The 226,233-nt window shown below is 57.4% G+C and carries 223 protein-coding genes, 1 tRNA gene and 2 riboswitches (2 of these 226 only partly in view); of the genes, 112 read left to right on the top strand and 112 right to left on the bottom strand.

The features are described from left to right. The 9 genes from CLV87_RS09075 to CLV87_RS09035 all read right to left on the bottom strand — a co-directional run. Window positions 1–759, bottom strand: partial view of a flagellar biosynthetic protein FliR gene (locus tag CLV87_RS09075; protein ID WP_306438008.1) — the 5' portion only. 9 nt of this gene lie to the left of the window's left edge; 759 of the gene's 768 nt are visible here — the first part of the coding sequence; the start codon lies at window positions 757–759; its stop codon lies off the left edge, out of view. Then, entirely contained in the window at window positions 756–2,795 is a 2,040-nt protein-coding gene (gene flhA, locus CLV87_RS09070) for a flagellar biosynthesis protein FlhA (protein ID WP_235871898.1), read from the bottom strand. Before flhA ends, CLV87_RS09075 begins: the two co-directional genes overlap by 4 nt. 210 nt (window positions 2,796–3,005) lie before the next feature. Beyond that, complete coding sequence (locus tag CLV87_RS09065) at window positions 3,006–5,246, bottom strand: hypothetical protein (protein WP_099241781.1); 2,241 nt, start codon at window positions 5,244–5,246, stop codon at window positions 3,006–3,008. Further along, window positions 5,243–6,112 (bottom strand): flagellar motor stator protein MotA, encoded by an 870-nt coding sequence (motA, locus tag CLV87_RS09060; RefSeq protein WP_099241783.1) that lies wholly within the window; start codon window positions 6,110–6,112, stop codon window positions 5,243–5,245. Before motA ends, CLV87_RS09065 begins: the two co-directional genes overlap by 4 nt. Before the next feature lie 77 nt (window positions 6,113–6,189). Next, window positions 6,190–7,299: a flagellar basal body P-ring protein FlgI gene (locus CLV87_RS09055; RefSeq protein WP_370739608.1), complete on the bottom strand. Its 1,110-nt coding sequence runs from the start codon at window positions 7,297–7,299 to the stop codon at window positions 6,190–6,192. After that, window positions 7,296–8,294, bottom strand: a complete 999-nt coding sequence (locus CLV87_RS09050) for a flagellin (RefSeq protein WP_099241785.1) — start codon at window positions 8,292–8,294, stop codon at window positions 7,296–7,298. Before CLV87_RS09050 ends, CLV87_RS09055 begins: the two co-directional genes overlap by 4 nt. A 10-nt stretch (window positions 8,295–8,304) precedes the next feature. Next, window positions 8,305–9,753, bottom strand: a complete 1,449-nt coding sequence (gene flgK / locus CLV87_RS09045; RefSeq protein WP_099241787.1) for a flagellar hook-associated protein FlgK — start codon at window positions 9,751–9,753, stop codon at window positions 8,305–8,307. A 35-nt stretch (window positions 9,754–9,788) separates the two neighbouring features. Next, the gene (locus tag CLV87_RS09040) at window positions 9,789–11,096 is read right to left on the bottom strand and encodes a flagellar hook protein FlgE (protein ID WP_099241789.1); all 1,308 of its coding nucleotides are present in this window, start codon (window positions 11,094–11,096) and stop codon (window positions 9,789–9,791) included. 114 nt (window positions 11,097–11,210) lie between these two features. After that, complete coding sequence (locus CLV87_RS09035) at window positions 11,211–12,047, bottom strand: flagellar motor protein MotB (RefSeq protein ID WP_099241791.1); 837 nt, start codon at window positions 12,045–12,047, stop codon at window positions 11,211–11,213. Window positions 12,048–12,244: 197 nt separating this feature from the next. On the opposite strand from CLV87_RS09035, the gene CLV87_RS09030 reads away from it, so the two are divergent. Beyond that, on the top strand, window positions 12,245–14,395 hold the full coding sequence (locus CLV87_RS09030; RefSeq protein WP_099241793.1) for a YjbH domain-containing protein: 2,151 nt from the start codon (window positions 12,245–12,247) through the stop codon (window positions 14,393–14,395). Next, window positions 14,392–15,066 (top strand): YjbF family lipoprotein, encoded by a 675-nt coding sequence (locus CLV87_RS09025; protein WP_099241795.1) that lies wholly within the window; start codon window positions 14,392–14,394, stop codon window positions 15,064–15,066. Before CLV87_RS09030 ends, CLV87_RS09025 begins: the two co-directional genes overlap by 4 nt. Before the next feature lie 34 nt (window positions 15,067–15,100). Here CLV87_RS09025 and CLV87_RS09020 read toward each other — a convergent pair whose 3' ends face one another. Then, complete coding sequence (locus tag CLV87_RS09020; protein ID WP_099241797.1) at window positions 15,101–15,712, bottom strand: sugar transferase; 612 nt, start codon at window positions 15,710–15,712, stop codon at window positions 15,101–15,103. Beyond that, window positions 15,709–16,569: an NAD-dependent epimerase/dehydratase family protein gene (locus tag CLV87_RS09015; protein WP_099241799.1), complete on the bottom strand. Its 861-nt coding sequence runs from the start codon at window positions 16,567–16,569 to the stop codon at window positions 15,709–15,711. Before CLV87_RS09015 ends, CLV87_RS09020 begins: the two co-directional genes overlap by 4 nt. Window positions 16,570–16,670: 101 nt before the next feature. Between CLV87_RS09015 and CLV87_RS09010 the strand changes: the two genes are divergently transcribed. Continuing rightward, window positions 16,671–17,789, top strand: a complete 1,119-nt coding sequence (locus CLV87_RS09010; RefSeq protein WP_235871881.1) for a polysaccharide biosynthesis/export family protein — start codon at window positions 16,671–16,673, stop codon at window positions 17,787–17,789. 75 nt (window positions 17,790–17,864) lie between these two features. Here CLV87_RS09010 and CLV87_RS09005 read toward each other — a convergent pair whose 3' ends face one another. Continuing rightward, window positions 17,865–18,320 (bottom strand): c-type cytochrome, encoded by a 456-nt coding sequence (locus tag CLV87_RS09005; protein ID WP_099241801.1) that lies wholly within the window; start codon window positions 18,318–18,320, stop codon window positions 17,865–17,867. Window positions 18,321–18,513: 193 nt separating this feature from the next. Here CLV87_RS09005 and idi point away from each other — a divergent pair, with 193 nt between their 5' ends. Continuing rightward, window positions 18,514–19,038, top strand: a complete 525-nt coding sequence (idi, locus tag CLV87_RS09000; protein WP_099244546.1) for an isopentenyl-diphosphate Delta-isomerase — start codon at window positions 18,514–18,516, stop codon at window positions 19,036–19,038. On the opposite strand, the gene CLV87_RS08995 is transcribed toward idi, so the two are convergent. The 3 genes from CLV87_RS08995 to CLV87_RS08985 are packed head-to-tail and all read right to left on the bottom strand — an operon-like array spanning window position 19,022 to window position 21,311. Continuing rightward, on the bottom strand, window positions 19,022–19,621 hold the full coding sequence (locus CLV87_RS08995; protein WP_099241803.1) for a Smr/MutS family protein: 600 nt from the start codon (window positions 19,619–19,621) through the stop codon (window positions 19,022–19,024). The genes idi and CLV87_RS08995 overlap by 17 nt on opposite strands. Then, a complete protein-coding gene (gene mltA, locus CLV87_RS08990) occupies window positions 19,618–20,616 on the bottom strand; it encodes a murein transglycosylase A (RefSeq protein WP_235871880.1) in 999 nt (332 codons plus the stop codon). The genes CLV87_RS08995 and mltA overlap by 4 nt, the downstream gene beginning before the upstream one ends. A gap of 38 nt (window positions 20,617–20,654) precedes the next feature. After that, window positions 20,655–21,311: a Tim44/TimA family putative adaptor protein gene (locus CLV87_RS08985; RefSeq protein WP_099241807.1), complete on the bottom strand. Its 657-nt coding sequence runs from the start codon at window positions 21,309–21,311 to the stop codon at window positions 20,655–20,657. Window positions 21,312–21,414: 103 nt separating this feature from the next. On the opposite strand from CLV87_RS08985, the gene CLV87_RS08980 reads away from it, so the two are divergent. Together CLV87_RS08980 and secB are read left to right on the top strand one after the other, a co-directional pair. Further along, on the top strand, window positions 21,415–21,903 hold the full coding sequence (locus CLV87_RS08980) for an FxsA family protein (protein WP_099241809.1): 489 nt from the start codon (window positions 21,415–21,417) through the stop codon (window positions 21,901–21,903). 68 nt (window positions 21,904–21,971) lie between these two features. Next, window positions 21,972–22,475, top strand: a complete 504-nt coding sequence (secB, locus tag CLV87_RS08975; protein ID WP_099241811.1) for a protein-export chaperone SecB — start codon at window positions 21,972–21,974, stop codon at window positions 22,473–22,475. 13 nt (window positions 22,476–22,488) lie between these two features. On the opposite strand, the gene dnaQ is transcribed toward secB, so the two are convergent. The 4 genes from dnaQ to CLV87_RS08955 are packed head-to-tail and all read right to left on the bottom strand — an operon-like array spanning window position 22,489 to window position 25,229. Further along, the gene (gene dnaQ / locus CLV87_RS08970) at window positions 22,489–23,217 is read right to left on the bottom strand and encodes a DNA polymerase III subunit epsilon (protein ID WP_099241813.1); all 729 of its coding nucleotides are present in this window, start codon (window positions 23,215–23,217) and stop codon (window positions 22,489–22,491) included. Then, a complete protein-coding gene (coaE, locus tag CLV87_RS08965; protein WP_099241815.1) occupies window positions 23,210–23,803 on the bottom strand; it encodes a dephospho-CoA kinase in 594 nt (197 codons plus the stop codon). The genes dnaQ and coaE overlap by 8 nt, the downstream gene beginning before the upstream one ends. Beyond that, window positions 23,800–24,633, bottom strand: coding sequence for a shikimate dehydrogenase (locus tag CLV87_RS08960; RefSeq protein ID WP_099241817.1), 834 nt, complete (start codon window positions 24,631–24,633; stop codon window positions 23,800–23,802). Before CLV87_RS08960 ends, coaE begins: the two co-directional genes overlap by 4 nt. After that, window positions 24,630–25,229: a Maf family protein gene (locus tag CLV87_RS08955; protein ID WP_099241819.1), complete on the bottom strand. Its 600-nt coding sequence runs from the start codon at window positions 25,227–25,229 to the stop codon at window positions 24,630–24,632. Before CLV87_RS08955 ends, CLV87_RS08960 begins: the two co-directional genes overlap by 4 nt. A gap of 517 nt (window positions 25,230–25,746) precedes the next feature. Here CLV87_RS08955 and rho point away from each other — a divergent pair. From rho to CLV87_RS08925, 6 genes are read left to right on the top strand one after another with little or no spacing between them, the layout of a single operon-like run. Continuing rightward, complete coding sequence (gene rho, locus CLV87_RS08950) at window positions 25,747–27,018, top strand: transcription termination factor Rho (protein ID WP_099241821.1); 1,272 nt, start codon at window positions 25,747–25,749, stop codon at window positions 27,016–27,018. A gap of 7 nt (window positions 27,019–27,025) precedes the next feature. Next, on the top strand, window positions 27,026–28,309 hold the full coding sequence (mnmE, locus tag CLV87_RS08945) for a tRNA uridine-5-carboxymethylaminomethyl(34) synthesis GTPase MnmE (protein ID WP_099241823.1): 1,284 nt from the start codon (window positions 27,026–27,028) through the stop codon (window positions 28,307–28,309). Between the two features lie 3 nt (window positions 28,310–28,312). Next, the gene (mnmG, locus tag CLV87_RS08940; RefSeq protein ID WP_099241825.1) at window positions 28,313–30,190 is read left to right on the top strand and encodes a tRNA uridine-5-carboxymethylaminomethyl(34) synthesis enzyme MnmG; all 1,878 of its coding nucleotides are present in this window, start codon (window positions 28,313–28,315) and stop codon (window positions 30,188–30,190) included. Continuing rightward, window positions 30,190–30,807 (top strand): 16S rRNA (guanine(527)-N(7))-methyltransferase RsmG, encoded by a 618-nt coding sequence (gene rsmG, locus CLV87_RS08935; protein WP_099241827.1) that lies wholly within the window; start codon window positions 30,190–30,192, stop codon window positions 30,805–30,807. Before mnmG ends, rsmG begins: the two co-directional genes overlap by 1 nt. Beyond that, window positions 30,800–31,609, top strand: coding sequence for a ParA family protein (locus CLV87_RS08930; protein ID WP_099244547.1), 810 nt, complete (start codon window positions 30,800–30,802; stop codon window positions 31,607–31,609). The genes rsmG and CLV87_RS08930 overlap by 8 nt, the downstream gene beginning before the upstream one ends. 12 nt (window positions 31,610–31,621) lie before the next feature. Further along, on the top strand, window positions 31,622–32,518 hold the full coding sequence (locus CLV87_RS08925; RefSeq protein WP_099241829.1) for a ParB/RepB/Spo0J family partition protein: 897 nt from the start codon (window positions 31,622–31,624) through the stop codon (window positions 32,516–32,518). Between the two features lie 12 nt (window positions 32,519–32,530). On the opposite strand, the gene hemW is transcribed toward CLV87_RS08925, so the two are convergent. From hemW to rph, 3 genes are read right to left on the bottom strand one after another with little or no spacing between them, the layout of a single operon-like run. After that, complete coding sequence (gene hemW / locus CLV87_RS08920; RefSeq protein WP_235871879.1) at window positions 32,531–33,691, bottom strand: radical SAM family heme chaperone HemW; 1,161 nt, start codon at window positions 33,689–33,691, stop codon at window positions 32,531–32,533. Then, on the bottom strand, window positions 33,684–34,295 hold the full coding sequence (rdgB, locus tag CLV87_RS08915) for an RdgB/HAM1 family non-canonical purine NTP pyrophosphatase (RefSeq protein WP_099241833.1): 612 nt from the start codon (window positions 34,293–34,295) through the stop codon (window positions 33,684–33,686). The genes hemW and rdgB overlap by 8 nt, the downstream gene beginning before the upstream one ends. Then, window positions 34,292–35,005, bottom strand: coding sequence for a ribonuclease PH (gene rph, locus CLV87_RS08910; RefSeq protein WP_099241835.1), 714 nt, complete (start codon window positions 35,003–35,005; stop codon window positions 34,292–34,294). The genes rdgB and rph overlap by 4 nt, the downstream gene beginning before the upstream one ends. Before the next feature lie 103 nt (window positions 35,006–35,108). On the opposite strand from rph, the gene hrcA reads away from it, so the two are divergent. Both hrcA and CLV87_RS08900 read left to right on the top strand, forming a co-directional pair. After that, the gene (hrcA, locus tag CLV87_RS08905; protein WP_099241837.1) at window positions 35,109–36,173 is read left to right on the top strand and encodes a heat-inducible transcriptional repressor HrcA; all 1,065 of its coding nucleotides are present in this window, start codon (window positions 35,109–35,111) and stop codon (window positions 36,171–36,173) included. 9 nt (window positions 36,174–36,182) lie between these two features. Further along, entirely contained in the window at window positions 36,183–36,746 is a 564-nt protein-coding gene (locus CLV87_RS08900) for a nucleotide exchange factor GrpE (protein WP_099241839.1), read from the top strand. A 49-nt stretch (window positions 36,747–36,795) separates the two neighbouring features. Here CLV87_RS08900 and mutS read toward each other — a convergent pair whose 3' ends face one another. Beyond that, window positions 36,796–39,414, bottom strand: a complete 2,619-nt coding sequence (gene mutS, locus CLV87_RS08895) for a DNA mismatch repair protein MutS (RefSeq protein ID WP_099244549.1) — start codon at window positions 39,412–39,414, stop codon at window positions 36,796–36,798. A gap of 145 nt (window positions 39,415–39,559) precedes the next feature. On the opposite strand from mutS, the gene CLV87_RS08890 reads away from it, so the two are divergent. Beyond that, window positions 39,560–41,815, top strand: coding sequence for an NADP-dependent malic enzyme (locus CLV87_RS08890; protein WP_099241841.1), 2,256 nt, complete (start codon window positions 39,560–39,562; stop codon window positions 41,813–41,815). A 60-nt stretch (window positions 41,816–41,875) separates the two neighbouring features. Further along, window positions 41,876–42,742: a ribokinase gene (locus CLV87_RS08885; RefSeq protein WP_099241843.1), complete on the top strand. Its 867-nt coding sequence runs from the start codon at window positions 41,876–41,878 to the stop codon at window positions 42,740–42,742. Between the two features lie 7 nt (window positions 42,743–42,749). On the opposite strand, the gene msrA is transcribed toward CLV87_RS08885, so the two are convergent. Further along, window positions 42,750–43,400 carry a peptide-methionine (S)-S-oxide reductase MsrA gene (gene msrA, locus CLV87_RS08880; protein ID WP_099244551.1) on the bottom strand — a complete coding sequence of 217 codons (651 nt, stop codon included), beginning with the start codon at window positions 43,398–43,400 and terminating at the stop codon, window positions 42,750–42,752. A gap of 116 nt (window positions 43,401–43,516) precedes the next feature. On the opposite strand from msrA, the gene CLV87_RS08875 reads away from it, so the two are divergent. After that, window positions 43,517–44,413 (top strand): D-amino acid aminotransferase, encoded by an 897-nt coding sequence (locus CLV87_RS08875; RefSeq protein WP_099241845.1) that lies wholly within the window; start codon window positions 43,517–43,519, stop codon window positions 44,411–44,413. After that, window positions 44,410–45,108 (top strand): sulfotransferase-like domain-containing protein, encoded by a 699-nt coding sequence (locus tag CLV87_RS08870; RefSeq protein WP_099241847.1) that lies wholly within the window; start codon window positions 44,410–44,412, stop codon window positions 45,106–45,108. The genes CLV87_RS08875 and CLV87_RS08870 overlap by 4 nt, the downstream gene beginning before the upstream one ends. A 124-nt stretch (window positions 45,109–45,232) precedes the next feature. On the opposite strand, the gene CLV87_RS08865 is transcribed toward CLV87_RS08870, so the two are convergent. The 3 genes from CLV87_RS08865 to CLV87_RS08855 form a co-directional block, all read right to left on the bottom strand. Then, on the bottom strand, window positions 45,233–45,616 hold the full coding sequence (locus CLV87_RS08865; RefSeq protein WP_133840726.1) for a hypothetical protein: 384 nt from the start codon (window positions 45,614–45,616) through the stop codon (window positions 45,233–45,235). A gap of 64 nt (window positions 45,617–45,680) precedes the next feature. Continuing rightward, window positions 45,681–45,962 (bottom strand): SCP2 sterol-binding domain-containing protein, encoded by a 282-nt coding sequence (locus CLV87_RS08860; RefSeq protein WP_099241849.1) that lies wholly within the window; start codon window positions 45,960–45,962, stop codon window positions 45,681–45,683. Window positions 45,963–46,091: 129 nt separating this feature from the next. Next, a complete protein-coding gene (locus CLV87_RS08855) occupies window positions 46,092–47,321 on the bottom strand; it encodes an argininosuccinate synthase (protein ID WP_099241851.1) in 1,230 nt (409 codons plus the stop codon). 124 nt (window positions 47,322–47,445) lie between these two features. On the opposite strand from CLV87_RS08855, the gene CLV87_RS08850 reads away from it, so the two are divergent. Continuing rightward, window positions 47,446–48,207: a hypothetical protein gene (locus tag CLV87_RS08850; RefSeq protein ID WP_099241853.1), complete on the top strand. Its 762-nt coding sequence runs from the start codon at window positions 47,446–47,448 to the stop codon at window positions 48,205–48,207. A 36-nt stretch (window positions 48,208–48,243) separates the two neighbouring features. Further along, complete coding sequence (ilvA, locus tag CLV87_RS08845; protein WP_099241855.1) at window positions 48,244–49,470, top strand: threonine ammonia-lyase IlvA; 1,227 nt, start codon at window positions 48,244–48,246, stop codon at window positions 49,468–49,470. 37 nt (window positions 49,471–49,507) lie between these two features. Here the strand turns inward: ilvA and CLV87_RS08840 are convergent, their stop codons facing one another. Then, window positions 49,508–49,843 carry an Hpt domain-containing protein gene (locus tag CLV87_RS08840; protein ID WP_099241857.1) on the bottom strand — a complete coding sequence of 112 codons (336 nt, stop codon included), beginning with the start codon at window positions 49,841–49,843 and terminating at the stop codon, window positions 49,508–49,510. Between the two features lie 166 nt (window positions 49,844–50,009). Between CLV87_RS08840 and CLV87_RS08835 the strand changes: the two genes are divergently transcribed. Further along, entirely contained in the window at window positions 50,010–51,293 is a 1,284-nt protein-coding gene (locus tag CLV87_RS08835; protein WP_255301666.1) for a PP2C family protein-serine/threonine phosphatase, read from the top strand. 7 nt (window positions 51,294–51,300) lie between these two features. Here CLV87_RS08835 and CLV87_RS08830 read toward each other — a convergent pair whose 3' ends face one another. Beyond that, window positions 51,301–51,735 carry an NUDIX domain-containing protein gene (locus tag CLV87_RS08830; RefSeq protein ID WP_099244554.1) on the bottom strand — a complete coding sequence of 145 codons (435 nt, stop codon included), beginning with the start codon at window positions 51,733–51,735 and terminating at the stop codon, window positions 51,301–51,303. Window positions 51,736–51,812: 77 nt separating this feature from the next. Between CLV87_RS08830 and hslO the strand changes: the two genes are divergently transcribed. The 9 genes from hslO to CLV87_RS08785 all read left to right on the top strand — a co-directional run bounded on the left by hslO (window position 51,813) and on the right by CLV87_RS08785 (window position 61,517). Next, window positions 51,813–52,790 (top strand): Hsp33 family molecular chaperone HslO, encoded by a 978-nt coding sequence (hslO, locus tag CLV87_RS08825; protein ID WP_099241858.1) that lies wholly within the window; start codon window positions 51,813–51,815, stop codon window positions 52,788–52,790. Beyond that, the gene (locus CLV87_RS08820) at window positions 52,777–53,376 is read left to right on the top strand and encodes a CoA pyrophosphatase (protein ID WP_099241860.1); all 600 of its coding nucleotides are present in this window, start codon (window positions 52,777–52,779) and stop codon (window positions 53,374–53,376) included. Before hslO ends, CLV87_RS08820 begins: the two co-directional genes overlap by 14 nt. Further along, window positions 53,376–54,539, top strand: a complete 1,164-nt coding sequence (locus CLV87_RS08815; protein ID WP_099241862.1) for a CCA tRNA nucleotidyltransferase — start codon at window positions 53,376–53,378, stop codon at window positions 54,537–54,539. The genes CLV87_RS08820 and CLV87_RS08815 overlap by 1 nt, the downstream gene beginning before the upstream one ends. 166 nt (window positions 54,540–54,705) lie before the next feature. Beyond that, window positions 54,706–56,568 carry an ABC transporter ATP-binding protein gene (locus CLV87_RS08810; protein ID WP_099241864.1) on the top strand — a complete coding sequence of 621 codons (1,863 nt, stop codon included), beginning with the start codon at window positions 54,706–54,708 and terminating at the stop codon, window positions 56,566–56,568. Continuing rightward, complete coding sequence (locus CLV87_RS08805) at window positions 56,565–58,400, top strand: ABC transporter ATP-binding protein (protein ID WP_099241866.1); 1,836 nt, start codon at window positions 56,565–56,567, stop codon at window positions 58,398–58,400. Before CLV87_RS08810 ends, CLV87_RS08805 begins: the two co-directional genes overlap by 4 nt. Next, on the top strand, window positions 58,401–58,928 hold the full coding sequence (locus tag CLV87_RS08800; protein ID WP_099241868.1) for a P-loop NTPase family protein: 528 nt from the start codon (window positions 58,401–58,403) through the stop codon (window positions 58,926–58,928). 7 nt (window positions 58,929–58,935) lie between these two features. After that, window positions 58,936–60,153, top strand: a complete 1,218-nt coding sequence (locus CLV87_RS08795; protein ID WP_099241870.1) for a class I SAM-dependent RNA methyltransferase — start codon at window positions 58,936–58,938, stop codon at window positions 60,151–60,153. A 4-nt stretch (window positions 60,154–60,157) separates the two neighbouring features. Next, window positions 60,158–60,943, top strand: coding sequence for an ion transporter (locus tag CLV87_RS08790; RefSeq protein WP_099241872.1), 786 nt, complete (start codon window positions 60,158–60,160; stop codon window positions 60,941–60,943). 76 nt (window positions 60,944–61,019) lie between these two features. Then, window positions 61,020–61,517 (top strand): L,D-transpeptidase family protein, encoded by a 498-nt coding sequence (locus tag CLV87_RS08785; protein ID WP_099241873.1) that lies wholly within the window; start codon window positions 61,020–61,022, stop codon window positions 61,515–61,517. A gap of 18 nt (window positions 61,518–61,535) precedes the next feature. Here the strand turns inward: CLV87_RS08785 and dalA are convergent, their stop codons facing one another. Further along, window positions 61,536–62,114 (bottom strand): divisome-associated lipoprotein DalA, encoded by a 579-nt coding sequence (gene dalA, locus CLV87_RS08780; protein WP_099241875.1) that lies wholly within the window; start codon window positions 62,112–62,114, stop codon window positions 61,536–61,538. Window positions 62,115–62,284: 170 nt separating this feature from the next. Here dalA and CLV87_RS08775 point away from each other — a divergent pair, with 170 nt between their 5' ends. Both CLV87_RS08775 and CLV87_RS08770 read left to right on the top strand, forming a co-directional pair. Beyond that, window positions 62,285–62,884 carry a L,D-transpeptidase gene (locus tag CLV87_RS08775; RefSeq protein WP_099241877.1) on the top strand — a complete coding sequence of 200 codons (600 nt, stop codon included), beginning with the start codon at window positions 62,285–62,287 and terminating at the stop codon, window positions 62,882–62,884. Between the two features lie 140 nt (window positions 62,885–63,024). Then, on the top strand, window positions 63,025–63,216 hold the full coding sequence (locus CLV87_RS08770) for a ferrochelatase (RefSeq protein ID WP_099241879.1): 192 nt from the start codon (window positions 63,025–63,027) through the stop codon (window positions 63,214–63,216). 65 nt (window positions 63,217–63,281) lie between these two features. On the opposite strand, the gene hemH is transcribed toward CLV87_RS08770, so the two are convergent. Both hemH and CLV87_RS08760 read right to left on the bottom strand, forming a co-directional pair. Then, window positions 63,282–64,319, bottom strand: a complete 1,038-nt coding sequence (hemH, locus tag CLV87_RS08765; RefSeq protein WP_099241881.1) for a ferrochelatase — start codon at window positions 64,317–64,319, stop codon at window positions 63,282–63,284. 56 nt (window positions 64,320–64,375) lie between these two features. Continuing rightward, window positions 64,376–65,209 (bottom strand): methyltransferase domain-containing protein, encoded by an 834-nt coding sequence (locus CLV87_RS08760; protein ID WP_099241883.1) that lies wholly within the window; start codon window positions 65,207–65,209, stop codon window positions 64,376–64,378. Window positions 65,210–65,238: 29 nt separating this feature from the next. Here CLV87_RS08760 and CLV87_RS08755 point away from each other — a divergent pair, with 29 nt between their 5' ends. The 6 genes from CLV87_RS08755 to CLV87_RS08730 all read left to right on the top strand — a co-directional run bounded on the left by CLV87_RS08755 (window position 65,239) and on the right by CLV87_RS08730 (window position 69,592). Beyond that, entirely contained in the window at window positions 65,239–65,952 is a 714-nt protein-coding gene (locus CLV87_RS08755; protein WP_099244556.1) for a double zinc ribbon domain-containing protein, read from the top strand. 38 nt (window positions 65,953–65,990) lie between these two features. Then, window positions 65,991–66,248: a glutaredoxin 3 gene (gene grxC, locus CLV87_RS08750; protein WP_099241885.1), complete on the top strand. Its 258-nt coding sequence runs from the start codon at window positions 65,991–65,993 to the stop codon at window positions 66,246–66,248. Next, window positions 66,249–67,079: a carbon-nitrogen hydrolase family protein gene (locus tag CLV87_RS08745; RefSeq protein WP_099241887.1), complete on the top strand. Its 831-nt coding sequence runs from the start codon at window positions 66,249–66,251 to the stop codon at window positions 67,077–67,079. It abuts the gene before it with no gap. 5 nt (window positions 67,080–67,084) lie between these two features. Further along, complete coding sequence (locus tag CLV87_RS08740; protein WP_099241889.1) at window positions 67,085–67,531, top strand: MarR family winged helix-turn-helix transcriptional regulator; 447 nt, start codon at window positions 67,085–67,087, stop codon at window positions 67,529–67,531. A gap of 110 nt (window positions 67,532–67,641) precedes the next feature. Continuing rightward, window positions 67,642–67,998, top strand: a complete 357-nt coding sequence (locus tag CLV87_RS08735) for a polyketide synthase (RefSeq protein WP_235871878.1) — start codon at window positions 67,642–67,644, stop codon at window positions 67,996–67,998. A 169-nt stretch (window positions 67,999–68,167) separates the two neighbouring features. Beyond that, window positions 68,168–69,592, top strand: a complete 1,425-nt coding sequence (locus CLV87_RS08730) for a PepSY-associated TM helix domain-containing protein (protein ID WP_099241891.1) — start codon at window positions 68,168–68,170, stop codon at window positions 69,590–69,592. A 64-nt stretch (window positions 69,593–69,656) separates the two neighbouring features. Here the strand turns inward: CLV87_RS08730 and CLV87_RS08725 are convergent, their stop codons facing one another. Both CLV87_RS08725 and ubiG read right to left on the bottom strand, forming a co-directional pair. Continuing rightward, the gene (locus tag CLV87_RS08725) at window positions 69,657–69,959 is read right to left on the bottom strand and encodes a YciI family protein (protein WP_176556003.1); all 303 of its coding nucleotides are present in this window, start codon (window positions 69,957–69,959) and stop codon (window positions 69,657–69,659) included. Window positions 69,960–69,962: 3 nt separating this feature from the next. After that, window positions 69,963–70,703 carry a bifunctional 2-polyprenyl-6-hydroxyphenol methylase/3-demethylubiquinol 3-O-methyltransferase UbiG gene (gene ubiG / locus CLV87_RS08720; protein WP_099241893.1) on the bottom strand — a complete coding sequence of 247 codons (741 nt, stop codon included), beginning with the start codon at window positions 70,701–70,703 and terminating at the stop codon, window positions 69,963–69,965. Between the two features lie 47 nt (window positions 70,704–70,750). On the opposite strand from ubiG, the gene pip reads away from it, so the two are divergent. From pip to CLV87_RS08695, 5 genes are all read left to right on the top strand, one after another. Next, entirely contained in the window at window positions 70,751–71,728 is a 978-nt protein-coding gene (pip, locus tag CLV87_RS08715) for a prolyl aminopeptidase (RefSeq protein ID WP_133840725.1), read from the top strand. 104 nt (window positions 71,729–71,832) lie between these two features. Further along, window positions 71,833–72,828 (top strand): ABC transporter permease, encoded by a 996-nt coding sequence (locus CLV87_RS08710; protein WP_099244562.1) that lies wholly within the window; start codon window positions 71,833–71,835, stop codon window positions 72,826–72,828. Further along, window positions 72,825–74,021, top strand: a complete 1,197-nt coding sequence (locus CLV87_RS08705) for an ABC transporter permease (protein WP_099241897.1) — start codon at window positions 72,825–72,827, stop codon at window positions 74,019–74,021. Before CLV87_RS08710 ends, CLV87_RS08705 begins: the two co-directional genes overlap by 4 nt. Before the next feature lie 4 nt (window positions 74,022–74,025). Then, window positions 74,026–75,696, top strand: a complete 1,671-nt coding sequence (locus tag CLV87_RS08700) for an ABC transporter ATP-binding protein (protein ID WP_099241899.1) — start codon at window positions 74,026–74,028, stop codon at window positions 75,694–75,696. A 71-nt stretch (window positions 75,697–75,767) separates the two neighbouring features. Beyond that, window positions 75,768–77,309, top strand: coding sequence for an ABC transporter substrate-binding protein (locus CLV87_RS08695; RefSeq protein WP_099241901.1), 1,542 nt, complete (start codon window positions 75,768–75,770; stop codon window positions 77,307–77,309). Window positions 77,310–77,403: 94 nt separating this feature from the next. Here CLV87_RS08695 and hslU read toward each other — a convergent pair whose 3' ends face one another. Genes hslU through hslV form a run of 3 tightly spaced genes read right to left on the bottom strand, consistent with a single transcriptional unit; the run spans window position 77,404 to window position 80,381 of the window. Beyond that, window positions 77,404–78,711 (bottom strand): ATP-dependent protease ATPase subunit HslU, encoded by a 1,308-nt coding sequence (hslU, locus tag CLV87_RS08690; protein ID WP_099241903.1) that lies wholly within the window; start codon window positions 78,709–78,711, stop codon window positions 77,404–77,406. Between the two features lie 42 nt (window positions 78,712–78,753). Further along, a complete protein-coding gene (locus CLV87_RS08685) occupies window positions 78,754–79,827 on the bottom strand; it encodes a hypothetical protein (protein WP_099241905.1) in 1,074 nt (357 codons plus the stop codon). Then, window positions 79,824–80,381, bottom strand: a complete 558-nt coding sequence (gene hslV, locus CLV87_RS08680; protein WP_099241907.1) for an ATP-dependent protease subunit HslV — start codon at window positions 80,379–80,381, stop codon at window positions 79,824–79,826. The genes CLV87_RS08685 and hslV overlap by 4 nt, the downstream gene beginning before the upstream one ends. 93 nt (window positions 80,382–80,474) lie before the next feature. Between hslV and CLV87_RS08675 the strand changes: the two genes are divergently transcribed. Next, window positions 80,475–81,437: a phosphotransferase gene (locus CLV87_RS08675; RefSeq protein ID WP_099241909.1), complete on the top strand. Its 963-nt coding sequence runs from the start codon at window positions 80,475–80,477 to the stop codon at window positions 81,435–81,437. A 126-nt stretch (window positions 81,438–81,563) separates the two neighbouring features. On the opposite strand, the gene trxA is transcribed toward CLV87_RS08675, so the two are convergent. The 8 genes from trxA to regB all read right to left on the bottom strand — a co-directional run bounded on the left by trxA (window position 81,564) and on the right by regB (window position 93,405). Further along, window positions 81,564–81,884: a thioredoxin gene (gene trxA, locus CLV87_RS08670; RefSeq protein WP_099241911.1), complete on the bottom strand. Its 321-nt coding sequence runs from the start codon at window positions 81,882–81,884 to the stop codon at window positions 81,564–81,566. A gap of 76 nt (window positions 81,885–81,960) precedes the next feature. Continuing rightward, window positions 81,961–85,341, bottom strand: coding sequence for a double-strand break repair helicase AddA (addA, locus tag CLV87_RS08665; RefSeq protein ID WP_099241913.1), 3,381 nt, complete (start codon window positions 85,339–85,341; stop codon window positions 81,961–81,963). Continuing rightward, entirely contained in the window at window positions 85,338–88,262 is a 2,925-nt protein-coding gene (addB, locus tag CLV87_RS08660; RefSeq protein WP_099241915.1) for a double-strand break repair protein AddB, read from the bottom strand. The genes addA and addB overlap by 4 nt, the downstream gene beginning before the upstream one ends. Beyond that, window positions 88,255–88,926 (bottom strand): nucleotidyltransferase family protein, encoded by a 672-nt coding sequence (locus tag CLV87_RS08655; protein WP_099241917.1) that lies wholly within the window; start codon window positions 88,924–88,926, stop codon window positions 88,255–88,257. The genes addB and CLV87_RS08655 overlap by 8 nt, the downstream gene beginning before the upstream one ends. Then, complete coding sequence (locus tag CLV87_RS08650) at window positions 88,911–89,882, bottom strand: aminoglycoside phosphotransferase family protein (protein WP_099241919.1); 972 nt, start codon at window positions 89,880–89,882, stop codon at window positions 88,911–88,913. The genes CLV87_RS08655 and CLV87_RS08650 overlap by 16 nt, the downstream gene beginning before the upstream one ends. Continuing rightward, complete coding sequence (gene tsaE / locus CLV87_RS08645) at window positions 89,879–90,352, bottom strand: tRNA (adenosine(37)-N6)-threonylcarbamoyltransferase complex ATPase subunit type 1 TsaE (RefSeq protein WP_099241921.1); 474 nt, start codon at window positions 90,350–90,352, stop codon at window positions 89,879–89,881. Before tsaE ends, CLV87_RS08650 begins: the two co-directional genes overlap by 4 nt. Before the next feature lie 40 nt (window positions 90,353–90,392). Further along, window positions 90,393–91,907: a PAS-domain containing protein gene (locus CLV87_RS08640; protein ID WP_099241923.1), complete on the bottom strand. Its 1,515-nt coding sequence runs from the start codon at window positions 91,905–91,907 to the stop codon at window positions 90,393–90,395. 100 nt (window positions 91,908–92,007) lie between these two features. Then, window positions 92,008–93,405, bottom strand: coding sequence for a sensor histidine kinase RegB (regB, locus tag CLV87_RS08635; protein WP_099241925.1), 1,398 nt, complete (start codon window positions 93,403–93,405; stop codon window positions 92,008–92,010). 75 nt (window positions 93,406–93,480) lie between these two features. Between regB and CLV87_RS08630 the strand changes: the two genes are divergently transcribed. Together CLV87_RS08630 and CLV87_RS08625 are read left to right on the top strand one after the other, a co-directional pair. After that, on the top strand, window positions 93,481–94,107 hold the full coding sequence (locus tag CLV87_RS08630) for an SCO family protein (RefSeq protein ID WP_099241926.1): 627 nt from the start codon (window positions 93,481–93,483) through the stop codon (window positions 94,105–94,107). A gap of 79 nt (window positions 94,108–94,186) precedes the next feature. Next, entirely contained in the window at window positions 94,187–94,741 is a 555-nt protein-coding gene (locus CLV87_RS08625; RefSeq protein WP_099241928.1) for an ActR/PrrA/RegA family redox response regulator transcription factor, read from the top strand. Between the two features lie 52 nt (window positions 94,742–94,793). Here CLV87_RS08625 and CLV87_RS08620 read toward each other — a convergent pair whose 3' ends face one another. From CLV87_RS08620 to CLV87_RS08610, 3 genes are all read right to left on the bottom strand, one after another. Beyond that, window positions 94,794–95,372, bottom strand: coding sequence for a hypothetical protein (locus CLV87_RS08620; protein WP_133840724.1), 579 nt, complete (start codon window positions 95,370–95,372; stop codon window positions 94,794–94,796). Between the two features lie 259 nt (window positions 95,373–95,631). Next, entirely contained in the window at window positions 95,632–96,117 is a 486-nt protein-coding gene (locus tag CLV87_RS08615; RefSeq protein ID WP_099241932.1) for a GNAT family N-acetyltransferase, read from the bottom strand. After that, window positions 96,114–96,713: an HD domain-containing protein gene (locus CLV87_RS08610; protein WP_099241934.1), complete on the bottom strand. Its 600-nt coding sequence runs from the start codon at window positions 96,711–96,713 to the stop codon at window positions 96,114–96,116. Before CLV87_RS08610 ends, CLV87_RS08615 begins: the two co-directional genes overlap by 4 nt. A gap of 204 nt (window positions 96,714–96,917) precedes the next feature. On the opposite strand from CLV87_RS08610, the gene CLV87_RS08605 reads away from it, so the two are divergent. Beyond that, a complete protein-coding gene (locus CLV87_RS08605; protein ID WP_099241936.1) occupies window positions 96,918–97,235 on the top strand; it encodes a hypothetical protein in 318 nt (105 codons plus the stop codon). 128 nt (window positions 97,236–97,363) lie between these two features. Then, window positions 97,364–98,752: an adenosylhomocysteinase gene (gene ahcY / locus CLV87_RS08600; RefSeq protein WP_099241938.1), complete on the top strand. Its 1,389-nt coding sequence runs from the start codon at window positions 97,364–97,366 to the stop codon at window positions 98,750–98,752. An 80-nt stretch (window positions 98,753–98,832) separates the two neighbouring features. On the opposite strand, the gene CLV87_RS08595 is transcribed toward ahcY, so the two are convergent. From CLV87_RS08595 to CLV87_RS08585, 3 genes are all read right to left on the bottom strand, one after another. Further along, window positions 98,833–101,067: a response regulator gene (locus CLV87_RS08595; RefSeq protein WP_099241940.1), complete on the bottom strand. Its 2,235-nt coding sequence runs from the start codon at window positions 101,065–101,067 to the stop codon at window positions 98,833–98,835. 120 nt (window positions 101,068–101,187) lie between these two features. Further along, the gene (locus tag CLV87_RS08590; RefSeq protein WP_166652699.1) at window positions 101,188–101,790 is read right to left on the bottom strand and encodes an HD domain-containing protein; all 603 of its coding nucleotides are present in this window, start codon (window positions 101,788–101,790) and stop codon (window positions 101,188–101,190) included. Beyond that, the gene (locus CLV87_RS08585; protein ID WP_099241942.1) at window positions 101,787–102,647 is read right to left on the bottom strand and encodes a phytanoyl-CoA dioxygenase family protein; all 861 of its coding nucleotides are present in this window, start codon (window positions 102,645–102,647) and stop codon (window positions 101,787–101,789) included. Before CLV87_RS08585 ends, CLV87_RS08590 begins: the two co-directional genes overlap by 4 nt. Before the next feature lie 216 nt (window positions 102,648–102,863). Between CLV87_RS08585 and CLV87_RS08580 the strand changes: the two genes are divergently transcribed. Further along, window positions 102,864–103,205, top strand: coding sequence for a DUF2853 family protein (locus tag CLV87_RS08580; RefSeq protein WP_099241944.1), 342 nt, complete (start codon window positions 102,864–102,866; stop codon window positions 103,203–103,205). A 64-nt stretch (window positions 103,206–103,269) separates the two neighbouring features. Then, a complete protein-coding gene (locus CLV87_RS24140) occupies window positions 103,270–103,620 on the top strand; it encodes a GFA family protein (RefSeq protein WP_099244566.1) in 351 nt (116 codons plus the stop codon). A 220-nt stretch (window positions 103,621–103,840) separates the two neighbouring features. Here CLV87_RS24140 and CLV87_RS08570 read toward each other — a convergent pair whose 3' ends face one another. From CLV87_RS08570 to tsaD, 5 genes are all read right to left on the bottom strand, one after another. Then, window positions 103,841–104,239: a DUF1761 domain-containing protein gene (locus CLV87_RS08570; RefSeq protein ID WP_099241945.1), complete on the bottom strand. Its 399-nt coding sequence runs from the start codon at window positions 104,237–104,239 to the stop codon at window positions 103,841–103,843. 66 nt (window positions 104,240–104,305) lie between these two features. Beyond that, entirely contained in the window at window positions 104,306–104,725 is a 420-nt protein-coding gene (locus tag CLV87_RS08565) for an EVE domain-containing protein (protein ID WP_099241947.1), read from the bottom strand. After that, window positions 104,725–104,991: a YciI family protein gene (locus CLV87_RS08560; protein WP_099241949.1), complete on the bottom strand. Its 267-nt coding sequence runs from the start codon at window positions 104,989–104,991 to the stop codon at window positions 104,725–104,727. The genes CLV87_RS08565 and CLV87_RS08560 overlap by 1 nt, the downstream gene beginning before the upstream one ends. Window positions 104,992–104,993: 2 nt before the next feature. Next, entirely contained in the window at window positions 104,994–105,944 is a 951-nt protein-coding gene (locus CLV87_RS08555) for an NAD(P)H-dependent glycerol-3-phosphate dehydrogenase (RefSeq protein ID WP_099241951.1), read from the bottom strand. Continuing rightward, the gene (tsaD, locus tag CLV87_RS08550) at window positions 105,941–107,020 is read right to left on the bottom strand and encodes a tRNA (adenosine(37)-N6)-threonylcarbamoyltransferase complex transferase subunit TsaD (protein WP_099241953.1); all 1,080 of its coding nucleotides are present in this window, start codon (window positions 107,018–107,020) and stop codon (window positions 105,941–105,943) included. The genes CLV87_RS08555 and tsaD overlap by 4 nt, the downstream gene beginning before the upstream one ends. 74 nt (window positions 107,021–107,094) lie before the next feature. Here tsaD and CLV87_RS08545 point away from each other — a divergent pair, with 74 nt between their 5' ends. The 10 genes from CLV87_RS08545 to CLV87_RS08500 all read left to right on the top strand — a co-directional run bounded on the left by CLV87_RS08545 (window position 107,095) and on the right by CLV87_RS08500 (window position 118,024). Continuing rightward, entirely contained in the window at window positions 107,095–107,823 is a 729-nt protein-coding gene (locus tag CLV87_RS08545) for a uroporphyrinogen-III synthase (protein WP_099241955.1), read from the top strand. Window positions 107,824–107,850: 27 nt separating this feature from the next. Further along, complete coding sequence (locus CLV87_RS08540) at window positions 107,851–109,269, top strand: COG4223 family protein (RefSeq protein WP_099241957.1); 1,419 nt, start codon at window positions 107,851–107,853, stop codon at window positions 109,267–109,269. A gap of 12 nt (window positions 109,270–109,281) precedes the next feature. Then, window positions 109,282–110,811, top strand: a complete 1,530-nt coding sequence (locus CLV87_RS08535; RefSeq protein ID WP_099241959.1) for a heme biosynthesis protein HemY — start codon at window positions 109,282–109,284, stop codon at window positions 110,809–110,811. 154 nt (window positions 110,812–110,965) lie between these two features. Next, window positions 110,966–111,322, top strand: a complete 357-nt coding sequence (locus tag CLV87_RS08530) for a response regulator (RefSeq protein WP_099241961.1) — start codon at window positions 110,966–110,968, stop codon at window positions 111,320–111,322. 126 nt (window positions 111,323–111,448) lie between these two features. Then, complete coding sequence (locus CLV87_RS08525) at window positions 111,449–112,789, top strand: EAL domain-containing response regulator (protein ID WP_099241963.1); 1,341 nt, start codon at window positions 111,449–111,451, stop codon at window positions 112,787–112,789. A gap of 2 nt (window positions 112,790–112,791) precedes the next feature. Beyond that, complete coding sequence (locus tag CLV87_RS08520; RefSeq protein ID WP_099241964.1) at window positions 112,792–113,634, top strand: phosphate/phosphite/phosphonate ABC transporter substrate-binding protein; 843 nt, start codon at window positions 112,792–112,794, stop codon at window positions 113,632–113,634. Beyond that, entirely contained in the window at window positions 113,619–115,586 is a 1,968-nt protein-coding gene (locus tag CLV87_RS08515; RefSeq protein WP_099241966.1) for an ATP-binding protein, read from the top strand. Before CLV87_RS08520 ends, CLV87_RS08515 begins: the two co-directional genes overlap by 16 nt. A gap of 220 nt (window positions 115,587–115,806) precedes the next feature. Continuing rightward, complete coding sequence (locus tag CLV87_RS08510; RefSeq protein ID WP_099241968.1) at window positions 115,807–116,511, top strand: ABC transporter permease; 705 nt, start codon at window positions 115,807–115,809, stop codon at window positions 116,509–116,511. Window positions 116,512–116,516: 5 nt separating this feature from the next. Continuing rightward, entirely contained in the window at window positions 116,517–117,221 is a 705-nt protein-coding gene (locus tag CLV87_RS08505; protein WP_099244568.1) for an ATP-binding cassette domain-containing protein, read from the top strand. Then, the gene (locus tag CLV87_RS08500; protein WP_099241970.1) at window positions 117,218–118,024 is read left to right on the top strand and encodes a substrate-binding domain-containing protein; all 807 of its coding nucleotides are present in this window, start codon (window positions 117,218–117,220) and stop codon (window positions 118,022–118,024) included. Before CLV87_RS08505 ends, CLV87_RS08500 begins: the two co-directional genes overlap by 4 nt. Window positions 118,025–118,062: 38 nt before the next feature. On the opposite strand, the gene CLV87_RS08495 is transcribed toward CLV87_RS08500, so the two are convergent. The 4 genes from CLV87_RS08495 to CLV87_RS08480 are packed head-to-tail and all read right to left on the bottom strand — an operon-like array spanning window position 118,063 to window position 120,514. Then, window positions 118,063–118,560, bottom strand: coding sequence for a DUF6505 family protein (locus CLV87_RS08495; RefSeq protein ID WP_099241972.1), 498 nt, complete (start codon window positions 118,558–118,560; stop codon window positions 118,063–118,065). 3 nt (window positions 118,561–118,563) lie between these two features. Continuing rightward, window positions 118,564–119,253, bottom strand: a complete 690-nt coding sequence (locus CLV87_RS08490; protein ID WP_099241974.1) for a biotin/lipoate--protein ligase family protein — start codon at window positions 119,251–119,253, stop codon at window positions 118,564–118,566. 3 nt (window positions 119,254–119,256) lie between these two features. Then, the gene (gene apbC / locus CLV87_RS08485; protein ID WP_235871876.1) at window positions 119,257–120,318 is read right to left on the bottom strand and encodes an iron-sulfur cluster carrier protein ApbC; all 1,062 of its coding nucleotides are present in this window, start codon (window positions 120,316–120,318) and stop codon (window positions 119,257–119,259) included. 4 nt (window positions 120,319–120,322) lie between these two features. After that, window positions 120,323–120,514: a DUF6494 family protein gene (locus CLV87_RS08480; protein WP_099241978.1), complete on the bottom strand. Its 192-nt coding sequence runs from the start codon at window positions 120,512–120,514 to the stop codon at window positions 120,323–120,325. A 63-nt stretch (window positions 120,515–120,577) separates the two neighbouring features. Between CLV87_RS08480 and CLV87_RS08475 the strand changes: the two genes are divergently transcribed. After that, window positions 120,578–121,312, top strand: a complete 735-nt coding sequence (locus CLV87_RS08475) for a hypothetical protein (RefSeq protein WP_235871875.1) — start codon at window positions 120,578–120,580, stop codon at window positions 121,310–121,312. 3 nt (window positions 121,313–121,315) lie between these two features. Here the strand turns inward: CLV87_RS08475 and CLV87_RS08470 are convergent, their stop codons facing one another. Then, complete coding sequence (locus CLV87_RS08470) at window positions 121,316–123,262, bottom strand: 4Fe-4S binding protein (RefSeq protein WP_099241982.1); 1,947 nt, start codon at window positions 123,260–123,262, stop codon at window positions 121,316–121,318. A 371-nt stretch (window positions 123,263–123,633) separates the two neighbouring features. On the opposite strand from CLV87_RS08470, the gene CLV87_RS08465 reads away from it, so the two are divergent. The 10 genes from CLV87_RS08465 to CLV87_RS08425 all read left to right on the top strand — a co-directional run bounded on the left by CLV87_RS08465 (window position 123,634) and on the right by CLV87_RS08425 (window position 133,379). Next, complete coding sequence (locus CLV87_RS08465; RefSeq protein WP_099241984.1) at window positions 123,634–124,170, top strand: DUF3305 domain-containing protein; 537 nt, start codon at window positions 123,634–123,636, stop codon at window positions 124,168–124,170. Continuing rightward, window positions 124,167–124,808, top strand: coding sequence for a DUF3306 domain-containing protein (locus CLV87_RS08460; protein WP_099241986.1), 642 nt, complete (start codon window positions 124,167–124,169; stop codon window positions 124,806–124,808). The genes CLV87_RS08465 and CLV87_RS08460 overlap by 4 nt, the downstream gene beginning before the upstream one ends. Next, window positions 124,805–125,413 carry a TorD/DmsD family molecular chaperone gene (locus CLV87_RS08455; RefSeq protein WP_099241988.1) on the top strand — a complete coding sequence of 203 codons (609 nt, stop codon included), beginning with the start codon at window positions 124,805–124,807 and terminating at the stop codon, window positions 125,411–125,413. Before CLV87_RS08460 ends, CLV87_RS08455 begins: the two co-directional genes overlap by 4 nt. Window positions 125,414–125,483: 70 nt before the next feature. Beyond that, window positions 125,484–125,666 (top strand): twin-arginine translocation pathway signal protein, encoded by a 183-nt coding sequence (locus CLV87_RS08450; RefSeq protein ID WP_099241990.1) that lies wholly within the window; start codon window positions 125,484–125,486, stop codon window positions 125,664–125,666. A gap of 146 nt (window positions 125,667–125,812) precedes the next feature. Further along, a complete protein-coding gene (locus CLV87_RS08445; RefSeq protein ID WP_099241992.1) occupies window positions 125,813–128,710 on the top strand; it encodes a formate dehydrogenase subunit alpha in 2,898 nt (965 codons plus the stop codon). A 12-nt stretch (window positions 128,711–128,722) separates the two neighbouring features. Further along, entirely contained in the window at window positions 128,723–129,316 is a 594-nt protein-coding gene (gene fdh3B, locus CLV87_RS08440) for a formate dehydrogenase FDH3 subunit beta (RefSeq protein WP_099241994.1), read from the top strand. Window positions 129,317–129,430: 114 nt separating this feature from the next. After that, window positions 129,431–130,639 (top strand): formate dehydrogenase subunit gamma, encoded by a 1,209-nt coding sequence (locus CLV87_RS08435; protein WP_099241996.1) that lies wholly within the window; start codon window positions 129,431–129,433, stop codon window positions 130,637–130,639. Window positions 130,640–130,647: 8 nt separating this feature from the next. Then, a complete protein-coding gene (locus CLV87_RS08430; RefSeq protein ID WP_099241998.1) occupies window positions 130,648–131,919 on the top strand; it encodes a c-type cytochrome in 1,272 nt (423 codons plus the stop codon). Next, window positions 131,916–132,041, top strand: a complete 126-nt coding sequence (locus CLV87_RS24265; RefSeq protein WP_255301672.1) for a hypothetical protein — start codon at window positions 131,916–131,918, stop codon at window positions 132,039–132,041. The genes CLV87_RS08430 and CLV87_RS24265 overlap by 4 nt, the downstream gene beginning before the upstream one ends. Window positions 132,042–132,050: 9 nt before the next feature. Beyond that, window positions 132,051–133,379 carry a sigma-54-dependent transcriptional regulator gene (locus CLV87_RS08425; RefSeq protein WP_099242000.1) on the top strand — a complete coding sequence of 443 codons (1,329 nt, stop codon included), beginning with the start codon at window positions 132,051–132,053 and terminating at the stop codon, window positions 133,377–133,379. Window positions 133,380–133,387: 8 nt separating this feature from the next. On the opposite strand, the gene CLV87_RS08420 is transcribed toward CLV87_RS08425, so the two are convergent. Both CLV87_RS08420 and CLV87_RS08415 read right to left on the bottom strand, forming a co-directional pair. After that, window positions 133,388–135,334, bottom strand: coding sequence for a sensor histidine kinase (locus CLV87_RS08420; RefSeq protein ID WP_099244570.1), 1,947 nt, complete (start codon window positions 135,332–135,334; stop codon window positions 133,388–133,390). An 85-nt stretch (window positions 135,335–135,419) separates the two neighbouring features. Then, window positions 135,420–136,847: an MORN repeat-containing protein gene (locus CLV87_RS08415; RefSeq protein WP_099242002.1), complete on the bottom strand. Its 1,428-nt coding sequence runs from the start codon at window positions 136,845–136,847 to the stop codon at window positions 135,420–135,422. Between the two features lie 147 nt (window positions 136,848–136,994). Here CLV87_RS08415 and CLV87_RS08410 point away from each other — a divergent pair, with 147 nt between their 5' ends. Both CLV87_RS08410 and CLV87_RS08405 read left to right on the top strand, forming a co-directional pair. Continuing rightward, window positions 136,995–138,653 (top strand): NAD+ synthase, encoded by a 1,659-nt coding sequence (locus CLV87_RS08410; RefSeq protein ID WP_099242004.1) that lies wholly within the window; start codon window positions 136,995–136,997, stop codon window positions 138,651–138,653. Then, window positions 138,646–139,476 carry a leucine-rich repeat domain-containing protein gene (locus CLV87_RS08405; protein ID WP_099242006.1) on the top strand — a complete coding sequence of 277 codons (831 nt, stop codon included), beginning with the start codon at window positions 138,646–138,648 and terminating at the stop codon, window positions 139,474–139,476. Before CLV87_RS08410 ends, CLV87_RS08405 begins: the two co-directional genes overlap by 8 nt. Here the strand turns inward: CLV87_RS08405 and thpR are convergent, their stop codons facing one another. Together thpR and CLV87_RS08395 are read right to left on the bottom strand one after the other, a co-directional pair. Next, window positions 139,477–140,001, bottom strand: coding sequence for an RNA 2',3'-cyclic phosphodiesterase (gene thpR, locus CLV87_RS08400; protein ID WP_099242008.1), 525 nt, complete (start codon window positions 139,999–140,001; stop codon window positions 139,477–139,479). It abuts the gene before it with no gap. Between the two features lie 37 nt (window positions 140,002–140,038). Further along, window positions 140,039–140,980 (bottom strand): 1-phosphofructokinase family hexose kinase, encoded by a 942-nt coding sequence (locus CLV87_RS08395; RefSeq protein ID WP_099242009.1) that lies wholly within the window; start codon window positions 140,978–140,980, stop codon window positions 140,039–140,041. Window positions 140,981–141,130: 150 nt separating this feature from the next. Between CLV87_RS08395 and gltX the strand changes: the two genes are divergently transcribed. Then, the gene (gene gltX, locus CLV87_RS08390) at window positions 141,131–142,465 is read left to right on the top strand and encodes a glutamate--tRNA ligase (RefSeq protein WP_099242011.1); all 1,335 of its coding nucleotides are present in this window, start codon (window positions 141,131–141,133) and stop codon (window positions 142,463–142,465) included. A gap of 103 nt (window positions 142,466–142,568) precedes the next feature. On the opposite strand, the gene CLV87_RS08385 is transcribed toward gltX, so the two are convergent. Then, window positions 142,569–143,129, bottom strand: coding sequence for a gamma-glutamylcyclotransferase family protein (locus CLV87_RS08385; RefSeq protein ID WP_099242013.1), 561 nt, complete (start codon window positions 143,127–143,129; stop codon window positions 142,569–142,571). Between the two features lie 94 nt (window positions 143,130–143,223). Here CLV87_RS08385 and CLV87_RS08380 point away from each other — a divergent pair, with 94 nt between their 5' ends. The 4 genes from CLV87_RS08380 (at window position 143,224) to gcvP (ending at window position 148,406) form a co-directional block, all read left to right on the top strand. After that, window positions 143,224–143,715, top strand: a complete 492-nt coding sequence (locus CLV87_RS08380) for an RrF2 family transcriptional regulator (RefSeq protein ID WP_099244572.1) — start codon at window positions 143,224–143,226, stop codon at window positions 143,713–143,715. Window positions 143,716–143,721: 6 nt separating this feature from the next. Beyond that, window positions 143,722–143,814: riboswitch (glycine riboswitch) on the top strand. Beyond that, window positions 143,815–143,890, top strand: a riboswitch (glycine riboswitch). A gap of 72 nt (window positions 143,891–143,962) precedes the next feature. Next, window positions 143,963–145,084, top strand: coding sequence for a glycine cleavage system aminomethyltransferase GcvT (gcvT, locus tag CLV87_RS08375; protein WP_099242015.1), 1,122 nt, complete (start codon window positions 143,963–143,965; stop codon window positions 145,082–145,084). Window positions 145,085–145,101: 17 nt separating this feature from the next. After that, entirely contained in the window at window positions 145,102–145,461 is a 360-nt protein-coding gene (gcvH, locus tag CLV87_RS08370) for a glycine cleavage system protein GcvH (RefSeq protein WP_099242016.1), read from the top strand. Window positions 145,462–145,571: 110 nt separating this feature from the next. Next, complete coding sequence (gene gcvP / locus CLV87_RS08365) at window positions 145,572–148,406, top strand: aminomethyl-transferring glycine dehydrogenase (RefSeq protein WP_099242018.1); 2,835 nt, start codon at window positions 145,572–145,574, stop codon at window positions 148,404–148,406. Between the two features lie 55 nt (window positions 148,407–148,461). Here the strand turns inward: gcvP and CLV87_RS08360 are convergent, their stop codons facing one another. From CLV87_RS08360 to CLV87_RS08350, 3 genes are all read right to left on the bottom strand, one after another. Beyond that, window positions 148,462–149,382 (bottom strand): inositol monophosphatase family protein, encoded by a 921-nt coding sequence (locus CLV87_RS08360; protein WP_099242020.1) that lies wholly within the window; start codon window positions 149,380–149,382, stop codon window positions 148,462–148,464. Window positions 149,383–149,482: 100 nt separating this feature from the next. After that, window positions 149,483–151,999 (bottom strand): ABC transporter permease, encoded by a 2,517-nt coding sequence (locus CLV87_RS08355; protein WP_099242022.1) that lies wholly within the window; start codon window positions 151,997–151,999, stop codon window positions 149,483–149,485. Next, window positions 151,996–152,685, bottom strand: coding sequence for an ABC transporter ATP-binding protein (locus CLV87_RS08350; RefSeq protein ID WP_099242024.1), 690 nt, complete (start codon window positions 152,683–152,685; stop codon window positions 151,996–151,998). Before CLV87_RS08350 ends, CLV87_RS08355 begins: the two co-directional genes overlap by 4 nt. Before the next feature lie 45 nt (window positions 152,686–152,730). Between CLV87_RS08350 and CLV87_RS08345 the strand changes: the two genes are divergently transcribed. Next, window positions 152,731–153,372: an arylesterase gene (locus CLV87_RS08345; protein ID WP_099242026.1), complete on the top strand. Its 642-nt coding sequence runs from the start codon at window positions 152,731–152,733 to the stop codon at window positions 153,370–153,372. 12 nt (window positions 153,373–153,384) lie between these two features. Here the strand turns inward: CLV87_RS08345 and CLV87_RS08340 are convergent, their stop codons facing one another. The 5 genes from CLV87_RS08340 to CLV87_RS08320 all read right to left on the bottom strand — a co-directional run bounded on the left by CLV87_RS08340 (window position 153,385) and on the right by CLV87_RS08320 (window position 156,008). Next, a complete protein-coding gene (locus CLV87_RS08340) occupies window positions 153,385–153,576 on the bottom strand; it encodes a hypothetical protein (RefSeq protein ID WP_099242028.1) in 192 nt (63 codons plus the stop codon). A gap of 203 nt (window positions 153,577–153,779) precedes the next feature. Continuing rightward, window positions 153,780–154,328: a L,D-transpeptidase gene (locus tag CLV87_RS08335; RefSeq protein WP_176556005.1), complete on the bottom strand. Its 549-nt coding sequence runs from the start codon at window positions 154,326–154,328 to the stop codon at window positions 153,780–153,782. Window positions 154,329–154,446: 118 nt separating this feature from the next. Further along, window positions 154,447–155,094, bottom strand: a complete 648-nt coding sequence (locus CLV87_RS08330; protein ID WP_099242030.1) for a MotE family protein — start codon at window positions 155,092–155,094, stop codon at window positions 154,447–154,449. 23 nt (window positions 155,095–155,117) lie between these two features. Then, on the bottom strand, window positions 155,118–155,483 hold the full coding sequence (locus CLV87_RS08325; protein ID WP_099242031.1) for a hypothetical protein: 366 nt from the start codon (window positions 155,481–155,483) through the stop codon (window positions 155,118–155,120). A 12-nt stretch (window positions 155,484–155,495) separates the two neighbouring features. After that, window positions 155,496–156,008 (bottom strand): flagellar basal body-associated FliL family protein, encoded by a 513-nt coding sequence (locus CLV87_RS08320; protein ID WP_099242033.1) that lies wholly within the window; start codon window positions 156,006–156,008, stop codon window positions 155,496–155,498. 125 nt (window positions 156,009–156,133) lie between these two features. Between CLV87_RS08320 and fliF the strand changes: the two genes are divergently transcribed. The 4 genes from fliF to fliP are packed head-to-tail and all read left to right on the top strand — an operon-like array spanning window position 156,134 to window position 159,374. Next, window positions 156,134–157,753, top strand: coding sequence for a flagellar basal-body MS-ring/collar protein FliF (gene fliF / locus CLV87_RS08315; protein ID WP_235871896.1), 1,620 nt, complete (start codon window positions 156,134–156,136; stop codon window positions 157,751–157,753). Next, a complete protein-coding gene (locus tag CLV87_RS08310) occupies window positions 157,750–158,358 on the top strand; it encodes an ABC transporter ATP-binding protein (protein ID WP_099242037.1) in 609 nt (202 codons plus the stop codon). Before fliF ends, CLV87_RS08310 begins: the two co-directional genes overlap by 4 nt. Continuing rightward, on the top strand, window positions 158,351–158,638 hold the full coding sequence (locus tag CLV87_RS08305) for a FliM/FliN family flagellar motor switch protein (RefSeq protein ID WP_099242039.1): 288 nt from the start codon (window positions 158,351–158,353) through the stop codon (window positions 158,636–158,638). Before CLV87_RS08310 ends, CLV87_RS08305 begins: the two co-directional genes overlap by 8 nt. Window positions 158,639–158,645: 7 nt before the next feature. Continuing rightward, window positions 158,646–159,374, top strand: coding sequence for a flagellar type III secretion system pore protein FliP (gene fliP, locus CLV87_RS08300; RefSeq protein WP_099242041.1), 729 nt, complete (start codon window positions 158,646–158,648; stop codon window positions 159,372–159,374). On the opposite strand, the gene CLV87_RS08295 is transcribed toward fliP, so the two are convergent. The 3 genes from CLV87_RS08295 to CLV87_RS08285 all read right to left on the bottom strand — a co-directional run bounded on the left by CLV87_RS08295 (window position 159,371) and on the right by CLV87_RS08285 (window position 162,582). Next, window positions 159,371–160,327, bottom strand: a complete 957-nt coding sequence (locus tag CLV87_RS08295; protein ID WP_099242043.1) for an aldose epimerase family protein — start codon at window positions 160,325–160,327, stop codon at window positions 159,371–159,373. The genes fliP and CLV87_RS08295 overlap by 4 nt on opposite strands. Window positions 160,328–160,396: 69 nt before the next feature. Next, entirely contained in the window at window positions 160,397–161,326 is a 930-nt protein-coding gene (gene trhO, locus CLV87_RS08290; protein ID WP_099242045.1) for an oxygen-dependent tRNA uridine(34) hydroxylase TrhO, read from the bottom strand. Window positions 161,327–161,364: 38 nt separating this feature from the next. After that, window positions 161,365–162,582, bottom strand: a complete 1,218-nt coding sequence (locus CLV87_RS08285; RefSeq protein WP_099244576.1) for an Hsp70 family protein — start codon at window positions 162,580–162,582, stop codon at window positions 161,365–161,367. A 103-nt stretch (window positions 162,583–162,685) separates the two neighbouring features. Between CLV87_RS08285 and pncA the strand changes: the two genes are divergently transcribed. Together pncA and CLV87_RS08275 are read left to right on the top strand one after the other, a co-directional pair. Continuing rightward, a complete protein-coding gene (gene pncA / locus CLV87_RS08280; protein WP_099242047.1) occupies window positions 162,686–163,291 on the top strand; it encodes a bifunctional nicotinamidase/pyrazinamidase in 606 nt (201 codons plus the stop codon). A 54-nt stretch (window positions 163,292–163,345) separates the two neighbouring features. After that, window positions 163,346–164,101 carry a metallophosphoesterase family protein gene (locus CLV87_RS08275; RefSeq protein ID WP_099242049.1) on the top strand — a complete coding sequence of 252 codons (756 nt, stop codon included), beginning with the start codon at window positions 163,346–163,348 and terminating at the stop codon, window positions 164,099–164,101. A 12-nt stretch (window positions 164,102–164,113) separates the two neighbouring features. Here the strand turns inward: CLV87_RS08275 and CLV87_RS08270 are convergent, their stop codons facing one another. The 7 genes from CLV87_RS08270 to CLV87_RS08240 form a co-directional block, all read right to left on the bottom strand. Next, entirely contained in the window at window positions 164,114–165,532 is a 1,419-nt protein-coding gene (locus tag CLV87_RS08270; RefSeq protein WP_176556006.1) for a polysaccharide biosynthesis/export family protein, read from the bottom strand. Window positions 165,533–165,839: 307 nt separating this feature from the next. Beyond that, the gene (locus CLV87_RS08265; protein WP_099244580.1) at window positions 165,840–166,259 is read right to left on the bottom strand and encodes a globin family protein; all 420 of its coding nucleotides are present in this window, start codon (window positions 166,257–166,259) and stop codon (window positions 165,840–165,842) included. 5 nt (window positions 166,260–166,264) lie between these two features. Beyond that, the gene (locus CLV87_RS08260; protein ID WP_099242053.1) at window positions 166,265–166,723 is read right to left on the bottom strand and encodes a c-type cytochrome; all 459 of its coding nucleotides are present in this window, start codon (window positions 166,721–166,723) and stop codon (window positions 166,265–166,267) included. Then, a complete protein-coding gene (locus CLV87_RS08255; RefSeq protein WP_099242055.1) occupies window positions 166,723–167,292 on the bottom strand; it encodes a Tll0287-like domain-containing protein in 570 nt (189 codons plus the stop codon). The genes CLV87_RS08260 and CLV87_RS08255 overlap by 1 nt, the downstream gene beginning before the upstream one ends. A 51-nt stretch (window positions 167,293–167,343) precedes the next feature. Next, window positions 167,344–168,810, bottom strand: coding sequence for a cytochrome c3 family protein (locus CLV87_RS08250; protein ID WP_099242057.1), 1,467 nt, complete (start codon window positions 168,808–168,810; stop codon window positions 167,344–167,346). Between the two features lie 14 nt (window positions 168,811–168,824). Then, window positions 168,825–170,822 (bottom strand): FAD-dependent oxidoreductase, encoded by a 1,998-nt coding sequence (locus CLV87_RS08245; RefSeq protein ID WP_099242059.1) that lies wholly within the window; start codon window positions 170,820–170,822, stop codon window positions 168,825–168,827. A gap of 323 nt (window positions 170,823–171,145) precedes the next feature. Beyond that, complete coding sequence (locus CLV87_RS08240) at window positions 171,146–172,162, bottom strand: patatin-like phospholipase family protein (RefSeq protein WP_099242063.1); 1,017 nt, start codon at window positions 172,160–172,162, stop codon at window positions 171,146–171,148. Between the two features lie 266 nt (window positions 172,163–172,428). Here CLV87_RS08240 and CLV87_RS08235 point away from each other — a divergent pair, with 266 nt between their 5' ends. The 6 genes from CLV87_RS08235 to CLV87_RS08210 all read left to right on the top strand — a co-directional run bounded on the left by CLV87_RS08235 (window position 172,429) and on the right by CLV87_RS08210 (window position 178,578). After that, window positions 172,429–174,312, top strand: a complete 1,884-nt coding sequence (locus CLV87_RS08235) for a gluzincin family metallopeptidase (protein WP_099242065.1) — start codon at window positions 172,429–172,431, stop codon at window positions 174,310–174,312. Beyond that, the gene (locus CLV87_RS08230) at window positions 174,309–175,463 is read left to right on the top strand and encodes a ComEC/Rec2 family competence protein (RefSeq protein ID WP_099242067.1); all 1,155 of its coding nucleotides are present in this window, start codon (window positions 174,309–174,311) and stop codon (window positions 175,461–175,463) included. Before CLV87_RS08235 ends, CLV87_RS08230 begins: the two co-directional genes overlap by 4 nt. Before the next feature lie 458 nt (window positions 175,464–175,921). Continuing rightward, the gene (pcaC, locus tag CLV87_RS08225; protein WP_099244582.1) at window positions 175,922–176,299 is read left to right on the top strand and encodes a 4-carboxymuconolactone decarboxylase; all 378 of its coding nucleotides are present in this window, start codon (window positions 175,922–175,924) and stop codon (window positions 176,297–176,299) included. Window positions 176,300–176,335: 36 nt separating this feature from the next. Beyond that, window positions 176,336–177,064 (top strand): protocatechuate 3,4-dioxygenase subunit beta, encoded by a 729-nt coding sequence (gene pcaH / locus CLV87_RS08220; protein WP_099242069.1) that lies wholly within the window; start codon window positions 176,336–176,338, stop codon window positions 177,062–177,064. Window positions 177,065–177,066: 2 nt separating this feature from the next. Then, window positions 177,067–177,687, top strand: coding sequence for a protocatechuate 3,4-dioxygenase subunit alpha (pcaG, locus tag CLV87_RS08215; RefSeq protein WP_099242071.1), 621 nt, complete (start codon window positions 177,067–177,069; stop codon window positions 177,685–177,687). A 51-nt stretch (window positions 177,688–177,738) separates the two neighbouring features. After that, window positions 177,739–178,578 (top strand): BKACE family enzyme, encoded by an 840-nt coding sequence (locus CLV87_RS08210; RefSeq protein ID WP_099242073.1) that lies wholly within the window; start codon window positions 177,739–177,741, stop codon window positions 178,576–178,578. A gap of 291 nt (window positions 178,579–178,869) precedes the next feature. On the opposite strand, the gene CLV87_RS08205 is transcribed toward CLV87_RS08210, so the two are convergent. Beyond that, window positions 178,870–178,946 (bottom strand) — tRNA-Arg (locus CLV87_RS08205). 121 nt (window positions 178,947–179,067) lie between these two features. Here CLV87_RS08205 and CLV87_RS08200 point away from each other — a divergent pair. The 3 genes from CLV87_RS08200 to CLV87_RS08190 all read left to right on the top strand — a co-directional run bounded on the left by CLV87_RS08200 (window position 179,068) and on the right by CLV87_RS08190 (window position 182,001). After that, window positions 179,068–180,093, top strand: coding sequence for a LacI family DNA-binding transcriptional regulator (locus CLV87_RS08200; RefSeq protein WP_099242075.1), 1,026 nt, complete (start codon window positions 179,068–179,070; stop codon window positions 180,091–180,093). 10 nt (window positions 180,094–180,103) lie between these two features. Then, complete coding sequence (locus CLV87_RS08195) at window positions 180,104–181,303, top strand: winged helix-turn-helix domain-containing protein (protein ID WP_099244584.1); 1,200 nt, start codon at window positions 180,104–180,106, stop codon at window positions 181,301–181,303. Window positions 181,304–181,785: 482 nt separating this feature from the next. After that, on the top strand, window positions 181,786–182,001 hold the full coding sequence (locus CLV87_RS08190; RefSeq protein ID WP_099242077.1) for a DUF1127 domain-containing protein: 216 nt from the start codon (window positions 181,786–181,788) through the stop codon (window positions 181,999–182,001). A gap of 124 nt (window positions 182,002–182,125) precedes the next feature. Here CLV87_RS08190 and rpsD read toward each other — a convergent pair whose 3' ends face one another. Further along, a complete protein-coding gene (gene rpsD, locus CLV87_RS08185) occupies window positions 182,126–182,746 on the bottom strand; it encodes a 30S ribosomal protein S4 (protein ID WP_099242079.1) in 621 nt (206 codons plus the stop codon). A gap of 316 nt (window positions 182,747–183,062) precedes the next feature. Here rpsD and CLV87_RS08180 point away from each other — a divergent pair, with 316 nt between their 5' ends. The 3 genes from CLV87_RS08180 (at window position 183,063) to phbB (ending at window position 186,007) form a co-directional block, all read left to right on the top strand. Then, window positions 183,063–183,809 carry an EAL domain-containing protein gene (locus CLV87_RS08180; protein ID WP_235871895.1) on the top strand — a complete coding sequence of 249 codons (747 nt, stop codon included), beginning with the start codon at window positions 183,063–183,065 and terminating at the stop codon, window positions 183,807–183,809. A 146-nt stretch (window positions 183,810–183,955) separates the two neighbouring features. Beyond that, complete coding sequence (locus CLV87_RS08175; RefSeq protein WP_099244586.1) at window positions 183,956–185,131, top strand: acetyl-CoA C-acetyltransferase; 1,176 nt, start codon at window positions 183,956–183,958, stop codon at window positions 185,129–185,131. 153 nt (window positions 185,132–185,284) lie between these two features. Next, window positions 185,285–186,007, top strand: a complete 723-nt coding sequence (gene phbB / locus CLV87_RS08170) for an acetoacetyl-CoA reductase (protein ID WP_099242083.1) — start codon at window positions 185,285–185,287, stop codon at window positions 186,005–186,007. A gap of 87 nt (window positions 186,008–186,094) precedes the next feature. Here the strand turns inward: phbB and CLV87_RS23840 are convergent, their stop codons facing one another. After that, window positions 186,095–186,256: a hypothetical protein gene (locus CLV87_RS23840; RefSeq protein ID WP_166652697.1), complete on the bottom strand. Its 162-nt coding sequence runs from the start codon at window positions 186,254–186,256 to the stop codon at window positions 186,095–186,097. A gap of 109 nt (window positions 186,257–186,365) precedes the next feature. Between CLV87_RS23840 and gcvA the strand changes: the two genes are divergently transcribed. Then, window positions 186,366–187,295, top strand: coding sequence for a transcriptional regulator GcvA (gene gcvA / locus CLV87_RS08165; RefSeq protein ID WP_099242086.1), 930 nt, complete (start codon window positions 186,366–186,368; stop codon window positions 187,293–187,295). Between the two features lie 39 nt (window positions 187,296–187,334). On the opposite strand, the gene CLV87_RS08160 is transcribed toward gcvA, so the two are convergent. From CLV87_RS08160 to CLV87_RS08150, 3 genes are all read right to left on the bottom strand, one after another. Then, complete coding sequence (locus CLV87_RS08160) at window positions 187,335–187,508, bottom strand: YdcH family protein (RefSeq protein ID WP_099244588.1); 174 nt, start codon at window positions 187,506–187,508, stop codon at window positions 187,335–187,337. Window positions 187,509–187,727: 219 nt separating this feature from the next. Further along, window positions 187,728–188,438, bottom strand: a complete 711-nt coding sequence (locus CLV87_RS08155) for a tRNA1(Val) (adenine(37)-N6)-methyltransferase (RefSeq protein WP_235871873.1) — start codon at window positions 188,436–188,438, stop codon at window positions 187,728–187,730. Window positions 188,439–188,490: 52 nt separating this feature from the next. After that, window positions 188,491–188,706, bottom strand: a complete 216-nt coding sequence (locus CLV87_RS08150; RefSeq protein ID WP_099242090.1) for a putative signal transducing protein — start codon at window positions 188,704–188,706, stop codon at window positions 188,491–188,493. Between the two features lie 54 nt (window positions 188,707–188,760). Between CLV87_RS08150 and CLV87_RS08145 the strand changes: the two genes are divergently transcribed. Then, window positions 188,761–189,759: a polyprenyl synthetase family protein gene (locus tag CLV87_RS08145; RefSeq protein WP_099242092.1), complete on the top strand. Its 999-nt coding sequence runs from the start codon at window positions 188,761–188,763 to the stop codon at window positions 189,757–189,759. A 228-nt stretch (window positions 189,760–189,987) separates the two neighbouring features. Here CLV87_RS08145 and CLV87_RS08140 read toward each other — a convergent pair whose 3' ends face one another. From CLV87_RS08140 to CLV87_RS08115, 6 genes are all read right to left on the bottom strand, one after another. Further along, window positions 189,988–190,803: a 4-(cytidine 5'-diphospho)-2-C-methyl-D-erythritol kinase gene (locus CLV87_RS08140; protein WP_099242094.1), complete on the bottom strand. Its 816-nt coding sequence runs from the start codon at window positions 190,801–190,803 to the stop codon at window positions 189,988–189,990. Further along, entirely contained in the window at window positions 190,793–192,508 is a 1,716-nt protein-coding gene (locus CLV87_RS08135; RefSeq protein WP_235871872.1) for a tetratricopeptide repeat protein, read from the bottom strand. The genes CLV87_RS08140 and CLV87_RS08135 overlap by 11 nt, the downstream gene beginning before the upstream one ends. Before the next feature lie 105 nt (window positions 192,509–192,613). After that, window positions 192,614–192,901, bottom strand: a complete 288-nt coding sequence (locus CLV87_RS08130; RefSeq protein ID WP_099242096.1) for a PilZ domain-containing protein — start codon at window positions 192,899–192,901, stop codon at window positions 192,614–192,616. A gap of 63 nt (window positions 192,902–192,964) precedes the next feature. After that, the gene (locus CLV87_RS08125) at window positions 192,965–194,614 is read right to left on the bottom strand and encodes an electron transfer flavoprotein-ubiquinone oxidoreductase (RefSeq protein WP_099242098.1); all 1,650 of its coding nucleotides are present in this window, start codon (window positions 194,612–194,614) and stop codon (window positions 192,965–192,967) included. A 259-nt stretch (window positions 194,615–194,873) separates the two neighbouring features. Then, a complete protein-coding gene (locus CLV87_RS08120) occupies window positions 194,874–195,902 on the bottom strand; it encodes a hypothetical protein (RefSeq protein WP_099242100.1) in 1,029 nt (342 codons plus the stop codon). Window positions 195,903–195,992: 90 nt separating this feature from the next. Continuing rightward, on the bottom strand, window positions 195,993–197,288 hold the full coding sequence (locus CLV87_RS08115; protein ID WP_133840723.1) for a vWA domain-containing protein: 1,296 nt from the start codon (window positions 197,286–197,288) through the stop codon (window positions 195,993–195,995). Window positions 197,289–197,389: 101 nt separating this feature from the next. Here CLV87_RS08115 and CLV87_RS08110 point away from each other — a divergent pair, with 101 nt between their 5' ends. The 4 genes from CLV87_RS08110 to CLV87_RS08095 all read left to right on the top strand — a co-directional run bounded on the left by CLV87_RS08110 (window position 197,390) and on the right by CLV87_RS08095 (window position 199,981). Further along, complete coding sequence (locus tag CLV87_RS08110; protein WP_133840722.1) at window positions 197,390–198,154, top strand: DUF6502 family protein; 765 nt, start codon at window positions 197,390–197,392, stop codon at window positions 198,152–198,154. After that, window positions 198,151–198,330, top strand: a complete 180-nt coding sequence (locus CLV87_RS08105; RefSeq protein ID WP_099242106.1) for a hypothetical protein — start codon at window positions 198,151–198,153, stop codon at window positions 198,328–198,330. Before CLV87_RS08110 ends, CLV87_RS08105 begins: the two co-directional genes overlap by 4 nt. 148 nt (window positions 198,331–198,478) lie before the next feature. Next, window positions 198,479–198,949, top strand: a complete 471-nt coding sequence (gene greA / locus CLV87_RS08100; RefSeq protein WP_099242108.1) for a transcription elongation factor GreA — start codon at window positions 198,479–198,481, stop codon at window positions 198,947–198,949. A gap of 9 nt (window positions 198,950–198,958) precedes the next feature. Continuing rightward, window positions 198,959–199,981, top strand: coding sequence for a hypothetical protein (locus CLV87_RS08095; RefSeq protein ID WP_099242110.1), 1,023 nt, complete (start codon window positions 198,959–198,961; stop codon window positions 199,979–199,981). A 280-nt stretch (window positions 199,982–200,261) separates the two neighbouring features. Here the strand turns inward: CLV87_RS08095 and CLV87_RS08090 are convergent, their stop codons facing one another. The 3 genes from CLV87_RS08090 to CLV87_RS08080 form a co-directional block, all read right to left on the bottom strand. Continuing rightward, window positions 200,262–202,031: a bifunctional molybdopterin-guanine dinucleotide biosynthesis adaptor protein MobB/molybdopterin molybdotransferase MoeA gene (locus CLV87_RS08090; protein WP_099242111.1), complete on the bottom strand. Its 1,770-nt coding sequence runs from the start codon at window positions 202,029–202,031 to the stop codon at window positions 200,262–200,264. Continuing rightward, on the bottom strand, window positions 202,028–202,666 hold the full coding sequence (gene mobA / locus CLV87_RS08085; protein WP_099242113.1) for a molybdenum cofactor guanylyltransferase MobA: 639 nt from the start codon (window positions 202,664–202,666) through the stop codon (window positions 202,028–202,030). The genes CLV87_RS08090 and mobA overlap by 4 nt, the downstream gene beginning before the upstream one ends. Before the next feature lie 82 nt (window positions 202,667–202,748). Beyond that, the gene (locus CLV87_RS08080; protein WP_099244592.1) at window positions 202,749–203,624 is read right to left on the bottom strand and encodes a formate dehydrogenase accessory sulfurtransferase FdhD; all 876 of its coding nucleotides are present in this window, start codon (window positions 203,622–203,624) and stop codon (window positions 202,749–202,751) included. Between the two features lie 46 nt (window positions 203,625–203,670). Between CLV87_RS08080 and CLV87_RS08075 the strand changes: the two genes are divergently transcribed. Further along, on the top strand, window positions 203,671–204,372 hold the full coding sequence (locus CLV87_RS08075; protein WP_099242115.1) for an AzlC family ABC transporter permease: 702 nt from the start codon (window positions 203,671–203,673) through the stop codon (window positions 204,370–204,372). Continuing rightward, window positions 204,369–204,695 carry an AzlD domain-containing protein gene (locus CLV87_RS08070; RefSeq protein WP_099242117.1) on the top strand — a complete coding sequence of 109 codons (327 nt, stop codon included), beginning with the start codon at window positions 204,369–204,371 and terminating at the stop codon, window positions 204,693–204,695. Before CLV87_RS08075 ends, CLV87_RS08070 begins: the two co-directional genes overlap by 4 nt. A 15-nt stretch (window positions 204,696–204,710) precedes the next feature. Here CLV87_RS08070 and CLV87_RS08065 read toward each other — a convergent pair whose 3' ends face one another. From CLV87_RS08065 to CLV87_RS08045, 5 genes are all read right to left on the bottom strand, one after another. Further along, window positions 204,711–205,343: a hypothetical protein gene (locus CLV87_RS08065; protein ID WP_099242119.1), complete on the bottom strand. Its 633-nt coding sequence runs from the start codon at window positions 205,341–205,343 to the stop codon at window positions 204,711–204,713. A 39-nt stretch (window positions 205,344–205,382) separates the two neighbouring features. Beyond that, on the bottom strand, window positions 205,383–205,517 hold the full coding sequence (locus tag CLV87_RS08060; protein ID WP_099242121.1) for an aa3-type cytochrome c oxidase subunit IV: 135 nt from the start codon (window positions 205,515–205,517) through the stop codon (window positions 205,383–205,385). A 107-nt stretch (window positions 205,518–205,624) separates the two neighbouring features. Next, a complete protein-coding gene (locus tag CLV87_RS08055) occupies window positions 205,625–206,083 on the bottom strand; it encodes a DUF6173 family protein (protein WP_099244594.1) in 459 nt (152 codons plus the stop codon). Between the two features lie 387 nt (window positions 206,084–206,470). Next, a complete protein-coding gene (locus tag CLV87_RS08050; RefSeq protein WP_099242123.1) occupies window positions 206,471–207,502 on the bottom strand; it encodes an MBL fold metallo-hydrolase in 1,032 nt (343 codons plus the stop codon). 9 nt (window positions 207,503–207,511) lie between these two features. Further along, on the bottom strand, window positions 207,512–209,212 hold the full coding sequence (locus CLV87_RS08045; RefSeq protein WP_099242125.1) for an acyl-CoA dehydrogenase: 1,701 nt from the start codon (window positions 209,210–209,212) through the stop codon (window positions 207,512–207,514). Between the two features lie 124 nt (window positions 209,213–209,336). On the opposite strand from CLV87_RS08045, the gene CLV87_RS08040 reads away from it, so the two are divergent. Beyond that, the gene (locus CLV87_RS08040; RefSeq protein ID WP_099242127.1) at window positions 209,337–210,284 is read left to right on the top strand and encodes an L-threonylcarbamoyladenylate synthase; all 948 of its coding nucleotides are present in this window, start codon (window positions 209,337–209,339) and stop codon (window positions 210,282–210,284) included. On the opposite strand, the gene CLV87_RS08035 is transcribed toward CLV87_RS08040, so the two are convergent. Together CLV87_RS08035 and CLV87_RS08030 are read right to left on the bottom strand one after the other, a co-directional pair. Next, window positions 210,247–210,591 (bottom strand): hypothetical protein, encoded by a 345-nt coding sequence (locus tag CLV87_RS08035; RefSeq protein WP_099242129.1) that lies wholly within the window; start codon window positions 210,589–210,591, stop codon window positions 210,247–210,249. The genes CLV87_RS08040 and CLV87_RS08035 overlap by 38 nt on opposite strands. A gap of 38 nt (window positions 210,592–210,629) precedes the next feature. After that, window positions 210,630–211,211, bottom strand: coding sequence for a YqgE/AlgH family protein (locus CLV87_RS08030; RefSeq protein ID WP_099242131.1), 582 nt, complete (start codon window positions 211,209–211,211; stop codon window positions 210,630–210,632). Window positions 211,212–211,374: 163 nt separating this feature from the next. On the opposite strand from CLV87_RS08030, the gene CLV87_RS08025 reads away from it, so the two are divergent. Beyond that, window positions 211,375–212,190, top strand: a complete 816-nt coding sequence (locus CLV87_RS08025; RefSeq protein ID WP_235871871.1) for a protein-disulfide reductase DsbD domain-containing protein — start codon at window positions 211,375–211,377, stop codon at window positions 212,188–212,190. Window positions 212,191–212,519: 329 nt separating this feature from the next. Here the strand turns inward: CLV87_RS08025 and CLV87_RS08020 are convergent, their stop codons facing one another. The 3 genes from CLV87_RS08020 to moaB form a co-directional block, all read right to left on the bottom strand. Then, window positions 212,520–215,909 (bottom strand): efflux RND transporter permease subunit, encoded by a 3,390-nt coding sequence (locus tag CLV87_RS08020; RefSeq protein ID WP_099242133.1) that lies wholly within the window; start codon window positions 215,907–215,909, stop codon window positions 212,520–212,522. A 3-nt stretch (window positions 215,910–215,912) separates the two neighbouring features. After that, window positions 215,913–217,373: an efflux RND transporter periplasmic adaptor subunit gene (locus tag CLV87_RS08015; protein WP_099242135.1), complete on the bottom strand. Its 1,461-nt coding sequence runs from the start codon at window positions 217,371–217,373 to the stop codon at window positions 215,913–215,915. 87 nt (window positions 217,374–217,460) lie between these two features. Continuing rightward, a complete protein-coding gene (moaB, locus tag CLV87_RS08010; RefSeq protein ID WP_099242137.1) occupies window positions 217,461–218,003 on the bottom strand; it encodes a molybdenum cofactor biosynthesis protein B in 543 nt (180 codons plus the stop codon). 270 nt (window positions 218,004–218,273) lie between these two features. Between moaB and aspS the strand changes: the two genes are divergently transcribed. From aspS to CLV87_RS07995, 3 genes are all read left to right on the top strand, one after another. Further along, window positions 218,274–220,133 carry an aspartate--tRNA ligase gene (gene aspS / locus CLV87_RS08005; RefSeq protein WP_099242139.1) on the top strand — a complete coding sequence of 620 codons (1,860 nt, stop codon included), beginning with the start codon at window positions 218,274–218,276 and terminating at the stop codon, window positions 220,131–220,133. A 103-nt stretch (window positions 220,134–220,236) separates the two neighbouring features. After that, window positions 220,237–221,622, top strand: coding sequence for a DUF1800 domain-containing protein (locus CLV87_RS08000; protein ID WP_099242141.1), 1,386 nt, complete (start codon window positions 220,237–220,239; stop codon window positions 221,620–221,622). Window positions 221,623–221,625: 3 nt separating this feature from the next. Further along, window positions 221,626–222,846 (top strand): DUF1501 domain-containing protein, encoded by a 1,221-nt coding sequence (locus tag CLV87_RS07995; protein WP_099242142.1) that lies wholly within the window; start codon window positions 221,626–221,628, stop codon window positions 222,844–222,846. A 4-nt stretch (window positions 222,847–222,850) separates the two neighbouring features. On the opposite strand, the gene CLV87_RS07990 is transcribed toward CLV87_RS07995, so the two are convergent. Next, window positions 222,851–223,567 carry a response regulator gene (locus CLV87_RS07990; protein ID WP_099242144.1) on the bottom strand — a complete coding sequence of 239 codons (717 nt, stop codon included), beginning with the start codon at window positions 223,565–223,567 and terminating at the stop codon, window positions 222,851–222,853. Between the two features lie 148 nt (window positions 223,568–223,715). On the opposite strand from CLV87_RS07990, the gene mce reads away from it, so the two are divergent. Both mce and CLV87_RS07980 read left to right on the top strand, forming a co-directional pair. Next, window positions 223,716–224,120, top strand: a complete 405-nt coding sequence (mce, locus tag CLV87_RS07985) for a methylmalonyl-CoA epimerase (protein WP_099242146.1) — start codon at window positions 223,716–223,718, stop codon at window positions 224,118–224,120. Then, window positions 224,120–224,398, top strand: a complete 279-nt coding sequence (locus CLV87_RS07980; protein ID WP_099242148.1) for a DUF1467 family protein — start codon at window positions 224,120–224,122, stop codon at window positions 224,396–224,398. Before mce ends, CLV87_RS07980 begins: the two co-directional genes overlap by 1 nt. Before the next feature lie 559 nt (window positions 224,399–224,957). Here CLV87_RS07980 and CLV87_RS07975 read toward each other — a convergent pair. Both CLV87_RS07975 and CLV87_RS07970 read right to left on the bottom strand, forming a co-directional pair. After that, window positions 224,958–226,142 carry an aromatic amino acid transaminase gene (locus tag CLV87_RS07975; RefSeq protein ID WP_099242150.1) on the bottom strand — a complete coding sequence of 395 codons (1,185 nt, stop codon included), beginning with the start codon at window positions 226,140–226,142 and terminating at the stop codon, window positions 224,958–224,960. 6 nt (window positions 226,143–226,148) lie between these two features. Then, window positions 226,149–226,233, bottom strand: the 3' portion of a protein-coding gene (locus tag CLV87_RS07970) for a hypothetical protein (protein WP_099242152.1). It continues 242 nt past the right edge of the window; only the last 85 of its 327 coding nucleotides appear in the window; its start codon lies off the right edge, out of view; its stop codon occupies window positions 226,149–226,151.

Below are 226,233 nucleotides of genomic sequence, written 5' to 3'. Positions count from 1 at the left end.
CGGAGCCGCCAAAAAGCGATCCATGGCCTGCACCCAAACCGTCAGCATCAACGGGGCGGACACCAACAAAAATGCAATCGCGCCAAAGGTGATAACCGGCGCGCCCACGAACGCCACCATGAGCTGCGGCATCGCTTTGTTGATCACGCCCAAGGTTAGATTGTAGAGCACGGACAGAATGACAAAGGGCGCGGCCAAAGTGAAAGCCAGGGCAAAACTGCGCATGACCTGCTGACTGCCAGCCTCGGCCACATCCGCCGGATTCGGTATCGTAAAGGCTGGCATGATCTCATAGGAGAGAACCAGATAGGCAATGGCTTTGACATGGAACCCGGTCACCATAAGCAAGGCCAATGCGGAGATTGCCAGGATATTGCCCAAGGCGGGCAAGGGATCGAGCCCGGATTGCCCCAGTAGTTGAGCCAATGACGTGGATTGCGCGGCGATCGCTCCGGCGGTTTGGATCGCCAGCATGAACATCCGCAGCGCAAGTCCAAGGAACAATCCGGCCAAGGTTTCCGTCGCCAGCGCTTGAAGAAAGGTAGAAAGGCTCGGCTCGACTCCGGCGAATTTGGCGACGACGACCGGGGTGACAACTGCGGTCATCATCAATGCCACAACCATTTTGATGCGAACCGAAATCATTTGTTCACCCATGGCCGGCATGACCGAAACCGCCGCGCTCACGCGCAGAAAAACAAGCAGATAAAACCAAAGCGACCCCATTGTCAGTTCGGTTAGCGGCAAAAGGGTGGTCACGCGGCCACCACCCCGACCAGAGTTGGCCGTGCTTCGACACCAATTTCCTCAAAGGACATAACCGGGTTTGTGATGCCCTTTGCCGCCATAACCGTGCGCAAGAATCGCCGTCGGCGCGCTGATGTCACCACTGCAGGAACAACCCCTCGGGACCCTGCTTCGCCAATTTGTTCGGCAAGCCCTTTGGTCAGCGCCTCAAACCTATCGGGTGGCAAAGCCACGTCCAAAGCACCTTGGCCGCCATCAATTTGATACGTCGTGAACGTATCTTCCCATTCTGGGGCCAGTTGGATTAACGGAATGGTTCCGTCTTCACGGCGCATCCCAGCAACAAGCTGGAAACCCATGCGCTGTCGAACATGTTCACAGATCAGCTCAGGACGGGTTTGCTGGCCGCGCATTTCTGAAATCGCTTCGAGGATCAAAGGCAGGTTGCGGACGGAAACCTGTTCATCCAGCAACAGGCGAAGAACCTGGTGTAGCGTGTCGATTTGAACCTTGTCGGGAATGAGTTCGTCCAAAAGTTTCCGGTTCGCTTCGGCTCTGGTGGGATTGGACAAGGACACCATTTCATCCAAGAGCCGACGCAGGGCTTTGAACGTCAAGAGACGGCCAAAGTTGCGCCTGATGACTTCCAAAAGATGCGTGGCCAGAACTTCGGCTGGGGAAACGATTGTCACGCCGGTAATGGCCGCACGCTCTTGATCTTCGGGGCGAATCCACCGGGCGGGCGCACCATAAACCGGTTCGGTCACATCCTGACCGCTGGGCAAAGATCCTGAATCTTCGGGTACGAGGGCCAAAACCAGATCCGCATTCAATTCCCCCCGTGCCATTTCCACGCCATGGATACGAACAACATAAGTCCCTGTGGGCAGAGACGAGGCATCGGTCAAACGGATTTCGGGCAGGATCAAGCCGAAGTTCGAGGCAATATGGTTGCGCATATTGGCGATGCGCACATCCAAACCGGTGCCCGGATCAAGCGCCATATTGACCAGATCCGGCGCGAATTCGACATGGATATCGTCAAGGTCCAAAACATCGCCCATGGGCCGCACCATTGGCTCGGTCGATTCAACTTCGGTTGGTTCGGCTTCGGTTTCGTCTGGTTTGTTTTTTCGCAACCACCAGGCCGTCGCACCCAAAACAGCCGCCCCAGCCATGAATGGTATGAAGGGAAGCCCTGGAACCAAGGCAAACAGCGCCATCAAAACCGCAACCGTCATCAGCGCGGCCGGGTGGCGACCAAGCTGCCCAACGACCGCAACATCCGCAGCAACATTTGAGCCGCCACGGGCCAAAAGCAAACCCGCCGCAATAGAAATGATGACGGCAGGAATCTGAGAAACCAACCCGTCCCCAACGGTCAAAATCGCATAGGTCTCCATCGCGCTGGCGAGCGGCATATCGTGAACGACAACGCCCATGATCATACCCATGATCAGATTGAGCGCCGTGATCAACAGACCTGCAATTGCATCACCTTTGACAAATTTAGAAGCGCCATCCAGCGATCCGAAAAAGGTGGTCTCCTGTTGTTCTGTTTCGCGGCGCAGCTTGGCCTCTTCGTGATCAATTGCCCCAGCCGACATATCAGCATCAATCGCCAATTGTTTGCCCGGCATCCCATCCAGGGCGAAACGCGCTGACACTTCTGCCATTCGGGCGGAACCCTTTGTGATAACGGCGAAATTCACGATCATCAGGACGCCAAAAACGACCAGCCCCAGAAAGACGGATCCGCCCATGACAAAATTGGCAAATCCCTGGATCACTTCGCCCGCGGCATGCGTTCCTGTATGCCCTTCCCCGATGATTAGTTTTGTCGAACTGACATTGAGCGATAACCGCAGCATCAATGAGGTCAGAAGGATGGTCGGGAATGCCGAAAAATCCAGCGGCCGTTCGATAAAGAGGGTAACCGTAAAAATCAGAATGGCCAAGCCAAAGGAGGCGGCAAGGCCGACATCCAAAACCCAGGACGGCATGGGCAAAATCATCATGACGATGATCGCCATCAATGCCAAAGCCATCAGAATCGTCGGATTGAACAGCTCAAACGACTTTGATTTCACGTTCCCAAACCCCTCAAGTTCTAAACCGCAACTTGCTCATGACCTTCGACTTGCTGATCGCCCGTTGAGACCCTCGCGGCCCAGTCGAATGGAATGAAACCAGTTTCGATTCCTGTTGAGTTAACCCTATGGGGTCAGGGTTTATTTTTTGTAAGTTTTGCTAAAAATCTATTCGAACTGAGTAGCTTGCAACATCTCGGAAATTGCTTTGCGTGCATCCGCACTGGATCCAAAGAGAGTTTCAGCTTCTTGCAAACTCACTGTGCCTTCCGCCAGTTCAAAGGGTGCCTCAGCAAACAATTGGGCGGCGGGAGCAAGCGGGCTTTCTTGGTCAGCAATACTGTTCCAATCACCAGACAACCAGGCCTCGGTTACTTCTTGGTCTTCTTCACCTAGCTCCGCATAGATGGTTTGCGCAAAATTATGGTCACCCATCAGGCTGCGAGCCTTTGCCCTTAGTCGAGCCACATTGTCGCCGGTCAATCCGATTAGCAAAATCTCAGCCTCTTCTGGTCGAGAGAGGTCGATCAATGCCTGCGCCTTGAGCATTCTTACGTCTGGCACCAGTTCGGGATTTGTGATTTTTTCCAATGTTTCCAGCGCAGCTTTGGGCAATCCCAGGCTCAGAACCCGCTTCGCCGCCATAAGCATATTCTTGTCTTCCAACTCGCTCTGCGGGTTTGGCAGCTTGTGGAAAAAGAATTTTAGGAAAGCCACGTCGTCAGCTTTTTGGAAAATCGCCGCGAAAGCTTCGTTCTTGGCCTTCACGACGAGGTCTTCAGAAACGCCATCAACGTCATTTAAAACCTCCAACGCTTCCTCAAACCGTTCATTGACAATCAATGATGTAACATGCGCCTGCCACAATTCAGGCCCCTGTTCAGTATCTCGCAATTCTGCAGAATAAGCGGCAGAAAGATCGACAATACGCTCAGACACTTGGTCGCCGGTGGACCGCGCAATTTCAACCGTCGCAACGACAGCTTTTGCGGTTTCAGGGCTCTGAGACACGGTGAGCTCTTTCAATGCTTCTGCTGCATCTTCCTCATTGCCCTCCATCATATCGATATGGGCTTTGCCGAGCTTGATACTGTCGGTTTCCTCGCCGCTTGTACGTTGCAAACGACGCAAAACGTCTTTGGCAATCGCAGTGAACCCGGCCTGCGTAAAGTTATCTGCCAGGATCGGGCCCAGATGTTCGCGAAGATGTTTGGGCAACAATTCAAAGCTGCGCAAAATGGCGGGTGTGTTCAAATCAGAGCTGCTGGTCATCTGGCTACCATCAATGGCAGCCCAAAGAGCGGAATGACCTTCGCAAGCCAATTGTTGCGCAAAATAGGCCGAAGGGTCTTTGTCGCCATCTACCAAATAGGACAATGCGGATAGTACCGTGTCAGGACCTCGATCCTGCAACTGTAGAACTGTTCTGGTTTCAGCGCCAAATCCAAAGTACAACGTGCTCTTGGCGAGGGTCCGAACAGCGTCCTGATTGATCCGGTCGAACTCTCCAAAAACCGCACCTCGCCGCGCGGAAAGTGCCATGTTGATATCGGAATCGGCATCAACCCATTTCGCGATGTTCAATTTGGGGTTAGGAGTACAATCCTGCCCTCCAATGGAAATACGGCCCTTTTTGAGTATGACCTCTTCCAAAATTGCCTCGGTTTGAGGATCGTACCCTTCACCCGCCGGTGCGTCCTGGTTTTCAGCAATTTGCGTTTTTCGCGGCGGAGCTGCCGCAAAATTTCTGGAATGGTCCAACAATCCCTGTGATGCCGCACCGGCGACATCGTTAAATATCTGGTTTCTGACAGTTCCGGCATCAGCACTGTCCAAAGCCGGGCTTTCGACATCTATCGCGCTCCGTTGTAACGGCACACCTAGCGGGATCACGGTATTCTGTTTGGGCGGTCCGATCCTTGCTGCGGGTCCAAGCCAAAGGTTGGTCAACTCCGTTGTGACACTGTTATCGGCTGCGTTATCGGCGCCTTGTTTTTCATGTTTGATGGTCTGATTGTTCTCGACAACCACAGCAGGATTTTCTGGGTTTTCTTTGTCTTTGATATCAACGACCAACATACGCTCACGCAGTACAAATGCCTGTGCATCACAGTCACAATCCAACACAATATCCAGGGCCGATTGCCCCTCGACACGCACCAGATCAGAAACGCGATCGCGTGCTATCTTTTCAAACGCTCGGCTTAAATCGAATTCGATTCCAGTTTTAATGAAACTCAAGCGCGCAGCCCGCTTACCCGGTTCTTGTGCCAATTCCCAAACAGCTGAAGGAGGAATGTCGAAAACCAGCCGGGTGAAATCACCGTGTTCGCCACTGCGTACGACCACGTCTTGCGCCGATGCGACCCCTGGCAGGGTCGCGACGAAAATGAGAAGCGCGCGTATCATGCGGCCTCCTGTTTTACAGATTTCAAAGCCTCTTCCAGGTCTTCAAAGCTTGGCCTGTATTGCGAAGGCGTGTTCTGTCGCCCGACCTCGATGCAAATATTGGTCGCGTGATTGTGCAAATTCGCCACCAAAACCTCTCTGATCAGGTGATAGAAGTGCAGATCATCTTCGACAACCGCCTTCACCTTGGAGGCGAACGGCGCGACAATGCCATAGGCCAGAAAAACACCCAGGAACGTCCCGACCAGAGCGCCACCAATCATTTTACCCAAAACTTCTGGTGGCTGATCGATTGAGGCCATGGTTTTGATAACCCCCAACACCGCAGCAACAATCCCAAGAGCGGGAAGGGCGTCGGCCGTGGACTGCAGAGCGTGGCTGGAATGCTGTGCGTGATGAGACATGCTATCCAAACGCTTATCCAGGACCTCTTCGACCTGGTGGGGATCGTCATAGTTCATCGATACAGACCGCATCGTGTCGCAGATCAGCTCCAGCGCATATTTATCGCCCAAGATCTTGGGATACTTTTCAAAGATGTTGGATTCGGTCGGTGTTTCGATATGCTCTTCGATTGCCACCGGGTTTTGGCGGGCCAGCCGGATGAGCTCAAACAGCAGACAAAGAAGATCGCGGTAATCTTCATTCTTCCATTTCGCGCCTTTGAAGACCTTGGAAATGTCTTTCAGCGTGTGTTTGACTGCTGGACCGTCATTACTGATCATAAAGGCACCGACAGCAGCACCGCCGATCATCATCATCTCAAACGGCAACGCTTTGATAATGATGCCCATTTTGCCGCCAGCGGCAACATAACCCCCAAAAACCATTGCAAAAATCACAACGATCCCAATGATTCCCAGCATGAAAACTCTCCCGAATACCTAGTGGGCTCAGAGTGACAGCAGGGGGTTAAGAAACCCTCTGCGCCTGTCCAAATTCGTCACATGACAACGAAATCAGCATGCAGTGCCCCGGCCGCTTTGATGCTTTTGAGGATGTCGATCATGTCACGCGGGCTCACCCCGAGGGCGTTCAGGCCGGCGATGACTTCGGACAATGACGTGCCACCCGGCACCAAGGCCAAGCCAATTCCAGGCTCTTCTTCGATTGCTGCGCCGGTTCTTGGGACAACCACCGTTTCACCCTCGCTGAAAGGGTTGGGTTGGATTGCGAGCGGTGCTTCTTCGATCCGAAGAGTGAGGTTGCCTTGAGACACCGCAACGCGGGAAATCCGGACATCTGACCCCATGACAATCGTGCCGGATCGCTGATCAACAACAACACGTGCTTTGCGTTCCGGTTCGACGGTCAGGTTTTCGATGGTCACAACGGCACGCGCCGGGGATCGGGCCCCGGTTTGTTTCAGGTTTATCGTCACAGTCCCGGCATCGTTCATGGTCGCCGCACGGCGCCCGATCGAGCGGTTGATGACATCCTCGATCCGGGCGGCGGTGGTAAAATCAGGTTCACGCAGGGCAAGACGCAGGCTCGACAGTTGGGAAAAGTCGAAATCAACTTCGCGCTCAACTCGGGCACCAGATGGAATTACCCCAGCCGTCGGCACCCCCTGAACAACTTTGGCTGCGTCGCCTTCAGCCTCAACGCCACCAGCGATCACCGTTCCCTGCGCCACCGCGTAAATCTGTCCGTCGGCCGCATTCATCGGTGTCATGATCAAGGTGCCGCCCAACAGGCTTTTGGCGTCACCAATGGCAGAAACCGTGACATCAATTTGGCCCCCGGAACGGGCAAAGGCCGGTAAGCGCGCGGTCACCAATACGGCAGCGACGTTGCGCGGACGGAATTGTTCGCCGGTCACGTTGACACCAAGCCGTTCCAGAATGTTGGACATGATGTCTTCGGTAAAGGGCGAGTTTCGCAAGCCATCACCGGTGCCGTTCAAACCGACAACCAGGCCATATCCGACCAGATCGTTTGATCGAACCCCTTCAAATTCAACCAAATCCTTGATCCTGACCGACTGGGCATGCGCAACGTGCACAAATGAGAAAATGGTCAGCAGAGCTGCAGAGAGTAATCTAAGCATCATAGGTACCCCGCAAGCGACAGGCGTTGCGACCGCGCCGTGATTGCATAGAGGCTTTCCAACTGGCCACGAATGCTCTCGTATTTGGCGGCGGATTCATACTGATCCGTCCCGACCAGTTCCAAGCGCGCCAGGCTGGCCGAGGAGGTTTCGGCGGCATTCCTGGTTGTTGTTTCTTCTATCCGCGCCTCAAGCGCACCAAGCCCAGCGCGCAGCTCGACCATGGATTGTTGTGCGCCCAGCAGATCACGGCCCGCAGCTGAGAGGATTTCGACCTGCAGTTCCGTGTCAAAGCCCAAGCTGCCGTCCGAGGCCAAGGCAGCCATCGCCAGCGGTTTCAACATCTCTTTAAACACCGGGTCGCTGGCGCGGATATCGACATTTGCGGAATCGGTTTCGCTTAGCTGAAAGGGTGCCAAGCCGGTGTTAGACCCCTCATAGGTGACGGTGTCATAGGTGCCCCCTGCCCCGAAAAACGTGTCGAGCTGGGCTTCGATACCTGCCAATGTTGTTTCGCCCGCCAACAGAACGCGCAGGTCAGCCAACATATCTTCGCTATCCGCCACGGCCGGACGATCTGTGGCGACACCGCCAAACAATGTGCGCCCCGCGACGGATCGGTTCATGCCGGTCATGACCTGGTCCAAGGTATTTGCAGCGTCAACTGACATCGTGTTCAACAGCGGATCGGTTGGCGTCAGATCGGCGGCAATCAAGGTCTGCGACAGCGTCTGACTGCGTGATTGGATTTCATCCAAGCTCGTCTGCATGGTTGATGTAATATACGAGGCCTCGGTCGTGTTGATCCGGTAGGCTTCGAGTTTTGAAAGCGTTCGATCAATCTCTTGCAGGCTGGTCAGATCGCCATTCAGATGCTTGGCGGAATCCGTGACGAAACCGGTGGACACCTCAACCGCCAATTTGTCCATTTCTTCGCGAAGTCGGACCTGATTGGTTCTAAGAACCAGCGCCCGGGCCATATCCCCTACTGATTGCATATTGTCCTCCTCAGATGGCCATCAGCCGTTCCATGAGCTCGTCAACGACGGTCATGACACGGGCATTGGCCGCATATTGTTGTTCGATTTGCATGAGGTTTTGCAGCTCTTGGTCGGTATCGACCCCTTTGGAGAGCTCAAGCTCGCTCAATGCGGTGTTTTGCGCTGACAGGAAGCTGCGTTCGTTTTCCGCCCTGACCCGCGTCCCTGCAACGCTGGAAGAATATTCCGAAATGTGGTTCACAAAGCTGCGCGACACTGAGGGAAGCGATGCCGAGCTGGGCACGGTAGCCTCGGTCAAAGCGGCTGCAATGGATTGCAACAATCGACCATCGCCCACTTCACCTTGCGTGGCGGCACCCAGACCGTCGCGCAACCGCCAAACGGTCCCTGAATCCGGTGCGACCAGGGAATTGAGTTGAATCCGCCCTGCCAATCCTTCTTCGTTCAAAGGATCAAAGGCAATTCCGGCGTCAGTGAACAGGCCAGGATCTGTCGCGCCAAGGGTTGTGTCTGGTCCGGACGGGCCCAGCCGTTCGATCAAGTCGCGGGCAATCGCGTCAAGTTCGGCCTGGTTTTCGACCGCGGTGACATCACGGATCTCAAACTGGGCGGCCAGACTGCCACCGGCAAACATGCCGGTTTCTGTCGAATTGACCGGAATTCCGTTGACCGTCAGACCATTGAGATCACCCGCTGACAAGGTCATGGCGGCCCCGATCGCGTTTACCTCACTAAACTCGATCTCAACCGGTGAGCCGTCCATCAGAACGGCCCCGTTCATTGTGAACAGCGCGATTTCACCGCGATCTCGTTCGACCACCCGCAACGGGACAATCGAGGAAATGCTATCAAGCAATCTGTTGCGTTCATCTTGGAGGGTCGCGACGTCGGTGCCTGTCGAGCTGGCCTTAACCATGTCGCCATTGATCTGATCGAGCCGCGCAAGCGTTTCGTTCAGTGTAGTTACCTGGTCGGCAATGGCACTGTCCGCATTCTGGCGTGACTGCTGGATCTCGTCTGACAGAGCATTCAACGTTTGCGTCAGGCTGGTTGCCGCTGTTGCGACATTTTCCAGCCTTTGTTCTGACGCCGGGTTGGTCGCAGCGGACAGCAAAGAATTCTCAAAGGCTGTCACACGCGAAACGAGCGATCCAGCGGTATCGCTTTCGCCAATCAAGCTTTCGAGGCGTTTGGAGTAGGTATACATCGTGTCCGAATGGGCAAGTGACGCATCAGATACGCGCCGATCTGACACTAGGACAGGATCGGAGTGACGAATGACCCCGGCGATGCGCACACCGCCGGAGGTTCCCAAGGAACCGGGGGTCAGTTCGAGCGTTCGACGCCCATACCCCTCGGTTGTAGCATTGGAAATGTTTGTCGACACCAGGCCGGCCGCCCGAGTATTGGCCCGAAGACCACTGAATGCATTGTATAGAGCACCCGATAAAGACATCTGGCGACCTCCTTCAACCGACGGCTAAACTGGTGTTAGCGTTTGATGTTTGTGGTTTCCTGAAGCATCTCATCCACGGTCTGGATGACCTTGGCATTGGATGAATAGGCGCGCTGTGTCTGGATCATGGCCGTCAATTCATTGGCCACGTCAGTTGCGCTTTCTTCACGGGCATAGGGGACAACGTCACCCACCGGGCCATCCCCGGCATCCCAAAGGAAGAAATTCCCGCTTTCAGGAGAAGGCATATAGATTTGCTTATCCATCGCGACCAAGCCGTTTGGATTGGGCACATCGATCAGCGGCACCTGATAAATCGTGCGCGAGATGCCAGTGTCAAAGAAGGCATGAACAAATCCGTTCTCGTCAACTTCGACATTGGTCATTTTGCCAACCGGAGAACCATCCTTGGAAATGTTGAGAGGTTGGAATTTGTCACCAACTTGGGTCAGGCCAGCGCTGGTTCCGGGTGCACCGATATTGATCTCAATCGGTCCGCCAGCCGCGCTCACAATCATCGTGCCAGTCGTGGCGTTATATGTCCCACCGGAAACCGTTGCGACAGATGCGATTGAACCGCCCGCGCCTCGGGTGTCATCAAAGGTGACTGTGTATTCGGCAATCGGGTTGCTGCCAGCATCCGTTGCAGAATCGTTGATTGTCACTGTCCATTCATTTGACGATCCGGTTGCGGGGATCGTGGGCGTAAAGGTGATGTTCAGGTTTTCCGAACGTCCTAAATTGTCGAAATATTCCACAGACAGATCAACAGGATCACCAGCCGCATCAGAATAGGTTCCCGAGGCTGGCAGGTTGACGCCAAGAAGCACCTCGGTTGTGGGTTCGCTGGTGAACTGGTTCAAATTGATGCGGATCGGTTCCAAGCTGCTGGATGTGTCGCGCGGATAGGTTGGTACGGTGCCGTCGGCATCCGCTGGCCACCCCAGCAACATCAGGCCGGATTCCGTGCGCAAGTATCCATCAGCATCAACACGGAACGACCCGGTTGTTGTCAGGAACATCTGTGGGTTGCCGTTGCCTGTGGCCACTTCGGTCGCTTCAGCAACGGGCAGGAAACCATTGCCGCGCACGGCAAGGTCGGTTGCATTGGTCGTCCCGACCAGCGCCCCGCCTTCGTCAACCAGTCGCTGTGTCGTGGTACGCACACCGCCCGCAGTATACCCGCCACCCGACGAGGACATCACCATGGACGTAAAATCAGTTTCCACACGTTTGTAACCGCTGGTGGAAGAATTCGCGATATTGTCTGAAATGGTCCCAAGTCGGGTTGCGTTGGCCGCAAGGCCCGCCACACCTGCGTTGAGCGATGAGGAGATCGTCATGGACACGCCTTTCTGCTGTCTCGTTCAAATTCAAGACAACAGATAAGGCGCTGAGCTTAACGCTGGCCTAACAGTTAAAATCCTACAGAAATCCAACTGCCTATGTTTGCCAGCCTATTGACCGCGTAAGAACACCACTTCGATCCTGTTATTTCTGATATCCATGTGGTTCTTACGCACAGGATCGCGGTCTGCATAAGACGTCACGCGCGTTACGCGGCTTGATTCCAACCCAGAGGACAACAGCAATTCCCGGAACACGGTTGCGCGCGCGGCTGATACTTCCCATGCCGGATTTTCGGTCATCACGATCGGATAGGCGGAAGTATGCCCTTCGACCGCCAGGCCATTTGTGACGATGTAGGATGCCTCAACAATCAGGCGCGACAGGTCTTCGAGCAGTTTGGTTGGCTTGGTTTCATCCCGGAACAAACGCGCCTGTTCGGTTTCGAACAGTTCGATGACCAGGCCTTCGTCAGTGGTTCGGGTGACAATATGTTCAAGCAATTCATCCGCCACCATGCTTTCGCCACCACGGCCCATCAGCAGATCTTCGACAACCTCGAATACCTCTTCTTCGACGGCATCCTCGTCATCTTCGCCAGATGTATGGGCACCCGCCGCCCCCTTTTCAGGTTGCGCATGCAGGCTGGTCGAGCCCGTGCCCATCCGAGGTAACGTATTCTCCGCAAAGACGGAATCACCGCCCAGCGCCCCTGTACCACCACCTGACACACGAGCCATGGCAATGGTTGGGCTGAAGTAATCAGCAATCCCTTTACGTTGTTTTTCGGTTGTCGCGTTCAACAGCCACATCAACAGAAAGAAAGCCATCATTGCGGTCACGAAGTCAGCATATGCTACCTTCCAGGCACCACCATGATGCCCATCGCCACCGACGACTTTCTTGCGTTTGATGATGACTGGCGCCAGTTCGCCGTCGCCACTCATCTCACCACCTTTTTCTCTCACCGAGACAAGGTTTAACCGCAAAGGTTTTACCAGCAGCTTAACGATTCAAAATGTTCCGTTAAAACGCCGCGTGCTGAAATTCACACAGGCGACAAGGAATGCACTGTAAAGAATGGACAGCCTGCATTAATATTCTTAGCAACGAACAAGCATTTTAGACGCAGAGAGGTAGTGGCATGCCGAATTCTCGGTTGCAGGGCGTGATGAAACGCGCCGTATTCGGGTTTGCATCTGTCTCATTGTCAGCCATGGCGGCCAACGCGCAAGAGGCACCGCGCGTGCCGTCGTTCAACTTGCATGGCTCGCCTGGCCTGATCGATATGCCAACGGCCGAAACTGCGCCTGATGCGACCCTGTCGACAACCTTTTCCTATGTTGGCGATACGATGCGCTCGACCATCGGGTTTCAGATCACCCCGCGCCTCGCTGGTTATTTTCGCTATACGGCTTTGGCCAATTTTGTGGACAATGATGACTGGGATGACGTCTATTTCGACCGCAGCTTTGACGTCAGCTACCAGATCCTGCGGGAGTCCAAATATCGCCCAGCTTTAACCTTGGGCATGCGCGACGTTTTGGGCACCGGTCTTTACAGCGCGGAATACCTTGTCGCGACCAAAACCTTGTCGCCGGGTTTGAAAGTAACCGGCGGTATCGGTTGGGGGCGTTTGGGCAGTTACAATTCCTTTGCCTCAGCCGGAACGCGCTCTGACATCACTTTGGAGCTGGGCGGTATTCCAACCTATGACCGCTGGTTCCGCGGTGATATTTCTGCCTTTGGCGGCGTGTCCTATGCGCCAAACGACCGCTGGAATTTCAAACTGGAATATTCTTCAGACGCCTATGCCAACGAGGTTGGTGCAGGCCAGATTGAACGCACAAGCCCCTGGAACTTTGGCATCGATTACCGGTTCAAAAACGGCAACCAGCTGTCGCTGTACCATGTGCACGGCACCGAGGTGGGCGCGCAGTTCACCTTGTCGACCAACCCCAAGTTCCAAGGTATCCCCGGCGGTGTTGAACCCGCCGGCGTCGCGATCAAACCACGCAATCCAAGCGAAATCGCCGATCTTGGCTGGACGCTGGATGCCAATGCCAGCTCAAACGCCAAAAATGCCTTGGGTGTCCTCGCAGCCAAAGAGGGTTTGGTTGTCGAAGCGGTCAAGCTTGAGAACCATCGCGCCACCGTCCGCCTTGTGAACCCGCGTTTTGGCGCGCCTTCGCAGGCAATTGGCCGCCTTGCCAGAACAATGAGCCGGTCCATGCCGGCCTCGATCGAAGAATTCGTTATCGTTCCGATTGCGAACGGTGTTCCGATGTCTGCGGTGATCCTCAAACGCTCCGACCTGGAACGGCTGGAGCACGAAAGCGCGGACAAAATGCTGGCCGAAGCCAGTATCATTGACGGGTATAATCTGGGTCTGAAACCCAATGACGGGCTCTATCCCAAATTCGAGTGGCGCCTTGCCCCCTATGTGGACATGTCCGTGTTCAACCCAAGCCAGCCGGTCAAGCTTGATGTCGGTGTGCGCGCCTCTGCTGAATATTACATTCGCCCCAATATCGTTTTGGAAGGCTCGATCACCAAAAAGCTTGCCGGGAACCTGGACAAAGAGGGGCGTTCAGATGAATCCGCCCTGCCACGGGTTCGCACCGACAATGACATCTATTCCCGTGAGGGTGATCCGGCCATCGAATACCTGCAGGTGGCCGCCTATGGTCGCCCTGGTCGCAACCTCTATTCCCGCCTCTCGGTAGGTTATCTCGAACGCATGTATGGTGGCGTGTCCGCCGAACTGCTTTGGAAGCCAGTCAACAGCCGGTTCGCTTTGGGGGCCGAGCTGAACTATATCCAGCGCCGCGATTACGACCAGCTCTTTGGCTTCCAGGACATGACAACCGTCGATCCGGAAACCGGTGCAAAATACGATATCCCGCATGTGAACGGGCATATTTCGGCCTATTACGACTTGGGCAACGGCTTCCATGGTCAGTTGGATGTGGGTCGTTACCTTGCCGGGGATTACGGCGGCACCATCTCCATTGACCGTGAATTTGCCAATGGTTGGAAAGTCGGCGCTTATGCGACCTTTACCAACGTCTCAGCTGAGGATTTCGGCGAAGGTTCGTTTGACAAGGGGCTGCGTTTCTACATCCCATTGGCACCGTTCATTGGCCAACCATCCCGCAAGGTGAACCCGGTGACCATTCAATCCTTGTCACGCGATGGCGGTGCCCGCCTGAATGTCCGCGGACGTTTGTATGAAGAAACCCGGGAATATCATGAACCGGAAATTGCAAAATCCTGGGGAAGGTTCTGGCGATGAGCATGGTAAGAAACGCAAAGCTGGCGCTTGGCATTGCCCTTGTGACGACCTTGGCAGGCTGTCTGGGAAGCAATAAAGAAGCTCCGCTGGTCAGCCTGAAAACTCTGCCTACGTTGTTTACCAAGCAAGAGCCGGTGATCCCCACGGTCACACCGGAACAGATCGGCCAGGTGCTTGCGGCGACGGAAAAACCGGTTTCCGTCTATGTGTTGGAAAACACCAAGGCACAGTTCATCCTGGTCGAGGTCGAAAGAAACCAAGGGTATCAAACCTATGGCTCGCGCGCGCGTCAGACCATTGCCCAGCGCAATGGCATGATGGTTTCAACACGCGGCTTTGGCGGTGATCTCATGTCCTCGGATGAGGGCGCATTGCTGTCATTGGTGCGTAACCGCTCCGTTGGAACCGCGTCTTATGTTATGCGTTTCTTGACCTCGGACAACCAGACACGGGTCCTGGCATTTGAATGCAAGTTGGATGTTGGGGATACCCACGCGGTTGCCTTGGGCGAAGTTAATTCCAAAGGTGTCGCGGTAACCGCCAATTGCTCGGGCGATGGCGGCAGTTTTAACAATCTCTATGTCGTTGATGCACGCGGAAACATTCTGAGCGGACGCCAATGGTTGGGTGATGTCATCGGCTATATGAACGTGCAGGCCCTTCGCCAATAAGGACCTGACGCTCTCACGTCCTTCCTAAGCCCTTTTAATGTATCGGAATCTTTCGGTACATTGTCACGCACATCATATGGATATCCGTGCAGGGCGTCTGGTTTTGCGCATAGATCAGGTCAAGCTTGGCCTTACGCGGCACGCAACGGCGGCAATAGACCTCTTCGGTCTCTTCAGCCGTTTCGCACACAGACAAAAGACGCTCTTCGGTCTTGTGATAGGCCAATGTCGCCAATCCGGTGACCCCGGGACGCGATTTCAGAACCTCGCCATAGATCTCCGGAAATTTTTCCACGTAATGGCGCAGTGGCGGGCGCGGGCCGACAAAACGGATATCGCCTTTGAAGATGTTCCATAGTTGGGGAAGCTCATCCAACCTGTAGCGCCGCAAAAAGGCACCGGTTTTGGTGATACGCGCCTCTTTATCCCCGCCTGACACGCCTTGATCATCAGGATCAAAATGCATCGTGCGAAATTTGAGCAAGTTAAAGCCCTGTTTTGGGGAATTCATCCGCTCGGACACGTAGAGAACAGGCCGGCCATCCAGGATCAGAATTGCCAACGGCACCAGGATGATGGCGGGCAAAAGAAATGGCAGAAACAGCAAGACAAAGAAGATGTCAAAGGAGCGATTAGCAAGCTTCATGGCCAAACCCCTCCGATTTTTGCCCCTTCAACCAGATGGGTGGGATCAGACGCATTCGCGCCTAAATCACAGATTGCCTGTAACCTGCGCGTATCCAAAACCACCGATTGGACGGCATTTCCCGGGGCCGGTTTCCAAGTCACATGACAACCCGCAGCCACGGCCAGCTCGGCCATTTCGACGGGTTCTGGTGATGCGACATTGATCGGGCCGGTGACAGTCTTGGCACGGATCAAATCGGCAATCACCTGCCCCAAATCCGGCGGTGCGATGTAACTTCTCTCTGGTCCTTTTCCATTTGGAAACCTGTCCAGAAACACCTCGCCTCCCGGTGTCATATTCCCAAACAAAGACTCTGCACCCGCCACATTGCCGATCCTCAGCATCACGTTTTCGATCTTCCCAGGGTTCTCTTGATCCCAGGCCTGAATTGCCCGCTCCATTTCAAGCTTGGACTGCCCATAGGCATTCGCCGCCTCGCCGGCGTCCTCTTCGCTCAACACGTGCCCCTGCGGAGCGTAAACGGCCGCTGAGGAGCAATGCAGGACCTTTCGAGCGCCCTTGGCAAGGGCAAGCTTAAGGGCGCTATGTGCAAGGGAAACATTGGCGTTCAAGGCGCTGCCATTTGACGGCGTCGCCCCCCAAAGCGCCAATATAACATCAATATCAGGTAAGTTTTCGCAACTTTCCTCGGGGGTCCAAACAATGCCGCCTTCCTCAGGCGGATCATTGCGATAGACGTAAATAAATTCAATATCTTGCGGGGGTTTCAGGGTCCAAGAGGCACGCAACATACGGCCGATTTTCCCGCTTGCGCCCAGGACAAGCGTTCTGATTTTTTGCGGTTCTGGCGCCACTCTTTGCCTTCAATCTGCTTTCAATCCATTAAGGCTCTGTCTATCAATGACTTCATTGGCTAGAAACAAATAAATTGTCGTGGCTTGGCCGGGGGGCAAACGTGCGTCTTTCTTTGAAACTCATCCTGCTATGTCTGTCCTTTGTGACATTGACAGCCTGCTCCTTGCCCAGAGGGGCGGCATTGCAGTCCGAAATCACCAATGAAAAGGCGTCGGAAGATCCGACTTTTCAGGTTGTTGAGGTCACGCGCAGCAATATCCCCGATCTGTTGAACTGGCCAAAAACCGGCTGGCACGGTCATTACCACTGGCCGAATACCAGCGAAGGTGTGAACTCGTCGACGATCCGGTCAGGCGATCGTGTGACAATCACGATTTGGGACAGCCAGGATCATTCTCTAATCACCAATCCAGGCCAGAACTATACGGTTATCGACAATGTCGAGGTTGATGGCGGCGGATCGATCTTTCTTCCTTATGTGAACAAGGTCCGTGTGCGTGGTCTGACTGCAGATGGCGCTCGCAAAAAGATCCAGAGCCGACTGGATCCAATCGTTCCATCCGCTCAGGTACAGGTCAGCCTGCGTCAGGGCCGCGATCATGCGGTTGATGTTGTTGGCGGCGTCGCCAAGCCTGGCAGCTACCCGATGCCGTCGCGCAATTACAAAGTGCTGAACGTCCTGGCAGATGCTGGCGGCATTCCACCAGGTCTGCGCAATCCGCGCGTGCGCCTTCTCCGTGGCTCCAAGACTTACGAAATCTCTTCCGAGCTACTGCTGGCCGATGGGTCCAAGAACGCCCTGCTCCATCCGCGCGACACCATTGTCGTCGAACAGGATGATCGCAGCTTTGTCGCCTTTGGCGCGTCTGGCAAAGAGGATCTGATCTATTTCCCAAAGGATCACCTCACCGCGTTAGAAGCCATGTCATTGATGGGCGGGTTGTCCGATACACGTGCCGATCCAAAAGGCGTGCTGATTTTGCGGGAATATTCGGCCGAGGATCTGAGCACAGCAACCGTTGGCCCGACCCTGCAACAGGTGGTGTTCACCTTTGATCTGACCGATGCCGATGGCCTCTTTGCCGCACGCAAATTCGAGGTCAGCCCAGGCGACACGGTTCTGGCAACAGAATCTCCGGTAAACAACCTGCGCACCATCTTTAGCTTGTTCGGTTCTATCCTAGGTCTTTCAGCTCAAAGCGCAGCGCTCAGCCGTTAAAGGCTACGCTTATGCAGGAACGAAAAAGGCCCGCCATAGCAGCGGGCCTTTTGTTTTAACTCTAAGTTAAGCAGCTTACTCAGACTTGGCTTCTTCGGCTGCTTCTTCTTCCATGGCCGGGCCAACAGATGCCAGATAGGCATACACGTCCTCAGCACCTTTTTTCAGGCGGAACGTCATCTTGGACTTGCCATCGCGTGCTTTCATGTAGGCTTTGGGATCGCTGACATAAGCAACGAATTCCTCTTCGGTCCAAACCAAGCCACCTTCACCGGCAGCGACCAGGTCTTTGCCGTATTTGAAACCTTCATAGGTGCCTGCGGTACGACCAACAACACCGTACAGGTTCGGGCCAGTCTTGCCACCTTTGACGATGTTCTCACCGTCAGCGTCCTGAATCATGTGGCAGGACTTACATTTCTTGAAGGCCTTTTCGCCAGCTTCTACGTCACCGGTTGGTGCAGACGTGTCAGCAAAAGCTCCGGTGGCCAATGTTGCGACGGCCAGAGCCGATGCGATCGTCATTTTCATGTTAGGTCTCCATCCTAAAACGCGCAATCCTGGGCGGAGCCTATCAAACCCTATGGGGGCGCAACAATAGTGCCAAAGGAGGATTACATGCGACCTTCCGCCCTTTGGCGGAAAGACGCTGTGCATTCTTGCCCTTGACTAGGGCTTCTTTGCTCTTCAATGAGCAGAAATGACCAAAACGCCTGACACTAACCTGACCGCACTGATTCCCGCCTGGGTCGATGGAAAGCTGACTCCCGTCGGAAAACTGGCTGCGCATGAACAAGGTTTGCGTCACAAGGCCATTTCGGTTTTTGTCATGGATGGCAGCAAAACCCTGCTGCAACAGCGCGCTTTGGGCAAATATCACACGCCCGGTCTATGGGCGAATGCCTGCTGCACACATCCCCATTGGGACGAGGCATCGTTGATATGTGCGGTGCGTCGGCTTGAACAAGAGCTGGGGATCACCGGGCTTGAACCGCAATTCAAGGACCAGATCGAATATCGCGCTGATGTCGGTGGCGGGCTGATTGAGCACGAAGTGGTTGATGTCTTCACTGCCGCTGCCGATCAAAACCTGCGGATTACACCGAACCCGGATGAGGTCATGGATTTTGCCTGGGTGGACCTGTCCGAGCTTCGGGTCGAAATCCGATCAAATCCTGCCAAATTCACACCCTGGCTGCGGATCTATTTGGTCGATCATTACGACAGTATTTTCAACGCAAACGCTTGAGATAGACGTAATAGGCCCCTGCCCCGCCATGGCGTTGATGCGCCTCGGCAACCTGCAAAATAGCTTGCGATGCTGGCGCCATGCGCAACCATTGCGGCACCTGCGTTTTCAACACACCTCGCCGCCGTGGCATCGGATCATAGGGATCTTCACGACTGCCCTTGCCTGTGATCACCAGAACCAAGCGCATCCCACGCGCCTGCGACGTCAGAACAAATCGGATCAATTCCGGATGCGCCTGATCCAAGGTCAACCCGTGCAAATCAAGCCGTGCTTCGGGAACAAGCTTACCGCGCTTCATGCGGGAAAACGCCTTGTTGTCCATGTTCAACGGATCTTCCTTGATCCGCTGCGACGTCGATTTCGGGAAAACATGGGTTTCTGTCTTGCGAACCGCTTTTTCGCCCATGGCAAAGGCGGGCAGTACCGGTTTCGGTGCCGGCTCAGGATGTGCCAGTTTTTCCGCGACTTTGCGGGCCGGTTCCGGTTCTTTGGCTTTGGGCCGGTTCAACAAGGGATCGGCAGATTGCGCGATTTGGTTCCAAAGCTCGATTTCATCAGGGCGCAGGCGCCGTTTCTTCATTGGACCGATTCCGGCAACAGGGCATAGGCGCGCTGAATTGGCATCAAAACAACCAATCGTCCAGGGTCTTTGATGCGACCGGCAATCTGCCCAGCCTCATCACCCGTTCCAATAAAAATATCCGCCCGTTGCGCCCCCTTGATCGCCGAGCCGGTATCCTGCGCGATCATCAACCGGTTCAAAGGATAACGCCCGCCCTTTTCGATCCAAACCGGGGCACCAAGAGGGGTGTAGAGCGGATCAACAGCAATCGACCGCATGGTGGTGATCGACCGGTTCATCGCGCCAAGCGGGCCTTTTTCAGCCGGCACTTCGCTGACTTCTCGAAAGAAAACATAGGAGTTGTTATGAAACAAAAGCTCCCGCCCGGCTTCGGGATTGCGACGCACCCAATTCTTAATGACCTGGGCCGAGACCTGGTGGGCCTGATAGGTGCCGCGGCGCACCAGCTCTTGCCCGATGGACCGGTATTTATGCCCATTCGCCCCACCATAGCCAACGCGAATAAAGCTGCCATCAGGGTATTTCACCCGGCCAGAGCCTTGAACTTGCAGGAAAAACAGCTCAACTGGGTCATCCACCCAGGTAATCTCAAGCCCGCGATTATCCATCACGCCCGATGTCAGAATTTCGCGCCGTGTCAGCCAAGGCCGCTGCTTTTTAGCTTCCTTGGGCATCTGATAGATCGGGTAACGATAACGCTCAGTCCGGACCGGAGATCCATCTAGTTCTGGTTCAAAATAGCCCGTGAACAGGCCATCGGTTTCATTGGTGATCATGACAGGGCGAAAGAACAGTTCAAAAAACTGTTTTGCATCACCCGCCTCAGCCGCGACATTGCACAGGGCTGTCCAATCGGGATCATTGAGATCCCGACAGGTGTTTTGGAACACCTCCAACGCGGCCCCGTGGTCATCCTGTTCCCAACCGTTCAAATCTTCGAATTTCAGGATCGTATGCGTGATCTCTGTATCGGAAACAGCCGGGGTGGACATGGATAAGACCGCTAGAAAAGCCGCGAAGAGGGAGTGTTTCATTCGTCCGTAGCGACAAGCTGCCAGTTCGGGTCGGAACTGCCCATGTCATGGGCATAGGTCCAGACGTCTTTCTGTTTCTTCACGGCGGTGGCAGAGCCTTCGATCACCTGACCTTCTGCGTCTTTGACGACCGAAGTCATATCAGCAACGCTGCGCACGGTGATTTCCGCTTGCTTTGTGTTTTCATCAAAGCTGGCCCCGACGATGGCAATTTCGCGCACGCCAATGAACTCTGCCTCGATGGTCAGGCCCTGTTCTTTGCGGCTGGCAACAACTTCTTCAAAGGTCTCGTAAACCTCGTCGGACAGGAACGGTTTCAGATCTTCGACCTCTCCGCGTTCAAAACCCATCAGGATCATTTCATAGGCACCGCGCGCGCCGGACACAAAGTCTGACACGGTAAAGGACGGATCAACGCGCTTCATCGCGGCCAGGGCTTTGGCGGCATCGCTGCCTTCGGCAACATGATCGATGATGTCACGATCAGGCCCGCCATCAATCACTTCAAGGTCAGGACGGCTTTCGCCTTGGTCACGCTGTTGGACCGGTGGTTTTTCAAAACCCTCGCGCGTACCCAGAACGCTGCGCAAGCGCAGGATTAGAAAAACGGCAATTCCGGCAAGAACCAGAAGCTCGATAATAGGAGAGTTCATTTACACCTCATTCGGGGCGGTCATGGAATTTTCTTGTTCAACACCCTATGTAGGTGAGGCAAGCAGGTGAGTCCACCTGACCACAAACAAGGAATGCAACACAATGTGGCTGTTTATCGCCTTTCTTCTGGTTCCCCTGATCGAAATCGGCCTGTTTATCCAGGTCGGTGGCGCAATCGGGCTTTGGCCAACCCTAGCAATCGTCGTTCTGACGGCTGTGCTGGGCACCTGGCTGGTGCGGGCACAGGGAATATCGGCGATGAACAATCTGCGCAGCAGTTTTTCGCGCCTCGACAACCCGAGCGAACCTTTGGCCCATGGCGCTATGATCCTGTTTTCCGGGGCGCTTTTGCTGACGCCCGGTTTCTTTACCGATGCGATCGGTTTTGCCCTCTTGGCGCCTCCGGTCCGCATGGCCGTGATCGCTTGGGCGAAAAAGCGGATCACTGTCAGTCAGTTTGAGATGGGTGGCCAGTTTCACACTCAGCAGCCCGGACCAACGCGTGACGACACAGTGATCGATGGTGAATTCCGCGAAGTTCCACAAGGCAAAGAACCAAACCATCCCGGGTCCGGCTGGACCCGCCACTGATAAACAAAGTTGAGGCCCATGCCATGGGCTGATATGGCTAACACCGATTTTATATTGGAGACCAGTCCATGGCTGAGACAAACGGCGCAGCAGAAGCACCCACAGAGGCACCTCAGGCGCCCAAGATGAATGTTCTGGCACAGTTCATTCGTGATCTTTCTTTCGAAAATATTCTGGCGCAAAAAGGCGTTTCTGGCGAAGTTCAGCCAGAAATCCAGGTTCAGGTGAACCTTGACGCGAAAAAGCGCAGCGCTGAAAACCAGTACGAAGTTGTGATGAAGCTGAAAGTGGACAGCAAGTCCGCTGCAGCCAAAGAGCAGCTGTTCCTGCTAGAACTGGATTACGCCGGTGTTTTCAACATCGAAGGCATTCCAGAGGATCAGATGCATCCGTTCCTGTTGATCGAATGCCCGCGCATGCTGTTCCCATTCGTGCGCCGCGTTGTGTCTGATGTGACCCGCGATGGTGGCTTCCCGCCGCTGAATCTGGAAACCATCGATTTTGTCGCGCTGTACCGCACTGAATTGCAGCGTCGTCAGGCCGAAATGGCCGGTCAAAAGGCCGACGCCTAAAGGTTTGTGGCGCTTAGGTCTTGGACCAAAGCGCCTCATCACCAAGCTTCTCGACAAAGGCGGCATGTGCCGCCTTTTCTTTTTTGCTAAGACGCGAGGGCAGGGGGGTTGGACGCGGTTCAGGGCGCCAATTCGTCTCTGTTCCAGCGGAATTGCTGGTTTCTTCGACCGGTGCCAGGCCGAAATCCGGCTGCTTCCCGCCGATCAGTTCCAGATACACATCCGCCAGAATCTCACTATCGAGAAGCGCGCCGTGCAATGTCCGGTTCGAGTTGTCGATATTGAAGCGTCGACATAGCGCGTCCAGAGATGCTGGCGACCCCGGAAAGCGTTTGCGCGCGATCATCAGCGTATCAATCGCCCGTTCATAGGGGATTTCCGGCAGGCCCATCCATTTCAGTTCGGCATTGAGGAATTTCATATCAAAGGCCGCATTGTGGATGACCAGTTGCGAATCCTCGATAAAGTCCAGGAAGGATTGCCCAACTTTTTGGAAAACCGGCTTGTCTTTCAGGGTGACCTCACCCGGTTCAGCCGCGCGCGGGCTGTCGAGCAGATCCGGGCCAATCCCATGCACGCCAAAAGCCTCATCCGGCATGCCGCGTTCCGGGTTGATATAGACATGATAGGTCTCACCCGTGGCGACATGGTTCATCAGCTCGACAGCACCGATTTCAACAATGCGGTCGCCGGAAAACGGATCAAAACCTGTGGTTTCGGTATCGAGCACGATCTCACGCATCTCTCAAACGCCTTTCAATATCCTGTACAACCGCCGCAACCTGTTCGCGAGCATGATCCAATGTATCCGTTTCGATCACATAGGTCGAACGTTTGACTTTGTCCTCGTTTGGCATCTGGCGGGCACGGATCTGGGCAAAGGTATCTTCGCTCATCGTGCCGCGCGCCAAAACCCGGTCTCGCTGGATTTGCGGTGAAACAGAGACACATGCTACCGCATCCATCTCTTGATCTCCGCCGGTTTCAAACAGCAAAGGAATGTCGAAAACACCGATCTTGTTGGGGTTTTGCGCGACAAAGCCGGCGCGATCTTGTTGGACCAGTGGGTGAACAATGCTTTCGAGTGTTTTGAGTGCAGAAGGGTCTTCGGACAAGAGTGTCTTGAGCGCGTCCCGAGACACAGAACCATCATTAATAGCAGACGGAAAGGCGTCTTTAATCGGATCAACAGCCGCTCCGCCGGCGGAATAGAGCCGATGCACCGCGGCATCTGCGTCCCACAGGGCACATCCGAGTTGCTGAAACATCTTCGCGGTGGTGCTTTTGCCCATGCCGATGGATCCGGTCAGGCCGAGCTTGAACCTCATCGCAGCACGGCGGCGCGGGTGGACTCATCAACTTCGGGACGCATGCCGAACCAGCGTTCAAATCCGGGCACGGCCTGGTGCAACAACATGCCAAGCCCGTCGACCACCTGACATCCGGCCTGTTCCGCAGATTGCAATAGTTTGGTCTGGAGAGGTGTGTAAACAAGGTCTGTGACCAACATTCCCGGCGCCAGAGCATCCAAAGGAACACGGAACTCCTTTTTCCCGGTCATGCCGAGCGAGGTCGTGTTCACGACGGTCGCGGCCCCTTCGATCAGATTGCCTGCCTGCACCCAGTCATGGACCTGAACCCGATTACCAAAGGCCTGTTGCAGGGCATCCGCCCGCGCTTTGGTTCGGTTTGTCAGGCGAATTTCAGGCACGCCGACATCTAAAAGCGAAGCAATGATGGCGCGTGCTGCACCGCCAGCGCCAAACACAACGGCTGGTCCAGCATCGGCCTGCCAATCCGGTGCATTCTGGCGCAGGTTTTCGATAAAGCCGAACCCATCTGTGTTATCCGCATGAATGCGCCCATCTTTGCGAAAGATCAGCGTATTGGCGGCCCCAATCAACGTCGCCCGGTCCGAGACCAGATCCGCAATCTCCATAACCCGTTCCTTATGCGGAATGGTAACATTGACCCCGACAAACCCAAGATCCGGCAGCATCCGGATGGTGCTTTCCAATTTGTCGGCAGAGATATCCATCGGGATGTAATGACCCGCGAGCCCGTGTTTACGCAGCCAATGCGCAAAGAGCCGTGGGGATCTGGAATGCGCGATGGGTGAGCCAATGACTCCGGCCAAGGGGATGCGGTCTAGGGTCATGCGGGTATCGCTCCCATATTGGAGAGTTGGTTGAGAAGCTCGATCAGAGGGAGACCAAGAACGGTAAAGTGGTTGCCGTCAACACGAGAGAACAGGCGCACACCTTCTTTTTCTAACATGTAGCCGCCGACGCAATGGCTGATTTCCGGCCAATTACGATCAAGATAGGCGTCCAGATAAGCGTCAGAAAAATTGCGCATCATGAGACGAGCAGGGGCCACATGGCGCCAGATCGGTTTCCCGTCTTCATATAAGACAGCCGCAGATAGGAGCTGATGGGTTTCACCGCGCAAGGATTTGAGCTGATGCTCTGCCTCATCGCGGGTGTTCGGCTTGGACAGGATCGACCCCTTGAAGGACAAAACCTGATCACAACCCAGCACTTTGGCCCCAGGAAATTTCTGCGCAACTTTACGGGCTTTAGATTCTGCTAAGGTATCAGCGATATCTCTGGGAGGCGCTTGCTCAGCCAGGAGGGCCTGTTTGATCAACTCTTCATCGACTCGGGGCGATTCGATTTGAACGGTCAAACCGGCGTCACGCAGCAAATCTGCCCGGATTTGCGAGCCGGATGCGAGGATGAGATGCGGATTCATGTGGATATGTCTGCGGGCAACTCTGTTTGGTAGTACAGGTATGTTTCTGAGGAAAAACAGACAAGGTTGCAAGGTTGTGGGTTAATGAAACCTTTATCCGCTTGTGTGACAGAGATGTGAACGCTGTGGATTGGATAACCTGTTGACCTTGGTAAGTCGAAACATGGGGAATAGTTTCTGACTTATCCCGATATGCTGTCAGTTCTGTTAACTGCATATTAAATATGGTTAAATCATTGGCCTTGGGACGTTTGCCAGATTGTTTTCCCCAGATTTCTCCCACAAGGAAGCCCTGTGGAACATCTCGGGGACAGGAAAATAATCCCCAGAACTTCGCGCCCCTCCTAAATCAAAATCCTTTCTTTTCTTTTAATATTTTTAAGAGAAACATGGGCTGCGATGGGATCATTGACTTGGTTCGACAAGCGTATTAGATCCTTTCTCACTCCTGTTCTGGAGCGAACTTTCCCATGAAAAAGAGACATAAGGACCAAATTGGGTCCTGTGGATGTGTTGTATGACCCAAGAAAAACTGAATCTGGCTGATCTTAAGGCAAAGAGCCCGAAAGATCTCTTGTCCATGGCAGAAGAGCTGGAGATCGAAAACGCCTCCACGATGCGGAAGGGCGAGATGATGTTCCAGATCCTGCGGGAGCGCGCAGATGATGGTTGGGACATCTATGGCGATGGCGTGTTGGAAGTTCTGCAGGACGGGTTTGGGTTTTTGCGCTCTCCTGAGGCGAACTATTTGCCGGGTCCTGACGATATCTATGTGTCGCCGGACATGATCCGAAAGTATTCGCTGCGCACCGGGGATTCCATTGAAGGGGAAATCAAGGCACCGGACGGGGATGAACGCTATTTCGCTCTGGTGACGGTGACAAAGATCAACTTTGAAGAGCCTGAGAAGGCCCGTCACAAGATCGCTTTTGACAACCTGACGCCTCTTTACCCTGATGAGCGTCTGAAGATGGAGATCGAGGATCCGACCATCAAGGATCGCTCGGCGCGGATCATTGACCTGGTTGCACCCATCGGGAAAGGGCAGCGGAGCTTGATCGTGGCCCCGCCACGGACCGGTAAGACTGTTCTGTTGCAGAACATTGCCCACTCGATCGAGAAGAACCACCCAGAGTGCTATTTGATTGTTCTTCTGATCGATGAACGTCCGGAAGAGGTGACCGACATGCAGCGGTCTGTGAAGGGTGAAGTTGTGTCATCGACCTTTGACGAACCTGCGACCCGGCACGTTGCTGTCAGTGAAATGGTGATCGAAAAAGCCAAGCGTCTTGTTGAACATAAACGAGATGTAGTTATTCTGCTGGACTCGATCACAAGACTTGGTAGGGCGTTCAACACCACTGTGCCCTCATCTGGTAAGGTTCTGACCGGTGGTGTGGATGCAAATGCCTTGCAAAGACCAAAACGCTTCTTTGGTGCGGCGCGTAACATCGAAGAGGGTGGTTCGCTGACGATCATTGCCACGGCGCTGATCGATACCGGGTCACGCATGGATGAGGTCATCTTTGAAGAATTCAAAGGGACGGGTAACTCGGAAATTGTTCTGGACCGCAAGGTTGCTGATAAACGCGTCTTCCCTGCTCTGGATATTCTCAAGTCTGGTACGCGGAAAGAGGATCTGTTGGTCGATAAAATCGATCTTCAGAAGACCTTTGTTTTGCGTCGGATTCTGAACCCGATGGGCACCACGGATGCGATTGAATTCCTGATTTCGAAATTGAAACAGACCAAGACCAATTCCGAATTCTTTGATTCGATGAACAGTTGATGCGAAGATGGATACTATTTTTGCGCTAGCGAGCGCCCCAGGGAAAGCTGGAGTATCCGTTCTTCGTGTGTCTGGTCCTAAGGCAGCGCAATCAGCGCTGTCACTGGCCGGTATTGTCCCAGAACCTCGGGTTGCAAGTCTTCGTAAGCTTCGCGATCAAAACGGTGGGGTTTTGGATGAGGCGCTGGTCTTGTTTTTCCCTGCTGGAGCAAGTTTTACTGGCGAAGATGTTGTTGAATTTCAAACCCATGGCAGCATTTCTGTCGTCCAGGCTTTGCTGACTGAATTGCGTCAGATGGAGGGTTTCCGTCTGGCGGAAGCCGGAGAGTTTACCCGCCGCGCCATGGATAATGGTCGGATGGACTTGACCCAGGTCGAAGCACTTTCAGATTTGATCGAGGCGGAAACCGAAGCCCAGCGTCAGTTGGCGCTGAGTGTATTGTCAGGGAATTTGAGCACAAAGGTTGAGTCTTGGCGCGCCGGTTTGGTGCGTGCGGCCGCGCTCCTTGAGGCTACGATTGATTTCGCCGATGAAGACGTTCCTGTGGATGTGACTGAAGAGGTTCAGGATCTATTGCAGGCTGTTTCAGATGGAATGAATCAGGAGCTGCGCGGATTTGAAGCCTCTGAACGTGTGCGGTCCGGCTTTGAGATTGCGATTGTTGGTCCTCCAAATGCGGGGAAATCGACGCTACTGAATTACCTGGCTGGGCGAGAGGCGGCAATTACATCGGAAATTGCCGGTACGACTCGTGATGTGATCGAAGTGCGAATGAATATCGGGGGATACTCAGTTACGCTTTTGGACACGGCGGGTATTCGGCAGTCGACTGATGTTCTTGAAAAGATTGGCATTGAGAGAGCGTTGGATCGGGCACGGCAGGCGGATATTCGAATCCATCTGGTGTTAGATTTAGAAAAAACTGAGTTTGAGCCCTTGGAAGGTGACATTGTTTGCTTAGCTAAAGCAGATGTTCCTGCTGAGGGTTTTGGTGTGTCGGGTAAGACCGGGAACGGTGCGCCTGAGCTTCTGGAGCAGGTTAAACACGAGTTGTCGAATCGCGTACAAAATTCTGGGTTGATCAGTCGGGAAAGACAGAGAAATGCTTTGATGGATGGGGTGCGAGCTCTTGATCAAGCGATTATTTTGTTACCTGATGGTCCCGAATTCTATGAAGTAATCTCTGAAGAACTGCGTAGTTCGGCCCGTTGTTTGGAAGTTCTTTTGGGTCGTATTGACGTCGAGAATCTGTTAGATGAGATCTTTCTAAACTTCTGTGTTGGAAAGTGAGGAGTGTTTCACGTGAAACAATTCGACTTTGACGTGATCGTAATCGGTGGCGGACATGCTGGCACCGAAGCGTCTGTAGCCTCTGCTCGATACGGTGCGAAAACTGCTCTGATCACAATGCAAGAAGATGATCTTGGCGCGTTGTCGTGCAATCCAGCTATTGGTGGACTTGGCAAAGGTCACCTGGTTCGTGAAATTGACGCCCTAGATGGCATCATGGGTAAAATTGCAGACTATGCCGGTATCCAATTTCGCCTCCTAAATCGAAAGAAGGGCCCTGCAGTCCAGGGTCCACGGGCGCAGGCTGATCGAAAACGATACAAATCCGCCATGAAACAAGCGCTATCGCAAGTGGAAAACCTATCAATCGTCATTGGCGAAGTGGCGGATCTATCTTTAAACGCAGGGAAAATCGAAGGCGTGAAGCTTGCGGATGGTCAGACCCTTTCTTGTAGGTCTGTCATTTTGACAAGTGGTACATTCTTGAATGGTGTTATTCACATCGGGAAAGAAACCAGTCGCGGCGGGCGTATTGGTAGTCCGGCATCGATGAAACTTGCTGATCGACTAAATGACCTGAATCTGGTCCGCGGACGGCTGAAGACAGGTACACCTCCCCGTCTTAAAAAATCTTCTATCAATTGGGAGGTTCTCGAAGAACAACCTGGTGACGTGGAGCCTACTCTCTTTTCATTTCTCTCCGATGGTGTTTTCGCGCCGCAGATTTCCTGCGGAATAACGCACACGAACGACCAAACACACGATATTATTCGCGAAAACCTGGATCAATCGGCTATGTATGGTGGCCATATTGATGGTGTCGGGCCGCGGTATTGCCCTTCCATCGAGGATAAGATTGTCCGATTTTCAGAGAAGTCTTCTCATCAGATTTTCTTGGAGCCGGAGGGATTGGACTCCGACATTGTATATCCAAACGGTATTTCAACGTCATTGCCGACAGATGTGCAGCTTCGATACGTCCAGTCAATCTTTGGCTTGGAGCGTGCCGAGATCACACAACCCGGATATGCAATTGAATACGATTACATTGATCCGAGGAATTTGGCCCAAACGCTTGAGTTAAAGGATCTACCGGGTTTGTTCTTGGCTGGTCAAATCAATGGCACAACCGGGTATGAAGAGGCGGCAGCGCAGGGGTTGGTCGCGGGGTTAAATGCCGCAGCCGGGGCTTTGGAAAAAGAGACGATCACCTTCACCCGAACAAATAGCTACATCGGCGTTTTGATCGATGATTTGACAACTCGCGGAGTGTCAGAACCATACCGGATGTTTACATCTCGTGCCGAGTACCGACTGGCTCTACGCGCAGACAATGCTGATCAAAGGCTAACACCGAAAGCCATAGAAATGGGTATAGCTTCCCATAAGAGGCGGGATTCGTTTCTTTCAAAAATGGAAGACTTGTCTAGAACCAAGGAAATTTTTGGGTCTCATGTCTATTCGCCGGACGATGTGCGTAAGTTGGGACTAGATCTTAATCGTGATGGTAAGAAAAGAACGGCCTATCAGCTGCTGTCTTTCAAGGATGTGGAACCGGATTTATTCGAGACCGTTATCCCTGATTATTCAGGCTTGCCTTCTGAAAGTTTGAAGCAGTTGAAACGTGAGGCAACTTACGAATCCTACATCGAGCGTCAGAAGAAAGATATTGAAGCTCTGGAGAAGGATTCTGCCGTTAGGATCCCACCAAATTTTGATTACCAAGTACTTTCGGGCCTTTCAAATGAACTCAAAAGTAAATTGGAAGTGACCCGGCCCGACGATTTGGGGCAAGCGAGTCGTATTGAGGGGATGACTCCGGCGGCTCTTGTTCTCCTTCTTTCTAAAATTCGTCAGTTTTCTAGAATGAAGGCTGTTTGATGACACTCCGCCAGGATCCCCTAGATCATGTTTCACGTGAAACATTGGAAGCTTTAAAACAGTATGAACACCTTCTGAAAAAGTGGAATCCCAAGATTAACTTGGTTGCACCAGCTTCACTTTCCGAAACCTGGGATCGTCATATTAAAGATTCTGCTCAGATCTTTTGGCTGGCAAACCGAGAGGCCAAGGTTTGGCTAGATTTTGGGTCGGGAGCAGGGTTTCCAGGCCTTGTCTGCGCAACATTGGCAAAATACGAAAAATCCAAAACTCGGTTTGCATTGGTAGAAAGTGATTCACGAAAATGCGCATTCCTTCGCACAGTCAATCGTGAACTGAACCTGAACGTCGAAATCCACAACCAGAGGGCTGAAGTTCTAACCGGTCAAGACGCCGATATAATCTCCGCAAGGGCCCTGGCACCGTTGGACAAACTCCTCTTTTTTGCGCAAAAGCACATGAAACCAACAACACAAATGCTGTTCCCTAAAGGGCAGAATTGGGCGTCAGAAAAAAAAGCCGCCGAGGTCAACTGGCGCTTTTCATGCGTTGAACACCCGAGTATCACTTTGAAAGAAGCTGTGGTTCTTGAAATCGGAGATGTCGTCCATGCCTGACTTGTCACGTCCAAAAACTCCTCGCGTCATGGCTTTGGCAAATCAAAAAGGCGGAGTAGGAAAGACAACGACGACAATCAATTTGGCTGCAGCTCTGGCTGAAAAAGGGCTGAAAATCCTTGTCGTTGACCTCGACCCACAAGGCAATGCATCAACCGGTTTGGGCATCGAAGCGGAGCACCGTGAATTCACCACGTACGATTTTCTGTTGGATGAGAGCAAGTTGGACGACTTGATCTTGGAGACTACGGCCAAAAACGTCTCGCTCATACCCGCAACAGTGGATCTGAGTTCAGCGGATATCGAGCTCTTTGCCAATGAAAAACGCAGCTTCCTGCTACACGACGCCATCCGGCAACCAGATATGGATCAGTTTGGATTTGATTACATTTTGATCGATTGCCCACCGTCTCTCAATCTCTTGACGGTGAACGCTCTCGTGGCATCCAATAGCGTTATTGTGCCACTTCAAAGCGAATTCTTCGCTCTAGAAGGCCTTTCGCAACTCATGATGACGATTCGTGAAGTGCGTCAATCGGCCAATCCCAAACTCAGAATTGAGGGGATTGTTCTGACAATGTATGATGCGCGCAATAACCTCAGCCAACAAGTTGAGGCTGATGCCCGTGAGAACCTTGGCGATCTGGTCTTCGAATCCGTGATCCCGAGAAATGTGCGTGTCAGCGAAGCGCCGTCTTATGCGATGTCGGTCTTGAACTATGACACGGCATCGAAGGGCGCGGCGGCCTACCGGGCTTTGGCTCAGGAACTTCTCAAGAAAAACGATAAGATGGCGGCGTAAAGGACATCACCCATGGCACCTAAAAAAGATCAAAAACGTGGATTGGGTCGCGGACTCTCGGCTTTGATGGCAGATGTGACGCCAGAGCAAACACAATCCGAAGGGCCCAAGCGACCGGATTTGCTGGTACCGATTGAACGCCTGGTTCCAAATCCTGATCAGCCACGTCGCCAATTCACTGAATCTCAACTAGAGGAACTGGCAAACTCCATTCGAGCCAAAGGTGTCTTGCAGCCTTTGATCGTTCGCGTCTCGCCCAGGAACTCTGCCGAATATGAAATCGTTGCGGGTGAACGCCGTTGGCGCGCGTCTCAATTGGCGCAGCAGCATGAAGTACCCGTCATTGTCCGAGACTTTGACGATACAGAAGTCCTTGAAGTTGCGATCATTGAAAACATTCAACGCGCTGATCTGAACCCAATCGAAGAAGCGGCTGGGTATAAGCAACTGATGTTCAAGTTTGGTCATACCCAAGAAAAACTTGCTGAGGCTTTGGGCAAAAGTCGCAGTCATATCGCCAACCTGATGCGCTTGTTGAATTTGCCTGAAACCGTGCAGGACTTGGTGTCGTCCAATGCTCTCAGCGCTGGACATGCGCGTGCATTGATCACGGCACCCAATCCAGAAGAGCTGGCCAAAGAAGTTGTCGCGAAAGGGTTATCAGTCCGGGAAACCGAACGCCTGGCGAAGAACAACATCAAACCCGCCCTGTCGACCAAAGCCGCCGCTGGTAAACCGGTTCTGGAAAAGGATGCTGATACGATCGCACTAGAAGGGGATTTGTCCGCAGCACTCAGCATGAAGGTTAATATCGATCACAAGGCCGGAACAGAGGCGGGCAAGATTTCAATCTCTTACCAATCTTTGGACCAGCTCGACGCCTTGTGCCGAATTCTGAGTGCTGGCTAAGCGCTCTTACCCTTAGCTCGAACCCAGAAGTTCGACCAAAACAGAGTTCAAAAGAAGCTTGCCGCCCGGAGTCACTCCGAGGCGGCCTTTCTTTTCCCAAAGGAGATCCATATCAACAAGCTTACCAATAGTGGGGCGCAAGGTCTCAATCCCCTGCATATTGTGTAGTCTCGCTAGATCTACACCTTCCTGAATGCGCAACCCCATCATGAGATATTCCGCTGCCTGATCAGCTCCGGATAGAGCCACAGCCTGATCTGCCGCTTGTCCTTGCTCAACCTTCTGAAGCCAAGCCCCAGGCTGCAAGACTGCGTCGGTCGCGAACTTCCGACCGCTCACAGACAGCCGTCCATGCGCACCCGGGCCCACACCCGCATAATCTCCGTACCGCCAATAGATCAAATTATGCCGTGATTCCGCACTAGGTTTGGCGTGATTGGACACCTCATAGGCCGGCATTCCATGCGCCTCACAAACAGCTTGCGTCAGATCAAACATGTCCGCAGAAATATCTTCATTCGGCAAGCCACGCAGTTTTCCCGCGTTATAGCGATCTCCAAATGCGGTGCCTTGCTCGATTGTCAGCTGATAAAGAGAAAGATGATCCGCAGCGAGGGCCAGGGCCTCGGTCAGCTCTGTCTCCCAATTCGCAAGGGTTTGATCCTGGCGGGCATAGATCAGATCAAAGCTCACCCGGTCAAAGACATTCTTGGCGATATCCAATGCACGGCGGGCTTCATCAACATTATGCAGACGGCCGAGACGTTTTAGATCATCGTCGCGCAAGGACTGAACACCCAGCGAAACGCGATTGACACCTGCATCCCGAAATCCCCGAAATTTGTCCGCTTCGACAGAGCTTGGATTGGCCTCAAGAGTGATCTCGATATCATTGGCCCAAACCCATGTGTCAGAAGCCGCCTCAAGAACTGATGCAACGGTCTCAACCGCCATCAGGGATGGGGTGCCACCGCCAAAGAAGATTGAGTTCAGTACCCGACCTCGGGTTAACGCGCCAACCCGTTTGATTTCTGACGCCAGCGCTTTGGCCCAACGGGATTGATCAATCTGGCGCGAGACATGGCTGTTAAAGTCGCAATAGGGGCATTTGGCCTCGCAAAACGGCCAGTGCACATAAAGGCCAAACCCCCCCAATTGCCAATCTTCAACCAAAGCAACCTGCCACGAATTTTTTGAAGGCATCTGCACGGTGGCTGATCTGGTTTTTCTTTTCCGATGTCATCTCGGCAAAGGTGATGTCATAGCCTTCGGGCACAAAGATCGGGTCGTAACCGTGACCATTCTCGCCCCGCATCGGCCAGATGACTCGACCTTCCATAACGCCGGGAAACACAACATCTTCGCCATCCGGCCAGGCCAGAACCAAGGTGCAGCAAAACCGGGCCGTCCAAGGTTCCGCCGCATCGCGTTCCAGCAGCATGTCATGGCTCTTGGTCATGGCCATGACAAAGTCACGACCCGACTCCGTCTCAGCCCAATCCGCCGTATAGATGCCGGGCTGTTTATCCAGCGCGTCAATCTCGATCCCGGAATCGTCGGACAGGGCAGGGAGCCCGGTTGCCTTGGCCGCAGCATGCGCCTTGATCCGGGCGTTTTCGACAAAGCTGGTTCCGTCCTCGACGGGCTCTGGCAGACCCATTTCCTTGGCACCGACAACGGTCACGCCGAATGGCTGCAACAATGCAGTCATCTCGTCCAATTTGCCTTGGTTATGGGTGGCGACCAAAAGACGGTCGCCCTCAAACTTTCGGCTCATGCAACCGCCGCCTGTTGCAGGGCGATCAGCTCGCCAACGCCTTTATCGGCTAGGTCCATCAACTGACCCATCTGATCACGCGAGAATGTCGCGCCTTCAGCTGACATTTGCACTTCGATCAATTGACCGTCGCCGCGCAGGATAAAGTTGCCATCAACACCGGCTTCGCTGTCTTCCGGGTAATCCAGGTCCAGCACAGGCTGGCCCGCATAGATCCCGCAGCTTACAGCTGCCACAGGTGAAATCAGCGGATCGGTGACGATATCACCGGCTTTCATCAGCTTGTTCACCGCGAGGCGCAGTGCAACCCAACCGCCAGTGATCGAGGCACAACGGGTACCGCCATCGGCCTGGATCACGTCACAATCGACGGTGATCTGACGTTCGCCCAGGGCCACACGATCCACGCCAGCGCGCAGGGAACGACCGATCAAGCGCTGGATCTCAACCGTACGGCCGCCCTGCTTGCCGGCTTGAGCTTCGCGGCGCATCCGGGTCGAGGTCGAGCGTGGCAGCATGCCATATTCGGCCGTGACCCAGCCAAGGCCGGACCCCTTGATAAAGGGCGGAACGCGCGCCTCAAGCGACGCGGTACACAGAACATGGGTGTCGCCCATACGGATCATGCAGGATCCTTCGGCGTGTTTTGTCACGTCTGTTTCGATTGAAACGGCGCGCATTTCGTTTAATTCTCTTCCCGACGGTCTCATGGCGATCCTCTTGGCTATTTGGGGCAGGGATAGACGCGCTTGCCCCACAGGTGCAACCCCGTACCCGCAGCCTTTCAGGATCAGACTGCAAGAAGAGGCGCTGATGAGCGAAACAAACGAAATCCTGTCCGAAATGAACGATCGCTCGCGCGAGGTGTTCCGGTTGGTTGTCGAATCCTACCTAGAAAATGGTGGACCGGTCGGATCACGCACCTTGACCCGCGCTTTGTCGGAAAAGGTCTCGGCCGCGACGATCCGCAATGTGATGCAGGATCTCGAATTCCTAGGTCTGCTCGACAGCCCGCACGTGTCTGCAGGCCGAATACCAACGCAGCAGGGGTTGCGGATGTTTGTCGATGGGTTGCTTGAGGTGCGCGACCTCGACAATGATGACCGTCAGATGCTCGACGCGACCGTTGGCAACAACGCGTCAGATGTTGGCGGCTTGCTGGATCAGGTCGGCGCGGCCCTGTCCGGCGTGACGCATGGCGCCTCTCTCGTCCTGACGCCAAAACAAGAGGCCCCGCTCAAACATATCGAATTTGTCAGCCTGGCGCAGGACCGCGCCCTGGTCGTCATTGTCTTTGCCGATGGTCAGGTCGAAAACCGCCTCTTCACCCCGCCACCCGGACAAACCCCAAGCTCGATGCGCGAAGCGGCGAATTTTGTGAATTCCTGGATCGAAGGTCGTACCCTGTCCGAGCTTGGCAAAATCATGCAGGATGAAATCACCCGTCGTCGACAGGAACTGGATGCCAAGGCGGCGCAGCTGGTCGAATCAGGCATCGCCGTCTGGGAAAGCCCGGACGACAAATCTGGTCGCCTGATCGTGCGGGGGCGGTCGAATCTCTTGGGTGATGACGCCGCCGAAGAAGAGCTGGACCTGATCAAACACCTCTTTGACGACCTTGAACGCAAGCAAGATATCGCTGAATTTCTGGAACTGACCGAACAAGGCGAGGGTGTGCGCATTTTTATTGGCTCAGAGAACAAACTTTTCTCACTTTCGGGTTCCTCTTTGGTGGTGTCTCCCTATATGAACGCTGATCGAAAGATCATCGGCGCGGTGGGCGTGATCGGCCCGACGCGTCTCAACTATGGCCGCATCGTTCCAATTGTGGATTACACGGCGCAGCTGGTCGGTAAGCTGATTACCGACCGCAGTTAGAGGTAGAGAATGGCTGATCAGAACAACGAAGATTTCCTCGACGATATCGACGAGGCCGAAGCTCAGGAAACTGCGTTCGAGACCGAAGAGATTGACGAGGTCGCGATGGCAGTCGAGCAGGTGGTTGCCGAGCGTGATGAATACAAAGACCGTTTCATGCGGGCCTTGGCGGATGCGGAAAACGCGCGCAAACGCGCGGACAAAGATCGCCGCGAAGCCAACATGTATGGCGGCACCCGTATCGCGCGCGACCTGTTGCCGGTCTATGACAACCTGAACCGCGCCCTGACAGCTGCCAAAGAGGCCGAGGGCGAGGCATCAGCGGCTTTGGTCGAAGGTGTGGAACTTACACTCAAAGAGTTGCTGAACGTGTTTGAGCGTCACGGCGTTCAGCGCATCACGCCAGAGGTTGGTGATCGCTTTGATCCACAGCAGCACGAGGCCATGTTCGAAGCGCCGCTGCCAGGCACCACAGCGGGTGACATCATTCAGGTCTCCGCCGAGGGCTTTATGCTGCATGACCGCCTTCTGCGCGCCGCGCAGGTTGGCGTAAGCTCGATGCCCGCAAGCTGAGCCTGCGAAATGCCGTAGGGTGGGGTTAAACCCCACCTTACCTCATTCCTCACTTCTTCAACAAAGCCTTGAGATCATAGATGGCCTGCAACGCATCGCGGGGGGTCATTTCATCCGGCAACAGGTCTGCAACCCGGTCCTCGATCTCCGACGGCCCAGATTGAACCGGTTTCGGCTCTGGTTGCGCAGCAACAGCGAACAAGGGCAGATCGTCAATCAGCGCCTTGGGCGACGTACGGCCACGTTCCCCTTCTTCCAAAGCTTCCAACACGGTTCTTGCTCGTTTGATCACCGCCGTAGGTAATCCGGCCAATTGCGCGACCTGTACGCCATAGGAGCGATCCGCCGCGCCATCCCGGACTTCGTGCAGAAAGATCACTTCGCCTTCCCATTCCTTGACCGCGACGGTGGCGTTTTTGACCCCTGGCAGCTTGCCCGCCAAGGCGGTCATTTCGTGATAATGCGTGGCAAACAGGCCCCTTACGCGGTTTTCTTCATGCAGATGTTCAAGAGTGGCCCAGGCAATTGACAAACCATCATAGGTCGCCGTACCGCGCCCGATCTCGTCCAAGATAACCAGGGCGCGTTCATCCGCCTGATTGAGGATCGCCGCGGTTTCCACCATCTCAACCATAAAGGTTGACCGCCCGCGGGCCAGATCATCCGATGCGCCAACGCGCGAGAATACTTGACTAACGATGCCAATGTGTGCCGACCGGGCGGGGACATAGCTGCCCATCTGCGCGAGAATCGCGATAAGTGCGTTCTGGCGCAGATAGGTCGATTTACCCGCCATGTTCGGGCCGGTCAGCAAAGTCACTGATGCTTTGTCACCCTCGGCATTCAAGGCGCAATCATTGGCGATGAAAACCTCGCCGGATGATTTGAGTGCCGCCTCAACAACCGGATGGCGCCCGGCCTCGATCTCAAAGGCGCGGCTGTCGTCCACCTTTGGCATGCACCAATCCCGTTGGCGGGCGAGTTCTGCCAATCCAAGCGAAAGATCAAACTCTGCCAAGGCAAAGGCCATCTCGGATAGGGCAGGGGCCTGATCCAGAATTGCGCCTTTCAGGCTTTCATAGAGACGCTTTTCAATGGCCAACGCCTCGGCCCCGGCGTTCAGGATACGCGTCTCCAGCTCCGTCAGTTCAACGGTTGTGAAACGCACCTGGTTGGCGGTTGTCTGACGGTGGATAAAGGTTTCGGACAACGGCGCGGACAGCATTTTTTCGGCGTGGGTGGCCGTCGTCTCAACAAAATACCCCAAGACGTTGTTATGTTTGATTTTTAGTGATGTGACACCCGTCAGGTCCGAATACTTTGATTGCAGACCGGCAATCACCCCGCGCCCTTCGTCTCGCAATTGCCGTGCTTCATCCAAGTCTGGGTTAAAACCGGGCGCGATAAACCCGCCATCCCGCGCCAAAAGCGGGGGTTCGGCTATCAAAGACTCCTCAAGCTGATCCAACAGGGGGTCTTGTCCGCGCAACGCCTCAAGGCTTGTTTGTAGCAATTCGGGCAAGTCGACAGCTTCAAGGCGATCCGAAATAGCCTCAGCCTGAGCAATCCCGTTTCGAATATTGGCCAAATCGCGTGGGCCGCCACGATCCAGGGCCAATCGAGACAGAGCGCGATCAAGATCGGGAACTTGGCGCAATGTGTCTCTAACACTGTCGGTTACACCAGATTCCAGACCCCAACGCACAGCCTCAAGGCGCCCATGGATCACGGGGATCTCACGCGATGGAGACGAAACGCGGCGTTCCAGCAGGCGCGCGCCAGCGGCGGTGACGGTCATGTCGATTACGGACAACAGGGAGTCCGCCTTGCCGCCCTGCATGCTCCGGGTCAGTTCCAAATTGCGCCGGGTGGCGGCGTCAATCGACATCAACCGCGACACGGCCTCTTGGCGTGGGGCGCGCAGCATCGGCATACGGCCCTTTTGCGTGATGTCGAGATAATCGGCCAGCGCACCCATCGCGCTAAGCTCGGCACGGGTGAAATTGCCGAAACCGGCCAGAGTAGAGACTGAAAAGATCCCACACAACCGGGTTTCCGCTGCCGTGCTATCAAAGGAAGCATTGCCAAGGATGCTGGTTTCAACGCCAATTTCTACCAGAACCTCGCGCAGCTCTTCATCCACGCCTTCCGAAATCAACAACTCGGACGGCCCCAGGCGCGCCAATTCGGCCCCGATCCGGGCTTGACCAACAGGCATCACGTGAAACGCACCGGTCGAGATATCGGCCCAAGACAGGGCAAATTCGTCTCTAACCTTGCCCAAAGCGGCAAGAAAATTGTGGTGACGGGCTTGTAGTAGCGAGTCTTCGGTCAACGTTCCCGGCGTGACCAGGCGCACAACCTCGCGACGCACCACCGCCTTGTACCCGCGTTTCTTGGCCTCATCAGGGGTTTCCATCTGTTCGCCAACGGCAACACGGAACCCTTTGCGGATCAGGGTGAGGAAATACCCTTCGGCCGCGTGGTGAGGAACGCCGCACATGGCGATGTCCTCGCCATTGTGTTTTCCACGTTTGGTCAAAGCGATGTCGAGCGCCTCAGAGGCCGCCACGGCATCGTCAAAGAACAATTCGTAAAAATCACCCATGCGATAGAATAACAAAGCGTCGGGATGCTGTGCTTTGATTTCCAAATATTGCGCCATCATGGGCGTTACGGTATTTTTATTGCCTTTGTTAGCGCTCACACCACTTTCCCTCGCCGTTCTGGCGTGACATTAAGCTGTGTGAGTCCCGGGTAAAACCCGCAAATTGAGACGGTCCACGATACGGCCAGAGATACAGCAAGAACAAATGTCCAAACCCAAGTTTACACGCGAAGAGGCCCTGGCCTTTCACATTGATCCGACCCCCGGCAAATGGGAGGTTCAGGCCACTGTCCCAATGACAACGCAGCGCGACCTGTCGCTGGCTTATTCCCCGGGCGTGGCCGTGCCATGTGAAGAGATCGCCGCCAATCCCGAAGCCGCCTATGACTATACCAACAAGGGCAACCTTGTGGCTGTGATCTCGAACGGCACCGCGGTTTTGGGGCTCGGCAATCTTGGCGCGCTGGGCGGCAAACCGGTGATGGAGGGCAAATCCGTGCTCTTCAAACGTTTTGCCGATGTGAACTCGATCGATATCGAGTTGGACACCGAAGACCCGGATGAGTTCTGCAAAGCGGTTAGGCTGATGGGGCCGACCTTTGGCGGCATTAACCTTGAAGATATCAAAGCGCCGGAATGCTTTATCATCGAACAGCGTCTGAAAGAGGAAATGGACATTCCTGTCTTCCACGACGACCAGCACGGGACGGCGGTGATTTGTGCGGCGGGCCTGATCAATGCGCTTAAGATCTCGGGCAAAAAGATCGAAGACGTTAAAATCGTCCTGAACGGTGCCGGGGCGGCGGGGATCGCTTGTATTGAACTGTTGAAATCCATGGGTGCGCGGCACGAAAACTGCATCGTGTGCGACACCAAAGGAGTGATTTATCAGGGTCGTACCGAGGGTATGAACCAGTGGAAATCGGCCCATGCCGTGTCTACCGAACACCGCACACTCGAAGAGGCGATGGTGGGTGCTGACGTGTTCCTTGGCGTGTCTGCCAAAGGGGCCGTCACCCAAGAGATGGTCAAAGCGATGGGCGACAACCCGGTGATCTTTGCCATGGCCAACCCCGATCCGGAGATCACTCCGGAAGAGGCGCATGAGGTACGCGTTGACGCCATTGTTGCCACCGGGCGCAGCGACTACCCGAACCAAGTCAATAACGTGTTGGGCTTTCCCTACCTGTTCCGTGGCGCGCTCGACATCCATGCGCGCGCCATCAATGATGAGATGAAGATCGCCTGCGCCCAGGCGCTGGCCGATCTCGCGCGCGAGGATGTGCCGGACGAGGTGGCGCTGGCCTATGGCAAGAGCCTGACTTTTGGTCGCGATTATATCATCCCAACACCCTTTGATCCGAGACTAATTCACCGCATTCCGCCTGCCGTTGCCCGTGCAGGCATGGAAACCGGTGCCGCACGGCGCCCGATCATTGATATGGATGGGTACGAAGAGGGCCTGAAATCACGCATGGATCCAACCGCGTCGATCCTGCGCTCGATCAACACCCGCGCCCGCGCAGCTCAGGCCCGGATGATCTTTGCAGAAGGTGATGATCCACGCGTTTTACGGGCGGCGGTGATGTATCAGCGTTCCGGCCTTGGCAAAGCTTTGGTTGTTGGTCGCGAAGACGATGTGAAGAAAAAGCTCGAAGATGCCGGTCTTGCCGATGCTGTGCGCGAGCTGGAAGTCGTCAACGCCAAGAACACCCCGCACCTGCAGGCTTACAAAGATTTCCTGTATGACCGCCTGCAGCGCAAAGGCTTTGATCGCTCTGATATTCACCGCATGGCGGCACGGGATCGTCATGTCTTTGCCTCGCTCATGCTGGCGCATGGCCATGGTGATGGGTTGATCACCGGTGCCACGCGCAAATCGGCGCATGTGATGCAGTTGATCAACCATGTCTTTGACGCGGATGCCGAACACGGCGCGGCAGGTGTGACTGCGCTGCTGCACAAGGGGCGGATCGTTCTGATCTCGGATACGCTGGTTCATGAATGGCCTGATGAAAACGATCTGGCCAATATTGCCGAGCGTGCCGCGGATGTGGCCAAGCATCTGGGCCTTGACCCACGTGTGGCCTTTGTCAGCTTTTCGACCTTTGGCTATCCGGTTTCCGAACGGGCCGAGAAAATGCACCTGGCACCGGCCGTCTTGGACCAACGCGGCGTTGATTTCGAATATGAAGGCGAGATGACCGTCGATGTGGCGTTGAACGTGCAGGCGCAAGAGGCCTACCCGTTCCAACGCCTGTCTGGCACGGCAAACATTCTGGTTGTTCCAGCGCGTCACTCGGCCTCGATCTCGACCAAGTTGATGCAGGAAATGGCTGGCGCGACCGTGATTGGCCCGATCTTGGCCGGGGTCGAAAAGTCGATCCAGATCTGTTCGACCAATATGACCGCGAATGACATCCTGAACATGGCTGTCCTGGCTGCCTGCAAGGTCGGTTAAACACTTGCACATGGTTGTGGTTTCTTCCACGATGCCCCTTCTGAACAAGAGGGGGCAGCCATGACCGTGTATAATCTGGGCTCGATCAATATCGACAATGTCTACCGTGTGCCGCATCTGCCGGGACCGGGTGAAACCCTGGCCTCTTCTGACGTGACCAAGGGCCTGGGTGGCAAAGGTGCGAATATGTCGGTTGCCGTTCAGCGCGCTGGATCCCCATGCGTTCATATCGGTTCCGTGGGTGAGGATGGCGATTGGGCACTGGATCGCCTGCGCGCGAGCGGTGTCGATACGGACCACGTTCATATTTCACAACCCACCGGCCATGCGATCATCAATGTCGATGACGCGGGCGAGAATGCAATTGTTCTCTATCCCGGCGCAAATCGCCATGTGTCGATGGGTTCGGTTCAGGCGGCCTTGGCCGAGGCCAAGCCTGGCGAGTTGTTCGTCACGCAAAACGAAACCAATGGTCAGGTCGAAGCAGCGCAATTGGCCAAGTCCAAAGGGCTGAAAGTCATCTATGCGGCGGCGCCGTTTTCGGCCGAGGCTGTTGAGGCGATTTTGCCGGTTACTGATATGCTGGTCTTGAACGAAGTTGAGGCGCAGCAGCTGACCGAGGCGCTGGGCAAATCCTTGACTGAACTTGGCCTGAAAGATGTGATCGTCACATTGGGTGCCAAAGGGTGTCGCTGGATCTCGGGCACTGAGAGCAGGGAGTTCCCTGCACAAAAGGTAACCCCGGTTGACACAACCGGGGCTGGGGACACGTTTACTGGCTATCTGATCGCCGGTTTGGATCAAGGCATGTCGGTTGACGCCGCGATTGAACTGGCGGGCAAGGCCGGGGCCGTCATGGTGACACGCCTTGGTGCGGCGGATGTGATCCCAACCAAGGCTGAGGTTGATACGGCCTTTCCTGCCTAGTTAGTCTCTATTTCGCAAAGGCGGCCTCAGAACCCCACAGCTCTTTGACGCGCTGATCGCGACCACAGGCGTTGCGGTACTTCTTATAGGCGTCTTTCTGTTTAATCGGGCCAAAACGGGTCAGCACGCGTTTGGTGCCTTTGTAATAATCCTGATGATACCCCTCAGCCTCGAAAAACGCGCCCGCAGGTAAGATTGGGGTTACAATCGTGCGTCCAAGGGCGGCGGATGCTGCCTTTTTCGCGGCCTCAGCATCGCGCTTTTGGGCATCGTTAGAGACGAAAATCGCGGTGCGATAGCTGTCGCCTCGGTCGCAGAACTGACCCCCTGCATCAGTGGGGTCTACCGAGCGGAAAAACAGATCGTAGAGCTGGCGTTGCGAGACTTGCGAGGCGTTAAAGGTGATTTTCACGGCTTCATAATGGCCGCTGCCACCGCGCGTGACTTGCTTGTAAGTCGGGTTGGCGACATGGCCGCCGGTATAGCCAGAGACAGCGCCTTTGACACCGCGAACGGATTCAAAATCTGATTCCACGCACCAGAAACATCCCCCCGCAACAACGATCTCATCCGCCAAAGCGTCAGAGCCCTGGGCCGCAAAACCAAGGGACATCAACAGCATCAAAGCAATAGGGCGGGCACGGGTTAGCATACGCATGGCAATCTCCTTTTGTGGCAACACTGCACAATGTTGACCTCTCCAACAATGCACTGTCATGTGATCTCACCGCTTGGTGAAGACCAGTGAAGTGGTCGGCAATAAAGGATTCCGCAATGACAGAGGTTTCAACACATCAGGCGCAGGAAGATGCGCGCAATGACAACGTGTTGATATGGGTGAATGGCACGCTCAAGCCGCGCGCCGAGGCGATGGTAAGCGTGTTCGATTCCGGCTTTATGCTGGGGGACGGCGTTTGGGAGGGGCTGCGGCTTTATAATGGGCGCTGGGCATTCCTGGATGAGCATATGGACCGCCTGTTTGAAGCCGCCAAAGCCATTGATCTCGACATTGGGATGGAGCGGGACGGGGTGATTGCCGCGCTGGAAGAAACACGTAAATCCAATGGGATGGAAAGTGATGCCCATGCCCGTTTGATGGTGACGCGCGGGGTCAAAACGCGACCCTTTCAGCATCCATCGCTCAGCCAACAGGGACCGACCGTTGTGATCATCATGGAGCATTCCAAGCCCTCGATCCCGCGCCCGCTGCGCCTTGCGACGGTGCCGCATCAACGCGGATTGCCGATGACCCAAGACCCGAAATTGAACTCGCATTCCAAGCTCAACTGCATCCTTGCCTGTATCGCCGCTGAAAAGGCCGGTGCAGATGAGGCGCTGATGCTCGACGTGCATGGTTTTGTGAACACCACGAATGCCTGTAACTTTTTCATCGTGCGCAAAGGGGCGGTTTGGACCAGCACCGGAGATTATTGCATGAACGGAATCACCCGCCAGAAGGTGATTGATCTGTGCCGTATCAATGACATCCCGGTTTTTGAACGCAACTATAGCCTGGTCGATACCTACGGCGCGGATGAGGCGTTTTTGACCGGTACATTTGGCGCACAAACCCCAGTGAGCGAGATTGACGGGCGCCAGATCGGTTGCGGAGAGGCTGGGCCAATCACTTTGCGTCTGCGCGCGCTCTACAAAGAGTTGGTGACGTCATGAAAATCGCCATGTGGAGCGGGCCGCGCAATCTGTCGACGGCGATGATGTATGCCTTTGGCAACCGGGCGGACTTTGCCGCCTGGGATGAACCGTTTTATGCGGCCTACCTCAAACGCACCGGAATAGATCACCCGATGCGGGATGAGATTATTGCGCAGCATGATGCCGATTCCGTCTCTGTTTCAGCCCAAATCGCCGGTCCTGTGCCAGATGGGAAAGAACATTGGTACATGAAACATATGGGCATCCATATGGAGGATACCCCGCTGGATTGGGCTGAGGATTGCGTGAATGTGCATCTGATCCGGCACCCGGCGCGGGTGATCGCCTCTTATGCAGCAAAGCGGGAAAACCCGAGTTTTTGGGATATCGGATTTCAACAGCAGCTTGAGATTTTCGAACGCTTCCCCGGCCCAGTGATCGACAGCGCCGATATTCGCCGCGATCCCGAAGGAATGTTGCGCAAATTATGTATTGCGATCGGGCTGGAATTCGACCCGGCGATGCTGAGCTGGCAAGCTGGCCCGCGCGATTTTGACGGGGTCTGGGCGGCGCATTGGTACGGGTCGGTGCATAAAAGCACAGGCTTTGCCGGGGCCGAGGGGGCGTTGCCGGAACTACAAGACGAGGCTGCCAAGCTCGTCGCGCAAGCCATGCCGTTCTATGCCAAACTGGCAGAGTCCAAGCTGGCATAAATACAGGCCGCCCACTTTTCCCGAGTGAAAAAGTGTGGGCAACCAATATAGGGCAAGACATAGCTTTCAGGTCTTGCCCTTTCAGAAATTGATACGCGATCAATCGTGAACTCAAACAGCAGGGTTATTTCTTGGGGTCGAGGCAAGTAATCCAAACCGACCGGGCGTTGCGCCGCCGACCATCCGCCAAAGTCGCTGCGGACTCTTCGAATGGCTCCTTGACATAAGCTTTGCGAGGGGCGCCGGTTCCGTCTTTGTACTGAGAGCAATACCAATTGGCTCGCCGCATGATTTCTTGATCAGATACAAGTTCGGGAAAGAATACGATTTGTAATGTCGAGTAGAAACCACGAGATTCCAGCGGGAAAACCAGATGCAAACCATGCTGATCTGATTTACTCGGGAAAATAGCTGTTATGAGCTTTGCACGCCGTTCAGCTGCGCGTTCTGGATCTACACAACCGACAATTGCCACTGCGGCAAAAACAGCGAATAAAAGGTTTTTCATGGGACTTCCTGCAATAATGACAGGCCGATAGATACCGTTTATGGCGAGTTCTACAACCCGAAAGCTATTTCAGAAGATCCGCCAGAGACATCGCCACCTTCGGATTCCCTGAAATCTTGATTTTGCCCATCATGACGGCGGTCATCGGGTTCAGTTTTCCAGCCAGCAATTGCATCAAATTGTCGGCTGAAAGCCTGAGTGTGCAATCCGTGTCACGATCCTGATCGCTGGCCGTGCCGTCGGCCAGGACGATCACGCCATCCTCGCCGCAATCGAATTTCAATGACCCGTCAAAACTCTTGTTCTCTAGCCCCTGTTGCAGGCGTGGCAGCAGCTCTTGCAGCATTGCAGTATCCCCATCGTTTTACTGTTCGGTAGGTGGGTGCCGCCGTTCGGACAAGTCTGACGTTACGGGAAAAAGAAAACGCCCCAGGGTCACCCCCGAGGCGTCGATTGTTTCACGTGTAACAGAGGCTTAGCCCTTGGTGCGACGGTCTCGCGCGGCCAGCAGTTTCAGGCGCAGCGCGTTGAGCTGGATAAAGCCCTGCGCGTCGGTTTGGTCATAGGCACCCATGTCCTCTTCAAAGGTCACATGCGCTTCGGAATAGAGCGAATGGTTTTCCGACCAGCGGCCCACACAGGTGGCAGAGCCTTTGTAGAGTTTCAGACGCACGGTGCCGGTGACGTTCTCTTGCGATTTGTCGATGGCGGCCTGCAGCATCTCGCGCTCTGGCGAGAACCAGAAGCCGTTATAGATCAGCTCGGCGTAACGCGGCATCAGGCTGTCCTTGAGGTGACCCGCGCCGGCATCCAGAGTGATTTGTTCGATGCCACGATGCGCCTCAAGCAGCACGGTGCCGCCGGGGGTCTCGTAAATGCCGCGGGACTTCATGCCAACAAAGCGGTTCTCAACAAAGTCGAGACGGCCAATGCCATGCTTGCCGCCCAGCTCGTTCAGCTTGGTCAGGATGGTGGCGGGGCTCATCGCTTCGCCATTGATCGAAACCGCGTCGCCGCGTTCAAAACCAACTTCGATGAATTCCGGCTCGTTTGGCGCATCCTCTGGCGCAACGGTGCGCTGGAAGACATAATCGGGTGCCATTTCCGCCGGATCCTCGAGTACTTTGCCCTCGGAGGAGGTGTGCAGCAGGTTCGCATCGACCGAGAAGGGCGCTTCGCCGCGCTTGTCCTTGGCAATCGGAATCTGATGCTTTTCAGCGAATTCGATCAGCTTGGTGCGGCTGCCCAGATCCCACTCACGCCAAGGCGCGATCACGGCGATTTCAGGGTTCAGCGCATAAGCGGCCAGTTCGAAACGCACCTGATCGTTGCCCTTGCCGGTGGCACCGTGCGACACAGCGTCGGCCCCGGTCTGCGCGGCGATCTCAACCAGACGTTTGGAAATCAGCGGACGCGCAATCGAGGTGCCCAGCAGGTAAAGACCTTCGTATTCGGCATTGGCGCGGAACATCGGGAAAACAAAGTCACGCACGAACTCTTCGCGCAGATCTTCGATAAAGATGTTCTCGGGCTTGATGCCCAGAATCTCAGCCTTTTTGCGGGCTGGTTCAAGCTCTTCGCCCTGACCTAGGTCAGCGGTGAATGTCACCACTTCGCAGCCATATTCGGTCTGCAACCATTTCAGGATGATCGAGGTATCGAGGCCGCCGGAGTAGGCCAGCACAACTTTCTTAGGCGCGGTCATGGAACTGTCCTTTGATGGGATTTGGCGCGGAGTAGCTGTTTTTGACCCTAGGGGCAAGTCATGTGGTTGACGCAAAAGGCCGGTGTGATAGCCATTTGAGGCATTTTAAAGCGGTGAGGGTGCCATGAAGGGTTGGTTGATATTCAGACATTCGTTCCTGATGGTCTGGCGGAATTGGTTTCAAGCGGTTCAGATCGGGTTGATTCCCGTTGCTTTGATCCTTGCTGTTGCCTTTCTTGTGCTGCGCGGATCGGCTTTGGAATTGATGGCCACATCTGACCCTGAACAGATGGGGCAACTCCTTCTTCAACCGGGATTCTCTGGCAAATTGCTTGTTGTTTGGCTGTTTGCGGTTCTGACGATGCTATCCGTAATCGTGAACTGGCACCGGTTTGTTCTGCTTGAGGAATACCCGCAAAGCTGGATCCCGAGTTTTCACTTTGGCCCGGTTCTGGGATATCTCGGTCGCAGTATCATGCTGGTCATCATCGGTTTGCTCTTGGCCATTCCGGTTGGATTGGTCGCCGCGCTTTTCATGGCTATTCCCGTTGTCGGAGTTGTCGTGATGCTAGGTCTTTACCTGTTGGTTGCCGTGGCCATGTATCGGGTGATTGTCATTCTGCCGGCGGCGGCCATTGGCAAACCGATAGGGCTGAGCGAGGCCTTTCAGGCGACCGAGGATTCAACCGCGGATATTCTGGTGCTGATGCTGGTGTCTTTTGGCGTGAACATCCTGTTTCAGCTTGTGGTTTGGGCGATCTCCTTGATCAGTGCGACGCTCGGGTTTGCGGTCTCTTTCCCGGTTAGCCTTGGTTTGGCGCTGGTCAATGTCAGTGTCTTGACCACCTTTTACGGCCACTATGTCGAAGGTCGCTCCATTGACTGACTTGCGCCAGGGCGCAGTCTGGGTCACTGCTTGGGCATGAGTGATTTCCAAGATCAGGCCAGGCAGGCCACCAAAGCCATGCGAGAGGTGTTTCCCGAAACACCTCTTTTGCGCAATGACCATCTTTCGCAACGCTTTGACGCCGATATCTGGCTCAAGCGCGAAGACCTGAGCCCGGTGCGTAGCTACAAATTGCGCGGCGCCTTTAACGCGATGCGCAAACAGCAGGGCAAAGATCTGTTTGTTTGCGCCAGCGCGGGCAATCACGCGCAGGGCGTGGCCTATATGTGCCGCCATTTTGGGGTTCGGGGTGTGATCTTTATGCCGGTGACGACGCCGCAGCAAAAGATCCAGAAAACCGGCATGTTCGGCGGGGATAGTGTCGAAATTCGCCTGGTTGGTGACTATTTCGACGATTGTCTCGCAGCGGCTCAGGCGTTTTGCGCGGCAGAGGGCGGGCATTTTCTGTCGCCCTTTGATGATGCGGATGTCATCGAAGGTCAGGCCAGCGTTGCTGTCGAAGTCGAACAGCAATTGGGCCGCGTTCCCGATCACATGGTGATCCCGGTGGGGGGCGGCGGGCTTAGCTCGGGCGTGCTGTCTTATTTCGGGACGCAGACACAATACACCTTTGTGGAGCCGTCCGGTGGGGCCTGTCTTCGAGCGGCTTTGCAGGCAGGTAAACCGGTGGCTTTGCCGCGTGTTGACACATTTGCTGATGGCGCTGCGGTGGCCCGGATCGGGGCCAAGACCTTTGCCGTCCTGAAGGGGGTAGGTTTGGCCAACACCCTGACCATTGCCGAGGACCGGCTTTGCACGACGATGATCGAAATGCTCAATGTCGAAGGTATCGTGTTAGAGCCTGCCGGTGCTCTATCGATTGATGCGCTCAAGGATCTGGGTCAGGCCATCCGCGGTCGCACGGTTGTTTGCGTGGCGTCTGGCGGCAATTTTGATTTCGAACGCCTGCCTGAGGTCAAAGAGCGGGCGCAGCGCTATTCCGGGGTGAAAAAGTATTTCATTCTGCGACTGCCGCAGCGTCCTGGTGCACTTAAGGATTTTCTTGGGCTTTTGGGGCCTGATGACGATATCGCCCGCTTTGAGTATCTCAAGAAGTCTGCCCGCAACTTTGGCTCTGTTCTGATCGGGATCGAAACCAGCGACCCAGAGCAATTCACCCAGCTTTTCGAACGTTTGAATGCAAATGGGTTCACCTATCAGGACATCACTGATGATGAGACGCTGGCGCAGTTTGTAATCTGATTGGTTCGCCCGTCGGGTGGCTTGAACCGTGTTAAAATCAAGCCGCCAAACGTGCTGGTAACCCTTCCAGAAATTGGGTCCGCGATGCGTCAAAGACTTGGCGCACTTCGGCAGGGGCAACGACCGCAACCTGGCCTGACGACGCGGCGCGTTCCCCCTTGAGACAAAGCTGCGCCAAGCTTTCAAAGCCCAGGTTCAGTGACGCGCCCTTGAGGAAATGCATCTGCTCCTCGACCGTGGTCGGGTCATCCGCTGCCCCTTCAAAGGCAACGATTGCGCTTTCGACCTCGTCAAGAAACAGCTCGACCACCTCACCGAAATCCTCGGCTCCGATCTCTTCCACCAGCTCTTCTACGCGCGACCAATCGATCATGGGGCACCTCCTGCGGGAACATTAAAACCCACAAGGTGAACAGAAAGTTTCGATCGCTAAGGCATTTAGCAACAAATGCATTTAGTAGCATTTTACCATTCAGTCGGCGTTAAGGGTCAGCCGGTAGCAATGTCCAAGAATTGCCGCACGTATCAAAGGAATCGCCGTGCAACCGGACCCTATCAACAATCCAGATACGCATAGTGGTGCCGTGCGTGTTGTGCTGATCGTTGATGACAGCCGTCTGCAATTGCGCATAATGACCGCCATGTTAGGGCGTCTGGGTTACAAAGTCCTGACAGCCGAATCTGGTGTCGAGGCGTTGGATATTTGCGAACGGGAACAGCCGGACTTGGTTCTGTCCGACTGGATGATGCCGGAAATGGATGGGTTGGAGCTGTGTCGCCGTTTCCGGGATATGCAGCGCGACAGCTATGGCTATTTCATCCTGCTGACCTCCAAAAGCGAAAAGGGCGATGTCGCGCAGGGCCTGGATGCCGGGGCGGATGACTTCCTGACCAAACCGGTGAATTCACATGAATTGCGCGCCCGGATCAATGCAGGTGCGCGGGTTTTGGATATGGAACGGCAGTTGTCGGAAAAGAACCGGCAGGTGTCCGACGCGCTGAACGAGTTGCAGGAAATTCACGAGGCGATTGACAAAGACCTTCGTCAGGCGCGCACAATCCAGCAATCACTGGTGCCAGAGCGGGTTTGCGAAACGGCGACCTCGCGGGTCAGCCTGTTGCTACGCCCCTGCGGTCATGTTGGCGGTGACCTGGTTGGCATGTTCCGTCCCGGATATGACCGTCTCGGCCTTTATAATATTGACGTCTCTGGGCACGGTATCACCTCGGCCATGGTGACGGCGCGCGTGGCTGGCTATCTTTCCAGCAATTTCCCAGATCAAAATATTGCTTTGGAAAAGCGGTTTGATCGCTTCTACGCCATGCGCGAACCGGCAGAAACCGCGCGTTTGTTGAACCAGCGTCTGGTCGCAGATCCCGGTGTCGAGGAATATCTGACCATGGCCTATGTCGCCGTTGACCTGCAAACAGGGCGCGTGCGGATGGTACAGGCCGGGCATTCCCCACCCATGGTTCTCCGCGCCAATGGGCAGGTGGATTTCTTTGGTGATGGCGGGCTGCCTATCGGTTTGGTGGATCATGTTGACTATGATCAGCATGAATTCCGTCTCGATAGCGGTGATATGCTTCTGCTATATTCAGACGGTTTTACCGAGGCCGTGATGAAAAACGGTGAGATGCTGGGCGAAGACGGCCTCGCTCAACTGTTCATCGAGGCCGCGAAATGCGGGCAGGGCTCTGACCTGGTTGAGGATATGTTCTGGCGCTTGACCTCACAGATGGAGGATCCGAGCAAGCTTGGTGACGATGTGTCGGCCGCGCTGTTGGAATTCGACATTCTCAAGGATCGCGCCGAAGGGTGATCCGAGGCTACAGGCAAAAGACCTGAACAAAATGCGCATCGCCGGTGTTTTCCAACGCATGAACGGCCTGTTGTGGCGTCATCCACAGCGCACGATGCCCGGCCTCAGTCGGGTCTCCCCGCCGATGAATCGGCCTCGCGGCATAGATTGTGCACAGCTTTTCGGCCCAAAGGTCATATTCCGGCATATAGGTGAAACGACGAAATGCGCCCAGCCGTGTGGGGCGACCAATACACCAACCGGTTTCTTCTTCGACTTCGCGATGCAGCGCGACAATCGGGGATTCACCCGGATCGATGCCGCCCCCCGGCAGCTGGATTTCCGGACCGGGGGCCTGTTCGGTCAGCAAAAGCCGTCCACCCCTGGGCAGAATGGCATAGACTCCTGGGCGCAAAACATAGCGGCGACCGCGTTCTGGCGGCGTTCCAAAGCGCATTGTCATATCTTGCCCCTTTGCCTTTGGCTTGATCGTGCCTATATGGCTGCGATATGCCATTCCAAGGCACGTAAGGAAACCCCATGAGCATTGGTACCAAAATCGCTTGGGACGATACCGTCCTGCCCTTTCAGCTTGATAACACCGACATGCGCGGCCGCGTGGCGCGTCTGGATGGTGTCTTGTCCGGCGTGTTGAAACAGCACGCTTACCCGGCCTCGGTCGAGGCGCTGGTGGCCGAGATGGCTTTGCTCACAGCGTTGATTGGTCAAACGATCAAGCTGAAATGGAAATTGTCGCTGCAGGTGCAGACCAAAGGTGCGGTGCGCATGATTGCAACCGACTATTATGGTCCCGAAAAAGAGGGCGAACCGGCCCGTATTCGAGCCTATGCCAGCTTTGACAAGGATCGTCTGACCGACGAGACCCCGTTCAAGCAGTTGGGCGATGAAGGCTATTTTGCCATCCTGATTGATCAGGGCGACGGCACAAAACCCTATCAAGGGATCACGGGCCTGTCTGGTGACAGCCTTGCGGATTGTGCGACGGCCTATTTTGCGCAGTCTGAGCAATTGCCGACCCGGTTCTCGCTCTCTTTTGGCAAGTCGATGGAACCCGGTGTGCCAGAGCATTGGCGCGCCGGTGGTATCATGTTGCAGCAATTGCCCAAGGCATCCCCCCTTTTGAAAGGTGCGGAACATGTTCTGGCGCAGCCCGAGGCAACGGCGGATGAGGTCGAAGAAAACTGGAACCGCGTGAATTTCCACCTCAACACGGTTGAGGATCTGGAATTGATCGGACCCAATGTCTCGCCGACCGAACTGTTGACTCGCCTGTTTCACGAGGAACAGCCACGGGTTTACGATGCGCAGCCGGTGCAATTTGGCTGCACCTGTTCCGAGGATCGCGTGCGCCAAAGCCTGTCGATCTATTCGGCCAAGGACATCGAAAAGATGACTACACCCGAGGGCACGGTCACAGCCGATTGCCAGTTCTGCTCAGCGCATTATGTTCTCGACCCAAAGACAGTTGGGTTCGAGGCAGAAAATGGCGGCAAGTGAGCAGATAGAGAGACTAAAAAGGGCGCTGGGCGATCGCTCGGCCCCTTCCTCTGATTTCGATCTCAACCCTGATGTGACGCTCCCCCCGGGTCGCAAATTGCGCCCGGCTGGGGTGCTTATGGCCTTTCAACAGGGGGCGAATGGGCTGGAGCTGATCCTGACCAAACGGTCCTCAAGGCTGAAACACCATCCCGGTCAAATCGCCTTTCCCGGCGGCAAACAGGATGAAGGTGATGCAGACGTTGTCGCTGCAGCTTTGCGCGAGGCGGATGAAGAGATTGGGCTAAAGCCTGACAATGTGCAGGTTCTGGGGACATTGCCGACCCATGAGACAGTGACCAGCTTCACCGTCACCCCCGTTTTGGGCCTGGTTAGAGACACATTTGAGGTCAAACCAGAGCCTGGCGAAGTGGACGAGGTCTTTGCCGTGCCGTTTGATCATGTGACCAATCCAGCCTGTTTCACAGTGCAGTCGCGCCGCTGGCAAGGGCGCCGCCGACACTATTACACCGCTCCCTTTGGCCCTTATTACATTTGGGGCGCAACCGCGCGTATTTTGCGTGGTTTGGCCGACCGGGTGTCGTGATGGAACGGATCACCGGTGATTGGTTGCAGGCTGACGGAGCGCAGCGGGTAATGTTGATGCTGGAAGAGGCGGGTTTTCAAGCTCTTGCCGTCGGTGGTTGTGTTCGTAACGCTTTGCTCGGCGCGCTGGTGGCCGATGTTGATATCTCGACCGATGCGCGGCCGCAAAAGGTCATGGAATTGGCCAAGCAAGCGGGGCTCAAGGCCGTTCCAACCGGGATCGACCATGGAACAATCACCGTGGTCTCAGAGGGCGAGCCTTATGAAATAACCACGTTTCGGGCTGATATAGAGACTGATGGGCGTCGCGCTGTGATCCGGTTTGCGGATGAGGTTGCCGAAGACGCCATTCGCCGGGACTTCACCATGAACGCGCTCTATGCAGATCGCACCGGGCGGGTGATTGACCCTTTGGGCGGGCTTCCCGACCTCAAAGCGCGCCGGTTTAGGTTTATCGAGGATGCGGATCGCCGCATTCGCGAGGATTATTTGCGTATCCTGCGATTCTTTCGCTTTGCCGCCTGGTATGGTGATCCGTCCGAAGGCATGGATGCTGAGGCCCTGTCGGCGATTGCGTCGAATCTGGACGGGCTTGATCAACTGTCTCGGGAACGGGTGGGCAGCGAAATTGTCAAATTGCTCTCGGCCCCTGATCCGACAATGGCCGTTTTTGTGATGGAACAGACCGGCGTATTAGCGCGGGTTTTGCCGGGGGCCGTTGCCAAACCGCTTGGCCCGTTGGTGATGAATGAAGGCACCCTGAAACTTGCACCTGATGGGTTGCGGCGTCTGGTGACGCTTGGCTTTTCCGATGGGGCTTCGCTCCGCTTGTCCAAAGTGCAGCAGAGACAAATTGAGCTGTATCAGAGACTGATTATGTCTCAGGAATCCTCTCGTGATCTAGCCTATCGCCATGGTGCGCGCGCGGCTTGCGAAGCATTGGCCATGCAGGCCGCGAGCCTTGAGCAACCTGTGATCTTGCCGGATCACAGGGCCCTTGAGGCCGCAGAGACCGCCAAGTTTCCAATCACAGCCAAGGATCTTATGCCCGATTTTTCCGGCGCAGCCTTGGGCGCGCGATTGAAAGAGCTTGAGGCGGCTTGGATCACGTCTGACTTTGCCCTGTCAAAGGCGGAATTGCTCTCATCCCACAACAAGGGGTGACAGACAAAAATTTCTGCGCTATCAGAAGGCGAACCCATTTGGAGGATCGACGATGATGACAGACAGGATTGTACCCAGCTTTCGCTGACCCTGTCTGCTTGTGCGGTTAGGTTCAGCCTGACCGACTTCCATCGTTGATATTTTTGCCTGTTTTGAGGGCCTCCTTATGTTCCGCTTCTTTGAAAATCTTGTAAATCCGTACTGCGACTACGAACAAACCGACACGCCGCCGACGCGGGTAATTCCGTTTCTTGCCGGGTATTCGCAGCCGTTCAAACACATCTTTGCGGTGGCTGCCTTGCTATCCGTGGTCGTTGCAGCTGTCGAAATCGGCCTGATCTGGGCCATGGGCTGGGTTGTCGACATTCTGACTGGTGATCCGGCCACCGCCTGGGCGGAAAACGGGTTTTGGCTGCTCGCTTTGGCCGCATTTATCCTCGTGATCCGTCCGCTTGTCCAAGCGGTGGATGTGCTGCTGCTCAACAACGCGATTTTGCCCAATTTTGGGTCCTTGATCCGTTGGCGTGCCCATAATCACGTGTTGCGCCAGTCTGTTGGATGGTTCGAAAACGACTTTGCCGGGCGGATTTCCAATCGGATCATGCAAACTCCGCCTGCTGCGGGTGAAGTCATGTTCCAGGTTTTTGACGCCATCACCTTTGCCTTGGCCTATGTGGTTGGGGCGATGGTCATGTTGGGCGATGCTGACCCCCGACTGATGATCCCGTTGATCATCTGGCTCACGCTTTACGGGGTGCTGTTGCGTTGGACGATCACGCGCGTTTCTCCGGCCTCTCAGGCCTCGTCTGATGCGCGGAGCGAGTTTAACGGGCGCGTCGTCGATGCCTATTCCAACATCCATTCGGTCAAGATGTTTGCCCATCACGACCGTGAAATGGAGTATGCCCGTGATGCCATCGAAAACACCCGCCAGACCTTTCAAAAGGAAATGCGGCTCTACACCATCATGGATGTGACCCTGGTCAGCCTGAATGGCTTGCTGATCGTTGGTGTTGTCGGTTGGGCGATTGCACTTTGGATGCAGGGGTCAGCCAGCACCGGGGCGGTCGCCGCAGCGACGGCGCTGACTTTGCGGCTGAACGCCATGACCGGCTGGATCATGTGGGCCCTGACAACGCTGTTTCGCGAAATGGGTGTGGTCAAGGAAGGGATGGAGACCATCGCCCAGCCGATCAAACTGGTGGATGATCGCGATGCGCTGCCGTTGGATTTTGCGGCCGGACATGTGCAAGTTCAGTCTCTAACACACCACTACGGGCGTGACTCCGGCGGTTTGGACAATGTCTCCATCGACATCCAACCGGGCGAAAAGATTGGTCTTGTCGGCAGATCAGGCGCGGGCAAGTCGACTTTGGTCAAGCTGCTCTTGCGGTTCTATGACGCCGAAAAGGGCGTGATCCTGATTGACGGTCAAGACATCACTCAGGTCACGCAAGACAGTCTGCGTCTGAGCATTGGAATGGTTCAGCAGGACAGTTCCCTGCTGCATAGATCGGTGCGCGACAACATTCTCTATGGTCGTCCCAATGCCAGCGAAGAGCAGATGATCGAAGCCGCCAAGCAGGCGCAGGCGCATGAGTTCATCATGGATCTCGAGGACCCGAAAGGACGCAAGGGCTATGATGCACATGTCGGCGAAAGGGGTGTGAAACTGTCAGGCGGGCAGCGACAGCGGATCAGCCTGGCAAGGGTGATCCTCAAGGATGCGCCGATCCTGTTGTTGGACGAGGCGACAAGTGCCTTGGACAGTGAGGTCGAGGCCGCCATTCAACAGACACTTTATGGCATGATGCAGGGTAAGACTGTGATTGCGATTGCGCACCGGCTGAGCACGATTGCGCAGATGGATCGCATTCTGGTGCTGGATCAGGGGCGTATCGTCGAACAGGGCAGCCATGACGTGCTTTTGGCGCAGGGCGGACTATATGCTGGGTTCTGGGCGCGCCAATCTGGCGGGTTTATGGACCCGGATGATCAGGAAAACAGGCAAAAAGGGGCAGCAGAGTGAAGATTTCGGATTTGATCCAACCCTTTGTGGTGGACGACACGGCACCGCCTGCGACCCTTTGGGCCTTTATTCGCTGGGGTCTGCGTGGGGCCTGGCCGATGATATGCGTTGCCGCCATCCTGTCTGCCCTCGCAGGCGGGATGGAGGCCGCGACCGCCTATTTCATGGGGGCCGTTGTCGACAAGGCCGTTGCCCTGGGCCCCGAGGCATTCTTCAGCGCGGCAAATCTGGGTTTTGTTCTTGGGGTTGTCGGGTTTTTCGTGGTTCTGCGTCCGATCCTGTTCGGCATGTCTTCGGTCGCCAACAACTATGTCGTCATGCCCAACTTGCCCGCGCTTGTGCTGTCCCGGTTAAACCGCTGGACCCTTGGGCAGTCGGTTACCTTTTTCGACAATGATTTTGCTGGGCGGATTGCTCAGAAGCAGATGCAGACCGCCAATTCGCTGACCATGGTGGTGTCCGAGGCGATCAGCGCGATTGTCTTTGCCTGCGCTTCCTTGGCGGGGTCTTTCATCTTGTTGGCGGCGATTGATGCGCGGGTTTTGATCGTGTTTGCACTGTGGTTGATTGGCTATTTCGCCCTGATCCGCTGGTACCTGCCGCGCATCCGCAAACGCTCGGCTGCGCGGGCCGGGGCGCGGGCCAATGTCAGCGGGCAGGTGGTGGATACAATCACCAACATCAAAACCGTCAAACTCTTTGCCTCGGACCGACACGAGGAGCAGGCCGCACAACAGGCAATGGTCGGATTGCGGGAAAAGGCGCTGGCTTTTGGCGCGCTTTCGGCGAGTTTTCGGTTTTTCCTGATGCTGCTGGCCGGGGCTTTGCCGGTTCTGCTTGCCGGGACTTCGCTGGTTTTGTGGAGCAATGGTGGCGCCAGCACGGGCGACATTGTTGCAACTGCTGCCGTGGCTGTGCGGGTGTCGCAAATGACCGGCTGGGTCAGTTTCACCCTGATGGGGCTCTATTCCAACCTCGGTGAAGTTGAAAATGGCATGAAGACGCTGGCCCCGGCGCAACGCGTACAGGACGCGGCAAATGCCGTGCCTTTGCAGATCGCTGGTGGTGAGATCCAGTTTGACAAAGTGGGCTTTGCCTATGGCGGGGTGACTGGCGGTGTCAAAGACATCGAGCTGACCGTCAAACCGGGCGAAAAGCTGGCCGTTGTCGGTGCTTCTGGCGCCGGGAAATCAACGCTGGTTGCTTTGCTCTTGCGGCTGTTTGACCGTGAAACAGGGTCTATTTCCATTGATGGCCAGGATGTTCAGACGATCACACAGGACAGTCTGCGCGAGGCGATTGGCATGGTCACGCAGGAAACCGCGATGTTCAATCGCTCGGCCATGGAAAACATCCGTTACGGTCGCCCCGATGCCAGTGACGAAGAGGTGTTCGAGGCCGCGCGCCGCGCCTCGGCGCATGAGTTCATCGGTGAGCTGAAAGATCACGAAGGGCGCGAGGGTTATGACGCACGGCTGGGCGAGCGCGGGGTCAAACTGTCAGGCGGGCAGCGTCAGCGCATTGCCCTTGCCCGTGCCATTCTGAAAGACGCGCCGATCCTCGTTTTGGACGAAGCGACCAGTGCGCTTGATTCCGAGGTCGAGGCCGAGATTCAGGAAGCGCTGACAGAGGTCATGAAAGGTAAAACCGTGCTGGCCATCGCGCATCGGCTTTCGACCATTGCGCAGATGGATCGCATCATCGTACTGGATCAGGGGCGCATCGCCGAACAGGGCAGTCATGACGCGCTTTTGGCGCAAAACGGTCTCTATGCAAGGTTCTGGGCGCGGCAATCGGGTGGTTTCATTGATGCGCAAGAGGCGGCTGAATGAATGAAACGCGTCATGATTGTTGGCCAACCCGGTGCCGGCAAATCCTATCTGGCCCGCGCCATGGGGCAAAAGACCGGATTGCCGGTGCAGCACATGGATATGATCCACTGGAAACCCGGCTGGATGGAGCGTGACAAAGCGGAAAAGCTGGCAATGGTCCATGCGGTCGAGATCAGTGAGGCTTGGATTCTTGAGGGCGGATTGTCGGCAAGCTATGACCACCGGCTTGACCGGGCGGATACGCTGATCGTGCTCGACTTTCCCTTGAGGTTTCGCGCGTGGCGCGTGTTTTGGCGAACTCTGCGCGACTATGGGCGCAGCCGACCGGACCTGCCGGATGGGTGCCCGGAACAGTTCAGCCTTGAGTTCTGGCAATGGATTTGGAACACGCGGAAAACAGGCCGGGCCAATAACTTGGCGCTGATGGCAAAAGCAGGCTCTGACAAGGCGGTTTTTCACCTGCAAAGCCGTGCGCAGGTGCGTGATTTTCTAAAAACACTCGACGCGGTGCATGTTTCGAGGCAATAGGCCCCCTATGCAGCAAGTGACAATCGAGAGATTGGGCCACAAGGGCGACGGGATCGCCGCAGGCCCGATATTTGTGCCCGCAACATTGCCCGGTGAGGTGGCCGAAGGTGTCGTGGAAAACAGCATCATGGCCGCACCGAAAATCGTGACCCCGTCAGATGATCGGGTCAAAGCGCCCTGCCGCCATGCGAAATCTTGCGGTGGCTGCCAGTTGCAACATGCGTCAGAGGCCTTTGCCAGTGCCTGGAAGACCGATGTTGTTGCCCGTGCTTTGGAGGCCCAAGGGCTCAAGACTGAAATTCGTGCCTGCCTGACCTCGCCCCCGGGGTCGCGCCGCCGCGCGTCATTTTCGGCGAAACGCACGAAAAAGGGGGCCTTGGCCGGGTTCCATCGCAAAGGCTCTGACATAGTCGTCGAAACCCCGGATTGTCAGTTGGTCTCGCCCAAGATCGCAGCTTCTTTGCCCTTGGTCGAAGAGCTGGCGGTGCTGGGGGCCAGCCGCAAAGGCGAGCTGTCGGTTCTGGTGACCGAAAGCCTGTCGGGCCTGGATATTTCCGTCACGGGCGGCAAGCCGGTGGATTCCCCTTTGCGCGAGGCGCTGGGCGCGCTTGGGCGCAAATATGATCTGGCTCGGATCACCTGGGATGACGAGGCGCTGACCCGTCTGCCGCCTGTTCAGCGCTTTGGCGTGGCCGATGTCACACCGCCCCCCGGTGCCTTTTTGCAAGCTACCCCACAGGGCGAAGCGGCGCTATTGGCCTCGGTTCGCGAGGCGTTGGGCACCGTGAAACATGTGGCGGATCTGTTTGCAGGCTGCGGCACCTTTGCCCTGCCAATCGCCCAAGACGCCCGCGTTCATGCGGTGGAAGGCGACAAGGCGATGACCAAGGCGCTCGATCACGGGTGGCGCAATGCCCAAGGCCTGAAACACGTCACCCACGAGGCGCGCGACCTGTTCCGCAATCCGCTCTTGCCGGATGAACTAGCGCGCTTTGACGGGGTGGTCATCGACCCACCCCGCGCCGGAGCGGAGGCGCAGGTGGAACAATTGGCACGTTGCCAGATTCCGCGAATTGCCTTTGTGTCCTGCAACCCAGTGACCTTTGCGCGGGACGCGGCCCGTCTGGTGGCCAGCGGTTATGCGCTGAATTGGGTGCAGGTGGTGGACCAATTCCGTTGGTCAACCCATGTAGAACTGGCAGCGGAACTGGAATTCAAAAGGTAAGACATTGCGCGAACGTCTTGGGAATTGGCTGGATCAGGTTTGGGTCCAGAACACGATTATCGGTGTCATCATCATCAACGCCATTGTGCTGGGAATGGAGACATCTAACACGCTCATGCAGAACTGGGGCGGGGTGATCAAGCTGATTGATGCGCTCTGCCTGGCGATTTTTGTTGTCGAGATTGCCATCAAGCTCTTTGCCCGCGGCTTTGGGTTCTTTCGCAGCGGTTGGAACCTGTTCGACTTTGCGATTGTTGCCATTGCCCTGATTCCGGCGGGGCAGGGGGTCTCTGTCTTGCGTGCGTTGCGGATTTTCCGCGTCATGCGCGTGATTTCTGCCGCGCCACGGTTGCGCCGCGTGGTCGAAGGGTTTGTCACCGCTTTGCCCGGTATGGGCAGTGTGTTCCTGTTGATGGCGATTATCTTTTACATCGGCGCGGTGATCGCGACCCGGCTGTTCGGCGATGCTTTTCCCGAATGGTTCGGTACGCTAGGCCAATCCGCCTATTCCTTGTTCCAGATCATGACCTTGGAAAGCTGGTCCATGGGGATCGTACGCCCGGTGATGGAGGTCTTCCCCTATGCTTGGGTCTTCTTTGTGCCCTTCATTATGGTCACGACTTTTGCGGTGGTGAACCTGCTGGTGGGCCTGATCGTGAACTCGATGCAGGACGCCCATGCCGAAGAGGACACAATCAAGACCGATGCCTATCGCGATGAGGTGCTGGAACGCCTGTCGCAGATCGAAAAACAGGTGACCCGGATGGCCCAAAACCAGCCACGGGAGTGACCGGTCCGTCACAGAAACGTGTCCTGTTCGATTGGGCCAAATTGGTATATGCTGTGCTGAAAAACGAGGCGATGTGATGCAGTTTTTCAAGTTTCTTGTGGTTCTTTGTCTGGCGCTTGGCCTGTCGGGCTGTGCGTCCAAGTTTAAACGTTACCACGGCCCCGAAGTGACGCAGATTATTGTCAATAAAGGTGAGCGTAAAATGTATCTACTGCACCATGATAAGGTGCTGAAGGATTACAATTTCGGACTGGGTTTTGCCCCTGTTGGTGACAAGAAGGTGCGCGGTGACGGCAAAACGCCCGAGGGGGATTACTTTATCGACCGGCGCAATCCGAACAGCGCGTTTTACCTGAGCATCGGGATCTCATACCCCAATGAACAGGATATCGCCGAGGCAAAGGCGCTGGGCCGTTCGCCGGGTGGCGATATCTTTATTCACGGTCGGCCAAATAACGGCAAACGGCGCAAGGGTCGCGATTGGACGGCAGGATGCATCACCGTCACCAATCGCGAAATGCGTGACATCTATGCGATGGTCAGGGATGGCACCCCGATCCGGATCAATCCTTAGAGTTTTGACCCTTTTGGATTAACCCGCGTCTGTTGACTCGGCTGGTGCGGCGGCAATTGTACCTGGCGTTGCTGCCAGTTCCGGAGTGCCCATAACCATGGTCCACCAGATCTTGCCATTGCTTTCTTGATGCCAGGAAAAGCCAAGATCGCGCGCGGTTGGGTCAAGAATAACGTTGCGCGTATGGGCCTCTTCCATCCAGGCGGACAGCGTCTGAAGTTCAGTCTCGTAGGTTTCGGAAATGGTTTCTCCGACGAGACGGCCGGAATAGCCAACGCGTTTGACGCGATCGATTGGCGATGATCCGTCAGACCCGAAATGCCAAGGGCGGTTTTGCACCGACATATCCCGCGCATGTGTCGCAGCTGCTGCGTTCAGTTTGGCATTCATTTTCAGCGGGGCCGCACCGGACGCCTGTCGCAGGGCGTTCACCGAATCAAGAACACGGAATTGAATGCGATTGGCATTGGCAGGCCCGATCCGATAAATTCTGGTTTTTGGTTTCCCATCCGCGCCCAGGGGCGCATCGGTCGGCGTGGTGGTGCAGGCTGTCAAAGCTGCGGCTGCGGACAAGGCGACAAAGGCACGGCGGTTCATGAGGCTGCTCATTATACATTCAAGACGGCCTAGCCATAGCGAATGAAGCGTTGCCAATCAAACCCACATCGGCGTGAGCCCGCCAGTTAACAAGTGTTTGAATTGCGACTGAGGCATTCGCGCCATATTATCGCCGCAAGTATTGATAAGGTCTGACAGGAGTTTGGACGATGACGAAGAGCGCAGGACAGCAATTCAATCGCCGCGCGTTTCTGGCTGGGACCGCGGCCGTGCTCGGCGCACCGGCTCTGGCCCAAAGTGTTGATGGTCAGGAAACCGTGGAAATCGAACGCGATATTTCGACCGTGGTGCGGCGCAATATCTCCAGCTTTCGCACGCTGGATTGGCAGCCGCATTTCTCCAATTTGAACAATGGTGCAATCCTGGTCGATATCACCTCACGGGCGCTGCATTATTGGGAAGAATCAGGGGCTTATCACCTTTTCCCATCCTCGGTTCCACTGACCGAAGACCTGACCCGCCGTGGTCGTACCAAGGTCATCCGCAAGGTCGAAGGTCCGTCCTGGCGCCCGACTCCGTCCATGCGTAAACGCAATCCGGAATGGCCTGATTTTGTCGGCCCCGGTCCCGATAACCCGCTGGGAACCCATGCTCTGTACCTGAGCTGGCAGTATTACCGAATCCACGGCACCCACGATACTCGCAAGATTGGGCGCCGTTCGTCGAATGGTTGTATCGGCCTATATAACGAGCATATTGCACAACTTTTCGCCATGACCAAAGTTGGCACTCAAGTGTTGCTTATTTGACGAAAAAGCGGCGATCTGCGCATCGCCCCGAGTCGTGTCATTTGCATTTCCAACAGTTTACTGCTTAGACAGACTCACGAGGAAAGTCTTGGGAGCTTGCCAGGTGCCCGTCACCTGCAGGCAATTATCTGGAGAAGAAAATGAAAAAAATCGCACTTGCCGCCGCATTCGCCGCAGCCGCATCCACCGCAATGGCCGGTTCTTATGCGAAAGACGACGTTGTCATGGAACCTGTTGTAGTTGTTGAAGAAACTGCAGCTTCTTCCTCTTCCGCAGCGATCGTTGTGCCTCTGCTGCTGATCGCAGTTCTGGCGGCAGCTGCTTCCAACTAAGCCAGTTGGTATCAGAATTTCGGAAAAGGCGGCGCGACGGTGCCGCCTTTTTCTTTTGAATTTCGTTAACGGAGCCAGCCGCCGAGATTCTCATTTATGACCTGGCACAGCGCCTCGATGTGGTCTGGGCGGTCATTTAGACAGGGAATATAGCTGAAAATTTCCCCCCCAGCTTCTTCGAAACTTTCGCAGATTTCTTCCTGAATCTCTTCCAGTGTCTCGATGCAATCCGCTGAGAAGGCGGGCGCAATCACAGCGATCCGTTTCTTACCCTGCTTGGCCAGCTCGGCCACATGTTCGACGGTGTAAGGGCGCAACCATTCCTCGGTGCCAAAGACCGATTGGAAAGTTGTGACGATCTTGTCCTGCTCCCAGCCCAAACGTTCCCGCAGCAGGCGAGAGGCCTTTTGGCATTGGCAGTGATAGGGATCACCCTCTTTCAGATAGCGTTGCGGCATGCCGTGATAGGACACCACCAGCAAATCGGGTTCGTGATCCAGCTTGGCATAGCCTTCTTCGACGGACTTCGCCAAAGCGTCGATATAGGCAGGATGCTCAAAATAAGGGTCGATGGTCCGGGCGCTGGGCTGCATTTTCTGCTCCATCAACGCGCGGAAGAATTCGTCATTCGCGGTGGCCGAGGTCGCGCCGGCGTAATGCGGATAAAGCGGGACAAACAGGATCCGGTTACAGCCCGCTTTGACCATGGCATCAACCTTGGACTTGGTCGACGGATTGCCATAGCGCATGCAGAAATCGACCATAACCTCATCGCCATATTGCTCTGACAGCTTGGCCGAAATCGCCTCGGTCTGATCCCGCGTGATGGTCATCAGCGGGCTTTCATCCTTTTCGGTGTTCCAGATGGAACGATAGGCCTCGCCCGAGGAAAACGGACGTTTGGTCAGGATGATCAGTTGCAGCAAGGGCTGCCATTTCCAGGCCGGAAAATCGATGACACGTTTATCCGACAGGAATTCGTTCAAATAGCGCCGCATCGACCAGTAGTCTGTCGCATCCGGAGTGCCGAGATTGGCCAAGAGGATTCCGACCTTTTGTTTTGGAAACGTCGGGTGGTCGGCTGGTTTGATCATGTCGGGCATTTCGTGTCCTTGGCCTTGCTCTTTGAGGCAAATAACTATCGCGTCAGGGCTTTACGTCAATCTTTCAGCGGCTTTTCTACGGTTCCAAGCGCATCGGCGAGGCGTTGCGTCGCAGAACCAGGGCGAAGCGGCTTGGGTTGGCTGTCATCAGGTGACCATGCTGTCAGCGTGATGATCTCAAAGGTCGCGGGAATGCGGCCGTCATCTGTGCCGAAACTTTCGTGATAGATCTGCATGGCGCGCAGCAGGACATTTCGTTGGGTCGGATGGCGTAGCCGGGTGGCCAGGGCGTTGTTCTCCCCCATGGCGCGTAACTCGTGCATCAAATGGAGCGGTGATTGATAACTGGTGTTGAGCGGGATGGCATCCGCCACAGGCAGGTTGAACCCGGCCCGTTGCAGCAACCCGCCAAGATCGCGAATTTCGCCCATAGGCGCAACGCGTGGCGACATGCCCCCAGTGACCTCAACCTCGGCTTGGCCAAGCGATGCACGCAATTCGTGCAGGGTTTGGCCGCCAAAGGTGAGGCCCAGAAACAAGCCATCCGGTCGCAAAGCACGGCGACATTGGATCAACTGACCCACCGGGTCATCGGCCCAATGCAAGGCAAGGGCGTGGAGCACCAGATCGTGGCTTTGTTCCTCTAGGGCCAGAACCTCATCGTCGGGGATGATCTTGGCATTTGGAAAGGACGCGGCCCAAACCTGCGGGAAAGGCGTGATAATCGCCACATCCGTAAACGTTCTGTTAACCAAAGAGAGCCGATCCTGCGCTTCGTCCAGCGCGGTTTCATGCAGGAAAAGCTCGGGAGCTTTCAGCGCGCGTTGGCGATTGCGGATCAGGGCTTGGCGATCGGTCAGGCCTGGCGGGTTCGAAGGGGCTTGGGACATGAAAGGCACATAGAATGTGGGCGCAGGGGATGCAAACTTTAGTGCAGATGATCTATCCGCCCCGCTGCCTGTCCTGTGGCGGCCTGGTTGAGACGGATTTTGGTATTTGCAGCGCCTGCTGGCCCAAGACCCCGTTTATCTCGGGGCTGAGCTGCGATTTATGCGGCACGCCTTTGCCGGGGCAGTCGGATCGGGCCGAGATTTGCGATGAATGCCTGAAAACCGAACGCCCCTGGACCAAAGGGCGCGCGGCGCTGGAATACAAGGATCAGGGGCGGCGGCTGGTTCTGGGGCTGAAACATGGTGACCGTCAGGACATTGCCAAACCTGCCGCCAAATGGATGGCGCGGGTCACACGTGATCTGGTGCAAGAGGATTTGATCATTGTCCCGATCCCTTTGCATCTGCATCGCCATCTGGCGCGGCGCTACAATCAATCTGCGCTTTTGGCCGAAGCATTGGCTGAGGAATTGGATCTTGATTGGTGCCCGGACGCCTTGCAGCGCCCGAAGCCCACGCCCAGCCTTGACGGCAAAAGCCGAGAAGAACGGTTTGAAACCGTCACCGGGCGCATCACAGTGTCCCCCGATCGCGAAGAGTTGCTGAAAAACCGGCCCGTCCTGATCGTCGATGATGTGATGACATCCGGCGCAACCTTGGCTGCCGCGGCTGAGGCTTGTTTGGCCATTGGATCGGGTCAGGTTTTTGTGAGCATTCTGGCACGCGTTGCCAAGGACCCCTAATTGCCCTTAGAAAGTCACCACTTGTCTAAGGAACGCCCATGCAACCCGTTGAAATCTACACCTCGCCGCTTTGCGGTTTTTGCCACGCGGCCAAACGCCTGTTGAAACAAAAGGGTGTTGAGTTCACCGAAATCGACGTGTTGGTCGAGCCTAATCGCCGATCCGAAATGATGGATCGCGCCAATGGCCGTCATACGGTTCCGCAGATTTTTATTGGTGAGACCCATGTTGGCGGGTGTGACGATTTGTACGAGCTGGAACGCGCCGGCAAGCTGGACCCATTGTTGGAGGCCTAAATGCGCATCGCATTGCTGCAAATGACATCCTCGGACCTGCCCGAGGAAAATCAGAACAGCGTGCGTGCCATGCTGCGCCAGGCCAAGGATCAGGGGGCGGAATTTGCCCTGACCCCCGAAGTCACCAATATCCTCAGCTTTTCGCGTGTCCATCAAGAAAGCGTCGTGGTGCGTGAGGACCAAGATATTGTTCTGCAAGCCATGCGTGAAGAGGCGGCTGAACTGGGTCTTTGGGTTTTGGCCGGATCGCTTTCGGTTTTGTCCGAGGCGCCAGAAACCCGCTTTGCCAACCGCTCCTTCCTGATTTCGCCCGAGGGCGAGATCAAAGCGCGATATGACAAGATCCATATGTTTGACGTGCAGGTCAGCGACGAAGAAACCTATCGTGAATCCGCCGGATTTGCCCCCGGAGATCAGGCGGTTATGGCGCAAACTCCGATTGGCAATATCGGGCTAACCATCTGCTACGATGTTCGTTTCGGCTATCTGCATCGCGCGCTGGCGCAGGCGGGTGCCCAGATCATCACCGCCCCGGCGGCCTTTTCACCCGGAACCGGCCCGGCGCATTGGCAGCCCTTGTTGCAGGCGCGGGCGATTGAAACCGGATGTTGGGTCCTCGCCCCGGCGCAAACTGGCAAACACCCGGCTTCGGTCGGCAAATCCCGTTCGACCCATGGTCATTCTCTGGTCATTTCCCCCTGGGGCGAGGTGGTTTTGGATGCAGGGGTCGAACCCGGGGTCTATTGTGCCGATCTAGACCTAGACGCGGTGACAATTGCGCGGAATAAAGTGCCCTCATTGACCCATGACCGTGACTTCAGAGGCCCCTGACCGATATGAGCACCAGCGAAGGCGCATTAGCGATCTCATTGATCTCTGAACTGCTGACCGCAGATCAGTTGCTGCGCGCCCGCATTGGCAAGGTGCTGCCCAACAAGATGGAGCTGTCGCATTTCTCGGTTTTGAACCTGCTGGCGCGGGGCGGGGAAAAGACCCCGGCGCAATTGGCGCGGGCTTTTCATCTGACCCGAGGGGCGATGACCAACACATTGGGAAAACTGGAAATTGCAGGCTACGTGCATATTCGTCCGGATTGGGATGATGCGCGCCGGAAATTTGTGTCGATCAGTCCGGCAGGTCGATCAGCGCGGGATGCGGCCTTGGCGGCGATTGTCCCAATGCTGGATGAAATGATGTCGGACCTGGGCGAAGACAATGTGCGCGCGGCTTTGCCTGTCTTGCGTGAATTGCGCTTGCGTTTGGATGAGGAAGACAAGGGTTAGGGTCCTTGTCCACGGGCCTTGGCTCGCCCACCGTTTCTCGAAAGTGATCAGTGGCCAGCGACGATTTTCCACTTTTCACAAAATCGCGCCGGTGTTACGCGTTTCGTCATATGACACGCTGGACCAAAATCCTGCCCATGTTGGCTTTGACCGTAACGCTGGTGGTTGCCTTGGCAACGTCCGGCTTTGCGCATCGTGTCATGACGCCCGATGATCAAGCGCTGCAGCAATTGGCGCTGACTTTGGGATTGGACGCGGCTGATATCTGTGGCGACACAGGCGGCGCGAGCAATGAAAGCTGTGAGGCCTGTCGTCTGCACGCTGCTATGAATGTGCCGCTTTCTGCCGGTGTGTCTGTCGTGCTTGAACTTGGCATTGACCTGACCGATTGGGTGCCAGAACCACAGCGGCTGAACGATCTTACCGGTCACAGCCCCCACCATGCGCGGGCACCCCCGACTGTTTGATTTGCTTTCTTAGGAAAGTGAACTGGCCAAAAGGCCAGATTATCAGACAGTTGGACCCTTCCTTCGTTTCGATCCGTCACGGGAACACATCTTGAGTGTGTTCACCTCGCGGCCTGCAACGCACTCGGTCTGACTCCCAACTCCGTATTTTCTGACCAGGACGTCACCCATGACTGATACAACCACGCAACCAGCCGACTCGCCAAAACGCGAGCGCGCTTTCTATTTCGCCGCCTGGCGTTGGCATTTCTACGCAGGCCTGTTTGTCATCCCGTTTCTGATGATGCTGACCATCACGGGCTTCATCATGCTGATCGACAATGGCCTGTCGAACCAATTGGGCAGCGCGCCGCGCGTTGTGGCAACGGGCGAAGCTTTGCCGCCTTCGGTGCAGGCCAAATCCGCGCTCGACTCTGTGCCGGGGCAATTGATCCAATACACCTCACCCGAGGCAGAAGACCGCCCAGCCTATTTCGTGATCCGCAACCCTGCGGACGCCAAGCCCGGCATGAAACCCTGGGAAATCCCAGCTAAATCCGTCGCGGTTGACCCTTACTCTGGCGAAGTCACCGCCGTGAATTCAAAGACTGAGACGCTCTATGCTTGGGCCAATGACATTCATGGCACACTGTTGATTGGCGATACCGGTGATCGCCTGATCGAAGCGGCGGTTTCGCTGACTTTGGTCTTGATCGCGACGGGAATTTACATGTGGTGGCCGCGTGAACGCAGCGTTCTGAGCGCCTTGGTTCCCAACCTGACCAAAAAGGGCCGGGCCCTGTTTAAAGAGATGCATGTTGTCGGGGGCGTTTGGGTCTCGGTGTTTCTGGTGTTGTTCATCTTGTCAGGGTTGGCTTGGGCAGGGGTCTGGGGCGGAAAGCTGGTTCAGCCCTGGTCATCCTATCCGGCAGAAAAGAAGGCCAGTTTCTGGTCGTCCGATCTGACCCATGCCTCGCTGAACCATGGCCCGTTGGATGAGGTGCCTTGGGGCCTTGAACTGACCCCAATGCCGGAATCCGGTACGGCTGAGGGCACGGTCGCCCTGCCGCAACCGGCCACGTTGGACACAGTTGTGATGTGGGCGCAGGCCAATGGGTTCTCAGGCCAATATCGCGTGTCTTTGCCAGCGGGTGACAAAGGGGTTTGGACCCTGATGCGCGCCTCGCAATCCGAGGACACCGTCGCCCCACACGAGGATCGCACCGTTCACTTTGACCGCTACACCGGCAATATGTTGGCTGATATTGGCTATGCGGATTATTCGCTGATGGCCAAATCCATGGCCCAGGGCATCGCGCTGCACAAAGGTCTGGCGGGCACCTGGAACTATGTTCTGAATTTTGTGCTGCTGAGCGTGATCCTGATGGTCAATGTCACCGGCATTATCATGTGGTGGAAGCGTCGCCCCCAAGGGGCCAAGCGTCTGGCCGCGCCGCCGGTTCCGCAGGATATGCCCATGTGGAAAGGTGCCGTTCTGATCGCCTTGGTCTTGGCGATGGCCTTTCCGATGGCGGGCATTGCGCTTTTGGCCGTGATTGCCGTTGACGTGATCGTGTTGGCAAATGTTCCGCGCTTGAAACGTATCGTCTCTTAACCCGAGCCAAACAATAGGGCGCAACCCGATGGGATGCGCCCTATCCACTACCTGAAATCAGTCTCTATTTCAGCGCATCTGCGACATTGGCGGGTTTGAATTCTGTGATCAGCAGCGCAACGACCCCCGCAATGGTAAACGGATCCTGCGCCATCAGGGCTTCGATCTCGCTGCGGTCTTTGCCCATCGCGATGATCATACCGCCAGTGCGCGGCACCTTGGCCCCGGATGCCAGAAACCGGCCTTCTTCATAGCCCTTGGCGATAAAATCCATATGGGCATCGAGATGTGGTTCGACCTCGGTCAGGGGGACGTTATAGGTGATGTCCACAGCAAACAGATTGTGGCCCTCAGGGATGACAGGCATTGGTTAAGCTCCCGGTTTCAACGCTGCGGTGACGTAGTTCACCGACAGATCCCGATCCGAGATGCTCCAGCGCCATGTCACCGGGTTAAACACGTAGCCTTTGCGATCCACCGGGGTCAAACCAGCATTTGTCATCAGCTCATAAAGCTCGTCCGGCGTGATGAATTTCGCCCATTCATGGGTGCCCTTGGGCAGCCAGCGCATGACATATTCCGCCCCGACAATGGCGACGGCAAAGCTTTTGGGATTGCGGTTGATGGTGGAACACAAATGCAGCCCGCCCGGTTTCAGCAATTGCTGGCAGGCGGTCAGATAGGCTTGGGGGTCGGCGACATGCTCGACCACTTCCATATTGATCACCACATCGAATTGCTCACCTGCGGCGGCCATGGCCTCGGCTGTGGTGTGGCGGTAATCAATGTCCAACCCGCTTTGCTTTGCATGGGTTTCGGCGACAGGGATATTGCGTTCTGCCGCGTCCACGCCAATGATCTCGGCCCCAAGCCGCGCCATAGGTTCACATAACAGCCCACCGCCACAACCGATATCGAGAATACGGAGCCCTTCGAATGGGTTAGGCGCGGACAGGTCGCGATCAAACTCACCAGCGATCTGGGTGGTGATATAGTCCAGCCGCACCGGGTTCATCATGTGCAAAGGCTTGAACTTGCCATGCGGGTCCCACCATTCTGCGGCCATGGCCTCGAATTTGGCGACTTCGGATGCATCAACGGTGGATACCATAACTTTCCCCATGGTCTTTTCCCTGCGCTGCACAATATAGTCAGGTCATGGACAAGTTCACGGGCCAAAAGCGCGCAGTGCAATATCTTTACCCGCCTCTCGACCCCTTTGATCAGCGTATGATGGAGGTCGGGGACGGGCACGTGATTTATGTGGAACAGTCTGGAAACCCTGACGGAATTCCGGTGATTGTTTTGCATGGCGGCCCCGGTGGCGGGTGCAGCCCGGCAATGCGTCGTTATTTTGATCCGTCGGTTTACCGTGTCGTGCTTTTTGACCAGCGGGGCTGCGGAAAGTCGCGCCCCCATGCCAGCGTCAAGAACAACACGACCTGGCATCTTGTTGCGGATATCGAACACATTCGCGAGACCCTGGAAATTGAGCAGTTCATTGTCTTTGGCGGCAGCTGGGGGGCGACGCTGGCGTTGATCTATGCGATCAGCCATCCAGAGCGTGTGAGCCATCTGGTGTTGCGCGGCGTGTTCCTGTCGACCCAAGCGGAGCTGGACTGGTTCTATGGCGGCGGGGCGGGGCAGTTCTGGCCCGAACCTTGGGCACGGTTCCGCGATATGATTCCGGTTGAAGAACGCGGAGACATGATCACCGCCTATTACAAGCGGCTGTTTAGCGGTGATTTGCGCGAAGAAATCAAATATGCGCAGGCGTGGTCGGTCTGGGAAAATGCGCTCGCCTCGGTTTATTCCAACGGGCAGGGCGGCGAACCGCCGGGGGATTATGCCCGCGCTTTTGCCCGTCTGGAGAACCATTATTTTGTCAATGGTGGCTTCCTGGAAGAAGATGGCTGGATCTTGAATAATGTCGATCGGATCAGCCACATCCCGGGCGTGATCGTGCAGGGACGTTACGACATGATCTGCCCACCTCAGCGCGCATGGGAACTGGCACAAGCCTGGCCAGAGGCTGATTTACGCATGATTCGAAACGCCGGTCATGCCTTGTCCGAGCCAGGGATCAGCGCAGAATTGGTGGCGGCAATGGATCGAATTGCGTCGCAAATCGAATAGCTGTCTGTCGCATTTCCGACATTTTGCATCGCATTTGAACCCTTTACACGACCCACCATGTCGTTAACGTGAGTTATGTTCAAAAAACAAAACCGACAGGGATCGTGAACTCAGTTCTCAAAATCATAGCTCAACGCCTTGCTTTAGGCCTCTTGACGCTCTTCATCGTTTCGATTGTGATTTTCGCGGCGGTGAATCTTTTGCCGGGGGATTTTGCCGAGGCCATTCTCGGCCAAGGTGCCACACCTGAAGCCGTCGCAGCCATTCGAACGGATCTTGGTCTCGATCAACACCCGGTCCTGCGATATTTCCAATGGCTCGGAGGCGTGTTGCAAGGCGATCTGGGCAATTCGTTTGCGCAGGCCAACTTTGCCAGTTTCGTGGGTGATGACAGCGGGGTGCGCACCACGGTGGCCCAGCAGATTGCACCGCGATTTGCCAATACGATGTTTCTAGCTGGTGTGACTGCCGCGATTGCGGTTCCTTTTGCGGTGACTTTGGGCATTCTGGCCGCGCTTTATCGCAATTCGGTTTTTGACCGTGCCGCCAATATCACGACGCTCAGCTCGATTTCTTCGCCGGAATTCTTTCTCGCCTATGTTTTGATCCTGTTCCTTGCGGTGCTGAACCCTTGGCTGCCATCCCTGTCCAATATTTATGACGGCATGGCCTTTAGCGAGCGTTTGGAAAAAACCTTGCTTCCAGCGCTGACCCTGACCCTTGTCGTCACCGCGCATATGATGCGCATGACACGGGCGGCGATCATCAACCTGCTGGCCTCTCCCTATATCGAGATGGCGCGGTTGAAAGGGATCAAGCCGATGCGGGTGATCGTGAAACATGCGCTTCCTAACGCTTTGGCCCCGATCATCAACGTGATTGCGCTGAACCTCGCCTATCTGATCACCGGTGTGGTCGTGGTTGAGGTGGTGTTTGTCTATCCGGGCATCGGCCAGCTGTTTGTGGACAGCGTCAAAATCCGTGACATCCCGGTTGTTCAGGCCTGCTGCCTGATTTTTGCTGCCGCCTATATCCTGCTGAACCTGACGGCTGACATTTTGTCGATCGTGTCCAACCCACGTCTGAGGCATCCGAAATGAGCGGTATCATGACTTTCATCATCGCGCTCATCGTGATTGCCTTTGCGGGTTGGGTCTTCCGCTTTGTTGGACAAAAAGCCACCAACAACGCCCCGACATTCCGCGACATGCCTTTCGCAGTGGCCTTTGGCTATGCTTTGGGCGTTGCAGCGCTGATTTGGGCGGTTTGGACCTACGTTCAGGCTCAATTCATCCTGCCAGAAGCAGAAGCCAACAAATACTTCTTCTTTGTGGTCGCCATTCATGGGCTGTTGCTCGCTGGTGCGGCGGCTTACGTGTTTCGTTTGCTGGGGCGCATCGTCGGAACGGCGGGGTCGCGCAAGCTGTTTCGCCAAATGCCTTTGACAGCCGCCTTTGGGGTCTTGGTGATCCTGGTCTATGCGTTCATGGCGATTTTTGCCGGAGCTTTGGCCCCCCATGGTCAGGAAGAAGTCTTTGCCCAAGCCAATGTCGTGCCGGGTGGCAATCCGGCGCTGGGCGGCAATCCTGACTTTCCACTTGGGACGGACCAGATCGGCCGCGATATCCTGTCTCGTCTGATCTATGGCGCGCGCAATACGGTTGGGATTGCCTTTGTTACGACGCTGATTGCCTTTGTTGTTGGCGGCGGCTTGGGCTTTCTCGCCGCGACCCTGCGCGGTTGGGTGGATCAGGTCCTTTCGCGTGCGGTTGACGTGCTAATGGCCATTCCGGCCCTGATCTTTGCCTTGCTGTTGATCACCGTTGCCAAGGCCTGGGTTGACGGGACCGGGTTGACCATCGCGATGATCCTGATCATGGCCTTGATCGACAGCACCCGCGTGTTCCGGTTGGCCCGTGCGGTGGGTATGAACATCGTGGTGATGGATTACATCGAAGCCGCCAAGCTGCGCGGCGAAAAACTGTCTTACATCGTTTTCCGCGAGATCCTTCCAAACGCCACCGCGCCCTTGCTGGCGGAATTTGGTCTGCGCTTCTGCTTTGTTTTCCTGACCATTTCCTCGCTCAGCTTCCTGGGTGTGGGCATTCAGCCTCCGCTGGCGGATTGGGGCACCATGGTCAAGGATATGTCGTCCTTCATCAACTATGCCGCCTTTGCGCCGCAGGTCTCTGCCGCGCCACTGCTGGCCGCTGGGGCGATTGCCCTGCTGACTGTGGCCGTGAACTTTGTGGTGGATTGGATGCTGCATCGCAGCTCAGGGCTTAAGGATTAATGACATGAGCAGTGATGCATTCAAAGACGCCGAAACCCTTGTTGAAATGCGCGACATCCATATGGAAGGGCGCAGCGACGAGGAATGGCACCCGATTATCAAAGGTGTCGACCTGACCCTGCGCAAAGGCGAAGTGCTGGGCCTGATCGGTGAATCCGGAGCAGGTAAGTCGACGCTTGGTCTGGCCTCAATGGGGTTCTGCCGCGATGGTGTGCGGATTTCCAAAGGCTCCGTGATTTTTGACGGGATCGACCTGCTGGCGGCCTCGGCCGAAGAGAAACGCCAGCTGCTGGGCAAACGCATCGCCTATGTGGCGCAGTCTGCGGCGGCCAGTTTTAACCCGGCGCACCGTCTGATTGATCAACACACCGAAGCCCCGATTTCCCATGGGGTACTGTCCAAAGAGGACAGCGAAGCGGATGGGATGGAGCTTTATCGCAAGCTGCGCCTGCCAAACCCGGACGAAATCGGCTTTCGCTATCCGCACCAGGTGTCCGGCGGTCAGTTGCAGCGGGCGATGACGGCGATGGCCATGGCCTGCCGTCCTGATCTGATCATCTTTGACGAACCGACCACCGCCCTGGACGTGACCACGCAGATCGAAGTGCTCGCCTCGATCCGGGAGATTGTTGAAGAGTTCAACACCGCCGCGATCTACATCACCCACGATCTCGCAGTTGTGGCGCAGATGGCGGACACGATCAAAGTGCTGCTCAAAGGGGACGAGGTTGAAGAAGCCGAAACCCGTGAAATGCTGTCGAATCCAAAGCAGGATTACACCAAGAGCCTTTGGGCGGTGCGCGAATTTCAACGCCCGCAAAAGCCAGCGGTTCAGACCGGGACGACGCCGGTAATTGCGGTTCAAAACGTCACCGCAGCCTATGGCAAGGTCGATGTGCTGCATGATGTTAGCTTTGACATTCATCAGGGGCGCACTGTGGCCGTTGTGGGTGAATCCGGGTCTGGCAAATCGACCACCGCCCGTTGCATCACCGGCCTTTTGCCGCCGCGCCTTGGCCAGATCAGCCTGGCGGGAACTGCATTGCCACTGGACTATCGCAAACGCGACCGCGAGCAGTTGAAAAAGATCCAGATGATCTATCAGATGGCCGATACAGCACTGAACCCGCGCAAAACTGTGGGCGAGATCATTGGCCGACCGGTGGAGTTTTATACCGGCCTGACCGGTGCGGCCAAACGCAAGCGGGTCGAGGAACTGATGGATCAGATCGAACTGCCCGCCAGCCAGTTTATCGATCGTTTGCCGTCGGAAATGTCGGGTGGCCAGAAACAACGTGTGGGCATAGCCCGCTCCTTGGCGGCAGAGCCCGAATTCATCATCTGCGACGAGGTCACATCGGCGCTTGATCAATTGGTGGCCGAGGGCATTCTGCGCCTGCTGGCTGACCTACAAGACAAGCTCAACCTTTCCTACATGTTCATCACCCACGATCTGGCAACGGTGAAATCCATTGCCGACGAAGTTGTGGTGATGAAGGATGGCAATGTGGTTGAGGCCGGACCAAAGACCGAGATGTTTACCCCGCCACATCACCCATACACGGATCTTCTTCTCAGCTCAGTGCCAGAGATGGATCCGGATTGGTTGACAAATCTGCTGCAAGAACGCGGAGTTGATAACATTGGTGATGCTGCAGTTGGTAAGATGACCTGAGAATCGCCCGAAAAACGGGTGCAAGACATCGCGGGGACAGTCCGCAAAATGAACAACAAGGGAGACTTGAAATGACAAGAATTAGCAGACGTGGCCTTTTGGCTTCTGGTGCCGCAGCGGGTGTTCTGGCCGCGACCGGCATGCCGCTGCGCGCCCAGCAAAAAGGCGGGACCCTGCGCCTGGGTCTGAATGGTGCAAACACCTCGGATAGCTGGGACAGCCGCACTCATTCGGATGCGTTCATGATCAATCTTGGCCATGGTGCTGTGTTTGATACCCTGACCGAGGTTGCCGCGAGCGGTGAACTGGTGGGCGAACTGGCTGAAAGCTGGGAAGCCTCGGCAGATGCAAAGGTTTGGACCTTTAACCTGCGCCAGGGCGTGACCTTCCACAATGGCAAGGCTTTTGGCGCGGATGATGTGATCGCCTCGCTGAACATGCATGTCGCCGAGGGCGCGAAATCGGCGGCGAAGCCGATTGTTGAGCCAATTGTCGAGATGAAAAAGCTGGGCGAGCATCAGGTACAACTGACGTTGAAAGCCGGCAATGCGGACTTCCCATTCCTGCTGTCCGACTATCACCTCTGCATGTTCCCAGCGGGCCAGATCGAAGAGGCAATCGCCAAAGGGATCGGTACCGGCATGTACAAGGTCGAAGCCTTTGACCCCGGTGTACGCGCCCTGCTTAGCCGTGTTGACAGCCATTACAAAGATGGCCGCGCCGGTTGGTTTGACTCGGTCGAAGTGATTGCGATCAACGATACCTCGGCTCGTATGAACGCGCTGATGACCGGACAGGTTGACGCTGTAAACCGCGTGGACTTCAAAACCGAAGCGTTGCTCAAAGCCAACCCGATGATCAATATCTTTGAGGTCACCGGCAACCAGCACTTTACCTTCCCGATGCTGACCAACCTGTCACCCTTTGACAATGTGAAGGTGCGTCAGGCGCTCAAGCATTCGGTGAATCGTCAGGAAATGGTGAACAAGATCCTGTTGGGTCACGGTGCCGTCGCCAACGATATTCCGATTGGTCCAGCCAACCAGTATTTCGCCAGCGATCTGGAAATGAACGACTATGATCCGGACAAGGCCAAGCATCTGATCAAAGAGGCGGGTCTGGACGGGCTCCAGGTCGATCTGTCTGCCTCGAATGCGGCCTTTAACGGCGCGGTTGATGCGGCGCTGCTGTATCAGTCTTCGGCCAAGGCGGCGGGCATTGACATCAATGTCGTGCAGGAACCCGAGGATGGCTATTGGTCCAATGTCTGGCTCAAGAAAGCCTGGTGTGCCTGCTACTGGTCGGGCCGTGCGACCGAGGATTGGATGTTCTCGACCGCCTATGAATCCGGTGTGCCATGGAATGACACCCAGTGGGAAAATGCTCGTTTCCAAGAGCTGTTGATCAGCGCCCGTGCCGAGCTGGATTCGACCAAGCGTCGCGATCAGTATCATGAGATGCAGATGATCATGGCGAAAGAGGGCGGCACGGTTATCCCGATGTATGCCAACTATGTTGACGCGCATTCGACCAAGCTGACCAATTCCGGTGTGATCGGCAACGCCTTCCAGATGGACAGCTCGCGCCTGATCGAGCGTTGGTGGTTCGCGTAAGAGTTCATCGCTTTGAAACAGAAAGCCCCGCCAATTTGGCGGGGCTTTTTCTTGGCGGCTCGTCGAGCTCTAGCAAGCCCGCCTCGCGACCGGGTTACAACACGTAACGGCTGAGATCGGTGGATTGGGTCAGCTCGCCCAGGTGTTTTTCGACAAAGGCCGCATCCACTGTGACGGTTGTTCCGGATTGGTCCGGCGCTTCAAAGCTCAACTCTTCAAAGACACGCTCCAAAACAGTGTAGAGACGCCGCGCACCGATATTTTCCACCGACTGGTTCACATCCGCCGCGATCTTGGCCAGGGCGGCAATGCCGTCTTCGGTGAAGGTGACAGTGACCTCTTCCGTGGCCATCAGTGCTGTGTACTGGCGGGTCAGGGCGTTGTCGGTCTCGGTCAGGATGCGCACGAAATCTTCTTCGGTCAGGGCGCGCAGGTTCACACGGATGGGCAGGCGACCCTGAAGTTCGGGCAGCAGATCAGAGGGTTTGGCGATATGGAAAGCACCAGAAGCAATGAACAGGATATGGTCTGTTTTCACCGGGCCATGTTTGGTGCTGACGGTGGTGCCTTCGATCAGGGGCAACAGGTCGCGCTGCACACCTTCACGAGACACGTCGCCACCACGGGCATCTTGCCGGGCCGCGACCTTGTCGATCTCATCAAGAAAGACGATGCCATTCTGTTCAACCGCTTCCAAAGCGGCGGTTTTGACCTGTTCGTCATCCAGCAGCTTATCCGCCTCTTCGTTGATCAGCACCTCATAGCTTTGGGCAACGGTCATACGCTTGCGCACGGTGCGCCCGCCCATGGCTTTGCCAAAGATATCGCCAAGGTTCATCATCCCCATCTGGCTGCCCGGCTGGCCGGGAATGTCCATCATCGGGAAGGGCGACGAGGTGTCGGACAGGTCCAGGTCAATCTCGGTCTCGTCTAGCTCTCCGGCCTTGAGCTTGCGTCTGAACATCTCTCGGGTGGCTTCGCGCGCATCGGTTCCGGCGATGGCCTCGATGACGCGATCCTCGGCGGCTTGATGGGCCTTGGCTTTGACGTCTTCGCGCATGAACTCGCGGATCTGGATGATCGCCGCATCGACCAAATCACGCACAATTTGTTCCACGTCACGCCCGACATAGCCAACTTCGGTGAATTTGGTGGCTTCGACCTTGATAAAGGGAGCTTTGGCCAGTTTCGCCAGACGGCGGCTGATCTCGGTCTTGCCAACACCGGTGGGGCCGATCATCAGGATGTTCTTGGGGTAAACCTCGTCGCGCAGATCATCCGACAGCTGCTTGCGCCGCCAGCGGTTGCGTAGGGCCACGGCCACGGCCCGCTTGGCGTCCTTTTGGCCGATGATGAACCGGTCAAGTTCCGAGACAATTTCACGAGGGGTCAAATCAGTCATGACAAGGCTTTCGTCTAGAGGTCATCTGAGCGGTCAAGCCGGTCAGGAATTACTGTGAGAAGGGGGCAGCCGGTCTAGCGGCAAAACGCCCGAAAACAGGCGCAACACTGCGGCGCGGATACTGGCCCAGAAGGCTCCCAAAGCAACAAGGAAGACACCCAACACCAGGATCGTCATTGCAGCGCCATCGCCTTCGAACACGATCAAGGCCAGAGTAACGGTGTAACCAATCGCCGCGATCAAGAAAGACCGGCGGTCAATCACGATGGCGATCAGGGCAAACAGGATCAGGATTGCGAATAGCAACATCTGACTGCTGGTATTGTCTTGCTCAAGGAGCGACAGCGCGATGGTGTTGACCAAGGCCGGGGCAGCAACCACATGCAGCCAGAACCCTTGGGCCGAGCGGCGGGTGACGCGGTGCGGGTCGGACATGTCAAAGAACATCGCAGCCGCAAAAACCACAAAGCCGACAATCAGGGTGATATAGGCAAATGGGCCATCCCCTGAGAGATAAAAGAGGTCGCTAAAGCTTTCGGGCGTTCCGGCCTGGTTTGCGCCAATCAGGACCGCAAGGGCAAAGCCACCAACCGCAATCAGCGCCATGGCAAAGGGCACACGGAAGCGGAACCAAAACACGGCAGTTGCCAACACCGTCAAAGCCAAGGGCAAGGTCAGGCTCGAAAAATCTTCTTGGGCGACCATAAAGACCTGTGCGAAATGGGCCCCAAGTCCAACTGCCGCATTGCCGACCCAAAAGATCGATAGCGCAATCGCCGGGGCCACCATACGGCGGCGGCGAATGAAATACTCGGACAGACCCCAGATCAAGGCCGCTGTGATCCCAGCGGTCATGACGACCTGGCCCTGATAACCGACGGCGGATGAGGCGATGTTCAATCCGGTGACGGCTGACCAGCCGGTGGCCAGGATCAACAAACCGATGACAATAAAGATTTCGTTGAAGCCTTTGAACAGCTCAAAGGGTTCGTCACCAGCGACAAGATCCTGACGAGCACCCGTGCGACTATGAGCCAAAGCTGTGAGCGAGGCAGCCTGCGCCTCGCTGATCAAGCCCGAGCCGACAGCGGCGCGTATGTCATCCTTGTCGATCACGCCGAGATGCTTTCAACGGTCAGTCGGCCATTTGTGTAGACGCAGATATCGGCGGCGATGGCCATGGCTTCGCGGGCCACGGTCTCGGCGTCTTTGTCGCTGTCCATCATGCCGCGCGCTGCGGCGAGGGCGAAATTGCCGCCCGAACCGATCGCGGCCACGTCATGTTCGGGTTCCAGCACGTCGCCGGCACCGGTGATCACCAGCAGGTGTTGACCATCGGTGACGATCAGCATTGCTTCAAGCTTTTGCAGATACTTGTCGGTGCGCCAATCCTTGGCCAACTCGACCGATGCGCGCTGTAATTGGCCCGGCGTGGCTTCAAGCTTGGCCTCGAGCCGTTCCAGCAGGGTAAAGGCATCGGCGGTCGACCCGGCAAAGCCACAGATCACGTCATAACCGCCCGGCGACAGGCGGCGCACTTTGCGTGCGGTGCCCTTGATCACGGTCTGGCCCAGGCTGACCTGCCCGTCCCCGGCAATCACCACCTGGCCGCCTTTGCGCACACCGATGATGGTTGTTCCGTGCCAGCCGGGAAATTCGCTCTCTGCCATATCAATTCCTTTCCTGTCTCGCCCATATGGGGGCTGGACATATGCGCGGCAAGGCGCCCCTTTGGGAGATAGCGGAACAGCCGGGGAATTGGAATGGATGAGCTGAGCAAACGCGCCATGTCGCTATGGCCCGATCTGGCTGGGCAAATGGGCATGGCTCCGGGGGCGGTGCAGGTCGCCCCATTGGCGCGGCGTCAGGATGCGCGGGTGGATATGGTGGCGCTTTTGCTCAGGGACGCTTCGGGGCGTGATCTGGTGCTGAAATTGCAGGACAGGCCCAAGGATGCTGAGGAATTTGCCGAGGCAATGCAGGGCCATATGCGCAGTTTCGAGGCCTTTCCAGAGGGTGTGCCGGAATTGTTGGCCGTGGATTTTGACGCGCAGGCCTGCGTGATGGAATGGGTCGCTGGTGATCCGCTGGCAACGGTCTTGCAGGAGGCCCCGGTTGAAACCCATCCGGGCATCATGCGTCAGGCCGGGGCGTGGTTGGGTCAGTTTCACCGCGCCACCCTGGGTGAGCCGCGGGTGTTTCAGCCGAAATACACCATGGATTACCTGCGTGACGTCGTGGATGAGGTAAAATCAGTCAAACGGGATGTGGCGGAAAAACGCAAGTTCCTAAGCTGTGCCGAGGGGTTTTTGGCGCGCCAGCCCCTTTATGAGGGGCGCAGGACGCAGGCAGCGCAAACCCATGGGGATCTGCATATGCGCAATCTCTTGATGGGGGAACAGGTCAAGGGGATCGACTTTTCAGCGGCGCGCGTCGTGCCTGTTGGCCATGATATCGCGCGGCTTTTGTCCGATTACGCGATACTGCGCGCCCGACATGACGATATCCGCCCCGGAGAGGTTGTGCCGGTTCAAGTGCGAGACGCGTTCTTTGACGGCTATGGCGTGGTAAGGTCCGATGATCCATCGGTGCAATTGTTGTTGCGGCACCGGGTTTTGGCGGAGTGGTGGGGATTGCCCGCGTCGGAGTCAAAACGGAGCGTGGCGCAGGAACGGCGCTGGCAAGGGATCGCGTCGCTGGTGGAGAAAGTCTTTCCCGAAGCATGAGGCCTGGCCGGGTATGGGGCGCTGCCCCGTCTCGGCAGAGCCGAGACTCCCCGGGATATTTTAGGCCCAGAGAAACGAAAAAGGCCCCGCCAAAGTGGCGAGGCCCGGAATGCGTGTGCACGAGGCTTAGATGTTTTCGTTGATCCAGCTTTGCAGCGCGGCCTTGGGGGCGGCGCCGGCGCGGTTGGAGATCGGTGCGCCGTCTTTGAAGATGAACAGGGCTGGAATGCCGCGCACGCCCATGGCGGCGGCGGTGTTCGGGTTGCTGTCCACATCGACTTTGACGATCTTCACTTTACCGTCGTATTCGGCGGACAGCTCTTCGAGAGCTGGGCCAATCTGCTTACAAGGGCCACACCATTCGGCCCAGAAATCCACCACAACGGGGACATCGGAATTCTTTACTTCGGCTTCAAAGGTCTCGTCGGTGACTGCGACGGTGGCCATGGGTCTCTCCTTGGGTTGCGGCAGCGGGAAGTGGCGCCTGACAGGATGGGGAAGTTAGGTAGCTGGCGGGGAGTCGTCAAGGTCTGGGCGTGCGATCAAGGGATTGTGTCACAATCTCGTGTGGGATCGGCATATAGTGGGCGGTGGCGGTCCAGAGCAGACCTGTTTCGATCTCGTGATCCGGGAAAACCTGCGTCAAAGCAGCGGCATAGGCCCCCATTTGCCGCAAGAGACCCTCGGGGGTATCGGACACTTGTGACGGGATGGTGCGGTTGGATTTGAAATCCACGGCGATGACTTTTTTGTCACTGACCAAGAGGCGGTCGATCACCCCATGGATGCGTCCAATTTCGGGCAGGTCTGCGGTGATCGGCACCTCGGCCAGGGTTCCCGCTGCAAAGAAGCGGGTCAGGTCCGGGGCGGACAAAACCGACTGCGCTTCGGCCAGAATTTGGGGCAATATGTCCGAAACGCCCTCTGTTTTGGAGAGATTGCCCATGCGATTTATCAGTCCCTGTCCAACCGCTTCGCGCTGATCGGGGGCAAGCGGGGCGAGATGTTCGAGCAATTCGTGCAACAGCGTGCCGCGGGTTTTGGCCACCTCTTCGCTGTCGCCATCGGCACCGGGCAGGGCTTTGGCTCCGCCAAGATCTGAGGGGGAGCGGGTTTCAACTGGCGGGGTCGGTTCGGGCGCGGGTTGCGAGAAAATCGCGGGCAGGTCAGGGCTGTGGCGGTGTGGTTTTTCAATCCGGGTCAAAGGCAGTTGCGACCAATCCATATGGGTCAACTGCTGGCCCTTGCCGGTTCCATAGGGACCGAAGTCGAATTCAGCATCCACCGCGCCCGAGGCCTCCATCCCGCGCGCAACTTGTTTGTACCAGATATCCTCGCCCTTGCCGATTTTGCCCGACGCCGCGACCACCAGCCATTTTTCGGCACGGGTCAATCCGACATAAAGCAGCCGGTCGCGTTCCTGACGTTCCTTTTCCTGCTGGGCGGCGATGCCATCGCGCTGGCGGGTGGGTTGCGCCGCGCTGGGTTGTTTCCAGAACGCGCCCTGATCATCGGTCAGCAGCACGTCGCGCGAGGTGCGGTTTGGATCGGCGCAATCGGGCATGATGACAATCGGGGCCTCAAGCCCCTTGGAGCCATGTACCGTCATCACGCGCAGGGTTTCCCCGGCGCTATCCGGGGCGCGTTTGATCTCAAGATTGTCCGATTGCGCCCATTGCAAGAACCCGGTGAGCGAGGGCACAGAGCCCTGTTCATAGGTCAAGGCCTGCCCGAGCAAAGCGTTGATCCCATCCTCGGCCTCTGGCCCCAAGCGGCCCATCAACAGGCGGCGGCCATTATGGCGGGTCAGGATACGTTCGATCAGATCGTAAGGGCGCAGGAAATCGGTTTGGCCGCGCAGATCGTCGAGAATGGCCATTGTGTCGGGATAGGCGTCGCGGCGGTCACGCAGGTATTCCCATAGGAATTTCTGACCGCGATGATGGGCAAGGTCAAAGAGCTGCTGTTCAGACAGACCAAAAAGCGGTGAGCGTAGCGCCGTGGCCAGTGACAGGTCATCTTCGGGCGTGGCGAGATAGCTGAGCAGGGCAAGGATGTCGCGTACGGCCAGTTCTGACATGACCTTGAGCCGGTCAGACCCGGCAATCGGCAGATCGGCTTTTTTACAGGCGCGTATGATTTCCTTGAACAGGCGCGAACGGCCGCGCACGAGGATCAGGAAATCACCGGCGTGAACCGGTCGTGCCTCGTAGTCGCCGCTAAATCCCTTTTCGATCGGCAGTGGGGTTTCGGCGTCGATGGTAGTTTTGATAAAATGAGCGATGCGATTGGCCAGGATCACCGTGTGATGGGTCGATCCGACACGATCCAGCGGTTCGTACCAATTGCCATCCGGGTCATCCTTGACCTCATCCACCAGCGGCCAGAGGTCGACGCGGCCCGGCATCTGGCCCTTGAACGCAATGTGTTTCTGATCGGCGGTAAAGCCCGAGGAAATCGCGCCGTCAAAGGTGTTATCGGCCAGCCGTAGGATCGGTTCGGCGGAACGGAAACTATGTTCCAACGTCATTGAGATCAGCGGTGCGTCGGTGTTTTGCAACCGGTCGCGGAACTCATCGCGCATGCGGTCAAATTCCGACGGGTCCGCGCCCTGAAAGGAGTAGATCGACTGTTTTTTATCCCCGACCACAAAGATGGTGCGGCGCACATCCGCCCGCGCCCCTTCACCCGAGGTGAATTCCTGTGCCAGCCGTTCGATCACCTGCCACTGCACGGGGCTGGTATCCTGGGCTTCGTCCACCAGAATATGGTCGATCCCGCCATCGAGACGGTAAAGCACCCAGGCCGCGACGCCTTCGTTCGACAGCAGGTCACGGGTGCGGGTGATCAGATCGTCGAAATCAAGCCAACCGCGCCGGGTTTTTTCGGCCTCATAGGCGGGGAGGAAGGCCTTGGCAAAGGCATAAAGCGCGATGTCGCGCTGGGCGGCGATCAGGGACTTTTCGATGTCGAGCGATCGCTCCAACCGTGCCATCAACTGATCAAAAGCTTCACAGGTTTCGGAGGCGGCAAGGCGCAATTTCTTTGCTGGAAAGTTCTTCCGGATCGTGCCGGCTTGAGTCAGGCATACCGCGCGCAGGATGCGCAGTGCTTCGTGATCTGGTTGCTTAATCCGGGCGAGTTCAACCGACGCGTTCTGATCGGTCTTGCCTGAGTCGCGCAGCAAAGGAACCAGACCACGCAGTAGTGGGATCTCGGACCCAAGAAAGACCTCGCTCAATAGGGTATCCAGCGTCATGTCCGGGGCTATCCCATAACCTGCACGAATATCGTCAGGTGTCTGCCCGCCAAAGGCCTCGCGGCGGCGGCAGATTTCGGCCAGCAGAGATTCCGTGTCGTCGCCCGAGATAAAGGGCGCGATGTTTTGCACCAGATGGGACTGCGGCCCGTCTGACATTCGGTCGAGGATTTCAGCGCGCAGCAGTTCTGCACCGCGATCTTCCATTTCTTTGAATTGCGGGCTGACACCCGCCTCAAGCGGGAAGCGGCGCAGAAGAGAAGAACAGAAGGAGTGGATGGTTTGAATGCGCAAGCCGCCGGGCGTTTCAATCGCGCGGGCAAAGAGGGTGCGGGCGTCACGCAGGAAATCCGCATTCAGATTGCTTTCAACGCCAAGCGTGCCCAGTTCGGCGCGCAGGGCGTCGTCATTCAGCATCGCCCATCCGCCCAACCGTTTGAACAGCCGGTTTTGCATCTCGGTCGCGGCGGCCTTGGTGTAGGTGAGGCAGAGGATATGTTCGGGCAGCACGCCTTCAAGCAGCAGTCGCGCCACGCGGTCGGTCAAAACCCGGGTCTTGCCCGATCCGGCATTTGCGGCCAGCCAGGTGGAATCGCCGGGGCTGGCGGCGTCGACCTGGCGTTGTGTTGCATCATCACGGATCATGTCAGCGCCTCCGGTTCAGCGGCGTCGGTGACGTCCCATTCCCCGAAACGGGACAGGTGATCATATTCGGCAAAATCCGTGTCCTTCATCAGCGCACGGCGGGCGGTAAAGCCCTGTTCGGGCGACAAATACGACCCAATCAGAGCTGTGAATTCGGCCCAGACCTTGTCCGGCGGCATGTCGAGCAGGGGTGCTGCGACCTCTTTGGGATCGCCGGGTTTGAGCGAGATGAACAGGGCGCGTTCCACGTGGCGCGGGTCGATATCGGCAAAACCGCCACGGGTGACCATCGCCGCCTCAAGCAGCAGCTGTTTGTCAAAGAATTCCTGCTCCTTGGCGGTCGGAGCCTGCCCGGTTTTGTAATCGTAAATATGCGCGCCGCCGCGCTCATCAATGTCGATCCGGTCGGCGGTACCTGTCAGGGTGAAGTCCAGCTCGGGGATCTGGGCCTTGCCCCTGACTTCGTATTTGGCGGGGGTCGCTGCATTTTGGCGTTGTTTTTCGGTTTCGACAAACCAATCCGCAACCCGCTGCATCCGCGACAGCCAGAGTTGGCGGATTGTCGGAAAGGGAACCTCATCAGGGTTGGCGATATGGGCGTGGGCTTGTTCGTTGAGCGCCTCAACGGTCAGTTGGTCAGGGCTCTGCACGCTGTCTTTGACGAACTGCTCCAACACTTCATGCAAAAGAACCCCGCGCATCAAGGCATCGGGCGCGCGCATCAGCGGATCAAGCGGGCGCAGACGCAGGGAATGGCGGGCATAGATCGCATAAGGGTCGCGCACCAGTTTCTTGATCTCGGTGACCGACAGTTTGTGCGGACGCGCCGGAATGGGTGGCGCAGGAGAGGGGCGCGTGGCCAACGGCGCGGGTAGGGGTGTTTCCGAAGCTTCGGCCAGATCGAGCCAATAGCTGCCGCGATGTTTCATTTCGGCCAATGCCGCGGGGCCGGAGCGTTTGGGCAGGCCGGTCATGAGGTTGGTCAACCGGTTGATCCACCGCGAGGGCACGGTTTCCGCCTCGTCCGATTTGAGCGAGCGGGTTAGCCAGACCTCTTTGCCGGCCACCGCCTGCTGAAAATCATGCGCGGCCAGGCCAATGCGCCGTTCGGGCAGCAGCAGACCAGCCTCGGCGCGCATTTTACGGTTCAGCCATGGGTCGGCTCCGGGCATTTCGGGCCAGCTGCCTTCGTTCAACCCGGCAAGGATCAGGAGATCAGCCCCCATGACCCGCGCCTCAAGCGTGCCCCAGATCAGGATATGCGGGTGCGGTTTGTCGCGGTCGCGCACTTCGCCCTTGGCGATCACCGCGCCGAAAAGATCGTTGAAATCGCGCGCGTCTAGGTCAGCGCCATACCCGGCCTCGTCCCGCAATTCCGAGGTGATGTCCCACAATTTGCGCCCGGCATTCTCTTGCCAGAGCGTGCCGCTGCCTTCAGCCTCGGATCCCGCTGAGATGCGTTCAGCGAGGGTGATCGTATCCTCAATCCAATCGCTTAGCGGACGAATTTCGCCGGTGTTTTTATCGCAGAACTGAGTGATGACCCAGTTGGTCCAAGCCTGCTGGTCCACGGAGTCCCCCCAGGCCCCGATCAGGTCGGTGCGGGGGAAAGGCCAGGCTTTCTTGCGAATATGCAGCTCGAGATTGCGGGTGTTTTGCAGATGCTGCCCACGCCCGGCCCCGGCATGGGTTAGCGGGTGTTTCAGTAGGGTCAGCAAGGCCTCGGCACTGAGCGGAGTGGTATAAAGCGCAGCGACATGGCGTAGGAACCGCCCCGGAGGCGTCAATTGCGCGGGCACCCCGGCGCTGTCATCGGGCAGGATGCCCCAGCGATCCAAGGTCGAAGTGACTTGCCGCGACAGCATGCGATCCGGGGTGATCAAAGCGGCGGTTGTGCCGTCTTCGGCCGCTTGGCGCAGGCGCAGGGCAATGGCCAGCGCCTCATCCCGCAGGGTGGGGGCCCGGACCAAGGTCATGTCCTTGGTCGCCTCGCGCAGGTCTGGCAGTTTCGGCCCCTGGGACATCCATTGATGGGTCACAGGCGCGGGACAAAGGGCGAGCGATATCAGTTTGTTACGATCAGGTGTCGGGGCGGGCGTTTCTGTCCAAGGGGCCACATCACTTGGCGTGCAACCCAGTTGCGTCACCAGTTTGGCAAAGCGGAATTGTGGGTGATCCTCGCCCGATAGAGGCTCATCCAGCCGATCCCAAACATCCCGTGTCATGTCGAAATCAAAGCCGGGCAGGATCAGCGCCCCTTGCGGCAGTGTCGCAACTGCACGCATAAACTCTGCCGTGGTGCCGCGCGAGCCTGTCGATCCGGCAATGATGATCGGGTGCTGGGGTGGGTTTTCCTCCCACGCCGCGAGGCGGAGTTGCAAGGCGAGGCGGTTAAAGGCGGGGCGATCGGGTGTCCCTTCATCATCGAAATAGTGTTGGACGATTTTCAGAAAGGACAGCGCGCGCTGCCAATGGCCGGATTGGTCTGTGACGTCGAGATTGGCGATGGCTTCGGGCGGCACGCCCTCGCCCTGCATCTCTTCCATCAGGCTCGACAGGCTATCGGCAAGGTCAAACAAGGCGCTGCGCGGGGCAAGATCGGGCTGCGCGTCGAGCAGTTTTGACACCAAGCCTGTCAGCTCCAGACGTCGCCGCAGGGCTGGTTCGGGATCGGGCAATTGGGTGCGTGTCACCGGGTCGGCCAGGTTGGTGACCAGCCGGATTTGCGGTAGCAGGCTAGCTGGCCCGGCATCAAAGATCTGCCGCAAGCGCCGCGCCATGCGTTCGGTGCTGACATAGAGTTCGGTCTGGGCCAATTCGATGGGTGAGGCGGTGCGCGCCTGCAACCCGTCGACCAAAGCCTGGGCAAAATCCACGCCGGGTGGCAAACCAAAGAGACGGGGGCCGGGTTGTTCAAACATGGCGCACCATATCCTTGGCCAGGGTGATGCCATCTGGATGGCCAACGTCACACCATTTGCCTGGATAAGTCAGCCCGTGCAGCCGCCCGTTTTCGGCCATCTGGTTCCACAGCAGGTTGAGGGAAAAGACCGCATCGGGGATGTGCTGTAACCCCTCGGTCTTGGTGATTTGCGCGCCGGTATAGACAAGATCGCCCTTGCGGATCAGCTGATTATCCTCGCTCAGGGCAAAGTCACCGCCGCCCTTGCGGCCAATGGCGTTCTGCAGGGGAACACAAAGCAGGAGCGCATCCATCACATCCGGGTTCCAGGCGGATTTTAACAGGTCCAGCGGATTGGGGCCGTGCCACACCGCATCCGTGTTCAAGGTGAATGTTGGCCCATCGCCAAGCAAAGGCAGCGCATGGCGCAATCCGCCGCCGGTGTCGAGAATGTCGGGCCGTTCGGTCGACACGATGAGATCGCGGTTTTCGGCATAGGCCTCGATCTGATCGGCATGGTAATGGGCGTTGACCACGCGGGTCGGGATTTCGCCTGTAAAGTCAAGCGCATGTTCCAACAGCGGCTTTCCTGCGACCTCGATCAAGGGCTTTGGGCGATCCTTGGTTAGCGCGCCCATGCGGGTGCCGAAACCGGCGGCAAACAACATTACTGAGTCGGGCATGTGGCCTTGAGCCTTTCGAGATTGGCAGGGGTCGGGGCGGGCAAAGCGGCGTCGAGCAGCGACTTGATATATTGCAGTGCCGGATGGGACAGATCGTTTTGCAAATGCCCCCAGACGCGCGGGATCAGGTTAATATATTGCGGTTTGCCGCGGTTGGCGGCGAGACGGGCAAAAACCCCAAGGATACGAAGGTTGCGTTGGGCCCCGAGCACGGCAAGTGAGGTGCGGAATTGCTGTTCGTTTTGGTCCGAGTTGGTCAGATAGTGCTGGATGCAGGCCTCGGCCGTCATTGGGTCAACATCGCGCCGGGCGTCCTCGATCAGTGACACGAGATCATAGGCGCGATGCCCGACCAAGGCGTCCTGGAAATCCAGCAGACCAGCACGCGCCGGGCCAAAACGATCAGGTAGCCAAAGGATGTTTTCGGCGTGGTAATCCCGCAGGATCATCACGCCCTCTGGTGCGCCATATTCCGACAAAATCGGGGAAAAGGCGGCGATGGTTTTGTCGCGCGCCTCTGGATCGGGCTGACCAAGGGCCGCGCCATAGCAGTCAAAAGCCAGATCCGTCATCGTCGCGAGGTGTTCGGGCGTGGCGATGGGCAGGTCGGCGGGGGCAGGGTGTTGATGCAAAGAAAGCAGGGCATCGACCGCTGCAAGATACAGGGTTTGTTCGCTGTCGCGCGCGTCGCATAACCGGGCGATCAACCCGTCGCCCAAGTCTTCGAGCAGCAGTAGCCCCGATGCTTCGGCAAGGATGGCGGGTGCGCTGAGATCGAGAGACAGGAGGTGGCGCGACAGGCGCGCAAAGAGGGCGGTGTCCCCCTCGGGGTCTTGCATCAGGATGGCTGATTTTGAACCGAGGGTCAGGCGGGAATACTGGCGCGCCGAGGCATCGCCGGCTAACGGCGTGATCTGGGCTTTGTCCCAGCCTGCTGATGTGAGGAAGTCTTTCATGGCTGCGCCCCGTCCAGGATTTGGTCCCATTTGGGGGATGTCCAATGGCACGACACTTCGCGACTGTCATCTTTGTTGGCGTCGATCATCTCAAGATGCAGTGCATCACTTGGCGTCAGATCTTCGAGCTTGTCAGGCCATTCGATCAGGCAAATAGCCGTTTCAAACGCGTCCACCAGGCCAAGTTCGATACATTCATCCGGGTTGGTCAGCCGGTAGAGATCAGCGTGCCAAACCTCACCCTTGGGGGTGTCATAAACCTGCACCAGCGTGAAGGTTGGCGAAGGCACATCTTCGGGTGGGGATTGCAGGGATTGGATCAGAGACCGCGCAAAATGGGTTTTGCCAGCACCAATTCCACCACTGAGCAAGATCACATCCCCCGCCGCCAATCGCGGCGCAAGGGTGGCTGCGAAGGCTTGCGTCGCTTCGGGGGTTGGCATGGTAAGGCGGAGTTGCTGCATCGTCATGGCGCGAAGATACCGTCCCCCCGCGCCGCTGCAAGCGGGATCAGCCGTTTGCGACCGGGGAAATGGTACCTGGCGCGGCGCTGATTGCGGCCTGAGAAAAGCGCACCATGGTCGCCCCGGCAACAACCGGTTCCACGTGGCAAATCAGTGTTTCACCAGTCGTCAATGTCAATTCCGAAGTCCAGGCGCTGCGATCGCGCAGCGTCAGCACATATTCCCGCAGTTCTGACCAGATCGGGCTGGGGTCGCAGGCGTCCTGCCAGTCTTTGGTGGCGTCAATGATGGTGATCTCGGCAAAGGCACTGTCCGGGTCGCATTTCCACTGCGCGCGATAGGCTGAATTGCTGAAGGTCAAAACGCCAAGCCGCGAAAACACGGCCACGGAATCTTCAAAACAATCGATCACCGATTGAGTCAGTTCCAATTCGGAACGGAAACGTCGGGTGAGAGAGATTTCAGCGCTGATGTCTTCGATCAAAAAGGCCACGGCCCCATCGGGGTGGGGGCGACCGGTGATTTTGTAGGTCAGGCCAGAGGGGAGCGTCCAGGTCTCGCAATACCGATCCTCGCGTGCGGCAGAGACGACATTGGTTAATTGCTCTCGCCAAGACGAATAATTCTTGGGTTCCGGCATCATGCGGTTTTCGCGCATGTGGTCGAAAAAGCTTAGCAAATTGGGTTTCGAACTTAGGAAGTCGACCGGCAGATGGGTCAGGTCGACCAGGGCGGGATTGAACAGAACGAGGCGCCGCTCGCGGTCAAAAACGGCCAGACCGATAGGCAGGTGGGCAAAGGTCTTGGTCAGCGTTTGAACAAAGTTGCGCTGGGCCATCTCGGCATCGACCAGATTGTCGATGCTGCAGGCGAAATGCATCCAGCCATAATTGTAAGGCTTGGAGCTAACTTCGTACCACCGTCTGGTGCCGTCATCACATGGCAGGCTGACCCGCGAAGACTTCATCGCGGTTCCCGTCAGCGGGGCCAATTCAAACGGGCACTCGCGGCCAACCTTGTTGCCGGTATCGAGGCAAATTTTCTCGTAGGCGGGATTGAACCAGATCACATCGCCCTTTTCGTCCATTTCCCAAATCGGATTGGGCGAGGTTTCTATCGCGGCTTCGATCCGCTGATTGCGAAGCTCTTTGCGGCGAAATTCAAAGACATGCTCAGCTGTGATGGGCTGGGTAAAGATCTCAAGCCGCAGGGTGGCCCCGGTCTTGGTCAGGGTGAGCATGGTTTCCTGATCCAGCTCGGAAAAGAAACGGTTTTCTCCTTCTTTGGGCGTTTCGGGCAAGAGCGGAAATTGATCCAGCAAGCGGTCGCGCACCTCGGCCCATTTGGTGCCAAAAGAGTTGCCTTGACCCAGGATGAATTTCGCGCTGTCGGTACTGTCAACGACGAGGTCCTCGCGGAACAGGATCGCGATAGGAGACGCGCCGATTTTTGCGCCAAACTGTGGTTTGATCTTAACCTTGCGCCATGAAAGAAGCGCCGCCCCAGCCAAAAGAGCCAGGCCCGCGCCGATGCCGACACCAATGGCCACCAATTCTTCCAATTTTCACGCCTTTCGGGACAGGTGTAATAGCTCTTACAACCATGTTGGTTAACGATGAGTTAAGCTTGCGCAGGTAGATAGCATACAACCTATAGGAGAGTCAAATTTCAAACGGCTGATTATCTCCGAAACCCTTGCCCTGCTCCTGTGGAGTTGGCGTCAATACAGCACGTGGCCAGATGAGTTCAACCAGCGCCCCCTTGGGTTCGCCCGACACACTCTCTGACAGGTAAGGGTCTGAGGCATTTGCAAAGTTCAACTCGGCACCTGTGCGCTCGAGCAGTGTTTTTGCGATAAACAGACCCAAACCCATGCCTTCATATTCTGGGCGCGCCTTGCGTTCAGATTCTCCCCGACGGCGGCGCACAAAAGGATCGCCGATGCGGCCAATCAAATGCGGTGGGAAACCGCGCCCATCGTCAACGATACGAATAGTGATCAATTCATTGGTCCAAACCGCCTCAATCCAGACGCTTGTTCTGGCAAAATCGACAGCATTTTGGACAAGATTGCGCAACCCATGGATGACTTCTGGGCGTCTTAGGATCTGTGGCTGCCCATTGTCGCCATCCGGGCCTGGCCCACTTTCGATAAAGATTTCCTTACCGCGATCCTGATGTGGCTCGGCGGCTTCTCGGATGACTTCGATCAGCGGAGCCTGACGCATGTGCAAATCGTCTTTGCCCGCCCGTCCCATCGATCGCAGGATGTCGCGACATCTGTCGGCTTGTTCGCGGATCAATTGGGCGTCTTCGCGCAGGTCGGGATTGTCTTCCAGCTCATCCACCAGTTCCGACGAGGTCAGTTTGATCGTTGCTAGTGGTGTGCCCAATTCATGCGCCGCAGCGGCCACGACCCCGCCCAGATCATTGAGCTTTTGCGCCCGCGCCAGGGCCATTTGCGTGGCTGACAGCGCCTCGGACATAGAGTGCATTTCGCGGGTGATCCGACGCGAATAGACCGAGGTGAACAACAGCGCGATGCAAATTGCGATCCATTGACCGAAAATGAAAATATCTGGCAGGCGCAGAACGAACCCTTCCAGGGTGCGCAGGGGCAAGTGGTAGTTGACCATCAAGGTCACCAGAATAAGCGCGGTGCTGCCAAGGATAAGTGTGGACCTGAGCGTGAGAACACTGGCGGACACGGTCACGGGGCCAAGGACCAGCAGCGAAAACGGGTTGTTGAGCCCGCCGGTCAGGTACAGCAGAAAACAAAGCTGCAAGAGGTCGAACATGACCATGAGGAAATTCTCGGTCTCGCTCAGCCTTTTGTTTTCGGGGAATACAAAGATCGCGATCAGATTTCCCACAATCGAGACGCCTACCGCCAGGTAACACAGGCCGACCTCAAGCTGGAGATTGTAGACACGCTGCGCGACAGTGATTGCGGTGATCTGGCCGACAATGGCCACCCAACGCAACAGGATCATCGTGCGCAACCGAATCCAGTTGCTGCGTTGATGTTCGCCAATCAGCCCGAGTTCACTTTGTGTCATCTGTGCCCTTTCGCCACTTGCGTGGAGTGAAGCAAGTGTTACCTGTGCCTCAACACGAAGAAAAGGGAGAGACCTATGTCTCGTTTGGCCGCTATTTCCGCTTCTGTCGCCGTTGTGGCTTTGATCGGGGTGACTGCTTATGTGACATTGGGCAGTGGCTCTGATGATCCTTATGCGCAATGTCGGGCAAGCAATGTTGCTGGCGGGGCGGCGGCGATTGGTGGGCCTTTCACTTTGGTAAATGCCAAAGGGGAAACCGTCACTGATAAGGATGTGTTTACGGAACCGTCCATTGTCTATTTCGGTTACACCTTTTGCCCAGATGTCTGCCCGTTGGATAGCGCCCGCAATTCAGAAGCAGTGGATTTGCTGGCAGAAAAAGGCATCAGCACAACGCCGGTCTTTATCTCGATCGATCCAAATCGCGATACACCCGAAGTGGTCGGCGATTTTGCCTTTAACAACCATGAAAAGATGATCGGTCTGACCGGCTCCGAGGAACAGGTCAAAGCCGCGTCGCAAGCCTACCGTACCTATTACAAAGCCCAGCCAGCGGATGACGAATATTACCTCGTCGACCATTCGACCTTTAGCTATCTGGTTTTCCCCGAGGCCGGTTTTGTAGAGTTCTTCCGACGTGAAACCACAGCGGAACAGATGGCCGAACGGGTCAGTTGTTTTGTCGACGCGGGGGCAAAATAGCAAAGGCTGTTTGACCCTAACCGCTTGGGGCGATAATAGTTTATGTCACCAGCACGGATCACACCCGGGAGGATAGGATTTGGCAGAACGCAGCATTGAGGAAATCGGCGAAGACAAGTCCTTGCTTTTGGTCGATGATGATGAGCCCTTTTTGCGTCGATTAGCCAAAGCCATGGAGAAACGCGGTTTCGAAGTTGAAACCGCAGGTTCCGTTGCTGCCGGATCTGCTATCGCCACGGCCCGTCCCCCAGCTTATGCCGTTGTTGACCTACGTCTTGAGGATGGAAACGGGTTGGATGTGGTCGAGGTGCTGCGCGAAAAACGCCCCGATTGCCGTGTTGTCGTTTTGACAGGCTATGGCGCGATTGCGACGGCGGTTGCTGCGGTCAAGATTGGCGCGACGGATTATCTGTCAAAGCCAGCGGATGCCACAGATGTGACCAATGCTTTGCTGGCCAAGGGCGATGATCTGCCTCCTCCTCCGGAAAATCCGATGAGCGCGGATCGCGTGCGTTGGGAACATATTCAGCGCGTTTATGAGCTTTGTGATCGCAATGTCTCTGAAACGGCGCGTCGTTTGAACATGCATCGCCGGACTTTGCAGCGTATTCTGGCCAAACGAAGCCCGCGTTAAAGGTTTGGCACGGATGGTTGCCCACCCGTGCCACTTGTTTCAGAGCCCAGTCTTAGAGCAAAGAGATCTGCGCCCGCGCTGAAACGGCTTCGACTTCGAGCTTGTTGGTTTCAGCGATATACCAGTCAACACCGGTTTGCCCCTGCGCCTTGGCGGCAAGCAGCGCCTCTTTGGCCTGTTTGGCTTGGCGAGCGCTGAGCGACAAAGCCTGTGCCAGGTCAGAGCGAACCGACTGGATTTCGGCCAGTCGGGCGTCATACGATGTTTGGTCCAGAGTGCCCGCAGCCAGCTGAGTTTGCATGGACGCAATCTCGGCGTTTTGTTGGGCGATCAGGCTCGGTACATCCTGAGAAACAAGCGCCATCTGCTCTTTGGTTTCCCGCAGACTTGGCAAAACGCGGCTGAGTTCAACAATCTCAACGCGCTTCTTGACCTGATCCTTGCCCGCCGCGTTGCCCGCAATACCGCCGATGACACCACCGACCAGGGCCGCCTGGGCACATTTGGATTTGGCACCGCCAACAACCGCAAGCCCACATCCAGCCACCGCACCAATTGCAGCGCCTTTCATTGTCGTTTTGCGCACCAGATCACGTGACATGCGATCCAAGGCATTAGCTTGACGCATCACGGCGCGCTCTTGCTCCGTCTGCGCAGCCGGTAATGCGGTGCGGTTCATGGATGAGGTGATGGGCGTTTTGGTTTGTGCGCAGGCTGAAAGGACCATAGCGCAAAGGACCAGAAGAATTGATTTAAGACGCAACACGGCTGCTCTCCGTAGTAAATAACACGGGCTTGAAACCCTTTGTTGCGTGTTATGCACAGCGATTGGGGCAAGATTGTGGAAAATCTGTTTTCAATACGAGAAAAATTAACCTTTTTGCCCCGGCTCAGAGGTCAAAACGTTTCAGGCATTTGTCCACGGTTTGCCCAGACTCTAGCTGCACACCGCGTTTGGTCGCGTAATCCTCAAATCCGCGGCTTTGGTAATAGGCCAGGCCGCCAAAATTATCAGCGCGAATATTGGCGTTGATCCAGGCGTAGCCCATCTGTTCTGCCGCCTGCCGTGTCTTTTCAAACAAAGCTGAACCAATCCCCATTTTCACCCGGCCAACGCGGGCAAAGGTGGCGATATCGACCGCGTCTTCGGGCAGATAGGATTCTGGTTTGATCATCTGAAACCCAAGGAGTTCGCCACCGTCATCCTCGGCAATGTGCCAGGCTGAGCGGTCTGGATAGGACATCATCCAGGCCTTCATGTCCTCAGCCGTGACCGGGGTCGTCAGGGCGGTTGTGCCGCCCTTGGCGATGATTTCGTTCAAAAGCTCTGCCATGGGGCGAGCATCAAGCGCGCCGGCGCGGCGTATGGTGATCATGGCATATCTCGTAATAGTGCAGCATGGCGCGCGGTGAAATCGTTTCGGGTTTCGACGGGGGGGCGCAGCCGGATGTGCAAATCTGAAATCAGGTCCAAATCCGGGGCCCCAAACAATTTGTCGGCTTCTTCCCGTGTGAACCCGGCAATTTCCACGGCCTCCATCCAGGCGCTGATCCTATCCGCTTTTTTGATCTGCTTCTTGAGGCGCACGGGCACTGTGGCCGGCAGACCAAATCGGATGTGAATCGCTGCTGTCAGGCGTTTGTCGAGCTCTTCGTAATCCGGTCCAACAGCGGCTTTGACCGGGGAAATCATATCGCCAATCACATATTCCGGCGCGTCGTGTAACAGGGCGGTCAGGCGGTCAGAAATACGGGCCTTTGGGTTCAACCGGCCAAAGATTTCTTCGACCAAAAGGGAATGTTCGGCCACGGAATAGGCGAAATCGCCCTTGGTCTGACCGTTCCAGCGGGCAACAAAAGCAAGGCCATGCGCGATATCTTCGATCTCGATATCGACAGGCGTCGGATCCAAAAGATCCAAACGGCGCCCCGATAGCATCCTTTGCCATGCGCGTGTTTGTTTTGTTGCCATTTTGCCACCTACCCAATTTAGCCGCCCAGAAATTGCCATATTCCAAGGCTAGTCTGGGGGTCTGGGATCACATGCTGCCGGCCACCACGTGAAGACGCGTGCGTTGGACCATGATCGGCTGGATCCCATATTTGAACCGAGGGGGGCGATGCCCACTCCCGGCATGCCTCCCTTTTTATCGAAGCAATAGGAAAGGAACATGCCATGTTCAAGCGTTTGGTAAATGCCGCATTGGTCTTTGGAATGGCCGCGATCGCGCCGCCTGCTTTTGCCCAGTCCCACTGTGCCCCACGCGATATCATCGTCAGCAAGCTGCAGGAAAAATACTCGGAACAGCTGACATCGGGCGGGTTGACCCAAGGGGACCCAGCCAAATCAGTCGTTGAGATCTGGACATCCAAAGAAACCGGATCCTTCACGGTACTCGTCTCAACCGCGACCGGAATAAGTTGCATTGTCGCGGCGGGAACCGAGTTTTTTGAGGCAGAACCGGTCAAGAAAGTCGACGGTATCCCCAGCTAGAAAAACAAGGCACTTGTCGAATATGACGGTGGCGTGACAGGCTTGCATTCTATGCTTTTCCACATTGCCCGCCTAGGCCGGGAATGATAGGTCCCCCGCTAACGGATCAATCTACCGGAGGCAGGCTTATGGCCGCAGATTTTATCGTCAAAGACATTGCACTTGCTGAGTTCGGCCGCAAAGAGCTGGATATTGCCGAAACGGAAATGCCGGGCCTGATGGCGCTGCGCGAAGAATACGGTGACTCTAAGCCGCTTAAAGGCGCGCGCATCGTTGGATCGCTGCACATGACCATTCAAACCGGTGTTCTGATTGAAACCCTGGTTGCGCTGGGTGCTGATGTACGCTGGGCGTCGTGCAACATCTTCTCGACCCAGGATCACGCTGCCGCAGCCATTGCCGCCGCTGACATTCCTGTTTTTGCAATCAAGGGCCAAACCCTTGAAGAGCATTGGGATTATCTGGACAAATCCTTCATGTTTGCCGAAGGCGCGAACATGATCCTGGACGACGGTGGCGACGCCACCCTCTACGTTCTGCTGGGCGCGCGCGCCGAAGCGGGCGAAGATATCATCCCGGTTCCGCAGTCCGAAGAAGAAGCGGTGATCAAAGCGCAGATCAAAAAGCGTATGGAGCAAAGCCCGGGTTGGTTCACCAAGACCAAAGAAGCGATCCAGGGTGTTTCCGAAGAAACCACCACCGGCGTTCACCGCCTATACGAGCTGGCCAAGAACGACCAGCTGCCTTTCCCTGCGATCAACGTGAACGATTCGGTGACCAAGTCGAAATTCGACAACAAATATGGTTGTAAGGAATCGCTGGTCGACGGTATCCGCCGCGCGACCGACACCATGTTGGCCGGTAAGGTTGCTGTTGTGTGTGGTTACGGCGATGTTGGCAAAGGCTCCGCGGCTTCGCTGCAGGGCGCTGGTGCCCGCGTGAAAGTAACCGAAGCTGACCCAATCTGCGCCTTGCAGGCGGCGATGGACGGTTTCGAAGTTGTGCTGCTGGAAGATGTTGTCGACAGTGCTGACGTCTTCATCACTACAACCGGCAACAAAGACGTGATCCGCATCGAGCATATGCGCGAGATGAAGGACATGGCCATCGTTGGCAATATCGGCCACTTTGATAACGAAATCCAGGTTGCGGCTCTGAAGAACCACAAATGGACCAACATCAAAGAGCAGGTGGATATGATCGAGATGCCGAATGGCCATCGTCTGATCCTGCTCTCCGAAGGCCGTCTGCTGAACCTTGGCAACGCCACCGGCCACCCATCTTTCGTGATGTCCGCCTCCTTTACCAACCAGGTTCTGGCGCAGATCGAGCTGTGGCAGAACGGTGATGCGTACAAACCTGGCGTTTATATCCTGCCCAAGCATCTGGATGAAAAGGTTGCGCGTCTGCACCTGGGTAAGATCGGCGTGAAGCTGACTGAACTGTCTGCGGAACAAGCGGCTTATATCGGCGTAAAGCCCGAAGGCCCGTTCAAGCCAGAGCACTACCGTTACTAAGCGGTCGCTTTTGACATCGCAGCCAGGAGACCAAACTGATCTTCTGGGTGACAGATTAAAGAACACAGCAGCAGTCTAAATCAGGCTGCTGTTTGTCGCCCAAGGTGTGAGATGATTGTCTCGATCAGCTTGGAACGTTTGACGGGTTTCGACAAAAATCCGCTCATCCCTGAAGCATGGCAGGCCTTGCGATCCTTGGGCAGCACATTTGCGGTCAAGGCAAGAATGGGAGTCGTGTCAGTGCTCTGCTTGGCTTCGATCATGCGGATCAGTTGGGTGGCCTCATGGCCGTTCATTTCCGGCATGGCGATATCCATCAAAACTAAATCCGGGTGCAGGGATTCATACATTTCGACGGCTTCCAGGCCGTTATTGGCCAAATCGATCATGACACCGGTGTTCTTGAGCAGCTTTTGAACAACCAATTGGTTGGTTCTGTTATCCTCTGCCAAGAGAATGCGCACCTGCGAAAGGTCGGGGTCATCCTGTTTCGGGGTGATCCGTGCAGGTGGGATTTGAAAGGCATTTTTGTCGACAGCCCGGGCCATGACAGTGGCAAATTCGCGGATTTGCAGCGGTTTGCGCAAGGATCCGGCAAAGCCACGATCACGCATGTCCTGGGCGGTAAAATCCTTGTCCGCACGCAGCATGATAATACATGGTAGCGCGTTGGGCCCCGAGATTTGATCCAATCGATCCATAACCTGATCGCCCGGAATGTCCTGCAACCCGCAGTCGATCAGGCACAGGTCCGGTTTTTGGTCTTCCGCTTTCAAAGCCTCAAACGTTTCGAGCGCGGTTTGACCGCTTGGGCAAGCGATCGGGTGCGCCCCCAGATTTCTGAGGTTTTGGCAAAGTGACTCGCTTAGCTCTGGCCTGTTCTCGGCAATTAGTATGGATTTACCAGCCAGGAATTGCCGCGCCTGCGACCAGAACTTTTGGCTTTCTTCAGAGCATTGAACGGATTTCAACGGCAAACTGATTTCAAATGCCGACCCCTGACCCAAGACCGACGTTGCGCTCATCTTGCCGCCCATCATACGGGTCAGTTCATTGGTGATGGTGAGCCCAAGCCCCGTGCCGTCAAATTGGCGCGTCTCGCCCTTGTCGACTTGTGAAAAAGCCTCAAAAATCCGGTCCAGCTGATCTTCGGCGATGCCCATGCCAGTGTCTGATACACTGATATGCGTTTGGCCATCATGACCTTCGGAAACTGTAACGCTGATATGGCCGGTCATGGTAAATTTGGCGGCGTTTCCAACCAGATTCATAAGGCATTGACGTATCCGCGTGGCATCACCGCTGAAACACATCTGGTCGGGCAAATCGCAGTCGATGGAGATCTCTACCGATTTCTTGGCAAGAGAAGGGGCAAAAAGCGTCGCTACCTCTTCGACCAGATGCCGTAAATTGAAGGGCGCATCGACCAGTTCCATCTGCCCGGACTCGATCTTGGAAAAGTCCACGATGTCATTGACGATCTGCAAGAACGCGCTGGAGCTTTGCGAGATGGTTTGCACGATCGAGCGTTGCTCATCGGTCAATTTGGATCGTTGCAACAGATCAAACATGCCGATCATGCCGTTCATTGGGGTGCGCAGTTCGTGACTCATCTGAGTCAGGAAATCTGATTTGGCCTGCTCGGCCTGTTCGGCGCGTTTTGTTTCCGCCTTGAGATGCACAACGAATTTTCGCAGGCGAGACCAGAACATCATGATGAGCCCAAAGGGAACCACAACAGCGGCCAACACAAGGATCACGATGATGCTGACCAGTTTGGAAAACAACGAGGTGACATCAGCCGCGGCCCCGGTCATGTCGATATAAGCCTCGAAAACGCCGATCAACTGGCCGTCACGGATGATCGGAATATAGGATTCAGCATAGTGCTCTGGGCCGGGCAAGCTGTGCATGCCATCGCAAAGCTCAGTAAACGATTCTCGCGTTTCTATGACCGTCATTAGGTTGGTGTTGGTTTCCAGCTCTTGGGAATGATCATGTTCGTGAAAGTCCGGGTTTCCGGATTCAAAGGCGATATGCCCTTTCTCATCGTAGAACTTGAAACTAAAAACGTCTGACGTACGCTCATACAAAGCGAATTTTTCCCAGACTTTGCTGGGCAATGGTTCGCCACGCAGCCACTTTGGCAGGTCTTTTTCCTCGGCGGTCAGGATGCGGAGCCACATTTGCGCGGATTGTTCGGCGCGAAATGCCATTTCTGAATTGGCCGTATATACACTGAACCACGTGCCTAAGCTTAGGCACAGGGTCAGCATGCACACCGACACGATAGACAGAATTAAGGTATGTCGCATTTAGACAGTCACGTTTGGAACCACCTTTCGTGCTATCGTGTCAGTCTTAAAGTAGTCTAAATTCAAACAATCGCGCGCAGAAATTCCGCCGAGGAATAGCCCGGATTTGACATATCCTGTTTACCTTGAAAGCGGTGAAACAAACCCTTCGCGCATGACGTCCGGATCATAGGCTTTGCGGGCAAAAACCTCGCGTAGCATGGGTTCGAAATGCTCCAAGGGGGCCATGTCATAATCTGGGTCAAAGCTGCTTTGGTCCCAGCGTTCGCAGAATTCGGCACAGCTGTTGAAACACGGGTGATCCTTGAATTCGTCGCGGGCATTTTCGTCCCAGCCATAGTGATGGGCGTAATAGATCATCTGAAAGATGCCGTGATGTTCGACAACCCAGGCCACATCCCAGCGCACAAAGGGGCGGATCACTTCGGCGCTGAAACGGTCGTGGTTCTGGGGGGCGAGCCCGTCGCCGATATCGTGTAGGAGTGCACCGACGATCCAGTCGATATCTGCGCCATCGCGTTCGGCGCGGGTGGCTGATTGCAGGCCATGCTGCAAACGGTTGATCTGATACCCTTCCAATGACACCGCTCCCTGGCGGCGCAACTCGTCCAGAATTCGGTCGGCCGTCAAGGAAAGATAAGGTTTCTCAAGCTTTTGCAGCAGGAGGTACTCATCTTTGGTCCCGTCCTTCATTTGGGTAAAGGATACTTTTTCGCTGCTCATGCTGTGCCTCCGGAATACATGCCCACGTCCTCTGTGGCTCCAGCGGCCAAAGCCGCAGATTGATGCGTCAGAACCTCACGATAAAGCGCCAAATCCTCTGCTGCAAAAAGCCTGCTTGGGCCTGCGACATTGATCCAGCCGCGCTCATTGTCCTTGCCGCGTACCAACATGGCATAATCACGCCCGCTGTCAGCCTGTTTGACCGATGGTGTCACATAGCGGATCGCCAGCCCGATGCGCCGGTCATCGGATTGGTTTGGGCCTGATGCATGAAAGCAGCGCCCGTGGTGAAAGGACATCTGCCCAGGCGCGAGCGGCCCATGCACAGCGTCCGTTTCGTTCACGCCAGCGATCTCTTGCCCGCGAGACAGCAGATTGTCCTGATCAAAAGTATCCGCATGATCCACGATCCGACCTTTGTGGCTGCCGGGAATAAATCGCATGCACCCAGCCTTGACCGAGACATCAGAAAGCGCGACCCAAGCGGTCAGCTCTTCGTCGGTTTCGCCCATGCCCCAATAGGTCAGGTCCTGATGCCAGGAGACCACTGATTGCGTGCCTGGTTCCTTGATGAACAGTTCAACCGACCAAACCAGCAAGTCAGGGCCAAGTATTTCTGAAACCTGATCCAGAATGGCGGGGGTCCGGGCGAGATCTGCCAAGAGCGGGATCACCAATTGTCCGTTGACGCGAAAGAACTGGTTCAGGTCATACCCGCCTGCACCTGCTGCATGGCGCGCCTCAAGGGTTTCGATCTGTTGTCGGATCCTGGCCACTTCGGATTGGTCAAAGACCTCAAGCCCGGTCAGGAAACCGTTCTCGGCATAGCTGTCTTTTTGCGCGGGTGTCAGTGTCATGGCGTCCTCCCTTTGACATCATAGTCTTGGGGAGGAAAATCCAGTGATCTGTCTTACGCGCGACCTGTAAAATGTCGATTCCAGACATGTGGGAAATGATCCCGGAATTCCCATTAAACTGGCCGCAGGAATGATTATTCTTGATTCGAATGGGCTTTGCGGCCATCACTTTAACATATCCACAGGGCAGAATGTCTGAAGACGAGGGAGTTACCTATGGGCAAGCGCGACGAGCTGATCGCAAAATATGCGGATGACCTGAAGAACAAATGCGGTATGACGCCGGATATGGATCTGCTGACCAAAGTGACCATTGGTTGCGGTCCGGCCATCTATAATGATGATGCCTCTACTGTCGCCGGGTCGCAGGAAAGCGAGCTGGAAACGGTCAAGAATAACTTTCTGATCAAAAAACTTGGCCTGGCCGATGGCCCAGAGCTGATGGACGCCATCAATCAGGCCATCGAGACCTACGGCAAATCCGAGCGCAACAAATACCGCGCCGTGTTTTACTATCTGCTGGTAAAACATTTCGGCAAAGAATCCGTGTACGGCTAAACAGGCCACAACACAGCAAAAGCCTCCGACTGTCGGGGGCTTTTTTGTTTCCGGGAGTTTGCGCGTGATAACAACATCCTGCCATTGCGGCGCTGTTACGATTGAATTTGATGACAGGCCGGAATTTGCGGTTGCCTGCAACTGCTCGATTTGTCGGCGATTGGGCAGCCATTGGATCTATTCCCAGACGTCGAAAATTCGCATTTTAGGCGAGACCAAGGCCTATGCGCATGGCGACAAGAACATCGCCTTTCACAGCTGCCCAACATGCGGCTGCACCACGCATTGGTCAAATTTGAACGAGCCGGAAACCGGGCGCATGGCCGTCAACGTACGCCTGGCAGACCCGGAGATTTCCAAGTCTATTCCGCTGCGTCACTTTGATGGCGCAGATAGCTGGACCTTCCTTGATTGATTGGGTTTGCGACCGATCCAAAGGATAAGATGCGTAATTGCTTGAAATTGCGTCTATTTGAAATTTGCATCGCTGCGACGCGGCGCATAGTCTGGACCAAACCGGCTAGAAGGCTGGAACCATAGATTCTGTTTCACGTGTGGTGCGTAGGGAGCACGTGGGTAGGCGGAGGGTTCCGGTATGTCGGCCCCTCCGCCATTTTCTTTGCCTTCGTCGCCAATCAGAACAGCGTCAGCGCAATGCCCATGACCGTGCAGGCAATGGTGGCATAGCCCCCGTCGATCAGGGTCAGTTTCTTGGGGCGATCTCCATAGGCGTTGTTGATGCCGATCCAGGGTGTGATGAAGAACAACCCGATGCCAAGGCCCGCCACTGCGCCCTTGGCAATCGTGTCGATGGTGGCCAGTTCGAACACATGGCGCATCATGCCAGCCACGACCAACTGCAACAGGAATGTCCCGACATAAAGCATCGGGTTAGCGCCGTTGGCCGGTTGCCCGTCTTCGCCGCGTGGCACGCTGGATGCTTCCATCCAAGGTTCTGACAGTTTCATGTAATATACGGCCCCGACGGCAAAAGATGCCATGGCGGCGACAAGCACATTGATGATCTCGAGCATTCTGCCCCTCCTGTTCGTCCAACGACGTTTCCCAAGAGACAGTCTGCCGCAAGAACCTGAATTGGCCTAGAGGGAAATCCCAGCCAGGTTGCAGATGATCTGCCATTCGCTTTCAGTGACGGGTTGCACCGAAAGGCGCGAGTTTTTCACCAGAACCATCTCGGCCAGGTCAGGATGGGTTTTGATCTGATCCAGTGTCACCGGGGTTTGCGCAGGGGCAAGGGCGCGGATGTCCACACAGTCCCAACGCTCATCATCGGTTGTGCTGTCTGGATGGGCTTCGGCGCAGACCTCGACCGTGCCGACAACCGCTTTTTCCTTTTGCGAATGGTAAAAGAACCCGCGATCCCCTAGCGCCATGTCGCGCATGAAATTGCGCGCCTGATAGTTGCGCACGCCGTCCCATTCTTCGCCAGTTTCGCCTTTGGCAACCTGTTGATCCCAGGACCAGGTCGAGGGTTCGGATTTGAACAGCCAATAGCGCATCAGATGACCTTGTTCCACGCGATGAGCTCGGTGCTTTCGAACAGGCCTGCCTTGCCATAGGGATCATTGGCAACCCAATCCTCGGCGGCGGCCATATCGGGCAGGTCAAGGATCACCAGGCTGCCGCACATTTCGCCATTATCGTCCAGCAACGGGCCCGCCTGCGCGACATTGGTGGCCTTGAGATATTCCACATGGGCGGGGCGGTTTTCCTGACGGATGGCCAGCGCGCCGGGTTTGTCTTTGGCGATCAGAGCGATGAGCATGGTTATTCCTCTTTCAATGGGCGGGACAGCAATTGGGTCATAACGTCATCTACGGTGACGCGGCCCTGGGTCAAGGCGGCGACGGCATGACAGATGGGCAAGGACAGGCCTGTGTCGATGGCGATGCGGTCCATCGCCTGAGCCGTGGCCGCGCCTTCGACGGTGATGGAGGGGTCGAACGCTTCTTTGCGCCCCAGGGCAAGGCCAAGCTGGTAATTGCGCGACAGGTCTGAGGTGCAGGTCAGCGCCAGATCGCCCAGACCGGACAGCCCGGCCATGGTTTCAGGTCGCGCCTCGCGCGAGGCGGCGAACCGGGTCATTTCGGCAAAGCCGCGGGTCATCAGGGCGGCGCGGGCGCTGTCGCCCAAACCCGCCCCCATGGCAGCTCCGCAGGCGATGGCCATGACGTTCTTGAGCGCGCCGCCCAGTTCTGCACCAACCGTATCCGTGCTGCGATAAAGCCGCAGCGATGGGGTAGAAAGCTGATGCTGGATCTCTTTGCCGATGGCGTCGTCTGTACAGGCCAAGGTCAGCGCCGTGGGCAGGCCCTTGGCAATGTCAGCAGCAAAGCTGGGGCCGGTCAGGATGGCCGCCTGCGCCTTGGGTTTGGTCTCTGACAGGATACCAACTGGGCCCAGACCGCTGCGCAGATCGACGCCCTTGCAGCACGCGACCAGCGCCTTGCCCTCAAGGTCAGAATTGATCCGGCTCAGAAAGCCGGACAAGTTCTGCATCGGAATGGAGAACAGCAAAGTGTCATTTTCCAAAGCCTGTTCCAAATCGCCGGTAATGCTGATCTGGTCGGGCAAGGTTATGCCGGGCAAACGCGGGCTTTGTCGTTTGTTTTCCAGTGGCGAGACATCGCGCGCCCACAGGGTGACAGGCCCGTTCTGAGCCAGTGAAATGGCCAAAGCGGTGCCAAAGGCCCCGGCTCCGAAAACAGAAACGCTCATGCCTTGGCTCCCTTTTTGCCCGACCCGAGGAGCGGCGCAGCGTTTTGATCAAGCGGCCAGCGGGGCCGGGCGGACAGGCTCATGTCATCGCGTTTGCCGCGCGCGAAAAGCTCGGACCCGGCATAGGCGATCATCGCCGCGTTATCGGTGCAAAGCCGCAAAGGCGGGGCGGTAAAGCGCAAACCGGTTTCAGCGCACAGGTCTTGGAGACCCGCACGCAGGGTCATATTGGCCGCAACCCCGCCGGCAACGGCCAGCGCAGGCGAGGCAGGGGTTTCGTCCAGATAGGCGGAAATCGCGCGGCGGGTCTTTTCGACCAGAACATCACGAACAGCCGCTTGAAAGCTGGCGCAGACATCCTTGCGGTCTTGTTCCGTCAGGCCGCCCTTTTCGTCGATCAACTGATCACGCTGGCGCAAAAGCGCGGTTTTGAGACCTGAGAAAGACATGTCGCAGCCGAGTCGGTCCAGCAGAGGGCGCGGGAAGCGAAAGCGCGTCTCGTCGCCCCCTTGTGCGGCCGCCTCGACAGAGGGGCCGCCCGGTTGTGACAGGCCCAAAAGCCGCGCGGTTTTGTCAAAGGCTTCGCCGGGGGCATCGTCGATCGTACCGCCAAGACGGGTGAAATCTTGGGGTCCGCGCACGATCAGGAATTGGCAATGACCGCCTGAGACCAGCAGCATGAGATAGGGGTAATCCAACCCATCGGTCAGGCGCGGGGTCAGGGCGTGCCCGGCCAAATGGTTCACGCCGATCAGCGGTTTGTTCAGCCCGGTGGCCAGCCCCTTGGCCATCATGACACCCGAGACGACACCGCCGATCAGCCCCGGCCCGGCTGTGACCGCAATGGCGTCAATGTCGTTCAGCGAGGTTTCCGCCTCGTCCAAAGCTTGCTTGATCGCGCCATCGAGACGTTCCGCATGAGCGCGTGCGGCTATTTCCGGTACAACCCCGCCGAACTCTGCGTGCAGATCGGATTGCCCCAAAACCACCGAGGCCAGCACCTCTTGCCCCCGTACCAAAGCGGAGGCTGTGTCGTCACAGCTGCTTTCCAGACCAAGGATCAGGGGAGAGGTCATTGCGGGCTTTCCGTTGCGTTGCTCGGGGGCAGGGAGTACCACTCGGGACGCGGCGCGACAATCCCGGAGCCTGAATGACCCGATCAAAACCCCTTTTGTTGATGACACGACCCGAACATGCCTCAAGGCGGTTCCTGGGACAGTGTCCAGCAAGCAGTCGGGCTGAGGTCGTTATCTCTCCCTTGTTAGGGATAGAGTTTAATGGAGAGTTGCCGGACCTTTCACCCTTTCAAGGATTGATCTTTACCTCAGCCAACGGGGTCGACGCCTATCAACGGGCGCAGGGGGAGACCGGGTTGGTTGCCCATGTGGTGGGACAGAAAACAGCGGAATGCGTGCGCCAGGCGGGTTTGACGGTCGCAACGGTTGAGCCGAACGCCGAGGCGCTTGTTGCAACGCTGCCCAGTGGCCCGGTTCATGGCCCTTTACTACATATTCGCGGCACCCATGCCCGTGGCGACGTGGCGATGCGCTTGACCCAAGCCGGGATCGAGACAATTGAAGCGACTATGTATGATCAGCCAGAGTTGGCCCTGACCCAAGCCGCAAATGACGCGTTGCACGGAGAAATCCCCGTGATTGCTCCGATTTTTTCGCCCAGAACAGCAGCACTTCTGGCAAAAAACCGCATCAAAGCGCCGCTTCTTGTCGCGGCTATGAGCGAAGCGGTGGCCAAGCCGCTCTCTGAGTTGCATATAACAGAGTTGAGGATTGCGGCACGGCCTGAGTCGGCAGAGATGGCACATCTGGTGACAGAGCTGATTGAACTGGCTTGTGCGAAGGATTTTGAACCTGATCGGTGATCGGGTGTTTTGAAAGGGTGGCGGAACGTGGCAAAGTCCAAAAAGGATAAGACTGACAAGGATCAGTCCAAGGCCGAAGAGATTGTGGAGACAGTCGAAACCGAAGCTGAGGCCGTCGCAGAAGATCTGATTGAAGACGCTGCTGACACGTCCGATGATATCGTTGCAGAGGATGTTGCCGAAGACACGGCTGAGCTGCCGGAAGAGGCGGATGTTGGCGAAGAAGAGCTTGCTGCGGATAGTGCCGATGAGGATGTGACTGACGCGGCCGAGCTTGAGGATAATGCCGAGGAAACCATCGAGGACTTGGACGAGACTGAAGCCGAGGCTGCGCCGGAGGACCCTGTTGAAGAGGTGGTTGAGGGTAAGCCGGCTGAGGAAACCAGCGCTGCGGAACCGCAGATCATCCGCGAGACCACTGTCGAAAAGAAAAGCGGCTTTATGTCCACCGCGCTTGGCGGTGTTGTTGCCGCAGCTCTGGGTTTCGGGGCCGCTCAGTTCACCGATATTCAACTGCCCTTTGGCCCAGCCGAAGAGCCGAACCCGTTTGAGGCCGAGGCCCGCACCGCGATCAAAACACAAGGCGAACAGATCGCCACGCTTGTGACCCAGGTTGACGAGACCAAGAAGGCTGTGGGGATCATCGATCTGACCCCAGTGACCACATCCATTGCCGGGATCGAGGATTCGATTTCGGGCACCGAAGCGACGCTTAAGGCGATGGGTGACGAGTTGGCCGGGTTTGACAGCCGCTTGACCGCGATCGAAAAGGCTCCGCTTTCCGGTGCGGTTTCACCTGAATCCATTGCCGCTTACGAACGTGAGCTTGACGCGCTGCGCAAGTCCATCACCGACCAACAAGCCGCCCTTGATGCGCAAAAGGTTGAGATTCAAAAGATGGCTGCGGATGCGGTTGCCGCTGAAAGCAATGCCAAGGCGCAAGCGACGCTGGCTGCCAGCCGCGCTGCCTTGGCGCAAGTCACCTCTCTGGTGCAGTCGGGCAAATCCTTTGCCGAACCCCTGGCGGTTCTGGGCGAAAACGGTGTCGCAGTTCCCGAAGCACTGTCAGCTGTTGCCGCTGACGGTGTGCCAACCTTGGCCAGCCTGACCACGTCCTTCCCGGATGTCGCGCGCAAGGCTTTGGCTGTGGCGCGCAAGTCGGGTGGAGATAGCGGCGAAGAAAGCGGTGGCGGCTTTGCCAGCTTCTTGCAAAGCCAGCTTGGCGCGCGCTCGGTCACGCCCCGTGAGGGCAATGATGCGGATGCCGTCCTGTCCCGCGCCGAAGCCGCTGTGAAATCCGGTGATCTGGAAACAGCAACCACGGAACTCACCGCTCTGCCCGAGGCAGCGCAGGCGGAATTGGGTGATTGGCTGGCACAGGCCGCGCTGCGCAAGGATGCGCTGGCGGCGGCTGCCACGCTCGCCCAGGAATTGAACAAGCAGTAAGGGTCACGAAACATGCTTTGGTCACTTATCAAGATTGTCGTGTTTGTCGCCTTGGTCGCGGCGCTGACCCTTGGGTTCGGTTTCCTGATCGAGAATGACGGCACCGGATTGGCGCAGGCCCAGATCACGTTGATGGGCATGGAATATACGCTGAGCCCGGTCATGCTGGTTCTGCTACTGATCGTGACGGTGATCGGCCTGTATGTGCTGTTCAAAGTTGCGGGTTTCCTGGTTGCGGTGTTGAAATGGATCAACGGGGATGAAACCGCGTTCAGCCGCTATTTTGACCGCAACCGCGAACGTCGCGGGTATCAAGCCCTGTCCGAAGGAATGATGGCGCTGGCATCCGGCGAAGGTCAGCTGGCCATGGCCAAGGCCAAAAAGGCCGGGCGTTATCTGGATCGCCCGGAACTGACTGATCTGCTGACTGCGCAAGGGGCCGAAATGGCTGGTGACGCGCGCAAGGCCGAAGAAGTTTACAAAAAGCTGCTTGGCAATGAGCAGACGCGGTTTGTGGGCGTACGCGGTCTGATGAAGCAAAAGCTGGCCGGTGGTGACACGGATACCGCGCTGAAACTGGCGGAACGTGCCTTTGCGATCAAACCCAAACATGGTGAGGTCGGGGACACCCTTTTGCGTTTGCAGGCGGAGTCAAAGGATTTTGTCGGCGCACGCAAGACATTGGCAACCAAGCTCAAGAATGGCGCATTGCCGCGCGATGTGCATAAGCGCCGCGATGCGGTTCTGGCCTTGTCCACCGCTTTGGAGATCAAAGACGGGGACGAGCGCGCCAAGGCGGTCGAAGCCGCGATTGCTGCTAACAAAGCCTCGCCCGATCTGGTTCCTGCGGCGGCGATGGCGGCGCAAGGGTTCATCGAACAAGGGCGCAAGCGCAATGCGCGCAACGTGATCAAGAAAGCCTGGGAAGTGCATCCGCACCCCGATCTGGCCGCTGCCTTTGCCGCGATTGAGCCCGAGGAAACCGCCGAGGCGCGCCTGAAGCGTTTTGAGTTTCTGCTGCGCATCAAACCGGAAGATCGTGAAAACAAATTGCTGCGCGCCGAGCTGAACCTCGCCGCCGAAGACTTCCCAGCGGCCCGCCGCGCTTTGGGTGATTTGGTGGAAACGGATGCAGATGCGCGTGTTCTGGCAATCATGGCGGCTGTTGAACGCGGTGAAGGCTCGTCTGACACGGTTGTGCGGGGCTGGCTGGCCAAGGCGGTCACCGCGCCGCGCGGTCCGCAATGGGTTTGCGACAACTGCAACACGATCCATGCGGAATGGGCCCCTTTGTGTTCCAACTGTTCGGCCTTCGATACGTTGACCTGGACCAACCCGCCGCAATCCGAGGTGGTTCTGCCCGCAAGCGCCAATATGCTACCGCTGATCGTTGGTGCCTTGGAGGATAAGTCAGCCGAGGTTGTTGTTCCGGTGGACGAGGCCGATGTGTCAGCCGACGAGGGCGTTGAAACCGTGGATGCCGAGGTTATCGAGGATGCGGAAACGCTTGAGGATGAACCCAAGGAAGCCGCTGCCAAATAATCCTGGCGCTATAAGATGATTTTAAGGGGGCTGATGACTGTCAGCCCCTTTTTGCGTTTGGTCTGCAGAACACTGCCCCCAACCCGCAAATCTCCCGATCTTTCGTAATCGTTATGAGCTTCCCGCTAACATCGACGACGAATCAGGAGGTAACATGGCTGACGTTTTGCTAGTGGATGACGAACCTTTGCTCTGTGAGGAGCTTGCCGACAGTTTGGAACTGGAGGGATTTGATGTCGCGATGGAACATTCTGTTCCCGACGCGCTCAAGGTGATGGAGGGTAAGGGGTTTGATGTTGTCGTGACAGATCTCAAAATGCCCAAGGTTAGTGGTCTCGATTTCCTGCGTGCGCTGGGGGAACGGGATTACAAGGGATTGATCATCGTCATTTCCGGGCACGGGGCAGAGACGTCGCGGTCGGACGCGCTGGAACTGGGGGCCAAGGCCTGCCTTGCCAAGCCGGTCGATGTGGATGACGTGATCGAGATCATCGAGACGCATCTGTCCTGACGCGCCTTGCAGGGCGATGCCCGCGATCAAACGTGCTTACATTTATTAAAATTCTAAACATTCGGTAAACTTTTGGCCGGTATGCATTTGTATGCGGTGTAGGGGCGCTAGCCGGAGGTTATTGAAATGACAAATTCGACAGCACTTAAAACAGATCGTGATTTTGGCGTTCTTCTTGTTGAAGATGACGCAACTGCATTGGATGAACTCACAGAAATTGTCGATCTCGAAGGTTGGACGCCATACGCTGCCTCATCTGTTAACAAGGCGCTCGACATCCTGGCGCGCACGCCTTCCATCGGGGTTGTAGTCACCGACGTTCATTTCGTCGACGAAAACGGTGAAAGTGATAATGGCATTCAGCTGATTTCCCGTGCTCAAGCCCGGTTTCCTGATCGAGGCCTGTCCTTTGTGGTGCTTAGCGGCGATCCGGATTCACTTCGCTCTTCGGTTCTGACCGGCGCGGTTGATTTCCTGAACAAGCCGCTCAATTCCGATGAACTTGTCTCCGCGATTGAAGCGGCTTGGCAAAGTGGCGGTGAAGAGCGGACCGTGACCGAACTGACGGAGTTCTTGCTGGAGAAAATGCAAAAGACAGCCAGCGCGCTCAAAATGGCGAATGACGACTTGCAGCAGGTGTCCTTGGATCAGGGCGAGCAGATGCAAGCCGATTCAATGAACCTTAAGGCCAAGCTGATCCGCCGCGCGCTTCGCAACGGCAATCTTCTGCCCTGGTTGCAGCCGCAGGTCGATCTGAGCACCGGCAAGCTTTACGGGTTTGATACGGTCGCCCGCTGGATTGATGCAGATGGAGAAGTCAAAAATGCCGAATCCATTTTGGAATTCGCACGTCAAGCCAAGGCCCAGGAAGAAGTCGACAGCGCCATTCGCTCGGCCGCCATCCGCGCCATGAGCTTTTTCGGCAAGACCGGGTTAAATGATTGCGTCATCACGCTTTATACCTCGCCCGAATTTCTCAACACGCTTGGCTCGGTTGACGACGTGGTGAACGAAGCCGTTGGTATCGGGTTGGAACCAGAGCAGCTGAAATTCGAACTGCCAGCGGGGCTCGACCTGGACGGGCCAAACAAAAAGGTTGTTCTGAAAAACCTGGCCTGCATGCCGAAACGGGTGTTGCGGATTGATCTGGACAGCAGCTGCGATTTCTCTCATGTGGCCGCATTGCAGGGGATTGGGTTTGATCAGATTAATCTGGATCTCAGCCAGGCGCAGGGTTTTCACTTGCAATCTGAGCAACAATCCGTTGCCCGCGCCCTGATCGGATTGGCCAGTGCTATGGGCATCGAGGTGAATGCCCGCGGAGTGAAAAACCCAAACGAGCTGGCATGGCTGAAGGATAACGGTTGCGTCATCGTTCAGGGCGATCACATCTCCAAACCTCTGCCGGTCGACGATGCTTTGATCTGGGCACAGAACAAACAGTCTTCTGCAAAAGAGGAGGTGTGATCATGACCTTCTCAAAAGCAATCGCCGCTGTTGTGTTCAGCATCGCTCCCCTTGCCAGCATGGCCGCCGAGCCTTTGACCTTTGGCATCGTACCTCAACAATCGGCAAGCCGTCTGGCGCAAATGTGGGGCCCCCTTTTGAGCGAGTTGAGCGCGCGCACCGGGCAAGAGGTGCGGTTTCGCACCACCAAGGATATCCCGACATTTGAGGCTTGCCTGAACGCAGGGGCCTTTGACCTCGCCTATATGAATCCGATGCATTACGCAGTGTTTTCAGAAGGTGGAAATTACCGGGCAATCCTGCGCCAATCCAACAAGCGTTTGAAAGGGCTGGTTGTTGCCCGCGTGGACGGCGCCCAGAACCTGTCGGATCTGGATGGTCAGCGGGTGGCCTTTCCGTCGCCTGGGGCCTTTGGTGCCAGTGTCTTGACACGGGCAAGGTTGAACCAGGATGGCATTTCCTTTGAGCCTGCATATGTCAAATCTCATGACAGCGTGTATCGCGCCGTTGCGGCGGGTTTGATGGCTGGCGGAGGCGGTGTTTTGCGGACCTTCAACGCGGTCGATCCGGAAATTCGCGCTCAGCTGACGGTGATTCACGAGACCGACGCCTATACGCCCCATGCCATTGCCTTGCATCAGACGGTATCAGTGACGTTGGGCGACGACCTGAAAACAACCCTGATGCAGATCGCGCAGGATCGGCCTGACCTTATCAAGAATATCGGCATGCCGGGGTTTCAGGACAGTGTGGATGCGGATTGGGATGATGTTCGCGCGCTGAACATGCCCGCAGAAGAGACTGGTATTCTCAGCGATGGGGGCGTGACATGTCCTTCCGATTGAAGACAATCCTAGGCATTGCGCTGATCGAGTTGACCGTTATGGCGATCCTGATTGGTATCAACCAATTTGCGCTCGGCGGCTCTGCCTCGACCCAGCTCTATGAGCGGGCCGAGGCCACGGCCCGGGTCTTTGCAAACGCGGTGTCTGATGCGGTCATCGCCACGGATCTTGCGACCTTGGACGCAACTGTCGCGACGGCGATGGAAACTGAAGACATTACTTACCTGCGGGTGCGCAGCCCGTCTGGCTTTGTGCTGAGTGAGGCAGGTGATGCCGACGCGCTGGCCATGCCATTTGTCCGCGACCCGGATTTCGAAACGGCAACCAATGACCATCACATTGATATTGATACGCAAATTGTTGTTCAGGGCACGTCCTATGGGACGATTGAGATGGCTATCTCGACTTTGAAAGTCGAGAATGAAATTGCCCATGCTTTGCGCCTGAATCTGTTGGTTGCGGTGCTGGGAATGTCCTTGGTGGCGATTTTTGGCTACGGGCTTGGCACGGTTCTGACCAGACAGTTGCATTTGCTTCAGAAAGGGGCACGGGCGATTTCCGACGGGGATCTGGACCACCATATTGACGTGCGCGGCCGGGATGAACTGGCGGAAACTGCGGTTTGCTTTAACGATATGGCGCAAACCCTGTCTCGTGGTCAAAAAATCCTGAAAGACCAGCGCAACAGGCTGTTGGAGAAAAAGGCGCGCGTCAGCGATATCGTCACCTGTATGACAGAGATTTCGGAAAATAGTGGCACGCCTGAGGTGCCGGATACGGATCGTGATGATGAAATCGGCGATATGGCGCGTGCCACGGTCGTTTTCCGCGATGCCATGCAAAAGGTTGAGCAGGCTCGACTTGAACAACAGCGGCTCATATCAGCCTTTGATCAAGTGGCCGAACAAGTGGTGATTTTTGGCCTGGATGGCAAAGCCCTGTTTTTGAATGGGGCGTTTAGAGAGTTCAATCAGCCGATTCTGCAAAACCTCACCTGTGGGTTTACCCATGAGGAATTCCTGCGTGAGGGCTGCGATCAGGGCCAGTTTGGCGTGATCGAAGATAAGGAGGCCTGGCTTGAAGCTTATGCCGAGGCCGCGCGCGACGGCGCGCAGGAGATCCACCACGCCCCTGACCGCATTTTGCTGACAGTTGAGACTGATGTCGACGGGATAGGCAAAGTGGTCTCGGCCAAGGATGTTACCGATCTGCGCCAGTCTGAACGCCAATTGGTACAAGCCTCCAAAATGGCGACCTTGGGCGAAATGGCGACGGGCATCGCACATGAATTGAACCAACCTCTTGGTGTGATCCGGATGGCGGCCTCGAACTGCGTCAAAAGGATTGATCGCGACAAGGCAGACTTTGGGCAACTCAAGGCCAAGTTTGAACGCATTGGTGAACAGACAGAACGGGCCGCTCGGATCATCGACCAGATGCGTGTCTTTGGTCGCAAGGCAGAGGGTTCAAATGATCCGATTGATCTGACCGCCTCTCTGACGAATGTTGCGCAATTGGCGCGCACGCAACTGCACACGCTGGACATAACGCTCAAGATCGATTTGCCGGATGAGCAAGCCTTTGCGATGGGTGAAAAAATCTTGTTTGAGCAAGTGTTGCTAAACCTGATCTCCAATGCCCGCGACGCGATCGAAGAGGCGGGCATCGAGCAAGGCATTATTTCGCTCAAGGCGGACTACAACCAGAAGGATGGCCATGTCATTACACTGTCCGATAACGGATCAGGCATTCCTGAGCATGTTTTGGACAAGTTGTTCGAACCCTTCTTCACGACCAAGGAGCCCGGAAAGGGTACTGGGCTCGGCCTGTCGATCAGCTTTGGCACAATCCAGGATATGGGCGGCTGTATATCAGCAACCAACACCGAAACCGGGGCCCAGTTCCAGATCTTTTTGCCAGATGCCGAGGTCGAAACAGCGCTGGCCTCTTAAGGTCGGGTATAAGGGTTTGAGCTTTCCTGCGCCAAAGTTCAAACCCGCAAAGGACAAAATTTCCGCGTGATCCTAGAACCTTAGGTCAAAGGTGGACAAGTTGACCCAAGGCCCAATCCGGCGCTGAAAAAATACCAAACGGGCATGTTTTTTGTGCGATCTCCGCTGTATCCGGCCCTGCAGTATTGTCATACTGCACGAAACGGAGGGAGAGGGTGCAATGACGGATTTGTGGGACGGTTTGTCCCGCGCTTTCTGGTTGGTCGCAACGCTGGATGCCGAGCTGAGCGAGATTGCCTTGCGGTCCTTGCAGGTCTCTCTTGGGGCATTGCTTGTGGGCTCGGCCATCGCCTTGCCTCTGGCTGCGCTGCTTGCCGTGCGCCGGTTTCGGGCGCGCCGCGCCGTTATTGCCGTTCTCAACGCATTGATGGGCCTGCCGCCCGTTGTGGTCGGTTTGGTCGTCTACGTGCTTTTGTCGCGATCCGGGCCCTTTGGCGTGCTGGGGCTGTTGTTCACGCCCACGGCCATGGTGATTGCGCAGGTGATAATTATTGTGCCGCTGATTGCCAGTATTGCCCATCAATCTCTGCGCGATCTTTGGGCTGAGTATCACGATCTGCTCATTTCGATGAATGTCACGCAAACGCAGAAAATCGCAACGTTGCTTTGGGATGCACGCAGAGCATTGCTGACGGCGTCTTTGGCCGGGTTTGGGCGTGCGATTGGCGAGGTCGGCGCGATCATGATTGTCGGCGGCAATATCGACCACGCCACACGGGTATTGACCACAGCAATTGCGCTGGAAACCGGCAAAGGTGATTTTGCCCTGGCTCTGGCGCTGGGCTTTATCCTGATCGCCTTGGCAATCTTTGTGAACCTGACCATCCACTGGCTGGGCCGCACCGAACGGGAGGGCCGCTGGTGAGCGATATGTTTCCGCTTTCGGTCAAGGGGGCCAAGACCTCCCGGCGCGGTAAGGTTTTGGTGGGGCCGGTCGATTTGGAGCTGGACGGGCAAGGCACCTGCGTTGTCATCGGCCCCAATGGGGCGGGTAAAACCAGTCTGTTGCGCCTGCTTCATGGAGCTGCGCGATTGAATTCCGGGCAGATCAATTGGGCCTGTTCGACAGAGGCAGCCCATCATGATCAAACCTTTGTCTTTCAGCGCCCGGTCATGCTGCGCCGGTCGGTCGAGGACAACTTGATTTACCCATTGCGTATGCGCGGTATGGCGCGAAAACAGGCCAAGGCCCTGGCCGCTGACTGGGCGGAGCGGGTTGGCTTGCAGGATATGCTACGCCGCCCTGCGCCGGTTCTATCCGGGGGTGAACAGCAAAAGCTGGCCTTGGCCCGCGCCTTGATTGTCGCACCGAAACTGGTCTTTCTGGACGAACCCTGTGCCTCTCTGGACGGGCGCGCCATGCGTGAGATCGAAGAGATCTTGCAAGAGGCCCGCGCCGGTGGAACGCGGCTCATTTTGTCCACACATGATATGGGTCAAGCAAAACGCCTGGCCGATACAGTAGTCTTTATGTTTCAGGGGCAGGTGCATGAACACAGCCCTGCGGAACCGTTTTTCGCGCAGCCCGAAACCTCTCGGGCGGCGGCATTTCTAAGAGGAGATATTGTCGAATGAAGTCAGTTATTGCAGCCCTGTCGGCCTTGGTCATTGCCAGCAGTGTTCACGCCGGGGAGGTCATGAAAATGGCCGTAACGACCTCGTTTAACAACTCCGGCCTTGCTGACATCCTGTTGCCTGAGATCCAAAAGGATCTGGACCTGGAGGTTCAGCTATTGGTGGTCGGAACCGGTCAGGCGCTCAAACTGGGTCGGGCCGGGGATGTAGATGCAATCCTGGTCCATAGCCGCAAAGCCGAGGATAAGTTCATCGCCGAGGGCTACGGCCCTTATCGTCGCGAGATCATGTATAATGATTTTGTCTTTATCGGTCCCAAGGCAGATGGTGCCAAAATCGCAGATGAGGTCACCGCTGCTGGTGCCTTGCGCAAGATCGCTGAAGCCGAAGCGATGTTTGTCAGCCGGGGGGATGATAGCGGGACCCATAAGAAAGAGCTGAGCCTTTGGGCCTCGGCCGATCTGGACAGCGATGGCTTTGGTCCTTGGTACAAGGCGGTTGGCGCAGGCATGGGCGCGTCGCTGAACACGGCGGCGGGCATGGGGGCCTATATCATGTCCGACCGCGCGAGCTGGCTGAACTTTGGCAACAAGGGCGATATGGCGCTGCTTTATGCCGGCGATCCGGTGCTGTTCAACCAATATGCTTACTTGCCTGTCAGCGTGGAAAAGCACCCGCATGTAAAGGCAAAATTGGCCAAGCAGCTTGAGGCTTGGCTGGTATCTGACCGCGCCAAAGAGCTGATCGATACTTACAAGATCAATGGTGAGACCCTGTTTGTGTTCAACGCGAAACAGGATTGATACTGAAAGGTGCAGGTGTCACATCTGCCCCTATTTCCTCAATGCTGATGACCGTGATCGTCATCCAGGCTGCCATGGATGGCAAATTGCTCTAGCCCAGCCTCTTGTGGTTCGATCACACGAAACGCCTCTTTGACGCCTGCCGGAGTCAATTCGCGTGCAACGGTGAGCAAGGTGTTTGAGGCGTGATCGTCGCAGAGGTCCACCATATGCGACAGCTCTTCGCGCGCTGTAGGCAGTGCCGCCTCGACGCTCGGCGCGCCGTAATAGGCGACGAAATGCTGGGCGAGCAGATTGGCGAGCTGCTCCAATTCGGTCTCGGTGATCTCGGCCACGGCAACAAAGGTCACGCGCCCGGCGGTTTCCAAACCAAACCACCCATTGGCAAAGGCCTGCCGGGCCTTGCCGGTCAAGTCGCCTTCGGTCCAGTTGGAAAACTCGAACCCGCCAGACAGGCACCATTCGCCAGTTTGGGCGGGCGAGTGAAAGACACGCTGGTCAGATTCGTCGAAATGGATCGCTCGGGCCAGTTTCATTGCTTATGTCTCCAACAGATCTGTGAGCGGGATAAGGTGGGTTTCGCTGTCGTCGCGCAGCAACATGCCAAAATCCTCATCCACACCCAAAAAGGTGCCGCTCAGCCCGCCCTGTTGGGCGGGTTCGCCAATCCCATGTGCCAAGCCGCGCCATTCGGCGTGCAGTGGGCGGTTGCCCTCTTGTTCCCACCGGGTGATCCAGTTGAGGCTGTGGCGCGCCCAGGCCTCGACCAGGGTTGGGGCCTGCACATCGGCGCAGCCCTCGGCATAGAGGGTGGTTTCGTCGGGGGTGTCGCCGGGGCGGTCATCCTTGGGCCAAAGCGGCAGGGTGAAGCCGATGACGAGCCAATCGGGTACAGCCTCGGGATCACGTCCCGCCGCCATGGTGCGAAAATGCCCACACTTGGCCCCGTTTATACGGATGCCTCCATTCCAATCCAGATGCACAGCGACCTCGGGCGGGGCCAGCGCACCCAGCGCATTCTGAAACCCAACCCCACAAAGCGGCAGCATGGCCATGGCGGATTTCAGCGGCACCTCTGGTGCAAAGACCATGGACGCCTGCAGCTCATTCTGGCCGAGATGGTAACAGATCAGTCCCGCATCACAGCCCAGAATGGCGCGCTGGCAGGCGGTCTCAAAGGCGTCATCACAGGCCTCGCCTGACATCAAAGGGGGAAAGTGCAGCTCCATACCCTAAGCCTTGTCCCAGGCCACAAGGGCATTGGCGATGTCGTGAAAGGCCCGCGCCTGTGTGCTGTCCGGGGCTGAGACAACGATCGGCGCGCCGCCGTCCCCCGCAAGGCGAATGTCGAGATGCAGCGGCACCTCGGCCAATAAGGGCACACCCAGCTTAGCGGCCTCTGACGCAACGCCGCCATGGCCAAAGACATGCTCTTCGTGGCCGCAATTGGAGCAGATATGCGTGGACATGTTTTCGATCATGCCAATGATCGGCACGTTCAATTGCTGGAACATGTCGATGCCTTTCCGGGCATCCAAAAGAGCGACATCCTGCGGGGTGGAAACGATGATTGCGCCATCAACCGGTGTCTTTTGCGCCAGGGTCATCTGCACATCGCCGGTCCCGGGTGGCAGGTCGACAATCAGCACGTCCAAGGCCCCCCATTGCACCTGCATCATCATCTGTTGCAGGGCCCCCATCAGCATAGGGCCACGCCAGACGACGGCCTGATCATCATTGGTCATCAGACCAATCGACATCATGGTCACGCCGTGATTGCGCATTGGCAGGATGGTTTTGCCATCCGGCGAGGCAGGCCGCCCGCTGACGCCCAGCATACGTGGCTGGCTTGGGCCATAAACGTCGGCATCCAACAGCCCAACCTTGCGCCCCTGCGCGGCCAAGGCGCAGGCGAGGTTTGCGGAGACCGTTGATTTTCCGACGCCGCCTTTGCCCGACGCGACGGCGATCACGCGCGCGACACCAGGAATGCGCTGGGGCCCTTGGGGTTGCGCTGGACGGTTTGGCTTCAGATCGGGCGGAGCGGCTTTGGAATGGCCGGTCAAGACCACTGAAACAGTGTTCACCCCGTCCAGGGCCTTGACCTTGACCTCGGCCTCATCCCTGACGGGTTCGAACAGTTTGGCATGTTCCGGCGCGATCTCGATCACAAAGCGCACGGTTCCCTCACCCACATTCAGCGCGCGCATGGCCCCGCTGGCGACAATATCGCTGCCGGCAACCGGGTCAGTTATGGTTTTCAGAGCCGCTAGGACGGTGTCACGTGTCGCCAAGGGTTCACTCCTGCCCTTTGAGTTCGCCGCTGACCTCATGGGTCATGTCCAGCTCTTCGATGGTCACAACCGCCTTGATCGCAAAGCTTTTGCCGTCGGTCTCAGCGGCGCGCAGAGCCTCTTCGATGGCTTGCTGCGAGGTCACGCCAACCTGCTTGAGGAACTTGCGCATGGACATGTTGAAATCGTCGCTCATCTTAGTCTCCTGTCAGACCCGTTGACGGATTGCCCATTGGGTGCCTACCCTAGGGGAATGCGCATGGTCCTGTTGATATTGATAGTCCTGACCCTGCCGCTTGGTGCGGCAGCCCAGGATCGTTTGACTCGTTTGTATGCGCCCGAGGCGCTGATCGAAACCGGTTTGTTGCGCCACATTCTGCCGCGCTTTTCCTTGAAAACGCAGGTCAAAGTCGAAATCGTTACCGACAGTGCTGCGGCGGATATTCTGCTGGGGCCTGACGGGCGCGCGCTGTTTCAGGACAGTAACCGCACCTGGAATCTGAAACAGCTCAGCAAGGGCCACAAACCCAGTGAGCGTTTGGCCAAATGGCTGCGGTCCGATGTCGGGATTCGCACGATCACAGGCTATGCGCCGAACGGGCAGGCTTTGTTTCAGCCACCCGCTGAGCGCGCCGAGGACCCGCAAGAGGTGGCCTTGGACGGGGATGTGTCTCTTGGCCTGCAAACCGCCAAGGCCAAATGTGGGCGCTGCCATGCGGTTGACCCCTCGACCCGCATGACCAGCATTGGTTCCACCCCCAGCTTCTTTATCCTGCGCACGCTTGGCGATTGGCAGGAACGTTTTGCCAATTTCTACGATCTGAACCCGCATCCGGCCTTTACCCAGGTGGCGGATCTGACGGATCCCTTCCCCGAGGATCGCCCATCGCCCATCGTCCCGGTCGAAATGACCCTGGACGAGGTGGCGGCCATTCTGGCCTATGTCTCTGGCCTGGATGGCGCGGATCTGGGCAAGCCGCTGGAACATAACTAACCCTCAGTGATCGCGCCGCTTTGACAGGTAATCCTCTGTCGTGCGCGGTTTGGGGCGTTCTTTTCCGGCGAATGGATTGTCCTGCGCGTGGAATTGCGCGTTGACCCGGCAATCGTCGCACATCTGGATCATTTTCAAGGCTTCCGGGCGTTGGAACATGCTGTGCGCTTCCAGCTTTTCGGTAATCTTTTCGATGGTGGATTTGACGCCAAACAGCGTGCCGCATTCGATGCAGGCAAAGGGCTCTTCCTCGTTGAGGATCTGCTGGGTCAGGGCGGCCTCGGTCAGGTTCAGCTGTGGCAGATAGCTGATCGCGTTTTCCGGACAGACATTAGAGCACAAGCCGCATTGCAAACACGCATCCTCTTGGAAGCGAAGCTGGGGCAGATCTGGGTTGTCGCCCAATGCGCCAGATGGGCAGAGCGATACACAGGACAGGCACAGGGTGCAGCTGTCTGTGTTGACCTCAACCGCGCCATAAGGTGCGCCTGCCGGCAAAGGCAATGTGTCCGTGTCGGGGTGCAATGCCCGGGCGGCCTGACGTGTGATCTGGCGGCGTGTGCCCATGGGGCGAACGGGCGACGCCACTGGTGTCGGCACCTGTTCGTCAAACAGCGCCGCGCTCATCGCGTCAGGGTCGCTGGTGTCGAGCAAGGTCACGCTGCCAGACCCGCCAATGGCTGCGGCCAGCTCGATTTGTGTCGCCAGAGCTGCGCGATCAGTGGCCGGGCCGGGCAGGACCGAGACCGAGGCAAAGCCAGCCGCCAGTGCCGCCACGATCTCCGCGTGACCAAACAGGTTCAGGGCAGGGACTTCCAAAGGAATGACATCGGCGGGCAACCCGTCTCCGTGGCGGGCCGACAATCGGATCATGTCTGCCCCGTGTGCGTCATGGGCGATCAAACGCGGAGCTCGCCCCCCTGCGTCGAGGTATGCCTTGGCTAGAGTCTGAATGCGCATCATAGTCAGGTCGACAGGCGGCGCGTCATAGCTGATTGCGCCGGATGGACAGGCGGCAGAGCAGGCACCACAGCCGGCGCAGATCATTGGATCGATGCTGACATGATCCCCGTTTGGTGTGATCGCGCCGGTTGGGCACAGATCAAGGCAGTTATGGCACCCGACCTTTTCGGCACGGGAATGGGCACAGAGCAACGGCTCCGCCTTGACATAAAGCGGTTTTTCAAAGGTGCCCACCATATGCGAGGCCGCAAGAACCGCTGCCGCCACCGAGGGCGGATGAGAAGGGTCTGCGCGCAGGTACCCTTCGCGTTTTTCCGGGGCGGGAAACAGAGGCGTGCCCCCGGTGACGTCGATCAGGATGTCACATTGGGATCGCCCGCCATTGCGCGGATCGCTCAGGCTTGGGCCTTTGCCGCCGGGTGCTGGAATTTGCAATCGGTTCAGAGTGAGGTCAAATTGTCCCAAAGCACCCTGTGCCTTGTGCAACTGGCCGACAATCACGTCAAAGCCGGGTGTTTCGGGTAGGTCATCAGCACTGTCCAACAGCACCGTAACACTCAGAAACTCCTTGAGTTGTTCAGCCATAGGGAGAGTGACACCTGCCGGGCCAGTGATCAGGCAGAGCCCTTCTGAGATCACGTCTTTGGTCTTGGCTGAGGGGGCTGGCAGCAGGGCTTCGGCAATCAGCGCGGACATTTTGGGTAGTTTCGAAGCGTCATCTGCGCTCCATCCGGCCCGGTCCCGCAGGTCCAGAACCGGGGGGGCTGGGGCGTCAACTTCCTCTGCCAGGCTCTCGAAAATCCGGGCTTCCTGGGTGCAGCAAAAAATTGTGTCGCCTTGGGTCAGCGCCTCGGCTGCCTTGTCGATTTGCGTGGTGCACAGCGTCGAACATGGCTTTGACACCTCAAGACCGGTGGCTTGCGCCAAGGCCTCGTGGTCCAATTGCATTGTCCCCATGCAATCGCATAAAATCAGTGACTTAGACATGATATCTCCGCTAATTTTCGGGCCAATTTCGGTCCGAAAGCTCCCCCTATTTGGTCAAATCGTAGGCATGATTCGAATGTGGGAACAACCCGTTTTGTTGCGAGTGGCGCGCCGGAATTCGTCGCTGAACTGCGCGATTCGCTTGAGTGATTCGCCAAATCAGCCCCTCGGCTTAAACCCAAATTTTTTTGTCGAGTTAGACAATTCGTCCAAGGGTGACCCTGCCCATCGGCAACCCTACCCATTTTGACCCGAAACCCAAAAGAATACCGCAGTATTCAATTCAGCGCTTTGAACGCCACCCGCCTTGCCGCAAGGTTAGGGCAGGGAGGACATCCGGGTTGATCCACAATCCTAAAATGTATCGGACAATGCCGCTGGGTATTGTCTTGCAACGAGCACCCGGCGTGACGCGCTGGGTTCCTTGGGTTTGGCGGGCTGTTGCCGTGCTGCCTGGGGCTGGCCCTGCCGAGTTTCGAGAGATCCGCCGTGACGGTGACATCACCGAGGTTCATGCCGCTACCTTGACGCTGGAATTGCACGGGGCCGAGACCGAGGCCTATGTTCATGGGCTGCGCGCTCAGGTGCCATGTGTCTATGTTGTGATGCGCGAAGGGGCTGGTGATGATCCCTTCGACATGGTGCTTGTCACCGCGTCCCCCTATGAGGCGCAGGATTACGCCGATAGCGGCGAAGAGGTGATCGAAAAGATCGCCATGCCACCGGCGTTGCTGGCCTTTGTCTCTGATTTTGTCGACGAATTCCACGTCGAAGAAGAATTCAAGAAACGCCGCCGCGACAAGAAGCGCACGGATTTGGTCGAAGATGGAATTGGCGATGCGCGGATTGCGCAGGTCGCTGATGTTTACCGCTCGCCTGCCGGGCGCAAGAAAGCGAGGCTGCAATGAGCGATTTCTGGGCCCGCCGCAAAGCCGCCGTTCAAGAGGAAGCCCGCCAAGAGGAATTGGCACAAGAGGTGGCCGCCAAGGCCGAGCTTGAAGCGGTTCAGGCTGAGAAAACGGATGAGGAGCTGCTGGAAGAGCTGGGCCTGCCTGATCCGGACAGTCTGGGTGAAGGGGATGATTTCAAACCTTTCCTTGCCGACGCCATTCCGGCCCGTCTGAAAACCCGCGCCTTGCGTCAGCTTTGGAAGGTGAACCCGGTGCTCGCCAATGTCGACGGGTTGGTGGATTACGGTGAGGATTTCACCGATGCCGCGCTTTGTGTCGAGAACCTGCAAAGCGCCTATCAGGTCGGTAAGGGCATGTTGGCCCATGTTGAGGAACTGGCCCGCCAAGCCGCCGAAGAAGAAGCGCGCGAGGCAGAGGCAGATGGTGAACCTGAAGAGCCCGAGATTGTGACCTCGGTCCGAGCGCCGGATCCAAAGGACAAGGAAGCCGTGCTCGCCTTTGCGGCTGAGCAGGCGGAACAGGAACAGGCCGAGCCGATCGAAATGGAATGGGATGAAGATGAGCAAACGCCATCCGCCCCCATCCCCGGTTCGCGCCGCATGAGTTTTACTTTTGACGACCAGAGGACAGGATGACCGCCGCTTTGGAAACTCCACAGATTGCCGCCGAAGATCGCCTGCGGGCCGATCTTTATAACTATCTTGGTCTGATCCTTGCGGGCCCACCGGATGAGCTGTTGATCGAACAAACAGCGAGCTTGTCGGGGGATGAAAGTGATCTGGGCAAAGGCATCAACACGCTGGCTAAGGTCGCTAAGATCACCAAGCCAAAGGCGGTTGAAAGCGAATATAACAAGCTGTTCATCGGCCTCGGGCGCGGTGAATTGCTGCCTTATGCGTCGTATTACCTGACCGGGTTTTTGAACGAAAAACCGCTGGCGCAGCTGCGTCAGGATATGGTCGCGCAAGGCCTGGAGCGCGCGCAGAACGTGTTTGAGCCCGAAGACAACATCGCCAGCCTGATGGAGATGATGGGCGCATTGATTGTCGGGCGCTTTGGCAATCCGGCCTCGTTGGATGCGCAAAAGACCTTTTTCAATCGGCATATCGGCCCCTGGGCTGCGCATTTCTTTAGCGACCTCGAGGGGGCCAAGAACTCGGTGTTCTACGCTTCGGTCGGCTCGGTTGGCCGCGCCTTTATGGAGATCGAAGCTGAAGGATTTCGTTTGAGTAACGAGTGAGTTGTTCGGGGAAACCCGAACGGATCGAGTGGCGGGCAACCGTCAGAACACTTCAAGGGGAGATCCCAAGATGACCGAGAAAACCAAGGCGTCGCGCCGTGATTTTCTGAAACTGGCCGGAACGTCGGCGCCCGTTGCGGCGCTGGCTGTTGCTGCCGGGGGCGAGGCACAAGCCGCTGAGCCAGACCTGACATCAGACAAGATGCAGGACACGGCGCATACCCGCGCCTATCTCGAAAGCGCTCGTTTCTGAGCCTTTCCAATAACACAGAGAGCGCCCCATCAGGGACGTAATCGCCCCGCCCTTTTGGCAACCGGTAGCGATAGGCCCACCTGCCAAGAGACACTTTGAGAAGACCAAGCAAGCAGGCCAGTCCTGCACGCAAGGGAGAGAGAAACATGCTTAGGAAAAAGACCAACGGGGTAGCGAGACGCCCCCAGCGGACCAGTATCCTGTCTGAGGCGGCAAACGCTTCAGTTGACCGCCGTGCATTCTTGCGCGGATCCGGTCTTGCGATTGGCGGCCTGGCCGCGATTGCGGCCACCGGTGGCACGGTGCAGCAGGCCTCAGCGGCCACAGCTGCCAGCGGCGCGGTGGAAACCAAGAAATCCGTATGTACCCATTGTTCCGTCGGCTGTACCGTCGTGGCAGAGGTGTCCAACGGCGTTTGGGTCGGGCAAGAGCCTGGCTGGGACAGCCCGTTCAACCTCGGGGCGCATTGTGCCAAGGGGGCCTCGGTTCGTGAGCACGCCCATGGTGAACGCCGCCTGAAATACCCGATGAAAAAAGAGGGTGGTGAGTGGAAGCGCATCAGCTGGGAACAGGCGATCAACGAGATCGGCGACGGCATGATGAATATCCGGGAAGAAAGCGGCCCGGACAGCGTCTACTGGCTGGGATCGGCCAAACATTCGAATGAACAGGCCTACCTGTTCCGCAAATTCGCCGCCTATTGGGGCACGAATAACGTGGATCACCAGGCGCGGATCTGTCACTCGACCACCGTTGCGGGTGTTGCGAATACATGGGGCTACGGCGCCATGACCAACAGCTACAATGACATCCATAACTCCAAAGCGATCTTTATCATCGGCGGCAACCCGGCCGAGGCGCATCCTGTGTCCCTGCTGCACGTTCTGCGCGCGAAAGAGCAGAACAACGCCCCGCTGATCGTGTGCGACCCGCGCTTTACGCGCACGGCGGCCCATGCGGACGAATATGTTCGCTTCCGTCCGGGCACCGACGTTGCGCTGATCTGGGGCATCCTGTGGCACATCTTTGAAAACGGTTGGGAGGACAAAGAGTTCATCCGCACCCGTGTCTGGGGTATGGACCAGATCAAGGAAGAAGTGGCTAAGTGGACACCTGAAGAGGTGGAACGCGTCACCGGCACGCCTGGTTCGCAGCTGAAACGCGTTGCGCGCACTATGGCCAATAACCGTCCCGGTACCGTGATCTGGTGCATGGGTGGTACGCAGCACACCAATGGTAACAACAATACCCGCGCTTACTGCGTGCTCCAGCTGGCGCTGGGCAACATGGGCACCTCGGGTGGTGGTACCAACATCTTCCGCGGCCATGACAACGTGCAGGGCGCGACGGACCTTGGTGTTCTGTCCCACACGCTGCCGGGCTATTATGGCCTGTCAAAAGGGGCCTGGGCCCATTGGGCGCGCGTCTGGGAAGAAGATGGTGAGTGGCTGGGCAACCAGTTCGCCACCGTGACCGGCGCGGATGGCAAGGACAAGTCCTTGCAGAACCTCAAAGGTATCCCGGTCTCGCGTTGGATCGACGGCGTTCTCGAAGATCCTGAGAACATGGACAACCCCAACAAGGTGCGTGCCATGGTTCTTTGGGGCCACGCGCCTAACTCGCAAACCCGCGGCGCGGAAATGAAAACGGCAATGGAAAAGCTGGACATGCTGGTCGTGATCGACCCGTATCCCACCGTTTCTGCTGTTATGCATGATCGTACCGATGGCGTGTACCTGTTGCCAGCGGCGACGCAGTTCGAGACCTATGGCTCGGTCACCGCGTCCAACCGTTCGTTCCAGTGGCGCGAGCAGATCATGGATCCGCTGTTTGAGTCCAAGACCGACCATGAAATCATCGGCTTGTTCTCGCAAAAGTTCGGCTTCCATGACCGGATTTTCCGCAACATCGCTCTCGAGGATGATGGCATCACGCCAAATGTCGAGGACACGCTGCGCGAGATCAATCGCGGCATGTGGACCATTGGCTATACCGGTCAGTCACCAGAACGCCTGAAACTGCATATGGCCAACCAGCACACGTTCGACAGAACCACGCTGCAAGCCATTGGTGGTCCGGCAGATGGCGACTATTACGGTCTGCCATGGCCTTGCTGGGGCACCGCAGAAATGGGTCACCCCGGTACGCCGAACCTCTATGACATGTCCAAGCCTGTCTCTGAGGGTGGTCTGACCTTCCGTGCGCGCTTTGGTGTGGAACGGGATGGCGACAACCTGCTGGCCGATGGTGTCTACAGCGCGAATTCCGAAATCCAGGATGGGTATCCGGAATTCACCATGCAGATGCTGATGGATCTGGGCTGGGATGGTGATCTCACCGATGAGGAGCGCGCGGCGATTGACGCGGTTGCGGGTGAGAAAACCAACTGGAAGACTGACCTTTCGGGCGGTATCCAGCGTGTCGCAATTGCGCATGAATGTGCGCCATTCGGCAATGCCAAGGCCCGCGCTGTGGTCTGGACTTTCCCGGATCCGGTGCCATTGCACCGCGAGCCGCTTTACACCCCACGTCGCGATCTGGTCGCGGATTACCCAACATACGAGGATCGTCACGACTACCGTCTGCCGACTCTCTATGCCTCGATCCAGAAAAACGACTTCTCCAAGGATTATCCGATCATTCTGACCTCTGGTCGTCTGGTCGAATATGAAGGGGGTGGTGACGAGACCCGCTCGAACCCATGGCTTGCTGAGCTGCAGCAGGACATGTTTGTCGAGATCCATCCACGTGACGCCAATAACCTTGGGGTGCGTGATGGGGCTCAGGTCTGGGTCGAAGGGGCCGAAGGCTCCAAGGTCAAAGTCATGGCGATGGTGACCGAACGGGTCGGCGAAGGCGTTGCCTTTATGCCGTTCCACTTTGGTGGTCATTTCCAAGGCGCGGATCTGCGGGACAAATACCCGGATGGGGCTGACCCGTATGTGCTGGGCGAAAGCACCAACACTGCGCAGACCTATGGCTATGACTCGGTCACTCAGATGCAAGAGACCAAGTGTACTCTTTGCAAAATCTCAGCTGCATAAGGAGATCAGGATATGGCACGAGCTAAGTTCCTATGTGATGCCGAACGCTGCATCGAGTGTAATGCCTGCGTCACCGCATGTAAGAACGAACACGAGGTTCCCTGGGGGATCAACCGCCGTCGCGTGGTCACGATCCAGGACGGGAAACCGGGTGAGCGTTCTATCTCGGTGGCCTGTATGCACTGTTCCGACGCGCCTTGTATGGCGGTGTGTCCGGTCGACTGCTTCTATCAAAACGAAGAAGGCGTCGTCCTGCACTCCAAGGACCTGTGCATCGGCTGTGGCTATTGCTTCTACGCGTGTCCGTTTGGCGCGCCGCAATATCCGCAGGCTGGCAACTTTGGGTCTCGCGGCAAGATGGACAAATGTACCTTCTGCGCCGGTGGCCCCGAGGAGAACCACTCGACCGAAGAGTTCGCCAAATATGGTCGCAACCGGATTGCAGAAGGCAAATTGCCGATCTGCGCCGAGATGTGTTCCACCAAGGCGCTGTTGGCGGGGGATGGTGACGTTGTGTCGGCTATCTATCGCGAACGCGTTGTCGCCCGTGGCTTTGGCTCGGGTGCTTGGGGTTGGGGCACAGCCTACGACCAGAAAGACGGCTAACTTCTAGCCAGGCAATGGTGGGGTGAAACCCCACCTAACCCAGCTTAGGCAGGGCGGTGTGTGAGACACCGGCCTGTCTGCCCTATGAAACGCTAATTCCAAGGAGGGTGGCACATGCTGCGCATGGCACTCGCACTTGTCTTGTCTTTGCTGTTGACCCCTGTCGCCACCGCGCAGGACGTGTCCGGCAACGCCCCGGATCGAAGCGCGACCGGTGGCGCGCAAACGCTCGAAGATATCATGGCCCGTCAACGGGGCGAGGCCGTGGATGACGCCTTTCGCCGCGACAATGTGGGCGATCCGGCCCGCAATCCCGGCGCGGCGCAGCTCGCGCCGCTTGGCGGAGCCTCTGACCCGGAACTGTGGCGCGCCTTGCGCTATGGCAGCGCCGATTTGACAACCTCGGCCCGCAATGGTGGTGCCGCTCTGCTGGTGCAGGATGGCGGCATGTGGTGGCTGACATTCCGCGAGGGGCCTTTGGCGACTTATGGTGGTTATCTGCTGCTTGGTACGATTGGCGCATTGATCCTGTTTTACCTGCTGCGCGGCAAGATCGGCATTGATGAGCCAATGACCGGCCGCACCGTGACCCGCTTTAAATTCATTGAACGCATGGCGCATTGGATCTTGGGTGGCTCCTTTATCTTGCTTGGTCTGACCGGTCTGTTTGTCCTGTTCGGCCGCATGTTCATCGCCCCCTATCTGGGCAAGGATTTCAACGCGACCCTGCTGACTGTCTCCAAGATCATCCATAACAATGTCGCCTGGGCCTTTTGCCTTGGGCTGCTCATGGTCTTTGTCATGTGGGTTTGGCACAACATCCCTGACCGGACCGACATCAAATGGTTCGCCCAATTCGGCGGCATCATCGGGAAAAATCACCCGCCGGCCAAAAAGTTCAATGGTGGGCAAAAGATCATCTTTTGGTCAGTGATCGTCTTTGGCACCTCGATTGCGGTGTCCGGGGTTTCGCTGCTGTTCCCTTACGAGCTTCCGCTCTTTGCCAAGACATTCGCGATCCTCAACGATATCGGAGCGCCGGGATGGATCGGGCTTGACCCCTTGCCAACAGTTCTGTCTCCGCAGGAAGAGATGCAATACGCTCAGCTTTGGCACGCGATCATGGCCTTTGTGCTGATGGCGATTGTGCTGGCGCATATCTATATCGGTTCCGTCGGGATGGAAGGCGCTTCGGACGCTATGACAACCGGCGAAGTGGACGAGGCCTGGGCGCATCAGCACCATTCGATCTGGCTGGACGAAGTGCTCGAAGAGCAAAAGAAAACCGCAGGATCAGAGGCCAAGGCCACCCCGGCTGAGTGACGTGCGTGATGCGATACCTTCTTGCGCTGCTAACCTGTCTGGCGCTGCCAGTGGCGGCGCAGGACTTCACCACGCTCAAGGGGCATGGCGGCCCGATCATGGACATCGCTGTCGCCCCGGATGGGTCTGTGGTGACGGCGAGTTTCGATAATTCGGTGGGGGTTTGGTCAGGTCGCGAACCGACTTGGCTAGAGGGTCACTCGGCTGCCGTTGTCACTTTGACCTTGGGTAGTCAGGGGATTGTTTCGGGCGGCGACGACTTCAGCGTAATTTTGTGGCGTGGCGAGACCAGTCACAAACTCGGGTCGCATAAGGGCAAGGTCAGCGCATTGGCCACCGCGCCCGGCGGGCTATGGGTGACGAGCGGCAGCTGGGATGGGACAATTCGTATGTGGCCACTTGGGGGGGGCATCGATTACGCGTTGAAGGACCCTGGTGCCGGGGTAACCGATCTGGCCTTTGATCAAGGCGGGCAAGTCTTTGCATCGACAAATGCCGGGCGCATCCTACGCTATGAAACACCGCAATCGGACCCGGTTCCTCTGGTAAAGCATGGGTTCGGAGTGAACAAACTGATCGTCACCGATGATTGGCTTGCCTATGGCGCTGTGGATGGGGGGACCCGGATCATTGATCCAATGACCGGTGCGCAAATTGCCGATTTCACGCTTGACCGCCGTCCGATCCTCTCGATGGCCTATCACGCCAACACCCACCAGCTCGCTGTGGGGGATGGGCAGGGCTATATCATGATGATCGACACGGCAGAGTGGCGCATCACCCGTGATTTCCGTGCCACCCGAAACGGGCCGGTTTGGGCGCTTGCCATTTCCAATGACGGGCAGACGATTTGGGCCGGGGGGCTGGATGATGTGGCCTATGGCTGGCCGGTGGCATCCTTAGATGAATATGATCCGGCGATCAGCGGTGAGAGATCCTTTCTGCAGGCAGCGGACTCGATGCCCAATGGCGAACGTCAGTTCATGCGCAAATGTTCGATCTGTCATGCGCTGAAAGAAGGCCCATCGCGCAAGGCCGGGCCAACCCTTCACGGTATCTTTGGCCGCCGCGCTGGCACGGTGCCCGGTTATCGCTATTCGCAAATTCTGGATGGGTCCGAGATCATCTGGGACGAAACAACCATCGATGCCCTGTTCGATCAGGGCCCCGATCATTACATTCCGGGCAGTAAAATGCCCATGCAGGTGATCACGCGCGCGCAGGATCGCGCCGACCTGATCACCTTTCTCAAAGACAACACACAGGAGACCAACCCATGAAAGCAATGTGGGCCGGATTTGCCGCAGTCATCCTTATTGGAATTGGTGCTAACTTTGCGCTGCAAGAGATCGGATTTTCGTCCGAGGACCGCTATTCTGGTGACAGCGTGCGGTTGAACTGAGGGTAAAACGTGGCAGACGACTATGGGGCCAGCCTAAAGGGCGCGTCGATCCTTGTGCTCGACGACGAACCGGGCATGCGCAATTTCCTGACCAAGATCCTGGAGCCGCGTTGCAAACGCGTCGAACAGGCTGGATCGCCGCAACAGGCGACCGCCATGTTGGACAAGGCGCATTTCGATCTGGTGATCTTGGATAATATCATGCCGGGGAAAACCGGGCTGGAATGGGTGGCTGAGCAACGTCGCCTCGGCCTGTTTGCCGACACGATCCTGATCACCGCCTATGCGGATCTTGAAACCGCCATCACGGCCTTGCGGGCCGGTGTGTCGGACTTTGTGCTGAAACCGTTTCGCGCCAATCAGATCCTGAACGCTGTTTCGCGTACCTTGGATCGTAAATACTTGCAGCGCGACAACACTTTGCTGCGTCACGAATTATCGACAGACATTGCTCGGGGTCAGCTTTTGGGCACGTCGGATGCGCTGGCCGAAGTGCGGGCCATGCTGCTCAAGCTTGCGCCATTGCCGACACCAGTTCTGTTCACCGGTGCCAGCGGCACGGGCAAAGAGGTTGCAGCACGAACCCTGCACCAATTGTCAGACCGCGCCGAAAAACCCTTTGTTGCGGTGAACTGCGCGGCGCTTGCACCCGATCTGATCTCGCAGGAATTGTTTGGTGTGGTTGAGGGGGCAGAGCAGCGCAAAGCGGGTCTGTTCCTATTGGCGGATGGCGGGACCCTGTTCCTCGACGAAGTGGCGCAGATGACCGAGGCGTTGCAGGCGGCGCTGCTGCGTGTGCTCGAAGATCAGCGGGTGCGGCCCGTTGGGGGAGAGCGGGATATTCCGCTGAACCTGCGCCTGTGCTTTGCCACCAATGTTGATCTGGAAAAGGCCGTCGAAGAGGGGCGGTTCCGCCCTGACCTTTATCACCGTATCAATATCGTCAATATCGCCATGCCGATGCTCAAGGATCGCTCGGAGGATATTGTTGAACTTGCCAGCCTGTTCATGAAGCATTTTTCGACATCGCTTGGCTTGCCAGCTTTGAATATGGATGATGAGACCCTGCTCAAACTGCGCCGCTATGATTGGCCCGGTAATGTGCGTGAGCTGCGGAATTTGATCGAGAGATCGGTGATTTTGGGAGAGTTCCCAGACGAATTCGCAGGCAGTGGCGTTGTGACCGGTGCCCAAGCTGTTGAGTCACTCGACTATGTCATGCAGCGCCATATCCTGCATGTGCTTGATCAATGTGATGGTAACCGCGCCGAAGCCGCCCGCCGCTTGGGCGTGTCGCGCAAGACTGTGGATCGCAAATGCGCCGCTTGGGGTGAGTGAGTATCGGGTCAGGATGCCTCGGGCAGCCAGACGGTAAACTCGGCCCCATCGCCAGTGTTGCGCGCTGAAATCAACCCACCGGCGCGTTGGATCAAGGACTGGCTGATGGACAGGCCCAGCCCGGTGCCTTCGGCCTGTTTGGTGGTAAAGAACGGGTCGAAAACGCTGTTCAACTTGTCCAGCGGAATGCCCGGGCCGGTGTCCTTTATGACCAAGGCAGCTCCGGTTTGCCCGTCTTGATCCATCTGATTTAGCGAAATGGTCAGAACCCCATTATCCCCCATGGCCTGCACCGCGTTGACAACAAGGTTAATCACGACCTGCTGCATTTCGCCCGGATCGATTTTGACCGCCGGCGCTTCGTTCAAGTCGAGCTTGATCTCGATGTTGCGTTTGCTGATCAGGTGATCAACGAGGACAAGGCAATCGGTCACAACCGGGCTTATCAGGGTGCTTTCGTCAAAGCCTGAGAATTCACCGGGGCGGGCGAATTGCAGCAGCTTGCCGACAATTGCATCAATCCGCGACACCTGCCGATCCACCAGATCCAGCTCGGTTTTCACACATTCAGCATTCTCGCCCAACGTCTCGCGCATCACATCGACATTGCCCTGGATCACCGCCACGGGGTTGTTGATCTCATGCGCAACGCCTGCGGTGATTTCCCCGATTGAGGCCAGCTTTTCCGACATCACCAATTGTTTGAACGTTTGTTCCAGCTTGGCATTGGCGTCGCGTAGCTCAGAGGTTCGTTGATCGACCCGGTCATTCAACTCTCCCGCCCAGGCGCGCAGTTTCTGGTCGCGATCCTGCACCTGGTTCAGCAGACTGTCCAAATGCGCCGCCACTTGCCCAATCTCATCCCGCGCACCAACATTGCCGTTGCGCGCGGATAGATCGCCCTTTTCGACCTTGCGCATGGTCGAGCTCATCTGTTCGAGCGGTGCAAAGATACCTTTGGCCAGCCACAGGAACAGAGGCCCGGACAGGACCAGAACCGCGACAAACGCCACCATCATCCAAAGATAAGCGGCCCGTTTGGCGGCAGAAAACGGTGCTTCGAGAAAGCCGACATAAAGCATACCAACCCGCTGCCCGAAACTGTCCTTGAGCGGGAGGTAACCGGAAATATACCAGTCATTCACAACAAAGGCGCGGGCCAGCCAGGTCTGACCTTTGTCCAGAACTTCGCCACGCACGGCACCCGACACGCGCGTGCCGAGGGCGCGCACATCCTCGAAAAGCCGCACATTGGTCGACACGCGCACATCATCCAGAAACAGTGTCGCAGTGCCCTGACGTTCACCGCCAGTGATGGCGTTGAGATAGACCAGCGCGTTGATGGTATCGATGAATTGCAGGTTGCGATTCAGCAGGATGCCCCCCACCAAAACACCGCTGTGACCGGGGATCATCACCGGGCTGGCGCTGTGCAGGACCATGCCGCGATCCTCGACAATGCGGTCGGTCGGCACGGCCGCCTCGGTCTCGATCAGGTCGATCCGGGCCTGCGCGGCCAAGTCATTTGAATATTCAGACAGATCCTCCTGTCCAAAGATGTCGATCTGCGTGTTGGTCATTCCGTTCAAGGCAGCGCGGATAACCGGCCATTTCTTGGCCTTCTCTTCCGCATCCGCGCGAGGCAGGAAATAGAGGAAATCCAACTCCAAGACGTCTTGTTTAGCGGTGAAATAGGCCTCTTGCGCGGTATCAGGTCGGTCCAGCAGTGTGGAAAATTCGCTGGATTCCGATACACTGAGCAGATCGGTTCCCGTCTCAAACATCAACCGCGCCAAATACTGTTCTGCAATGCGCAAATCGCTTTCGACATTGGCGATCAGAACTTTGTCATAATCCGCGCTCCACCGGGTCATGCCCAGCAGCAAAAGCAGCGGCATCAGCACGATCAGTGGCAACAAGGCCATGATCAACAGGCGAAAACGGACAGACGACATCAGGATTCCGGTCATGGATTGCCCGACAGCCTAGCGACGCATTTCATTTGGTGCAAACGAGACCTGCGCGATGGTTCAAAGGTGTTTATTGATCCGCGGCAGGCGCATCTGCGGCGGGTTTGGTGGCGGTCAATGCGCCATTCACCCATTCGCCATTGGCCTCTTCGCCCGTGGCGTAACGCATCACGCCAATGCCTTGGCGTTTGCCGTTCTTGAACATGCCGATATAGACATCGCCATTGGCATAGGTCGCTGTGCCTTCGCCGCTGATCTCGCCGCGATCCCAATTGCCATCATAGACAAATCCACCGGCCATGTTGATCACACCCTCGCCGTGGCGCTGACCGTCGCGGAATTGGCCCTCGTACAAGGTGCCGTCTGGATAGGTCGCCTTGCCCTCGCCATGGCGCTGACCGTCTTTCCAGCCACCCTCATAACGATAGCCATCCGGGTAGGTCATGATACCAAACCCGTTATTGCGCGCGTTTTTCCATTCGCCGGTATAGGTCAGCCCGTTGGCATAGGTGGCCACGCCGCGCCCGTCGATCACGCCGTCTTTCCAGTCGCCATCAAAGGTTGAGCCATCCGGATAGGTGATCTTGCCCTTGCCATTGGCGAGGTCACCTTTGAAGTCACCCTCATAGACCGAGCCGTCAGGATAGGTCACCTTGCCCTTGCCTTCGATCTGACCGGTGACCCAGTTGCCTTCGTATTTATAACCATCCTTGCCGATAAAGGTGCCAATGCCGTGGCGCTGGTCATTATTGAACTCACCCTCATAGGTGTCGCCATTGGCGTATGTCACTTTGCCCGCACCTTCGCGGCGGCCATCGACCAACTGGCCCTCATAGGTGTCACCATTGGGCTGGGTCAGTTTGCCCGAGCCATCAATCTGTCCATCGCGCCAGGTGCCTTCATAGATCAGTCCATCAGGCATTTTGAGCTTGCCCTGACCCTCGCGTTCGCCATTGGCGACACGGCCCTCATAGACCGAGCTGTCGGGATAGGTGATCTTGGCCTGACCTTCTTTGACGCCATTCACCCAGTCGCCATTGTAAAGATAGCCGTTGGGTGAGGTCATGCTGCCCTTGCCGTGGTGCAAGGCATTGCGGAACGATCCCTCATAGCGCACGCCGTTGGCATAGATTGCCACGCCTTTGCCGGTGATCTTGCCATCCAGCCAGGTGCCCTCATAGGTGCCGCCATCGGCAAAAGTGATCTTGCCCACACCTTCGGGTTTGCCCTTGGCGAATTGACCCTCATAGACCGAGCCATTGGGAAAGCGCGCAACGCCCTTGCCCTTGATCTCACCCTCGACCCAAGCGCCGGTATATTCATAACCATTTGGCAGGCGATAGGTGCCGGTCCCGTGTTGCAACCCGTCCTGGAACGTGCCGGTATATTCGCCGCCATCATCATATTGCTTGGTTTCAACCCCACCTTCTTGCGCGACCGCGTGGGTCGTCAGCGTCAAAGCGGTGGCGAATATGGTGATAAGGCCTGCGGTCTTCATGCTCGTCCAGTTCCCATTGCGGGTGTTCCCTGATTGCGCAAAACGTATCGAAGCAGGGCCTTAGGGGCAATCTCTTTTACCAATGCGCTTTTCACTGGGGCAACATCTGCTATTTCAGGGACAAACGCGAGAAAGAGGGCAGGTGCGATGAGTGATCGTTTTCGTCTGACATTGGCACAGTTGAACCCGACCGTGGGTGATTTGCAGGGCAATGCCGCCAAGGCCCGCGCGGCTTGGGAACAAGGTAAATCCGCCGGTTCTGACCTGGTCGCGCTGCCCGAGATGTTCATCACCGGTTACAATGCGCAGGACCTGGTGATGAAGCCCGCCTTTCACGCCGAGGCTATTCAGGTCATCGACCAGCTTGCGCAGGATTGCGCCGATGGCCCGGCCCTGGCGGTTGGTGGTCCGTGGGTTGAGGGCACTGAGCTGTTCAACGCCTACCACATCTGCAAGGGCGGCAAGGTCACCAGCCGGGTGCTGAAACACCATTTGCCCAATGAAACTGTCTTTGATGAGGTGCGGATTTTCGACAGCGGTCCGTTGGCCGGACCTTATAGTGTTGGCAATACCCGCATCGGCTCGCCCATTTGCGAGGATGCCTGGCACGAAGATGTTGCCGAAACGCTTGAGGAAACCGGGGCCGAGTTCCTGTTGGTGCCCAATGGCTCACCCTATTACCGCAATAAATTCGAAACCCGCTTGAATCACATGGTGTCGCGGGTGGTCGAAACCGGCCTGCCGCTGATCTATCTGAACATGACCGGCGGGCAGGATGATCAGGTCTTTGATGGCGGCAGCTTTGTTCTGAATCCGGGTGGCAAGATTGTTTTGCAATTGCCGGTCTTTGACGAGGTGGTCACTGAGGTTGATTTCGAACGCGGTCCAGACGGGTGGCGTGCGCTTGAGGGGCCGTTCACCAAGCATCCCGATGAATGGGAGCAGGATTACCGCGTCATGGTCGAGGCCTTGCGCGACTATTTGGGCAAAACCGGGTTCAAAAAGGTGCTGCTGGGCCTGTCTGGAGGCATCGACTCGGCGCTGGTGGCGACCATCGCGGTGGATGCGCTGGGGGCCGAGAATGTGCGTTGCGTGATGCTACCCTCAGAATACACCTCGCAGGACTCGCTGGATGACGCCAAGCAATTGGCCGAAGCTTTGGGTGTGCGCTACGATTATGTGCCGATCTCCGAAGGGCGGCAGGCCATCACCAACACGCTTGCGCCCTTGTTCGCCGGAACCGAGGCCGACCTGACCGAGGAAAACCTTCAATCTCGTTTGCGTGGGCTGCTGTTGATGGCGCTGTCGAACAAGTTTGGCGAGATGCTGCTGACAACCGGCAATAAATCCGAGGTCGCAGTGGGCTATGCCACGATCTATGGCGACATGAATGGCGGCTATAACCCGATCAAGGATCTTTATAAAACGCGGGTGTTCGAACAATGCCGCTGGCGCAATGACAATCACCGCGACTGGATGGCCGGACCGTCGGGTGCTGTGATCCCGGATCGCATCATCACCAAGCCGCCCTCGGCCGAGCTGCGGGATGATCAGAAAGACAGCGACAGCCTGCCCGATTACCCGGTTCTGGATGGGCTCTTGGACATTTTGGTCGATCAGGAAGGCTCCATCGCCGATTGCGTCGCTGCCGGGTACGACCACGCCGACGCCAAAAAGGTCGAGCACCTGCTTTACATCAGCGAATACAAACGCTTCCAATCCGCCCCCGGCCCGCGCCTCACCAAACGCGCCTTTTGGCTGGATCGTCGCTATCCAATTGTGAACCGGTGGCGGGACAATGGGTGAAGAGCGTTTTCGTAGATTCGCCGAGCTAAGAGCACAATGGAGCAGTTGCAGTGACGCCAAGCCTGCCGATCTGTGGGAGCGCGATGGCTTTGTTCGCTTTGACGATGGATCAGCTTACGCAATCCGCAATCTGAAGGAGCCCAAAACGGCGAGGTGCGCAATAGGCTACTCTTTGTCTCAGAAAGAACTTGATCGCCTATGCGGCTTGATTGATGTCGAAGCACTTTCACTACATGCTATTAGCGCTAAAAACGTTGAGGCGCTTTCTAGGCAAAAAAATCTGAAATTTCTGAGCTTTCATTGGGCTTCGAAAATAGAGGATCTGACACCTCTGACTGAACTGCCTGCACTCAAGGTGTTAGACCTGACTGAGCTCAGCAAGTTGCGAGACCTGAGCTTTCTCAAAGACTTGAAGATACTGGAGGCGTTGCAGATTTCAGGATCTACGGATACGCCAATGAGGCTCGATCATCTGGTGCCGATTGCCCAGATGCCACGCCTTGCCGAGTTAGTTTTATTGGCTTCGCGTGTGAAAGAGGGTGGTTTACACCCCTTAGGTGACTGTGAGGCTCTTTCAGAGCTAGGTCTTGCAGACATTTTCTCAACAGAAGACGTAGCCTATCTTACAGCGCGGTTACCAAAGGTGTTTTGCGAGCGGTTCCAACCATATTATTCGATCAGAGATTATTTTGGGGATGGAAAAACTGTCAAAATTACTGGGCAGCGAAAACCGCGGCTGCATCCAGTCATAGATGCAGCCCGCATTGAGAACTATGTGCGAAAATGGGAGCAGTTGGTCAGTGAGTTTTCTGAGAAAACCTAATTAAACCAACGCATATCCCACCAACTCCTCATAATACGCTCCTTGATCGTGTAGCACAGATTGGAAGATCCCAAAGGACGTGCAAGTCATTGGCCCAGCTTTGGCCCCGATCAGGGCGCTGAGCACGGGAGCAGGGTCGACCTTGCCCGAGAGACGCGACAGGGTCACATGGGGGCGGAAGCGGCGGCGTTCCAGGTCGACCCCGGCCCCGTGCAGACGTGAACGAATGCGCGATTGCAGATCGAGCAGTTCAGGGCCTCCGTCAGCAGCCAAGCCGATGGCCTTGCCTGCTTTGCCGCCAAAATCCGCGACGCCGGACAGGGTCAGGGTGATGGGGGCGGCGCGAATGGTCATCAAAGCTTCGTGCAGCGGTTCAAGGATGCTGTCATCCTGATCGCCCAAAAAGGCGAGGGTGAGGTGGAGGTTTTCCGGGGGGACAGATCGCCCGGCTGGCAGGCGCGATTGGATGGTTTCGATTTCCGCTATTGCGGGCTCTGGCAGGGACAGGGCTATAAACAAACGCATGGGCCTGCTTTGGCACAGCCTGCCCCAAATTGCCAGATCAGAGCTGGGTGAGTTTGGTCTGAACCAGCAAACGGTCCCAATCGGCGCGGCGACACAGCTGCGTGCCTTCGCTGATCACCGCAGCTGACGCTGCGGCGGCGCCAAAGCGCAAGGCCTGACCGGCATTTTTACCCTGTGCCAGCCCCATCACAAAGCCACCAACAAAGCTGTCACCGGCCCCGATGGCGCTGACCACCTCTTCGTTGGACGCATTCACATGCCACAGCCCGGTGCCATCCGCCATAACAGACCCATCGGCACCGCGCGCGATGATCACGATCTCTCCGGCCCCGTTCTGGCGCAGCTTTTCAGCGAATTGCGCGCTGTCCCGTTGCGTTTCCAGCGGCAGGCCAGACAGGGTTTGCGCCTCATGGCTGTCCATGCGCAGAACAAATGGTGCGGAGGTAGAGCCGCGCGCCTGGGCCTCGAGATGTTGACCAGAGGTGTCGATCACCACTTTGCGCGGGGCAAGTTGCGCGCAGGCCTGGGCCAGAAAACCGGGCTCCATTCCCGGAGGCATGGAACCGGAAAACACCACAAATGCATCCTGTGCAGCGCCATCTGCAATTTGGGCCATTGCGGCGTCGAGCTGATCAGCGCTCCAACTGGGGCCTGTCAGCACAAAGCGCAGTTGATCGCCGCTGGCTGCTTCGGTGACGGAAAAGCTGTGCCGCGTCTGGCCCGGGGCCTCGAACCGGTGCCAATCGGGCAAAAGATCATCCAGAATTGCGCCCAAAGCATCGCCATTCGGACCGCCCAAAGCCACCCAGGCAGAAGCTTGCCCACCCAGCTGCGTGACGGCACGGGCGACATTCACGCCGCCGCCCCCGGCTTCGGCGGTTTCCGGGCCGCAACGCAGTTTCACATTGGCGCGCACTTGATCGACAGAAGTCGCCAGATCCAGCGCAGGGTTCAAAGTCACGGTCAGAATCGGCGTCATGCTACCCTCTTTGTTAACGCGAACATGGCAAGGGAGCGGGGCCGTGAAAACCCCGAATACGCGGCAGAACTGGACAAACCTGCGCAGCTGTGAAAACAGACGCGTCTAAAGAATATGCACCTGAATCCGCTCCTGACTGGAGGCCCCCAAATGACCGTGACTCGTTTTGCCCCTTCGCCGACTGGCTATATCCATGTGGGCAACCTGCGCACCGCGCTGTTCAACTATCTGATCGCTCGTAAAACCGGTGGTGAGTTCATCTTGCGCATCGACGACACTGACCCTGAGCGCTCGAAAGAAGAATATGTTGATGCGATCAAGCAGGATCTGGAATGGCTGGGCCTGACCTGGGATCGGATTGAACGTCAGTCTGCCCGCTTGGACCGTTATGCCGAGGCGGCGGATAAGCTGCGCGAGATGGGTCGTTTCTATGAGGCGTTTGAAACACCGACCGAGTTGGATCTTAAGCGTAAGAAGCTGCTGAACATGCATAAACCGCCGGTTTATGACCGTTCTGCCTTGGCCTTGAGCGAGGACGAGAAAGAGGCGCTGCGGGCCGAGCGCGGCAATGGCGTTTGGCGCTTTAAGCTCGATCATGAACGCATCGAGTGGACCGATGGCATTCTGGGGGATGTGTCGATTGATGCCGCTTCGGTTTCGGATCCGGTTCTGATCCGCGCTGACGGTCAGGTGCTTTATACCATCGCGTCGGTTTGTGACGATATGGATATGGGCGTGACCAATGTGGTGCGCGGCAATGACCACGTGACCAACACCGCGACGCAGATCCAGATGATCACGGCGCTGGGCGGCACGCCGCCGGAATTCGCGCATCATTCGCTGCTGACCGGCCCTCAGGGCGAATCATTGTCCAAGCGTCTGGGCACATTGGCGCTGCGCGATCTGCGCGAGCAGGGGGTCGAGCCTGAGGCGTTGCTGAGCCTGATGGCGCGGCTGGGATCAAGCCAGCCTGTTGAGCTGCGCATGAGCCTAGAAGAGATCGCCGAGGGGTTTGAGACCTCGCAGTTTGGCTCGGCCCCGACCAAATTTGACGTGCAGGATCTATTCCCGCTGACCGCACGCAAGCTGCATGGTTTGACGCTTGAGGCGGTGGCTGATGATGTGGCTGCGGCAGGTGTGCCTGCGGATAAGGCAGAGCTGTTTTGGAAGGTTTGTCGCGAGAATATCACCGTGCGCGGCGATCTGGCGGGTTGGTGGAAACTGTTCTCGGAAGGGGCGGAGCCGCTGGTTGCGGATGAGGACAAAGAGTTTATCGCGCAGGCGATGGCGCTGTTGCCCGAGGGGCCGTTTGATGCCGATACCTGGGGCAATTGGACCAAAGCGGTCAAAGAGGCCACGGGGCGCAAAGGCAAAGGTCTGTTCATGCCGCTGCGCAAGGCCCTGACCGGGCAGGAGCGTGGGCCGGAAATGGCGGATGTGATGCAGCTGTTGCAGACGGTTCCCGCACGGTCTTTGGCGGCCTGAACCGGGGATGGGGGGCGCTGCCCCCGTCTGCCTGGGCAGACTCCCCCGGGATATTTTTGGCCCAAAGAAACCTGGGGTCGGGGATGGTGTTAGGGTAGCACGCCTAAGCCTGTGTCTGGAAAGTTGCCTTTAAACCGGACAATGCGTCATCGACGATCTGGCGGGTTTGCTCTGACAGAGGTTGTGCGCGGGGATAGATCGGGTTGGCGCGGTCATTCAGGATCGGGGCGTGCCAGCCATCGGTGGTGGCAAAGAAATGGTCGGCCCCGGTTTGGCCAAACACAGTCACATAGCCTTGGATGACCACATCCAGATATGACAGCAGGATTGCATTGCCGTCGCGAGGGCTGGTGCGGCGGTCCGGAGCAACCGAATAGATCGCGATGGATGTGCCGTGATGGTCGACCTCATGCGCGGCCTCGTGGCGGGCATAGGCGCGTTCACGGTGGTCCAGTGCTTGCCAATCCTGGCCGGGAACGGGCGCGACCAATCCGAGAATTTCTGATGATTCGTCACGAATCGCAGTCAAAAAACACAGATCTCGATCCGGCGTTGCGACCCAGGCCCGGCGCCATCCACGCGCCAAAGCCGGCTCTACCGGGCTGAAATCATGTGTTCTTTCATCGACTAAACTGCCATAACCAAAGAAATATGCATGTGTCATATGGCAAATATTTCGCCAGATTGACGTAAGTCAAACCCATCTTTTCGCAAGCCTGCCATAACCGGAGCACTTGAAGCAGATCGGAGTATCCGTCGTGCGCGTTACGAAAAGAACAAATATAGCCATGCGGGTGCTGATGTATTGCGCCGCAAATACCGACCGTCTCGTGACAAAATCCGAGATTGCCGCCCGCTGCAATGCCTCTGAGAATCACTTGGCTCAGGTTATCAACCAGCTGGCGCAGATGGGGTATTTGCACACTCAGCGCGGTCGAAATGGTGGGTTGGAGCTGGGACGTCCGGCGACCGAGATCATCATCGGCGACATTTTCCGCGCTTTGGAGGCCCCTGTGCCCATCGCGGAGTGTTTTGGTGATGTCGACAATACCTGCCCGCTGACCGAGGCCTGCCGGCTGCGAACTGCGCTGCATGACGCGTCAAACGCGTTCTATGAAACGCTTGATCCGCTGACTTTGGATGCATTGGTATGCGATAATGACCGGCTTTTAGAGATCATTGCGCCGGATTTTAAATGCAATATGTCGCATTCGGACGATTCTATTGCACGCGCGCCTGCAATCCTCTAAGACACTGCCACCACGACGGGAGAACTGAGCCATTCTTGGGTCAGTGCCGAAGGAGCAACCGCCCCGGAAACTCTCAGGCCACCGGACCGCCGTGGGGTACACACTCTGGAGAGTGGCGCAGAAATGTGCCCGCCGAAGGGATAGCGATCTCAGGCGACAGGACAGAGGGGGCATGAGCGGCACGGGAATACCCTCGTGTCGGTGATGCCCGGCCACGCGTTGGTTCGGGAAACCAACGGGGAGGCGCATGGGAGACGATCTCAAGACGACCGCATTAAACGACCTGCATGTGGGGCTGGGGGCCAAGATGGTGCCCTTTGCTGGCTATTCCATGCCGGTTCAATATCCGGCTGGTGTTCTGAAAGAGCATCAGCACACGCGCGCCAGTGCTGGCCTGTTTGATGTCAGCCATATGGGGCAGGTTATCTTGCGGGGGCCTGATGTGGCGCTGGCACTGGAAAGCCTGGTGCCGGTCAGCGTGGCAGGCCTGGCCGAGAACCGGCAGCGCTATGGGTTTTTCACCAATGATCAAGGTGGGATCGAAGATGATCTGATGATTGCCAATCGCGGTGATCATTTGTTTGTCGTCGTCAACGCCGCCTGCAAAGATGCCGATCTGGCGCATATGAAATCCCATCTGGAGCCCAAAGGCGTATCGGTCGAAATGATCGAAGGGCGCGCTTTGCTGGCACTTCAGGGGCCAAAATCCGAAGAAGCTTTGGCGAAACTCAACCCGGCTGTGAGCGATATGCGTTTCATGGATGTGGCGACGCTGACCTTGGTCGGGGTCGAGTGTTGGGTGTCGCGCTCTGGTTATACCGGCGAAGACGGGTATGAGATTTCTGTGCCCGAAGAGGCCGCCGAAGAACTGGCCAAGGCTCTGCTCGAGGATGAGCTGGTTTTGCCCATCGGTTTGGGTGCGCGGGACAGTCTGCGCCTGGAAGCAGGCCTGTGCCTCTATGGGCACGACATTGACAAAGACACCTCACCCGTCGCAGCCAAGCTACAATGGGCAATCCAAAAGGTACGTCGTGCCGAGGGTGAGCGCGCCGGGGGTTTCCCCGGGGCGGAAACGATCCTGCGGGAATTGCAGGACGGAGCCACACAGGCACGGGTTGGTTTGCGCCCCGAGGGGCGTGCACCCATGCGCGAGGGTGTGGAGCTATTTGCCGAGTCTGAGGGTGGCGAGGCGATTGGCCGGGTCACCTCGGGCGGGTTTGGTCCCACAGTCGGTGGGCCGGTCGCAATGGGCTATGTCCCCAGCGATAAAAGCGAACCGGGCACGGTTCTATACGGAGAATTGCGAGGCAAGCGTCAACCCGTCCAAGTGGCGGCGCTGCCTTTTGTCAAACCAGGATTCAAACGCTGATAAGCAGGGAGAGCGTGATGAAATTTACCGAAGAGCATGAATGGTTGCGCGTCGAAGGTGACGTTGTTGTGGTCGGCATCACCGCCCATGCGGCGGAACAGCTGGGCGATGTGGTCTTTGTCGAATTGCCCGAGCCAGGCACCGAAGTCAGCGCTGACGAGGAGGTTGTAGTGATTGAATCGGTCAAGGCGGCCTCGGACATTCTGGCCCCGCTGGATGGGGAAATCACCGAGGTGAACGAACCCATCGTCGAAGATCCGGGTAAGGTAAACGAAGATCCGGAAGGTGAGGCCTGGTTCTTTAAGATGAAGCTGGAGGACATGAGCGCGCTGGACGAGCTGATGGACGAAGCCGCGTATAAAGATTTCATCGGCTGATGTGACGCAAAGGGGGCAGGGGGCGCTGCCCCCACGCCCAAAGGGCGTTCCCCCGGAGTATTTTTGCCAAGAAGAAACCAGGGGTCGCGCACCCGCTGGAGGAGAAAGCTATGAGCTACGAACCGATCGATTATTTGCCTTATGACTTTGCCAATCGCCGCCATATCGGGCCTTCTCCGGCTGAGATGGAGGCGATGTTTGAAGAATTGGGCGTGTCTGGCCTGGATCAGTTGATGGATCAGACGGTGCCGGAAAACATTCGTCAGGCAGAGCCGTTGGAGTTTGGTCGTCCACTCTCCGAGCGCGAGTTGATCCACCGCATGCGGGTCACTGCGGGCAAGAACAAGGTGCTGACTTCGCTGATTGGGCAAGGTTACCACGGCACGGTGACGCCGCCTGCCATTCAGCGCAACATTCTGGAAAACCCGGCCTGGTATACGGCCTATACACCCTATCAGCCGGAGATTTCGCAGGGTCGCCTTGAGGCGCTGTTGAACTATCAGACCATGGTCAGTGACCTGACCGGGCTTGAGATTGCCAATGCCTCGCTGCTGGACGAATCCACCGCCTGTGCTGAGGCGATGACCATGGCGCAGCGCGTGGCAAAGTCAAAAGCCAAGGCGTTTTTCGTCGATGAAAACTGTCATCCGCAAAATATCGGCGTGATGAAAACCCGTGCGGAACCGCTTGGGATTGAGGTGATCGTTGGCGCGCCTGAGGAATTGGAGGCGGACAAGGTCTTTGCCGCGATTTTCCAATATCCGGGCACCTATGGTCATGTGCGTGACTTCACCGCCGAGATGGAGGCGCTGCACGCCAATAAGGCGATTGGGATCGTGGCCGCTGATCCGCTCAGCCTTTGCCTGTTGAAAGAACCCGGCGCGATGGGGGCGGATATTGCCGTTGGCTCGACCCAGCGATTTGGTGTTCCTGTTGGGTATGGTGGCCCGCACGCGGCCTATATGGCCTGTCGCGATGCCTATAAGCGCGCCATGCCGGGGCGGATTGTTGGCGTGTCGGTCGATAGCCATGGCAACCGCGCCTATCGTCTGGCGCTGCAGACCCGCGAACAGCATATCCGCCGTGAAAAGGCGACCTCGAACGTGTGTACGGCACAGGCGTTGCTGGCGGTGATGGCCGGGTTCTATGCGGTTTTCCACGGGCCGCAGGGGTTGCGTGCCATTGCGCAGCGGATCCACCGCAAGACCGTGCGCCTGGCCAAAGGGCTGGAAGCGGCCGGGTTTGCCGTTGAACCGGATGCCTATTTCGACACGGTCACCGTTGATGTTGGCCTCTTGCAGCGCGGCGTGTTGCAGGCAGCGGTGCGTGAGGGTATCAACCTGCGCCGTGTTGGGCGCACCAAGGTGGGCATCACGCTTGATGAACGCACGCGTCCTGAAACCATCGAAGCGGTCTGGCACGCCTTTGGGCTGGTCAAGAAAGACGATGATTTCAGCGCGGAATACAACCTGCCCGAAGGGTTGATCCGCGAAAGCGATTATCTCCAGCATGACGTGTTCCATATGAACCGGGCTGAGACCGAGATGATGCGTTACATGCGTCGTCTGGCGGATCGTGACTTGGCTTTGGACCGCGCGATGATCCCGCTGGGCTCGTGCACGATGAAGCTGAACTCGGCAGCAGAGATGATGCCGGTCAGCTGGCGCGAGTTTTCGATGATTCACCCTTTTGTGCCCGCCGATCAGGCGCAGGGCTATGCGGAGCTGATCAAGGATCTCAGCGAGAAGCTCTGCCAGATCACCGGCTATGATGATTTCTCGATGCAGCCCAATTCCGGTGCGCAGGGCGAATATGCCGGGCTGCTGACCATTCGCGATTGGCAAAAGGCGCGCGGCCAAGGGCATCGCAATGTCTGCCTGATCCCGGTCAATGCCCATGGCACCAACCCGGCCAGTGCCCATATGGTCGATTGGAAGGTCGTCGCGGTGAAATGTGACGAGAATGGCAGCATCGATGTCGAAGATTTCCGCGCCAAGGCAGAGAAGCATTCGGAAAACCTTGCCGCTTGTATGATTACCTATCCCAGCACCCATGGTGTGTTTGAGGAGACCGTCAAAGAGGTGTGCCAAATCACCCATGATCATGGCGGTCAGGTCTATATCGACGGGGCGAATATGAATGCCATGGTCGGTCTGTCGCGTCCCGGTGATCTGGGTGGCGATGTCAGCCACCTCAACCTGCACAAGACCTTTTGCATTCCGCATGGCGGTGGCGGCCCCGGCATGGGTCCGATTGGGGTCAAGGCGCATCTGGTGCCGCATCTGCCCGGCGATCCGCAAAAGGGCGAAGGCGCGGTCAGCGCAGCACCCTTTGGCTCGCCCTCTTTGCTGCCGATCTCATGGGCTTATATTCTGATGATGGGTGGTGAAGGTTTGACCCAGGCCACGCGTGTTGCGATCCTGAATGCCAACTACATCGCCAAGCGTTTGGAAGGGGCCTATGACGTGCTCTATCGCGGCAGTGATGGCCGTGTGGCGCATGAATGTATCCTTGATGTGCGCCCCTTTGCCGACAGCGCCGGGGTCACGGTTGAGGATATCGCCAAGCGTTTGATTGATTGCGGTTTCCACGCGCCAACCATGAGCTGGCCAGTGGCGGGGACCTTGATGGTGGAACCGACCGAGTCCGAAACCAAGGCTGAGCTGGACCGTTTCTGTGATGCGATGCTGGCGATCCGCGAAGAAATTCGCGCGATTGAAGAGGGCAAGATTGACGCCGAAGCCAACCCGCTGAAATTCGCGCCGCACACAATGGAAGATCTCGTGCGCGATTGGGATCGCCCCTATGCGCGTGAGCAGGGCTGCTTCCCTCCCGGGGCCTTCCGGGTCGACAAATACTGGCCGCCGGTCAACCGGGTCGACAATGCCTATGGTGACCGCAATTTGATCTGTACCTGTCCGCCCATGACGGATGAGGACCTCTAAAACCAGAAAGCCCCGGGATAACCCGGGGCTTTTTCTTTGGTCTTTGGCTGTAAAGTTAAGCGTCGGCAGCGTCCCGCGTCTCTTCAACAGCGGGCTCTTCTTCGGCGGCGGGTTTGTCGATCAGGAAATCGAACATATCTCGCACGCGGCCCCAGGTTTCGACGTTACATGCGGCCAGCATATAGCCCTCGCGCAGGTCACCGCGATAATCCGAGCCGTCCAGCATCGCCACATGCGCCCCAGCCTGGCGTGCGGTTACGACACCGGCGGGTTGGTCCCACGGAGTCAGTTTGGCGGTCAGGATGAAATCCGCATTGCCCTGGGTCAGCATCCGCATTTCCTGCATTATGCAGCGCAGGCTGTTGATGCGTTCAAAGCGCGGGAAGGTTTTGACCATCTCCATGCGCTTGTCTTCGGGGATCAAGGACAGGGGCACATAGCCGGTCAGATTCTCAACCGGGCCACCTTTGGAGGTGCTCAGTTTGCGCTTGAACCCGCGGCGGCCAATCATCATTGCCGGGCTTTGATCATCGGCCCAGATCACGTCATTCATAACCGGATCATAGAGCAGGCCAAAGACCGGATTACCAAAGCGCAGGATCGACACCATCACGCCAAAACAGGTCAGCCCCTTAGCATAGTTCCAGGTGCCATCCACCGGATCGATGGTAAAGCACAGCTCAGCCTCGGCGATCTTGTTAATGATGTCCGGGTTGTCGCTGGCATGTTCTTCTCCAATGATCAGCGCATTGGGGAACATGGTCAGGATGCCCCGGGTGATCATGGCTTCGGCGGCTTTGTCCGCAATGGTCACAAGATCTTCGGGGCCGGTTTTCGTGCCGATCTGATGGGTGTCGAGCAGGCGAAAGCGCGGCATGATCTCGGCCTTGGCGGCGCGGCGCACAAGATTCAAAAGCTGCGTGCGCTGGGCATTGGTCAGCGGGGCGGTAATCGGCATAGGCAGGGAATCGGTCATACATCCGTCCGGGTTTTTGCTGCAGTTGCAAAGGTGATTGCCAGCCATTTGCCTGCGGTTCAAGGTGACTAATTGTGCAGAAGGCCCCCTAATTGCCCCCTCATTCCCGCGCGCGCAGAACTGAGGCAGGTTTGCGTGCCAGAGGGCGCCAAGCAAATCCCAGACCGGCCAGCAATGTTGCGGCAATCCCGCCCAGAATGACACCAAAGGCCGATCCCCAGATGACTTGGAACTCGGTCTCCATGACAAAGGTCATCACCGCCCAGCCGCCGGCAATCCCCGCGCCAAGCGACACCAGGCCAGCTGCCCCGCCGACAAGGGCAGAGCGCAAAGTGAAGCTCGACAAGATCCGCCGCCGCGAGGCACCAAGCGTTTTCAGAACCGCGGCCTCGTAGGTGCGCGCGCCTTCGCCTGCTGCTGCCGCGCCGATCAGCACGAGGAACCCGGTCAACAGGCTGGCCGCCGCGCCCCAGCGCACTGCGTCCGAAATCCCGGCCAGCATTTCGGTCACACGATCAATGGCGTCGCGCACCCGAATGGCGGTGATGTTGGGATAGGTACTGGCCAGATCACGCAGGATCTGCGCCTCGGCCTCTTCTTCGGCGTAAACGGTTGAAATAAAGGAATGAGGCGCGCCCTGTAGTGCTGACGGGTTCAGCGTCATGACAAAGCCGATCCCGGCGGTCGAAAAATCAACCTCGCGAAAGCTGGTGATTTCGGCGGTGATATCGCGCCCCAGAATGTTGAGCGTCAGCGTGTCGCCAAGCTGCAAACCCAATTCCTCGGCCTCTTCGGCGGCAAAGCTGATTTGCGGCGGGCCAGCGTAATCCTTGGGCCACCATTCGCCTTCGGTGATGGTGGTACGACTGTCCGGTTCCGCAGCATAGGTGATGCCGCGATCGCCGCGAATAACCCAATGTTCGCCTGCGACCTTTTCCGCGTCTTCGCCGTTGATACGGGTGATGATCCCACGCAGCATCGGCGCGCTGTCAACGCGCGATACGGCAGGGTCCTTTTGCAACCGGTCCAGATAGCCGGGCATCTGATCCTTTTGGATATCAACAAAGAAATAGGACGGCGCAATGTCAGGCAGGTCGCGGGCAATGGCACCGCGCAGATTGCCGTCAATCTGTCCCACGGCGGCCAGCACCGACAGGCCCAAACCCAGCGACAAAACCACCGATCCGGCGCTTTCACCAGGGCCACCAATCGCGGCCAAGGCCCACCGCCACACCGGGCGTCCCCTCGCGCGACGTGCAAAAGTGCGGGCGAGGATGCGGATAAGTTGCGCGGCCAGGGCCAGCAGGATCAACGCGCCCAGAATGCCGCCCGCGGTCCACAGGGTCAGCATGGCATTGCCCGAGAACATGACCGCCGTGCCAATCAGCAACCCCAGCAGAACCAGAGTGGCAACCACATATCGCGCGGCGGGCAGGCGTTTTGCCCCTTGCAAAGCATCGCGCATCAGGGTGGCGGCGCGGACCTCTTCGGCGCGTGCCAAGGGCCATAGGGTAAAGACCAGAGCGGTCAGCACGCCATAAACCGCCGCTTCGGCCAATGGGGCCGGGTGCAGGGTGAAAACAGCCGGAATGGGCAGCGCGGCTCCGATGATCGGACCCAAAAGGATGGGAACCAAGGCCCCTAAGGCGAGACCAATGGCAATGCCCAACAGGCTGAGTGCGCCGATCTGTAGGAAATAGGTCTGAAAGATCACCGTGCGGGTCGCGCCCAATGTGCGCAGGGTGGCAATGACCGAGGTTTTGCTGGCCAAATAGGCGCGCACGGCGGCGGAAACGCCCACCCCGCCAACCGCAAGGCCCGATAATCCGATCAGCACCAGGAAACTGCCCAGGCTTTCGACAAAACGCGCGACGCCCGGCGCGCCATTGCGCGAGTCCCGCCATTTTAGCCCGCTGCGCTCAAATTCCGATTTGGCTTGGGCGGCCAATGTGTCCAAATCCGAGCCCACCGGCAGGGTCATCCGATACTCTGTATCAAACAGAGACCCGGGTGCCAGAAGGCCGGAACCGTCCAAAGCCTTGGTCCGCACGATGGTACGCGGCCCAAGTCCAAACCCGTCACCGGCATCATCTGGCTCGCGCTCTAGGATGGCGTTCAGGGTGAATTCTTGTGATCCAAGGCGAAAGCTATCGCCGGGCTCCAACCCCAACCGGTCCGCCAAAGCCGGTGCCATCACCGCCCCTTGCCCGTCAAGCGCAGCTGTCAATTGCATGGGGGGATCAAGAACGATTTCACCCAGCAAAGGATAGGCCGCATCGACTGACTTAACCTGTGTCAGCGCGCGTTCAGCCTCTCCTTCTCGCTCAACCGTTGCCATAGAGCGGAAATCAGTCACCTCAGACATCTGTTCAGATATCGAGGCCAGCCAGGCTTTTTCCTCTTCATTGGCAAAGCGATAAGTGAATTCCGCTTTGGCATCGCCGCCCAGCAAAACCGCGCCTTGTTCCGTTAATCCCAGTTGGATCGCCGATCTGACCGAGCCGACCCCGGCAATCGCAGCGACTCCCAGGGCAAGGCAAGCCAGAAAGATCCGAAACCCGCGCAATCCACCGCGCAATTCGCGGCGGGCAAAGCGCGTTGAGGTGGCCCAGCTCATTCTGCAGCCGCCCGGTCTTGGTCGATCTGACCGTCTTTCAGCCGGATCACCCGATCACACCGGGCCGCCAATTCCGGCGCATGGGTGACAAGCACCAGTGTCGCGCCATGTTTTTCGGACAGACCAAAGATCAAATCCATAATTGCTTGGCCATTATTACCATCCAGATTGCCAGTCGGTTCATCTGCCAGCAAAAAATCGGGGCGCGGGACCAATGCGCGCGCCAAGGCAACCCGCTGTTGTTCTCCGCCAGAGAGTTGCGCCGGATAATGGTCGGCGCGATGGCTTAGGCCGACAGCCTCCAATTCCGCCTCGGCCCGCTCAAACGCATCCTTGCGCCCGGCCAATTCCAACGGGGTCGCGACATTTTCCAAAGCGGTCATGGTCGGGATCAAATGGAAGGATTGGAACACAACGCCCATGTGATCTTGCCGGAACCGCGCCAGCGAATCTTCGTCCAGATGGGTCAGGTCTTTGTCCAGCGCGCGAACCTGCCCGCCTGTGGCGCGCTCAAGCCCGCCCATGACCATCAAAAGAGAAGATTTCCCAGAACCGGAAGGTCCAATCAGGCCCACACTCTCGCCCTTAGCGACATCCATCGTGATATTGTGCAAGATTTCCACCATTCCCGCATTGCTTCGCAGGCTTAAAGTGACATCTTGTAGGGAGAGAATGGGATCAGGCATCAAGATGGTCCTGTGTTGAAACGATCTGACACATATGGGGCGATTATGGGCGGCTACAAGACAGTTTTGGCAGGAGTTTTAGCAATTGCCGGTCCAGTGAGTGCTGAACAGGTCGATATTTTGGCACTTGGTGACAGTCTGACCCAGGGCTACGGCCTGCTTGAGCAAGACGGGTTTGTACCGCAATTGCGCAACTGGCTGGCCGAGCAGGGTCATGATGTGCGCGTCGTCAACGGCGGCGTGTCCGGGGACACGACGGCCGGTGGTTTGGCGCGGGTGGAGTGGTCTTTGACGCCGGAAATTGATGCGATGATCGTCACTTTGGGGGGGAATGATTTGTTGCGCGGAGGCGCCCCGGAAGAAGCACGCCGTAATATCGAGGGAATCCTCAAAGTCGCGCAGGCCCGCGATCTCGAAGTTTTGCTGATCGGGATGGAAGCGCCTGGAAATTTTGGCCCCGACTACAAAACGGCCTTTGATGCGCTCTATCCGGAATTGGCGGCGCAATATGGCACGGTTTTTATGGAGAGTTTCTTTGCCGGTTTTGGACTGGAAAATCCGTCACCCTCTGACGTGGCGCATCTGATGCAGGCGGATGGCATTCATCCCAACCCAGAGGGTGTTGCGATGATTGTTGATGCCGTGGGTCCAAAAGTCGAAGAGTTGCTGGGGCGTTTGTCGGACTAGCAGTTGTCGGTGTCAGGCTCGGTTTGTCAGGCGTTCGAACTTGCACGCAATCACGGATGACAGAAGTTGAACCATGCCCATGGCCGCTCCGCAAAACAAATAGACCATGAAAGCCTGACTTGGAGTCAGGGCTCCGAATGCAAAGCCAGTAATACCGGCCACCAAACCGAACAGACTGCCCAAAAGAATTGCGACGATTGCCATACTGCGTCTCCTCTGATGGAATCGTAGGGTTCCATTTCTTACCAAGGTATTAAAAAGCGGTATTGAGGCAGGAGTATGGCGAACAATCGCCGATTATACATGTTCAAGTTGCAACCGGCCGCCGATGAGCTGCGATTTTGCTAGGAACAAAACAAAAAAAAGCCGGGCAGCATGGCCCGGCTTATCGTGAGAATTGTGTGGGATCAGAGAACCGTAACAGTCGCCCCGACAGGAACGCGCTCATACAGGTCTTCGACGTGATCGTTGATCATCCGGATGCAGCCGTTTGACACGGACCGTCCAATCGAACGCGGCGATGTGGTGCCGTGAATGCGGAAGAATGTGTCGCGACCGTTCTGGAACAAATACAGCGCGCGAGCGCCCAGAGGGTTACCCGGGCCACCTGGCTGGACATAGTCGTTATCGATGAACTTGCCGTAGAGATGCGGGTCACGCTCGATCATCTCATTTGTCGGACGCCATGTGGGCCATTTCTTCTTGGCGCCGATTTTGGCGGTGCCGGTGAATTCCAGACCAGCCTTGCCGACGCCCACGCCATAGCGGCGCGCCTCGCCCGGTGCGGTCACGAAATAAAGAAAATGCGCCCGTGGCAGAATCAGCAGCTGACCCGGTTCCAGATCCTTTTTGATACCCACAGTTTGCGGGCGGAAAATCGGATCCACCTCAAATGCGTGTGCCGGAAGGGCAAATGACGCCGCGGCCGCGGCAACGAAGGATCGACGAGAGATCATGGCAGCACTATTCCTAGAATGGTTAACTTGGGTTTTCTGGCAAAAAAGCGCTCGAAAATCAATCCCAGTATCGGAAAGGTTTGTGTCACGATACCGTGTTTCGAGCGCGATTAAGCCCTTATTCCTTGGGGACCCTGGCATTTCTGCCAGCCAGAACGACGCTGATCGTATAAGCGGCGTTCGGGCTTAGCCCTGCCATAATGGCGGCCGCCACATCAGGTTTCATGCGGGCCAGGAAACCGGCGGAAAATTCTGGATCCATTTCCTCAAACAAAGCCGCCGCTTGTTTGGGTTTCATATTGGCGTAAACGCTTGTGAGGCGGGTGATATCATCCTCTGCGGCGGTTTGCGCCAAAGACATCGTGGCGCGCAAACGTTCTTCGGCGTCTTCCAAAGCGGCAAGTTTGCGATCGATCTCCTGCTCGGCGGCGGCCAAGGCTTTCATGCGCACCGCCACGTTTTCTTCCCGTTTAGCGATTCGCGCCTCGCGTTCATTCATCGCTTTGAGCAATGGCATGATCTCTTCATCTGGGATGGTTGTCGGTGTCGCCGGTGCAGGGGTGTAAGTGTCAGCCATTTTCTTCACCGGCTCTTCATGCACATCCTCGCCGCCTTCTCGGGCAAAAGCCTCGCCAGCGCCTATACCGACACGCAAAATGGCCGAGGCCAGCAACAATGCGCCAATCGCTGAAAGAGCTCCCTTTGCCTTGCGTTGAGGGCGCTTTTTCTTGGATTTCTTTTGTTCAGCAGGGGCAGATTTCGCCATGACAAACCTCTAAACGGCTGAATTCAGTTGCGCGCGTGGCGGACAAAAACCGGATCGGCATTCTCTTGGGGTGGCGCTTGCGGCTGTGGAGCGGCAGCGGCTGATTGCGGCAGGTCATGCATCGAGGCCACCAGCAATTCCAGGCGCCGCGCTACATCTTCGGCCCGTTCGGTTAATTCTCCCAAGGATTTCGAAGAATCACCGGCGCTGTTTTGCGCCTGTTCCAGCGTTTTGCTGAGGTCATCAACCTGAGCGGATAAAACGGCCACCGCCCCGCCGACCCCGTTCTCCAGATCAGTAAAGCGTGTCAGCCGACGCGCCAGGATAAAGCAGTAAAACCCAGCACCCAAAGCACCTGCAACCAACAAGATATCTGCAATCATTTCCATTCCCGTCCCCTTTTAGTTCAGTACAAATTCCAGGACCAACAGATCGCTGACACGCCCCTCGCCTGCGACCAGTCGGATTCTGCGCAGCATCTGGCCACGCAATTTGATAAGCGCGCCAGGCGCTTCAAGATCGCGCGGATCAAGCGCGCGAAGATAACTGTTCAGCACATCCTGCACGCGTGGCAGGATGCTTTCGACTTCTGTTGTGTAGTTTTTGGGCACCTCTAGGCTGGCGCGGAATCGCAGGTGACTGGCCTGCGCCTTGGGCCCCAGGGAAATCACCAGCTGCGGCACTTCTATAAAAGAAACATCCGGCAATGGCGCCGTTTCAACGGTTTCTTCAGCATGAGCCTCGGCAGACGAATCATGTTTTTCACTGTCAGTTCCGCCACCCAAAAGCCCGGACTGAACCGCAAAGAATCCGCCGCCGCCGCCAGCCAAAGCCAGCACAACCCCAATGATCATAGGGAGTTTGGACGGTTTCTTTTCTTCGACCTCTTCCTCATCAACGGTGGCGTCAGACATTCTCAACCTCTTTTCTGGCGTTGCACCTGTTTTGACAGAAATGGGCTAACTGATTGTTAAGCTGAATGAGTCAATGTCGGGCTAGCCGAACAGAAAGTTTGGAGCGGAGGTCGATCTTGCAGCAGATGTTTTCAGTCTGGGGTGCCTTGGGGGCTCGTCAAAGGATAGTGGTTTTAGGGGCGACACTGGCGATGATTCTCGCCGTGTTGGGTCTGACAAGGCTGGCGTCATCGCCAAACATGTCTCTCCTATATGCGGGCCTGGAAAATGGGGCCGCCGGGGATGTGGTTAAGGCGCTTGAGGCGCGCAATGTCCAATATGATGTGCGCGGTGGTGCCATTTTTGTGCCAGACGCAGATCGCGATGCGTTGCGCCTGACTCTGGCCAGTGAAGGGCTGCCAGCCAATAGTGGCCAAGGCTATGAATTGCTTGATGGTTTGTCCGGCTTTGGCACAACATCTCAGATGTTTGACGCCGCCTATTGGCGTGCCAAAGAGGGTGAATTGGCCCGAACAATCGTTGCGAATCCCGCGATTGCCAATGCACGTGTCCATATTGCCAACAGCACCGCGAATCCCTTTCAACGGGATGTCACACCCTCTGCGTCGATCTCGGTGACGCCGGCCGCCGGGGCCATCTCGCCCCAACAGGCGCGCGCGCTGAAATACCTTGTGTCCTCCGCTGTACCCGGTCTGGTTCCAGAAAATGTTGCGGTCATTGATGGCAAAGGTGGCCTGATTGGGGCCGAAGCGGACAGTCCGGCTGGCCCAACGGCTGATGATAAGGCCCTGCAGCTACGCGACCGAGTCCAACGCCTGATGGAGGCGCGGGTTGGCGTTGGTAACGCTGTGGTCGAAGTCAGTGTCGATACCGTCACCGAAAGCGAATTGATCCGCGAGCGCAGCTTTGACCCGGATGGACGGGTGGTTGTCTCTACCGATACCGAAGAACGCAGTGACAAGGCCGATAGTAGCGGCGGCGGTGATGTCAGTGTGGCCTCGAACCTGCCCGAAGGTGACGGCGGTGGTGCCGATGCTTCGTCTTCCTCCAAAGCGGAAACACGCGAACGTATCAATTACGAAGTCTCCGAAACAACGCGTGAGATTACGCGAGTTCCCGGCGCGATTCGCCGTTTGACAGTGGCAGTCTTGGTAAACGGAACTTATCAAACCGCAGATGACGGCACGCAGACCTTTGTTCCCCTGCCGGATGCAGAGCTGCAGGCGCTGAACGATCTGGTCTCCTCTGCCGTCGGTTTCGAAGAACAGCGCGGTGATCAGATCACCATCCGTTCCCTGCCGTTTGAACGCCCAGAAGGGCTTGGCACCGGGCCAATCGACCCGTCAACTAGCATGTTCATCGGCAATATTGATCTGATGCGTCTAATTCAGATGGGGGTTTTGGCCGTGGTTGCCCTGATCCTCGGGCTGTTTGTTGTGCGCCCGGTTCTGGCGTCCTCCAACGGCGAAGGTGCTGCCATGCTGCCCGCGCCTGCTGGGGATGATGGCACCGTGCTCGATGGAGAAGTTGAGCCTGCCGGCGGGTTCGAAGATCTGCCCATGGTGGCGGATGGCGGCGGCTTTGGCGGCATGGGCATGGTCGATTTCGACATGCCCGGAGAAGAAGGCGGGCTTGGCGGTGAAGATCCCGTTGATCGGCTGCGCAACCTGATCGAAGAGCGCAAGACCGAAACCGTTGAAATCCTGCGCAGCTGGCTCGAAGAAGACAAGGAAAGCGCGCAATGAGTGCTCTGAGTGACCTGCTAGAGGATTTTGCCCAAACAGCAGCACCGGTTGCTGCGGCTGCCGCCCCCGTTTTTAATGAAGCTGACCTGGAGGGGCAAAAGCTTGAGGCGTTTGAAAACGGCTACCGGGCGGGCTGGGACGATGCCGTCAAGGCGCAATCAGATGATAGCAGCCGCATTTCCAGCGCTTTTGGCCAACATCTTCAGGACCTGTCCTTTACCTATCATGAGGCTTACAGCCAGGTGATGAACGCAATGACCCCTCTTTTGGATGAGATGGTGGCGGCACTTTTGCCAGAAATGGCCCGGGCGACACTGGGGCACCATATTGTCGAACAACTGCAAGGCATGGCCCAGGAAATTGGTGCGCTTGAGGTGATTGTAGCCGTCGCCCCCGCCAATGTCGCAGCGGTTTCCCCCCTGCTTGAGGGCGAATTCAGCTTTCCGATCCAACTGGTCGAAGATGACACATTGGCCGAGGAACAGGCCGATATTCGCCTTGGGAACACAGAAAAACAGATCGATCTGGGTGATCTGATCGCGTCGGTCTCCGAAGCGGTCGAAGGGTTTGCTCATGACAATCGGAGGAAGATAGCCAATGGATAACCAACAAAGCGCCGCCCGGTCCGAAGGGTCGACAGCCTTTACATCCGTCCCCATCGAAATCACCGTTTCCGTCGGCAAGGCGCGCCCATTGGTGCGCGACCTTTTGCAACTCGCCGCAGGGTCGGTGCTGAGCTTGGACAAGCAGTTGGACGACCCGGTTGAGCTTTATGTCGGAGAAAAGCTGATTGGAATCGGTGTGTTGGAGGTGCAAGAGGGCGATGGTCAGGGCCAATTGGCCGTTCGCCTGACCGAAGTGTCCGATCTCAACAACCCATCCTGATACGCTCATGAGGTGGGTCTTCCTCCTTGTCTTGGTACTGGCCACTGGGGCTGCGACCGAGGGCATGGCGCAATCGCTAGAGCTGAACCTTGGCGATGGCGGGTCGGTCACGGCGACCAGTATTCAGCTGATCCTGTTGATCACATTGCTCAGCATCGCGCCGGGCATTGCGATCATGATCACCTGTTTCCCCTTCATGGTCACCGTGCTGGCGATTTTGCGACAGGCCGTCGGCTTGCAGCAATCGCCGCCCAATATGCTGATCGTCAGCCTCGCTCTGTTTCTGACGTATTTTGTGATGGAACCAGTCTTTAACGAGGCATGGGAGACCGGGGTTCAGCCTCTTTTGAACGAAGAGGTTGAGCTTGAGGCAGCAGCGATTGAAATTCTCAAACCGTTCCGCGTCTTTATGGCGGCGCGTGCTGATCCAGAGACGTATCGCGCCATGGCGGACCTACGACCTGACGCTGCGCAAACCGCGTTGCAGCCCGAGGCTCCGCTGTCGGTTTTGATCCCGACCTTTATGCTTTCCGAGGTTGCGCGCGCCTTTCAGGTGGGTTTCCTCATCTTTCTACCCTTCCTCATCATCGACCTTGTGGTCGCGGCGGTGTTGATGTCCATGGGTATGATGATGGTCCCGCCTGCTATCGTGTCGCTTCCGTTCAAGCTGGCCTTTTTTGTGATTGCTGACGGTTGGGCCTTGATCGCGGGCAGTTTGGTCAGAGGATATTTCTAGCGCGGCTTGCGGATATCGATGGTGGTGAGCTGAAAGTAGGGCTGGTCTGGCGAACATAGGATCGAGCCAAAGCTCGGCTCGTTCACCACATTGGGAAAGGCCTGCGCCTCAAGGCAAAAGCCCGAGCTTGGCCCATGGCTGGCCGCATGGGACGGGCTGCCAAACCGGTTCAGATGCACGCCGGTGTAGAATTGCAGCCCTGGCTGATCGGTCCAAAGCCGCATCTCCATGCCGTTCTCTGCAACCACTCGGGCCTTCGGGCCGTTGGTGTCATCAATGACATAGTTCAAATCATATCCCAGCCCATCTGGGTCCTTCTCGGCCAGACCCGCCAAGGCGCGAAAGTCAAACCGTGTCCCATCCACGTCTTCGATGGTGCCGGTTGGAATCAAATCTGCGCCGGTTGGAGTGATTTTTGATGCGTTGATCCTGAAACGATGCCGGTTCAGATCGGCGCGGCCATCCAGATTGAAATAGACATGTTGGGCGAGATTGATCGGGGTTTCTCGGTCGGGAATTGCCGACATCTCCCAGGTCAAGGCTGAGCCATCTAAGGTCAAACGGACCTCAAAATCGACCGCGCCGGGATAGCCTTGGTCCAAGTCCGCAGAATGCAGACGCAATATGGCTGCAGAGTCGCTCAGCTGCTGCAAATCCCAATTCTGCCAACCCAGCCCCTTTGCACCGCCATGCAAGTGATGCGGGCCATCATTGGAGGGCAATTTCCAGACGGTTCCACCCAGCTCAAACCTGGAATTGGCCGTACGATTCGCGACACGGCCAACGATGATGTTCATGCAATAAGGGTTTTCGCGGTAAACTTCTGGATTGTCATAGCCCAAGACCACCGGCTGCCCGTCCACCAGCCAACTCTGAATGGCGCAGCCCATCGATAGAACCGTCACTTCGCTTGTGTCGCTTTTCAAAACCGCTGATGTGATCTCGTCGCTCATCTCGCCCCTCCCTGATGCCAGAACGGGCTAACAAACAATCGCCAATGGGGCCAGCGTTACCGCTAACTTTCAGTCATCAGCGCCTTCATCTGTGACATCCTGGTGCAGATGCGTTTGGCCGCGTTTGGCCGCGAGGGCGATCTGCTTTTGCCGTTCGCGAAAGCGGGCTTTGTCGGTATCCGAGGTCTCATCGATACATTGATGACAGGATACGCCATGTTCGTATTCCGCGCGGTTCTTGTCGATGGGCAAAATCGGGCGGCGGCAGGCATGGCACAGCTCGTGCGGCCCTTCCTTAAGCCCGTGACCAACCGATACACGCCCGTCAAAGACAAAGCAGTCGCCCTGCCACGTGCTGTCCTCTTCGGGCACCTCTTCGAGGTATTTCAGGATGCCCCCTTTGAGGTGATAGACATCCTCAACCCCTTGCTGCAAAAGCCAATTGGTCGACTTTTCGCAGCGAATACCACCAGTACAGAACATGGCCACGCGTTTGTTATGGAACCGGTCCTTGTTGGCCTCCCACCAGGCGGGGAAATCGCGGAAACTGGCGGTTTCCGGGTCAACAGCGCCTTCAAACGTGCCGATGGCGACCTCGTAATCGTTGCGCGTGTCGATCACCGCCACATCTGGACTGCGGATCAACTCGTTCCAATCCTCGGGCTCGACATAATGACCGACCTGCGCGCGCGGATCGACATTTTCCTGGCCCATGGTCACGATCTCGCGCTTGAGGCGCACTTTCATCCGGGCAAAGGGGCGTTCTTGGGCGGTCGACAGCTTCCATTCCAGCGTGTCACATCCTGGCAGGGCGCGGATATGGGCCAGCAAGGCGTCGATGCCGGCTGCGCTGCCGGCAACCGTACCGTTGATCCCTTCCTGGGCCAGCAAAAGCGTGCCGGTGATCTTTTGATCACGGCACAGGTCCTGCAATGGATGTTGCAGATCCGCCGGGGTGTCAAAGCGGGTGAAGTGATAGAGCGCGCAGACTGTAAACATGCCGCGTCGATACGCATTTGTGCGCCTCTGGGCAAGCCTCAGCCTGCCGCATGGGCCAATCCATGCACAACGGCGGTAAAGACCTCGCTCATTTCCTGGCGCGCCTCGGGCAGGCATTTTGCCAACTCTTCGCGCACCACGCCCATCAGGCTCGATCCGCCGACAAAGACCACCATGTCAACGCTGTCGGGGCTGCATCCGGCATCCTTGATGGTGTCCATAGCGGCCGCACCGATCTGACTGGCGAACCCGTTCAACGCGGTTGTCATGACGCTCTGTTCCAACGGGACTGTCAGCCCACGTTCGACGACGCCAAGGTCGATTTCCCCGGTTTCGGCTCCGTTGGCAGCGATTTTGCCCGCTTCAACCGCATAGGCGATGTCATGGCCCAGATGCGCTTCAAGCACTTCACCAAGCCGTTCGAAAAGCTCGGGCTGCTTGGCCAGCCTTTCCCAACGGCGCACCTCGCGCAACAATGCCGGGTCATAAACAAAAGCGATCTTTTCCCAACTGGCCAGATCATGGAACAGGGCGCGGGGAGCGCTATGGGTTTTGTTGCCCAGCTCGGCACCGATTTGCGCACCGTAACCCAGCAGCGGCATGACATTGTCCAGGCTCAGCACCCGGTCGAAATCCGTGCCGCCTATGCGCACGCCACGGCTGGCCAGCACTTGGGTTTTGCCATTCTTGCGGTCGCAAAGTGTGAAATCCGAGGTGCCGCCGCCAATATCAACGATCAGCATCCGCCCCGACCCGGCAACCGCCAGCGCCGCCGCTTCGGGTTCCGGGAGGAACCGGACATCACTGAACCCAGCCAGCTCATAAGCCTCGCGCAGGTCCAGCTCAGCCTGAGCGTCGCGCTCAGCCGAGGCCGAGTGGAAATGCACCGGGCGACCGGACAGAGCAGTGTCAAACGACATGCCGGTGAACGCCTCAGAGCGCGCGCGAATTTCGGCGAGGAAACGGGCGATTATATCGATCAGGCTCAGCCGTTCATTCAGGAATTGACGCTGTTCCCGGGCCAGCGGTGTGCCAAGGATGCTTTTGAGCGCGCGCATAAACCGCCCTTCGGCCCCGTCCATCATCGCGCGCGCGGCGGCGCTGCCGTAAACGAATTTGCGGTCGCCAAAATCGATGAACACCGCTGTCGGTAGCGTTTGCGCCCCCGGCTCCAGCGGAATCGCAAAAGGTTGCCCGGCGGCCATCACCGCGGCCCCTGTGTTTGACGTCCCAAAATCCAGCCCGAGTGTCGCCATCTTTGCCCCCTTGCAAGGCCCGAGCACATAGCCGCCCGCCAAGGGCGTGGCAATTCCAAAAAACAGGGTTTAGGGTCAGGCCAAGTTCAAAGGAGCAAAGCCTATGCACGCGTGGATTGTGATTGATGTTCAGAACGATTTCTGCCCGGGCGGGGCATTGGCGGTTCCCGGCGGGGATGAGATCGTCGCGCCGATCAACGCCCTCATGTCCAAATTCGACGCGGTTGTCCTGACCCAGGATTGGCATCCGTCTGGCCATAGCTCCTTTGCGACCAGCCATGACGGTAAATCCCCTTATGAAGTGATCGAGATGCCTTATGGTCCGCAGGTGCTTTGGCCAGATCATTGCGTGCAGGGCAACGACGGAGCGGCCTTTCATGCGGGGCTGGATGTGGATCGCGCTGATCTGATCATCCGCAAAGGGTTTCGCCCCGAAATCGACAGCTATTCCGCGTTTTTTGAGAATGACCAGAGCACGCCAACCGGGCTCGATGGGTATCTGCGCAGCCGTGGCATCTCCGAGCTGACTTTGGTTGGTCTCGCCACCGATTTCTGCGTGAATTTCTCGGCCGTGGATGCAGCGCGATTGGGTTTCAAAACCAATGTGCGCATGGATCTGTGTCGCGCCATTGATCTCGACGGCTCACTGGCGGCAGCGCAAAGTGGAATGACCCAAGCAGGCGTCACGTTGCTGAACGGTCATGGGTAACCAGTCAGCGGTTATCTCCTTGGCGATGTTAGTTCCGACCCCTAGATAAGGCGCATGATGTTTTTCAAGAAACGCAAGGCAGCGCCGCAAGGATTTGCAGCCCCTCTGGCCCCAGAGGTGCCTTTTTATGCCATTGGTGACATCCATGGCTGTGACGGCTTGCTGCAAAAGCTGATCGGCCAGCTGCAAGAGGCTGCGCACCCCTCGGCGGTCTTGGTTTGTGTGGGCGATTACATCGACCGGGGCGAGGAATCAGCGGCGGTTTTGCGCAGGCTATACGAGATGCAGACAGGCGCGCCGGAGTTCATGACCTGCCTGATGGGTAATCATGAACATATGATGCTGCGCTTTTTCGAAGAACCAAAGACCCATGGCGCGCGTTGGCTGCGCTATGGCGGGCTGCAGACATTGGCGAGCTTTTCCATCACAGGCTTGCCGGGTGCCGACGCAGCGGACAAAGAGTGGCTCGACCTGCGCAGCCGGGTTGCTGACGCCATGGGGGACGATCTTCTCGCCTGGCTGCGCAAGCTGCCCAGTCATTGGCAAAGCGGCAATGTTCATGTGGTGCATGCGGGGGCGGACCCGGATCTTCCGGTCGCTACGCAAGACAGGTCAACCTTGCTTTGGGGCCATGCGGAGTTTGACAAGAAACAGCGCAGCGACGGGCAATGGATCGTGCATGGCCACACGATTGTCGACAAGACGCAGGCCAAGGATGGGCGCATTTCCATTGATACCGGGGCCTATGCCACCGGCCATTTGACCGCCGCGCTGGTCGAAACCGGCAAAGTCAGTTTTGTGACAACCTGACGGCTGACCCGATCAGCCGCCGCCGGTTGCCGCGGATGTCGCGCTTAGCAGGGATGGGAACATCTGTTGCAGTGCACGGCCCCATTTGGTGATTGCCTGCTCTTCGATAAAGATTACGTCATTCGGACGCATCTCAAAGCGGGTGGCAATCAGCGTATCCGCTGCATTTTTGACGTTCAGATGATAGGCGGTGATTGACCCGATGCTTTCGGCCCGCGTGTCGGCGCGCAGCACGTAAATCTGTGTCGGGTCGCCGGTTGTGTTGTCGAACCCACCCTCGGAATACAGGATATCGGCCAGCGTTGCCTGTTGCTGATAGGGCAGGGCCACGCGGTTCTGGTTTTCAACTTCACCGGTCAGATAGACATAATCGCGCTCTTCTGCACCTAGCTTCTGACGCAGCTCAAACAGGTTGCGTCGTTCATCCAATGCCGAGCGTTGCAAACCGATCTCGGCTTGCATGGATTGCAGCGCCGTTGTGCGGGCGGTGGTGCGCAAGGCAATCACATCGATCTTGGCCTGGTAAAACTCCATGGCGCGATCCAGATCATAGCTGGTATCGACATAGACCGCGTCGCCATTCAGGAGAACCTTGTTCTGGAGATCCTGACGATCAAGGTAGATCTTGAGCGGGATCTGATACAGCGTCCCTTCGCGATAGACGCGGATCGAGGCGAATTCACGGTCGCGCACTGCAATGTCACCGGCAGTGGTCAACGCCTGGCCAAGCGTCAGCTTGTTCAGCGTGATCGGCACAACGCTGGGCTTTTTGACCGCACCACCAATGGCGACTTTCTTGGAATGGAACTCGGCCACCTCAAGGCTAAAGGACGGGTCGATCTGGTTTTCGACCAGCACCTGGAACAGGCGGTCTTCGGCCTCTTGAACGGTCAGACCAGACAGTTGTACCGGCCCGATTTCCGGGATGGCGATCGAGCCATCATCGCGCACGGTATAGCCTTGGCGCTGGTTTTGCGCCGCCAACAGGCCCGAGAGTTGTTCAATGGTCGATCCACCGCTTTTGGTCGCCAGCAAAAGCACATCGCCGACGCCAATCCGATAGGCTTCGGGCTGCACATCGGGCAGGGGCCGGAAATCAAGGCTGCCCGGTGTTTCGGATGGCAAATAGGGGGTCGCGGGCAGGGCACCCGCTCCGGTCACAGCGCTGCCACCACCAGTTGTGGCATAAAACACGGCGGGCAGGGCGCGTGGCGTATAATCAGACGCATTTGCGCGCGACACTTCCTGTGCGGTCATCGGCACGACGACAACTGGCGTACCATCTTCGCGCTCGCGCACATCGGGACTTTGATAGCTGATGCCGCAGCCAGATAGGGCAAGGGTTGTCGCAAGAACACCAAACCGGGCCAGGGAAAGCGGCGTGCGGATAAGATCACGCAGGGATTTCGTTGAACGCAGAGCGGTTTCCATGGTGCCTATGCTCCCCCAAAAAAGCGATCTCAATAGCCAAAACAGGCAGATAAAAATGGCCACAAGAAATTGTGCCTTATCTCTACAACCTATCCAAAGCTTCGACGAGACACACAAATTACAGTATCTCCAATTCACCCGTTCTGGGGCTTTTGAGCAACAAAATAAAGAGTTTTCCACAGGGGTGTGAACAATCCCTTCGCGCCACTTTCGCAAAACGAGAATCGACGTGCTGAATTCCCGTCAAAAAGAAAGAGCCTTTGATCACGCAAAGGCTCTTTTTCGCACTGGTTAAGTTGTCCAGATATTAGGCCGCAACCGCGTCTTTCTGGGCCGCGATCATCACGCTTGCCAAAGTCGTGTAGGTTTCAACCCAGGCCGCTTTGACCTCATCGGTGAAATCATCGCCCAGACCTTTGCCAAGCGCAAAGATCAGCGCCTCGCCGACATAGTCATAATGCTCGGGCGTGACGTCATAATCATTGTGGCGACGGCCCAGATCCTGAACCGCAGGCAGGATGGCGTCGAGATTGGTCAACCCGTTCACGGCCACACCGATCATCTGCATCAGCTTTTTCTTTTGATCACTCATGTCATCGGGAAAGAGCGAACGCACCTGTGGCGCAATCTCAAACAGTTTGTCATAGAAAATATCCGCTGCCGGGCCGGCAATCGGCGCAACCTTTTTAAAGCTGTCCTGAACGAGGCTAATTTGTTCGGGTGTCATGTCTGTCATTCCTTCTTGGCTAGAAATCCCAGCACCTGATCCGCACCGCCGCTGGCCCAAACCATAAAGGTCACGGCCGCAGCAACGTCTGAATCGCTGAGATCTGGGTTGGCGCCACGCGGGGGCATTTCGGCATAGGTCTTGCCGACAAACCCGTTTGTGGCGTGGTCAATCAAAGTCGGCAGACCCTTAGCGATGCGGGGCTGCCATTTCTTGGTGGCGGTGATTTTTGGGGCTCCGGTGGCCTTGTTGCCACCGTGACAGCCCATGCAGGTATCCTCCCAAACCAACCGCCCGGTTTGCAAAACCGGGTGGTCGGGCATCGGAAGGCGGTCGAGCGTCACAAATCCGCTAAGCCCCTTGGCCGACAAAACGTCGTCTAAGGTCGGCTCAGCCTGTGCCGTGCCAGCGGCCAAAACGCCACTGGCGGACAAAAGACCTGCGAAAATCAGCCGCCGTGTCATCAGCCGTCCATCGGGATGCGAATGACAACACCGCCCATCACGTCACCACCTTCAAAATCGGTGCGTGGGGAATCCTTGTGCTCGTTATGGCAAGAGGAGCACGCCTCGGCGACCGAGATATCCGGGTAGAAAGCGGTGAAATAGGTTGTGCCGCCCAGCTCTTCTTCGCCGTAGAAATTTTCGCCTGGATTATCGGCCAGGTATTCCAATCCCTCTTTTTCAAGATCGGTTGAGGGTGCGTTTTGCTTGTTGATCGGCCAGAGCGACAGCAGCGAATAGGAAAACGCGTCGGTTTCCTCGGCCACCATCTCGGCACCAAAGCGGAACATCTGAGCGGGCAGAACCAGCGCTTTGTCATCCTCAAAGTGCTCGGAGGCGGTGATCACCTTTTCCTTTACCGCGAGGCGGTTGACGATCATGCGGGTGTAAACCGTGCGGTCCGAGGACATCACGAGGTGCAAAAGGTCGGCAACGTCCTGGTATTCCATTTCCGCGCTGGCGGATGTGCCGCCCACGGCCATGGCACCACATAGAACTGCGGCTTTGATTTTCTTGGCGTAGCTGGTCATAACTGGGTCTCCTGTTGCGTTATGAGTGGCAGGATGCGTGGGGCCGTCTGGTCATTGGTTGGCGCCTTGTTCAGATGGTTCCACGCGTTTCAGCGCCCAATCGATGCTTTCGATGTGGCGTGTTGGTTGCCCGGAGAAATTGCTGGAAACCAGGGCCGGATCGGCAAGGGCATCAATGGCAAATTCCAGACTGTGACAGGTCAGACAGACCGACCGGATCATCTTTTCATTTGGGCGTAGGTTGTCGTTCTGGTTGTGATTGGTCACAGCCAGACCTTTCTTTTCGCTTTGCGGCATATGGCAGGTGGCGCAGGTCACGCCGCTGCCCGGCACAGCATTGCCCGTCAGTTCGGCCTGCCACAGATTGTGGTGTGGGCTGTCCAGATAAGACAAACTGTGATCATCGTTGTGGCAGGTCAGGCAGGCGGTGACGGCGCTGTGATCGGGCTCTTCGCGATGGGGCAGGTGGCAGGAATTGCAGGTCATGCCCTCGCCATGTGCCTCGGCCTTCAGGTCGACCCGCGCCTCTTGCACCGTCATCACCTCAGGCTGGCTTGGGTCGGCCAAGTAGGTTTCGATGGCCGAAACCAGGAATTCTGGCGCGTCCGGCAGACCCAGTTTTTTCAAGCGTTTTTCAACATCGCGTGGCTTTGAGATCTTGGAATGCCCGCGCATCCCGTGCCGCCCGAGGGAAAAGCTTTTGGCCGCGCTTTTGTGGCAATCGGCGCAAACCCCCTGATCCGGATGATCGGTCCAGGCGGTGTCTTCGGCGGCATGGCAGCTGTTGCAAGTGACATTGGCCACCGCATGGGCAGAACCGGCCCAGTCGTGATTGATTGCGTCGTCCGCTGCCGGAGCCTCAATCGCCGCAAGATAGGTCGCGATCTCTTGCTGATCTACGGGCTTGGCGGCGGTTGGCAGAGCGGCAGCCTCGACCACCGGATGGGCGGCCAGCCAATCTTTGCCGGAATGCTTGACAAGGAAATCCTCATAGAGCGCGCGGTTGTCATGGTAGTTGTGGCACCCGGCAGAGGCGCAGGTGTCAAAACCCAGACCTGCATGGCTTTCCCGGTTCTTGCGCACATCCTGATCCCCTTTGGAATGACAGGACACACAGAAATCACCCTGCAAGGTGACCATCATCGGCTGGGTCTGCTCGGGCACATGCTCAGCATGGCAGGTGGTGCAGAACCGGCCATCAACCTCTTCCCAATAGGCGGCCATGCGCGGGTTGGTGAACTTTTTCTTTGGATGGCTGTCATCCCCGGCCTTCAATTCGTCTTTGTGGCAGGTGACACAGGTCTTGTTCAGTTTCTTTTGCACCTTGGCCTGCGAGGCAAAGGGTTCGGCCGTGTGGCAGGTTTCGCAGGCGATTTCCAATTGGTGATGCGCCCCGGCGGTTTGGCCGGGCAACAGGACTGATCGGTCGCCATTGATATAGAGCGCCGCAAAGACCGCGCTGGCGCCCAAGCCGGTCAGCAGCGCCCATAATCCCCAAAGCAGAACGGTTCGTGACATACTAAATCCCCCGCTCAGAACGCATAGCTGGCCAGTACATGAGCCAGGATCAAAACGGGTAGGGGCCAGATGGCCAGGATATGTAGCCAGGTCGGGATCTGGCGGGCCGGTTTGCGTGCGGTGCCAATGCGTCTTGCGCGCAATTCGTGATCTCCGCCCGTGGCCAGCCCGGCCAAAGCTCCGAGGATCAGGGTTAGCGCAAAGCAGATGAACAGCATCAGGTTCAGGTTGCTGCCTGCACGCAGACCGGTATGGGCGACCAGCCCAATCCCCGCCAGTGCGCCTATCCCCAAATGGATCAACCGCCAGCCATCATACTGCCCCAATCGATCCATGAAACGAATACGCTTGCGCAGCCCGATCAGCATGGCGGTCACGGTCAGACCCAACAGGATGAACCCGCTCCATTGCCGCACAATATTGTCCTGCCATAACCACATGCGCAGGCTGTCCGCATCAAAGCTTTGCGGAAACGGAATGCGCGGGGCGAAGGCGAGGATCAGCGCCACCAACCCGGCCAAAGCCGAGACCGCCAGAATGGCGCGGAACAGGCGCACGGGTTTGGGTGGGCCACCGGCATTGACCAGCTCTTCCAACATCGGTTGGCACGAGCCGCAGACATTCCCGGCCCCGGTCGCTTCGCCCAAAGCTTGCGGCGTGTTGGCCCCGGCGGCGAGGGCGTCGCGCAACCTCCCGCAGGTCACACCGGTGCAGTTACAGACCGTTGCGGCATCCGCCATATCGGCCACGTCTTCCTCACCATCGGGCCACAAAAACCCGGTGCGCAGAAAGCGAAACACCATCCAGGGGTAAACGGTCGCCCCTTGTTGAATGGCGCTTTGCACCCGGCTGGCTTGCGGCCAGCCGCCAACAGCAATGGCCCCGACCAACTTGCCCTGTTGGATAAAGATCCGACGGTATTGATTGCCCGCCCGCCAGATTTGCGACCGGGTTTTTGGGGCGACCTCAAGCTGTTCGATCTCACCGGCAGAAAACACTTCGGCCCCGATCACCTTAAGCTTGGTCGCAGGTACCGCGCGCTGATAGGTCTTGGCCTGCCCCAATATCTGCGCGACGGCGACATCCGCTTGCTCAAATCCGGGGCCAACCAAGCCCTGCAAGACGCCCTGATGTTCTGCACATTCACCAATGGCAAAGATATCCGGATCCGCGGTACGCATCTCGTCATCGACGACAATGGCACGGTGAAACGGGATCTTGGCATCGCGGGCCAGATCGGTATTGGCGCGCACGCCGGTGCAGATGATCACCGTGTCACATGCAATTTCGCTGCCATCCATAAGGACAATCCCGGTGACGCGATCTGTGCCCTCAATGGTCTTGACGCCTATACCGGTTTTGACCGCGACCCCCAGAGCTTCTATCTCTTGGCGCAGCAGCGCCCCGGCCTCGGTATCAAGTTGGCGTGGCATGATGCGGTTTTCATGTTCAATCACGGTGACATTGACCTGACGGCGCTGCATGCCGCGCGCCGCCTCAAGGCCCAAAAGCCCACCGCCAATCACCACGACATTGCGCGCACTGATGCTGCGCGCCATCAGCGCCGAGGCATCCGCCGCCGAGCGAAAGGTAAACACGCCCGATAGGTCACGCCCGGGAATGCCCGGCACATTGGCGCGCGATCCGGTGGCGATGATCAGCTTGTCATAGGGCCAAACCTGCCCATCCGCTGTTTTCGCCAGTTTTTCAGCGCGATCAATCGCCGTGACCGGCAGACCAGTGCGTAGGGTCAGGTTGGGTTTGGCACCGGCCAGATCCGGTGTCGTGATCTCGCCAAACTGCACGTCTCCGGCCAAAAGCGGCGTCAGTTTGACCCTGTTATAGGGCTCATAGGCTTCGGTCGTCAGAAGGGTGACGTCCAAACCCTTTGCATCTGCAGCAAGCTTGGTCGCCGCCCGCGCGCCTACGGGGCCACCGCCGATAACGACAATGCGTTTCGGCATTTTCTCAGGCGCGATCTCGATCTGATCTGGAAGGGGGTGGATTGACATTCTGGCACCAAATCAATGGGTTGTATTTTAGAGATTGCCGAAATTTCAGACGCGTATGCCTCTGAAGTCTTCGGGTCATCCAAGAACAACTCTGTTCCATTGAAAGCTGACGGCGCTGCCAACCTGGGTAAAGTCTGCCTAGAAATGCTGCGAGTGCGAAGGTTTTTTTGTAAAATTATGGTTGATGCAGTAAAACTTGCCGTTTCCGCGGACCGGGTGACGCAAATTTAATCAGTCGTGAAACCCGACTGTCCAATCCTTGCGCAGATCCGCGGGCAAATCCTAAAAATTCAGCATTGGGATCACGACTCACTTTCCTGATCCTAGCCTGACGGGATCAATTCCGGGGCCCACCGTTTGATCCGCGCTTCGCACAACGCTCCCGCATGTCGGGTCAGCACATCCAGTTCCGCCTGTTTCAGGCGTTTGAGATTGGTGGTGATGCTTGATGCAAATTGCGCATCTCCAGGATGTACCTCCCCTTCGACACTGTCGATCGAGTACCAGACCGGCTTGGGTCCGCGACCCGAGGCGTGGGCCAATTCCAACCGTTGAAATTGCAATCCGCGCACCTGTTCCATCAGAATGCCAATCGCCTCAAGCAATACCACCGAAGCGGATTCCGTTGGGCTTTCCTTGATCTCAAACGGTTTCCCGGCATCGCTGACCAGAGCAAAATCCAGCTGATTGCGCTCCATGCGCATCAACGGGTTCACGCCCAGATTGTCATAAACTCCGCCATCGGTGAGAGTGACATATTCCGTTTGCGGATTTGGGTATTCCTCTTCAGAGACGCGCAGAGGGGGAAAGACCGGCGGAAAGGCCGAGGAGGCTGCAACAGCGGAGCTGATCTTTTGATCCGAGGCCCCGGTCTGGCCCAACTCATGTTCGCCCATTTCTTCGGGGCCGTCCCCACCTGCCACGTAAAAGAACATATTGCCCGAGGACAGGTTGGTTGAGTTGAAATAGACCCGTGGACCATTCTTTAGACTGGCCAGCGTCGCGTCGTGAAACAGGTATTTGTCGTAAGAGGCCGCCAGCGCCTCGATCCGCGATTCAAACGGATTCAAAATGCCGGAAAGCACCGAAGACACAGCGATCGAGCGGGTCAGCAGATAGTCTTCAAGCTCGTCCAGCACCGTGTCGCTTTGCCAATTCGCACATAGATAGGCCCCGGCGATGCTGCCGCCGCTAACGCAGGAAATCAGGTCAACCTTGTCGAGCAGGTCCAGCTCTTTCAATTTGCGAAAGGTGCCCAGATGAAACCCGGCGGCGCGAAATCCGCCCCCTGACAGGGCCAAGCCCAAACGCTTTTCCTCTCCGTCAATCACAACAGTCATAATCGTCCCTCCCAAATCTCTGTCAAAATATCGCAATCCCGCTCTAATCCTGTCGGGGTAAGAGCAGTGTCGACCTCCGCCTGGGTAGAAATCAAGCGTTAATTTGTGTATGCTGGTTGCAAGGTCGACCCTTGGCGCGCCATTATTTCATGGGGTGCGGTCGCCCTGAAAACAGGTGCCGGGGCGCTGATTTTTGAGTTAGGACATTCCATGCTGGCTTCTCTTTTTCGCCATTCGATCCTTGGCCGTACAGTGCGGATACCGTCATGAAAATCCGCCTGTTCTATCCCGCCTTTGACCCGCTCTATGCCGCCAGCAATGATATCGACCCCAAGTTTCGCATCCAGGGTATGGATTTGACCCTCGACACCGCCATTCTGAGCGGTTTGGTGGCTGAAAACGTTGCCCTGACAGATTTCGACCCGGAAACCGGAGCCTTGGTCGCTGGCCCAGTGATCAAACCACCCGCGCGTGGCAATGTTCGCCACAAACTGGCCGTGCCGCGCAGTGATCTGATCACCGCGCCCAAAACCGTCACCGCCATTCAGATCCTGTGCTTTGGCACCGTCATGCGCACAATCTCTCTGCTGGAAAGCAGCCGTGTATTGGGGCGCAAGATCGTCTGGGGGTTTCCCGGCAAACAGTTGTTTGTGGTGCCGCGCGCCGGGTATCAGGCCAATGCCTTTTACCACCGCGCCAGCCATTCGGTGCAATTTCTGCTGGTCCCGGATGAAGGCCCGCCAAGCGGTGGCCAGAACGGCGAACAGCTGGGCAAGTTTACCGCCCTTTCGCCCGATATTGTCGCCCATGAAACCGCCCATGCGGTGATCGACGGTATCGCGCCGTTTCTTTACGAGGCCGCCACGCCTCAAAGCCTGGCCCTGCACGAGGCCGTGGCCGACCTGACCGCCTTGTTCGTCTCTTTGCGCACCCAGAACTTTGTCACCCATATCCTCGATAAAAATAACGGCGCGCTGGACGAGGACGCCATTGGCCAGATCGCAGAAGAGATCGGCAGCCTGTCGCATCCCAAATCAAGCAGCGGCACAAGCAAACCGCACGGGCTGCGCAATCTCTCCAACAGTTTCGCCTTGCCCGATCCCGAAACCGAGGCTGTTCCCGAAGGTATGCTGCCGATGTTCAGCCAGGAACCGCATGACCTGTCCGAAGTGCTGAGCGGGGCGATGTTCCGCTTTTTGGTGCAAACCTTTGAGGCCGAGCAGAAACGTCAGACGGATCGCGGCGTCGCGGCCTATTCCAGCTCGGGCTATTCACTGTTCCGCGCCGTTGAAATGACCACGGCGATTGTCTATCGCGCGCTCGATTATCTGCCCCCGGGTGAGATTTCATTCGCGGATTTTGCCCGCGCGATGTTGGCGGCGGACAAGGCGTTTTTCCCCGATAGCCCGGCGGCGGCCTCTGTGCGTGATCGGTTGGTTTGCGAGTTAAAACGCCGCAATATCAAGACCGGCCGCCAGCCCAAATTTCAGCCTGACCTTAGCGGTGAAGATCTATCGCTTTTTGCCGGGGAAGAGAATGATTGGCGGGTCTATGATTTTGTGAACCGCTATAAGGGGCTGTTCCGCATTCCCGACAACACCCCGTTCCGCGTCCATCCGCCCATGGTGGCCGGACGCAGTGTGGCCGTGGATGCCAGCACTGATGAGATCGAACAAAGCCAAAGCAAAACCGCACGGCACCAACGTCTGGAAGAGGGCGACCAAGAGGCGGATGAACTGCCGCAAAGCCAGATTATGCGCGAACTCATCCTCAAGGTCAGCTGGACCAAAACCGAGACGATCAAAGTCTATGGCCGCGAGCGCCGCTATCGGTTCATGTTTGGCACCACGGTCAGCTTTGATTTGGACAAAAAACTTGTGATCCTGCAGCTCACCACCAATTCCGATGGCCGCCCCGAGACCGAAGACACGGCCTCGCAATCGGGGCAGCGGCAGGCGCGGGCCATGTTGATCAACGGTTGGATTGATCAGGACCGGCTGGTTGATGGCACCGGCGATAACAGCGTCTCGCCGACCATGCAGTTTCGCGATGGCGCTTACGAGCTGCAGAACATGGCGCAGCGTTTGCATGTCGCTGACGGGTTGGATGTGGAATTTCCCGACTGGGCCAAGCCGGAGGAAGAGGCATGAGAGATCTGGAAATCCACGCCTATAACGTTGGGTTTGGTGACGCGATCCTGATCCGCATCCCGGTCGAGGGTGGCGGCGAAAACGACTATCGCAAGGTTCTGATTGATTGCGGCAACTCCCTGACCAAAGAGGGAGGCAATGACGACAACCTCTTGCTGGCGATGGAGGCCATTTACGCGCTGACCGACGGGGTGCTGGACCTTTATATCATGACCCATGAGCACATGGATCATGTCCAGGGTCTGCAATTGCTCAAGAAACGCAGCAACAAGGCGTTCAGCGCCAACCGCGTCTGGATGACCGGCTCGTCCCAGCCCGGTTACTATGACACCCATGAAAACGCCCGAAAACGGTTTGATCTGGCCAAGGATTTTCTAAACATCGCGGGGGATCTTTATAAGGGGGGGCTGGCCCTGCGCCTGCCCGAGCTGGAAACCATCCTCGCAGTGAATAACCCCCGCAAGACTGCCGATTGCGTCCATCTGATCCGCGAAGAGCTGACCCATGCGGACAAGGTCAGCTATCTCAATGTCGATATGGACCAGAACGATGTAGATGCCATCACCCCCTTTGACGAGGCGTGGTTTTCCATTCTCGCCCCCGAGGAAGACACCAGCGCCTATTACGGGCGTATGCAGCATCTCAGTTTCGCGGGGCCGGCGGCAGCTGCGGCAGTAACCGAAACGGTTCACCAACCCCCACCCGGCGTCTCCCTGTCAGAGTTCAACCAATTGGTTGCGGCCCGTGATCGGGGGCTGGCCGCCAATGCACTGATGATCGACAAAGCCGCCAATAACTCCTCGATCGTCTTTGTGCTGCACTGGCAGGGGCGCAAGCTCATGTTTTCTGCCGATGCCGAGGAAAAATCCTGGCATTTCATGCGCAATCGCGACCTGCTTGAACCGGTGGATTTCCTCAAGATCAGCCATCACGGCAGCCATAACGGCACACCGGACCACCTGTTCGACACGGTTCTGGCAGGGCGCGACGGGGCGCGGCCCATTGCCTTGGTCTCAACCTTTCCGGGGCAATATAACGGTGTTCCGCTGGATGACCTTCTGGACAAGATCGCAACCGTGGCCGATCTCAGGGACACCCGCGATGTGCATGTGGGCGAGGCCGTGGTGGTAACTTTCCCACCTTGGCGCTAGCTACATGGAGTTGAAAAGTCTCCTCATAGAGTTAATGCCCCTGGATCGCCTGCGATCCGGTTCGCGCCCGACCCCGCCCCCCAGGGCGGGCGCGAATTCGTTTCAACGTGTCAACCAGATGCACTGTCATCTATAGCCACCACCGAGTTGCCAAGTTTAGACACGCCCACCCTCGGTGCCGGGCGCGAACCTGTGTGGTTGCTCATTGTCTATGTTGCGGATTTCAGTTCCAGGTGACTATTCTCGGTTGACGAAACCCGGCCATCATCCGTTTCACGCATGTCACAATGCATGTTAGTGATCCATTTTGGCAAGTAACCCAGCGAACAAGTCATTTTTATTGCCAAAATCCACAGGTTAAGTTGTCACCAACAGTTGTTTCATCTCTCAACCCGAGAGCATGATTGCAAAACCACAAATACCGGGTGATCAAAGCACCCAATCACGGGAGCGCGCGCATGTCTGAGAAATTTGAACAAGGCATGCAGACGCGCCGTCGGGTTCTTGGCTCCAAACATGTGGACGAGGCCGAGGCCGTCAAAACTGAATTCGACACTCCGTTCCAAACTTTGATCACCGAAGCAGCCTGGGGCACAGTTTGGTCCAGCGACGGCATCAGTGATCGTGACCGTTCCATGCTGACATTGGCGCTTTTGGCGGCGCTGGGCAATTTTGAAGAAATCCCCATGCATATTCGGGCCACCGCCCGCACAGGTGCGACCAAGCAGGATGTGCTGGAGGTGTTCCAGCACGTGGCGATTTATGCAGGCGTTCCACGCGCCAACCATGCCTTGAAGCTTGCCAAGCAGACCTATGCCGAAATGGAACAGAATTGAGACGCGCGCGCACCAGCAATTCAGAGGAGACCCGCCATGACTGATCAGGGCGAATTTTTTCAGCGAGACCGGGAGTGGCACCCGCCCGCCTTTACCCCGGACTACAAGACGTCGGTGGCCCGTTCGCCGCGAAACGCGCTTATCTCTCTTGAGAACACGCAATCCGAAATCACCGGTCCGACCTTTGGCCATAATGCCTTTGGCACGCATGACAATGATCTGCTGCTGAACTACGCCCAGGCAGGCGAAAGCCCGATTGGCGAGCGTATCATTCTGCACGGTCGGGTTCTGGACGAAAACTGTCGCCCGGTGCCGAACACGCTGGTTGAAATCTGGCAGGCCAATGCGGGCGGGCGCTATCGTCACAAGAAAGACACCTATCTTGCGCCAATTGATCCGAATTTCGGCGGCTGCGGGCGTACTCTGACCGATGAAAATGGCTATTATTTTTTCCGTACGGTGAAACCGGGGGCCTATCCTTGGCGTAACCTGGTGAACAACTGGCGCCCGGCGCATATTCACGTTTCGGTCTTTGGCACCGCTTTTGCGCAACGTCTGATCACGCAGTGCTATTTCGAAGGCGACCCGCTGGTCGACAAATGCCCGATTGTGAAAACCATTCCTTCGCAAGAGGGGCGTGACAGTCTGGGGGCGGCGCTTGATATGAACGCTTCGGTGCCGTTGGACAGCCTGGCCTACAAGTTCGACATTGTGCTGCGCGGACGTCGCTCCACCTTGTTTGAAAACCGCATGGAGGGGAATTGAGCATGGTACAGAAACTCGACTATCTCCGGGAAACCCCCTCGCAGACCGCTGGCCCCTATGTGCATATCGGTCTCGCGCCCGGCGCGGCTGGCTTTGACATTTATGACCAGGAAATGGGCTGGGATATTGCCGGCCCCAATGCCAAAGGCGAACGTATTCGCGTCGAAGGTTTGGTCATTGATGGCACCGGCTCTCCGGTCAAGGATGTCATGCTCGAGGCATGGCAGGCCGATAGCCAGGGCCGCTATGTTGACCCGAAAAACCCGGATGCGACCGAAGAGGGGTTCTGCGGCTGGGGCCGTGTGATCACCAATTTCGAAACCGGCGAATGGGGGTTTGACACTGTGAAACCCGGCTCAGTTCCCGGTCGCAATGGCAGCACGCAGGCCCCGCATATCAACCTGTGGGTTGTGGCGCGCGGCATCAATATTGGCCTGAACACGCGGCTCTATTTCGATGACGAAACAGCGGCGAATGCCGATGACCCGGTGCTCAACGTTGTCGAATGGGAAAACCGCCGCGCGACGTTGCTGGCCAAACGCACCGAGCGTGACGGCAAAATCGTCTATCGCTTTGACATCAATCTGCAAGGCGAAAACGAAACCGTCTTTTTTGACATCTGATCAAAATGAATGCCCCTATATGGGGCATTCTTTGCCTCTGGAAACTGCCCCATGACCACCCCCTGCATCATCTGTTGCGCCATCACCGGTTCCTTGCCTCGCAAGGAAGACAATCCAGCTGTTCCGATCACCATCGAAGAACAGATCGAATCCACGCATGAGGCGTTTGAGGCCGGGGCGAGCATGGTGCATGCGCATGTGCGCAACGATGATCAAACACCCAGCTCGGACCCGGAGAAATTCGCCCGCCTCAAAGAAGGCGTCGAAAAACACTGCCCTGGCATGATCATCCAACTGTCCACCGGCGGACGCTCGGGTGCTGGAACGGCGCGGGGCGGCATGTTGCCGCTTGCGCCTGACATGGCTTCGCTCTCGGTCGGGTCCAACAACTTTCCCACACGGGTTTACGAGAATCCGCCGGATCTGGTCGATTGGCTGGCCTCTGAAATGCGCACGCATCACGTCACCCCCGAGGTCGAGGCCTTTGACCTGTCGCATATTCTGAACGCTATTCGTATGCACGAGGCCGGGATTTTGCCCGGTAAGCTTTATGTGCAGTTTGTGATGGGGGTCAAAAACGCCATGCCTGCGGACAAGGCCGTGTTCGATTTCTATGTCCAAACCATGAAGGACCGCGCGCCCGATGCGCAATGGTGTGCCGCCGGGATTGGTCCTAACCAGTTGGTGCTGAACGAATGGTCCATCGCCGCCGGGGGGCACACGCGCACCGGGCTCGAGGATAATATCCGCCTCGATCGCAATTCGCTGGCTCCGACAAACGCGGCCCTTGTGACCCGCGCCGCCGCGCTGTGCGAGAAATACGAGCGCCCCGTCGCAACCTGGCAGCAGGCCCGCGACATTCTGGGTGTGCCATTGCGTGGGGCCGCGTAACTTACGCAGCCCCAAGAGCGTCGTGATCGCAAGTAGTATTCGATTGCCAACAATCAAACGGATGGTCTCATCCCGGCTGACACATGGCTTGAAGCAATGTCCCGTGATCACCCTTGCGTCGAGCAAAGTGCGCCTAAACCGCTGATTGGTTGGTTGATCGTCCTTCTCGTCAATGGAGGCCTCAAAAGCTGTGGCTGGACGTTCAAGCTGCACTTCACCCGATCAAGCGTGTGACGTTGGAGCCTAATCCAAAGGGTTTTTGCGCAAATTACCTTAAATTTCAGGCGATTTTGGCGATCCCGGCAGGATTCGAACCTGCAACCTGCCCCTTAGGAGGGGGCTGCTCTATCCAGTTGAGCCACGGGACCGCGCTTGATCTGATTACCGCGACTGTCGCCCCTTGTCATCCCGCCTCCGCGTCATATTCGCCATCTTGTGTCTGGCAAGTCGTTTGCGGTAACGTTTTTAAAACAACGAGGATTTGCACCTGTGACAAACGACCCCTCCCGCCCGCTGACTCTGCGTGATGTATCCGAAGCGTCGGGGGTGTCAGAAATGACGGTCAGCCGGGTTTTGCGCAACCGGGGCGATGTTAGCCAGGCGACGCGGGAAAAGGTTCTCGAGGCGGCCAAAGCCCTGGGCTATGTCCCGAACAAGATTGCCGGTGCGCTGGCCAGCCAGCGGGTCAATCTGGTCGCTGTGATCATCCCCTCTTTGCGCAACATGGTCTTCCCTGAGGTGATGTCGGGCATTTCCAAAGTGCTGGAAGAGACCGAGCTGCAGCCGGTGGTCGGGGTGACCGACTATATGCCCGAAAAGGAAGAGCGGGTTCTCTATGAAATGCTCTCCTGGCGCCCATCTGGGGTGATCATCGCCGGGTTGGAGCATACGGATGCCTCGCGCGCGATGCTCAAGGCCAGTGGCATTCCGGTAGTTGAGGTCATGGATACGGATGGCAAGCCGATTGACAGCGCTGTTGGTATTTCCCATCGCCGGGCGGGTCGCGAAATGGCCAAGGCGATTTTGAAACAGGGCTACCAGCGTATCGGTTTCATGGGCACGAAAATGCCGCTGGATCACCGCGCCCGCAAACGCTTCGAAGGTTTTACCGAGGCGCTGGCCAAAGAGGGGGTCGAGGTGGTCGATCAGGAATTCTATTCCGGCGGTTCGGCTCTGGCCAAGGGGCGCGAGATGACCGAGGCGATGCTGTCTCGCGATCCAGAGCTTGATTTCCTATATTATTCCAACGATATGATTGCCGCCGGTGGGATGCTGCACCTGCTGGACAAAGGCATTGATATCCCTGGCGAAATTGGGCTGGCCGGGTTTAATGGCGTCGAATTGCTGCAGGGGCTGCCGCGCCAATTGGCGACAATGGATGCCTGTCGCACCGAAATCGGCACGCGGGCGGCGCAGATCATCGCGGCGCGCGTTGAAAACCCGGATATCGAGTTGGACAAGATTGTTGAACTCACCCCGACCATTGCCTTTGGCGATACGCTGAAACGCCGGTGACTCTTCGGTGATCACGCTTTCCAACCCGGATGCGCGCAGGCTGTTCCTTCACAAGCATGCCTTGGCCGAAGCGCCGCAGGGCCCGGGTAAGGGTGATGACCTGCTGGATCTGATCACCCGGCTTGGCTTTGTTCAGGTGGATAGTGTGCGCACGGTTGAACGGGCGCATCACATGATCCTGTTCTCGCGCCGACCGGCCTATCGTCCGGGCCATCTGGATCGGTTGCTAGAACAAGATCGGACGCTGTTTGAGCATTGGACCCATGACGCCTCGATCATCCCGACCGCGTTTTTTCCGCATTGGCAGCTGCGCTTTCGCCGCAACGAAGAACATTTGCGCAAACGCTGGCGGGTTTGGCGGCGGGACGGGTTCGAAGACAAGCTGCAAGATGTGCTGGATCACATCACGGACCATGGTGCCTGCGGGTCGATGGATGTGGGCGATGGAGAAAAGCGTGGGTCTGGCGGCTGGTGGGATTGGCACCCGTCCAAGACTGCTTTGGAGTTCCTGTGGCAGACGGGGCAAATCGCGGTCAGCCGGCGCGCACAGTTCCGCAAGATCTTTGATCTGAGTGCGCAGGTCATTCCCCAAGATGCTTTGGCGCAAATGCCAACAGAGGGTGACAGTGTCGACTGGCTGTGCGATGCCGCCCTGGATCGTTTGGGTTTTGCCACCAGTGGCGAAATCGCGGCCTTTTGGGCGACGGTGTCTGCCGCCGAGGCACGCGCCTGGTGTCAGCGCCAATGCGAGGCCGGGGCGATTACTCCGGTCGAAATCACCATGGCGGATGGTTCGCGGCGCAGCTCCTTTGCCCGGCCTGATATCTTGGATCAACTGGCCGAGGCCCCAAAGCCGCCCGGCCGCTTGCGTATTCTCAGCCCGTTTGATCCAGCGTTGCGTGATCGCAAACGCACCGAGCGTCTGTTTGGCTTTCACTATCGGATCGAAATCTTTACCCCAGCGGCCAAGCGGCAATATGGCTATTACGTTTTCCCGATGCTCGAAGGGGATCGTCTGGTCGGGCGCATAGATGTGTCCGCCGACAAGTCCCGTGATGCTCTAAAGGTCACCGGCGTCTGGCCTGAGCGGGGCATCAAATGGGGGGCAGGGCGTCAGACCCGGCTAGAGGCAGAATTGACACGATTGGCGCGGTTTTCGGGCCGGTCGGATGTGATTTTTGAAACGGATTGGTTGCGCGCGCCGATTTAGGGTCCTGACCCCAGAGCCCTCTATTCTTTGATCGCAGACTGTCCGGGCCCCAATTTTGAGCGGATATTTGTAAAATCTAAGCCAAGATTTATTTCTTTAGAAACAAATCTTTACTTATCTGGCGCTTAACTGCGTCAGATTTTTTGACTCTGCCCCAGGTTTGCGTTCTATAATGGTCGCGTGAGTGTGACCGCAACCTTAGCAACAGATTCAGCTTTGGTACGGCTTTTGATGCTGAGTAACGAGGCATTTTAAGTAATCGGGGCAACCAGAAATGGTTGTCCCTTTTTCGTTTTGGCAGGAACTGCAGCGTTTTTGCCCGACCGCGCGAACTCAACAGACTGACCCTAAAGCGCAAATTTTGGGCATTTAAGCCATGCAAAGTACGAAGGCCGGGTATTCCCAAAGGGGCCTAGCGCTGCGCTGCGGCGCAGCATAACTTGAAGTCAAGGTTATACGCTAACACAATAGGAGGCCTTATCATGGCTCATGTCACCGCCCACGCCCCTTCCGTCAGCTCGCCCTTTGCCAATTTCTTTAAGGGTCTGTTTGACGCTTTGACACGCATCGCCGAATCCAACGCGCGTGTAAAACAAGTCGAATTCCTGCAAAAACTCAGCGACGAAGAGCTGGCGAAACGTGGTTTGAAACGCGACGATATCGTTCAATATGTCTTTCGTGACATCGTGCATCTGTGATCCAATCACATTCTGATGCCAAAGAGCGCGCCCTTTGCGGCGCGTTTTTTTGTTGGCATGGCCGCCACGTAAACGAAAAAGGCCGCCTAAAAGGCGGCCTTTCTGAATTCTAATGCGGAACTGATTAGTTCTGAGCGTAGTATTCGATAACCAGGTTCGGTTCCATAACAACCGGATAAGGCACATCGGCCAGACCAGGCGCGCGAACAAAGGTCGCGGTCATTTTGGAGTGATCGGCTTCGATGTAGTCAGGAACGTCACGCTCTGGCAGCTGAACAGCTTCGAGCAGCGCAGTCATCTGCTTGGACTTCTCGCGCACTTCGATCACGTCACCTTCTTTAACACGGTAAGAAGGGATGTTGACGCGCTTGCCGTTCACCAGGACGTGGCCGTGGTTTACGAACTGACGTGCTGCGAAAACGGTTGGAACGAACTTGGCGCGGTAAACAACTGCGTCCAGGCGGCGCTCCAGCAGACCGATCAGGTTTTCACCGGTGTCGCCTTTGACACGCTCAGCTTCACCATAGATGCGGCGGAATTGCTTTTCGGTCAGGTCGCCGTAGTAGCCTTTCAGCTTCTGCTTGGCGCGCAGCTGCAGACCGAAGTCAGACAGTTTACCCTTGCGGCGCTGGCCGTGCTGGCCGGGGCCGTATTCGCGGCGGTTTACTGGCGACTTAGGACGGCCCCAGATGTTTTCGCCCATGCGGCGGTCGATTTTGTACTTGGCAGACGTGCGTTTTGTCACGGCTGATCTCCTTCGTTCAGGTTTCGAAGGGCGTTGTCCTCTTTCCGGATGTGGCCGGAATGACAGGAATCCCCTTGCGGGGGCCACCAACACCAATGAAGGCGCGCTTATACGCCAGATCGGGGCAGAGTCAACAGGCCTTGGCTGTTCCGTAAAATTCGTACCAAACGCGAACTTTAAGCTCGGCTTAATGGCTTGGCGCCAAAACTGTGACCACTTCGACACGGAGGCGATCTTGGCTCGCGACCACCTGAATATTCCCGGCGGGGCACGTAACGCCCTGGAACATGCGTTGAATGCCCGCGATGCAGGCATAATGGACATGGTCAAACGCGCCATTCAGCACCGACAGGTGATGTTGGCGTTTCAGCCGGTCGTGCAGGCCCAGGCCATGGATCGTGTCGCGTTTCACGAGGGGTTGATTCGCGTGCTGGACGATACCGGACGGGTCATTCCGGCGGGCGAATTCATTACAACTGTCGAGGAAACGGAATATGGGCGCCTGCTGGATTGCATCGCGCTGGAAAAGGGATTGCATGAGCTGAGCCGAGTTCCAACCCTGCGCCTGTCCATTAATATGTCGGCACGCTCCATCGGGTATAAAAAATGGATGCGCACCCTGACCAGGGGGCTTTCCCAGGATCCAACTGTCGCCGAACGCCTGATTCTCGAAATCACCGAACATTCCGCGATGCTGGTGCCTGAACTTGTCGTGAATTTTATGAATGAGCTGCGGAGCAAAGGGATTGCCTTTGCCATTGACGACTTTGGCGCGGGCTATACTGCGCTGCGGCATTTTAAAGAGTTTGATTTCGACATTCTGAAAATTGACGGGGAGTTCGCCAAAGGCATTGCACGGGATCCGGATAATCAGGTTCTCGTCGGGGCCATGGTCTCAATTGCTGAGCAATTTGATATGTTTACGGTGGCTGAATTCGTCGAAAGCAAAGAAGATGCCGATTGCCTGGTCACCCTCGGGGTGAACTGTCTGCAAGGCTATTACTTTGCCGCACCAACCGTCAGTCCGCCTTGGCGCGACGATGAAAACAAACGTTTCGCCTGACGTAGCGGAACGGCTGAGACACCCTGTCTCTTTCGCTGCAGCGCAGCTTCCTTTAATGGTCACTCGCAGTGGGCGAGCTTTGCACGCTTTTGCACAACGCAGAATCGCGCTATGCCCGTTACATGGACTTGGCCGGAGGAATTCATATGACCAATGTCGTTATCGCATCAGCAGCTCGCACCGCAGTGGGCAGCTTTAGCGGTTCTTTTGCAAACACCCCTGCACATGATCTGGGCGCTGCCGTTCTTGAGGCTCTGGTAGAGCGCGCCGGTATCGAAAAGGGCGAGGTTTCTGAGACCATTCTTGGTCAGGTTCTGACCGCTGCGCAGGGCCAAAACCCGGCGCGTCAGGCGCATATCAATGCGGGCCTTCCCAAGGAAAGCGCCGCTTGGGGCATCAACCAGGTTTGTGGTTCGGGTCTGCGTGCCGTTGCTTTGGGCGCACAGCACATCATGCTGGGTGATGCGTCTATCGTGGCTGCGGGTGGTCAGGAAAACATGTCGCTGTCGACCCATGCTGCCCATCTGCGCGCTGGCACCAAAATGGGCGATGTCAAATACATCGACACCATGATTCGCGACGGTCTGTGGGATGCCTTTAACGGTTACCACATGGGCCAGACCGCCGAGAACGTTGCCGAGCAATGGCAGATCTCGCGCGAAATGCAGGACGAATTCGCCGTCGCGTCGCAAAACAAAGCGGAAGCTGCTCAAAAAGCAGGTAAATTTGACGACGAGGTGATCCCGTTCACCGTCAAGACCCGCAAGGGCGACATCATCGTCGACAAAGACGAATACATCCGTCACGGCGCAACCATCGAGGCCATGCAGAAACTGCGCCCTGCCTTTGCCAAAGATGGCTCTGTGACTGCGGCGAACGCCTCGGGCATCAATGACGGTGCCGCTGGTGCCCTGCTGATGAGCGCGGATGAAGCCGAGAAGCGCGGGATCGAGCCTCTGGCCCGTATCGCCTCTTATGCCACTGCCGGTCTGGACCCATCTGTGATGGGCGTCGGCCCGATCTATGCCTCGCGCAAGGCGCTGGACAAGGCAGGCTGGTCGGTTGACGATCTGGATCTGGTCGAAGCCAACGAAGCCTTTGCTGCGCAGGCTTGCGCGGTGAACAAAGACATGGGTTGGGACCCGGCCATCGTGAACGTGAACGGCGGCGCAATCGCCATCGGTCACCCCATCGGTGCTTCGGGCTGCCGTGTTCTGAACACGCTGCTCTTCGAAATGAAGCGCCGTGATGCCAAAAAAGGCCTCGCCACCCTCTGCATCGGTGGCGGCATGGGCGTCGCTCTTTGTGTGGAGCGCCCATAAGCGCGGCCCAAACCGAACAAGAGAGGCGCTTTTGAGCGCCTCTTTTTTTGAAAAAATGCCGCAGTGCGGAATTTTTGACGCAATAATGTTGCGCTCAGCAGGGAAACTCGATAACAACCTTACTTAAAGGGTAGCCTAATTTTGGAGAAGACAATGGCAAGAGTTGCACTCGTCACCGGCGGTAGCCGTGGTATTGGTGAAGCGATTTCAAAGAAGCTTTTGGCGGATGGTTTCACCGTCGCTGCCACCTATGCCGGCAATGACGAAAAGGCCGCTGCCTTTACCGAGGCCACCGGCATCAAAACCTACAAATGGAACGTTGCGGATTACGACGCCTCCAAAGCGGGCATCGAACAGGTCGAGGCAGATCTGGGCCCGATCGACGTTGTGGTCGCCAATGCGGGCATCACCCGTGACGCGCCTTTCCACAAGATGACTCCCGAGCAGTGGAAAGACGTCATCGACACCAACCTGACCGGCGTTTTCAACACCGTCCACCCGGTTTGGCCTGGCATGCGCGAGCGCAAGTTTGGCCGTGTCATCGTCATCAGCTCGATCAATGGTCAAAAAGGTCAGTTCGCCCAGGTGAACTATGCCGCGACCAAAGCCGGTGACCTCGGCATCGTGAAATCCCTGGCGCAAGAAGGCGCGCGTGCGGGCATCACCGCCAACGCCATCTGCCCGGGCTATATCGCCACTGAAATGGTGATGGCTGTGCCTGAGAAAGTGCGCGAATCCATCATCGGCCAGATCCCTGCAGGCCGTCTGGGTGAGCCAGAAGAAATCGCGCGCTGCGTGTCCTTCCTGGCCTCCGACGATGCGGGCTTTATCAACGGCTCGACCATCTCTGCGAACGGCGCTCAGTTCTTCGTCTAAGCGTTGTGTGCGGCGCTGGCCGCGCTCACAAAACAAAACGCCCCCGGAGCCATACGGTTCGGGGGCGTTTCTTTTCGGTCCTAAAGCTTAGGCGTGACCGACGGGCATGGCCTGCGGTTTGGGCGCAAAGCTGGGCTTGGGCAGGATCGAAAACAGGCTGCGCCAGATCCCGACAAAGGCCGCGCTGCGTTCTGCATGGGCGACCTTGATGGCGCGTTCCATTTCGGATGTATGGGCAATCTCAATCATCTCGGTCTCCTGTTTGGGGTTAGTATCTCTTGACTGCTTCATACCTAACCGTCACGTTGCCAACTGACAAACGAGACTATTTCGCCATTCAGTTAAGAAAAACTAATCTATGTCAGATCGCCTTCCGCCGCTGAAAGCCCTGCGCGCCTTTGAGGCAGCAGCCCGTCATATGTCATTTGCAAAGGCCGCGGATGAGCTGCATGTCACCCCGGCGGCCCTGTCCTTTCAGATCAAAAACCTTGAGGATCATCTGGGAGAGCCGCTGTTTCACCGGCTGAACCGGGCAGTAGACCTGACCGAGGCCGGGCGCGCCCTGGCCCCCGGAACCAGCGAAGGGTTTTCCCGGTTAGAGGCCGCCTGGCGGGCCACCAGACGCTTGCAGGACAATTCGGTTTTGTCCGTCACCGCTGGCCCAGCCTTTACCGCCAAGATCCTCGCGCCGCGTCTTTATGATTTCGCCCGCGCTCATCCCGAGATCGAGCTGCGCTTTGCCGCCAGTCTGCGGACGATGGATTTTGACCGAGACGAAATAGATGTCGCGGTGCGCTATGGCGATGGGGCGGATAAGGGGCTTTATAGCCGAACCTTGCTGAATGACGCGGTGATGCCGATGATGCGCCCAGATTTGGCGGAGCAATACCCCACCCCGGAAAGCCTGGTCTCGGCCCCCTTGATCCATGGTGACCCGCTACCGATCATGAACCAGCGCGCCCATTGGGAACATTGGTTCGACGCCAATGGCATTGACCACAAACCCCATATCAGCGCGGTTTTCTCGCAGCCGGATCACGCATTGGATGCGACCTTGGCGGGAGATGGCGTTGTGCTTGGGCGCTCGGCCGTTGCTCTGCGCTATCTCGCCAGCGGCCAGCTGGTCGCGCCGTTCGATATTGCGCTCAGCGTGCCAACCCGGTTTCGGTTTCTTTGTGTTGCCGGGAATGAAAAAAGGCCGCAGATTGCGGCCTTTGAGAAATGGCTTTTTTCTGATGTCGGTACGCTGCCGAGCCCCGATTTGGGAAAGAAACTGGTTCAGGTTTGAACTGCTTGCTCTGGTGGTCGTCCGACGATGTAATGCCTACTATGCGTGCGCGGTGGAGAGCCTTTCAATTTCTTCCTTGATCCGCAGCTTTTGCCGTTTCATGTCCACGATATGCAGGTCATCCACGCCGGGCGCACGTTGTGCTTGCTCAACGGCGTCAGAGAGCGACTGATGCTTTTTCTTCAGTTCCTGCAGGTGCGAACTTAAGCTCATAGTTTTCTCCTTTTGGATGGGTAACACCTGCAGTGCAGCACAATCACAAGCCGTTGTCACGCTGCAGGTGCACGGTTATGCAACGAATTTGTGACAAGTGGCGGGGTTTTGCCTTGATCCAGGGCATTTTGCGAAAATTTTAACTGTTGGCGCCTCAAATCACGCGACGCAACCTATGGTAATTTCAAACTTCAGCAATATTCGTCAAAGCGAATCACCTTAAGATGAAAATGGCAGCTCTGCGCCTTGGCTCAATACCGCGTCAAAGCGGGGGGAATAGGCGTTTCCGGGCTCGGTATGTACCGGGCCCTCGTGAATAATCTGCGGTGCGTGAAACTGGAACGGCGCGCGGCCGTCTTTGCGTCCGCGCAGCAAGATCAAGCGCGGCGGCCGGTTTTTGCGCGGCAAAAGCGGTAACAATTCCAAAGCGCCCAAATGCTGTTGCATGGCACTCAGCAATTCGGGCAGACGTTCGGCCCGTTGGATGAAGGTTGCATAGCCGCGCGGCCTTAGGCGTTTTGTCGCGGTCTCGACCCAGGTCGCCAAAGCGGTCTCTCCGGCCAGGGCTATTTCGCGCCCGCCATCATCGGCCTTGATGCGTTTGTCAGATTCGAAATAGGGTGGGTTGGCGATCACGTGATGAAAGCTGAGCGCCTTCATCTCGGCTGGTGGAGTTGACAGATCCCCTTGCCAGATCGTGCCCGTTAACCCGTTTTCTGACAGGTTTTGCCGACCGAGTTCGGCATAGGCGGGCTGCAACTCCAGCCCGTATAAATCCAGCCCCGGCAGACGTTTGCCCAAGCAACACAGGGCAGGGGCCGCGCCGCAACCCAGCTCCAGAACCGATTGGCCCGGCTTGGCTTGCACCGTAGCCGCCAGAAAAACGGGGTCAACACCTGCACGATACCCGTCGCGGGGTTGGCGCAACATGACCTTGCCGCCCAGAAAGGCGTCGCATGTCAAATCCTCTGTTAAAAAGGGATCAATCCTCAAATCGCACCCCATTTTCGTGCAAAACACGGCGGGCCTGATCGAGCTCATCGCGGCGCACCATGAGCCGGCGCGGCAGTATGCCTATGCTGCCTTCGAGGACGCTCATATTTACGTCCAATTCAAAGCTGTCTATACCCATCTCGTCCAGAAGGGTTTTCGCCAGCGGGATCAGTGTTATGTCGGTGGTTCGTAGAAGCTCTTCCATGGAAGAGAGATAAGGACAAGGCGCGACAAATGTCGACCCTTGCACGGGAGTGTGATGAGCGTGGAGCAAACACCATTAAAGCCGCATGAACGTCTGGCAACGCTGCTGGACGGTGACATGAGCGCTGTGAATGCGCTGATCCGGACCCGTATGGCGTCGGAACATGCGCCGCGTATCCCCGAGGTGACGGCGCATCTGGTTGAGGCAGGCGGCAAACGCCTACGCCCGTTGCTGACCCTGGCGGCGGCGCGGATGTGTGGCTATGACGGGCCGTATCACGTGCACCTGGCCGCCACGGTTGAATTCATTCACACCGCGACCCTGCTGCATGATGATGTGGTGGATGAAAGCGAAAAGCGCCGGGGCCGCCCCACCGCGAACCTGCTTTGGGACAATAAATCAAGCGTTCTGGTAGGGGACTACCTCTTTGCCCGTTCGTTCCAGTTGATGACCGAAACCGGCAATATCGACGTGCTGCGCATTCTGTCCAATGCCGCCGCCACCATTGCCGAAGGTGAAGTGTTGCAGCTGACCGCCGCGCAGGATCTGCGCACGACCGAGGCGACCTATTTGCAGGTGGTGCGCGGCAAGACCGCGGCACTTTTCTCGGCCGCGACCGAGGTGGGCGGAGTGATTGCCGGACGTCCCGAAAATGAAGTGAAGGCGCTATACGACTATGGTGATGCGCTGGGAATTGCGTTCCAGATTGTCGATGACCTGCTGGATTACTGGGGATCGGACGCGACCGGTAAGAATGTTGGTGATGATTTCCGCGAGCGCAAACTGACCCTGCCTCTGATCAAAGCCGTGGCCAAGGGCGACGATGAAGAGCGCGCCTTCTGGAAGCGGGTTATCGAAAAAGGTGATCAGCGTGACGGTGATCTGGAACACGCCATTGCCTTGCTCAACAAGCACGATGCGCTGGAAGACACCCGACAAGAAGCCCTGGCCTGGGCCGAGCGCGCCAAGACAGCGATGCTGGTCTTGCCACAATCCGAGCTGCGAGATTTGTTGATCGAGCTGAATGACTTTGTGGTGTCGCGGGTTAGTTAAAGCGTTTCGATTTTAACCCGAAACATCAAGCCTCATTTAACGCGTTGAAATCTTTGATTTCAGGCAGCGTTAAGTGTGTCTGGTTTGATCGACAACGTTTATCAACCGTGATGGCATTGCGCCTGCGGCGGGCGGGTGGAGGGGGCTAGCCCCCTCTGGAGCCTGAAGGCGCCATTCACCCCCAGGATATTTTGGGCCCAAAGAAAGCCAGGTGTTTCGATTTGAAACTTAGGTCAGGGTTGTGGGTTCGACCCACCATTCTGGGTTGCGCTGTTTGAGGGTTTGAGCGGCCGCGTCTCTTTGGGTGCGAGTCTCGAAGAGGGCAAAGCAGGTTGCGCCAGAGCCGGACATGCGCGCGATCTGGGGATTCAGGGATGCCAGTGTGGCCAAAACCTCGGCGATGATGGGCTGGGCTGCAACTGCAGGGGCTTGTAGGTCGTTGCGCTGATCTGCGAGCCAGTGCCAGAGCGCATGGTTTTGGTCTGGGGCGGGCATTGGGGTCATCGCGGGGTTATTCTTGGTGGTCAGTCCTTTGAAGACCTGCGGTGTCGGCACGTCTACGCGCGGGTTGACCAGAACGGCGTCTAGCGGGCGTATGTCCGTTTCGGAGAGTGTTTCACCGATCCCCGACATGAGTGTGGCGCGGCCGCGCTGGCAAACCGGAACATCCGCGCCCAGCGACAGAGCGCTGGCCGAACAAGGCCACTCAAAAAGCTGTTCCATGGCGTTCAGCACCGCGGCCGCATCAGAGGAACCTCCGCCAATCCCGGCAGCATGTGGCAGGTTCTTGGTCAGGTGAATCGACACCGTTTCGCCAAAAAGCTCCGCCGCGCGCCAGCACAGGTTGCGCTGGTCGGTGGGCACCCCTTGGGCAAAGGGGCCATCCACGGTGATCTGCATCTCGTCAGATTTGGAAACACGCAGCTGATCGCCAATATCAGCGAACACCACCAGCGACTCCAGCAGGTGGTAGCCATCTGGTCGTTGTCCGGTCACATGTAGCGTCAGATTGATCTTGGCGGGTGCAAAGACCTCAATCGCCATTGGCCACCTTGAGCGGTTCTGCGCCCTCTTCCGACAGGACCTGATCCAGCCCGACCTCAAGCTTGCGGCGGATGCGGTCGACATCGGTTTCTTCTGCCGCGCCTTCCCAATCGGCAAAGCTGAGCGCGCGTTTCCACATGAATTCCGCCTCGCGGGTGCGCCCGACGGCCCAGTAAACATCGCCCAAATGGTCATTCACGATCGGGTCGATCGGCATCAGCTCGGCGGCGCGTTCCATATGCGGCACCGCTTCCTCGTAGCGGCCAAGGCGGTAGAGAACCCAGCCCAGCGAGTCGACGATATAGCCAGCATTGGGTTGCTTGGCGACAGCGCGCTCGATCATGTCGAGCGCCTCGTCAAGCTTCAATTGCTTTTCAACCAACGAATAGCCGAGATAGTTCAACACCTGCGGCTGATCCGGGTTCAGCTCAAGCGCCTTGCGGAAATCGGCTTCGGCGGCCTCCCAATCGCCTTGGCGTTCATTGGCAATGCCACGGGTGTAAAAGAGGAACCACTGGCGATCTGTGACCTCTTCGTAAAGGCCAAGCGCCTTGGAATAGGCGGCGGTGGCCTCGGAATATTGCTCTTCGGCGCGCAGCATGTCGCCCAGGGTGGAATGCACCACTGGCAATTCCCCATGGCTTTGCGCCAGGGCTTTGAGAACCTCAATCGCCTCATCATTCTTGTCCTGCGCACGCAAGGCCGCGGCGCGCCCCAATTCGGCGGCGTGGTGAGACACATCATCAGCGGGAACGCGGCCATAGGTGGTGACGGCCAGCTCATAGCGCTGCATCGCATCCAGCACCTCACCGGTGAGCAGGATTGCATCCACGTGGTCGGGGCGCAGATATTCGGCCAGCTGGGTGTAGATCAGCGTCAACTCGTCATTGTTTTCATTCGCCAGGGCTCCGCCAAGCGTAAAGAAAACCTCGGAAATACCGTCGCGGGGGGAGCGCACATGGGTGAATGTCAGCTTTTCGCCGACCTCAAGCGCGGTGCGCATAGCGTCCAACTCTGGGTCCAGATCGCGCCCAAAAGAGCGTGACAGCAGGTCCAGCGCATCCTGGTTGCGGTCCAACTGGCTCAGCATTTCGCAATGCGCCATGACACCGCGACGGGTCATGGCTAGCGCAACACCTTCGTCCGAGGACAAAAGCAATTCGGCATTTTCAAAATCACCGACCGAGGCAAGGGCCAATGCCTTGTGGTAGATCGCGAAACTGCCCAGGCCCTGAACCTTTTTGACATCGTCAAAGCCAACCAAAGCCTCGCTCATGTCGCCTTGACCCAGCTTTGACCATGCCAGCACTAGCCCATCGGCCAGGGGGCCAAGCCCGCGTTTTTCGTTGATCGCCTGAATCACGGCGGCATAGTTTTCGTCTTTGGCGTCACGCGCGACGATGGCCATATGGGCGATTTGGCTGGTCAGTCCAAGCTCTGCCATGTGCCGGGCCAGGCCTGCAGCGACCTCCACTTCGCCAAGGGCGAGGTTGGACAAAACGCCACGTTCCAGCAGCTCAGGGCGGTCCGGGTCGAATTTGAGAGCACGGTCGTAATAATGTGCCGCGGCTTTGAAATCTCCGAGAAAGCTGGCTTGCCGGGCGGCGAGGTAATCGCCTGAAATGCCATTGGCCACGGCACCGTGAGGCAAGGAGATCCCCGCCGTGATCAATGCCGCCCGAATTGTGTTTGCCCAGAATGCCACTATGCGCCTCTCTTTCGTAAGACCGGTCAAGCAGAGCCTATGCCCAGATGTGATGCTACGCAATCAGGCAGGTATGACAAGGGCGTCATTCCTGACCTAAGAGGCCTACAATTCATGAAAATCCCGCAGCTGCCGCATGATGGAAAGCTGGAAATCCGTCAATTTGCGCCGAAAACTTATCGCCCCTTCGGTCATGCTGACGCGCACCACACGCCCGGTCACGATGTCGTTGAGGATTTTGAATTTGACGATTTGACCAGGTCGTGCTTTGACCCGGCCCTCAAAATGTAGGCCGGACAGGCTGACATTTGTGACCCGCGCAAGAAAACGAGCCTCGCGTGTGCGAAGCTCGAACGCCCAAGAGCTGGGCCAACGTGTGTCGCGTGCCTTCATCCGGTGCCTGTTCGCTTCCCTTTGGGGAAGGGTGGCAAAAAAGGATGAAGGCAAGCTTAAGTTTTACATATTGGGGTAGTTTGGCCCGTCGCCGCCCTGCGGAACCGTCCAGGTGATATTCTGGCTTGGATCCTTGATATCGCAGGTCTTGCAATGCACGCAGTTCTGGAAGTTGATCACGAATTTCGGCTCTTTGCCCTCTTCGCTCACAACTTCGTACACACCAGCCGGGCAATAACGCTGGGCGGGTTCGTCAAACTGGCGCAGGTTGACCGAGATCGGGATATTCTCGTCGCTCAGTTTCAGATGCGCGGGCTGGCTTTCTTCGTGGTTGGTAAACGAGAAGGACACGTTGGTCAGGCGATCAAAGCTGAGCTTGCCATCCGGTTTCGGATAATCAATCGGCTTATGCGCGGCTGCGGAGCCGGTGCTTTGTGCGTCGTTCTTGCCGTGGCTCATGGTGCCAAACAGCGAAAAGCCCAGCGTGTTGGTCCACATGTCCAAACCGCCCATCGCCAGCGAGGCGGTCAGGCCCCATTTGGACCACATCGGTTTGACGTTGCGCACCTTCTTTAGGTCCTGACCAATGGCGCCGGTACGCACTTCGGTCTCGTAATCGGACAGCTCATCACCCTGACGCTCGGCCTTGATCGCCTCAAAGGCGGCTTCGGCGGCGGCTTTGCCCGACAGCATGGCGTTATGGTTGCCCTTGATGCGCGGCACGTTGACCATGCCAACGGAACAGCCCAGCAGCGCCACACCCGGAGCCACCATTTTGCACATGGACTGATAGCCGCCCTCGGAAATGGCGCGCGCACCGTAAGCCACGCGTTTGCCGCCCTCGAGCAGCTTGGCCACCATCGGATGATGCTTAAAGCGCTGGAACTCCATGTAGGGGTACAGGTGCGGGTTCTGATAGTTCAGGTGAACCACAAAGCCGACATAGACCTGATTGTTCTCAATGTGGTAGATGAAAGACCCGCCACCAGCATTGCTGTTCAAAGGCCAGCCCATCGTATGGGTTACAGTGCCTTCTTTGTGCTTGGCGGGATCGATTTCCCAGATCTCTTTCATGCCAATGCCGAATTTCTGCGGCTCTTTGCCAGCCTGCAGGTCGTATTTGGCGATCACTTCTTTCGAAAGCGAACCGCGCACACCTTCGGCGAGGAAGACATATTTGCCCAGCAGTTCCATGCCAGGCTCGTAACCCGGACCTTGGCTGCCATCGGCCTCTTTGCCGAATTCCCCAGCGACAACGCCGCGCACTTCACCGTTTTCGCCATAGATCACTTCGGAACAGGCCATACCGGGGAAGATTTCCACACCCAGCGCTTCGGCTTGTTCCGCCATCCAGCGGCAGACATTGGCCATCGACACGATATAATTGCCGTGATTGTTCATCAGCGGCGGCATGGGGAAGTTCGGAATGCGAACCTGACCGGCCTCACCCATCATGTAAAAGTTGTCTTCTTTTACCGGGGTGTTCAGCGGCGCGCCTTTTTCTTTCCAATCCGGGATCAGCGCATCAAGGCCACAGGGGTCAAGCACGGCACCGGACAGGATATGCGCGCCAACTTCTGACCCTTTTTCCAGCAGGACAACCTCCAGGTTTTCATCCAGCTGTTTCAGGCGAATGGCAGCAGACAGACCCGCAGGTCCGCCCCCTACGATCACCACATCATATTCCATCGACTCGCGCTGTACGTCGCTCATGCCGGTGTCCTCCCGGGTATTGGCTCTCATTTGTCAGAGGCATGCCTAGCGCGGCGGCGCAGCATTGGTCAATCGGAACACGGCGTCCGTTTTCATGATTGCGACAGAAAGTTAGCCAAATAAGCGCATTTTGTGAAATTTCGTTGCCCGGTGTTTCAGTCTGCGAAACGGATGGCGAATCAAATTCACGCCGGTAGGTGTAGAGGGATTCGCGCGCCGCAGCATTGAAACGGCGCGCGTTTTGCCTGGGTTTAGGGCCTTAATAGACGCTGACAACCTGCGCTGACCCGCGATCCGCCGGAACCTTGATCAGGCGATAGGCGTTTGTCGCAAAGTACAGGGTGCCATCCTTACCCTCGGTGATCGCTGTCACCCATTCCGCCGGACCACCCTGCAGGCGCTGAACGCTCAGCAACCCTTCGGCAGCGCCACCGCCCACGGGCACAAAGCGCAAATCAGTACCGCGGGTCAGGATGTAGGTCGTGCCCGCCTTGTCCAACATGGCGGAGTTGAAGTGATCCTTGCCCAGATCAATCAATTCGGCAGACCCGTCCGAGCCAACAATGGCACTGTCGAGATTGCTGCGCAGGATCAGCAATTTGCCATCGACCATGTTCACATCATGGGGAAAGGACACGCGATAATGGCTTTCGGCCTGGGTGAACTCGCCCAAATCAAAATCGACCGCGATAACTTGCGAGACATAGCCATCGGTGCGCTGCTTGAAATCCGCCTTTTGCAGCTTGGTCATATCCGCCGGCTCGTCCTTTTTGACCTCAGCATCGCTTTTCGACGATTGGGTCAGGATCAGAGCCGAGCGCCCATCCGGGCCAAGCGCAAACATGTCGGTCTTCATCTTGCCCAGGGCAATGCGGGCGGTCTGACTGCCGCTATCTGCAGCCATCAAGCGGATGGAATCATCTTTCCAATGCTCATCCAGAATGGCCAAAGTGCCCTGTTCCGGGGCGTAAACCACCTCATCCGCATCCTCGGTGCGCCAGGCTTCGGACATATCGGCGGTGTTATAGGCGATCAGACGTTTGTCATTGTCGCGCAGATAGACCATCGATCCATCATCGCTATGGATGATCTGACGCACCATTTGCGGCACATAGCGGCGGTCGGTGACTTCCATCGTTTCGGTAGACACGGAATAAACCACGCGATTGGTGCCGCTCATCAAAACGGTTTTGCCATCCGGGGACACGCTGAGGCCTTCGATGCTTTGCGCCTGAGCACCGGCTGCAAATAGCAAAAGCCCCGCAAGGGCAGGTTTCAAATAGGTCATGGCAATTCTCACATCTGGATAATATTGCCCGCCAGCGTAGATTCTGGCGGGCACAAGTCAAATGTCAGTATTGACAGGCGACGCGTTAACTCACTGAACGCACTGCCCATTTTTGTAATTGCCCACTTCGCGGATCACGGCGCTGTCGGGCACTTCCTTGCGATACCCGCTAAGTTCCGATTGCAGCACCCGTACGAGCAGATCCTTGAGCTTGGACACCTGATAGCAAGCGATGTTGGGTTCCGCGTGGCTGTTGCCCACACCTGAATCATCAGTCAGGAACATATAGCGGCCATTGGACAGGACCGAGGCCTGACGCATCAGATATTCCGATTCCGGCCCAACGCCACTGGCCCCCAGGCCAAAGATCTGCACCCCTTGCCCGGCGGCAATCTGGGCCGCGCGGATATAGGCGAGTGAATCGCGTTTATGCGGCGGGGCATCGGCGATGTGAAAGATGATCCGCTCCCCCTTGCCACGCCGCCAGTCAAGGTTGACCGCCGCCTGCATCGCGCGATCGGCTGCTTCGGGATAGTCGCCGCCACCATCCGCATCCAGCTTGCGCAGCCAGCTTTGCATCAGGCTCTTCTGACCAGTAAAGCCGAAATTCTGCACCTCATAGGCATCACCTTCGTCGCGATAGGCCACCAGACCATAGCGGATGTCGACCCCCGGCGCGGCCCGGCGGGCCTGGCGCACGATCCCGGAAAACTCCTTGGTGAGCCAGTCCAGCTCATCGCCCATGCTGCCGGTCGTATCAAATACAAAGACCAGGTCGAGAAAGCGCGGCTCCCACCCCTTGGTCGCGGGCACGGTTACCTCGTTCCAACCACCGGCATCGATGGTCTGGCGCAAGATCTCTTCACCCTCTTCAAAGGCGCGCAGTTCGACCTTGTTCTGGCGCCCCGCGCCCAGAGAGGCCGGGAAAACCGTGACTCGCCCATCAACGCCGGAATACCCCGTGTGGAACGGATCAGCGGCACCGGGTTTGCGCAGGTTATAGGACACACCCGGCGCAGGTTTGCCCGCCGCATCCAGCATTTGTACCTGAATCGGGGTCAGCAGGTTGGCGCGCGGCAGATCCAGCTCTTTTGCGGTCCGGTTCTGATAGCGTTTGAACGCGGCTAGATTCAGCGTGTCGTCAATATCCCCGGCGGTCACAACCCCACGGCGCGCCGATTTTACCCGCCCGGCCACCGGAGGCTCAAAGGCGATCATCGGCGAGACAGCCGGTTCAGCCATGTCCACCGCCGGTTCGACCATGACGTCTCGTTCGCTTGTATCGCCGGGCGTGAAATCTGGCAGCAGCTCAGGATCAGCGCAGCCCGCAAGCAAGGCGCAGCTCATGACCCAAGCGATAAACCGCCCGTGTGTTCCCCTGTTCAACGTGCCTTCCAAATCCACACCTCCAAAATGTGCTAATTGCACATTAGGCAAAAATCTTGCGCTTGGCAATGCAAATGTGCAATCTGCACATTATGCCAGCCATGTTCGACTCAATCCTCGCCGCTTTGGCACGCCTTATGGTAGCACGCGCCGTACCCTTTTCCGAGCTGTCAGAAAGACTAAAAGGGCATTATCTGCAGGCCGCGCAAGAGGCCGCGCGCCAGCAAGCCGGGGGAAAAATTACCGATAGTCGTCTTTCTGTGCTGACCGGATTGCAGCGGCGCGACATCGCCCGCCTGCGCGCGTTCCAGCGTAAAGAGCCGCGCCCAAATCCGCTAAGTCGGCTGGTATCCCTCTGGCAGTCTCATCCAGATTATAGCGAAAACGGGTTACCGAGGGCTTTACCACGAAACGGCCCCGCGCCCTCTTTTGAAACACTGGCGCGCGAAATTCGTCAGGACATTCATCCGCGCACCATGCTGGACAGCTTGCAGGCCGCCGGAACGGTTGAGGTGGGCGACACCATCACTTTGGTCGAAACCGCCTACATCCCTCAAAGCGGCAGTGACGAACAACTGGCTTATCTGTCGGAAAACACCGGTGATCATCTCATGGCAGCCGTGGAAAACATCCACTCAGACGCGCCGCCGCATTTCGAAAGGGCGGTGCATTATACCGGCCTGACACCGGAACAGATCGCAGAGCTTGACGCCCAGTTTCGCAAAGGTCAAATGGATCTGCTCAACGGTTTGAACACCCGCGCAAGTGCGATGAAAACCACAGGCTCAAGCTCAGGCACCGGGCCAGGCCGTTTCCGTTTTCGGGCAGGGGCATATTTCTATTCCAAGGATGAGGGCGACACATGAGCAAACCACTTCTGCTGATCCTGATTGCCCTCAGCGTGACCGCCTGCACCGAGCCTGAATTCTCCGCCCCCAGCCCGGAGACCGAAGCGGTGATCGAACCCGCAGCCTTGAAAACCAGCGATCCCTGCGACCAGGATGGCGACGGATTTGGCGGAACGGGCTGCCCCGAATTATAATCTAACGCTGCTTTCCGCCGCCTTTTGCTGGACATTGCCATTGCCCTGTTGCAATGCAGCCCTGCATACGCACATTGTGAGCTGATACGGGATCGGGCCCAAGGGACCGCCCGCCCCGCGAGAGTAATAAGAAGAACGGACACACCAGATGGACAAGATCCCGATGACACGCGGCGGTTTCGACGCGCTGGAAACAGAATTGAAGCAGCTCAAATCCGAAGAGCGCCCCGCCATCATCCAGGCCATCGCCGAAGCGCGCGAATTGGGCGACCTCAAGGAAAACGCCGAATACCACTCCGCCCGCGAAAAGCAGGGCTTTATCGAAGGCCGCATCAAAGAGCTTGAGGGCGTGATTTCCCTGGCCGAGGTGATTGACCCCTCGACCCTGTCCGGCGCGATCAAATTTGGTGCCACCGTGACCTTGGTCGACGAAGACACCGACGAAGAAAAGACCTGGCAGATCGTTGGCGAACACGAAGCCAATATCGAAGCGGGCCTTCTCAACGTGAAATCCCCGATTGCCCGCGGCTTGATCGGCAAGGAAGAAGGCGACAGCGTCGAGGTCCGCACCCCCGGTGGGGTGAAATCCTACGAAGTCCTCGAAGTTATCTTCAAGTAAGCGACAGCCATGGCCGACCGTAAAGAAGCCCGCCCGACACCTCCCGGTCTCTACGAACGACAGGCGGTCAACGGGATCACATCGATTGAATGGGCGGCCTTGGCGGCGACCTTGGCATGGCTGCTGATCTCAGGCAGCTATTTCATGACCGGCGGGGCGAGTCCCAGCCAGACGCAGGGCCAATCCCAAGGCATGGGCTTCCTGCTGACGGCCATGGTGATCATGATGCCGGTGGCGCTGATCTGGGTGGCGGCGATGACCATGCGCTCCACCCGTATCATGCGCGAAGAAAGCGCGCGCTTGGCGGCGGCCATCGACGCCATTCGTCAGGCCTATGTCAATCAGGCGCAATCGGGCCGCAACGAGGCCCCGCACCCGGCTGTTCTCAAGCGGCTCGATGAAATCGCCAGCACGCAAAAGAACCAGGAAACCACCTTGGCCATGCTGGTGGGCATGCGCCAAGCCGATCCCAATGCCGTGCCACCCGCCCCTCAGGAGGCTCCGGTCGAAGAGGACCAGCCAGCCCTGTCGCTCGGCACCCCGGCCGAGGCCCATCGCCCGCCGCTTTCGAACGAAGATTTCATCCGCGCCTTGCATTTCCCCGAAACCGCCGATGACACCGAAGGTTTTGCCGCCCTGCGCCGCGCGCTCAAAGATCGCCAATCAGCGCAGCTGATCCAGGCCGCGCAGGATGTGCTGACCCTGATGTCTCAGGATGGCATCTATATGGACGATCTGCGCCCCGATCTCGCCCGCCCCGAGGTCTGGCGCGCCTTTGCCCAGGGCAAACGTGGCCGCGAAATCGCCGCTCTTGGCGGGGTGCGCGACCGCTCCTCACTGGCCCTCACAGCCGGTCGCATGAAGCAGGATCCGATCTTTCGCGACGCTGCGCATCATTTCCTGCGCCGCTTTGACCAAAGCATCGCCCTATTCGAAAAATCCGCAACCGATGCCGACCTTCAGGACCTCGCCGGCACCCGCACCTCACGAGCTTTCATGCTGTTGGGCCGCGTCGCGGGCACCTTTGACTAGGCTCTGTTGACAAACCCCAGCCACCATCGGTTTCAGTCCAAAACTGCTTAGCTCTCCGAACTTGGCCGCAGGAATTCCCTTTCGGGACATTTCGTACCGAAATGCCCTGCCGATCACCCAGATCGCCGCGGGAAAATCGCCTCATCAAGGCCAAAATGGATCTTGCGTTGATGATCTATGGTGAGTGGCCACAGGCCCTAACCCCCCAGGTTTCTTTGGGCCAAAAATATCCCGGGGAGTCTTGAGCTTGCTCAAGACGGGGCAGCGCCCCATCCTGACCTCACAACCCAAAGCTGCCATAGGGATAAAAGCGCACTAGATCGCCCTCGACGATCTCGTGCCCCTCATCCCCCAGCTCGACCAGGCCTTCGGCCCAGCTTAGCCCCGACACCCGTCCAGACCCTTCAGATTTGAACACCTCGGCGCGACCATTGCGCATCCGCGCGCGTAGGAATTCCCGCCGCCCGGGCTTCTTACGCTTGCTGAACGCGGCGGGCAGATCAAATCCTAGCGGCTCAACCCACCCTGATCCGGCCATTTTCGACAAAGACGGGCGGGCAAAAATCAGGGTGCAGACAAAGGCCGCCACCGGATTACCCGGCAGGCCAAAGACCGGCACGCCGTTCCACACGCCCAAGGCCAAAGGCCGCCCCGGTTTCAACGCAATCCGCCACTCTGCCAAAGCGCCGCTTTCGCGCAACAGCGCCGAAACGTGATCCTCATCCCCGGCCGAGGCCCCGCCCGAGGTCAGGATCACATCAACCCGCTCTGCCGCCGCATCCAGTTGCGCCCTCAACCCGTCGCGATCATCCTTGACCCGTCCAAGATCCACGGCCTCATAGCCAAATCGTGCAATGGCGCTCAGCAACATGGGCCGGTTGGCGTCAAAGATCTGGCCCGGCCCGGCGCTTTCCCCGGGTTCCACCAGCTCATCCCCCGTCGACAAGACGCCAACACGCAAGGGTTGAAATACGTTCAGCACACCAAACCCAATAGCCGAGGCCAGCGCCAGATCCGCCGGGGTCAGCACCCGCCCTTTGGGCAGGGCAACCTCGCCCTCGGCCACATCCTCACCCGCCTTGCGGGTATTCGCGCCTTGTTTGATTGGCCCGTGAAAGGCGATCTGATCGGCGCCAATGGCGCAATCTTCCTCCAGCACCACCGTATCAACCCCGTCGGGCAGGGCTGCGCCGGTCAGCACGCGAATGGCGGCCCCCTCTGGCACCCGCCCCTGATAGGGGATGCCCGCCGCCGCACGCCCATCGATCAAGGGAAACTGCGCCTCTCCCTCTGGAACCCCACCAGAAAAACCATAGCCATCCACGGCCGTATTGGGCAGGGGAGGGTTTGACCGCTTGGCGACCAGATCCTCGGCCAAAACACGGCCCGCCGCATCGGCCAAGGGAACCTCTTCCTGACCCACGACCACTCGCAGCCGCTCTTTCAACTCGGCCAGGGCCTCATCCACCGGTGTCCAATTCACGCCGGGTGGCAGAGCAAAACAGTCATTCTTGAGCGGCGGAGGGCGCAACCCCGTCGCCTCGGGCGCGTGCGTGGCCAACAACCCAACCTCGCGCAGGATGAAATCCGCAATCGCCACAGTGTCGTCCAGATCAAACACCGGTCGGTCCAGATCCAAAGACACATCTGCGGCCACCGCGCGGATGCTTGGATCACCCGGCGCGATCAGCGCATGTCCAGCCTCCTGGCGAAAGGCCTCGATCTTGGGATGGGCCTCGCGTTTATAGCCTTCGATCAGCACCAGATCGACCGGGCTGAGCCGCGCCAACAGCTCGGCCAGCTTGGGCTCGGGTGTTTCGCGCAGCTCGGTCATCTGGGCGACGCGTTTGCCCGAGGCCAGCATCACCTCATGCGCCCCGGCCGCGCGATGGCGATAGCTGTCGCGCCCCTTTTGGTCGACGTCAAAGGCATGATGAGCATGTTTAACCGTGCTGACGGTAAATCCGCGCGCCGTGATCTCGGCAACCAAGCGTTCCATCAGCCCGGTCTTGCCCGCATTCTTCCATCCGGTCACGCCAAACACATTCATTTCAGAAAACCCTCGGCAATCACCAGATCTTCTGGCGTGTTGACGTTAAAGAAGGGATCGAACCCATGGGCCGGAAACAGCGCTTCGCGCCCGCCATGTTGATCGGTCCACAAAACCACTTTGCGCAATCCACCCTCAAGCGCAGCCCTGAGGTCATCGCGCAGGGCCACGGGCCAAAGCCCAAAGGTCGGGTGACGGTTCACGCGGCCTTTGCCGCCCGACTTTAGCGGCTCACCGTTGCCACGCGGTGTTGTGGCCAGCACCAGCGGATGGTCTTGCCCCTCGGCTGCCATCAAAAGCTGCGGAACCAGATCACAGGGAAAAAACGGCGTGTCAGCCGCGACGCTGACAACCGTATCGGCACCCTGTTCAGCCGCCCAATCCATCCCGGCCAGAACACCGGCCAACGGGCCGGGAAACTCCGCGAGGCTGTCGGCCACAACGGGCAGTTTAAAACGGTCAAAGCGCTGCGCCTCGCCATTGGCGTTCAGCACCAAACCAGCGACCTGAGGCTCGATCCGCTCGATCACATGATCCAGCAAACAGCGCCCGCCCAGCGGCAACAAGCCCTTGTCTCCGCCCCCCATCCGGGTCGCCTGCCCCCCGGCAAGGATCACTGCAACGGGTTGTTTCATGACTGACCTCGCGGCTGGATGTCCCAAAAATTTTCGAAAATTTTTGCAAAAATCGTGGACGATTTTTCAGCGCATGCCTGCCTCATTGCGCCCCCTTCCGACCGGATTTCCTACCCTCCTCGGGCACGCTCTCCGGGTCCATGTCGCGCACCAGACGTTCTTCTCCGCTGAGACAGACAAAGCGTTTGCCGCGCATCCGTCCGATGCAGGTCAGGCCGACCTGCCGGGCGATCTCGACCCCCCAGGCGGTGAACCCTGACCGGGATGCCAGAACCGGGATGCCCATCAGGGCTGTTTTGATCACCATCTCAGAGGTCAACCGCCCGGTGGTATAAAGCATCTTGTCGCTGCCCGAGACGCCCTCGGACAGCATCCAGCCCGCGATCTTGTCCACCGCGTTATGACGGCCCACATCCTCCATATAGACCAGCGGGCGATCCTGTTGGCAGAGCACCGTGCCATGAATAGCTCCGGCCTCCAGGTAGAGCGACGGGGTTGTGTTGATCCGATGTGCCAGCGCATAGAGCCAGCTTGTGCGCAGTTCCCCCTTGGGCAGGTCCACCTGATCCAACCCCTCCATCATATCGCCAAACACCGTTCCGACAGCGCAGCCGCTGGTGCGGGTCTTTTTCTGCACCTTCTCTTCATAGGTGGTCTGTGACGCGGTGCGCACCACGACGACTTCAAGCTCTTCGTCGTAATCCACGCCCGTGATCTCTTCATCGTCACCCAACATGCCCTGATTGCGCAGAAACCCCAGCGCCAGGTATTCCGGATAGTCGCCGATGGTCATCGCGGTCACGATCTCTTGGCGGTTCAGAAAGATCGTCAGCGGGCGCTCTTCAACCACCGAGACACTCACCTCGGCCCCGGTGTGATCAGTGCCGCTGACCGCACGGGTCAGCCGCGCCGCTTTGGGATCGGGGGCGATGAGATAGTCGGTGTCGGGCAATTGCATCTTGTCGGGGCCTTCGTTACGCCTTGGGCTCGGGGTGGGATAAGTCATGGCGCAGAGCGAAGTGATGTCAAGCTATTGGAGGGGATTTCGCGACGGATTGCCCTTTATTGCAGTCGTTGCCCCCTTTGCCACGCTGTTCGGCGTTTTGTCCATGGAATCAGGGCTTTCGGTCTTTGAAACCGTGGCGTTTTCTGTGGTCGTCATCGCCGGATCGGCGCAATTTGCCGCTCTGCAATTGCTCAATGACAACGCCCCTCTGCTTGTGGTCATTTTGTCCGCTTTGACGGTCAATTTGCGCATGTCGATGTACTCTGCGTCCCTCACGCCCTATCTCGGGCCTTTGCCGCTTTGGAAGCGCATAACAGCGGCCTATTTCCTCGTCGACATCACCTATGCCGCCTCCGTTCAGGATTACGACAAACGCCCGCAGGAAAGCGTGGCGCAGAAGTTTGCCTATTTTATGGGAGTCGCGACGCCGGTTTGTCCGCTCTGGTATCTCTTCACCCTGATCGGCGCGCTTGTGGGTGAGGCGATTCCATCCGGAGGAGGGCTGGATTTTGCGCTGCCCATTGCCTTTATCGCCATGGTGGCCCCGACCCTGCGCACAACGGCCCATATGGGGGCGGCCATCTCGGCGGCGCTTCTGGCGCTTTGCCTGTATTGGATGCCCTTCAATCTGGGCCTGATCACCGCAGCGCTGGCCGGGATGGCTGTGGGCGCTGAATTGGAACGCAGGGGTTGGGCATGATCGACAAGCTTGATCTCTGGATCACCATTGCCGCGCTGGGCGTTGGGTCGTTTGGCTTGCGCTTTTTGTTTCTGGGACTGGTCGGCGACCGGGCCTTGCCCGATTGGGCGCTGCGTCATCTGCGCTATACCGGCGTTGCGGTATTGGCGGCTCTGGTCACGCCCCTGGTGGTTTGGCCCGCTGCCACGGGCGGCGAAACCGACCCCGCGCGCCTGATGGCGGCCGCCGTTGCGGTCGTCACCGGTTATGTCAGCAAGAACATTTACGGAGCGTTGGTTGCCGGGGCCGCTGTCATGGTCGCAGCGGCCTATTGGCCCGGATGAAAGGGCAGGGTGGGGTTACTGCCCGCCCTGTGCCAGTTCCTGCTCAAATTCCCGGATGGCGATGGCTTTGTCGTCGTCATCATTCTCGCGCAAAACGCTTTGTTCCACGCCGGGAAGTTTGGAAAACTGTTCCGACAGTTTCAAAGGATACCAGGTGCCGCTGATGTTTTCGAAACCGGGCAATTGCGACAGGATATGCGAGGTCGACGCCGCACAACGCGCTGAGGCGACAGGCCCCTCTTGTTGTGCCATACGCAGGGCGCGCTCAGCGACTTCGGGCGGCACTTCGATGCGCTGGATGCGCACGTGATAGGTTTTGCGGGCATGCGCGCCTTCGTAAAAGCGTTTGACCCGAGGGGTGATGCCATAGAGCACATCATTGACCTCAGGCACCGCTCTCAACCGGACAGAACCGGCTGGGTCGAACACAACCCGCTGGCTTGGTGCGTTGATCATCAGGCTGGTATGTGCCCCGGCGCCGGTGCGGTTATTGACCATGGTATACAAGGTCAGCGCCGTCGGGCCGTTATGCTGATAGGCGGCGGCCGCAGCTTCCTCTGGTGAGGAATCCGGCCCTGCCGTGTTCACAGCACAACCTGCAAGGGCCAGCCCTGCAGAAACGACCAAAGCCAGGGACCGCAATTTCATCGGCACTCTCCAGATGATGTTCAACGCAGCAGCGCGTTTTTAGGACGCAAAGACCGCCAGAAAGACGCAAAGCGCGAAAATGACGATCAGGGAGCGGATCGTAAAGGTGATGAACCCGTCAAAGGTTTTCTCCTGAACGGAAATGTCCATGCTACCATGCTTGTGTTCGGCCATGAGATTGGTCCTGTTCTTGTCAGTATTTCAGTGCGTTTCCAGCTGGAATTAGCGCATTTTCGCCCCTCTGTCACGCGGGCAAAAATGCACAGTTGTCGCGGTGCGGCTTATTTCGCCCCCAGCTCGCTGGCCAATTGAAACCCGATGCGGCGCGGCGGCGCGTCATCTTCCTTGGCCTCTTTGGGCAGGGCGCGCAAAATAACGCTCAACTGGCTGACATGCTGGATAAGTTGTGTGCGCGCCCCGGTTGGATCGGTCCCGTAAAAGGTCACGATATCCGGGTCGAAAAAGCCCAGGCCCTCGATCCGCAGCACCCCGGCATCACCCCCGGCAAAGCCCATGGCGACCTCGTGTTTGTTGTCCAACTGCTTTTCAAAGTTCTGGATATAGAGAATCAGCCGCTCATAGGCCCATTCCGCAGGGCTTTTCTGTTTGACCGGCTTTTTGGTCACCGCTTCGGGCAGGTCTTCGGTTTCGACTGAGACGCCTTCGGTGTGCACATCAATGCGGCGTGGAATGGCCTCGGCCTCAAACGCCTCGGCGGCGGTGGCGATGGTGTCAGACATGGTTTCCTCCCAGCGGTGTTCACCCGCGGTTGTCACTGTTGCACAGGCAGGGGTGACAAAAAATCATGCAATTGACCAGCGGCGATCAACTTTTTGTTGGGGGGAAAAGGGGCGGTGCTGAAGATCTTTGGGGATTGTCCACAGCTCCTCGTCACCCGGAACCGAAATTCTTTTCCTCGAGTTAATGTTACCGGATCGCCTGCGATCCGGTTCGCGCCCGACCCCGCCCCCCAGGGCGGGCGCGAATTCTTCTCAGCGTTTCAACAAGATGCACCGTTGTCTGACACCACCAGCCGACTGCCAAGGTTAGACGCGCCCACCCTCGGCGCCGGGCGCGAACCTTTGTGGTTACTGATAATCTTTGTAGCGGATTTCAATTCCGGGTGACTAGATGGCCTGAAACAGCCAGGCCCCATCATCGCGCCGCTCACGGGTGGCACGCCCGTCATGCCAAAGGTGCAGGCAATGGGCCATGGCTTCGACCAGCGCCAGGCCATATTCCCCACCGCGAATGGGGCGCTTGAACAGCGGCATAAAGCAGTCACCGGCAGTTTTGGGCGTGTCCAGATGGGCGGCCAGCCGATCCAGGGCTCCGTGATGGTTGTCGATCAACTGACGCATCCGCTGCGGCACCCCGGTAAAGGGCAGTTTATGCCCGCCCAGACACATATGTTCAGGCCGCGCCAGTTTGGCCAGACGCTCGCAGCTTTCCAGCCATTCGCCCACCGGGTCCGCCTCGGGCTGGGTGGCATAGACACCCAGGTTCGAGCTGATCGAGGGCAGGATCTGGTCCCCAGCCAGGATCAAATCGCAATCGCGCGACCAAAAGGTCGCGTGTTCCGGCGCGTGCCCATTGCCGATATGGATATCCCACTCGCGCCCACCGGCGCGGATCACGCCGCCTTGCCGAATGCGGGTAAAGCCCAGCGGCATGTCATGGACGCAATCGGCAAAGTTGAACGGACGCCCGGCCTGACGTTCAACCAGCTCATCCGGGTCCATGCCGCAGCTTTTCCAATAGGCGACGGTTTCGGGGTTGGGCAGCTCTTGCACATCCAGTTGCAGCATCCGCGCCATCAGCCAGGCGGTGCGAGTCATGACCAATTCGGCCCCGTGTTGCGTCTGAAACCACCCGGCCAGCCCGATATGGTCCGGGTGGTGATGGGTGCCGATCACCCGGCGCACCGGCTTGCCCTTCAACGGGCCCGCCATCAGGGTTTCCCAAATCGCGCGCGATTTCTTGGTGGAAAAGCCGGTATCGACAATGGTCCAGCCATCGCCATCATCCAGCGCATAAATGTTGACGTGATCCAGTTTCATCGGCAGCGGCTGGCGCAGCCACAGCACGCCCTCAGCGATTTCCAAGGCCTCACCCGAGGCGGGCGGGGTTTCGAACGGGTATCGGATCACATCAGTCATAAGGGCCGTTTACACCGCCAGATCGTCGGGCGAAATCCCCATCAGATCATCCGCCCCTTCGCGCGCATGGGCCAGCAGCCCCAGATGCTCGGGCAGCAGGCGTTTGATGTAAAACGCCGCCAGCTTGGCCTCGGCCCCGTCCGGTTTCGCCATGGCCGCTGCCAGGTGGAAATAGCCGCCCAGAACGCGGGCAAAGCCGCGCAAGAACGGCACCGCCACGGCAAACCGATCAGACACCTCGCGCGCCACCAGCGCCTCGGTGGTTTCGCGCAGGTTTTCCGAGGCCTGCCAGACCGGTTCCGCCAGATCGGGCATGATGGCGCGTGCCCCTTCGGCAAAGGCTTCGATCTCGTCCAACAGCTTATAAGCTGCCTCGCCACCATCCATCAGCTTGCGACCCACAAGGTCCATCGCCTGAATGCCATTGGTGCCCTCATAGATTGCCGTCACCCGCACATCGCGCACATATTGCGCTGCGCCGGTTTCCTCGATGAATCCCATGCCGCCATGCACTTGCAGCCCGGTATTGGCGACTTCGATCCCGGTATCGGTACCAAAGGCCTTGGCAATGGGAGTCAGAAACGCCGCGCGCGCCTGCCATTCCGCATCACCCGTGGCATTCGCCATGTCCAAGGCCACCGCCACCGACAGCGCAATCGCGCGCGCGGCAAAGGTGTCGGCCTTCATGCTGGCCAGCATCCGGCGCACATCGGCATGGCCGATAATGCTGCCTTCGGCGGTGCGGCCCTGTTTGCGCTCATTGGCATAGGCCAGCGCCTGTTGATAGGCGCGTTCGGCAATGCCAACGCCCTGCACCGCCACACCAAGGCGGGCATTGTTCATCATGGTGAACATGGCGCGCATCCCGTCATGTTCGCTGCCCACCAGCCAACCGCGCGCGCCTTCAAAGGACATCACGCAGGTCGGGCTGCCATGAATGCCCATCTTATGTTCGACACTGACCACCTTGAGACTGTTGGCCTCACCCGGTTTGCCATCCGCATCGGGGATGTTGCGCGGCACCAGAAACAGGCTGATCCCCTTGGTCCCCGCCACCCCATCGGGCAGACGTGCCAGTACCAGGTGACAGACATTCTCGGTAAAATCGTTATCCCCCCAGCTGATAAAGATCTTTTGCCCGGTGATCGCATAGGTCCCGTCGCCATTCGGCTCGGCCTTGCTGCTCAGCGCGCCCACATCCGATCCGGCCTGCGGTTCGGTCAGGTTCATCGTGCCAGCCCATTCGCCGGTGACCAGCTTGGGCAGATACAGTGCCTTAAGCTCATCGCAGGCATGATGTTCCAACGCCTCGATCTGGCCTTGGGTCATCAGCGGGTTCAGGTGCAGCGCCATGTTTGACGACACCATCATGTCATTGACCGCCGTTGTCACCGTCAGGGGCAGGCCCATGCCGCCAAATTCCGGATCGGCAGAGACAGCAACCCAGCCGCCATCGGCAATTGCCTTATACCCGTCCGCGAACCCGTTCGAGCTGCGCACCTTGCCGTTTTCCAACACCGCCGGGTCCAGATCGCCATTGCGGTTCAACGGGGTCAGCACCTCTTCACACATCTTGGCCGCCTCAGAGAGGATCGCCTCGACGGTTTCGGTCGTAGCGTCTTCGAAACGCGCGGTTTTGGAAACCGAGTCGAACCCGACAATATGGTTGAGAAGCAGGCGAAAATCGTCCAGCGGCGCGCGATAGGTCATGGGGGCTCCCCTATGGCTTGGATTCGGCCAAGCGCTCTTGTAGCTAAAGGTGTCGCGGATCAAAATGAATGGCAGCTGACTTGCCTTCAACCGAAACGCGGCGTCACGGAATATGAGGGCCGCAATGGCAGAGCGCGTCACGGAAAAACTGGACAACACGGAGGCAGGGCGCGCCAGGGCGGCTGCCATCTGGCGCGATGGCGGGCTGGTCGCCTTTGCGACCGAGACCGTCTATGGCCTTGGTGCAGATGCGCGCAATGATCGCGCCGTTGCGTCAATTTACGAGGCCAAGGGCCGCCCCAGTTTCAACCCGCTGATTGTGCATGTCGCCTCGATTGCGGCGGCTCAGGAATTGGTGGAATGGAGCGAGCAGGCGCAAAAGCTGGCAGATGCCTTTTGGCCCGGCCCTTTGACCCTCGTCCTGCCGATCAAGCCCGATGCCGGGATCTCCAAATTGGTGACGGCAGGCCTGTCGACCCTGGCCATTCGCATGCCCGCAAACCCGGCGGCGCAAGCGCTGTTGCAGGCGTTTGACGGCCCGGTGGCTGCCCCTTCGGCCAATAACTCCGGTCAGATCAGCCCGACCCGAGCGCAGCATGTGCTGGATGATCTGTCTGGCCGCATTGATGCGGTGTTGGACGGCGGGGCCTGCTCGGTCGGGTTGGAATCCACCATTCTGGGGCTGGCTGGCACCCCCACGCTTTTGCGCCCCGGCGGCGTCACCCGCGATGCGATCAGCGCCAGTTTGGGATTGCCGGTCGCGCTGCGCGAAGAGGGCGACGCGATTTCGGCCCCCGGTCAGATCACATCGCATTACGCCCCGCGCGCCCGCGTGCGCCTGAACGCCAGCACCTGGCAACCGGGTGAGGCACGGCTGGGCTTTGGCCCGGTTGACTGCGACCGCAACCTCTCACCCTCCGCCGACCTGACCGAAGCCGCCGCCAATCTGTTTGAATATCTACACCAATTGGATGCGCTGGGCGCGGGCACCATCGCCGTTTCCCCCATTCCCGATCACGGGATGGGCATCGCCATCAATGACCGGCTTGGCCGGGCTGCAGCTGATCGCTGAATTCCATCGCTTTGATCAAGGCCTGCACCCCCTCTGGCGTGGTGTCAAAATCCAGCACATCCACAGAAACATGGGTGTCGGGATTGAACTGGCAGAGTTGAAACACGTCGTCATAGACCTCCACCTCAACCTTGGCTTCGCTCCAATGCAGGCAGACCGTCGGCCAATCGCCGCGCCCGGCCCAATCGGGCAGGGGCTTGCCCAGCACCTGTAACAGGGTTGTGGCGTTTCTTATCGCCGCCTCTGTCGGGGCGTTGCCCTCCTCCCAGGCGATGCGGATCGAAGACCAGATGTGCGGTAATGTCATGTCAAAAGCTCTTCCTTGGCGTTCTGCCAATGCAACTGCTAGGCCCGCCCCCCTTCGGCAGACAGGGCGAGCGCGGCGACGCCGATGCTTTCCAGCGCGGCCTGCCACTTTTCCATATCCTCAAGGTCAAAAATGATTCGGGTATCACACTCGCACACCAACCAGCCGTTTTGGGCGATTTCCCCTTCCAGCTGACCCGGCCCCCAACCGGCATAGCCCAAGGCCATCATCCATTTCGCCGGGCCTTCGCCCTTGCCCAGATCCTCAAGAATGTCCTGGGTTGCGGTCATATGCACGTCTTCGCGCACCTCCAGCGTTGTCACCAGCGACTTGTAATCCGGGCTGTGCAGAACAAAGCCGCGCCCCACCTCAACCGGGCCGCCAAAATGCACATGATGATCTTTCAGATCGACCTTGAGATCGATGGACAGCTGCGTCAGCAGGGTGGGCATGTCCAGATCATCACTGGCTTTGTTGATGATCAGGCCCATGGCCCCTTCATCGGAATGATCACATAAAAACACCACGCTATGTTCAAATCGCGGGTCGCCCATGCCCGGCATTGCGATCAGCATATGCCCTGTCAGGTTGGTGGGGGTCGTCGCGTCCTTGAGCACCATGTGGAACCTTTCGAATTCGTGCCCCTCAGCATGGCCCGCCCCGCCGCACAACGCAAGGGAAAGGCGCGCTTTTCGGGGGATGTGCCGCCGCATGACGCAACCTTAGGGAGCATCACAAAATCCATCGCCGGAATGTGACTTTTATTTCCGGGCAAAAGCGCCCATGTCTGAGGATATGAAAAACTTTGTTCTGGCCATCGCCTGCCTGTTTTTGCCACTGATTTCCTCAGGGGCGGCACAGGCTGAAAGCTATGAAAATGTCATCCGCGCCGAGCTGCGCCCAGGCTGGCGCTTGCCGGATGGCTCGCATATGGCCGCCTTGCATCTGGAACTGGCCCCAGGTTGGAAGACCTATTGGCGCGCGCCGGGCGATGCGGGCATTCCGCCGCAATTCCGTTGGAAGGGCAGTGGCAGTGCCGTTCAGGTCCATTGGCCCGCGCCCCAAGTGTTTCATCAATCCGGCATGCGTTCGGTTGGTTATTCCGGCAGTGTCACGCTGCCCTTGCGGGTCAGCCTGCGCAACTCTACCAAAGATGCCCGCCTGAAAGGGGTCATCGACATTGGCATCTGCAAGGATGTCTGCCTGCCTCACCGCGTCCGGGTCGAGGCTGTATTGCCCGCCACCAAAACCAAACCTGACCCCAGCATCGCCGCCGCGTTGGCGGATGAGCCTTACAGCGCCGAAGATGCCGGTGTGTCCAGCGTGTCTTGCCGGGTGGCTCCGGCCCCCAATGGCATGATGCTGCGCGCGCAAATCGACATGCCCAAAGGCACCGGGCGCGAACATACGGTGATCGAAGCCGCCAATCCCGAAATCTGGGTCGGCGAGCCGCGCACCTGGTGGGAAGGCGGCCATTTGATGGCCGAGGCGCAGATGGCACATATGGCCGGCTCTGCCTTTGCGGTTGATCGCTCGCGCCTTCGGATCACGGTACTGGGTGGGCACATGCCGGTGGATATCCACGGCTGCAGCGGCTGATCTTAGTCACTCGGGACTGAAGTCCTCATCATAGAGTTAATGTATCCGGATCGCCTACGATCCGGTTCGCGCTCATGCCAGAGGCATGCTTCCAGCATGACCCCGCCCGTCTAACCAAAGGTTTGCCTACGGCAAAGCGGCGGGCGCGAATTCGTCTCAACGTTTCAACAAGATACGCAGTTTCCTGATGCCACCACCCAGCTACCAAGTTTCTATGCGCCCACCCTCGGTGCCGGGCGCGAACCTGCGTGGTTGCCATTTTTTTATGTCGCGGAATTCATGTCCCGGTGACGAGGCTATGTCACAGCAACGCATCCTCAACGTAGCAGCTAGCCACGCATCGCGCGCTTCACACCCAGACCCAGCCCACCAAGAACATAAAGCAGCAGGCACAGCGCCGCTGCCCCGACGATGAACAGGCCCAGCCCGGCAAAATGCGGCGACATCTCGGCCAATGGGCCCAATGCCAGTACGTCGGGCAGGCGTTCGTAAATGGCGGCATAGCCCAGTGTCGCCCCCAGCCAGGCCAGCACGCCCAACCCGCCCAGCATCACCCAAAGACGCGTCGCCAGATTGCGGAACCGCAAACCGCGTTTCAGCGCCGTCACATAGCGCGCCACATCATGCTGGATGGCGATCAAGGCCGGAACAACCAGCAAGACCAACACCATGCCAAAGCCCAAGCCATACACCAGCGTGATCACCGTCGGCTTGAGGAACTGCGCCTGCGCCGAGCGCTCGGTCAGCAGCGGCGCAAGGCCCAGCACAGTCGTTGCGGTGGTCAAAAACACCGGGCGCAGCCGGTCCGCCGCCCCGTCGATGATCGAGGGCACCAAACCGCGCTCAGCCGCGTATTCGTCAATCTGAGTCACCAACACGATGGAATCGTTGATGATAATCCCCGTCATCCCCAATAAACCAACCACCGTGAACATGCTCAGTGGCACATCCCAATAGGCGTGACCATAGATCGTCCCGACCAGCCCAAAGGGGATGATGGCCATGACAACCAATGGCCGTGACCAGCTGGCAAAGACCCAGCTCAGCACCAGATAAATGCCCAGCAGCACCAGAACCAACCCGGTGCGCGCATCGTTGAGGAAGTCATCCTCTTGCTCGCTCAGCCCTGACAGGCGGTATTCCACCTGCCGCGTCTCGGCGATTTCCGGCAGGATCTTTTCCTCAAGTGCGGTCATGATCTCGGTCGCCCGCGCCGGATCGTCTTGCGACAGGTCGCCGGTGACCGAAATGGTACGAATGCCGTTTTCGCGTCGAACCGTGGAAAACCCGGTGCGGCGTTTGACGCTGACAATATCGGCCAGCGGCACATAGGCCCCATCCGGCGTGCGCATCTGACTGCGTTCCAGGAAATCCGCGGTCAGCTCGCCTGCAGGCAGCTCCACCCGGATCGCCGCGCTGCGCGGCCCATCCGGATAGGTCGCGGCCTCAATCCCGCCCAGCCGATTGCGCAACACACGCCCCAGCCCATCAATATCAAAGCCCAAGGCCTGCCCCTGCGCAGTCAGCTCCAGGATCAGCTCTTCTTTGTCATAAGACAGGTTATCCTCGACCGCCGAAATCTCACCAAACTGCGCCACGGCGGTTTGCAGGTCTTCTGACGCTGCTTTCAGGATCTCTGCCGAGGCCCCGTAGAATTCGACATCCAGCGCATCCCCCCCGGGCCCCGAACGCCAGCCGCGAAAGGTCAGGGTCTCGACCAAAGGATGGCGCGTCACGCGGTCCTGCAGCTCTCCAACAAAGGCAAAGCTGGAATAGGGGCGCAGGTCGGCATCGATCAGCTCGATGGAAATGCCGCCCAATTGGTCATTGTCCTTGGTATCCGCCCCGCGCAAACCGCGCCCGGCATTGCCGCCCACTTCGGCCACAACGTAATCCAGCGGGTTGCGGCCATAGCGCTCTTCGTATTCTGCCGCCAGTTCATTGGTGGCCTGCTGAAACAGTTTCATCTGCGCCAGCGAATCCTCGCGTGTGGCACCGGGGGCCATGGCGAAATTCCCGGTGACCGACGACCGCTCCGGCGCGTTAAAGAACCGCCATTGCACATCGCCACTGACCAGCAACACCACCTGACTGGCCAGCGCCAGAACCGCCCCAGCGATCACCACATAGCGCGCGGTCACGATCAAGCGCATAAAGGGCCTGAACATCCGGTCGCGCACAAAACGAAACCCGCGATCCACAATGCGCGATGGCAGGTCATACCAATGCTGCTTGGCCGAATGCTTCATCGCATGGGCCATGTGGTTGGGCAGGATCAGGAAACACTCCACCAGCGAAGCGATCAGAACCACGATCACCGTAAAGGGGATATCGCCAATCAAATCGCCAAACCGCCCGCCAATCGCCGTCAGACCAAAAAAGGCAATCACCGTGGTCAGCGTGGCGGAAAACACCGGCAAAGCCATGCGCCGCGCCGCGGTTTCCGCCGCCTCATAGGGGCCCAGCCCCTTGCGATAGAGATGGTCGGAATGTTCGCCCACCACGATCGCATCATCCACCACGATCCCCAGCGTGATGATCAGCGCAAAGAGCGAGATCATGTTGATGGTCAGCCCCGACAGATACATCAGCGCGATGGCCGCCAGCATCGCGGTGGGAATGCCCGCCGCCACCCAAAACGCTGTGCGCGCATTGAGGAACAGGAAAAGCAGCAGCACCACCAGCCCCAGCCCTGTCAGCCCATTATCCAGCAGAATGTTCAACCGCCCCGAGATCGCCTCGGCCCGCGTGCGGATCAGGTCAACCTTGACGCCACCAGGCAAGGAGGTCTGGAACTCATCCGCCACCTCCTGAACCGTGTGCTGAATGCCAATCGCATCGCCTTGCTGCGTGCGGTCCACCCGAATGGAAATCGCCGGGTTTTCGCCAACAAAATAGCTGCGTTCGCGGTCAATCCCTTCGACCCGGATCTGGCCAACATCGCCAACTGTCAGCTTGGAACCATCCGGGTTTGAGCGCAGAACAATCGCGGCGATATCCTCGGGTTTGCGCTTTTCAACACCGGTGCGCACCCGCGCGCCTGCGCTGCCCACATCGCCCGCCGGATCGGTGTCGACCTCGGCGGCGATGGCCTGAGCAATTTCCGCCATGGTGACGTCAAAGGCGATCAAATTGGCCGACGGCACTTCGATCAGGGTCTGGGGCGCGGCCAGCCCCCGGATCGTGGTACGCGTCACCCCTTCGGCGAACAGCCTGACCACAAATTCATCGGAAAACCGCGCCAATTGATCCACGCCCACCGGCCCGGTGATCACCACATCGGTGACGCGATCCCGCCAGGCCCCGCGTTTGACCGTCGGTTCCTCGGCATCTTCGGGCAGGGTTGTGACCGCATCCACCGCCGATTGCACGTCTTCGGCGGCGCGCGCCATGTCCCAGCCGGGCTCGAACTCCAAGGCGATAACCGCGCGCCCTTCGCTGGATGACGCGCCCGAGGTTTCGATGCCTTCAACCGCCAGCAGGGCCGGTTCCAACACCTGAACAATGGCCGCATCAACATCTTCGGCCCCCGCGCCATCCCATGTGACGCGCACCGTGACATTGTCCAAGACGACATCGGGGAAAAACTGCGCCCGCATATTCGGTGTGGCCAAGAGGCCAGCGGCGATCAGGATCACCAGAACCAAATTGGCCAATGTCGGGTGGCGGGTGAAATAGCTCAGAATACCGCCCGCTGCCTTGGGAACGCCGCGCGCCATGGCTTAGCCCCCCATCCGGGATTCGATCCGTTCCACCATGCGTGCCGGTACTTGGGGTTTGTCGAGCTGCCCCAGAATGCGCGCCTTGGCCTCTTGCGGCATACGATTATTGGCCTCGACAAAGGCGCGGATCTTGGCGCGGCGTTCCTCGGACAGTTCCAGCATTTCCGGTTCTTCGCTGGCCACTGCATCACCCGACCGGCGCAGCGGTTTCACCTTGATCCCGGCCCCCAAGAGCGGCGTGCGTTCGGCCACTACCTCGCGCCCATCCAGCCCGCGTGCGCGGATCAAAACCTCATCGCCCTGACGGCGCAGCAGCTCGGTCTGAACAACTTCCAAACGATCCTCTTCGCCAATGACCAAAACCTCAGAGGCCGCATTCAACGCCGCCGCAGGCAGGCGCGCCACGCGGCGCAATTCCGGTTCATCCAGTTGAACGGTGACAAAATCACCCGGTTTGAACCCGCGCGGCGTTTCCAGCTCAGCAAACAGCAACCGCCCGGTCTGCCCTTCACCGACTGCCGCGCCTTCGCGGCTCAGCTTGCCCTTGGTGGTGATATTGGTGCCAAACACATCCAGCGTAACGGTGACCGGGGTTTCCTTGATTTGCCCGGACTCGTTCAGCAGCCGGGCATATTGTTGGGTCGAGACGCGAAAGGCGACCTCAAGCAGGTCCGGGTCCACCAGTTGCGCCAGCTTTTCATTGGCCGACACCAGGCGCCCGGCGACAACCGTCACCTCAGACAAGGTGCCAGAAAACTCGGCGCGAATTTCGGTGTCATCCAGCAGGCGCTGGGCCTCGTCCTGAGCGATCTCAATGCGGCGCAGGCTGGTGGCCGCCTGATCAATGCGCGCCTCAGCCACGGCGACAGCGCGGCGATGGGTCAAAACCGCTTGTTTTGCCGAGGACAGCGCCAGCTCGGCGGTTTCCACCGCCGCCGCCGTCCCGACATTGCGGTCACGCAGATCCTGTTGACGCTTCAACGCCTGTTCGCGCAATCCCACCTGTTCGCGCGCCGCTTCCAGCTCATCCTGCGCCAGCCCCAACGCGCGAATGGCTTCGCGCTCTTCCGCTTCCGCATCCAAACGGTCGCTTTCGGTGCGATCAAAGGCTGATTGCGCATTGGCCGGGTCCACTTGCGCCAAAAGCTGGCCCGCCTGCACGCGCCCACCCTCGACAAAGCCGGGATCAAGCGAAACCAGCGCCCCGCCGGTCGCGGCACGCAATTCCAGGGATCGGAGGCTGAGAATTTCGCCAAAGGCCGACAATTGCGGCGTCACCGGGCCAAACTGCGCCGGAATGACATTCACCGCAAAGACCCGTTCACGTGCCGGGCGCGACCGTTGCTCTTCATTCATGCGGGCCTGCACAGCGTCGCGCACCAATATCCCCGCATAGGCCAAAAGGCCCAAGGCGAGCGACATCAGAAACAGGCCCGTCAGGCTTTTGCGCAGAAACCGCATGGCTTCCCTTTCTGCGAATGAACGTCTTAAATGTAGCGGCTGGCCATGAAAAACCAAGCGGCGATGGGGCTTATACGTGGCGCACCGCTACTTCCGTCGCAAATGTTCGTCGAGTCGGGGGAAAATTTCTACAAAATTGCAAGGACGGTGGCGGTAATCCAACTGCCACTTCAGAATTTCGTCCCATGCATCCTTGCAGGCGCCGGGGCTGCCGGGCAGGGCAAACAGATAGGTGCCACCCGCAACACCACCCGTGGCGCGGCTTTGAACGGCCGAGGTGCCGATCTTGTTCATCGACACAATGGTAAAGACGGTGGCAAAGGCCTCAATCTCTTTTTCATAGACGTCGCGATGCGCCTCAACCGTCACATCACGCCCGGTCAGCCCGGTGCCGCCGGTCGAGATGATCACATCAATCTCGTTATCCGCGATCCAATCGCGCAGCTGCGCCGAGATCATATCCCGTTCGTCCTGCACAATCTTGCGATCCGCCAGATGATGCCCGGCCTCAGTGATCCGTGCCACCAAGGTGTCGCCCGAGCGATCCTCGGACAATTGACGCGTGTCGCTGACCGTCAAAACGGCGATACGCACGGGGATAAACTCTTTGCTTTCGTCGATACGCGACATGGGACCCTCGTTTGGCGGATGTCTTGGTCAACCCTCACCCTGGCCGCGCCGGATTGCAATGCGACCGATGGGGCAATCCCCCCGAAACACACGCAGTTTTGTACAGATTGCCCCGATAGGGCGCAGCGAAAACCCGTCAATTCGAGCGACAGGCCCCACCATCCCTTGACTTTAGCGCCCACAAGCGGTGTATCGGCCAAGACTTGAAAACATGGCCGTCCATACAGACGCCGCACGATCAAACGACATCCGCCCGAAGGAATCAAACAGATGCACGCCTATCGCAGCCATACCTGCGCCGACCTGACCAAAGCCAATGTCGGTGACACCGTCCGCCTTTCCGGCTGGGTGCACCGGATCCGGGATCACGGCGGCGTTCTCTTTATCGATTTGCGCGACACTTATGGCATCACCCAGGTCATCGCCGATGGCGACAGCCCGGTTTTTGCCGAGCTGGAAAAGGTGCGCTCTGAATGGTGTATCCGCATCGACGGCAATGTGTTGGCACGTGACGAAAGCCTTGTGAACCCGAATCTGCCCACCGGCGAGATCGAAGTCTTTGTGCGCGACCTCGAAGTGCTGGGTGCCGCCAATGAGCTGCCGTTGATGGTGTTCGGCGATCAGGAATACCCCGAGGAAACCCGCCTGAAATATCGCTATCTCGACCTGCGTCGCGACGTCATGCAGAAATCCATGACCCTGCGTTCCGACGTTGTCGCCTCCATGCGCAAACGCATGTGGGATCTGAACTTCCGCGAATTCCAGACCCCGATCATCACAGCATCCTCGCCCGAAGGCGCGCGCGACTTCCTGGTGCCCTCGCGCCTGCATCCGGGCAAGTTCTATGCCCTGCCACAGGCCCCGCAGCAGTTCAAACAGCTGATCATGGTCTCGGGCTTTGACAAATACTTCCAGATCGCGCCCTGTTTCCGCGACGAAGATCCGCGCGCTGACCGTTCGCCCACCGATTTCTACCAGCTCGACATGGAAATGTCCTTTGTCACCCAGCAGGATATCTTTGACACCATCGCCCCCGTTCTGGCCGGTGTGTTCGAAGAATTCGGCGGTGGTCGCAAGGTTGACGCCCCGCAGGACTGGCCGCAGATTTCCTATCGTGACGCCGCCAAATGGTATGGCAGCGACAAGCCCGATCTGCGCAACCCGATCAAGATGCAGGATTGTTCCGAACATTTCCGTGGCTCCGGCTTTGCCATCTTTGCCAAGCTGCTGGAACAGGAAGGCACCGAAGTCCGCGCCATCCCAGCGCCCACCGGTGGTGGCCGCAAATTCTGTGACCGCATGAACAAATTCGCCCAGGGCGAAGGTCTGCCGGGCATGGGGTACATCTTCTGGCGGGACAAGACCGTCGACAGCGTCGCGCAAGAGCTGGGCATCTCTGTCAAAGAAGCGCAGGCCAAGATGAAGGCAGGCGAGGTCGAAGGTGGTATGGAAGCCGCCGGTCCGCTGGCCAAAAACATCGGCCCCGAGCGCACCGAAGCCATCCGCCAGCAGCTTGGCCTTGGTGTCGGCGACGCGGCCTTCTTCCTGGGGGGCAAGCCAAAGTCGTTTGAGAAAATCGCCGGCAAGGCCCGTGATGTCATCGGCACCGAGCTGAACCTGATCGACAAAGACCGCTTTGCCTTTGCCTGGATCGTGGATTTCCCGATCTACGAACAAGACGAAGAAAGCGGTGCGATTGATTTCGAACACAACCCGTTCTCGATGCCGCAAGGCGGAGAAGAGGCGCTGAACGGCAACCCGCTCGACGTGCTGGGTTACCAGTACGATCTGGCCTGTAACGGCTACGAACTGGTCTCGGGCGCGATCCGGAACCACAAGCCGGAAATCATGTTCAAGGCCTTTGAAATCGCTGGTTATGGCAAGGACGAGGTCGAAAAGCGCTTTGGTGCTTTGGTCAACGCCTTCCAATACGGTGCCCCGCCCCACGGTGGCTGTGCCGCAGGCATCGACCGCATCGTGATGCTGCTGGCCGACCAGCAAAACATCCGCGAAGTCATGATGTTCCCGATGAACCAGCGCGCCGAAGACCTGATGATGAACGCGCCCAGCGATCCTCAGCCCGAACAGCTGATGGAATTGGGCCTGCGCGTCATTCCGCAGGACCAATAATTCCTGTCCCTAAGAGCAAACTCTTGCTGACAAAACAAAGGCCGGTGCATATGCGCCGGCCTTTTTGCTATGCTGGCCGCAAAAGAGCATTTGCAGGCAAACCATGTCCTTTGATCCACATCTCGCCGAATTCCGCTTTGGCCACGGGTTATCGCCCGACATTGCGCCCCCACAAAGCGTGGGTGAAATGCTGCGCGGTCTGACAGATACCGATGATATGGCTGAACGGTTCGAGATTGAGCCCTTTCCAGTCTTTCGCCAGCGCATGGTGCAACGCGAAAGCCTGCAAAAGCAGTTCAAGAAAGTGCGCGGCACCGATGAAGGCAAAGCCCTGCAAAAGCAGATCAAACTGCTGAAAAAGGACGCGCGGCAGGATCATTACCTTTGGATGACGGCGCAGATCCTGCGCGCCACCCATTCCCAAACGCCGTTTCGCGAACGTCTGCAGGGGTTCTGGGCCGATCATTTCACCACGGCGGGCAAGGCCGGGATCGCGCGGCGCGGGGTGTCTCCCTATGTCGAAACCACCATTCGCCCGCATATGAGTGGCAAGTTCGAGGACATGCTGATTGCCGCCGTGACCCATCCGTTGATGGTGCATTACCTCGATCAGGAACGCTCTGCCGGGCCGAATTCGATCCGGGCGCAGAAAAAGCCGGGCAAATACGGGCTGAACGAAAACCTCGCCCGCGAAATCCTTGAGCTGCACACGCTGGGGGTTGGCGGGCCTTACACCCAAAACGATGTGCGCGAATTGGCCGAGCTGCTGACCGGGCTGACCTTCAAGATCAATCAGGGCCGCCATTTTCAGAAAGCCTTGGCCGAGCCGGGCGCTGAAACGGTGCTGGGCAAATCCTATGGTGGCGGCCAGCCGCATATCCGCGACATCGAGGCGGTATTGCGTGACCTTGCCCGCCATCCCGCCACCGCCCGCCATCTGGCGACCAAACTGGCGGTGCATTTCGTGTCGGATCAGCCCGACCCGGATCTGATCGGTGCGGTTGAAACCGCATGGCGCGACAGCGACGGGGATCTCAGCGAGGTTTATCGCGCCTTGCTGTCCCACCCGGCCGCTTGGGACCCGTCGGTGAGCAATTTCAAACAGCCCTTTGATTTCATCTGCTCCGCCGCGCGCGCTTTGGCGGTTCACCCGCGCGCCATTGGCAACCTGTCCGAAAAACATGCCCGTCAGCGGCTGTTCGAACCTTTGGCGCTGATGGGGCATATCTGGCAAAAACCCTCAGGCCCCGATGGGCTGGCCGAAGAGGACAATGCCTGGATCACTCCGCAAGGCATGGCCGTGCGGCTGCAATGGGCGGTGATCGTGCCGCGGCTCTTGGTGGGGCAACTGCCTGACCCGCGAGATTTTGTCGATACCGCCCTGGGCCCGCGCGCGGATGAGACCATCCGCTTTGCCGCCGCCGCCGCCGAAAGCCGCGCCGAAGGTGTCGGCCTCGTGCTGATTTCGCCCGCCTTTCAAAGGAGATAAGCCATGGATCGTCGCAGCTTTCTGACCCGGTCCGCCGCCCTTGGCTGTTCGCTGGCCGCCAGCCCGCTGCTGACCCCGGTCAGCTTTGCCTCCGCCCCCGGCGATAACCGCCTGATCGTCATTGTTCTGCGCGGGGGCATGGATGGGCTGGGCGTTTTGGCCCCTTATGGCGACCCAGCTTATAGCGCGCTGCGCGGCGCGCCGGATTTGGGTGCCGAGGGATTTGTCGATCTGGATGGGTTTTTTGCCATGCATGGCGCGCTCCGCCCCCTGGCCCCGCTTTGGCAGAACGGGCAGCTTGGCTTTGTCCATGCGGTCTCGACCCCCTATCGCGACAAGCGCAGCCATTTTGATGGTCAGGACCTGCTCGAGGCCGGGGGCGCTGATCTCAAATCCGGCGTGGCGCGGGATGGCTGGCTGAACCGCGCTATGGGCCATATGCCGGGACAAAGCGCCGATCTTGCCTATGCCATTGGCAGCGATGCCATGGCGATTCTGGACGGAGACATGCCCGTGACCCGCTGGTCCCCGGATGTTGACCTGGCCCTTAGTCCACAAGCCATCCGCTTGGCGCAATTGGTGATGGAAAAAGACCCTGCCATGTCCGCTGCGCTGGCGGATGCGTTCCAATTGGCGGGCTCTGATGGTGATGGCGTTGCGGTGCAGGGCACTGTGGATGACATGATGGCGATGCTGCAGGACAACATGACCGCGCGGCGCAGTTCGCGTTACGAAGTGCGGCTGGCCAAATTTGCCGCGCAACGCCTGCGCAAAGACGTCCGCATTGCGAGTTTTTCCTTGAACGGATGGGACACGCACGCGCAACAGACCCGCTTGCTCGACCGCTCTTTGGCGACCCTGTCTGATGTCATCCTGACCCTGAAAGAAGAGCTGAAAGGCCCGGCCTGGCAGCGCACCGCGATTGTCGCGATGACGGAATTTGGCCGCACGGCGCGGTTCAACGGCACCAAGGGCACCGATCACGGAACCGGCGGGGCGATGATCCTGGCCGGGGGGGCGATACGGGGTGGTCAGGTCTGGGCCGATTGGCCGGGCCTGAGCGAAGACGCTCTGTTTCAACGCCGTGACCTGATGCCAACGCGCGACCTCAGGGCCTATTCGGGCTGGCTGCTGAGGGGGTTGTTTGGCCTGTCTTCAGCTGCGGTCCAACAGGATATCTTTCCGCAGCTGGAGCTTGGAGCAGACCCGCAATTGCTATTGTAACTCTCTAAATCGCGATCTGATTGGCCATGCGATCCTGAACCAGGGCCGCGACCTTGGCCAGATCGGATTGCAGCGGTTTGCCGGTTTGGCGCGCCTCTGCCAGATCCTCGGCCGCCTTTTGCAAGACACCATCGCCCGCGCTGCGCGCCACACCTGTCAGGAACTGCGTCACATAGGCGAGCGAGCGATCATCCTCGCGGTCATCCAGCACATCCGCCGCATGGGCCATATCATCCTTATAGGCCAGCGGATCAGGCAGGATCGGATCATCACTGACCAAACGCGGGCCATTGGGCTGACGTTCCACCGGCAGCGCAGAGATAATCGCATTCTGAAAGGCCACCACTGACGAAATCGGCTTGGCCAAAAATCCATCTGCCCCGGCCGCCAGCGCCACCTCTTCGGAAAAACTGTCGCCACTGGTGCCAAGAATCACATCAACGCGTGGTGTTGTCACCGAAAGCTCCGAGATCAGCTCAGCCCCGGACCCATCCGGCAGACCCAGATCTATGATCACCACGCTGGGGCGATAGACCTGCAAATGACGGCGTGCGGATTTCAGGCAATCGGCCCGGCGAATACGCGCCCCGGATCGCAAACAGAGCAAGCGCATGGCATCACAGGCAAAACGGCTGTCTTCCACCACCAGAATGGTCAGCCCCAGCAATGGCCGCGTGGCGGTTGGCCGTAAATGTGTACTCATTAGGTCATCGTCATCCATGATCCCCTCCAAGGTTAGCGAGTCGTTACACAGGATTCCCTCAGGGTGGTGAACAAGCGGTTAAAGGCCGCAGGTTTCACCCACGCGCTTGCCCCTCTTGTGGCAGCCGGGCCATAACCCGCGATGACGACAGGACAGGAGGAAGATCATGATCGGACGTTTGAATCACGTCGCCATCGCCGTGCCGGATCTGGAGGCCGCGGCTGACCAATATCGCAACGCTTTGGGGGCCAAGGTCGGCGCACCTCAGGACGAACCCGATCACGGCGTGACCGTGATCTTTATCGAATTGCCCAACACCAAGATCGAATTGCTCTACCCGCTGGGCGAAAACTCTCCGATCCAGGGGTTTCTGGACAAGAACCCATCGGGCGGCATTCACCATGTCTGCTATGAGGTCGATGATATCATCGCGGCCCGCGATCACCTGAAAGAAACCGGCGCGCGCGTTTTGGGCACCGGAGAGCCAAAGATCGGCGCCCATGGCAAGCCCGTGCTCTTCCTGCATCCCAAAGACTTTAACGGCTGCCTCGTGGAGCTGGAGCAAGTCTGATGGGCATTGTCTCGGGTCTTGTTCTCTATGCGGTGATCTGGTTTTTGACCTTTCTGGTCGTGATCCCGATCCGCTTGAAAACCCAAGGGGATGTGGGCGAGGTCGTGCCCGGAACCCATGCGGGCAGCCCGGCGGTTCACAACCTCAAACGCAAGGCCTGGATCACCACGGGGGTTGCTTTGGTGGTTTGGGGGATCCTCGCGGCGATCATCCTGACGGAAACCATCACGGTCGACGACATCGCCAAATGGACCAGCTTTGAAACCAGCGCTGAGTGATTGATTTTAGTGATTTTGGAGTACAGTTAGTGTACCCAGGCCCGGCCTTAGGCCGGGCAGCCCCGTGCAGAAAGCGCAAAACGACCGCAATCATCACGAACAGAGCTGCGCAACGGCCTGTCCCGTTCATTGACGTACATTGCGGATGCAAACCGCGCACCAAGACGAAATCTGCGCTGTGCTCATGCACCAAGCTCAAAGAGCGTTTTCTAAGTCATCAATCAGGATGACCTTCGCCTTTTCCGTGTCAGCGTCGCTGGAGATATGCGCGAGTTGAAACAAGCTTGTGCAAACACCCGGTTTTTGTGACGGCCTGACTTAATAACAGCAGTTATAGAGGCGCATTTAGTCTGCGCCGTTAGCCAGAACAGGCGCTTTCCGGCCAGGTGGCTCAGGACGTCCGTAGCTATTTGTTGTCTATGAGCTGATAATCGCGACGGTGGTAGCTAAACCTAACTACGATCCCTAAGTCGTTAATGCTGCAGCGCGAATGAATGACTGCCATTAAGTTTACAGGAAGATTTTTCAACCGCCTGAAATGCAATGCAGCATGCCAACGCTATGTCGTAGACGTTACTTCCCAGATCGCTCTGATCAAAGTCTTGATGTCCTTCTCGCCCAATCGGGCAACGTTCACGCGTCCGCCTTTTACGACGTGGATGCCGTGATCGCGTGTCAGGGCGGTTTCCTGAGCTTCGGTCAGCGGGAGGAGAGAAAACATGCCGGTTTGCTTTGCAAAATAGGCAAGCTGGTCCGTGCCAAGCTCGGCGCGTTCGGTGTCCGCAATCTGTTGGCGCACCTCAGAGACCCTTGCACGCATCTGATCAAGCTCGCCAAGCCAGAGCGTTTTGAGGGTTTCGTCCTGCAAGATCGTTCGCACAACCGACGGCCCATGATCCGGCGCGTGGGAGGCACCAGAGCGGACGATCGCGGAGACGGCCCGGTGCATTCGGTCTCGGTCGCTCGCCCGTGTTTTTACAAACAACGCCCCCGCCCGGTCTCGGTAGATGCCGAAAGATTTGGATAGGGTGATACAGACAATACACTCAGGGAACCGCGCAGCGATCTTGCGCGCCATGGCGCAATCGGCGTCCCAACTTTGGGCGAAGCCCAGATAGGCAAGGTCGATCCAGGGTACGATCCCGCGCGCCTCCAGAAGGTCGAGCAACGCGTCGAATTGCTCGGCGGTCATGTCCGCGCCGGTCGGGTTGTGGCAGACGCCCTGCATGAGAAAAACATCGCCGACCTTGGCGGCACTTAGGCCAGCGAGCATTTGGTCAAAGGTGATCTGAGCTTGGAACCGGTCGTAGTAAGGCACCTGCGCATAACGCGCGCCCGCTGCCGTAAGGATCGGAATGTAATTGCCATAGGTCGGGGTTTGCAGCCAGACGGTGGGCGGTTTTGGCATCTGAGCCAACAGGTCCGCCATCACCCGCAAAGCGACGGCTCCGCCCGAGGTCTGCGCAGACACCCATCCGTCATCATAGGCATGATCCATGATCTCATGCCCCAGCACTCGGCAATACTCAGCATCGCCGGTCAGGGCGAGGTAGGATTTGCTGGTTTGGGTATCGACCAAGCGTTGTTCGGCCAGCTTGACGGCTTTCAGGACAGGCGTTTGGCCATGTTCGTCCTGATAGATACCCACGGTCAGGTTGAGTTTGTCCTTGCGGGGATCAGCCGCGAAATAGTCGGCCCCGATCATGATGGGGTCGACGGGGTATTCCTCAACCTGTTCAAACATCCTGCGTCAGCCTCTCTCCAAGATACCTGTTGTGACCAGCGTCTCGAAATACTCGACCTTCAGGTCAAAGGATTTCAGCAGCTTCTGGGTG

The organism is Pelagimonas phthalicica (genome assembly GCF_004364805.1).
Lineage (GTDB): Bacteria > Pseudomonadota > Alphaproteobacteria > Rhodobacterales > Rhodobacteraceae > Pelagimonas > Pelagimonas phthalicica.
Note: the sequence above shows the minus strand (reverse complement) of the source record. Positions and strands in the feature narration are given on the sequence as shown.

Bases quoted from the DNA above. Each gene is read 5' to 3' on its own strand.
- flhA (WP_235871898.1), bottom strand. From the start codon at position 2,795: ATGGCTTTGGCATTGATGGCGATCATCGTCATGATGATTTTGCCCATG.
- CLV87_RS09065 (WP_099241781.1), bottom strand. From the start codon at position 5,246: ATGATACGCGCGCTTCTCATTTTCGTCGCGACCCTGCCAGGGGTCGCA.
- motA (WP_099241783.1), bottom strand. From the start codon at position 6,112: ATGCTGGGAATCATTGGGATCGTTGTGATTTTTGCAATGGTTTTTGGG.
- CLV87_RS09055 (WP_370739608.1), bottom strand. From the start codon at position 7,299: ATGATGCTTAGATTACTCTCTGCAGCTCTGCTGACCATTTTCTCATTT.
- CLV87_RS09050 (WP_099241785.1), bottom strand. From the start codon at position 8,294: ATGCAATCAGTAGGGGATATGGCCCGGGCGCTGGTTCTTAGAACCAAT.
- flgK (WP_099241787.1), bottom strand. From the start codon at position 9,753: ATGTCTTTATCGGGTGCTCTATACAATGCATTCAGTGGTCTTCGGGCC.
- CLV87_RS09040 (WP_099241789.1), bottom strand. From the start codon at position 11,096: ATGACGATCTCCTCATCGCTCAACGCAGGTGTGGCGGGCCTTGCGGCC.
- CLV87_RS09035 (WP_099241791.1), bottom strand. From the start codon at position 12,047: ATGAGTGGCGACGGCGAACTGGCGCCAGTCATCATCAAACGCAAGAAA.
- CLV87_RS09030 (WP_099241793.1), top strand. From the start codon at position 12,245: ATGCCGAATTCTCGGTTGCAGGGCGTGATGAAACGCGCCGTATTCGGG.
- CLV87_RS09025 (WP_099241795.1), top strand. From the start codon at position 14,392: ATGAGCATGGTAAGAAACGCAAAGCTGGCGCTTGGCATTGCCCTTGTG.
- CLV87_RS09020 (WP_099241797.1), bottom strand. From the start codon at position 15,712: ATGAAGCTTGCTAATCGCTCCTTTGACATCTTCTTTGTCTTGCTGTTT.
- CLV87_RS09005 (WP_099241801.1), bottom strand. From the start codon at position 18,320: ATGAAAATGACGATCGCATCGGCTCTGGCCGTCGCAACATTGGCCACC.
- CLV87_RS08995 (WP_099241803.1), bottom strand. From the start codon at position 19,621: ATGAAGAAACGGCGCCTGCGCCCTGATGAAATCGAGCTTTGGAACCAA.
- mltA (WP_235871880.1), bottom strand. From the start codon at position 20,616: ATGTCCACCCCGGCTGTTTCCGATACAGAGATCACGCATACGATCCTG.
- CLV87_RS08985 (WP_099241807.1), bottom strand. From the start codon at position 21,311: ATGAACTCTCCTATTATCGAGCTTCTGGTTCTTGCCGGAATTGCCGTT.
- CLV87_RS08980 (WP_099241809.1), top strand. From the start codon at position 21,415: ATGTGGCTGTTTATCGCCTTTCTTCTGGTTCCCCTGATCGAAATCGGC.
- secB (WP_099241811.1), top strand. From the start codon at position 21,972: ATGGCTGAGACAAACGGCGCAGCAGAAGCACCCACAGAGGCACCTCAG.
- dnaQ (WP_099241813.1), bottom strand. From the start codon at position 23,217: ATGCGTGAGATCGTGCTCGATACCGAAACCACAGGTTTTGATCCGTTT.
- coaE (WP_099241815.1), bottom strand. From the start codon at position 23,803: ATGAGGTTCAAGCTCGGCCTGACCGGATCCATCGGCATGGGCAAAAGC.
- CLV87_RS08960 (WP_099241817.1), bottom strand. From the start codon at position 24,633: ATGACCCTAGACCGCATCCCCTTGGCCGGAGTCATTGGCTCACCCATC.
- CLV87_RS08955 (WP_099241819.1), bottom strand. From the start codon at position 25,229: ATGAATCCGCATCTCATCCTCGCATCCGGCTCGCAAATCCGGGCAGAT.
- rho (WP_099241821.1), top strand. From the start codon at position 25,747: ATGACCCAAGAAAAACTGAATCTGGCTGATCTTAAGGCAAAGAGCCCG.
- mnmE (WP_099241823.1), top strand. From the start codon at position 27,026: ATGGATACTATTTTTGCGCTAGCGAGCGCCCCAGGGAAAGCTGGAGTA.
- rsmG (WP_099241827.1), top strand. From the start codon at position 30,190: ATGACACTCCGCCAGGATCCCCTAGATCATGTTTCACGTGAAACATTG.
- CLV87_RS08930 (WP_099244547.1), top strand. From the start codon at position 30,800: ATGCCTGACTTGTCACGTCCAAAAACTCCTCGCGTCATGGCTTTGGCA.
- CLV87_RS08925 (WP_099241829.1), top strand. From the start codon at position 31,622: ATGGCACCTAAAAAAGATCAAAAACGTGGATTGGGTCGCGGACTCTCG.
- rdgB (WP_099241833.1), bottom strand. From the start codon at position 34,295: ATGAGCCGAAAGTTTGAGGGCGACCGTCTTTTGGTCGCCACCCATAAC.
- rph (WP_099241835.1), bottom strand. From the start codon at position 35,005: ATGAGACCGTCGGGAAGAGAATTAAACGAAATGCGCGCCGTTTCAATC.
- hrcA (WP_099241837.1), top strand. From the start codon at position 35,109: ATGAGCGAAACAAACGAAATCCTGTCCGAAATGAACGATCGCTCGCGC.
- CLV87_RS08900 (WP_099241839.1), top strand. From the start codon at position 36,183: ATGGCTGATCAGAACAACGAAGATTTCCTCGACGATATCGACGAGGCC.
- mutS (WP_099244549.1), bottom strand. From the start codon at position 39,414: ATGATGGCGCAATATTTGGAAATCAAAGCACAGCATCCCGACGCTTTG.
- CLV87_RS08890 (WP_099241841.1), top strand. From the start codon at position 39,560: ATGTCCAAACCCAAGTTTACACGCGAAGAGGCCCTGGCCTTTCACATT.
- CLV87_RS08885 (WP_099241843.1), top strand. From the start codon at position 41,876: ATGACCGTGTATAATCTGGGCTCGATCAATATCGACAATGTCTACCGT.
- msrA (WP_099244551.1), bottom strand. From the start codon at position 43,400: ATGCGTATGCTAACCCGTGCCCGCCCTATTGCTTTGATGCTGTTGATG.
- CLV87_RS08875 (WP_099241845.1), top strand. From the start codon at position 43,517: ATGACAGAGGTTTCAACACATCAGGCGCAGGAAGATGCGCGCAATGAC.
- CLV87_RS08870 (WP_099241847.1), top strand. From the start codon at position 44,410: ATGAAAATCGCCATGTGGAGCGGGCCGCGCAATCTGTCGACGGCGATG.
- CLV87_RS08865 (WP_133840726.1), bottom strand. From the start codon at position 45,616: ATGAAAAACCTTTTATTCGCTGTTTTTGCCGCAGTGGCAATTGTCGGT.
- CLV87_RS08860 (WP_099241849.1), bottom strand. From the start codon at position 45,962: ATGCTGCAAGAGCTGCTGCCACGCCTGCAACAGGGGCTAGAGAACAAG.
- CLV87_RS08855 (WP_099241851.1), bottom strand. From the start codon at position 47,321: ATGACCGCGCCTAAGAAAGTTGTGCTGGCCTACTCCGGCGGCCTCGAT.
- CLV87_RS08850 (WP_099241853.1), top strand. From the start codon at position 47,446: ATGAAGGGTTGGTTGATATTCAGACATTCGTTCCTGATGGTCTGGCGG.
- ilvA (WP_099241855.1), top strand. From the start codon at position 48,244: ATGAGTGATTTCCAAGATCAGGCCAGGCAGGCCACCAAAGCCATGCGA.
- CLV87_RS08840 (WP_099241857.1), bottom strand. From the start codon at position 49,843: ATGATCGATTGGTCGCGCGTAGAAGAGCTGGTGGAAGAGATCGGAGCC.
- CLV87_RS08830 (WP_099244554.1), bottom strand. From the start codon at position 51,735: ATGACAATGCGCTTTGGAACGCCGCCAGAACGCGGTCGCCGCTATGTT.
- hslO (WP_099241858.1), top strand. From the start codon at position 51,813: ATGAGCATTGGTACCAAAATCGCTTGGGACGATACCGTCCTGCCCTTT.
- CLV87_RS08820 (WP_099241860.1), top strand. From the start codon at position 52,777: ATGGCGGCAAGTGAGCAGATAGAGAGACTAAAAAGGGCGCTGGGCGAT.
- CLV87_RS08815 (WP_099241862.1), top strand. From the start codon at position 53,376: ATGGAACGGATCACCGGTGATTGGTTGCAGGCTGACGGAGCGCAGCGG.
- CLV87_RS08810 (WP_099241864.1), top strand. From the start codon at position 54,706: ATGTTCCGCTTCTTTGAAAATCTTGTAAATCCGTACTGCGACTACGAA.
- CLV87_RS08800 (WP_099241868.1), top strand. From the start codon at position 58,401: ATGAAACGCGTCATGATTGTTGGCCAACCCGGTGCCGGCAAATCCTAT.
- CLV87_RS08795 (WP_099241870.1), top strand. From the start codon at position 58,936: ATGCAGCAAGTGACAATCGAGAGATTGGGCCACAAGGGCGACGGGATC.
- CLV87_RS08785 (WP_099241873.1), top strand. From the start codon at position 61,020: ATGCAGTTTTTCAAGTTTCTTGTGGTTCTTTGTCTGGCGCTTGGCCTG.
- dalA (WP_099241875.1), bottom strand. From the start codon at position 62,114: ATGAACCGCCGTGCCTTTGTCGCCTTGTCCGCAGCCGCAGCTTTGACA.
- CLV87_RS08775 (WP_099241877.1), top strand. From the start codon at position 62,285: ATGACGAAGAGCGCAGGACAGCAATTCAATCGCCGCGCGTTTCTGGCT.
- CLV87_RS08770 (WP_099241879.1), top strand. From the start codon at position 63,025: ATGAAAAAAATCGCACTTGCCGCCGCATTCGCCGCAGCCGCATCCACC.
- hemH (WP_099241881.1), bottom strand. From the start codon at position 64,319: ATGCCCGACATGATCAAACCAGCCGACCACCCGACGTTTCCAAAACAA.
- CLV87_RS08760 (WP_099241883.1), bottom strand. From the start codon at position 65,209: ATGTCCCAAGCCCCTTCGAACCCGCCAGGCCTGACCGATCGCCAAGCC.
- CLV87_RS08755 (WP_099244556.1), top strand. From the start codon at position 65,239: ATGCAAACTTTAGTGCAGATGATCTATCCGCCCCGCTGCCTGTCCTGT.
- grxC (WP_099241885.1), top strand. From the start codon at position 65,991: ATGCAACCCGTTGAAATCTACACCTCGCCGCTTTGCGGTTTTTGCCAC.
- CLV87_RS08745 (WP_099241887.1), top strand. From the start codon at position 66,249: ATGCGCATCGCATTGCTGCAAATGACATCCTCGGACCTGCCCGAGGAA.
- CLV87_RS08740 (WP_099241889.1), top strand. From the start codon at position 67,085: ATGAGCACCAGCGAAGGCGCATTAGCGATCTCATTGATCTCTGAACTG.
- CLV87_RS08735 (WP_235871878.1), top strand. From the start codon at position 67,642: ATGACACGCTGGACCAAAATCCTGCCCATGTTGGCTTTGACCGTAACG.
- CLV87_RS08730 (WP_099241891.1), top strand. From the start codon at position 68,168: ATGACTGATACAACCACGCAACCAGCCGACTCGCCAAAACGCGAGCGC.
- CLV87_RS08725 (WP_176556003.1), bottom strand. From the start codon at position 69,959: ATGCCTGTCATCCCTGAGGGCCACAATCTGTTTGCTGTGGACATCACC.
- ubiG (WP_099241893.1), bottom strand. From the start codon at position 70,703: ATGGTATCCACCGTTGATGCATCCGAAGTCGCCAAATTCGAGGCCATG.
- pip (WP_133840725.1), top strand. From the start codon at position 70,751: ATGGACAAGTTCACGGGCCAAAAGCGCGCAGTGCAATATCTTTACCCG.
- CLV87_RS08705 (WP_099241897.1), top strand. From the start codon at position 72,825: ATGAGCGGTATCATGACTTTCATCATCGCGCTCATCGTGATTGCCTTT.
- CLV87_RS08700 (WP_099241899.1), top strand. From the start codon at position 74,026: ATGAGCAGTGATGCATTCAAAGACGCCGAAACCCTTGTTGAAATGCGC.
- CLV87_RS08695 (WP_099241901.1), top strand. From the start codon at position 75,768: ATGACAAGAATTAGCAGACGTGGCCTTTTGGCTTCTGGTGCCGCAGCG.
- hslU (WP_099241903.1), bottom strand. From the start codon at position 78,711: ATGACTGATTTGACCCCTCGTGAAATTGTCTCGGAACTTGACCGGTTC.
- hslV (WP_099241907.1), bottom strand. From the start codon at position 80,381: ATGGCAGAGAGCGAATTTCCCGGCTGGCACGGAACAACCATCATCGGT.
- CLV87_RS08675 (WP_099241909.1), top strand. From the start codon at position 80,475: ATGGATGAGCTGAGCAAACGCGCCATGTCGCTATGGCCCGATCTGGCT.
- trxA (WP_099241911.1), bottom strand. From the start codon at position 81,884: ATGGCCACCGTCGCAGTCACCGACGAGACCTTTGAAGCCGAAGTAAAG.
- addA (WP_099241913.1), bottom strand. From the start codon at position 85,341: ATGATCCGTGATGATGCAACACAACGCCAGGTCGACGCCGCCAGCCCC.
- addB (WP_099241915.1), bottom strand. From the start codon at position 88,262: ATGTTTGAACAACCCGGCCCCCGTCTCTTTGGTTTGCCACCCGGCGTG.
- CLV87_RS08655 (WP_099241917.1), bottom strand. From the start codon at position 88,926: ATGCCCGACTCAGTAATGTTGTTTGCCGCCGGTTTCGGCACCCGCATG.
- CLV87_RS08650 (WP_099241919.1), bottom strand. From the start codon at position 89,882: ATGAAAGACTTCCTCACATCAGCAGGCTGGGACAAAGCCCAGATCACG.
- tsaE (WP_099241921.1), bottom strand. From the start codon at position 90,352: ATGACGATGCAGCAACTCCGCCTTACCATGCCAACCCCCGAAGCGACG.
- regB (WP_099241925.1), bottom strand. From the start codon at position 93,405: ATGACACAAAGTGAACTCGGGCTGATTGGCGAACATCAACGCAGCAAC.
- CLV87_RS08630 (WP_099241926.1), top strand. From the start codon at position 93,481: ATGTCTCGTTTGGCCGCTATTTCCGCTTCTGTCGCCGTTGTGGCTTTG.
- CLV87_RS08615 (WP_099241932.1), bottom strand. From the start codon at position 96,117: ATGATCACCATACGCCGCGCCGGCGCGCTTGATGCTCGCCCCATGGCA.
- CLV87_RS08610 (WP_099241934.1), bottom strand. From the start codon at position 96,713: ATGGCAACAAAACAAACACGCGCATGGCAAAGGATGCTATCGGGGCGC.
- CLV87_RS08605 (WP_099241936.1), top strand. From the start codon at position 96,918: ATGTTCAAGCGTTTGGTAAATGCCGCATTGGTCTTTGGAATGGCCGCG.
- ahcY (WP_099241938.1), top strand. From the start codon at position 97,364: ATGGCCGCAGATTTTATCGTCAAAGACATTGCACTTGCTGAGTTCGGC.
- CLV87_RS08595 (WP_099241940.1), bottom strand. From the start codon at position 101,067: ATGCGACATACCTTAATTCTGTCTATCGTGTCGGTGTGCATGCTGACC.
- CLV87_RS08590 (WP_166652699.1), bottom strand. From the start codon at position 101,790: ATGAGCAGCGAAAAAGTATCCTTTACCCAAATGAAGGACGGGACCAAA.
- CLV87_RS08585 (WP_099241942.1), bottom strand. From the start codon at position 102,647: ATGACACTGACACCCGCGCAAAAAGACAGCTATGCCGAGAACGGTTTC.
- CLV87_RS08580 (WP_099241944.1), top strand. From the start codon at position 102,864: ATGGGCAAGCGCGACGAGCTGATCGCAAAATATGCGGATGACCTGAAG.
- CLV87_RS08570 (WP_099241945.1), bottom strand. From the start codon at position 104,239: ATGCTCGAGATCATCAATGTGCTTGTCGCCGCCATGGCATCTTTTGCC.
- CLV87_RS08565 (WP_099241947.1), bottom strand. From the start codon at position 104,725: ATGCGCTATTGGCTGTTCAAATCCGAACCCTCGACCTGGTCCTGGGAT.
- CLV87_RS08560 (WP_099241949.1), bottom strand. From the start codon at position 104,991: ATGCTCATCGCTCTGATCGCCAAAGACAAACCCGGCGCGCTGGCCATC.
- CLV87_RS08555 (WP_099241951.1), bottom strand. From the start codon at position 105,944: ATGAGCGTTTCTGTTTTCGGAGCCGGGGCCTTTGGCACCGCTTTGGCC.
- tsaD (WP_099241953.1), bottom strand. From the start codon at position 107,020: ATGACCTCTCCCCTGATCCTTGGTCTGGAAAGCAGCTGTGACGACACA.
- CLV87_RS08545 (WP_099241955.1), top strand. From the start codon at position 107,095: ATGACCCGATCAAAACCCCTTTTGTTGATGACACGACCCGAACATGCC.
- CLV87_RS08535 (WP_099241959.1), top strand. From the start codon at position 109,282: ATGCTTTGGTCACTTATCAAGATTGTCGTGTTTGTCGCCTTGGTCGCG.
- CLV87_RS08530 (WP_099241961.1), top strand. From the start codon at position 110,966: ATGGCTGACGTTTTGCTAGTGGATGACGAACCTTTGCTCTGTGAGGAG.
- CLV87_RS08525 (WP_099241963.1), top strand. From the start codon at position 111,449: ATGACAAATTCGACAGCACTTAAAACAGATCGTGATTTTGGCGTTCTT.
- CLV87_RS08520 (WP_099241964.1), top strand. From the start codon at position 112,792: ATGACCTTCTCAAAAGCAATCGCCGCTGTTGTGTTCAGCATCGCTCCC.
- CLV87_RS08515 (WP_099241966.1), top strand. From the start codon at position 113,619: ATGTCCTTCCGATTGAAGACAATCCTAGGCATTGCGCTGATCGAGTTG.
- CLV87_RS08510 (WP_099241968.1), top strand. From the start codon at position 115,807: ATGACGGATTTGTGGGACGGTTTGTCCCGCGCTTTCTGGTTGGTCGCA.
- CLV87_RS08505 (WP_099244568.1), top strand. From the start codon at position 116,517: ATGTTTCCGCTTTCGGTCAAGGGGGCCAAGACCTCCCGGCGCGGTAAG.
- CLV87_RS08500 (WP_099241970.1), top strand. From the start codon at position 117,218: ATGAAGTCAGTTATTGCAGCCCTGTCGGCCTTGGTCATTGCCAGCAGT.
- CLV87_RS08495 (WP_099241972.1), bottom strand. From the start codon at position 118,560: ATGAAACTGGCCCGAGCGATCCATTTCGACGAATCTGACCAGCGTGTC.
- CLV87_RS08490 (WP_099241974.1), bottom strand. From the start codon at position 119,253: ATGGAGCTGCACTTTCCCCCTTTGATGTCAGGCGAGGCCTGTGATGAC.
- CLV87_RS08480 (WP_099241978.1), bottom strand. From the start codon at position 120,514: ATGAGCGACGATTTCAACATGTCCATGCGCAAGTTCCTCAAGCAGGTT.
- CLV87_RS08475 (WP_235871875.1), top strand. From the start codon at position 120,578: ATGGTCCTGTTGATATTGATAGTCCTGACCCTGCCGCTTGGTGCGGCA.
- CLV87_RS08470 (WP_099241982.1), bottom strand. From the start codon at position 123,262: ATGTCTAAGTCACTGATTTTATGCGATTGCATGGGGACAATGCAATTG.
- CLV87_RS08465 (WP_099241984.1), top strand. From the start codon at position 123,634: ATGCCGCTGGGTATTGTCTTGCAACGAGCACCCGGCGTGACGCGCTGG.
- CLV87_RS08460 (WP_099241986.1), top strand. From the start codon at position 124,167: ATGAGCGATTTCTGGGCCCGCCGCAAAGCCGCCGTTCAAGAGGAAGCC.
- CLV87_RS08455 (WP_099241988.1), top strand. From the start codon at position 124,805: ATGACCGCCGCTTTGGAAACTCCACAGATTGCCGCCGAAGATCGCCTG.
- CLV87_RS08450 (WP_099241990.1), top strand. From the start codon at position 125,484: ATGACCGAGAAAACCAAGGCGTCGCGCCGTGATTTTCTGAAACTGGCC.
- CLV87_RS08445 (WP_099241992.1), top strand. From the start codon at position 125,813: ATGCTTAGGAAAAAGACCAACGGGGTAGCGAGACGCCCCCAGCGGACC.
- fdh3B (WP_099241994.1), top strand. From the start codon at position 128,723: ATGGCACGAGCTAAGTTCCTATGTGATGCCGAACGCTGCATCGAGTGT.
- CLV87_RS08435 (WP_099241996.1), top strand. From the start codon at position 129,431: ATGCTGCGCATGGCACTCGCACTTGTCTTGTCTTTGCTGTTGACCCCT.
- CLV87_RS08430 (WP_099241998.1), top strand. From the start codon at position 130,648: ATGCGATACCTTCTTGCGCTGCTAACCTGTCTGGCGCTGCCAGTGGCG.
- CLV87_RS24265 (WP_255301672.1), top strand. From the start codon at position 131,916: ATGAAAGCAATGTGGGCCGGATTTGCCGCAGTCATCCTTATTGGAATT.
- CLV87_RS08420 (WP_099244570.1), bottom strand. From the start codon at position 135,334: ATGTCGTCTGTCCGTTTTCGCCTGTTGATCATGGCCTTGTTGCCACTG.
- CLV87_RS08415 (WP_099242002.1), bottom strand. From the start codon at position 136,847: ATGAAGACCGCAGGCCTTATCACCATATTCGCCACCGCTTTGACGCTG.
- CLV87_RS08410 (WP_099242004.1), top strand. From the start codon at position 136,995: ATGAGTGATCGTTTTCGTCTGACATTGGCACAGTTGAACCCGACCGTG.
- CLV87_RS08405 (WP_099242006.1), top strand. From the start codon at position 138,646: ATGGGTGAAGAGCGTTTTCGTAGATTCGCCGAGCTAAGAGCACAATGG.
- thpR (WP_099242008.1), bottom strand. From the start codon at position 140,001: ATGCGTTTGTTTATAGCCCTGTCCCTGCCAGAGCCCGCAATAGCGGAA.
- CLV87_RS08395 (WP_099242009.1), bottom strand. From the start codon at position 140,980: ATGACGCCGATTCTGACCGTGACTTTGAACCCTGCGCTGGATCTGGCG.
- gltX (WP_099242011.1), top strand. From the start codon at position 141,131: ATGACCGTGACTCGTTTTGCCCCTTCGCCGACTGGCTATATCCATGTG.
- CLV87_RS08385 (WP_099242013.1), bottom strand. From the start codon at position 143,129: ATGACACATGCATATTTCTTTGGTTATGGCAGTTTAGTCGATGAAAGA.
- gcvT (WP_099242015.1), top strand. From the start codon at position 143,963: ATGGGAGACGATCTCAAGACGACCGCATTAAACGACCTGCATGTGGGG.
- gcvH (WP_099242016.1), top strand. From the start codon at position 145,102: ATGAAATTTACCGAAGAGCATGAATGGTTGCGCGTCGAAGGTGACGTT.
- gcvP (WP_099242018.1), top strand. From the start codon at position 145,572: ATGAGCTACGAACCGATCGATTATTTGCCTTATGACTTTGCCAATCGC.
- CLV87_RS08360 (WP_099242020.1), bottom strand. From the start codon at position 149,382: ATGACCGATTCCCTGCCTATGCCGATTACCGCCCCGCTGACCAATGCC.
- CLV87_RS08355 (WP_099242022.1), bottom strand. From the start codon at position 151,999: ATGAGCTGGGCCACCTCAACGCGCTTTGCCCGCCGCGAATTGCGCGGT.
- CLV87_RS08350 (WP_099242024.1), bottom strand. From the start codon at position 152,685: ATGCCTGATCCCATTCTCTCCCTACAAGATGTCACTTTAAGCCTGCGA.
- CLV87_RS08345 (WP_099242026.1), top strand. From the start codon at position 152,731: ATGGGCGGCTACAAGACAGTTTTGGCAGGAGTTTTAGCAATTGCCGGT.
- CLV87_RS08340 (WP_099242028.1), bottom strand. From the start codon at position 153,576: ATGGCAATCGTCGCAATTCTTTTGGGCAGTCTGTTCGGTTTGGTGGCC.
- CLV87_RS08335 (WP_176556005.1), bottom strand. From the start codon at position 154,328: ATGATCTCTCGTCGATCCTTCGTTGCCGCGGCCGCGGCGTCATTTGCC.
- CLV87_RS08330 (WP_099242030.1), bottom strand. From the start codon at position 155,094: ATGGCGAAATCTGCCCCTGCTGAACAAAAGAAATCCAAGAAAAAGCGC.
- CLV87_RS08325 (WP_099242031.1), bottom strand. From the start codon at position 155,483: ATGGAAATGATTGCAGATATCTTGTTGGTTGCAGGTGCTTTGGGTGCT.
- CLV87_RS08320 (WP_099242033.1), bottom strand. From the start codon at position 156,008: ATGTCTGACGCCACCGTTGATGAGGAAGAGGTCGAAGAAAAGAAACCG.
- fliF (WP_235871896.1), top strand. From the start codon at position 156,134: ATGTTTTCAGTCTGGGGTGCCTTGGGGGCTCGTCAAAGGATAGTGGTT.
- CLV87_RS08310 (WP_099242037.1), top strand. From the start codon at position 157,750: ATGAGTGCTCTGAGTGACCTGCTAGAGGATTTTGCCCAAACAGCAGCA.
- CLV87_RS08305 (WP_099242039.1), top strand. From the start codon at position 158,351: ATGGATAACCAACAAAGCGCCGCCCGGTCCGAAGGGTCGACAGCCTTT.
- fliP (WP_099242041.1), top strand. From the start codon at position 158,646: ATGAGGTGGGTCTTCCTCCTTGTCTTGGTACTGGCCACTGGGGCTGCG.
- CLV87_RS08295 (WP_099242043.1), bottom strand. From the start codon at position 160,327: ATGAGCGACGAGATCACATCAGCGGTTTTGAAAAGCGACACAAGCGAA.
- trhO (WP_099242045.1), bottom strand. From the start codon at position 161,326: ATGTTTACAGTCTGCGCGCTCTATCACTTCACCCGCTTTGACACCCCG.
- CLV87_RS08285 (WP_099244576.1), bottom strand. From the start codon at position 162,582: ATGGCGACACTCGGGCTGGATTTTGGGACGTCAAACACAGGGGCCGCG.
- pncA (WP_099242047.1), top strand. From the start codon at position 162,686: ATGCACGCGTGGATTGTGATTGATGTTCAGAACGATTTCTGCCCGGGC.
- CLV87_RS08275 (WP_099242049.1), top strand. From the start codon at position 163,346: ATGATGTTTTTCAAGAAACGCAAGGCAGCGCCGCAAGGATTTGCAGCC.
- CLV87_RS08270 (WP_176556006.1), bottom strand. From the start codon at position 165,532: ATGGAAACCGCTCTGCGTTCAACGAAATCCCTGCGTGATCTTATCCGC.
- CLV87_RS08265 (WP_099244580.1), bottom strand. From the start codon at position 166,259: ATGACACCCGAACAAATTAGCCTCGTTCAGGACAGCTTTAAAAAGGTT.
- CLV87_RS08260 (WP_099242053.1), bottom strand. From the start codon at position 166,723: ATGACACGGCGGCTGATTTTCGCAGGTCTTTTGTCCGCCAGTGGCGTT.
- CLV87_RS08255 (WP_099242055.1), bottom strand. From the start codon at position 167,292: ATGACCAGCTACGCCAAGAAAATCAAAGCCGCAGTTCTATGTGGTGCC.
- CLV87_RS08250 (WP_099242057.1), bottom strand. From the start codon at position 168,810: ATGTCACGAACCGTTCTGCTTTGGGGATTATGGGCGCTGCTGACCGGC.
- CLV87_RS08245 (WP_099242059.1), bottom strand. From the start codon at position 170,822: ATGTCAATCCACCCCCTTCCAGATCAGATCGAGATCGCGCCTGAGAAA.
- CLV87_RS08240 (WP_099242063.1), bottom strand. From the start codon at position 172,162: ATGACTGTTGTGATTGACGGAGAGGAAAAGCGTTTGGGCTTGGCCCTG.
- CLV87_RS08235 (WP_099242065.1), top strand. From the start codon at position 172,429: ATGAAAATCCGCCTGTTCTATCCCGCCTTTGACCCGCTCTATGCCGCC.
- CLV87_RS08230 (WP_099242067.1), top strand. From the start codon at position 174,309: ATGAGAGATCTGGAAATCCACGCCTATAACGTTGGGTTTGGTGACGCG.
- pcaC (WP_099244582.1), top strand. From the start codon at position 175,922: ATGTCTGAGAAATTTGAACAAGGCATGCAGACGCGCCGTCGGGTTCTT.
- pcaH (WP_099242069.1), top strand. From the start codon at position 176,336: ATGACTGATCAGGGCGAATTTTTTCAGCGAGACCGGGAGTGGCACCCG.
- pcaG (WP_099242071.1), top strand. From the start codon at position 177,067: ATGGTACAGAAACTCGACTATCTCCGGGAAACCCCCTCGCAGACCGCT.
- CLV87_RS08210 (WP_099242073.1), top strand. From the start codon at position 177,739: ATGACCACCCCCTGCATCATCTGTTGCGCCATCACCGGTTCCTTGCCT.
- CLV87_RS08190 (WP_099242077.1), top strand. From the start codon at position 181,786: ATGGCTCATGTCACCGCCCACGCCCCTTCCGTCAGCTCGCCCTTTGCC.
- CLV87_RS08180 (WP_235871895.1), top strand. From the start codon at position 183,063: ATGGACATGGTCAAACGCGCCATTCAGCACCGACAGGTGATGTTGGCG.
- CLV87_RS08175 (WP_099244586.1), top strand. From the start codon at position 183,956: ATGACCAATGTCGTTATCGCATCAGCAGCTCGCACCGCAGTGGGCAGC.
- phbB (WP_099242083.1), top strand. From the start codon at position 185,285: ATGGCAAGAGTTGCACTCGTCACCGGCGGTAGCCGTGGTATTGGTGAA.
- CLV87_RS23840 (WP_166652697.1), bottom strand. From the start codon at position 186,256: ATGATTGAGATTGCCCATACATCCGAAATGGAACGCGCCATCAAGGTC.
- gcvA (WP_099242086.1), top strand. From the start codon at position 186,366: ATGTCAGATCGCCTTCCGCCGCTGAAAGCCCTGCGCGCCTTTGAGGCA.
- CLV87_RS08160 (WP_099244588.1), bottom strand. From the start codon at position 187,508: ATGAGCTTAAGTTCGCACCTGCAGGAACTGAAGAAAAAGCATCAGTCG.
- CLV87_RS08155 (WP_235871873.1), bottom strand. From the start codon at position 188,438: ATGTTGCGCCAACCCCGCGACGGGTATCGTGCAGGTGTTGACCCCGTT.
- CLV87_RS08150 (WP_099242090.1), bottom strand. From the start codon at position 188,706: ATGGAAGAGCTTCTACGAACCACCGACATAACACTGATCCCGCTGGCG.
- CLV87_RS08145 (WP_099242092.1), top strand. From the start codon at position 188,761: ATGAGCGTGGAGCAAACACCATTAAAGCCGCATGAACGTCTGGCAACG.
- CLV87_RS08140 (WP_099242094.1), bottom strand. From the start codon at position 190,803: ATGGCGATTGAGGTCTTTGCACCCGCCAAGATCAATCTGACGCTACAT.
- CLV87_RS08130 (WP_099242096.1), bottom strand. From the start codon at position 192,901: ATGAAGGCACGCGACACACGTTGGCCCAGCTCTTGGGCGTTCGAGCTT.
- CLV87_RS08125 (WP_099242098.1), bottom strand. From the start codon at position 194,614: ATGAGCGACGTACAGCGCGAGTCGATGGAATATGATGTGGTGATCGTA.
- CLV87_RS08120 (WP_099242100.1), bottom strand. From the start codon at position 195,902: ATGACCTATTTGAAACCTGCCCTTGCGGGGCTTTTGCTATTTGCAGCC.
- CLV87_RS08110 (WP_133840722.1), top strand. From the start codon at position 197,390: ATGTTCGACTCAATCCTCGCCGCTTTGGCACGCCTTATGGTAGCACGC.
- CLV87_RS08105 (WP_099242106.1), top strand. From the start codon at position 198,151: ATGAGCAAACCACTTCTGCTGATCCTGATTGCCCTCAGCGTGACCGCC.
- greA (WP_099242108.1), top strand. From the start codon at position 198,479: ATGGACAAGATCCCGATGACACGCGGCGGTTTCGACGCGCTGGAAACA.
- CLV87_RS08095 (WP_099242110.1), top strand. From the start codon at position 198,959: ATGGCCGACCGTAAAGAAGCCCGCCCGACACCTCCCGGTCTCTACGAA.
- CLV87_RS08090 (WP_099242111.1), bottom strand. From the start codon at position 202,031: ATGAATGTGTTTGGCGTGACCGGATGGAAGAATGCGGGCAAGACCGGG.
- mobA (WP_099242113.1), bottom strand. From the start codon at position 202,666: ATGAAACAACCCGTTGCAGTGATCCTTGCCGGGGGGCAGGCGACCCGG.
- CLV87_RS08080 (WP_099244592.1), bottom strand. From the start codon at position 203,624: ATGCAATTGCCCGACACCGACTATCTCATCGCCCCCGATCCCAAAGCG.
- CLV87_RS08075 (WP_099242115.1), top strand. From the start codon at position 203,671: ATGGCGCAGAGCGAAGTGATGTCAAGCTATTGGAGGGGATTTCGCGAC.
- CLV87_RS08070 (WP_099242117.1), top strand. From the start codon at position 204,369: ATGATCGACAAGCTTGATCTCTGGATCACCATTGCCGCGCTGGGCGTT.
- CLV87_RS08065 (WP_099242119.1), bottom strand. From the start codon at position 205,343: ATGAAATTGCGGTCCCTGGCTTTGGTCGTTTCTGCAGGGCTGGCCCTT.
- CLV87_RS08060 (WP_099242121.1), bottom strand. From the start codon at position 205,517: ATGGCCGAACACAAGCATGGTAGCATGGACATTTCCGTTCAGGAGAAA.
- CLV87_RS08055 (WP_099244594.1), bottom strand. From the start codon at position 206,083: ATGTCTGACACCATCGCCACCGCCGCCGAGGCGTTTGAGGCCGAGGCC.
- CLV87_RS08050 (WP_099242123.1), bottom strand. From the start codon at position 207,502: ATGACTGATGTGATCCGATACCCGTTCGAAACCCCGCCCGCCTCGGGT.
- CLV87_RS08045 (WP_099242125.1), bottom strand. From the start codon at position 209,212: ATGACCTATCGCGCGCCGCTGGACGATTTTCGCCTGCTTCTCAACCAT.
- CLV87_RS08040 (WP_099242127.1), top strand. From the start codon at position 209,337: ATGGCAGAGCGCGTCACGGAAAAACTGGACAACACGGAGGCAGGGCGC.
- CLV87_RS08035 (WP_099242129.1), bottom strand. From the start codon at position 210,591: ATGACATTACCGCACATCTGGTCTTCGATCCGCATCGCCTGGGAGGAG.
- CLV87_RS08030 (WP_099242131.1), bottom strand. From the start codon at position 211,211: ATGGTGCTCAAGGACGCGACGACCCCCACCAACCTGACAGGGCATATG.
- CLV87_RS08025 (WP_235871871.1), top strand. From the start codon at position 211,375: ATGTCTGAGGATATGAAAAACTTTGTTCTGGCCATCGCCTGCCTGTTT.
- CLV87_RS08020 (WP_099242133.1), bottom strand. From the start codon at position 215,909: ATGGCGCGCGGCGTTCCCAAGGCAGCGGGCGGTATTCTGAGCTATTTC.
- CLV87_RS08015 (WP_099242135.1), bottom strand. From the start codon at position 217,373: ATGCGGTTTCTGCGCAAAAGCCTGACGGGCCTGTTTCTGATGTCGCTC.
- moaB (WP_099242137.1), bottom strand. From the start codon at position 218,003: ATGTCGCGTATCGACGAAAGCAAAGAGTTTATCCCCGTGCGTATCGCC.
- aspS (WP_099242139.1), top strand. From the start codon at position 218,274: ATGCACGCCTATCGCAGCCATACCTGCGCCGACCTGACCAAAGCCAAT.
- CLV87_RS08000 (WP_099242141.1), top strand. From the start codon at position 220,237: ATGTCCTTTGATCCACATCTCGCCGAATTCCGCTTTGGCCACGGGTTA.
- CLV87_RS07995 (WP_099242142.1), top strand. From the start codon at position 221,626: ATGGATCGTCGCAGCTTTCTGACCCGGTCCGCCGCCCTTGGCTGTTCG.
- CLV87_RS07990 (WP_099242144.1), bottom strand. From the start codon at position 223,567: ATGGATGACGATGACCTAATGAGTACACATTTACGGCCAACCGCCACG.
- mce (WP_099242146.1), top strand. From the start codon at position 223,716: ATGATCGGACGTTTGAATCACGTCGCCATCGCCGTGCCGGATCTGGAG.
- CLV87_RS07980 (WP_099242148.1), top strand. From the start codon at position 224,120: ATGGGCATTGTCTCGGGTCTTGTTCTCTATGCGGTGATCTGGTTTTTG.
- CLV87_RS07975 (WP_099242150.1), bottom strand. From the start codon at position 226,142: ATGTTTGAACAGGTTGAGGAATACCCCGTCGACCCCATCATGATCGGG.